Origin of the sequence: Thiobacillus sp. SCUT-2 (assembly GCF_035621355.1) — a bacterium.
Lineage (GTDB): Bacteria > Pseudomonadota > Gammaproteobacteria > Burkholderiales > Thiobacillaceae > Thiobacillus > Thiobacillus sedimenti.
On sequence record NZ_CP141769.1, the window covers coordinates 169,945 to 398,344 of the forward strand.

Sequence of the window (228,400 nt, forward strand, 5' to 3'; positions counted from 1 at the left end):
CGTGCTGGGCGGCAGCATCCAGAAGGAAGTCGACGCGATCCGTGCCGACGAGAGCCTGTCCGACAGCGACAAGGACGCCCGCATCAATGCGCTCAAGGCCGACTGGCAACCGCGCCACGACGCCGTGGTAACGGCCGGCGGCCTGCACATCATCGGCACCGAGCGCCACGAATCGCGCCGCGTCGACAACCAGTTGCGCGGCCGTTCCGGGCGCCAGGGCGACCCCGGCTCCAGCCGCTTCTTCCTGTCGCTGGAAGATCCGCTGCTGCGCATCTTCGCCTCCGACCGCGTCGCCGCGATCATGAACCGGCTGAAGATGCCCGAGGGCGAGGCGATCGAGCACCCGTGGGTGACGCGCGCGATCGAGAACGCCCAGCGCAAGGTCGAACAGCGCAACTTCGACATCCGCAAGCAGCTGCTCGAATACGACGACGTCTCCAACGACCAGCGCAAGGTGATCTACGAGCAGCGCAACGAGCTCCTGGCGAGCGAGGAGATCGGCGACACGATCCGCGCGATGCGCGACGACGTCCTGAACGAAACGTTCAGCCTGCACATCGCGCCCGGCAGCATGGAGGAGCAGTGGGACGTCGCGGGCCTCGAGAAGACGCTCGCCGCGCAGTTCTCGCTCGAGCTGCCGCTGCAGCGCTGGCTCGAGGAAGACAAGGCGCTCAACGAGGAGGGGCTGCGCGGCAAGATCCTCGAGGCGGCCGACGCCGTCTATCGCGAGAAGGAGGCGCTGGTGGGCGGCGACAGCCTGCGCCAGTTCGAGCGCGCGGTGATGCTGCAAAGTCTGGATACCCACTGGCGCGAGCACCTGTCGGCGCTGGACCATCTGCGCCAGGGCATCCACCTGCGCGGCTACGCGCAGAAGCAGCCCAAGCAGGAATACAAGCGCGAGGCCTTCGAGCTGTTCGCAGCCATGCTCGCCGCCATCAAGGCCGAGGTCACGCAGATCACCACGACCGTGCAGGTGCGCTCGCCGGAGGATGTCGAAGCGGTCGAGCTGAGCGAGGGCGTGTCCAACGTCCAGTACCAGCACGAGGCGTACGACGAGGGCAAGGACTTCGGCGAGGGGGCGGGCGAAGCGGCTTTGCCCCAGCCGGAAACGGCCTATCCCAAGGTCGGCCGCAACGATCCCTGCCCGTGCGGCTCCGGGAAGAAGTACAAGCAGTGTCACGGCAAACTGAGCTGAGGAGTTCCGCCATGCCTTACTATGTTTTCCGTATCGGGATGTTCAAGGTGCTGGAGAAGCAGGGCGAGTGGGCGACGTTCAAGGAAGCGCGCGCCCACGTCAACGAGCTGCGCAAGACGCTCGACCCCAAGTCCGGCGACAAGTACAAGATGATCTTCGCCGAAAACGAGATCGTCGCGCAGGAAACGCTCACGGCCGAGCGCGAACTGGACAAGTCGCTCTCCGGCGACGACTGGTAATTCACCCGGGATCTGCTCCGGCGCGGGCTTCCCGAACGCACGTGCCACGGCACGTCGAGTTTCACCAGGTTTCCGAGTTGCGATGGCTGAGTACAACGAAGACGCTTACAAGCTGGCCCGCAAGGCCTACATCGAATACAGCTGCCCGTTCGAGCGCGCGCTCCTGTCGCGCTGCGTCGCCTGCAGCCGCTCGCGCAAGCTCAACCTCGCCGAGCGCGAGGCGATCGCCTGCGGCGACCCCGACGTGCGCACGCATTGCCAGTCGTTCTATCAGGCACTGCACGACAACGCGCAGTTCGCGCTGAAGATCAATTCCGACGCACCCTGGCCCTTCGGCAAGGAGATCCGCGCCCAGTGCGGAGGCGTGCGCGGGCTGGCGGAAGCGCTCGGCAATGCCGGCGACGAGGCGACCGATGTCGCCGCGTCCGTGCTTGCCGGCCGGTCGCGCCATGGCGAGACCGCTGCGTTCCCGTACTCCGAAATCATGCGCGCGGTGGTTCACTACGAGCCGCGCAAGCGGCGCTCGTGACGTGAGCCGAGCCTGCCTGCCGTACGTGCTTTGGCGACCCGTTTTTTTTTGATTACACTTTTCGCGTGCGCGCCCGACTACAACGATTCCTGCTGTCGCTGCTGATGCTGACCCTGCCGATGCAGGCGATGGCCTACGTCGCCATGCAGGCATGCGTCCTCTCCGAGCCGGATGCGTCCATGCAGACCACGCATTCCATGGCGATGGCGGGCGACGCGATGGCAAGCTGCCACGAAATGGCCGATGCGGAATCATTGCCCGCACAGCACCCGTCCACCCAGCACGACTGCAAATTCTGCGCAGCCTGCGGCCTGGCGTCGGCGCTTCCCGCCGACGTCGCGGTACGCATGCCGGTCATCCCCATGCCGCAAGCCTTTTCGCCGCAGCCCGCCGCGGCGTTCAGCGGCTTTTTTCCCGACGGCCCCGAGCGGCCACCCCGAGCCGTCCTCGCCTGAACCGCGCGCTGGCGTCAGCGCGCCGCCCGATTTTGCCTGCGGCGAGAGCGCCGCATGTTTGCGAGGACCATCATGAAGAAGTTTGTACTTTGCCGTGCGGCGCGGCCCGTGCGCCGGCACGCCGACTGAGGGGACGGCCATGCCTGCCTGTCCTGTTTCCCGCCGACTCCTGGCACTCACGCTGGCATCGGCGTCCCTGCTCGGTGGCTGCGCCACGTTTTCCCCCGACGGCGGCTTCGGCGCCATCCAGTCGGAAACGGCGGCGCGCGCCGGGCGGGATGTCGTGTGGTCGCGCGACGATGCCACCCGGGCGCAAACGCGCGCACGCGTCGAAGCCCTGCTGGCGCACCCGCTGTCCGCGGACGACGCGGTCCAGATCGCGCTCCTGAACAACCCCGGCCTGCAGGCCCGCTTCAACGCGCTCGGGCTCGCCGAGGCCGACTGGGTGGCGGCGCGGCGCCTGCCGAATCCGGGCGTGTCGATCGGGCGGCTCACGCGTGGCAGCGAGGTCGAATGGGATCGCAGCCTGCACCTCAATCTTGCGTGGCTGCTGACCATGCCGTTGCGCGCCGGCATCGAGGCGCGCCTGTTCGAGCAGACGCGGCGTGCCCTCGTGCTGGACGTGCTGCGCCTGGCGGCGGACACGCGCAAGGCGTGGATCGCCGCGGTGGCGGCCATCCAGTCCGAGGCCTACCAGCGGCAGGCGATGGACGCTGCCGCGGCCGGCGCCGAGCTGGCCGCGCGCATGGCGCGGGCCGGAAACTGGAGCAAGCTGAAGGAGGCGCGCGAGCAGGCGTTCCATGCCGACGCCGCGCTGGCGGTCGCGCGCGCCGGGCAGAGCAGGCTGCAGGCACGTGAACGCCTGGTGCGCTTGCTCGGGCTCGAGCACCCCGACACGCTGCAACTCCCCGAGCGGCTGCCCGATCTGCCCGCGGCCCTGCCGTCGCTGCCCGACGTCGAGCAGCGGGCGATGGACTCGCGCATCGACCTGCAGATGGTGCGGCTGCAGGCCGATGCGCTGGCGAAGAATCTTGGCCTGGCGCGCCGCACGCGCTTCATCAACGTGCTCGAACTGGGCGCCATCAGCAATGCGTCGAACGAGGTCCCGCTACAGCGCGGCTACGAGATCAGCTTCGAACTGCCGCTGTTCGACTGGGGGCAGTCCCGCGTCGTCGCGGCCGAATCGCGCTACCGCCAGATGCTCGAGCGCGCGCGCCAGACCGCCGTCGACGCACGTTCCGAGGTGCGCGAAGCCTGTGCCATCCGGCAGAGCCAGTACGCCGTCGCGCGCCAGCTGCGCGACGAGCTCGTGCCGCTGCGCCAGCGCATTTCGGAAGAGAACCTGTACCGCTACAACGGCATGCTGATCAGCGTGTTCGAGCTGCTCGCCGACGCGCGCGAGCAGATTGCCGCCGTCAATGCCGCAATCGCGGCGCAGCGCGATTACTGGCTCGCCGACGCCGACCTGCAGATGGCGCTGGCGGGCTCGCCCGGCCCCGCCGTGCTGACTCCCCTCTCGCCCGCATCCGCCGCCTCGGCGGCGGGCGCCCACTGACAAGGAGGCACCATGACCTCGAGACGTGATTTCTTCAAGCTCGGCGCAGCGGTCGCGGCGGCCGGCGTGAGCCCGGCGGCGATGGCGGCGCTGCCGGAGATCGTGAGCATGGACCGGGCCGATACCCGCCCGCCGCTGCTCCCGCCCAATGGACGCCCCTACAACCCGGTGGTGACGCTCAACGGCTGGACGCTGCCCTGGCGCATGAGGAACGGCGTGAAGGAGTTCCACCTCGTCGCCGAGCCGGTGGTGCGCGAGATCGCGCCCGGCATGAAGGCGCACCTGTGGGGCTACAACGGGCAAAGTCCCGGCCCGACCATCGAGGTCGTCGAAGGCGACCGCGTGCGCATCTACGTCACCAACCGCCTGCCCGAGCACACGACGATCCACTGGCACGGCCAGCGCCTGCCGAACGGCATGGACGGCGTCGGCGGCCTGACCCAGCCGCAGATCAGGCCGGGGGAGACCTACGTCTACGAGTTCGTCGCGCGCCGCCCCGGCACCTTCATGTATCACCCGCACGCCGACGAGATGACGCAGATGGCGATGGGCATGATGGGGTTCTGGGTGACGCATCCGAAAGGCCCTCATCCGCTGATCGATCCGGTCGACCGCGATTTCTGCCTTCTCCTCAACGCCTACGACGTCGATCCCGGCAGCGCGACGCCCTCGGTCAACACGATGCTCGACTTCAACCTGTGGACCTTCAACAGCCGCGCCTTCCCCGGCATCGACAGCCTCAACGTGCGGCTGAACGACAGGGTGCGCATCCGCGTCGGCAACCTCACGATGACCAACCATCCGATCCATCTGCATGGCATGGAGTTCGAGGTGACCGGCACCGACGGCGGGGCGGTGCCGAAGAGCGCGCGCTGGCCCGAGGTCACGACCGACATCGCGGTCGGCCAGATGCGCCAGATCGAGTTCGTCGCCGATGCCGAAGGCGACTGGGCCTTTCACTGCCACAAGAGCCACCACACCATGAACGCGATGGGCCACGCGGTGCCGACCATGATCGGCGTCAATCAGGACGGGCTTGCCGAGAAGATCGCCAAGCTGATTCCCGACTACATGGCGATGGGTGAACGCGGCATGGCCGACATGGGTCGCATGGAGATGCCGCTGCCCGACAACACCCTGCCGATGATGACCGGTCGCGGGCCGTTCGGCCCGGTCGAGATGGGCGGCATGTTCACGGTGCTCAAGGTGCGCCGTGACCAGCGGCGCGGCGATTATTCCGACCCCGGCTGGTACGGCCAGCCACCCGGCACCCGCGCCCAGCTTTGGCCCGGTGCGGTGGCGGACCCGGTGCGGGCATCCGGCGACGCCCCGGATACGAACACAGACATCGAAGTGACGGTTCGCAAACCGGCCGGCCATTCCGGCCATTGAATGAAAGGACGAAGAGAATGAAATCCAGACTGCTGTTTCTTGCCTTGCTCGCGGCCCCGCTGGCGCCCGCCTGGGCCGGCGGCAAGGCCATGCATGACGGCATGAGCATGCCGGCGACCGACGTGCACGGCATGGCCGTGGCCACGGCCGAGGGCGTGGTGCGCAAGGTCGACCGCGAAGCCGGCAAGGTCACGCTGCGGCACGGCGCCATCGAGAGCCTGAACATGCCGCCCATGACGATGGTCTACCGCGTCTCCAGACCTGCCCTGATGGACGGCATCAAGGCCGGCGATCGTGTGCGCTTCGAGCTCGAGACGCGCGACGGCATGAGCGTCCTCACCCGCATCGAGCGGCTGCCCTGACGGCGCGAAGCGCGACACCGCGGGAACTCGCGGTGCAGGCCGTGCAGTCAAAGCCTTAGGGGTTTTGTACTAGAGTGAACGTGAGGCCTGCGGCGTGCATTCGCCGGCGTGCGCGGGCGTGTTCGCGATGATAGAGGAGAGCATGATGAAATACCCGTCGATGTTGATTGGATCCCTGGCCCTGGCGCTCGGCGTGTCGGTCCCGGCCTTCGCGCAAGCGCAGGTGCAGACCCGCGACCAGGTCCAGGCGCAGGAGCGCGACCGGATCTACGGCTACGAATTGATGACGCCGCAGGAGCGCACGGATTACCGCAACCGGATGCGCTCGTTGAAGACGGCGCAGGAACGCGAGGCCTTCCGTCTCGAGCATCACAAGCAGATGCAGGAGCGCGCGCGTGCGCAGGGCAAGACGCTGCCCGACATGCCGCCGGCAGGGATGGGACCTGGCTCGCGCATGGGTCCCGGCGGCGGCATGGGCCCGGGCGGCGGCATGGGTCCCGGCGGCGGCATGGGTCCCGGCGGCTATCGCCGCTGATCTGCTGATCCGCTGGTCCGCCGGCCCTGATCCGGCCCGACGCATTCCGGGCCCGCTCAGGCCGGGTGCGCGACGGGCGGGAAGTGAAGCGTGGCGGCAAAGCCATGGCCGCCGTCGGCGCGCGGCAGGCCCTCGCCCAGTTCCAGCCGGGCATGGGAGAGCGCCGCGACGCGGGCGACGATCGACAGCCCCAGTCCGCAGCCTTCGCTATCCGTCTCGCCGCGCACGAAGCGGGCACTCAGCTCCGAATGCAGGCCGGGTGCGACCCCCGGGCCACTGTCGGCGACGCTGATCACGCAGCCATGCGCGGCGCGGGCGAGGCGAACGTCGATCCGTGCGCCCGGGCCGGCGTAGCGCACCGCGTTGTCCACCAGGTTGCGCAATGCGATCTGCAGCCACGCGGGCGTCACCGCAATCCGGCAGCCCTCTGCCGCTTCGACGTTCAGGATCTGCCCCTGGCGCTGCGCCTGCGGTGCCAGTTCCTCGCATACCTTCGCAACGAGGCCTGCCGGGTCGAGTGGCTGCGGCGTGGCTTCCTGGCGCGCCGGTTCGACGCGCGCCAGCGTCAGCAACTGCTCGACCAGGTGGCTCATCCGGTCGACGCCCTCGATGACCTGCGCCAGCGCGTGCCGCTGGCCGTCGGCGGTCTGCGCGCGCAGCGCGACCTGCGCCTGCACCTTCAGGGCGGCCAGCGGCGTGCGCAACTCGTGCGCCGCATCCGCAGTGAAGCGGCGCTCGTTTTCGAAGGCCTCGGTGACGCGCCGGATCAGCGCATTGAGTGCGGTCCGCAGCGGCGCGATCTCGTTCGGCAGCGCCGGTGACTCGTCGAGAACGGTCAGCGCCTGCGGGTCGAGCATGCCCACCTGGCGCGCCACCGCGTCTACCGGGCGCAGGTTGCGGCCGACGCCCCACCAGACGGCCAGGGCCATCAGCGGCAGCGCCAGCGCGGCGGGAAGCAGCAGCGACAGGCCGATCTCGCGTGCCAGCCCCTCGCGGGCGGCGTGCGCCTGGCCGACGACCACCCGGTATTCGTCGTCGGCATCCTGCACGACATAGAAGCGCCAGCGCACGCCCTGATACGGACGCTCGCTGAATCCTCCCGGCAGGTCCGCGTCGAAGCCGCGCCGGCCCCTCGAAGACACCAGGCGCTGCATCCGGCCGTCCTTGTCGTGCCACACCTCGAACGCGATCGGAACGCCATGGTGGCGGCTGTGATCGCGCAGTTCTTCGACGAACTCGTCCACTTCGCCCGCTGCGACGATCGCCAGCAGCGTGTCGGCGACCTGCGTCATCTGGGCGTCGAGCAGAATGTCGGCCTCGTGGTGGGCGCGCTGATAGACGATCAGCGCCGACAACAGCCAGATCGCCGCGACCGAACCGGTCAGCAACCAGACCAGCCGCCGGCGCAGGGAATAGGGTCGGCTCATGGCGCGGGCGCACCCGACGACGCCATGTAGCCGACGCCGCGCACCGTGCGGATCAGGTCGTTGCCGAGCTTGCGCCGCAGGTGATGGATGTGCACCTCGAGCGCGTTGCTGTCCACGGCATCGTTCCAGGTGTAGATCTGCTCCTCCAGCATGCGGCGGCTGAGCACGCGATCGGTGTTCTGCAGCAGCAGATGCAACAGGTCGAATTCGCGCGGCGTGAGCTCGACTGCCTGTCCGGCGCGCGTCACGGTGCGGGCGGCGGGATTGAGCTCGACTTCGCCGACGGCAAGCAGCGGCTCCGGCCGGCCGTGGGCGCGCCTGACGAGCGCGCGCAGGCGCGCCGCGACCTCGTCGAGGTCGAACGGCTTGAGGACGTAATCGTCGGCGCCGAGGTCGAGGCCCCGCACCTTGTCTTCGAGCCGGTCGCGCGCGGTGAGGATCAGGACCGGCGTCGCATCGTGGCGCGCGCGCAGCCATTGCAGCACCGACAAGCCATCGCGCTTGGGCAGGCCGAGGTCGAGCACGACCGCGGCGAAGGCCTCGGTGGACAGCGCGGCCACGGCAGCCTCGCCGTCGCGCAGCCAGTCGACCGCGTACCCCGCCTGCGTCAGTCCCGCCTGCAGGCCGTCGCCGAGCAGGCGGTCGTCTTCCACCAGCAATATGCGCATCGCTCCGGTTTATCCTCCGGCCATCATTTGGGGATCCTGACCGCGTCCTCGTCGAATAGACCCTGTTCCGCCTGCCGGTGGCACGCCGCGCAGTTTGCCGCGGAACCGATCGATTTGCGCGACCACACGGCGTGTGGCACCTCGTCGTGCTTGCGGACGAACCAGCGTGTTTCGGTGATTCGCAGCGGGGCATCGTTCGCGCCCAGGCTCCGCATCACCCGGCTGCCCATGCGGCTGGTCCCGGAATCCGCGGCGTTCGTCTCCAGGAAGCGCAGGATATCAGCCTGGGTGGCCGGATCAAGACTCGCGTTCTCGCCGAAGTGGTGGTCGAGGCCGCCCATCAGGCGGCGCCACGACGCCTTCGGCAGGAAGGCGGGCGCGTAGGCCACGTGGCAGCTTGCGCATTCCTGTTGCCAGGCCTTGCTGACGGTCTGCGGCAGGACACGACCGCCGCCGTCGCCGCGTGCCTCGTTGGACGGCAGCGAAAAGGCGAGCAGGCTCGCAAGGCCGACCGCACCGACGACGCCGATGCCGCGCAGGAAATAATTGTTCATGATGTGCTCCTCAGCGGGCCTGGCTCAGCCAGGCAATGAAATCGCCCTTTTCCTGCGCGCTGCATTCGCGCTGCAGGACATCCTGGCAGTTGCGGCGAAACCACTTCTCGACCTTCGCCGCGTCGGTGAAGCGCTGCGGGTTGGCCGCCGGCGCCAGGGGCTCGATGCGCTTGCCGACGCGAGTGCGCCCCGGCTGCGCGGGATTGCTCGTGTGGCAGCCGGCGCAACTCACCGCCTGGCCGTTGCGGCCGGGGTGCTCGGTGCGGTAGAGCGCCGCGCCGCGCTGCGCCGACAGCGACGTGACCGGCACGCCTGCCTCGTGCGCATAGCCTGCCATCAGGCTGGCGGGACTGTCGGCGGCCGCTGCCGCGCCGGCGGCGAGGGCAAGCCAGGCAAGCCCGATGAAGGCGACGCGCTTAGTCATGATGCACCCCGCTCTCCACCATGTGGTACTGCTTGCCGGTGATCATGCTCTGCGCGACGCGTTCGCCGCGCCACTGATGGAACGCCAGCGCCGCCAGGTGCAGCCCGATGAAGCCGAGCATCAGCACGAAACCGGCTTCGTGCGGTTCGCCGAGCACGTCTTCCAGCCAGTCGGCGTTGCCGAACCAGGCAGCGAGCGGGCCCGCGTTGTATTCGGCGGCGGCGAGCCCGAGGCCGGTCACGACCATGAACGCCATGACGCCGTAGGCGAACAGATAGGCGAGACTGGCGAGGGGATCGTGCCCTGCGCGGTGCTTCGCGGGCAGGCGCAGATGCGTGAGGCTGTCCTTCCAGACGGCGGGATGCCACAGGTCGCGCCAGCGCGCGCTGGCGGGGCCGACCAGGCCCCACAGCAGGCGCGTGACCAGCCCGGCGGTCAGGACATAGCCGGAGAGGATGTGGACGTTCCAAATCGCCTTTTCATAGGGGCCGTGCTCGAAGGCTTCGGCGAGCTGGCTGGTCGCGACGAGAACCACGATCGACAGCGCGAGCGTCCAGTGCAACGTGCGCAAGAGCGGATCGAACACACGATGAGGATGGGTCAGGGAATGTGACATGAGCGTCTCCTTGTGCGGATGTTGGAGCGGACTCTACGTGTGCTAGCTTAGGAATACCTTAAGGCGGCGCGTGCCGCGAAGGCGCCGCCGCGATGGCTATCGCCGTCTGATCCGCCGGACGGATCGGCTCAGGCTTCCCGATCCTTAATCCAGGCTTAAGGATCGGAAGCCAGAATGCGCGCCGACGTAATCGATTCCTTTCATGGAGATCAGGTGTGATCACTCGGATTTTCGCCTTGGCGCTGCTCGGCGCCGCGCCCGCATTCGCGGCTGAGGTGCTGCCGCTGACGGCGGCGCAGAAGCAGAATCTCGGCGTCGTGACCGCCCCGGCCACGACGCAGGCGGCCAGCCCGGCGCTGACCTTTCCGGCCCGGGTGACGCTGCCGCCTGCCAGCGTGCGGGTGATCGCTGCCGCCGGGGCCGGCCTCGTCACCCAGCTCCACGTCCAGGCAGGCGACAGCGTGAAGCGGGGGGCGCCGCTGGTGACCCTGTCGATGCCCGGCCTGGCCGACGCCCAGAACGCCGTGACGCAGGCACGGCTGCGCGCCCAGCTTGCAGCGGGCAATGCAGACCGTGACGAAAAGCTGTTCGGCGAAGGCCTGATCGCCGAGTCGCGCCTGCGCGCCGCGCGGACGGAGTCGCAATCGGCGCGCGCGAGCCTCGTCGCCGCGCGGGCGGCGTTGGCGCTGCTGGGCAGCGGCCGGGTCGCCGGCAGCGCGATCACGCTGACCGCGCCGATCGCCGGCGTGGTGACCGAGAGCGTGGCCGAACCGGGGCAGCGCGTCGATGCGGGGACGGCGCTGGTCAAGGTCGCGGACCTGTCGAAGCTGGCGCTGGAGATTCCGATGTCGACCGCGCAGGCGCGCCAGGTCGCGGTCGGGCAATCCGTGACGGTGGCGGACAGCACGGCGAGCGGGCGCGTCACCGCGGTGCTGCCGCAGCTGGATGCCTCGCAGAGCGTGCTGGTGCGCGCGAGCCTGACTGATCCCCGGAGCCTGCTGCGCCCGGGGCAGTCGGTTCAGGCGGCGCTTGCGGGAGCCGCCGTCGCCCGGACGCAGCGGGTGCCGGCCAGCGCGCTGGTGTGGAAGATCAACGTGCCCTACGTGTTCGTCGAGACGGCGCAGGGCTTCGTGCCCACGCCCGTGCAGCTGGTGCGGCAGAACGCCAGCGAGGCCGAAATCGGCGGCCTCGCCGCGGGCAGCCGCGTCGCGGTCAAGGGTGTGTCGGCCCTCAAGGCGCAGTGGCTGGCGGAGTAAGCCATGCTGAACATCGTCACTGAATTTGCGCTGGCGCGCCGCTGGCTGGTGCTGGTGCTGGCGCTGGTGCTGGCAGGGCTGGGCGTGCGGGCGTTCCAGCTGATCCCGATCGACGCCTTTCCCGACGTGTCGACGACGCAGGTCAAGCTGATCCTGAAGGCGCCGGGCATGACGCCGGAAGAGGTCGAGGCGCGCATCACCCAGCCGGTCGAGGCCGAGCTGCTCGGCATTCCGCACCAGACGATCCTGCGCAGCCAGTCGAAGAACGCGCTGGCCGACATCACCGTGGACTTCGAGGAGGGCACCGACATCTACTGGGCGCGCCAGCAGGTGGCGGAGCGCTTCGCCAACGTCAAGGGCGACTTGCCGGCCAACGTGTCGGGCGGCCTGGCGCCGATCTCGACGCCGCTGTCCGAGCTGTTCATGTTCACCATCGAGGGGCCGCTCTCGCTGGCCGAGAAGCGCACCCTGCTCGACTGGACGGTGCGTCCGCAGCTGCGCGCGCTGCCGGGCGTCGCCGACGTCAACTCGCTCGGCGGCCGCGTCGCCACCTTCGCGGTCAGCCCCGATCCGGCCGCGCTGGCCGCGCGCGGCATCACGTTCGACGAGCTGCGCACCGCACTCGAGAAGAACACGCGCAACGACGGCGCCGGCCGCGTCAACGAAGGCGAGGAGGCCTGGGTCGTGCGCGTCAACGGCGGCGTGGCCTCGCTCGACGAGCTGCGCCGGATCGGGATCAAGAACGTCGGCGGCGTCGTCGTCACCGTCGGCGACGTCGCGCAGGTGACGATGGATGCGCTGACGCGTTACGGTGCCGTGACGCAGAACGGCCAGGGCGAGGCGGTCGAGGGCCTGGTGATCGGCTTGAAGGGCGTGAACGCGGGCGAGCTCATCAAGCACGTCAAGGCGAAGCTTGCGGACATCCAGGCCACGCTGCCCAAGGGGGTGACGATCTCGCCGTTCTACGACCGCTCGCAGCTGGTCAACCGCGCCGTCGGCACGGTCAGCAAGGCCCTGCTGGAAGCGGCCGTGCTGGTGGTGGTGCTGCTGCTGCTGTTCCTCGGCAACCTGCGCGCCGCGATCGTGGTCGCGCTGATCCTGCCGCTGTCGGTGCTGGCGACCTTCGTGCTGATGCGCCAGTTCGGGCTGTCGGCCAACCTGATGAGCCTGGGCGGGCTGGCGATCGCGATCGGCCTGCTGGTCGACGCGGCGGTCGTGGTCGTCGAGAACGTCGTTGCGCATCTGGCGCACGATCCCGACAACACCGAGGTGAAGCCCGTCCAGCGCGTGCTGTGGGCGGTGCAGGAAGTGGCCAAGCCGGTCGCATCCGGCATCGCGATCATCGCCATCGTGTTCCTGCCGCTGCTGACGCTGCAGGGGCTGGAGGGCAAGCTGTTCGCGCCGGTTGCGCTGACCATCGTGTTCGCGCTGGGCGCGTCGCTGCTGCTCGCGATCACCGTGATTCCGGTGCTGGCGTCGCTCCTGCTGAAGCAGGCCGCGCACGAGGATCCGTGGCTGCTGCGCACGATCCAGGGCTGGTACACGCCGCTGCTCGATCGCGCGCTGGCCCGGCCCAAGCTCGTCTACGCGACGGCCGGCGTGCTGATGCTGGCGGCGGCCGGTGTGTACCCGCTGATCGGCAAGACCTTCATGCCGGTGATGGACGAGGGCGACATCCTGCTGCAGCTGGAAAAGCTGCCGTCGATCAACCTCGAGCAGTCGGTCAGGCAGGACACCCGGGTGCAGCAGGCGCTGCTGAAGAACATTCCGGAAATCCGTCGCATCGTCGGCCGCGTCGGCGCCGACGAGCTGGGGCTTGATCCCATGGGCCTCAACGACACCGACACCTTCCTGGTGCTGAAGCCGATGGCCGAGTGGCGCCGTCCGGACAAGGCGTGGCTGACCGGCGAGATCCGCAAGGTCGTCGAGGGCTTCCCGGGCATCGCCTACAACTTCACCCAGCCGATCGACATGCGGGTGTCGGAAATGCTGACCGGCTCGCGCGGCGACGTCGCGATCAAGATCTTCGGCCCCGACCTCGCGACGCTGAACCGGCTGGCAGGCGAGATCTTCAACGTCGTCGAGAAGGTCCCCGGCGCAACCGACGTCTACACGCAGCAGAATGCCGGCGTGCAGTACCTGCAGGCGGAGATCGACCGCAACGCCGCGGCCCGCTTCGGACTCTCGGCCGACGACATCGCGATGCTCCTGCGCACGCAGCTCGAGGGCGAGGTCATCGGCGTGATCCAGCAGCAGGGGCGCCGCGTGCCGCTGCAGCTGCGCGGCCCGGCCAGCCTGCGGGAATCGCCCGACGCGCTGCAGGCGATCCGCCTGACGCTGGCCGACGGCCGCGAGATCAGCCTCGACCAGGTCGCGCATCTGAAGCGCACCAACGGGCCGGTCGCGGTGAAGCGCGAGAACGCCGCACGCTTCACGGTGGTGCAGTCCAACGTGTCGGGGCGCGACCTGGTCAGCTTCGTCGAGGACGCGAAGGCCGCGGTCGCCGCGCAGGTCAAGCTGCCGCCCGGCTACCGGCTCGCCTGGGGCGGCCAGTTCGAGAACCAGCAGCGTGCGGCCGCGCGGCTGATGCTCGTGGTGCCGGTGGCGCTGCTGCTGATCGGCTTTCTGCTCTACGTCACCTTCGGCGACGTGCGGCAGGCGGTGCTCGTGATGATGAACGTTCCGCTGGCGCTGGTCGGCGGCATCTTCGCGCTCGCCATCTCGGGCGAATACCTGTCGGTGCCGGCGTCGGTGGGCTTCATCGCGCTCCTGGGTATCGCCGTGCTGAACGGCGTCGTGCTCGTGAGCTACTTCAACCAGCTGCGCGAGCAGGGCCTGCACGGCGACGCCGTGGTGCGCGACGGCGCCCTGCGTCGCCTGCGGCCGGTCCTGATGACGGCCAGCATCGCCGCCTTCGGCCTGGTGCCGCTGCTGTTCGCGACCGGACCCGGCTCCGAGATCCAGCGCCCGCTCGCCATCGTCGTGATCGGCGGCCTGGTCAGCGCGACGATGCTGACCCTCGTGATGCTGCCGCTGCTGTACCGCCAGTTCATCTTGAAAGGAGAGCGTGCATGAACGCCGTGCACACCCTGAGCCTCGCGCTGGCTCTGGCCATGGCCAGCACCGCCCGAGCCGACTACCTGCCCGACCCGGCGGCGGCCGAGGCGGCCCTGTGGGCTTCGTCTCCGGTCGCACAGGCGCGCGGCGAGTACGACGCGCAGACGCTGAGAAGCGCGAGCCTGAAGCGCGGCCGCGAGGAATGGACCGTCGGCGCCGACGCGCTGCAGCGCCGCATCGATGCGCCGCAGGAGCGCTATCCGGAATGGGGCGTGGCGGTTTCGCGGCCGCTGCGCCTGCCCGCGCGCGCGCAAGCCGACCGTGCGCTCGCGAAGGCGCTCACCGCGCACGCCGAGGCAAGCCTCGGCGAGGCGCTGCACGAAAGCGGGCGGCAACTGCTCGCTGCGTGGTTCGCGTGGCTCGGTGAGGCCAGCCAGGCGCCGTTGTGGCGGGCGCAGGTGCAGCTTGCCGAACAGCAGCTCGATGCCGTCAATGCGCGCATCCGCCTGGGTGAGGCGCCGCGCGCCGATCGCGTGAGTGCCGAGGCGGCGCTGGCGCAGGTGCGCCTGCAGCAACAGCAGGCCGCGATGCGCGAGCAGCAGGCGCGCAGCCGCCTGCTGGCGCAGTTTCCCGGACTGCCGGTGCAGGCCGACCTTGCGCTGCCGGCACCGCAGGCGCCCGGCGGCACTGCCGAGGAATACGTCGGTCGTGTGCTCGAGCACGACCATGAACTGGCGCGGGCGCGGCGTCAGGCGGACATGCTGCAGGCCGAGGCGCGCCAATTCGCCAGCCGCCGCAGCGTCGATCCCAGCATCGGCGTGTTCTACAAGAACGAGATGGGCGGCAACGAGCATCTGGTCGGCGTGAGCGTCGGGCTGACGCTGCCGGGGCCGGCGCGTCGCACCGACCAGGAGGCGGCCGAGCGGCTCAGCACCACCGCCCAGGAGGCGGCGCGGCGGATGGAGCAACGGCTGCGCCAGGAAGCGGGCGCGAACTTCGAGGCCGCGGTCGCCCAGGCGGCGAACTGGCAGCAGGCGGATCGCGCGGCGGGCGCGCTGGCGGAGGCGGCGCGACTGGCGGCGCGCGCCTACGGTCTCGGCGAGGGAAGTTTGGACCAGGTCCTGCTCAACCGGCGGCTGGCGCTGGATGGCCAGTTGCAGGCGCAGCAGGCGCGCCTCGATGCCCTCTCCGCCGAGGCGCGCCTCAGGCTCGATGCGCACCAGCTGTGGCCGCTCGACCTCGGCGCCGAGGACGGCGCCCACGCGCATCCCTAGTCGGCCGTCGAAGCATGCCGCGCGGGCGGCGATGCGGGCTGTCCGGGCGTGCTCGCAGGGCACGACGCCAGGCGACGGATCGTTCCCGTTCCGCGCAATCGCGGCGCGCGGAACGTGTTGCGGGGCCTGTCAGGGCCGGGCCGGGACCGATGCGCCGTGGCTCAGGCGCCGCGCCTCTTCCTGCATCGCTGCGATCTGCTCGGGCTTCAGTTGCCACACCAGGCTGTCGCGCGCCTTGGCTGCAGCGTCCACCCCCTGCGCGGCGGCGAGGTTGAACCAGAGGTAGGCGCGGGCCTTGTCCATCGCGGTTCCGGTGCCGTAGCGGTACATTTCTCCGAGACTGTACTGAGCGCTGGCGTAGCCGGCCTTCGCGGGCTTTTCGATCCAGCTGAAGGCGGCCTGGTAATCCTGCACCACGCCCCGGCCCTGCAGCAGGGCGAGGCCGTAGCGATACTGCGCCTCCGGCAGGCCCTGCTGGGCGGCCAGCGCAAACCACTTGGCGGCTTCCTTGTCGTTCTGGATGACGCCGTCGCCCTCGGCATAGTGCATGCCCAGCTGCAGCTGGGCTTCGGCATCGCCCCGCGCCGCCCGCGCGCTCGGCAGGACCGTCGGCGCGCGCACGTCGGGCTGGGGGTTCGTCGCGAGCGTGAGCCACGCCGTTGCGGCGACGAGGGCGCCGGCGCTGCCGAGCAGCATCAGCGGCTTCAGCACGCTGAGTGTCCAGAAACGATGGCGACAGTCGCGGCAGCGAAGCGGCTTGTGCAGCAGCAGATGGCGGATGCCGTCGTGTGCGTGCAGCGACCCGGTGCGAATCTTGTGGCTTCCGCATTGGGGGCAGACGTGCGGCATTGCGGCCCTCAATGGATCCGTGCGGCGAGATGGTCGACCGCGGCGCGGACGTCGGCGTCCGTCAGCGCGGGGTTGGCGCCCTTGGGCGGCCGGGCATTGCGGCCCTGCAAGGCCGAGGTGTCGAACGGGATCGCACGGGGCGCCGGAGAGGCGACGGGCCCGGGGGGGCCGACGCCGGTCAATGCGTCTTCGCTGTCGCCGCAGGCCGCGAGCGACGGGGACCCCAGCGTGACGAGAAGAAAGGTCTCTTTCACCATCGCGGCGCCCCTGGGCGCGTCCGGGGGAACACCCGGCACGCGCCGCATCGGATTAAAGCTTGCCGCCGCCTTCGGTGACCAGATAGGCCACGGCGTTGGCGACGTCGGCTTCGCTCAGGGAAGCGTTGCCGCCCTTGGCGGGCATGGCGCGGATGCCGTGCAGCGCATGGTCGTACAGCGTCGCGTAGCCCTGGCTGATGCGCGGGCCCCAGGCCGCCTTGTCGCCCAGCTTCGGTGCGCCGGCGACGCCGGTGCCGTGGCAGGCCACGCACGTGCCTTCGAACACGGCCTTGCCCTTGGCCGGGTCGGGCTTGGCCGGCGCGGCCGCGGTCTTGCCGGCGTCGGCAGCCTTGCCGGCAGCAGCCGGGGCAGGCGCTTCGGGCGCCTTGAAGTCGGCGCCTGCGGCATTGGCCATGTAGGCCACGGCGCGCGCGACCTCGGTATCCGACAGGTCGCCGTCGCCGCCGCGCGGCGGCATCTGGCGGATGCCTTCGAGCGCGTGCTTGATCAGCGTGTCGTAGCCCTGCTTGATGCGCGGCCCCCAGTCAGCCTTGTTCTGGAACTTGGGAGCCCCCAGCGCGCCCGGCGTGTGGCAGGTGGTGCACACCGCCTCGAACACTTCCTGGCCCGACTTCTCGACCTTGGGCGCGTTGGCGTCGAGCGCAGCCAGCGTCGCGAACGGCTTGATGCGTTCCAGCGTCGCCTTCTGCGCGGCCTCGCTGCTGGTGTCGGGCTTGTGCTTGGCCTGAATGCTGAGCACCAGCATGACGATCAGGAAAATAGCCAGCAGGGGTGCGAACAATCCGGCAAGAACCGAAATGAGGATTTCCTGCGGCGTGGCTTGAGTCATCTTGGCGTGCGAATCGGCCATGAAAGTTTCCTTGGGGGGTGGCATCGAAAGCCGGGATTATAAGGAAAGCCTCACGGACAGGAAAGGGCGCGGGGCCGCCGGATGGACGCCGCACGGCAAACCGGCTATGCTTCGCCGCTCTTGGCGCCCGTAGCTCAGCTGGATAGAGTACTGCCCTCCGAAGGCAGGGGTCGTGCGTTCGAATCGCGCCGGGCGCGCCAGTTTCCTGATCATGATCGGCTGCATCCCCTTGTCCCGCAAGGGTCTAATCTCCGCGCAGCGGGGGTAAACTCTGCCGCTGGCGTCACTTTCGAGTCTCTAGAATCATGGCCATTCCCACCCCAACCGACATCAAACTGCATCAGGCTTCGCACAAGATGGAGATCGCGTTCAACGACGGCGCGCGCTTCGAACTGCCCTTCGAGTTCCTGAGGGTCTATTCGCCGTCCGCCGAGGTGCGCGGCCACGGCCCGGGCCAGGAAGTGCTGCAGGTCGGCAAGCGCGACGTGCTGATCAACGCGGCCGAGCCCGTGGGCCTCTACGGCATCAACCTGTTCTTCTCCGACGGCCACGACACCGGGATCTATTCCTGGGAATACCTTTACGACCTGGGCGTCAACCAGGCGGCGCTGTGGGACGCGTACCTCAAGCGCATGGACGCGGCCGGCGCCTCTCGCGACCCGGGCATCGCCAAGATGTTCGAGCAGCGCCCGAAGGGCAAGTAAGCCGCTCGATGCCGTCGCTGTCCGAGCCTGTTCGACGCGCCCTGCGGGGCGCGTTGTGTTTGGCGGACCGCACATGACGTTTCCTGCCGCGCTCGCCGAGGCCATCGCCGCCGCCACCGGCGCCCCGTTTGGCGCGGCGCATCTCGCGACCGTCGGCGGAGGGGACATCCATCAGGCCTGCAGCGTGAGCGACGGCGCGCGGCGGTTCTTCGTCAAGCTCAACACCGCCGCCCGGTTGTCGCTGCTCCAGGCCGAGGCGGAGGCGCTCGCCGCGCTGGCGGCGTCGGGCCGCGTGCGGGTGCCGCAAGTCGTGTGCCTCGGCGTGTCCGGCGACAAGGCCTACCTGGTGCTGGAACATCTGGACCTGCGCCAGGCCGGCGACGCCGCGGCGCTGGGCGCACAGCTGGCTGCGCTGCATCGCGTGGCGCAGCCGCGATTCGGGTGGGCGCGGGACAACTGGATCGGCAGTATGCCGCAGCCGAACGGCTGGCACGACGACTGGATCGCGTTCTGGCGCGACCAGCGGCTCGGCTACCAGCTGCGGCTGGCGGCGCGGAATGGCTATGGCGGCACGCTGCAGCGCGACGGCGAATCGCTGCTCGCGGATCTCGACACGTTTTTCGACGGCTACACGCCTGCGCCATCGCTGCTGCACGGCGACCTGTGGGGCGGCAACCACGGCTATCTCGCCGACGGCACGCCGGTGATCTTCGACCCCGCGAGCTACGTCGGCGACCGCGAATGCGACCTCGCGATGAGCGAACTCTTCGGCGGCTTCGCGCCGGCTTTTCACGCCGCCTACCGGGAGGCATGGCCGCTCGACCCGGGCTACGCGGTGCGGCGCACGCTCTACAATCTGTACCACATCCTCAACCACGCCAACATGTTCGGCGGCGGCTACGCGGCGCAGGCGGCGCGGATGGCCGCGCAGCTGGTGGCACAGATTCGTTAGGCCTTTCATGTTGCAGCGCCTGCTGATGCTTGTCCTTGTGCTCGGCCTCGCCGCCTGCTCCGGTCTGCCGCGCAATGCGGTCGCGCCGAAGCTGAGCGTGGCCGACGTGCGCCTCGGGCAATTCGACCTCTTCGAGCAGCGCTTCGACGTGGGCCTGAAGGTCGAGAACCCGAACGACTTCGGATTGACGATCGAGGCGCTGGAATTCGAGCTGGACGTGAATGGGCGTCCGTTCGCCCGCGGCGTGTCCCACGAGGCGACGCGGCTTGCCGCCGCCGCGACGACGGTTGTGCGGGTCGATGCCGTGACGCAGTCGAACGACCTGATCCGGCAGTTCAAGACCCTGCCCGGGATGCTGAAGGACGGCGTGCCTTACCGGATCAGGGGGCGGGTGAAGACCGACCGGTCGCCGCTCTGGCTGCCGTTCGACCATGCGGGCATCTATGGCGGCAAGGAAGGACACCCCGCCGGGCGCGCGATCTGAGGATTCAGGCGGCGAGCGAGCGCAGGGTCGGGACGGCGAGGCCGAAGTGATCGGCGTGGGCGAGTGCACGCGCCAGCCGCGCCGGCGCCGAGCGTCCGGTGCAACCGTGGTTCGGATCGCCGTCGAAGGCCTCGAGCATGCCGGCGATGAGCTTCTTCCGATCATGCGCCACGCCGGTCAGCGCATCCTGGATGTCGATCACCTCGTTCGCCACCTGGCGCGCGAAGGCTTCGTGCTTTTCCCACAGTTCGGATACGGTGCCGCCGGTCTTGAGACCTGCGATGTTGGTGGTGAGGATGTAGACGTTCTTTCTCACGAGCTCGAACAGCATTTCGGCGCCCGGCGCGACTTCACGGCATGGCAAGTCGATCGATGCCAGGGCGCGGCACAGCAGCGCCGCGCCGGGGCCGGCCACCGGCGAGGGAATCAGCGGCTTGGCATCGGTACCCTTCTTCTTCTCGAACCACACCGAGATCACGGTGGGGTCGGCGTAATGGTATTGCGCCCAGTCGCGTGGCAGCAGCTCGTTCTGGATCAGCGCGACGCGCGGCCGCCACGCGCCGGGCATCGCCGCAAGCACCGTATGCAGATCGTTTTCGGCGACCGCGACCAGCACGAGTTCCGGATCGGGGTGGGCGTGCGCGACGGTGAACAGGTCGTCGCCGCGGTTGACCGGGATCACGGTGTGGCCGCTGCGCAAGAGGCCGCCGGCGAACACGCGGCCGAGCTGGCCGAGACCGATGACGACGACTTCGTTAACCGGTTTGGGCGCGCGCAGCGCGTCGTTTCCCCCCTCTCCTGCGCGCGGGAGAGGGTTGGGGAGAGGGTCGCTCGTCACTCCAGTCCCTTCGAATGCAGATACTCGTCGTAGCTGCCCAGGTAGAACTCGACGCCCTCCGGCGTGATTTCGAGAATGCGCGTGGCGAGGCTGGAGACGAACTGGCGGTCGTGCGAGACGAAGATCAGCGTGCCCTTGAACAGGTCGAGCGCGAGGTTGAGCGACTCGATCGACTCCATGTCCATGTGGTTGGTCGGCTCGTCCATCACCAGCACGTTGTGGCGGCCGAGCATCAGCTTGCCGTAGAGCATGCGGCCCTTCTCGCCGCCCGAGAGCACGCGCACCGGCTTCTTCACCTCGTCGCCGGAGAACAGCAGGCGGCCGAGGATGCCGCGGATCACCTGCTCGTCGTCGCCCGGCTGCGCCCACCGGTGCATCCAGTCGGTGAGGTTCATGTCGGAATCGAAGTCGGCCGCATGGTCCTGCGCGAAGTAGCCGATGTTGGCGTTCTCGCTCCAGCGCACTTCGCCGGCCTGCGGCGCAAGTTCGTTCATCAGGAGCTTCATCAGCGTCGACTTGCCGACGCCGTTGCCGCCGATGACGGCCAGCTTCTCGCCGGCCTCGAGCGAGAAGCCGAGGCCGGACAGGAGCGGTGCGTCGTCGTAGCCGAACCGGAGGTTCTCGACCTCGAGCGCGCGGCGGTGCAGCGCCTTCTCCGGCTCGAAGCGGATGTAGGGGTTCTGGCGCGAACTCGGCTTGAAGTCGTCGATCTTGATCTTGTCGATCATCTTCATGCGGCTGGTCGCCTGGCGCGCCTTCGACTTGTTCGCGGAGAAGCGGCGCACGAACTCCTGCAGTTCGGCGACCTTCTCCTTGGCGCGGGCGTTGGCGGCGGCCTGGCGCGCCTTGGCCTCGCTCGAGGCCAGCATGTAGTCGTCGTAGTTGCCCGGCCACACCTTGATGGTGCCGTAGTCGAGGTCGGCCATGTGGGTGCAGACCTGGTTGAGGAAGTGGCGGTCGTGCGAGATGACGATGATGGTCGCGTTGCTCTCGTTCAGCACCGTCTCCAGCCAGCGGATGGTGTTGATGTCGAGGTTGTTGGTCGGTTCGTCGAGCAGCAGGATGTCGGGATTGGAGAACAGCGCCTGCGCCAGCAGCACGCGCAGCTTGAAGCCGGGCGCGATCTCGCCCATGGTGCCCTGGTGCTGCTCGGTCGGGATGCCGACGCCCAGCAGCAGTTCGCCCGCGCGCGCTTCGGCGTCGTAGCCGCCCAGCTCGCCGAACTTGCCTTCGAGCTCGGCGGCGCGCAGGTAGTCCTCCTCGGTCGCCTCCGGGTTCATGTAGATGGCGTCCTTCTCCTGCATCACCTTCCACATCTCGGCGTGGCCCTGCAGCACCACGTCGAGGACGCGCTGCTCCTCGTAGGCGAACTGGTCCTGGCGCAGCCAGGCCATGCGTTCGCCGGGGTCGAGCGAGACGTTGCCGGCGCTCGGCTCGAGCTCGCCGGCGAGAATCTTCATGAAGGTCGACTTGCCGCAGCCGTTGGCGCCGATGAGGCCGTAGCGGTTGCCGTCGCCGAACTTGACGGAGACATTCTCGAACAGCGGCTTGGCGGCGAATTGCAGGGTGATGCTGGAGGCGGTGAGCACGGCGGATTCCCGGAATTGCTTGAAAAACGAGCAATTTTAGCATTCTTTGGGCAGGGCCCCGAGGTCGCCGGACCGTGCGCCGCGAGCGGGCGACGGGGCGGGCAGCGCGGCGGCCGCGCCCCGTCAGCGTGCCAACGCGGGGTGATCGGCGGTCGGCCGGTCGAGGTGGTAGCCCTGCACCAGGTCGACGCCGAACTGGCGCAGCAGCCCGAGCGTCGCGCCGTCCTCGACGTATTCCGCGACGACCGACTTGCCGAGGCCGAGCGCGACGCTGACCATGGCCTGCACGAACACCTGGTTGTCGGGGTCGGCGGGGAGGTCGCGGATGAAGATGCCGTCGATCTTGATCGTGTCGACGTTGAGATGCTTGAGATAGGCGAACGAGGCGAAACCGACGCCGAAATCGTCGAGACAGACCCCGCAGCCGAGCTGGCGCAAGGCCTCGATCATGCGCTGCGCATCGTGCAGGTCGGATACCGCTGCGGTCTCGGTGATCTCGACGAGCAGCCGGCTCGGCTCGACGCCGCTGCGCCGCAGCTCGTCGCCGATGTATTGCGGCAGGCCCGGCTCGGACAGCGAGCGGCCCGACAGATTGAGCGCGATCGCCGGAATCGCCCGGTTGTCGGCCAGACGGCGCACCGTCTCGTGGATCACCCAGCGATCGATGTCGAGAATGCGGCCGCTCTTCTCGGCGAGCTGGATGAAATGCGTGGGCATGATCAGCTGGCCCGGCTTGCGCTCGTCGATCATGCGGATGAGTGCCTCGAGATGCGAGAGCGTGCCGTCTTCCGTCCGGTACACGCCCTGGTAATGCAGCTGGAACAGGCCCTTGTCGAGCGCATTGCTGATGCGCTCGCCCCATGACAGGCGGCTGCGCATCTCGGTGTCGGCGACCGTGTCGGCGCGGAACACGCGCCACGTGTTCTTGCCGGCGTCCTTCGCCTGGTACATCGCGATGTCCGCGCGAGCGACGAGGTCGTCGGCATCCACCGCGTGCTCAGGGTAATAGGCGATGCCGAGGCTGGTGGTCAGCCGCAGGCTCTGGCCTTCGAAGCGGAAGGGGAGCTGGGCGATCGCGCGCACCACGCGATCGGCCAGGATCTCCGCCTCGCTCCCCTGCACCCCCGGCAGCAGGACGGCGAACTCGTCGCCGCCGAGGCGCGCGAATACTTCGTTGCGCCGCACCAGTGCGCCGATTTCGCCAGCCACGCGGATCAGCAGCGCGTCGCCGGCGCGGTGGCCGTAGCTGTCGTTGATGGTCTTGAATTCGTCGAGATCGAAGAACATCACCGCACAGCGGCCCTGGTGGCGGTCGGTCTCCATCATGGTGCGCGCCAGCTCCTGCTGGAAGCGATGGCGGTTGTAAAGGCCGGTGAGGGCGTCGCGTTCGGCGAGATACACGAGCTGCTCGGCCGTCTGCCGTTCCCGGGTGATGTCCTCGTAGATCCAGAGATGGCCGATGAAGCGGCCTTCGCGGTCGCGAACGGGGTAATCCAGTTCGGTGATCACGCGGCCGTCGGCCATCTGGATCTCGTAGCTGTCGGACAATTCGCGCGTCTCCAGCACCGACAGCAGGTGCTTGGAGAAATGGTCCGGTCGCGCCAGCGCCGCGGCGGAGTCCGCCAGCACGTCGTGCGCCGGCTGGCCGATCAGGCTCGTTCCCTCGTCGATCATCCACATGCGCGTGAACGCGGGGTTGTGGTAGATCACGCGGCCATCGGCCGCGACGAAGAGGATGCCGAGGTTCATCGCGGACAGCAGCGAAACCAGGCGGGCACGCTCCTGTTCGGTCTCCTCAAAGTACTTGCGCTGCAGATTCTCGGCCGTGCGCAGTTCGCCGATGGCCTGGCGCAGGCTCGCTTCGGTGGCCTTGAGGTCGTCGACGCTGTGGATGCTGGCGCGGATGCCCTGGTAGACGCCGCCGTAATCGTGGATCGGCTGCCAGTTCACCACCGCCCAGAAATGGCCGCCGTCCTTGCGGCACAGGCGCAGCGTGTAGCCCTGGCCGGAGGTGCCGCGCAGCGCCTGGCGCAGCTGGAATTCCGCCGCGGTACGGTCATCCGGATGGATGACGTCGGCCGGAAAGCGCATTTCGCCCATGCATTCGCCGACGGTGTAGCCGAGCATGCGCTCGACCGACGGGTTGACCCACAGCAGTGCCCCTTCGGGCGACAGCCAGAACTCGAGATCGTGGGTGTAGTCGGCGATGGCGTGGAAGCGCGCCTCGTTCTCGCGCGCGCGATCGATGTTGAAGCGGACCGACTCGGCCATGCGGTTGAAGGTGTCGATCAGCTGGCCGATCTCGTCCCGTCCGCCGTCGGACAGGTTGACGTCCAGATCGCCCTGCGCCATGCGCTTGCTGGCGCGCGTGAGCGCCTCGAAGCGGCGGATCACGCCGCCGACCGACAAGGCGAGGAGAACGCCGGTCAGCAGCAGCGCCAGCAGGGCGATGACGAGGCTCTGCTTGAGGTAGCGGCTGCGGGCCTGCTTGATGAAGTCGCCCGAGAGCACCATGGCAATCTCTCCGTAGCGCTGGCCCGCAAACTCGACGGGCTGGACCAGCCGGAAGTCGTCCTCCGTGCCGTCGCTTCCGGTCCGCTGCACGCTGCGCCCGGCGCTGTCGCGCACCTCGATCAGCTTCAGGCCGCCTTCGCGGTGCATGGTCTCGACGACGTCGCGCACGCTCGCATCGTCCTGCTGCGACAGCGGGGCGAGCAGCGCCGCCACCAGCGCCTTGCCGACGTCGCGTGCGCGGTTCTCCGCCTGCTGCTGCAATTCCGCGCTGGTCAGCTGGACCCCGTTGACGATGAGAAAACCGAGCATCAGCGCCTCGACGCCCAGCGCGGCGAGCGTGAGCTTGTAACGCAGCGACAGCCGGCCCAGCCAATTCCTCATGGCCGGGCCCGCATCATTTGTTCCACCTGCAATGCATAGGGCCGGAAGGCGCGCAGCTCGCTGCCGTCGACGGCGACGAGGCCGCCATAGCCGCCGCGCTGCATGAAGGCCTCGCCGGCGGGCGTGGCGGCGAACTCGAGCAGGGCCTTGCGGATCGCCTGCGCGTCGCGGTCCGTCAGGCGCGGATGGGTGAGATACATCAGGCTGGAGAGGGGCGGTGTTTCGATGAGCACGCGCAACTGCCGGCGCGCGTCTTGCGGCAGCAGGCTGTACGGGTGCAACCCGACCATGGCGGCGGAGGCGCGGCCGTTGACGACCTGCATCACCGCGTTGAGGTGGGTGCCGTAGTCGATCGTCTCGTAATCGAAGTTGCGACGCAGTCCGTGCGCGGCGAGCTCTGCCTGAACCGCCAGCGCCGTCACGGCGAGCGCATCGGGCGTCGCGATCGTGCGGCCGCGCAGCGCCTCCGGCGTATGGTAGGGCGAGTCGGCCCTGACGACGAGAAGGCCCTGTGTCTGCCGGGCGTACTTCAGCAGCGGGCGGTAGCCCGCGTCCTGCCGCGCCAGCCAGGCAAGGTGCGGCGCCGTGAGCACGATGTCGTAGTCACCCTCGCGCGTGCGCGCGGCGAACGTCTTGAAGTCGCGCGCGCTGTATATGACCACGCGCCGCCGCAGGCGCTTCTCGATCGCGTCGGCGAGCGGCTGGTAGGTTTCCAGGATCTGCTTGGCGGTCATGTTGGGGAAGGCGCCGAACACCAGCGGTGCATCGGCTGCGCGGCCTGGCGGCGCCGCAAGCAGCAGCACCGCCAGCAGGGCGGCCAGGCCCCACGGCATCGACGCGCTGCAGCGACGCGCCGCGGAGGCGCGCAGTGCAATCAACACGCGTCGGGCCAGGCCCGACCACACGAGCAATCGATGCAAGGTCGCTTTCCCCTGTCTACAGTGTTTTTTGCAGAACCTTGGATTTCCGCTTGTAGTTGTAGAGCGCCTGCTTGCGCTTGGGCAGATGGTCGGGGCTGCTGTCGACGAAGCCGCGCTCCTCGAACCAGTGCTCGGTGCGGGTGGTGAGGACGAACAGGTGCTTGAAGCCCGCCTTCCTGCCGCGCTTCTCGGCCTCGTCCAGCAGCAGGTCGCCGAAGCCGCGTCCACGGAAATCGCGCGACACCGCGAGGCAGGCGAGTTCGGCAGCCTCCTCCTCGGGAAAAGGGTAGAGCGCCGCGCAGCCGGCAACGACGCCGTCGGACTCGAGCACGAGAAAGCGGTCGATTTCGATTTCCAGCAGCTCGCGCGAGCGCCGCACCAGAATGCCCTCGCGCTCGAGAGGTTCGATCAGGCCGAGGATGCCGCCGACGTCGTCGATCGTCGCAGGCCGCAGGGTCTCGAGCGGTGCCGGCGTGACCAGCGTGCCCACGCCTTCGCGGGTGAACAGCTCGGACAACAGCGCGCCGTCCCGATGGCGGCTGATGAGATGCGCGCGCTTGACGCCCTGGGTGCAGGCCGTGATGGCGCACGGCAGGTAATAGGTCACGTCTTCCGGCAGCTGCGCTTCCCGGTCGAGAATCTGCCGCGCCTCGTTGACGGTGAGCGCGTTGTGGATCGTCTGTCCGTCGTCGGGAACGCCCTCGGTCTCCATCAGGAAGATGAGCTTGTCTGCCGCCAGTTCGACGGCGGCCTGCGTGGCGACGTCCTCCAGGCTGAGGTTGAATATCTCGCCGGTGGGCGAATAGCCGATCGGCGACAGCAGCACGATGTCGTGCTGGTCGAGCCGTCTCCTGATCGCCGCGGCGTCGATCTTGCGGACCTCGCCGGTGTGCAGCAGGTCGACGCCGTCGCGCACGCCCAGCGGCTGCGCGGTCACGAAGTTGCCCGAGGCGACCCGGATGTCGGCGCCGGCCATCGGCGTATTGGCGATACCGAGCGAAAGCAGCGCCTCGATCTCGACCCGCACCGTCCCGGCCGCCTCCTTGACGCAGGCCAGCGCGGCGTCATCGGTGACGCGCAGGCCGTTGACGTAGCGGATCGCGGTGCCGTTCTCGGTCAGCCGGGCCTCGACCTGCGGCCGCACGCCGTGGATCAGCACCAGGCGCACCCCGAGGCTGTTCAGCAGGTTGACATCGTGCGCCAGCTGCACGAAGCCGCCTTCGGCCACCAGTTCCCCGCCGAATGCGATGACGAAGGTCTTGCCGCGAAAGCCGTGGATGTAGGGCGCGGCGGACCGGAACCAATGAACGAAGTGGGTGGTGTCTTTCAACGGAAGGCCTGGTCGGATTGTTCTAGTCGAAGGATACAGAAAAGCCTTGCGAAATGCAGGGCGCGCGCTCACCATTCGAATCATAAACGGAACAAATCGTCGCGGTTTTACGTGATCAACGGTTTTTCGCGCAGAACTTACAGCAATTCTCAGGAGACCCGAAACGATGAAGCGCATGAACAAGATGATCGGTGCCCTGCTTGGCAGCGCCATGATGGTGGGCGCGCTGGTGCTGCCGGCAATTTCTCATGCCGCCGACAAGGCCAGGCTGGTGATCCAGGTCAGCGTGAACGACCCCGCGACCTGGAACCTGGCCCTTAACAACGCGAAAAACGTCCAGAAGGATGTCGGCAAGGAGAACGTGGACCTCGAGATCGTCGCGTACGGACCCGGCATCAACATGCTGAAGGCGGACTCCGAAGTCGCGAACCGGATCGACGAGGCGGTCGACTCGGGCGTTCAGGTCGTGGCATGCCAGAACACGATGCGCGGCATGAAGCTCAACAAGGACGACATGAACGCCAAGGTCGGCTACGTCCCGTCGGGCGTGGTGGAGATCATGCGCCGCGAGCAGCAGGGCTACGCCTATCTGCGCCCGTAAGGCCGGATGCCGAAAAAAAACCGGGCCGAGGCCCGGTTTTTTTTTGCGCCTGCGCGAAGCGCTCAGAAATCGCCCCACAGCGTCTGCAGGGCGGCCAGCGCCGCGACGGCAGCAGTTTCGGTGCGCAGCACGCGGGGGCCGAGCCTGACCGGCGTCGCGCCGGCAGCGTGGAGGGCGGCGATCTCGTCCGCTTCGAAGCCGCCTTCGGGGCCCGCCACCAGGCAATCGGTGCCGGCGGGCGGAGCCAGGTCCGCCAGCCGCGTCTCGGCCAGCGGCGAGAGAAACAGCAGTCGGCCCGTTCGGGGCTGGCCCAGCCACGCGGCGAGGCTGAGCGGGGTCGCGACGTGCGGAACCCGGTTGCGGCCGCATTGCTCGCAGGCGCTTGCGACGACGCCCTGCCAGTGCTGGACGCGGCGGTCGGCGCGTTCCCCGGCGAGCTTGACGACGCTGCGCCTGGCCGCGATGGGCTGGATCGCCGCGACGCCGAGCTCGACCGCCTTCTGCAGCGTGTAGTCCATGCGCTCGCCGCTCGAAATGCCCTGCGCCAGCAGCACCTGCAAACGCGATTCGCGCTCGACGTCGACGAAATCGGTGATGCGGACCGCCACTTCGTCCTTGACGATGCGCTCGATATGCGCGGCGAACTCGCCGCCCCCGCCGTTGAACAGCGTGACAGGGTCGCCCACGCCCAGCCGCAGGGCCCGTGCCGCATGGCGTGCGGGCCCCGCCGGAAGGGCGAGGCGCGCTCCGGGTGCGAGCGGCTGGTCGAGGAAAAAACGCGGGGGGGACATCTTGGTATTATGCCGGGGTTGTCGAGAACTTCTGCGGAGCGCGTCATGGTTTCCCTCACCACCCCGGTATGCGACTTTGGCTGGAAGGCCCCGGATTTCAGCCTGCCCGGCGTCGACGGCAAAAGGTGGACGCTGCAGGACGCGATGGGCCCCAACGGCCTGCTGGTCATGTTCATCTGCAACCATTGTCCCTATGTCAAGGCAATCCGGCCCCGCCTGGTGCGCGATCTTGCCGAACTCAAGCGCGACCACGGCATCCATGCCATCGCGATCATGTCGAACGATCCGACCGACTACGCCGAGGATTCCTTCGACAACATGCAGCGCGTCGCCGCCGAATTCGACTTTCCGTTCCCCTACGTGATCGACGAGACCCAGGCGGTCGCGAAGGCCTACGGGGCGGTGTGCACGCCCGACTTCTTCGGCTTCAATCGCGATCTCGAGCTGCAGTACCGCGGGCGCTTCGACGAGTCGCGCAAGGAAACCGCGCCGGAGGGGGTGCGCCGCGACCTGTTCGAGGCGATGAAGGGCATCGCGGCCACCCAGCGCGGCCCGGCGGAGCAGATCCCCAGCATGGGCTGCTCGATCAAGTGGAAGGAGGCATGACATGGTCGACCGTCGCGAACATTGGGAAACCGTCTACCGAACCAAGGCGACCGACCAGGTCAGCTGGTTCCAGACGCATGCCGGCGCGTCGCTGCGCCTGATCGAGGCCTGCGCGGGCCCCGGGGCGAGCGTGATCGACGTCGGCGGCGGCGCCTCGGTGCTGGTCGACGAACTGCTCGACGCCGGGTATCGCAACCTGGCCGTGCTCGACCTGGCGGAGTCGGCGCTGGCCGCCAGCAGGGCGCGCCTCGGCGCGCGGGCCGGGATGGTGCAGTGGATCGCGGCCGACATCACCCGTGCCGAGTTGCCGGCGGCGCATTACGACGTCTGGCACGACCGCGCCGTGTTCCATTTCCTGACCGATCCGGACGACCGCGCGCGCTACGTCGCGCAGGTCCTGAAAAGCGTGAAGCCCGGCGGCCACGTGATCGTCGCCGCGTTCGGCCCCGGCGGCCCGCTGCAGTGCTCGGGCCTCGACGTGGTGCGCTACGCGCCCGACGCGCTGCACGCCCAGTTCGGCGCGCCATTCCGGTTGCTCGGCCACGAGACCGAAATCCACCACACCCCCGGCGGCACGGAGCAGGAATTCGTCTACTGCTACTGCGTGCGGACCTGAGGAGCCTTTCCATGCTTGAACAGGTCAAGGCGCTGGTGCGCGAGGTCGCGCGGCGCGAAGTGACGCCGCGCTTCCTCAAGGTGACGCACAGCCACAAGCCCGACGGCAGCCTCTTCACCGAGGCCGATGCGGCGACGCAGGCCGCGCTCGAGGCCGGCCTGCCGCGGATCAAGGATGTCCCCGTGCTGGGCGAGGAGATGACCGAGCAGCAGCAGCGCGACGCCTGGGAGGCCGGGCGCGACGGGCTGTGGTGCGTCGACCCGATCGACGGCACCTCCAATTTCGTTGCCGGCGTGCCCTATTTCGCGATATCGGTCGCCTATCTCTACAAGGGCGAGCGCCAGCTCGGCGTCGTCTACGATCCCGTGGCCGATGAGATGTTCACCGCCGAGCGCGGCCGCGGGGCGCATCTGAACGGCACGCCGCTGCCGCTGCGCCAACCCGTGTCCGAGCTGCGGCGCGCGCTCGCCGGCGTCGAGATGAAGCGCATCGACCGCGAACTGGCGGGCCGCCTGGCGTCGTGGCCGCCGTACGCCTCGCAGCGCAATTTCGGCGCCTCCACGCTCGACTGGTGCTACACCGCGGCGGGCCGCTTCGACGTCTACCTGCACGGCGGGCAGAAGCTGTGGGACTATGCCGCCGGCGCGCTGATCCTGGAGGAAGCGGGCGGACGGCTCGCCTGCCTGACCGGCAGCTTCGACATCGCCAGCGTGTGGGAGCGCTCGGTCGTCGCTTCGGTCCGCCCCGACCTGTTCGAGCAGTGGCGCGACTGGCTGAAGGCGGCGGGCGCATAAGCCGTCGCGTTGCCCCAATAAAAAGAATTTAGGGTCCGAATTCTGAGCCGGCGCATGAGCTTGTCGGTTTAAGCCCTTGTCGCAGCGCGCCTTTTCCGGGCCGTGGCTGCGGCTTGCCGAAGCCCGCCCTGCTGACGGATAATCAAGGTTTTTGCATATTCTGCCCAAGCTGCCGCCGCGTGGCTTTTTCGGGCGGCGGTGCACGGTTTTTTACTTAGCAGAAGGGAACGCAATGCCTACCCGTAACGACCTGGCCAATGCCATCCGCGCGCTTGCGATGGATGCCGTCGAAAAAGCCAAATCCGGCCACCCCGGCGCCCCCATGGGCATGGCGGAAATCGCCGAAACGCTGTGGAACCACCATATGCGCCACAACCCCGCGAACCCGAAATGGGCCGACCGCGACCGTTTCGTGCTGTCGAACGGCCACGGCTCGATGCTGATCTATGCGCTGCTGCACCTGACCGGCTACGACCTGTCGATGGAAGACCTGAAGCAGTTCCGCCAGTTGCATTCCAAGACCCCGGGTCACCCCGAGTACGGCTACACCGCCGGCGTCGAGACGACCACCGGCCCGCTCGGCCAGGGCGTCACCAACGCCGTCGGCATGGCGATGGCAGAGAAGATCCTCGCGGCCGAATTCAACAAGCCCGGCCACGCCATCGTCGACCACCACACCTACGTGTTCATGGGCGACGGCTGCATGATGGAAGGCATCTCGCACGAGGCGTGCGCGCTGGCCGGCACCTGGAAGCTCAACAAGCTGATCGCCTTCTGGGACGACAACGGCATCTCGATCGACGGCCACATCGAGCACTGGTACACCGACGACACCGCCAAGCGCTTCGAAGCCTACGGCTGGCACGTCATCCCCAACGTCGACGGCCATGACGTCGCCGCCATCGAGGCCGCGATCCAGAAGGCCAAGGCCAGCACCGACAAGCCGACGCTGATCTGCTGCAAGACCATCATCGGCAAGGGTTCGCCCAACAAGGCCGGCACCCACGACGTGCACGGCGCCGCGCTGGGCCACGACGAAGTCGAAGCCACCCGCAAGAACATGGGCTGGACCTCGCCCGCGTTCGAGATCCCCGCCGACATCTACGCCGGCTGGGACGCCAAGACCAAGGGCCAGGGGCTCGAAACCCTGTGGAACAACAAGTTCGCCGAGTACAAGAAGGCCTTCCCGGCCGAGGCGGCCGAGTTCGAGCGCCGCATGAAGGGCGAGCTGCCGGCCAACTGGAAGGCGCACGTCGCCGAGAAGCTGGCCGCGATCAACGCCAAGGGCGAAACCGTCGCCACCCGCAAGGCGAGCCAGATCGCGATCAACGCGCTGGCCTCGGCGCTGCCCGAGTTCGTCGGCGGCTCCGCCGACCTGACCGGTTCCAACCTGACCAACTGGGAAGGCTGCAAGCCGGTGCGCCACGGCAACCCCGGCAACTACATCAGCTACGGCGTGCGTGAATTCGGCATGGCCGCGATCATGAACGGCATGGCGCTGCATGGCGGCATCCTGCCCTTCGGCGGCACCTTCCTGATGTTCTCCGAATACTCGCGCAACGCGCTGCGCATGGCCGCGCTGATGAAGCAGCGCGTGATCCACGTGTTCACGCACGACTCCATCGGCCTCGGCGAGGACGGCCCGACCCACCAGCCGATCGAGCAGACCGCGACGCTGCGCATGATCCCCAACATGGACGTCTGGCGCCCCTGCGACACCGTCGAAACCCTGGTCGGCTGGACTGCCTCGGTCGAGCGCACCAGCGGTCCGACCAGCCACATCCTCTCGCGCCAGAACCTGCCGTTCATGAAGCGCGACGACGCGACGATCGCCAACATCGCCAAGGGCGGCTACGTGCTGAAGGACGCCGCTGGCGCGAAGGCGGTCATCATCGCCACCGGCTCCGAAGTCGAACTCGCGGTCAAGGCCCAGGAAGCGCTGGCCGCCGAGGGCATCGCGGTGCGGGTGGTGTCGATGCCGTCGACCAACGTGTTCGACCGCCAGGACGCCGCCTACAAGGCAAGCGTGCTGCCCAAGGGCCTGCCCCGTGTTGCCGTCGAAGCCGGCGTGACCGATTTCTGGCGCAAGTACGTGGGCCTCGAGGGCGCGGTGGTCGGCATCGACCGCTTCGGTGAATCCGCTCCGGCGCCGGTCCTGTTCAAGGAATTCGGCTTCACCCCGGAAAACGTCGCCGCCGCGGTCAAGAGCGTTCTGTAATTTTTCATCCACGAAGGGCACGCAGGTCCACGAACAAAGATTTCGCGCCCTTCGTGTTCTTCATGAACAGGCTTTTCTTTCAATCTGGAGACTGAGCAAATGGCAATCAAAGTTGGCATCAACGGTTTTGGCCGCATCGGCCGCATGGTGTTCCGCGCTGTCGCGAAGGACTTTCCCAACATCGAGATCGTCGCCATCAACGACCTGCTCGACGCTGACTACCTCGCGTACATGCTGAAGTACGACTCGGTCCACGGCAACTTCAAGGGCGACATCAAGGTCGAGAACGGCGCCATGGTCGTCAACGGCAAGAAGATCCGCCTGACCGCCGAGCGCGACCCCGCCAACCTGAAGTGGAACGAAGTCGGCGCCGACATCGTCATCGACTGCACCGGCTTCTTCCTGACCACCGAGTCGTGCGAATCCCACCTCAAGGCGGGCGCCAGGAAGGTCGTGCAGTCCGCGCCGTCCAAGGACAGCACCCCGATGTTCGTCTACGGCGTGAACCACGAGACCTACGCCGGCCAGGCCATCGTGTCCGCCGCTTCCTGCACCACCAACTGCCTGGCGCCCATCGCCAAGGTGCTGCACGACAACTGGGGCATCAAGCGCGGCCTGATGTCGACCGTGCACGCCGCCACCGCGACCCAGAAGACCGTTGACGGCCCGTCCGCCAAGGACTGGCGCGGCGGCCGCGGCATCCTCGAGAACATCATCCCGTCCTCGACCGGCGCCGCCAAGGCCGTCGGCGTGGTGCTGCCCGAACTGAAGGGCAAGCTGACGGGCATGGCGTTCCGCGTTCCCACCTCCGACGTCTCGGTCGTCGACCTGACCGTCGAGCTGGAAAAGCCTGCCAAGTACGCCGACATCTGCGCCGCCATGAAGAAGGCCTCGCAGTCCGGCGACATCAGCAAGACCCTGGGCTACACCGACGAGAAGGTCGTGTCGACCGACTTCCGCGGCAACGGTTTCTCGTCGATCTTCGACGCCGAAGCCGGCATCGCGCTGGACGACACCTTCGTCAAGGTCGTGTCCTGGTACGACAACGAGTACGGCTACACCTGCAACATGCTCCGCTTCGTCGAGCACGTTGCGAAGTAAGCGGTAAGCGGTGGGGCAGTGAGCGCGTTCCGCTTGCTCCTCACCGCTCCCCGCTCGCTTACCGGTGAGCCTTAAGGCCTGGCGCGGCCTCCAACGCCGCGTCAACCCTTAAACCTTACTGATCAGGAGAAAGCACCATGGCATTCAAACGCGTCACCGATCTCGATCTGGCTGGCAAGCGCGTCTTCATCCGCGCCGACATGAACGTGCCGGTCAAGGACGGCAAGGTCACGTCCGACGCCCGCATCACCGCCTCCATGCGCACCATCGAGCACTGCCTCAAGGCCGGTGCCAAGGTGATGGTCACGTCCCACCTCGGCCGTCCGACCGAAGGCGAGTTCAAGGAAGAGGATTCGCTGAAGCCCGTGGTCGACGTCATCGCCCAGAAGCTCGGCAAGAACATCCGCCTGATCCGCGAGTGGGTCGACGGCGGCTTCGACGTCGCCGACGGCGAGCTGGTCGTGCTGGAGAACTGCCGCGTCAACAAGGGCGAGAAGAAGAACGTCGACGAGACCGCGAAGAAGTATGCCGCGCTGTGCGACGTGTTCGTGATGGACGCCTTCGGCACCGCGCACCGCGCCGAAGCGTCGACCCACGGCATCGCCAAGTTCGCCCCGGTCGCCGCGGCCGGCATCCTGCTGACCGAGGAACTCGACGCGCTCGCCAAGGCGCTCGCCAACCCGGCGCGCCCGATGGTCGCCATCGTCGGCGGCTCCAAGGTCTCGACCAAGCTGACCGTGCTCGAAGCGCTGTCCGAGAAGGTCGACCAGCTGGTCGTCGGCGGCGGCATCGCCAACACCTTCCTCGCCGCGATGGGCAAGAACGTCGGCAAGTCGCTGTGCGAGCATGACCTGATTCCGACCGCCAAGGCGCTGATCGAGAAGATGGCCGCGCGCGGCGCGTCGATTCCCATTGCCGTCGACGTGGTCGTCGGCAAGAAGTTCGACGCCAACGAGCCCGCCGTGCTGAAGAGCGCCGACGAGGTCGCCGACGACGACATGATCTTCGACATCGGCCCGAAGAGCGCGCAGGAGCTCGCCGACATCATCGCCAAGGCCGGCACCATCGTGTGGAACGGCCCGGTCGGCGTGTTCGAGTTCGACCAGTTCGGCGAAGGCACCAAGACGGTGTCGATGGCGATCGCCAACGCCGACGGCTTCAGCCTGGCCGGCGGCGGCGACACCATCGCCGCGATCCAGAAGTACGACATCTACGACAAGGTGAGCTACATTTCCACCGCCGGCGGTGCCTTCCTCGAATACCTCGAGGGCAAGGTGCTCCCCGCCGTCGCAATCCTGGAGGAACGCGCCCAGGGGTAAGCGGCAAACGGGAAGCGGTGAGCGGTTTTCGCTCGCCGCTTTTGTTTTTTGTGCCGCCCACTGCTCACTGCTCACCACCATGATTCGCAGAACCAAAATCGTTGCCACGCTCGGCCCCGCCTGTTCCGATGCCAAAACCCTGGATCGGATGATGGAGGCGGGGATCGATGTGGTGCGTCTCAACTTTTCCCACGGCTCCGCGCAGGATCACATCGACCGCGCCGAGTTGGTGCGCTCGCTGGCGCGGGCGCGCGGCCGTGCGGTCGGCGTGCTGGTCGACCTGCAGGGCCCGAAGATCCGCATCGGCAAGTTCAAGGACGGCAAGATCACGCTGGCCAAGGGCGACCGCTTCATCCTCGACGCCGCCTGCACGCTGGGCGACCAGACCCGCGTCGGCCTCGACTACAAGGAACTGCCGAACGACGTCAGCCGCGGCGTGACGCTGCTGCTCGACGACGGCCGCATCGAGTTCTGGGTCGAGGAGGTCAAGGGCAGCGAGATCCATTGCACCGTCGTCCAGGGGGGCGTCCTCTCCAACAACAAGGGCATCAACCGCAAGGGCGGCGGCCTGTCGGCGGCCGCGCTGACCGAGAAGGACATCGAGGACATCAAGACCGCCGCGGCGCTGAAGGCCGACTACCTGGCGGTGTCGTTCCCGCGTTCCGGCGCCGACATGCGCCAGGCGCGCGAACTGCTGCGTGCCGCCGGCGGCAAGAGCCAGCTGGTCGCCAAGATCGAGCGCACCGAGGCGATCGCGCACCTGGAAGAGATCCTCGAAGCCTCGGACGCGATCATGGTCGCGCGCGGCGATCTTGGCGTGGAAGTCGGCGACGCCGCCGTCCCGGCCTTGCAGAAGCGCATGATCCGCATGGCGATCGAGCGCAACAAGACCGTGATCACCGCGACCCAGATGATGGAGTCGATGATCTCCAGCCCGATCCCCACCCGCGCCGAAGTCTCCGACGTCGCCAACGCCGTGCTCGACGGCACCGACGCCGTGATGCTGTCGGCCGAAACCGCGGCGGGCCAGTTCCCGGTCGAGGCCGTGCAGGCGATGGACCGCGTCTGTCTCGAGGCGGAGAAGGAGGCCGAGCCGGTGTTCACGCGGGAGCGGCTCGACCACAGCTTCCTGCGTGCCGACGAGGCGATCGCGATGTCGGCGGTGTTCACCTCGGTCCACCTCAACATCAAGGCGATCGCCGCACTGACCGAATCGGGCAACACCTGCCTGTGGATGAGCCGCCTGTCGACGCGGGTGCCGATCTACGCCTTGACACCTCAGGTCGAAACCCGTAGAAAAGTCACTCTTTTCCGCGGCGTCTACCCGATCAATCTCAAGACCGCCAGCAAGGAGCGCGATGCGCTGCTGGCCGAAGCCGAGGAAGAGCTGCGGCGGCGGGGCGCGGTGCGCGAGGGCGACCTGATCCTGCTGACCATCGGCGAGCCCATCGGCCAGTCGGGCGGCACCAACACCATGAAGATCGTCCGCGTGGGCGCTTCGAAGAAATCCTGATACTGCAGCACATTTTTTACCTAGGAGAGTGTAAATGGCCCTGATTTCCCTTCGTCAATTGCTCGACCATGCGGCCGAAAACGGCTATGGTCTGCCCGCCTTCAACGTCAACAACATGGAGCAGGTCAAGGCCATCATGGAAGCGGCCGCTGCCGTCGACAGCCCGGTGATCCTGCAGGGTTCCGCCGGTGCCCGTTCCTACGCCGGCGAGCCCTTCCTGCGCCACCTGATCCTCGCCGCGATCGAGATGTACCCGCAGATCCCCATCTGCATGCACCAGGACCATGGCGCCAGTCCCTCCATTTGTTTCCGCTCGATCCAGTCCGGCTTCTCCTCGGTGATGATGGACGGCTCGCTGAAGGAAGATGGCAAGACGCCCGCCAGCTACGAATACAACGTCGAAACCACCCGCAAGGTCTCGGAACTCGCCCACGCTTGCGGCGTCTCGGTCGAAGGCGAACTGGGCTGCCTGGGCTCGCTGGAAACCGGCAAGGCCGGCGAGGAAGACGGTCACGGCGCCGAAGGCACGCTGGACCACTCCATGCTGCTGACCGACCCCGACGAAGCCGCCGACTTCGTCTCCAAGACCAAGGTCGACGCCCTGGCGATCGCCATCGGCACCTCGCACGGCGCCTACAAGTTCACCCAGAAGCCCACCGGCAAGGTGCTGCGCATCGACCGCGTCAAGGAAATCCACGCTCGCATCCCCAACGTCCACCTGGTCATGCACGGCTCCTCCTCGGTGCCGGAAGACTGGCTCGCCGTCATCAACAGCTACGGCGGCGACATGGGCCAGACCTACGGCGTGCCGGTCGAAGAGATCGTCGAAGGCATCAAGAACGGCGTGCGCAAGGTCAACATCGACACCGACCTGCGCATGGCCTCCACCGGCGCCATCCGCAAGCACCTGGCGGAAAACAAGTCCAACTTCGACCCGCGCAAGTTCCTCAAGGAAGCCACCAAGGGCATGAGCGACATCTGCAAGGCGCGCTACGAAGCCTTCGGCGCCGCCGGCCAGGCCAGCAAGATCAAGAAGGTCTTCAACCTGGAAGAAATGCAGAAGCGCTACGACAAGGGCGAGCTCGATCCCAAGGTCAACTGATCGCCGGCTTGCCGGAATCAGACGCTGGAATCAAAAGGGACGCTGCGGCGTCCCTTTTTTATGTTTACAACCCCAGAATTTTGGAGTGCTTGATGGACAGCTCTCGGCCTTGGATCCCGGCTGTGCATGGAATGCAGAGCGAATGTCGGGATTCTTTACGCTTCCCGCACACAAAAGACAAATTATGAAAACATTCCATGTGCATTCATGGTGTTATGTTTCTAGGCATGATCGTTGCTCCTCCCTCACGGCAAGACTATCCAAATAATAGAAATACAAAATGAAGAAAATGTCGTCAGCAATCAGATTGTTTACAAAATTTAAATCCAGAATAGTTGTTACAGCCATTTCTGTAACTTCACTATTTTCTGGCCATGCATATGGCACGCCAATTTTGGATCAATCTTTTTCGCCTTCAAGAAATTATCAAATTTCATTTGGCGGAATGGGAGCAGTGCTCTGGCAAAGTTTTACTCCAGGGATAACTGGCACATTAGACGGTGCCGATGTACTCCTCCTAAAGAGCGCACCATCTGCACAAAGTCATAATTTGATTGCTTCAATCAGAGATTCTACTTTCAACAATGTATTGGGAATTGCTCAACTGACGCCGCAACAAGTTTATGGCGCAACAGGAGATACAGTTGATTCCGGCTCCCCCCCAGGATGGCTAGGGACATTCATCCATATGGACTTCGCACCTGACCATATTCAGATGGTGGCAGGTCAATCTTATTACTTGACTGTGAATGATGGATTTAACTGGATGGGAAGCTGGTCGGGAGGTTATGCCGGTGGGCGATCGCTTTCAGATGCAAATGCAGACTTTGGTTTCAGAACTTATGTAACTACGGTCCCGGAGCCCGGGACCGAGTCGCTGCTCGGAATTGGCCTGCTGGGCTTGATGGGGCTGGCTCGGCGCCATGCTACTCCCCGAGAGTAGTAGCATTTGAGGATAATCCCCACCCCGTAAATTGGCGGGAAGTCTGGGCTATCCCAGCATCGCCTTCAACGCCGCCAGCCGGTCGCTGCCACTGGCCTTGGCATCCGCGCTCGATGGCTTCTCGGGCAGGCGCACGTCGTCGCCGAGTTCGTCGATGAAGCGCGACGGATCGCAGCCGACCGTTTCGCGCCCGCGCTTGCGGCGGGTGCAGTAGGACAGCGTCAGCGACTTCTTCGCGCGGGTCACGCCGACGTACATCAAACGGCGCTCCTCCTCCAGGCGGCCTTCGTCGACGGCGTCGCGATGCGGCAGGATGTTCTCCTCGACGCCGACCAAAAAGACGTGGCCGAACTCCAGGCCCTTGGCCGCGTGCAGCGTTGATAGCCGCACCGCGTCGGGCTCCTCCTCCTCGCGCCCTTCGAGGAAGGTGATCAGCGCGATCGTCTGCGTCAGCTGCAGCAGGTTCTTCTCGTCCTCCTCGCCCTTCTTCGCGATCCACGCCGCGAACTCGAGCACGTTGTTCCACTTGTTCTGCGCCGCGCGCTGGTCGTCCTGGTCGAACAGGTGGACCTCGTACTCGATGGCCTTCAGCAATTCGTCGAGCAGTTCGCCCGCTGGCTCGCGCGCGGCGCGCTCCTCGAAGCGGTTGATGAAATGGCAGAACTCGACCAGCGGCGCGAGCTGGCGTTCGCCGATCTGGGAAGCCGCGGCCGCCGAGAATACCGCCTCGAACAGGCTGACGTGCAGGGTGGCGGCGACCTGGCCGAGCTTCTCCAGCGTCGCCGCGCCGATGCCGCGCTTGGGCGTGGTGACGGCGCGGATGAAGGCCGGATCGTCGTCGCTGTTGGTGATCAGGCGCAGGTAGGCGATGACATCCTTGATCTCGGCCTTGTCGAAGAAGGACTGGCCGCCCGACAGCTGATAGGGCACCTTCTCGTTGCGCAGCGCCTGCTCGAACACGCGCGCCTGGTAGTTGCCGCGATAGAGGATCGCGTAGTCGCGCCACTCGGTGCGGTGCTGGAACTTGTGCGACAGCAGGCGCATCACGACCGATTCGGCCTCGTGCTCGTCGTCCTTGGTCGGCATGACCTGGATCGGGTCGCCGTGGCCGAGGTCGCTCCACAGGCGCTTGTCGAACAGCTTGGGGTTGTTGGCGATGAGGCTGTTCGCGGCCTTCAGGATGCGTATCGTCGAGCGGTAGTTCTGCTCCAGCTTGACCACGTGCAGGTGCGGGTAATCGTCGCGCAGCTGGCGCAGGTTGTCGGCCGACGCGCCGCGCCAGCCGTAGATCGCCTGGTCGTCGTCGCCGACCGCGGTGAAGGCCGCGCGCACGCCGGTGAGCTTCCTGAGCAGCTGGTATTGCGCGACGTTGGTGTCCTGGTATTCGTCGACCAGGATGTGGCGCAGGCGGTTCTGCCATTTCTCGCGCAGCTCGGCGTGGGTGTCCAGAAGCTCGGCCGGCAGGCGGATCAGGTCGTCGAAGTCGACCGCCTGGTAGGCGCGCAGCGTGGCGTCGTAGCGGTCGTAGATCCTGGCGTAGGCGCGCGCGTTGTCGTCTTCGGCCGTTTGCAGGGCGGCCGCGGGCGACTTCAGCTCGTTCTTCCACAGCGAGATGCGTGACACCGCGCGGCGGATTTCCTGCTTGTCGGTCGTCTTCAGGATTTCCGAGACGATGCCGGCGGCGTCGGCGGAGTCCAGAATGGAAAACGCCGGCTTCAGCTCGGCGAACTTCGCGTCCTCGCGCAGCATCCTGAGGCCCATCGAGTGGAAGGTGGTGACGATCAGGCCCTTGGTGTTGACGCCTTGGGTCAGCTTGGCGGCGCGCTCGGCCATTTCGCGTGCGGCCTTGTTGGTGAAGGTGATCGCGGCGATCGAGCCCGGCTTGTAGCCGCACTCGCCGATCAGATAGGCGATCTTGTGGGTGATCACCCGCGTCTTGCCGGAACCGGCGCCCGCCAGCACGAGCAGCGGGCCGTCGAGGTACTTCGCCGCCTCGCGCTGCGGCGGGTTGAGCGCAGCGAGCAGGCTCATGCCGCGCCGAATTCGCGGTTCAGCCAGGCGTTGATGGCGTCGGATTCGTACATCCAGGTCTGCTTGCCCTGGTCGTCGGTGATCAAGAGGCAGGGCACCTGTGGCTTGCCGCCGCCGGCGATCAGTGCGGCGCGGTGCGCCTCGTCGTGCTGGGCATCGCGCAGCTCGATGTTCAGCGACAGCCGCTGCATCGTGCGCCGCGTTTTCAGGCAGAACGGGCAGGTGGGGTAATGGTAGAGCGCCAGCTTGCGCGTGCGCGCGTCGACCGCGGCCTGGGCCGCGGCCGGACGCACGACGCCCTTCGGCCGCGTCAGCCGGTAGCCCAGCAGCATGAAGGGGGCGAGGACGAGGCGCAGCGTGCGGAAGAACAGGCGGATCAGGGGTTTCATGGTACGGGTGTCACAAGAGGGTGGGGCGGGCGCGCTATGATGCGGGCAACACGGCACGCGAAGAAACCGTATTTTATATGCCCACCTATGCCATTGGCGATCTCCAGGGATGCCACGATTCGCTGCTGCGACTGCTCGACGGGATCGGGTTCGATCCGGCCGCCGACCGGCTGTGGTTCGTCGGTGATCTCGTCAACCGCGGGCCGGATTCGCTGGCCGTGCTGCGGACGATCCGCGAGCTCGGCGACGCCGCGGTCTGCGTGCTCGGCAACCACGACCTGCATCTCTTGGCGCTCGCCGAAGGCTATGGGCGCCCGCACAAGGGCGATACGCTCGATCCCATCCTGGCTGCGCCCGACCGCGACGTGCTGCTGGCGTGGCTCCGGCATCGCAGGCTGGCCTGGCGCGAAGGCGACTTTCTGATGGTTCACGCCGGCGTGCTTCCCGACTGGACGGCGGACGAGACGATGGCCCGTGCGGCGGAAGCCGAAGCGACCTTGCAGGGTCGGGATTACCGCGACTTCTTCGCCCAGATGTACGGCAACGCGCCGGTCGCCTGGGATGCTTCGCTGCAGGGCGTCGAGCGGCTGCGCGTGATCGTGAACGCCTTCACCCGCCTGCGCTACTGCACGGCGGCGGGTGAAATGGAGTTCCACCACAAGGGCGCGCCCGGCACCCAGCCGGCGGGCTGGATGCCCTGGTTCGAGGTGCCGGGGCGCAGGACCGCGGACGTGACGTGCGTGATCGGCCACTGGTCGACGCTGGGCCTGATCAATCGCACGGACCTGATCACGCTCGATACCGGCTGCCTGTGGGGCGGCAAACTGACGGCGGTCAGGCTGGAAGATCGCCGGGTGTTCGCGGTGCAGTGCCCGCAGATGCGCTTGCCGAAGGCATGATCCCCAGCAGGCCTGCTACCGCCTGCTCCGCCTGTGCCGCCAGCTCACGGCGGTGGCCGGCGGGCTGGATCGGTGCGCCGAAGTGCAGCTCGGCGACGAGGCCGGGCGCGCTGACGATCTGCGTGAGGCTCTGCCACAGGCTCATCTCGTCGATGTAGGCCGGCGCCGCGCTGTACGCGCCGCCCGGCGTGCGATAACGCAATGCCGCCGGCACGATGGGGCAGTCGAGCTCGACCGCGGGCTGCAGCAGCGACGGCAGGAAGCGGCGCAGCGCGCGGCCATCGCTGGTCGTTCCCTCCGGGAACACCGCGACCCAGGCTCCGCCTTCCATCAGCGCGCGCATCTCGGCGTTGACCCGCGCGGTGTCGGCGCGGCGCTTGCGCTCCAGGAACAGCGTGCCGGTCTTGTGCGCCAGCCAGCCGGCGACCGGCCAGGCGCGGACCTCGGATTTCGAGACGAAGTGCACGCGTGCCGCGGCATAGATCAGGTAGACGTCCAGCCACGACACGTGGTTGCAGACCAGCAGCGCGCCGCCGGGAAGGCGCGGCGCGGCCGCCACCCGGGCGTCGACGCCGAGGATGCGCAGCAGGCGGCGCGACCAGCGCATGATGAGCGCATCGCGCCGTGCGGCGCCGGCGAGCGGAAACGCCAGTCCGGCGAGCGCCACGCCCCATGCCACGTGCAGCAGCAGCAGGCTGATGCGCAGGGTTCGGCGGAGCGGGACGGGCAGATGGCGGAGGATCACCCCGCTATTGTAGAGGCGCTTGGGACAGGCACCGCTGCGTGGACCATCGCATTCAGCCGAGCAGCCGGCGCGCGTAGCTCCGATTGAGCTGCGCCATCGGCAAGAGCATCAGGAGGTCGGCGGTGTTGAAGTCGGGGTCCCAGGCCGGCTCGCCGCATACCATTGCGCCGAGGCGGGCGTAGCCCTTGACCAGCGGCGGCAGCGTGACGACCTGGCCGTTGTCGAGCGATTCGACCGGCAGGCGTGCGCGCGGGGTCGTGTGCCATTCGATCGGCGCCAGATGGCGCGCGGCAAGCTGGCGATACGCGTTCGCGGCCAGGTGGCCGCCGTCGGCCATGCCGATGCTGGCGCAGCCGATGATGTATTCGTACCCGTAGCGCGTCATGTAGGCGGCGAGCCCCATCCACAGGCGCGCGATGACGGCGCCGCTGCGGTGCGCCGGATCCACGCACGAGCGCCCCAGCTCGGCCATGCGCGGGCGCAGGAAGTGCAGCCGCGTGAGATCGAATTCCTGTTCGGAGTAGTAGCTGCCGACGCGCTTGGCCGCATCCGGCGGCAGGATGCGGTAGGTGCCGACGACTTCGCCGGCGTCGAGATCGCGAACCAGCAGGTGGTCGCAGAACGGATCGTAGAGATCGATGTCGTGTCCCGGCAGGACGGTGCTCAGGCGTGCGCCGAGCTCGCCGGCGAACACCTTGTAGCGCAGGCGCTGCGCCTCGCGGATTTCGTGGTCGTCCACCGCCAGCGCAACGTGGTAGCGGCCGGCGGAGGCGGAAGGCAGGTGACGGCGAACATCGAGCACGGGGCACTCCTTGGATGGAATGCGCCCAGCTTAGAGACGGGGTGTTAAGACCCCGTGACGAGCGGGTTGCGGAAAGATGACCTTGCCGCGCGAGCCGCAAGGGTCGCGCGCGCAGGGCCGCTTCAGTGCGACACGCGGGTGGTGCCGCCGCCGCTCAGCACGCGCACGCGGTCGCCGACCCGGAACGTCTCGTCGGCCGCCTGGGTGACGGCGATCATGCGGCCCGAATCGAGCTTGACGGTGATTTCCACGCCCTTCTGGCGCGTCGTCGCTTCTTCGGCTGCCGCGCCGCCCAGCCCGCCCAGGACTGCGCCGACGGTCGCACCGACCACGCTGCCGCGGCCGCCACCGACCGTGCTGCCGGCGACGCCGCCGACCACCGCGCCGGCACCGGCGCCGATCGGGGTCTTCGTGCCTTCAATGTTGACGTCGCGCACCGACTCGACGACCCCCATCTGGACTTCCTGCACGCCGCGCGTCTGGTCGCGGCTGTAATCCCCGCCGCCCAAGCCGCCGGCACAGCCGACGAGCACGGCAGTCGCCCCGGCCAGCAGGGCAAGTCTGATCACTCCGAACGATTTCTGCATGTTGACTGTCCTCGTGTTGCACTCGATTCAATATAGCTGACGACCCGGGCGGCCGTGCCTCGCGGCGCCGATCAGAGCGTCTTGCCGAAGGCGGTCTTGAGACGGCTCGCGATGTCCTCGCGGCTGGGGCGGTGGTTCTGCCCGCCGCGGTGCTCGATCTTGATCGAGCCCATGACGCTGGCGAGCTGGCCTGCCGTTTCCCAGTCGAGCCCGCGGGCGATGCCGTAGAGGATGCCGCTGCGGTAGGCGTCGCCGCAGCCGGTGGGATCGAGGATGGCGTCCGGACGCACCGCCGGAATGTCGATCTGCCGGCCGCCGGCGTGGATGACCGAGCCTTCGGCGCCGCGCGTGACGATCAGCGCCTCGACGTGGCGTGCCAGCGCGGCGAGGCTTTCGCCGGTGCGGCTCTGCAGCAGCTCGGCCTCGTAGTCGTTGAGGATGACGTAGCGCGACTTGTGCACGCACTCGAGCAGTTCCTCGCCCGAGAACAGCGGCATCCCCTGGCCCGGGTCGAACACGCAGGGCACGCCGGCTTCATGGAAGCCGCGCACGTGGCGCAGCATGCCGTCGCGGCCGTCCGGCGCGACGATGCCCAGGCGGATGTCCTGCACTTCGCGCACGTCGTTCTCGTGCGCATAATTCATCGCGCCGGGATGGAAGGCGGTGATCTGGTTGTCGTCGAGGTCGGTGGTGATGAAGGCCTGCGCGGTGTAGGTGCCGGCGACGTGACGGATGTGCTCGCGCGAGATCGCAAGCTTGTCGAGGCGCTCGGCGTACACGCCGAAGTCGTCGCCGACGGTCGCCATGATCAGCGGCGCGCCACCCAGGAGCTTGAGGTTGTAGGCGATGTTGCCCGCACAGCCGCCGAATTCGCGGCGCATCTCCGGCACCAGGAAGGACACGTTCAGCATGTGGATCTTGTCGGGCAGGATGTGATGCTTGAAGTGGTCCTGGAACACCATGATGGAGTCGAAGGCCAGGGAGCCGCAGATGAGGGTGCGCATGATCGGAACGGGTTGAACGGGACAGCCCGGATTATACGGGCGGGCGGGCGGGTTTCAGGGAAGAACCGTGCGCGGCGGACGGCTTGGGGCGGGCCGCTGCGCATGGCGAACCGGCGGGTGAGGCGGCGGCGCCGGTCAGGCGGCGAGCTTCTGGTTCGCGTTCGCGATGCCGCGCAGCATCAGGATGTCGCGGTAGGCGCCGGGTTCGAAGCCCATGCGGGTGCCGCCGCGGTTGTCGTAGATCAGGTCATGGAAGAAGCCATCGATCTCGGGCGTGTTCCATGCCTTGACCAGCTGCTCCAGCAGATGCGGATAGGCTTCGAGCCCCTTGCCGCCTTCGCTGTCCTGGGAAATCGGGTGGTCGGTCAGGTTGACGTTGAAATAGCGGCGGCATTCGGCACTGGCCGCGGCGTAGCCGGCGGCGTCGCCTTCGCGGTGCAGCAAGTCGAGCAGCAGCAGCCAGGGCACCGGCGATTCGGTCGGCGCCGCGCGCAGATGCTCCTGCAGCAGGTGGATGGCGAGCTCGCCGTGGCCGTGGGCCATGAATACCTCGGCCTGGTCGAGGATGTCTTCCTTGACCTCGGTGCCCTCGTCCGGGGGCGGGGCGGCGATTTCAGGCATGCGCTCCGCGGCGGGCGGCGGCTCCTTCGGCAGGGTGGCACTGAGCTCCGCCAGTGTCTTTTCCGTTGTCGCGGGCTGCGTCCACAGCGTGTCGGGTTCGACGCGGGAACTGCCGGATCGATTGCGGCGCAACAGCCAGGCGCCGATGCCGATCAGGCCGGCCACGCCGCCCGTCCCCAGCAGGTAGAAGGGCCATTGCGCCTCGGGCGCGGGCGCCGGTGCCGTGGCGACGGGCCTGGCGGCGGGCGCCGTGGCACGGCGTGCCGCCTCCAGCTCGCGGTTGCGTCGCCGCAAGTCGGCCAGCTGGGCCTCGAGATCGGCAAGCTTGTGCGCAAGCGCGGTGTTTTCGTCCGACAATTCGGTGGCGCTGAGCTTGTCCGGGTGCGGCCGGTTGAGGTCCGGCAGGGCGGTATCGAGCCGCAGCGCCATCGGGGTGTCGCCGAGCGCCCCGGCGGCCTGCTTGCCGGACAGGATCAGGCGCGGCTGGGCCTTCGCCGCGGCGTGACGGGGGCGGCTTTCCCCGCTCCTCGATGCGGTTGCGCGTGCGACCCGGGGAACATGGCGCTTCGTCGCGTGGTGAACGGCATGACGCCGCGCGGGCACCGCCTGGGGGGGCACGGCGCCCGGAGCCGGGCTCGACGCTGCCGGTGCAGGGGCGCCATCCGCCTCGATGATTGCAGGCGTGACGGCCGGCGGTGGGTCGAGCAGGATGACGTACTCGCGCTGCAGGCGCACCTGGCAATCCGAGACGAGGACGAACTGCAGCACCGGATCGTTGATCGGGAAAGACGTGCGGATATGCAGGCGCGTCTGCCCGCCGATCCGCTCGATGCTCAGCTGGGCACGCAGGCGCGGCGAGAGGCTGTCGGCGCCGGTGGTGAGGCTGAAGCAGTCGGCCGCGGCATCGGCGGGGGCGTCGACCAGGTTCACGGTGGCGCGCAGGGGCTGCCCCAGCTGCGAGCGCACGCTGAGATCGCCCATGCCGAGGGCGGCGGCGCCGCCGGCCTGGCACAACATCAACAGAAGACTAAGGGGTTTGAGATTCACACGGTCTGGATACAAGGGTCGACACCCTTATTCCGGCCAAGAATGCCACAACTTTAGGGTGGGCCCCCATACTGGCATGAATCTTGGTTGTGCCTTAAGCGGTCAGGATGAGCGCCCACACCACCACGACGTTGACAAGCGCGATCATCACCGCCGCGCTGCCCATGTCCTTGGCGCGCTTGATGAGCTCGTGCCGGTCCAGCGAAATGCGGTCAACGGCGGCCTCGAGCGCGGAATTCAGCAGTTCGACGACGAGCACCAGAAGCAGCGAGCCGATCATCAACGCGCGCTCGACGCCCGTGTTGCCTAGATACAACGCGAACGGAGCGAGCAGGATCGCAAGGACGAGCTCCTGGCGGAATGCATCCTCATGCCTGAGCGCGGCCAGCAGGCCCGCCCAGGAATAGCCTGCGGCGTTCAGCACGCGCCGCACGCCGGTCTTGCCCTTGAACGGACTTTCAGTCCGGGTGGGCGCAGCCTCGGGTTCGGTCACGACTTGTACGCGAGGTCGAGCTCGCGCGCGGCCTTGACGTCGTCGAGCCGCCGCACCGGCAGGCTGTAGGGCGCGCCCTTCACCAGCTCGGGGTGGGTCTCGGCCTCGTGCTTGATTTTCGCCATGGCGTCGACGAAGCCGTCGAGCGTCTCGCGGCTTTCGGTCTCGGTCGGCTCGATCAGCAGGCACTCCGGCACCAGGAGCGGGAAGTAGGTGGTCGGCGCGTGGTAGCCGTAGTCGAGCAGGCGCTTGGCGAAATCCATCGCCGACACGCCGGTGGCGTCCTTCAGCTTCTTCAGCGTGACGATGAACTCGTGGCTGGCGCGGCGGGTCGGGTAGGCCAGCTCGAAGCCGGCGTCGCGCAGGCGCGCCATCAGGTAGTTGGCGTTGAGCGTGGCGTATTCGGCGACGCGGTGCATGCCTTCGCGGCCGAGCAGGCGGGCGTAGACGTAGGCGCGCATCAGCACGCCGGCGTTGCCCATGTTGGCACTCATGCGGCCGATCGACTGCGGCAGGTCGGCCTCGGTGGCCAGGCGGTAGAAGCCGTTCTCGTTCAGCACGAGCGGGATCGGCATGAACGGCAACAGGCGCTCCGACACGCCCACCGGACCCGCGCCCGGGCCGCCGCCGCCGTGCGGCGTGGAGAAGGTCTTGTGCAGGTTCATGTGGATGACGTCGAAGCCCATGTCGCCCGGGCGCACCTTGCCGAGGATGGCGTTGAGGTTGGCGCCGTCGTAGTACAGAAGGCCGCCGGCGTCGTGGACGATCTTCTGGATCTCGGCGATGGTCTGCTCGAACACGCCCAGCGTCGACGGGTTGGTCAGCATCAGGCCGGCGGTCTGCGGGCCGACGGCTGACTTCAGCGCGGCGAGGTCGACCGCGCCGGTGGAATCGGTCGGGATTTCCCTGACCGTGTAGCCGCACATCGTCGCGGTCGCCGGGTTGGTGCCATGCGCGGCATCGGGGACGATGATTTCCTTGCGGGCGCTGTCGCCGCGCGCATCGTGGTAGGCGCGGATCATCGCCACGCCGGCGAACTCGCCGTGCGCACCGGCCATCGGCGCCATCGACACGCCGGCCATGCCGGTGACGTCCTTCAGCATCTCCTGCAGTTCATACATGCTGGCGAGGAAGCCCTGGCCGGTCTCGTCCGGAGAAGCCGGGTGCCGCGCCAGGAACTGCGGCAGCATCGCCAGCGAGTTGCACGCGCGCGGGTTGTACTTCATGGTGCACGAGCCGAGCGGGTAGAACTGCGTGTCGATCGAGAAGTTCTTTTGCGAAAGCCGCGTGTAGTGGCGCACGACGTCGAGCTCGGAAACCTCGGGCAATGCGGGCGCGTCCTTGCGGCGCAGCTCGGCCGGCAGGTCGTCGAGGCTGCCGCCGGCGGCGGGCAGCTGGGCGGCGGCGGTGCGGCCGGGACGGGAGTGGTCGAATATCAGCATGGTTAAAACCTTGTTATCCGCGAAGGACGCGAAGGGACGCGAAGTAAAACCCGAGAGGAGTTCTTTGATCTTCTTTGCGTTTCTTCGCGTCCTTCGCGGATGAAAATTTATTTCAAAGCAGCCAGCGCGGCGTCGTAGTTCGGCTCCTGCTTGATCTCGGGCACGAGCTCCGCGTGCAGTACCTTGTTGTTCTCGTCGAGCACGACGACGGCGCGCGCGGTGATGCCGGCGAGCGGGCCGCTGGTGATGGCGACGCCGTAGTTCTTCATGAATTCGGCGCCGCGCATCGTCGACAGCGTCACCACGTTGTTGGTGCTCTCGGCGCCGCAGAAGCGGTTCATCGCGAACGGCAGGTCGGCCGAGATGATCAGCACGGCGGTGTTGCCGACGGCGGCGTCGTTGAATTTCTTGGTGGAAGTCGCGCACACCGGCGTGTCGAGGCTGGGCACGATGTTGAGGATCTTCTTCTTGCCCGCGAAGTCGGCCAGCGACACATCGGCCAGGTCCTTGTTCACCAGCTTGAAATCGGGCGCGGTATCGCCGACCTTGGGGAAGGTGCCGGCGACGTCGATGGGGTTGCCTGCGAGGGTCACTGCCATGTTTGCTCTCCTTGATTCACGTCAATCAAACCTCGGGCGATTGCGCCCGTTCCTGCGCGTCGGTCAGCCGCCTTGCTGGTCGAAGCGCGCGAGATGCTCGTCGATGTTCTCGCGCAGCATCTTTTCGTACTGGTCCAGGAAATAGGCGATCGCGGCTTCCTTCTCCGCGATCATCTGCTCCTTGCTGCCCGCCGCCGCCGCGATCACGAAGGCGTTGAAGCGCGAGGCCGCGAACAGCGCAGCCGCGCTGACGCGGCTCGGCTTCGTCTCGTTCAGCTGGGTGTTGGCCAGCGAGATATAGGCGTCGGCCATGTCGTAGAACTGCCGGTCGCGTTGCACATCGCTCATGCGGGCCTCTCAGTTCTTGTACGCGCACGGCGGCGCTTCGCGGCGCTTGGACAGGATGCGTTCCATCTGCTGCGCATAGTGGTCGAGGTCGGCCGGCGTCTTGGTCTCGGTGACGCAGATGAGGATGGCCTGGCCGAGCTCCGGATACCAGCCGGAGATGTCCAGCCCACCGAGGATGCCCTGCGCGCGCAGCGCGCGCAGCACGTCCTTCGCCTTGTCGTTGAGCTTCAGCACCACTTCGTGGAAGTAGGGGCTGGCAAACGCCTTCGTCACGCCGGGAATCGCGGCGAGCTTGTCGGCCAGCGCGACGGTGCCGGCATGGCTCGCCGAGGCGACCTTCGCCAGGCCCTGCGGGCCGAGCAGCGACAGGTACTGCGTCGCCGCGGTGACGACGAGGCCCTGGTTGGTGCAGATGTTGGACGTCGCCTTGGAGCGGCGGATGTGCTGCTCGCGCGCCTGCAAGGTCAGCGCGAAGCCGGGCTTGCCGTCGAGGTCGACGGTGCGGCCGACGATGCGCCCCGGCATCTGGCGCACGAAGTCCTGGCGGCAGCACATGAAGCCGAAGTAGGGGCCGCCCGAGGCGAGCGGCGCGCCGAGCGGCTGGCCTTCGCCGACCGCGATGTCGGCGCCTTTCGTTCCCCACTTGCCGGGCGCCTCCAGCACCGCGAGCGTGGTCGGGTTGACCAGCGCGATCGCCAGCGCGCCCTTCGCGTGCGCCCAGTCGGTCAGTGCGTGCACGTCTTCCAGCACGCCGAAGAAGTTGGGCTGCGGGATGACCAGGCCGGCGAAGGCGCCCGGGTCCGACGGCAGCACGGTCTTGCCGGTCGCCGGATCGTAGTCGAGCTCGACCAGCTCGATGCCCTGGTTCCGCACGGTCGTGTCGGCCACGCGGCGGTAGATCGGGTGCACGGTCTTCGGTACCAGCACGCGGCGCGAGGTCTTGTGCGAGCGGACCGCCATCAGCACCGCCTCGGCCAGCGCCGAGGCACCGTCGTACAGCGAGGCGTTGGAGACGTCGAGCCCGGTCAGCCGGGTCATCATGGTCTGGTATTCGTAGATCAGCTGCAGCGTGCCCTGGCTGGCCTCGGCCTGATAGGGCGTGTAGGCGGAGTAGAACTCGCCGCGCGTGGTGATCTGCCAGATCGCCGCCGGGATGTGGTGCTCGTAGGCACCGGCACCGATGAAGTTGGACCAGAAGCCGTCGGCCGATGCGCGCTCCTGCATCAGCCGCGCGACCGCCATCTCGGGCAGGCCGTCGGGCACGTCCTTGAGCTTGCCGGTCTTCAGCGCGGTCGGGATTTCGTCGAACAGGTCCTCGATGCTCTGGGCGCCGATGGCGCCGAGCATGGCGGAGACGTCTTCTTCAGTGTGGGGAATGAAGGGCATGGCGTAAGAACCTTTATCCGGGGAAGACACGCTTCGGCGCGTTCTCCCCAGACGAAAAATCAGTGGGCTTCCGACTCGACCAGCTTCTGGTAGGCCGCGGCGTCGAGCAGTTCGCCGACATCGGCAGGGTTGGCCGGCTTCAGCTTGAACATCCACGCGCCATAGGCGTCCTGGTTCACCGACTCGGGGCTGGATTCGACGTCGCCGTTGGCGGCGACGACTTCACCGGCGACCGGGGCGTAGACGTCGGATGCGGCCTTGACCGATTCGACCACGGCGCACTCCTCGCCCTTGGCGAGCGTGCGGCCGACGGCGGGGTTCTCGATGAACACCATGTCGCCGAGCAGGTCCTGGGCGTGATGGGTGATGCCCACGGTCAGCGTGCCGTCGGCTTCGACGCGCACCCATTCGTGGCTGGGGGTGTATTTGAGGTCAGCGGGAATGCTCATTGTTTGCTCCTTGGTTTTTGGATACCCGCGAAGAACGCGAAGGGGCGCAAAGAAAGTCAAGAACGACCGGGATTCTACTTCGCGTTTCTTCGCGTTCTTCGCGGATAAAGAATCAGATCATGATCTTGCCGTTGCGCACGAAAGGGTGCTTCACCACCTTGGCTTTCAGCTTCTTGTCGCGGATCTCGACCTCGACTTCCTCGCCCGGGGCGATGCCGAGCGGGATGCGGGCGAGCGCAATCGATTGCTGCATGGTAGGCGAAAACGTGCCGGAGGTGATTTCGCCCTCGCCGTTCTTGGTGAAGACCTTTTGATGGCTGCGCAGCACGCCCTTGTCGAGCAGCACCAGGCCGGCGAGCTGCCTGGTCACTTCGCTGGCTTCGAGGGCCTGGCGGCCGACGAAATCGCGCTCGGTCTTCAGGTCGACCGTCCAGGCGAGGCCGGATTCTAGGGGAGAGGTGGTCTCGTCCATATCCTGGCCGTAGAGGTTCATCCCGGCTTCGAGCCGCAGCGTGTCGCGCGCACCCAGCCCGATCGGCTTGCCGCCCGCTTCCATCAACGCCTTCCAGAAGAAGGGCGCGGACTTCGCCAGCACCATCACCTCGAAGCCGTCCTCGCCGGTGTAGCCGGTGCGGGCGATGAACATCTCGCCCATGGCGGCGGCGTTGAAGGGCTTCAGGCTGGCCGTGATCTGATCGACGCCGGGTAGCGCTTCGTTGAGTACGCGGGTCGCGTCCGGGCCCTGGATCGCGATCATCGCGAGGTCGCGGCGCGGGGTGAGGGTCAGCCCCATGCCCCAATCGGCGTTGCATTTCTCCATCCACGCGAGGTCTTTCTCCGCGGTGCCGGCGTTGACCACCAGGCGGAACCAGGACTCGTCCATGAAGTAGATGATGAGGTCGTCGATGACGCCGCCGGCCTCGTTCAGCATGCACGAGTACAGCGCCTTGCCGGAGACCTGCAGCTTGTCGACGTTGTTCGCCACCAGCCGGCGCAGGAAGGCGCGCACGTTGGCGCCGCGGATGTCGAGCGGCAGCATGTGCGAGACGTCGAACAGGCCGCAGCTGGAACGTACGACGTGGTGCTCCTCGATCTGCGAGCCGTAGTTGACCGGCATGTCCCAGCCGCCGAAGTCGACCATCTTGGCGCCGAGTTCGCGGTGGGTGGCGTTGAGCGGGGTTTGTTTGAGCATGGAGCCACCAAAATAAAAAAGGGTGAAGCGGGGATTCGCTTCACCCCTCTGTCCTTGGTACCTGAGAGATTACGGCGCCCGGCTGGTCCAGCCACGGCCCGCTGCCCCTTCGGTGGCAGTCTCAAGGATCTGCGCTCTCCAGAGTGTTCCGGCTGTTGCGGTCCTTTTGCCTGAGCGATTCCGGGTGAATTGCGCCTTCGGCGGCATGCGGCGCATGCGCTCTCCCGCAACGGGAACGCGCACTATACCGAAGAAGCGCAGCGCGGGCTAGCCTGGCGCGGACGCTCAATACGTCAGCTGCAGATTGAAGCCCATCGGCGTCAAGTCGCGCACGGTGAGCGGCAGGCTCAGGGGCTGTTCGCTCCGCGGCGGGATCCCGGCCGCAATACGGGCGGGGTCGGCGAGGTACTCGCTGGGGGCGAAGCTGCGGCGCGCGAGCGGCTGGTTGCGCTGATCGGTCAGCGTGAGCACCAGCATCGGCCAGGCCTCGACATGGCTGGCGCGGTTGCCCAGGGTGAGCGTGAGCTTCAGGCGGCCGCTGGCCTCGGTCTGCAGGTCGGAGCCGACGATCCGCAGCTGTGCCAGGTCGCGTGGCAATGAAAGCGTGCAGCCCAGCGCGTCGCAGGCCTGTTCGAACGCGGGGCGGCTGGCGGGCCACAGGCCGGCCAGCGTGTCGCGCAGGAAATAGGCCGATTGCGCGAGCAGCGTCACGAGAAGGAGCGCGCTCGCCGTCGCCCACACCCATGTCGGCGTGCGCCGCCGTGCCGAAGCGGTGCGCGCCGTTCCCGGATGGGGGCTCGCGTACTCGATGCGGGCTTGGGGCGCCGTGGGCTGTTCGGCGGCGACCGGGCGGCGCGGGGCGGGTGCTGCGGCAACGGCCGGCTCCGGTGGGTAGGGCGCCGGCGCCGGATAGATCTGCGGTACGGGGCCGAGGTCTTCCGGTACCGGAATCTCGGGGTCGATCAGGATGATCGACGGCAGGTCCGATGCGACTTCGCGCTGCGCGATGCCGTGCGGACGCTCGGCCGCCAGCGGTGCTTCATCCGGCGGCGCAGCCGCTGGCGGGGGTACTTCCGGGAGGAACGTGTCGGCGACGGCCGGCGCGACCTCGACGGGCTGCACCGCGGGCTCGGGCGGCGGCTCGACCGGGGCGGGCAGGGGCAGCGGGGAGCCGTCTTCCATGAGGAGGCTCGGCCGCGCATCGAAGGCGGCGCCGCATACGCTGCATTGCACCCAGCCTTGTGCGGCGTCGAGCTGGTCCGGTCCGAGCCGGAAGATGCTCGCGCAGTGCGGGCAGGTGGTGCGGTACTTCACTTCTTGATGCCAGCCAGACGCACCCAGCCCTCGTCGCCGGCGGGGGGGTCGAAGACGAACCAGTCGCGATAGACCGCCATCACGTCCTCGGCCTGTTCGGCAAGGATGCCTGACAGCACCAGCCGGCCACCCGGGCGGACCCGGCCCGCCAGCAGCGGGGCCATGCCCTTGAGGGGATTGGTCAGGATGTTGGCGACGACGACGTCGTATTGGCCCGCCGCGAGTTCGTCCGGCAGGTGGAAGCGGGCGGTCACGCCATTGAGCGCGGCATTGTCGCGCGAGGCCGCCACGGCCTGCGGGTCGATGTCGACGCCGTCGACGCGGGCCGCACCCAGCTTGGCTGCAGCGATCGCCAGGACGCCTGAGCCGCAGCCATAGTCGAGCAGGGTTTCGCCGCCTTTCAGGTTGTCGTCGAGCCAGCGCAGGCACAGCCGCGTGGTCGGGTGGCTGCCGGTACCGAAGGCGAGGCCCGGGTCGAGCTTGAGATTGATCGCGCGGGCGTCGGGCGCGTCGTGCCAGGTCGGCACGATCCACAGGCGCGGTGAGATCGGGATCGGATCGAACTGGGATTGCGTGAGGCGGACCCAGTCCTGCTCAGCCACCATCTCGACCGTGTATTCGGCGGGAACGGGGATGCCCGCCTGCCGCGCGGCGGCTGCCAGGGTCGCGGCGACGTCGGCCCCTTCATCCAGCAGCACGAGGGCGATACTGCGGGGCCACAGTTCGGCAGTCGGGTGGTCGGGCTCGCCGAACAGCGGCGTTTCGTCGATCGTGCCGGCGTCGGCATCCTCCAGCGAAACCGACAGCGCGCCGATTTCCATCAGCGCATCGGACAGCGGCTCGGCCTGCTTGGAATCGACGAGGATGCGAACGGATTGCCAGGGCATCGTAGGTGAGCGGTGAGCGGTGAGCGGTGAGCGGAGGGGGCGCGTGCCGCTCACGGTTCGCGGCCTACCCTTTTTCTCCGGCCAGCTTGTGCTCGAGGTAATGAATGCTGGTGCCGCCGGCCATGAAGGCGGCATCGTTCATCAGTTCCTGGTGCAGCGGGATGTTGCTCTGGATGCCCTCGACCACCATTTCCACCAGCGCGCCGCGCATGCGGGCGATGGCCTGGTCGCGCGTGTCGCCGTAGGCGATCACCTTGCCGATCATCGAGTCGTAGTGCGGCGGCACGTAATAGCCGTGGTAGACGTGCGAATCGACGCGGATGCCCGGGCCGCCGGGCGCGTGGTAATTCGTCAGCCTGCCGGGGCTGGGCACGAAGGTGGTCGGATGCTCGGCGTTGATGCGGCATTCGATCGCGTGCCCGCGGAACTGGATGTCCTTCTGCTTCCACGGCAGCGTCTCGCCGGCGGCGACGCGGATCTGCGTCTGCACGATGTCGATGCCGGTGATGAGCTCGGTGACCGGGTGCTCGACCTGCACGCGGGTGTTCATCTCGATGAAGTAGAACTCGCCGTTCTCGTACAGGAACTCGAATGTGCCGGCACCGCGGTAGCCGATCTTGCGGCAGGCCTCGGCGCAGCGCTCGCCGATCTTGTCGCGGAGCTTGGGATCGAGGCCGGGGGCGGGGGCCTCCTCCAGCACCTTCTGGTGGCGGCGCTGCATCGAGCAGTCGCGCTCGCCGAGGTGCACCGCATTGCCGTGCTCGTCGGCCAGCACCTGGATCTCGATGTGGCGCGGGGTCTGGAGGAATTTCTCCATGTAGACCATGGGGTTGCCGAAGGCGGAGCCGGCCTCCGTTCGCGTCATGGTGACGGCGTTCAACAGCGCGGCCTCGGTGTGCACGACGCGCATGCCGCGGCCGCCGCCGCCGCCGGCCGCCTTGATGATGACCGGGTAGCCGATGGCGCGTCCGATTTTCAGGATCTCGTCGGGATCGTCCGGCAGCGCGCCGTCGGAGCCGGGCACGCACGGCACCTTGGCTTCGATCATCGCCTGCTTGGCGGCGACCTTGTCGCCCATCAGGCGGATGTTGTCCGGGCGCGGACCGATGAAGGTGAAGCCGGACGATTCCACGCGCTCGGCGAAATCGGCGTTTTCCGAGAGGAAGCCGTAGCCGGGGTGGATCGCGCCGGCGTCGGTGACTTCGGCGGCGGCGATGATCGACGGCACGTGCAGGTAGCTCTGGGTCGACGGCGCCGGTCCGATGCAGACCGACTCGTCGGCCAGCTTGACGTACTTGGCCTCGCGGTCGGCTTCGGAATATACGGCGACCGTCTTGATGCCCATCTCGCGGCAGGCGCGCTGGATTCTCAAGGCGATTTCGCCGCGGTTGGCGATCAGGATCTTTTCAAACATGGGCATGCTCAGATGAGATGAGAGGCGGTGAGCAGGGCAATGGACGAAAACGCCTCACGCCCTCGCGTCCATGGCTCACCCGATGACAAACAGCGGCTCGCCGTATTCGACCGGCTGGCCGTTCTCGACCAGGATCGCCTTGACGACGCCGGACTGGTCGGCCTCGATCTCGTTGAGGAGCTTCATCGCCTCGATGATGCACAGCGTGTCGCCGGCGGAGACGGTCTGGCCCACCTCGCAGAACACCTTGGCGCCGGGAGCCGGGGCGCGATAGAAGGTGCCGACCATGGGCGAGCGGACCACGTGCCCCTCGGGCACGGCTTCCTCGGCGGCGGCCGCCGCCGGCGCGGCGGCAGGCACGGCCGCCTGGATGATCTGCGGCGGCGGCGCCATCATCATCGGCGCACCGGCGATGCTCTTGGCGATGCGGACTTTTTCCTCGCCCTCGGTGATTTCCAGTTCGGCGATGCCGGAGGCTTCGACCAGATCAATGAGCTTTTTGAGTTTTCTGAGATCCATGGGGCGTCCTGTTTTGGAGATGGCGCAGCGCATATTCCAGCGCCAGTTCGTAGCCGTGTGCCCCCAGACCGGAGACCACGCCGACGGCCAGGTCGGAGAAATACGAATGATGGCGGAAGGCTTCGCGCGCGTAGATGTTGGAAAGGTGAACCTCGACGAACGGGATGGCAACCGCCGCCAGCGCGTCGCGCAGCGCGACGCTGGTGTGCGTGTACGCTGCCGGATTGATGATGATGAAGTCGACCGCGTCGAGGGCCGCCTGATGGATGCGATCGATCAGGGCCCCTTCATGATTGTGCTGATAGGTTTCGACCTGGGCGCCGGCCGTTTCCCCACGCGCGACCAGCGCGCGATTGATGTCGTCGAGCGTGGCGAGGCCGTAGTGCTTGGGCTCGCGGCTTCCCAGCAGGTTGAGGTTGGGGCCGTGCAGAACCAGCACGTGCGGGCGCAGACTCGGGACCGGTTTGGCCGCGGTGCGGCCGGTTCGCTTGGTGGTCATGGCGGCGAAGTTTGCCGTAAATGGAGGTAAATTGTCCAGATATTGACGCTAACTGGCAATTATGCGCCGTACTGGCGCAAGCTTGCCTCGAGCGTGGCGCGCGGCAGCCGGCCCAGATGGCTCAGCACCACCTTGCCATCCCGATCGAGCACGATCGTGTAGGGAAGCGCCCCCTGGGTGTCGCCGAGCTGTCGCGCCAGTTCCTGGGCCGCGCCTTCGCCGATCAGGATCGGGTAGGAGACGGATACCTGCTGCAGGAATTGCCTGACGTTGGCCGCCGTGTCGACCGCGATGCCGACGAATTCGACGCCATGCGGCTCGAATTGCGCCCGCAGCGCGACAAAATCCGGAATTTCATCACGGCAGGGGGCGCACCAGCTGGCCCAGAAGTTCAGCACGACGACCCGTCCGCGCCACTGCGACAGGGGCTGCGCGCGGCCCTGGAGATCCGGGAAGGCGAGCTGCCACATTGCCATGGCCGCGGTCGCGGGCGGGGAGGGGGCGTAGTGCCCGCGCGCCAGCCATACGCCCGCGGCGAGCGCGGCTGCCGCCAGCGGAAGCGCCAGCCAGTTTCTTCTTCTCATGCGATGGCGCCGTCGCCGCCTCACCCCGCGAGCGGGGCGAGGCTCGGCTCAGACGGTGCGGAACGCCCGGCGGGGCAGAAGCACGGGGCCATGGGGCGGTGGCTCAAAGCGTGCCGTAGGAGTGCAGGCCCGACAGGAACATGTTGACGCCGAGGAAGGCGAAGGTGGTGACGATCAGGCCCGTCAGCGCCCACCAGGCGAGCATCGGCCCGCGCAGGCCCTTGACCAGGCGGATGTGCAGCCAGGCGGCATAGTTCAGCCACACGATCAGCGCCCAGGTTTCCTTCGGATCCCACGACCAGTAGCCGCCCCAGGCCTCGGCGGCCCACATGGCGCCGAGAATCGTCGCGATGGTGAAGAAGGCGAAGCCGATCGCGATCGCCTTGTACATGACGTCGTCGAGCACCTCGAGGCGCGGCAGCCGGCTCGCCAGAATGCCACGGCTTGCCAGCAGGTAGGCGGCGCCGAGCATCGCGGCGATCGAGAACGAACCGTAGCCGATGAAGTTGGCGGGGACGTGCAGCTTCATCCACCAGGACTTGAGCGCCGGCACCAGCGGCTGGATCGTCGAGGCGCCGCGGTCGAAGGTGTACCAGAGGATGAAGCCGACCGCGGCGGAGATCACCAGCAGCACGAAGGCACCCATCTGGCGGGTCTGGTAGCGCGCCTCGTAATAGAGGTAGAGCATCGCGGTGATCAGGCAGAACAGCACGAAGACTTCGTACAGGTTGGACACCGGGATGTGGCCGACGTCGGTGCCGATCAGGTAGGACTCGTACCAGCGCACCATCAGGCCGATGAAACCCATCGCCACGGCCGACCAGGTCATCGCGCTGGCCGTCCTCATCGTGAACTCGGACCGGCCCAGCAGGCCGCCCCAGTAGGTCAGGGTGGCGAGGCCGAACAGGGCGCACATCCACATGATGGCCGCCTGGCTCGAAATCAGGTACTTGAGGAAGAAGGCCTGCTCCATCCGCGTCAGGTCGTCGTGGTACTGGCTGATGGCGAACAGGCTGACGGCGCCGACCACGATGAACAGGACGCGGAACGGCTTCCAGAACCAGCCGAACACGGCGAGGGCGGGGATCGCGGCCAGCAGGATGCCCTTTTCGTACAGGTCCATGTACTCGCCGAAGCGCGACAGGGCGAACAGCCCGCCGGCGGCGACGATGACCGCGAACAGCCAGTCGAACCAGGACAGGCGCTTGAACAGCGGGGCGGGTTGATTGAGGGCAAGTTCCATGGTGAGTCCTCCGGGTTACTTCGCGAGCGTGTCGAGCGCCTGCGCGTGTCGGGTGAATTCCTTCTCGAAGTCGATCGTATGCTTCGCCGACGACATCGCGAGCAGGGCGTTGCCGGGCTTGATGCGGAGCCAGACCCGGCGCTCGCGCACGTAAAGCATGAAGAATACGCCGAGTGTCAGCAAAAGCGAACCGAAGTAGACGACGTTCTTGCCTGGCGAACGGGTCAACTGCAGGCCGCTTGCCTTGACCTCGTCGTAGCTCATGAGTTGCAGATAAAGCGGCGCGCCGTAGACGAACATGTCACTGATGCTGTTGAGGGTATCGCGCACCAGCCAGCCGGTCGCGTCGTCAGTCTTCGGCGGCGGCAGGTTGGCCTGGCGGTCGGCGATTTTCAGCGCCTCGAAGCCCGCGAGCTCGAGGATGCGCAGATAAGTGCCTGCCGCCTTCTCGCGTTCGGCCGCCGGTACCTTCTCCTCGATGAACTTGCCCAGGGGCTGGAATCCGCCCTGCGCGAACAGGCCCAGCACCTGCTCGGCGCTGCGGGTGAGCTTGCTCTCGATCTCGGTACCCCACGCGTTCGCCGGCAGCGCCTGGTGCGCGAAGGCCGCCGCGATTTCGGGGCGCAGGTCCGGATTCAGCAGGGCGCCGCGCAGGCGCATGAAGGTCTCGAGATTGCCGTCGGCGTCGAGCGGCATGCGCAGATAGCGGAACGGCTCGTTGGGGGCGTCGCGCACGCCGGACATCATGTACCAGCGCCCGTCGAGCTCCATCGGCAGCATGTAGTTGCTGAATTCGCGTGCCTGGCCGCGCGCATCGCGCAGCTTGTACTGGAAGCTGGGGCCGACGTTGCGCAGCTCGCGCTTGTCGCTGGCCGGGTTGCCGCCGAGCACGCTCATCGCGTCGCGCACCGCGGGGGTGTCGCCCATGTTCTCGACGTTGAAGGGGCGGAAATCCACGAACTCGAGTGTCGAATCGCCGGCCGTGCTGGTCAGCGTGGCCGTCTGGTGGATCGTGCCCTTGATCGGGAAGGACGAATCCGTCGGCGCGAACAGGTTCCACGCGCGCAGGTTCAGGTGCGTGCCGCCGTCGGCGAAGCTGGCCTGGTAGATCGCGATGCCGTCCTGGATCAGCGGATGGTTGACCGCGATGGTCGCCTCGCGGATCTTCTTGCCGGAACGGTCGAAGATCTCGATGTCGCTTTCGAAGTTCTTCGGCTGTCCGGTCGTGTAATGCTCGATGCGGAACTGCTTGAGCCCGATCGTGAAGGGCAGGTCCTGTACCAGATAGCCGTCGGCCACGTTCAGGAAGACGACGTCGGCGCTGGAGCCCTCGGGAATCTGCACGCTGCCGCGGAACGAGGGGTTGGACGGCGACAGCCGGGAAATCGGCGGCACCTGGCTCTGCGGGATGTCGCGCGTTTCGATCTTCTTGTAGCCGAGCAGCTGCTGTACCTTGAACACCAGATTGCCGTCCATCAGTCCGCCGATGCAGATCAGGACGATTGCCGAGTGCGCGAGGAAATAGCCGAGGCGGTTCCAGCTGCCGGCCTTGGCCGCGAGCAGCACGCCGTCTTCGCGCGGCAGGTTCTTCACCTTGTAGCCCTGGCCCTCCAGGTAGCGCTGTGCATTGGCGGCGAGCGTCGCCGGAGGCAGGGTCGTGTCGACTTCGTGCTTGTGCTTGAACGCGTTCAGCGACTGCTCGCTGACATGCTCGCGGAAGCTCTTCATTTCACGCGCGAAATTGGGCGCGTTGCGGTAGATGCAGACGCTCGTCGACACCACCAGGAAGGTCAGGATCACCAGGAACCAGGCGGCGTGGTAGACGTCGTAGAGCCCCAGTTTCTCGAACGCCTCGAACCAGAATGGACCGAACTGGATCAGGTAATTGCTGTACGGCTCGGCCTGCTTCAATACCGTCCCGATGATGGAGGCGATCGCAAGAATGGAGAGCAGGCTGATGGCAAACCGCATCGAGCTCAGCAGCTCGAACACGGCTTTTCCGAAGGATGGGGGGGAGGAATTCATGAGGGGGCGCAATACCCTGAAGGCACAATTGAAAAAGGGTGACTTGCGTCACCCTTTCATCGACCCGGAGGCGGTCAATAAGTTTAACGCAGGCCCTGAATATAAGCGGCCACGGCTTTCATGTCAGCATCCGTCAGCTTCGCGGCGATGGTGCGCATCATCTTGGCGCCGTCGTTTGCGCGGGTGCCGAGGCGGAAGTTGTTCAGCTGGGCGTACACGTAATCGGCGTGCTGGCCCGCGAGGCGCGGGAACTGCACCGGGATGCCCTTGCCCTGGGGGCCGTGGCACGAGGCACAGGCCGGCACGCCGGCACCCTGGACGCCGCCGCGGAAGATCTTCTCGCCGACGAGCGCCAGGTCCTTGTCCTTGGAAGTGCCCGGCTTGGGCTGCTGCGCGCTGAAGTAGGCAGCCAGGTTCAGCATGTCCTGCGGGGAAAGGCTGGCAACCATGCCGCTCATGACCGCGTTCTTGCGGTTTCCGGATTTGAAGTCATTCAGCTGCTTGTTGATGTACTCGGCGTTCAGCCCGGCCAGCTTGGGGTTGGTCGCGACGGTGCTGTTTCCGTCCGCCGCGTGGCAGCCTGCACAAACCTGATTGACGATGCTTTCCGCCGCCTTCGGGTCGCCTTTGCTGGCCGGGGCCGCGGCGGGTTCGTTGGCAAAAGCGGAGGTGGCGGCCAGGGCGGCGACCAGTGAGACGACGAGTTTCATCAAAAGCTCCTGAAGCTTGCAAAACTTGGGAAAAAAGGTAGTTTAGCGGCAACTAATATGACTGCCAAGCCCGTGCTCAACCGCGCTCAATTCCACACTTCGGTCGCCCAGCTGCGCGATTTGCCCTACAGCCGCGCCGAGGTTGCGTTCGCCGGACGCTCGAACGCCGGAAAGTCAAGCGCAATCAATCTCTTAACTCGAAAGAACCGGCTTGCTTTCACGTCCAAGACCCCTGGGCGGACGCAGCTTATCAATTTCTTCGTGCTCGAGCCGGACACCTACCTGGTCGACCTGCCCGGCTATGGCTATGCGAAAGTGCCGCCGGAGGTGAAGGCCAAGTGGGAAGGCCTCCTCTCGCGCTACCTGCAGGGGCGCGAAGCCTTGGTGGGCATGGTATTGATCATGGACGCGCGCCATCCGCTGACGCCGCTGGACCGCCAGATGCTCGAGTGGTTTGCGCCAACCGGCAAGCCCGTGCATATTCTGTTGTCAAAAGCCGACAAATTGTCCAACAACGAGAAGGCGCTGACGCTGCGTCGCGTGAAGGCCGAACTCGCGGAGCAGACGAACGTTTCCGTTCAGCTGTTTTCGAGCCTCTCCCGGCTGGGCGCGGACGAGGCAGCGGCCCTGATCGAGCACTGGCTTTCCGCCGCGGTGACGACGCATCCTGTCGTGGCGGGCTAGCGGACGCCCATAAAAAAGCCCCGATCAAGGGAGGGATCGGGGCCAAAAAATGCCTTAAGGGGATTAAGGCATCCCGCTCAGGGAGGAGAAGCGGGAGACGATGCAAGATCGTCTGCTCGATTGAGCGGATCGGCCTGGAAATAGTTCCACCGCCAGCGAATTTTTTTGGAGAACGTTGTGAACCTGCCGTTTGGTCAATTCCCCGCACGCCGCATGCGCCGCATGCGCCGCGACGATTTCTCGCGTCGGCTGATGCGTGAGCACACGCTTACTGCAAATGATCTGATCTATCCGGTATTCGTGCTCGATGGCCGGAACCGGCGCGAGGCCGTGGCGTCGATGCCGGGCGTCGAGCGGCTGTCGATCGATTTGCTGTTACCCGTCGCGGAGGACTGCGTGCGACTCGGCATTCCGGCGCTGGCGCTGTTCCCCGTGATCGACGGCAGCCTCAAGTCGCTCGGGGCGGAAGAGGCCTACAACCCGGACGGGCTGGTGCCGCGCACGCTGGCCGCACTCAAGAGCCGCTTCCCCGAACTGGGCCTCATCACGGATGTCGCGCTGGACCCCTATACGATCCATGGCCAGGACGGCCTGGTCGACGAAACCGGCTATGTGATGAACGACGAGACCGTCGCCGTTCTTGCCCGGCAGGCGGTGGCCCACGCGCGGGCGGGCGCCGACGTGGTCGCGCCCTCGGACATGATGGACGGCCGCGTCGCGGCGCTGCGGACGGCACTCGAGGATGCCGGCCACATCCATACGCGGATTCTGGCCTATGCTGCGAAATATGCATCCAGCTTTTACGGTCCGTTCCGGGATGCGGTGGGCTCGGCCGCCAACCTGGGCAAGGGCAACAAGTACACGTATCAGATGGACCCGGCGAACGGCGACGAGGCGCTGTGGGAAGTGGGAATGGATCTCGAGGAAGGCGCCGACATGGTGATGGTCAAGCCGGGGATGCCGTATCTCGACGTCATCCGGCGCGTCAAGGACGCGTACGGCGCGCCGACCTATGCCTATCAGGTGAGCGGCGAATACGCGATGCTGAAGGCGGCGGCCCAGAATGGCTGGCTGGACGAGCGCGCCTGCGTGCTGGAGGCCTTGCTGGCCTTCAAGCGAGCGGGGGCGGATGGCGTGCTCACCTATTTCGCGCGCGACGCCGCGCGTTATCTCGACGACCGTGCCTAGGGTGCATTGGCATGCGTAAAGTCATCCCGCACTTTTGCCGAAATGCTGCTTATCAGCATTGCCTGGATGACGAACATGCTCGGACCGCGCACCCCCAGCCCCCCTGCGCCCAAGATGTCGGAAACGCATAAATTCCCCTTCGGTTTCAGGGGGCGACGCAAGCCCGACGAGTGGGACAAGACGATCATCGCGTTCGAGTCCCCGTACCGGTTGAAGGACTTGTGCATTCCGCAGGTCGACGCCCCGAACCCGGCCTCGGATACGGTCCAGCAGCAGAAATTCAAGATCCGTCTGGCCAGTTCGGACACCCGGCGCCAGTCGGCGAGCATGCTGATCGAGAAGCGCTATGCCAGCCGGGGGTACCAGGCCCGCGCGCTGGAAGAGGATCCCCAGCGCATCACCGTGCTGGTCTTCATGGAGGAGAAGATCGTCGGCACCACCACCCTCGGGCTCGACGGGCCGGCCGGTCTGATGGCGGACAGCGTGTACAAACAGGAAATCGACAGCCTGCGGGCGCAGGGGCGAGCGGTGTGCGAATTGACCAAGCTCGCGATCGACGACGAGCATGTCGACTCCAAGCACATCGTTGCGGTGCTGTTTCATCTCTGCAAGATCTACGGCCAGAACATCCACCATGCGACCGATTTTGTCATCGAGATCAACCCGCGCCATGCCTCGTTTTACAAGAAGCTGCTGGGATTCGAGGATTTCGGGCCGGAACGGGTGTGCCCGCGCGTCAACGCGCCCGCCGTCCTGCTGAGGCTTCCGCTGCAGTACGCCGACGAACAGATCGCGCGTTACGGCGGCATGATGAAGGCGGCTGCGGGCGTTCGCTCGCTTTATCCGTATTGCTTCTCCAAAGACGACGAACTCGGCATTGCCGGGCGGCTGATCCGGGGAGAATGATTTGCCGATCGCCTGTCATTGCGATGCCGGATTCACCGGATGAGCCTGTTCGATTATCACGAGGCCTTCTCGCGCACGCTCGGATGGGTGACCGAAGCGGAACTCGAGCGCCTGCGTGGAAGCCGGATCGCGATTGCCGGCATGGGCGGCGTCGGCGGCTTTCATCTGCTGACGCTCGCGCGCCTGGGGATAGGTTCGTTCAACCTGGCGGACTTCGACAGCTTCGCCCTGGTCAATTTCAACCGGCAGGCCGGCGCGGCCATGAGCACGCTGGGGCGGCGCAAGCTCGACGTGATGTCGGAGATGGCGCGCGACATCAACCCGGAGCTCGACCTGCGCCTTTTTCCCGATGGGGTGACCGAGGGCGTGCTGGATGAATTCCTGGCCGGGGCCGACCTCTTTGTCGACGGCCTCGATTTCTTTGCGCTCGACATCCGCCAGGCCGTCTTTGCCGCATGTGCCCGCAAGGGAATCCCGGCAATCACCGTCGCGCCGCTGGGCATGGGGGCGGCATTGCTCAACTTCATGCCGGGGCGGATGACGTTCGACGAGTACTTCGGCTTTGGGCGGAATGCGCACCTGGAAAAGGCCCTCCGCTTCTTCGTCGGCCTGGCGCCCGCGCGGCTGCAGATGGGCTATCTCGTCGACCCGGCACGCATCGACCTCGGCAGGCAGCAGGGGCCTTCCACGCCGATGGGATGCATGTTGTGCGCGGGGGTGGCCGGGACGGAGGCCTTGAAGATCCTGCTTGGCCGGGGCCGCGTATACGCCGCCCCGTGGGGCGTGCATTACGACGCGTTCAAGAACCGGCTGGCCCGCACCTGGCGGCCCGGCGGCAACGACCGCAATCCGCTGCTGCGTTCGGCATTGTCCCTGGCGCGTCGGCGCCTGCTCGGAAAATGAGCATACCGAGCCCGGTCCGGGAGGTGATCGAACTCGCGCGCTGGGCGCCCAGCGGCGACAACACGCAGCCGTGGCGCTTCGAAATCGTTGACGCGCACCATTTCATCGTCCATGCCTTCGATACGCGCGAGCACTGCGTCTACGATCTGGATGGCCATCCCAGCCAGATTGCGGTGGGCGCGATGCTCGAGACGCTTGCCATCGCCGCCAGCGCGCACGGGCTGCGCGCCGTGGTCGGCCGCCGTCCCGGGTCGCCCGACACGCATCCTGACTATTCGGTCGAGCTGGTGCCGGACGCCGCCATCGCGCCTGATCGCCTGCTGGACGCCGTCAAGCGGCGCACGGTCCAGCGTCGCCCCCTGCGCACGGATCGACTTTCGGCAGCCGACAAGCTGGCACTCGAGGAAGCCGTCGGCGACGGCTTTTCCGTGTGCTGGTTCGAAGGCGCTGGCCTTCGCTGGCGCCTGGCCCGCCTGATGTTCGCGAATGCCCGGCTGCGCCTGACCATGCCGGAAGCCTATCTCGTCCATCGCGACATCATCGAGTGGCAGGCGCAGTACAGCGAGGACAAGGTGCCCGACCGGGCGCTCGGCCTGGACGCCGGAACGCTCAGGCTGATGCGCTGGGTGATGGGCAGCTGGCAGCGGGTCCGCTTCTTCAATACCTGGCTGGCGGGGCACCTCACGCCGCGCATCGAAATGGATCTGCTTCCGGGATTCCTGTGCGCGGCGCACTTCGCCATCCGTGCCCGCACGGCGCCGAAGACCGTGGACGACTATGTCGCGGCTGGACGGGCCGTGCAGCGCTTCTGGCTGACGGCGACGAACCTCGGGCTGCAATTGCAGCCGGAGTTGACGCCGCTGATATTCAGCCGCTACGTCCGCGAGGGCGTGGCGTTCAGCGGGATGCCGGGCGCGCGCGAAACGGCCGAGCGGCTGAACCGCCGTCTTGGCGGGATTCTGCAGGGCGTTCCGCTCGATCAGGTGGCCTTCCTCGGGCGCATCGGACGCGGCAGGCCGGCCACCAGCCGCTCGCTGCGCCTGCCGGTCGAGCGGCTGATGCGCGGCGACTGATTCAGAAGCTGTAGCGCACCTCGGTGTAGACGCGATCCCTGCTGTCGTAGATGCCGAACAGGCCGGTGGGCGGGCCTTCGAAGACGTCGACGCCGGTGGCGAGGCGCCAGTGGTCGTCCATTTTCCAGGTGAGCTTGAACTGCGCCAGCCAGTCCGCGCGGTTCAGGCTGCGGATCAGCAGCAACTCGGGTTCGAGGCGGGGATGCAGCGCCTGGGTCGAAAGCAGGAGCGACACGCCGCTTTCGGTCGCGTCGGGCACGATGCCGGGGTCGTGGTTCGCGAACAGGCGCTGGTAGAACTGCACGTTGACGCGGGTCTCCTGCGGGAAGCTCCACTCCAGCCCGACGATGTAGTCGAGAAAATTCTGCTTCACGAGGCCATCGGCGTCGGCCGGGTCGAGCGTGCTGAAGAGCTTGTCCCGCGTGTAGACCGCCTCTGCCTTGAGGACCATCGGGCCGAGATCCTTGGCCAGCGTGGCGCCCAGTTGATGGATGCGCTTGTGGACCGGGAGGTAGGTGATCGTCGTCAGCGAGGTCTCGCGCGAGAACGCGGCCGAGGGGTCGTTGGCGGTGTAATAGAAGCCGGATACGTCCCAGCCGTCCTCGAGCCACGACAGTCGGGCGCCGTAGCCTGCATCGTCGAGGCCGGTCGGCTTCCGTTCCTTGGCGATGACGGTCTGGTAGCCGGGCGTGGCGGGGGGGACGAAGGGGTAGAACTCCGCGCCCGGCTTGCCGATGTCGTCATAGGTCATGTAGGGGATCCAGATGCCCTCGGCATGGAAGGCGCCGGAGAAATATTCCGCGCGTGCTGCCCATTGCGGGATGCGGATCATGTCGAAATCGGGCAGGACAAACTGCCGCATGTCCTTGGCGGACACGACGTCGGCAAAGAACAGCCCGACCATCTCGCCCCAGACGATCTGCTGGCGGCCGACCCTGAAGTCCAGTCCGGCCGCGGAGAAATCCAGGTAGGCGTCGCGAATCATCGCCTCGAAGCGCTGGTCGCGCCGCACTGCGCTCGGGTAGTAGTCGGTGAGGTCGTAGATCGGATCGTAGTTGACCCGGCCGCCGAGCTTCCATGCGCCGACCCCCGCAAGGCGGCCGCTGGTCGCGACGTCGAGCGTGTTGTTGAAGCGTGACCAGTGGCGGTCGCCCGCATAGGTGTAGGCCAGGTCGTTCTGGAAGAAGCCGGTCACCCGCGAGGCCGGCGACGCGGGTTGCGTGGCTTCCGCGACGGGCGCCGCAACCTCCGGCACGGGCTTGTCGGCGGTACCGGCGGCCGGCGGCACCGCGCCGGCCGGCTCGGTGCGGGGCGCGGGCTGGGGCGCAGCCGGCGGCGCGTCGCCGAACAGATCGTCGAGCGACTGCGCGTCCGCCTTGTCCGCCGCAAGCGCCGGCGCCGCCATCATGAGTCCGAGCACCAGCCCGCCGACCAAGGTTGAAGCGCGGCCTCGCCGCGGACGATTGCTACCGGATCGCAAACCCACACCTGTCTCCCTATTCCGTTATTTTGCCGTCTGCCAGTTCGATCACCCGGTCCGCCATCTCCATGACCCGCCTGTCGTGGGTCGAGAAGATGAACGTCGTGCCTTCCTCGCGATTCAGGTCCTTCATGAGCTGAAGGATGCTTTCCCCGGTCCTGTGATCGAGGTTGGCGGTCGGCTCGTCTGCCAGCACGATTCCCGGATGGGTCGCGAGCGCGCGTGCGATGGCGACGCGCTGGCGCTGGCCGCCGCTCAGCTCGTTGGGGCGGTGGTGCGCGAAGCGCTCCAGGCCCACGACCTTGAGGTAATGCGCGACCCGCTCCTGCCGCGTGTTCTTGTCGACGCCGCGCTGTTGCTGCAGCGGGAACTCGACGTTCTCCCAGGCCGACAGAACCGGCAACAGATTGAAGGTCTGGAAGACGAATCCGAGCGTGTTCAGTCTGAGATCCGCCAGTTCGTCCGCGGTCCTGCCGCTGACGTCCTGTCCCTTGATGCGGATCGTTCCGGTGCTGGGGGTGTCGATGCAGCCGATCAGGTTGAGAAGCGTGGACTTGCCGCTGCCGGACGGCCCGGCGAGGGCCATGAACTCGCCGCGTGACACCGTCAGGGACACGTCCTGCAAGGCCACGACCGTCTGCTTGCCCAGCACGTATTCCTTGCCGGCCCGGCAAACTTCCACGACCGCCTCGCCGGGTTCGCGGGCAGGTCCTTCTTCGGCCAGGAACTCCAGCTGGAACGGGGGGATGAGAATCCTGTCGCGGTGCTGCAATGGCTCGCGCTGGACCTTGACGGCGTTCAGCTGCACACCGCTCTTGCCCCCGGCGTCCTCCACGTAATAGACGCCGTCGACGCGGACGATCCTCGCGTGCCGCCGGCTGACCCCCTTGTCGACCAGCTGGATCTCGCACTCCGACGAGCGGCCGATCTCCAGGCTGGCCTTGTAGAGCGGGATCTCGCGCAGAATCTGCTGTCCCTGGCGTATCAGGATGCTGGCCATCGCCCTGCCCTTTTGTCATCGCGGCAGAGAGCAAGCGCGCATCCGACGTACGCCTTGCCCTGCCAGCTGGCACCAACACGAACCCGTTTTAATCGTCGCAATATAATAGCCGATAATGTTTTTTCCCCGCTCGGAGCCGACCGCCGCCATGAAGACGCTGCTTGCCGACAGGCTACGTTTCTCCGTATCTCGCTTGTTTCGAAGCAGGGGGCGCGCGCTGTGGGCATCGGCGCTGGTGTCCGTGCTGCTTGTCGTCCTCGCTGTTCCGGCTCGTGCAGAGGAGACGGGCGGGGGGAACGCGCTCGCGCGCGAGATGCTGTTGCGCGCCGACCGCATCCGCTTTCCGGATCAGGGATTCCGTGTCGACGTCACGATCACGACGACCCAGCCCGGCAGCGAGCCCGAGGTGCGCGCCTACCGGATCCTTTCGAAGGGCAACACGCGGACCCTGGTGCAGACGACCGCGCCTGCGATCGACCGCGACCAGATCCTGCTGATGCGCGACCGTGATCTCTGGGCCTTCCTCCCGAACCTGTCCCAGCCCATCAGGCTTCCGCTCGCGCAGCGGCTGACCGGGCAGGTGGCGAACGGCGATCTCGCGCGCGCCAATTTTTCCGGCGACTACGAGCCGACGTTGCTGCGCAGGGAAACGATCGACGGCGAGACGTACCAGGTGCTGCAGCTTGACGCCGTGGACAAGTGGGTGACCTACCGGCGCGTGATCTACTGGGTCAACGCAAGCAGCTTCAGGCCGTTCAGGGCCGAGTACTACGCCCTTTCCGGGCGCTTGCTCAAGACCGCGCGCTACCAAGATTTCAAAAGTCTGGGTGGAGCGATTCGCCCGACGCGCCTGGTGATCGACGATGCGCTGCGGCAGGGCAACCGTTCCATCCTCGAATACAGCAACATGGTCGAGCGCGACCTGCCCGACAAGGTGTTCACCAAGGACTACCTGAAGAAGCTGGTTCCTTGAGCGCCGCCCGGCACCGCGCCGCCGCCGGCACTTACACGTTGTGGCGCAGCGCGTCCACGACGCCAAGCCGTGAGGCGCGGCGCCCGGGCAGGACGGCGGCGAACACGGCGGCAAGCATGCCGATCGCTGCCGCCGTGAGCAGCACGGCCGGCACCACCCGGATGCTTGCGATGTAGCCGATGTTCGAGCCGGGCGGCGGCGGCATGGGAAGGCCGATGGCCGAAATGATGCCGGCGAGCGCGACCCCGATGCCGACGCCGAGCGCGCCGCCCCCGCACCCGAGCAGGACGTTTTCCAGCATGATCAGCTTGAAAAGCTGAACGCGCCGCAGGCCGACCGCGAGGAGCGTCCCGAACTCGCCGGTGCGCTCGAAGAGCGTCATGTTGATGGTGCTGGCGACGCTCAGCACGAGCATCAGCAGGATGATGAACTGCAGGGCCCCGAACTGCCGCTTGTAGAGCGCGACGGTCTTGCCGTAAAAATCGGCGAGCTGGTACCAGGTCTTGACCTCGTAGCCCTGCCGCTCGAGCTGGTGGCGGAGGGCGCCGGCCACCTCGTCGGTGGCGGCGGTGTCGTCGAGCTGCACGACCAGGCTGTGGACGGCTGGCGTCGCCAGCAACTCCTGCGCCGCCGCCAGGGGAATCCGCACGGCCCGGTCGTCGTAATCCCTGGAAAAGGTGCGGAACACGCCGACAACCTGGACTTCGACCGTGTTGAGCGCGCCGTCGGGCGTCGTGACCATCAGGGTCAGGTAACTGCCCGGCTTCAGTTGCAGCGCCGCTGCGACGCCTTCGCCGATCGCCGCGCCATAGGCGTCGCCGTCCTGCAGCATGCGCCCGGCGACCAGCGTCGTGGCAGTGCCGAGGCGCGCCTCCTTGCCCGGCTCGATCCCCTCGCCAAGAATCGGCAGGTCGGCCTGGCCGTTGTTGGCGAGGCCGGAGAAATTGAGCCGCGCCATGACCTCGCGGACATGGCCGGCCTGTCGCAGCGTCGCGATCACGTTGCGTGGCTCGCCGATGAAATAACGGGACGGATCCCGCTGACCGTGTTCGAGGTAGCCGCGGCGAACGATCTGCAGATGGCCGAGGCGCGAGTGAATCGTCGACTCGCGCAACTGGACGAAGGTGTCCTCGATGAATCCGCCGCTGATGATGATGGCGGTGACGCCAGTGACGATCGCCGCCAGCGTCAGGGCGGTCCGTCCGCGGTTGCGGAAGATGTTGCGGAAGGCGAGCTTGAACATGGTGGACGGGGGGTCAGATGTTGTGTCGCAGCGCGTTGACGATCTCCTGGCGCGACGCCTTCCAGGCCGGGTAGAGCCCCGCGAGCAGCGTGGTCAGGAACGCGATCGAGAAGGCGCTCGCCAGGAGGCCGGCCGTGACCCGGATGGCCCCGGTATAGCCCTCCTCCATGCCGGGAGGCGGCGGCATCGGAATGCCGACCGCCGAGATCAGGCTGGCCAGCGCATAGCCGATCGCGATACCGACGAGCCCGCCGGCGACGCCGAGCAGGAAGCCCTCCGCGGCGAACATCTGCAGGACCTTCCGGCGTTTGAGTCCGATCGCCAGCAAGGTGCCTACCTCGCCGGTCCGTTCCATCACGCTCATGATGAGCATGTTGGAGATGCTGAGCACGATGATCAACCCGATGATGAGGCGCAGGACGTTGATCTGCTGGGTGAAGAGCGCGACCGTCTTGTTGTAGAAATCGGCGTGCGCATACCACGGGACGAATTCAAGGCGGCTCCGGCTCTCCGGGAAGCGCGCCCGGAATTGCGCGAGAAAGTGATCGGTCTGCCCGGTTTCGCGGAGCAGGACCAGCCACGCATGCGCGCCGCGCACGCGCAGCAGGGACTGCGCTTGCTCGAGCGGCAGGCGCAGGGCCGCGTTGTCATAGGCTTGATTGGTGCTCGTGAAGATGCCGGCGACCCGGGCCTCGATCGCATTCATCCCGCCGCCCTTGGCCGAGGTGAGCAAGGCCACCTTGTCGCCGGGCCGGACGCCGAGATTGCGCGCGAGGCCGTGGCCGAGTATCACCTCGGCGGCATTCGGGCCGGAGAGATCATGTCCCTGCATGATTCGCAGCCCCTTGCTGAGTTCGGCTTCCCTGGCGGGGATGACGCCCTCCGCGAGAAAGCCGACGGTGGTCTCGCCGTGGCTGATGAGTCCGCTCACCTTGAGGCGCGGCGCGACCAGCTTCACCCCGGGCGTGGATTCCAGTTCCTTCAAGACCGGCGAATTTTCCGGCAGCAGGTAGGCAAGCGGATCAGCCACGCCTCTGCTGAAGTAGCCGGGGCGCACGACCTGGATGTGCCCCGACTGGAACTGGATGGTACCTTCCCGCATTGCCCAGAATATCCACTGGATGAATCCTTCGGCGAGTACCATGGCGATGACGCCGACCGCGATGATGACCAGCGCAGTGAGCGCGCGTCGCCGGTTCCGCAGCAGGTTGCGCTGGGCGACTCGGAAATTGGCAGCCAGGTCGGATAGGTGTTCCACGAGGGATTCTTGCATGTCGGTATGCCCGTGCGGTCAACCAATTTAGTATATTTCGCGGACATGGGGAAACGGTGCCCGGGCGCTCCGGGGGGACGGCTATCGCGTCCGGGGCGACGGGCCAAGGGGCGAGCAGCCATGAAGGGGAGCAAATCCGCAATGGTGAAGGCGTGACCGGGATGACTCCCGCGAGGCGTCGCATTCTGTTCATCGCCGAGGCGGTCACCTTGGCGCATGTCGCACGCCCTCTTTCCCTGGCGCGGACGCTCGATCTTTCGCGCTATGAGGTGGTCTTCGCGTGCGACGGGCGTTTCGACAGGCTGCTCGATATGCCGGGCTTCACCCGCCTTCCGCTCGAGTCCATATCAAGCAGCCAGTTTCTCGAGGCCTTGGCACGCGGAAGCCGGCTTTACAGCAGGGCGACCCTCGATGCCTATGTCCAGTCCGACCTCGAACTGATCCGGACCTGCCGTCCGGACGTCATCGTCGGCGACTTCCGCTTGTCGCTCTCCGTGAGCGCGCGGCTCGCCGGCACGCCCTATGTCACCGTCAGCAATGCCTATTGGAGCCCCTACGCGTGGCCGCGCTTTACCGTCCCCGAACTGCCGATGCTCAGGGTCACCGGCGAGCGGCTCGGACAGCGTCTCTTCGACGTGGTGCGCCCCTGGGCCTTTCGCTACCACGCGCTCCCGCTGAACCAGCTGCGCAGGCAATACGGGCTGCCGGCCCTTGGGCTCGATTTGCGGCGGGTGTATACGGATGCGGACTACACGCTGTACGCGGATATTCCGCAACTGGTTCCGACTTTTGGCCTGCCCGAGACGCATGCCTATGTGGGCCCCACCCTGTGGTCGCCGGCCGGCGCCTTGCCCGCGTGGTGGGATACGTTGCCCGACGACAAACCGGTCGTCTACGTCACCCTCGGCAGTTCCGGCCACGCCGGCATGTTGCGGACAGTGCTCAAGGAACTGGCCGGCCTGCCTGTGACCGTCGTCGCGGCGAGTGCCGGCAAGGAGGTGCCGGTGGGCATCCCGGCAAATGCCCACGTCGCGGATTTCCTGCCGGGGGAGGAAGCTGCCCGGCGGGCTGCGATGGTGATTTCGAACGGGGGAAGCCAAACCAGCTATCAGGCGCTTGCGCAGGGCAAGCCGGTGATCGGCATCCCGTCGAACCTGGATCAATACCTGAACATGCACTACGTCGAGGCGACAGGTGCCGGACGCATGATTCGCACGGGATCCGTCGCCGGCTCGATTGCCGATGCGGTTCGAGACATGCTGGGGAATGCGCGCTATGCGGCAGAGGCGGACCGGCTGCGGCAGGCCATCGCGGATTATCCTTCCCGCCCCGCCTTCGAGGCCGTGCTTGCACGAGCCGCCGGCGCAGCGGAAGGATCAGGTGGAGCGTGAGGCACGCGGCGCAGCGCGGGATGCAGAATGACCGTACGGAGCCGTCCACGCCCCACGCCAGGGCGCGGCGGCGAGCCATGCGGGTGTTGTCGTCAATCGGGGTAAGCGATGCGTAAGATCGGTATCGGAGAAATCGTGCTTTTCCTCGTGCTGCTCGGCGGCGTGCTCGGCGTGACATTTTTCACGACACGATTCCTGCTCGGCACCCTTCCGCTTGGCGACTTCCGCGGTGTCATCCTTGTCGTTGCAGGCGTGCTCATCTTCTATGTCTTCGCGTTCGTCGTCTATCGGCTGTTCATGTTCGTCATGCCGCTTCGCGAGGGAGAAATTGCCGAAAAATCGCGCGAGGAGTTCGGTTACCACGTCTATGTGCTGTTCTACCTGCTCCTGTTCTATCCGTTGATGCGCAGCGGCGTTGTTCCGATTCCCGTGATGCGCCTCGTCTACTTGGCGCTGGGCGCACGCCTGGGGGCGAACACCTTCAGCGCCGGAATCATCCTCGACCCCCCGTTCATCGAAATCGGGGCCAATTCGGCGGTGGGGCAATATGCCTTGCTGGTGCCGCACGTGATCGAGGGCCGGCGCTTGGCCCACTACAGGATCGTCATCGGCAATAACGTTACGGTGGGCGCCCATGCGGTGGTACTTTCCGGCGTGACCATCGGGGACGATGCCATCGTCGCCACGGGTGCGGTGGTTCCGAAGGGAACCCGGATTGGAGCCGGCGAGGTTTGGGGGGGGGTTCCGGCCCGCCTGATTCGTGGCGGACAGGAAGTCGAATGAACGCGCAACGACGCGGCGGGCGGGATGCGGCCGCCGGAAACGTGAGTTGGGAGAGGCCTGATGGCAAGCTGCGATGTGTGTAACGTGTGCGATTCGCCCGGAACGTTTGCCGGCGCAAGTGACGTGGCGCCGGTGGCATGCAACGTCCGGGCCTTCGCGAACGACACGTTCACGTTCTGGCGCTGCCCGAACTGCCGGTCATTGCACTGTCGCGAAGATGCGGACCTCGAACGTTACTATCGGGCATATCCCGTCAAGAGCCACGTTCTCGATTTCTGGGCGCGGGCGGCCTACCGCAACCTGCTGCGGCGTCTCGCCCGTGCGGGGCTTGCCGGCGGCATGTCGATTCTCGATTATGGCTGCGGCCCCGGCTTGCTGGTTCGTTTTCTCGGGGAGCAGGGGTTCTCGTCCGTCACCGGCTACGATGCCCATGTCGCCGAGTTTGCCGATCGGGCCGCGCTCGACGGGACGTACGATTGCGTAATTGCCCAGGACGTCATCGAACATGCGGACGATACCAGGGGATTCCTGCTCGATCTGCTCAAGGTGTTGAAGCCGGGCGGGATGCTCGCGATCGGAACGCCGAACGCGGCGGGAATCGATCTCGCCCGCCCGGAAACGTTCTCGCTTTCGCTCCACCCTCCGTATCACCGGCATCTGCTGTCCGAACAGGCCTTGCTCGACCTGGCGAGCAGCGTGGGACTCGAGCCGCTGGCGCGCTATCGCCGGTTCTATTACGACACGCTGTGGCCCACCGTGAACTATCGGTTCCTGCGGGCTTACGTCCGGCGCGCCGGCAACGTTCTCGATGCCGCATTCGAGCCGCCTCGGGTCGGCTTGGTGCTCACTTCGCCCCTTCTCTGGGCCCACGCGCTGCTCGGGTATTTCTATCCGCCGCGCTCCGAGATGATGGTGGTCTTTCGTCGTCGGCCCCCGGAATCCGCTTGAATGGAATCGGCGGCCCCGTGACCCAGGCGAGTCCGTTCGTGCTTTGTGCTTGACCTTGCCGAGGACTCGATTGCGTGTGACACACCGACTGGCGCATGAGGCCGGAAAAAGGAAAAAGCCGCGGATGAACCGCGGCTTTTTCTTTGGTCAGCCACCCTGCGATGGCTGGTGGGGCCAGGCTCAGGCGGAGCGGCGACGCGAGGCGCTGACGCCCAGAGCGGCCAGGCCCAGGCCGAGCAGCGCAAGGGAGCCCGGCTCGGGAACCGTAAACGACTGGTTCGCGTCGGCCTGGAAGATGAAGCTTGCACCATCGAAGGGAGCGCCGTTCACCGTGCCCAGCGTGCCCACGGTCGTGATGCCGCCGGCCGTGCAGGTGCTGGTGTCGGTGTTCATGCACTGCGACGGGTCGACCTGATTGAACGGGGCGACCTGCGAGGTGTTGAACAGAGAGAGGATCAGCATCTGCGCCACGTTGAGGTCGGGGAAGTAGTTGCCGTTCACCGAATCGACAACGAAGGTCAGGTCGCTCGCACCCGAGCCGGTGACGGATTGCTGACCGCTCCAGTTGTCGGCCTTGCCTGCGCCACCTTGGTCCAGCAGGACCGGCGTCGAGTTCGACACGCTGAAGTTGCTGCTGTCCGTGTGTGCCAGATGGCCGCTCAGGATCGGCGCGCCATTGACAAAGCCGGCGCCGGTGAGGTTGTTGCCGATCGCGCTGGTTGCGTAGATGTTGAAGTAGTTGACCGGGTTGGTGGGGTCAAAGGTGAACGTCGCGGTCGTGCCGGCGACGGAGTTAACGCGCTCGCCGAAGCCCATGATGGCCGTGAAATAGTTGCCGCCCAGGCCGTTCATGAACAGCGGGGTGGTGTCGGCCGCCTGCATGGTCCCCAGATTCGCCTGGTAGTACAGGGTGAAGGCGGTGGAACCGCTTCCCAGAACGTAGTTGTTGACAGCCTGAGAGCCGTTCTGTGCGTATGCGGTGCCGGGCGCCCAGTCGATGATGCTGACACCGGCAATATCGCCAGAAGAACCAGCCGTGCCGGTCGGGTCGAACGTGAAGTCCAGCGCGTGGGCGCTGGCCGATGCGCCGAGGGCGGCCACAACAGCGAGTGAAATCAGATTGAGCTTCATTTTTGCCTCCATGCCTGACATATGTGTTTAGTGCGAAGAAGGAATTTCACCCTCTACCGATTTTGTGTCGCCTCTGCGTCGGCGTCCTGCGCACAAAACAAAGCATGGGGCGTGCCAGTGAAAAAAAATTACGTCAAATCATATGGTTGTGTTTTTCATCCGGCGCCCGCAGTGTGTCGACTGTAAAAAAAATCGACAGTGTGGCCGCGGGGGCGGGGTGATGGAAACGCGACGGCAGATCGGGACACGACTTGGACACCATGCGGCGGGAGGCCGGTCCGGCACGCGGGTCTCGCACATGGCGCTTGCCGACACGGCGGGGCCCATACGACGTCGGGTAGAACGATGACGGCCCCGGGCGGCCGCGCTTGGGGCCGGGCTGCATGCCGGCGTGCCCGGGCGGGCACGGACGAGGGCGGCTACCGCAGCGTGGCGAGGAGCGCGCGCGCGTCCTTCTCGAGCGAGAAGGGGCGGCCTGATTTGAGGATCTGCTCCAGTTCCTTGCGGGCGCCGGCCGAATCGCCCGTCTTCACGAGGGCGGCGGCGAGATGGTAGCGGACTTCCGGCAGCCGGGTTCTTGCCGCGGCCTGTCGCAGCAGCTGCAGCGCGCGTGTCGGGTTGCCCTGCTCCAGCAGCAGCCAGCCGTAGGTGTCGAGCACGATCGGGTTGTCGGGTGCAAGCTGGTAGGCCTTTTCGGCGATGCCCACGGCGCGCGGGTCCTTCTGCTTCGCGTAGGCCAGCGCAAGGTTGTTCAGCACCGGGACGTTGGCGGGACTCTTGCCGATCACGTATTGATACTGCTCGATCGCCTGGGGGTAGCGTCCGGATTTGGCGTAGGTTTCCGCGATATAGGCGCGGATCTGGAGATCGCCCGGGTGCTTTGCGAGCCAGGCGAGCAGCGCGTTCTCGGCCTGGGCGCCTTGCCCGGCGAGACTCAGCGCCTGGTGCAGCTTCATTGCAAAAAGACCGCTGTTGCCGATTTCAAGCGCCTTCGCGTAGGCCTTCGCCGCCGCAGGGTACTGTTTCTGCGCCATCAGGATGTCGCCTTCGAGGCCGGCGCCCAGGGGAATGCCCGGATTGGCCTGTTGGACCTGCCGGGCCAGCGCCAGCGCCTCGTCATACTGGCCCGTCTGCGTGTCCAGCAGGATCAGGGCCGTCTGGGCGTCCCGGAACCCGGGCTTGAGATCCAGCGCGCGCTTGAGCGAGGCACGCGCACCGATCTTGTCCTGGTTCAGGCTCTGGACGCTCGCGAGCCGCGCATAGGCGAGGGCGGAGCGCGGTGCCAGATTGACCAGGCTGTTGTAGGTGGCGAGGGCGTCGGTTTTCCGGCCGATCGCCAGCTGCGTCGCACCGAGCAGGTCGAGAACATCGGGATTGCCCGGGTTGTTGGCCTGCGCCTTCTGGGCGACGGCCAGCGCCTTGGCGGGATCCTTCGACTTCAAATGGTACGCCGTGAGCAGGCGGTACGGCTCCAGCAGCAGGGGCTTCGCCTGGATGGCCTTTTCCATCCACTTGACGTAATCCTTGGGCTTCCCGGCAAACATCGACAAGTCGGCAAGATTCATCATGGCGCCGGCGTTGTTCTTGTCGGCGGCCAGTATCTTCTCGAAGCGCGCGGCCGCCGCCGCAGGATTCTTGTCGGCGAGATCGAGGTTGGCGAGGTTTTCGGCCGCGGGCAGGTAGGTCGGTAGCACCGCCAGGGCTGCCTCGAAGCTCTTGCGTGCGTTGGCGACGTCCTTTTTGCCGAGATAGGCGCCGCCCTTCAGGTTGTACAGAAGCGGGTTGTTGGGCTGGGCCTTTTCCCAGGACGCGGCGGCAGCCAGCGCCTTGTCATATTCCTTGCGCTGCAGGTAGGTCACGACCAGCATCGCGTCGGCCTTGACCTGTCGGGGATCCAGCGCAACGGCCGACTCCAGCGCCGTAATTGCGCTGTCGACATCGCCGGCGCCCAGATGGGCGTAGGCCAGTCCCGTCCGCACCGTGGCATTCCTGGGTTCGGTGGCCGCGGCGCGGTCGAGGAATTCGGTGGCTTTGCCGAAGTCCTTGGTCTGGCTGTAGGCGGTTCCGGCGAGTGCCAGCAGCAGCGGGTCATCGGGACGCTTGGCGAGCTGCGTGTTGAGGATGCGCAGGGCGTCCTGCGGCTGATTCAGCTTGAGCTTGGTCGCCGCGAGCACCGTGCTTGCATAGCCGTGGTCCGGGAATCGGGCAAGAAAGCGGGACAGGTCCTGGTTGGCCTGCTCGTAGGCGCCGAGCGAGAACGAGACGGCGCCGGAGAGCAGGACACTTGGCATGTGGTCCGGCATGTTGCGCAGGATCTCCTGCAGTTCGCTGTCGGCCTGCCGGAACTTCTGCATGCGGAAATTCACCATGGCCTCGTTGTAGCGGACCCGGACATTGCCGGGATTGGCCTTGCGCGCCTCGTGCGCTTCGGCGGCCGCCTTTGCGAGATCGCCGTCCCGCAGGTACAGCCAGATGAGCCCGGAGGAGGCCTGGACATGGCCGCGATCGATGGATTCCGCCTTCAGGAAGGCGTCCTTCGCTGCCTGGGCATCGTTGCGGGCAAGCTCCAGATTTCCCAGCTGTGCCCATGTGTTCGCGTCGTTCGCGTCGATCTTCAAACCGGCGTCGAGTTGCGCCTTGGCCTCGTCCAGCTTGTTGTGCGCCATCGAACAGACCGCGAGATCGCGGTAGGCGGGCGCATACGCCGCGTATGCCTGCCTGGCATCCTGGAACAGGCTGCACCCCTCATCCCAATGGCCCAGCCCGAGCTGCGCCTCGCCGCGCTGGCGCAGGATCTTGGCGCGGTTGATCGGCGACGTGTTCGGTCCGGCCTGGATCTGTGCCAGCGTTTCCTTGTAGTGCCCCTGGAGCAGCAGCGCTTCGCCGAGCAGGACCTTGATCGACTCATCGCCGACGCCGAGCGCGCGCGCGCGCTCCAGCTCCTTTTCGGCCTCGGCCCCCATCTTGCTTCTGACGTAGGTCTCCCCGAGCATCCATCTCGCCTGCGCGTTGTTCGGATCTTTCTGGATGGCGCTCTTGAGATCGATGATGCTCGCCTTGGTGTCGCCCTTCGCCTGCGCGGCCTTGGCGCGCTCGATGAGGTCCTCCGCCGTGGTATGCATCAGCTTGTCGCAGCCCGGGAGGGCGACGGTGCCGAGCGTGGCGATGAGCAGCGCGGATGCGATGGGTCGGAGTTGCATGGCTTCCCCTATCTCGAATTCAAGGTTTGCATGAGCGACAGGGCGGCCGGCTTCTGGCTGAAGTCGAGGCCGCTCTTGATGAGCTGATCCAGTTCCAGCCGAGCGCGCGCCGTATCGCCGCTCTTCGCGAGCGCGGCCGCGTAATGGTACTGGATGTCTCCGGCATCCGGCGCTTTGGTCAGCGCTTGCCGGAGGAGCTTGATGCCGCGCTCGGTCTGCCCGCGCTGGACCAGGATCCAGCCCAGCGTGTCCATGACGGTGGGGTTGTCGGGCTTGAGCTTGAGGGCCTGCTCGGCATACCCGAGCGCGCGGCCGTCATTCATTTCGGAAAGCGACCAGGCAAGATTGTTGAGCACGACCAGGTTGTCCGGCGCGCTCTTGTTCAAGACAAGATACTGTTCGGAGGCTGCCCTGTACTGGCTACGCTTGAGCAGGCTCTCCGCCAGGGCGGCGCGAACGCGGACATCCTGCGGATGGGTGGCGAGCCAGTCGGCGAGGTGCTTCTCGCCGGCTTCGGGACGGCCGGCGGCGGTGAAGACCTCGAGCTCGCGAATCAGCAACGGCCCCGATGGAGCAAGGCGCTGGGCGCGGTCGTAGGCGCTCAGGGCGCCGGCATAGTCCTTGCGCGCATAGGCGGCATCCCCCTCAAGCGTGAAGCCGGCCGGCGAATCGGGCTTTTGCTTCTGGATCTGGCGGGCGATGGCGAGCGTGCTGTCGAAGTGCGTGCGCTGGATTTCGATTCCGCCCAGCATCAGTTGCGCCTCGAGGAAATCGGGCTGGATGCGCAGCGCGTCCTGCAGGTTCCGCGCCGCCCCATCGAGATCCTTCGCGGCGATTTGCGCGGCGGCGAGCTTGGCGAGCGGGGCCGGCTGGCGCGGCTGCAGTTCGACGAGCTTCTTGTAGCTTCCTTGCGCGTTGGGCATGTCGCCGAGCGCGAGTTGCGTGGCGCCGAGTAGATCCAGTGCGGCCGGGTCGTCTGGATGCGCGTCGACGGCCTCGCGCGCCATCGCGAGCGCCTTGTTCCGGTTTCCTTTCGCGAGGAGGTAGCGCGACAGGGCAAGGCGTGGCGCCAAAGCCTGTGGATGGACCGCGGCTGCCTTTTCCAGCCAGCTTACGTATGTCTTCTCGTCACGTCGGCGCAAGCCGAGATCGGCCAGCGCCAGCATCGCATTGAGGTTCTTCGGATCGGCCTTGAGGACGCTCTCGAAGCGTCCTGCCGCATTTGCCGGCTGGCTGTCCGCGAGATCGAGCTGCGCGAGATTGGCTGCGGCCGGGAAGAATGCCGGTTCGAGCTTGACGGCCTGATCGAAGCTGTCGCGTGCGCGCGCCGTGTCGCGCTTGCCAAGATAGGCGGCGCCCCGGTAGTTCCACGTCGCCGCACCGGGGCCCTGCTTCTTTTCAAGCGCCGCGATGCTCGCCAGTGCGGCGTCGAACTGCTTGTCTTCGAGTTGACTGAGAATGATGACCGTACCCGCGCGGCTGCCACCCTCCATGCCGGCTGCGGCATGCAGGTCGGTCATCGCGCGGCTGTCGCCCTGGGCGAGGCGGGAAATGCCGAGTTCGGTGCGAATGGCGGCGCTTGCGGGGTCGCGCTTCGCGGCTTCTTCGAAGTATGCCGAGGCCTTGGCGAAGTCCTTGCGCGCCAAGGCGATTTCCCCCGCCACGATCAGCACGCCGGGGTCCTGGGCGGCCGTCCGCAGCGCCGGTGCGAGGGTGCTCGCCGCGTCGTCCATGCGGCCCTGGCGCAATTGGGAGGCAGCCAGCATGCGCACGGCATACAGGTTGTTCGGGGTTGCCGCGACCACCTTGTTGAGATACGTCTCGGCCATTTGCGGATTGCCGAGGGCATATTCGATCGAGCCACCCAGCAGCAGCGCGGGCAGATAGTCCGGCGCAGCCTTCAGTACCGACGCAATCTCGTCGTGCGCGCGATCGGTGTGCTTCTCGCGGAAATCGATCAATGCCCGCGTGTAGCGTGCCTGTACGCTGCGGGGGCTGATCTTCAACGCAGAGTCGACCTCCTGTCGTGCGTCGTCCAGCTTGTTCTCCGTGATCGCGATCCCAGCCAGCGCCAGATGCGCGCCGCTGTGCATCGGATCGAGCCTGAGCACTTCGCGATAGACGGCCGCCGCCTCGGCGGGCTTGCCGGTGGTGCGCAGCACATCGCCCTTCAGCAAGAGGCTGTCGCGATGCCGGGGGTCGATGCGCAGCGTCTCGTCGAGTTCCTGCATGGCCTGGCCGGGGTCCTTGTCGGCCAGCGCGAGCTGCGCGAGTGCGAGATGAACGTCGGCATTGTCGGGCGCTGCCTGCAGTGCATGCTGCAGCGACTTGCGGGCATCATCCTTGCGCCCGACGCCCAGTTCGGCCGTGGCGCGCAGCGCCTGCAGCGTGATGCTGTCGGGGTCATTACCGGCTGCCGCGGGCAATTCGTCCAGCACGCGCTGGAAGGCACGCTGCCCCAGCAGCGCCCGCGCGATCATCGGATTGACGACGTTGGCGGCCATGCCGGCTTCGCGGGCGCGGCGGAATTCCTTCTCCGCACTGGCGAGGTCGAGCTGGGCGAGATAGAGCTTGCCCAGCTCGAAGCGGGCCTCGGCATTCCGCTCGTCCTTCGCGACCGCATTCTTCAGCTCGATCGTCGCCGTCTTGTAGTCGCCTGCCGCCAGCTTGGCACGGGCGTCCTTGAGCAGCTCCGCGCTGTCCTCGCCGCCGCACGCGACGAGCAATCCTGCGGCGAGGATGAGGGCGGGCAGGGAACGCGCTGCAGGCACGGACGTCATGGTAAGGCTCTCCTCGTATCGTTGCGGGGCGGCCGACAAGGCCTTACTTCATGCCGATCTTGGCCATCAGGTCGTAAAGGGTGGGGCGGGTGATCCCGAGAAGCTCCGCCGCTTGCGCGATGCTGCCGTCACTGTGTGCCAGGGCGCGGCTGACAGCCTGCCGCTCGGCATGCTCACGTGCCTGGCGCAGATTGAACGGCTGCGGCTCGGCCTCTCCCAGCTCGAGTCCGAGATCGGCCGCCGTGATCTGGGTGCCGTCGGCCATGATCGCGGCGCGCTTGATCAGGTTTTCCATTTCGCGCACATTGCCCGGCCAGGCGTGGGCCTCCAGGACGCTCAGCGCATCGGCGGTGAATCCGCGGAGGGTGCGCCCCAGCTCGCGGGCATAGCGATCCAGGAAGGCCTGGGCCAGCAGGACGGCATCACCCGGGCGCTCGCGCAGCGGGGGGATCTTCACCGATATCTCGGAGAGCCGGTAATACAGGTCCTCGCGGAAATTGCCCTCCTGGATCATCGCGGCGAGATCGCGGTGCGTCGCGCAGACGACCCGGACGTCGACCGGGATTTCGCCGCGGCCTCCCAGCCGTTCGATCACGCGCTCCTGCAGAAAGCGCAGCAGCTTGGCCTGCAGGGGCATCGGCAGGTCGCCGATCTCATCGAGGAAGAGCGTGCCTTCGTTGGCATATTCGATGCGGCCGATCGTCTGCTTGGCTGCGCCCGTGAACGCACCCTTCTCGTAGCCGAACAACTCGGACTCCAGCAGCGTGTCGGGGATCGCGGCGCAGTTGATGGCGACGAAGCGCTTGCCCGCCCGCGGCGACAACTCGTGCACGCCGCGCGCGAGCACCTCCTTGCCGGTGCCGGATTCACCGAGCAGGAGCACGGTGGCGTTGGCCGGGGCGACCTTTTCGATGGTGCGGCAGATCTTCAGCATCGGCTCGCTGCTGGTGATGAGGCCCTGCAGCGAGGAGCGGGACTGCTGCGCGAGCAGCTGGCGGTTTTCGCGCTCCAGCGCGTGGAGATGCAGGGCACGCGCGATCATCAGGGCGAGGACGTCGGGGTCGAACGGCTTCTGGAAGAAATCGTAGGCGCCGAGATGGATCGCCTTCACCGCATTGCTGCGGTCGAGGTTGCCGGTGACGACGATGACCTTGGTGGCGGGCGCGAGCGACAGGATCTGCTGCAGGGCGGCGAGGCCCTCGGTGGCGCCGTCGACGTCCGGCGGCAGGCCGAGGTCGAGCAGCACCACCGGCGGTTCGTGGCGGCGCAATTGCGCGATGGCGCTGTCCCGATCGGCAGCGACCACCAGCTCATAGTCGCCCAGGCTCCATTTCAGCTGCTTCTGCAGTCCGGGGTCGTCTTCTACCAGCAGTATTTTTTCTTTGGCGTCGCTCATGCGGCGTCTCCTCCTCCAGCAGGTGCATTATGGTCCAGCGGCAGGCTGAGGCGGAAGTGGGTGCCGCGCCCCGGCACGCTGTCGACTTCGACGCTGCCCCCCAGGGCACGCAGCGTCTCGCGGCATTCGTACGCGCCGATGCCCATGCCCGCGCCCTTGGTCGAATCGAACGGCTGGAACAAGCGGGTGCGAATGAAGTCGTCGTCCATGCCGCTGCCGCTGTCGATGACCTCGATCAGCGCACGGCCGCCCTGCTCGCTGCCGCGCAGCGTCACCTGTCCGCTCGCCGGTGTGGCCTCCAGCGCGTTCTGCAGCAAATGGCCGATCGCACGTGCGAGCTGGTCGCGGTCGGCGCGTACGCGCAGCGATGACGACGGCAGTTCCACCGTCGGGCGCAGCTTGAAAGCCTGCTTGCTGGCTGCGGCCTCCTTCAGGACGTCGGCCAGCGGAACGGATTGTGCGACCGCCGTTTCGCTGCCGCGACGCAGCTGCGCGAGCACCTTGTTCATCCGGGTGACGGCGTTCTCCACCGTGTCGAGCATGTCCGCCTGGAACTCGGGCTTGTGCTTGTGCTTCTCGGCGTTCGCGAGCAGCAGGGACAGCTGCGCGACGAGGTTTTTCAGGTCGTGGATGACGAAGGTCGTGGTGCGGTTGAAGGACTCGAACTGGCGCGCCACGATCAGCTGGTTGGATGCGCGCATTTGCGCCAGGTGCGCCGCGGCCTGGCGGGCCGCCACCTTGAGCAGGTCGCTGACTTCCCAGTTGAAGCTGACGTTTCCCAGCGAATGCTTGAGGACGACGAAGCCGAGCAATTCGTCGTGCAGCATCAGCGGCACCACCAGCCAGGCATTTGCCGCGCTGCGCAACCACGCCGGCGGCTCGAGGTCGCCATAGAGGTCCGGGCGCACCTTCATTTCGTCGAGATCCACGACCCATTGCTTGTCTGCAAGCCAATGGATGAACGGGGAGGCGTCCGGCTCGATTCCCTGGATGTCGGCCCAGTTCCAGTGGCTGGCGCGCTGATAGCCGGCATGGCCCTCGCGCATCCAGAGTGCGCCGCCCGGGCTTTCGAGCAATCGGGCAAGCGCCTCGACGGCCCGTTCGCACAACTGTTCGCCGGGCTTTCCTTCGGTGAGGGTGCGGGTGAACTTGAGCCACTCCTCGCGATAGTCGTAGCGGTAGCTGAAGAAGTGCTTCGACAGGAACACGCGCAGGCGCGCACGCAGCGTGCCGGAAAACATCAGCAGGATCAGCAGCATCGCGGCGGCGAAGACGAACACCGTCTGCATCACGTCGCCCCATGCGCCACCGAACAGGCGCAGGTAATAGCCGGCGCCGGCCATCAGCAGCAGATAGATCCCGGCTCCGAACAGGCTTGCGGTATGGAAGGCCATCCTGCGCGAAAGGCCGACCGGTGCGGCCCATTCGGGATTGCGGGCGGCGGAGACCGCGACCAGCGGCGTAACGAGCGCGGCCACGTAGCCGCGCGCGGCCCAGGCCTGTGCGTCCATTGCGTAGAACAGCGCCGCGTGGACGTAGAGATAGAAGTCGTAGACGAACAGCCCGCCCAGCCCGAGGCAGAGAAACTTGATTGCCCAGCGGTCTTCCGGCCGGGTGCTGCGATAGACCTGTTCGGTGAGCACCAGTCCCATGACGGTGAGCAGAACCAGCCCCATGTTGCCGGCCCAGACCGCCACCAGCGGGCGGCTCGGCGCGAGGCCGGGATACAGGCTTGCGACGAGCAGGTAGCCGACGAGGACGGTACTGGCGGCGCGGATGACGCGCAGGGGCGTGGGCAGGCGGGCGCCGGGCGGCAGGCGCAGGTGCAGGATGTAGAACATCAGGGCGAGCCAGGCACCGTCGCGGGCGACCTCGAAGGCGAGGCCGAGCCAGGGCTGGACCCCTCCCAGCGCGGTGAGCGCAAGCAACGCCCCCCATGCGGCGCTGATGCCGGTGGCGAGGACAAGCAGGCGTCCCTGGGGGCGTCGCCGCCAGCTGGCGACGATCAGGCCGGATAACGCGAAGTAGGCGAGGGCCGCCAGCCCATAGCCGACGGCGGCCAGGAGAAGCAGGGTGTCGGGCATGGTCGGGTCGCGGCGCGTGCGTCCTCAGCGCACGCCTTTCCCCCAAAGCACGACCTGGGCGGTCTGGAACAGGATCATGAGGTCCAGAAACAGGCTGTGATTCTTGACGTAGTAGAGGTCGTATTGCAGCTTGTGCATGGCGTCCTCGTCGGAGGCGCCGTAAGGGTAGCGCACCTGCGCCCAGCCGGTGATGCCCGGCTTCACGGTGTGGCGGACGCCGTAATAGGGAATCTTCTGCGTGAGATCCTGCACGAAATAGGGGCGCTCCGGGCGCGGTCCGACGAAGCTCATGTCGCCCAGGAAGACATTGAAGATCTGCGGCAGCTCGTCGATGCGGGTACGGCGGATGAAGCGCCCGGTCAGGGTCACGCGGCTGTCGTTCTGGCCTGCCCAGCGCGGCTTGCCGTCCTTCTCGGCGTCGACGCACATGCTGCGGAACTTGAGGATGGTGAAGTTGCGGCAGCCCTGGCCGACCCGTTCCTGGCGATACAGGACGGGGCCCGGGCTTTCCAGCTTGATGAGGAGCGCCGCGATCGCCATGATCGGCAGGCATACGACGAGCATCGCGGCGCTCACCAGCAGGTCGAAGAGGCGCTTGGCGGTGTCCCGCAGCATGCCCTGGTGGAAGCCCTCGGACAGGATCATCCAGCTGGCGTTCATCGAATCGAGCTGGAGATGACCATTCTCGCGCTCGAAGAAACTCGACAGTTCAAGCACGCGGATCCCGTTCAGCTTGCAGCGAAGCAGGTCCTGAACCGGCATGCCGCCCCCGCGCCGGTCGCGCACGGCGAGAATGATTTCGCTGATCTGCAGCCGCTGGACCAGTTCGGGGAGCGGCTCGTCGGTGTCGAGAATACGGGCATGGTCGACGAAATGATGACTCCCGCCCATGGGCAGGTAGCCGACGACCTGGACGTTGCTGGTGCGCGAGCGCTTGGCCAGCATGGCCTCGATGTGGGCCGCCCGGCTGCCGGTGCCGATCACCAGGGTGCGCGTCTTGAGGGCGCCGACGCCGGCCCAGCGGATGAACAGCGCCCGGCTCAGCAAAATGCCCAGCAGGGCCAGGCCGAACGACAGCAGGAATGCCCCACGCCCGACCAGCAGGTCGGGAAAGAAATAGAACAGCAGGCTCATGGTGATGAGCCCGAGTCCGAAGCTCAGACCGAGGCGCTGGAGAAGGGCACGAATCCCCCCCTGCCATTCGAGGTCGTACAGGCCGCTGGCGGTCATCAGGCCGAGCATGACGATGGCGAAGGTCAGGGCCTTGGGCAAAAGCGGCGCGAGTTCCTTCGGGACCGTGTTTACGTCGAGAAAGCGCGCGCTCACCCCGGCATAGATCGAACCGCCGAGGATCAGCGCCTCGATCAGGACCAGCAGCAACAGGTTGAGCGGCACGTAGTGCCGGAAGAATCGAATCACGGCCCTTCACTCAAGCGGGAAGTTGGCACTTGTTCGAGCATCTTCCATGCCAGACATTGCCGCAATGCGAAGTGTCAAACGAGCGCCCGCACCTGGGGCAGGCGCAGCCGCCGGGGGCTTCCATCGGCCTGCAGCCGCTTCAGGTTGCGCAGCTCGGCGGCGGGGTAGACGAGCAGATCGACCCGCGCGCGGGGGTCGTCGATCGCGAAGCGGGGGTAGAGCCGCCCCCCGGCGTCGGCGGGACGGTATTCCCCCGCCTGGTAGGGGACGGGCATTCGCATCAGCAGGAATTCGAGGTCCTTCTGGTGGTCGGTGAAGAGTTGTAGGTTGATGTCGGCATGGGGTCCGGCCGTGCCGTTGAGCACGGGGCCGGTAAGGTGGGGGTCGAACGCGGCCAGTTGCTCCATGTACTCGATCGCAGTCTGCCGCAGCAGCATCAGCTGGGCCCGCGTTTCGTCGGTCTGGTAGATCGCCTGATAGCTGCGCAGCGCTTCTTCGATCTGCAGGTTGTCCGGCAGATTGCCGCTGTCGGATACACCCAGCTGGCGAGCCGCCTTGCGCTTGGCACTGCCGTAGTCGAGGCTGCCATCCTCGGCGAGCATGCGTGCGGCCGCGTGGGCGATGCGCCGCCGCAGGTCCTGATGCTTCATAACGGAGATCCCGGGAAGGCCGGTTCTGCGGGCGCCGTCGGCGCTTCGGGAGAGCTGCCGCCGGTGGCCGCCGGCGTGTCCGGCGGCGGGAATTCCTGGTAGAAATATTCGGTCATGCCGCCCGTATCGGCGCCCAGGATATTGCCAAGGAATTCGCCGATCGGATTGTCCGCGACGCGGGTGCCGGTGGCCGGGTCGATTTTCACGCTGATGATGCCGCTGGGCATGGTCCAGGTTTTTTGCGGCACGCCCTTGAGCGCCGTTCCCATGAAGTTGATCCAGATGGGGAGCGCGGATTGGGCGCCGGTTTCGCGCGCGCCGAGCGAGCGCGGCTGGTCGTAGCCCATCCAGGTGATCGTCACGAGGTCCGGTGTGTAGCCGGCAAACCAGGTGTCGCGCGCGTCGTTGGTGGTGCCGGTCTTGCCGGCGATGTCGCTGCGCCCGAGTCGCGCCGCGCTGGCGCCGGTGCCGTAGCGCACGACGTCCTGCATCATGCTCGTCATCAGCCAGGCGTTGCGCGGATCGATCACGCGCGGCGCGCCGCCGCCCGCCTTCTGCGGGCGCGCCTGCATCAGGAGGCGGCCGTCCTTGTCGTAGACCTTGTCGATCAGGTAGGGCTTGACGGCGAAGCCGCCATTCGCGAATACGCCGTACGCCGCCGCGAGCTGCAGCGGGGTGACGCTGCCGGCGCCCAGGGCCATGGTGAGGTAGGGCGGGTGGCGCGCGGGGTCGAAGCCGAACCGGCGGATGTAGTCGCGCGCGTATGCAGGGCCGATCCCCTGAAGAATCCGGATCGACACCAGGTTGAGCGATTTGGTGAGTGCGGTGCGCATGCGCACCGGCCCGCTGGTGTCGCCATCGTAATTCTGCGGCTCCCAAGCGGTGCCGCCGGCCTCGTCGGCGCTCAGCGTGAGCGGCATGTTGTCGATCATGGTGGCCGGCGTGTAGCCCTTCTCGAGCGCCGCCGAGTAGATGAAGGGCTTGAAGCTCGATCCCGGCTGCCGCCAGGCCTGCGTCACGCGGTTGAACTTGTTGCGGTGGAAATCGAAGCCGCCGACCAGCGCGGTAATCGCCCCGTCTTCGGGATTGATCGCGACCAGGGCGGCCTCGACCTCCGGAAGCTGGGCGAGGCGCCAGTCAGGCTTGGCGCCCGTCGCCTGCACCCGAACCACCGCCCCGGGGGCGAGCTGCCGGCCCTTCTTTGCGGCAACCCAGTTGGCCACCCACTTCAGCGAGGCGCCCGAGATGTCGACGATCCTGCCGTCGTCGAGTTCGGCACGGATCAGCTTGGGGCTCGCACTGAGCACGACGGCCGGCAGCATGTCGCTGACCGGCGCGAGGTCGGACAGGGCGTCGGCGATCGCTGCCTCCCGTTCCGTCTTGCCGGCCGGCAGCGAGATCGTCTTTTCCGGCCCGCGGTAGCCGTGCCGCTGATCGTAGTCCGCGATGCCGCGCCAGACCGCGAGGTCGGCGGCGGCCTGTTGGGCACGGCGCAGCGTGGTGACGGCCTTGTAGCCGGAGCTGTAGATGGATTCGCCGTACTGCTCGAACAGGGCCTGGCGCACCATTTCCGCGGCGTAGTCGGCGGAGACGTCGGTCTGCTGGCGCGCCTGGTGGACCACCAGCCGCTGCTTCACCGCTGCCTCCCAGGTCGGCCTATCGATGAATTTTAGTGCGAGCATGCGTCCCAGCACGTATTCCTGGCGTGCCTTGGCGCGCGGGAAATTGACGACCGGGTTGTAGCGCGACGGTGCCTTCGGCAGCCCCGCGAGCATGGCAAATTCGGCGAGCGAGAGTTCGCGCATGGGCTTGCCGAAATACGTGCGCGCCGCGGCCTCGAACCCGTAGGCGCGCTGGCCGAGGTAGATCTGGTTCAGGTAGAGCTCGAGGATCTTGTCCTTCGAGAGGCTGTGCTCGATCTTGATCGCCAGCATCGCTTCGGACAGCTTGCGGGTCAGCGTCTTCTCGTTCGACAGGAAGAAATTGCGCGCCACCTGCATGGTGATCGTCGAGGCGCCTTCCTTGGCGCCGCCCGAGACGAGGTTGGCAATCGCTGCGCGCATCACGCCGAGGGTGTCGACGCCGCCGTGCTCGTAGAAGCGCTCGTCTTCCGCGGCGATGATGGCCTGCTTCATGTACGTCGGGACTTTTTCGATCGGGATGAAGGCGCGGCGCTCCTCGCCGAACTCGCCGATCAGCGCCCCGTCAGCCGTATAGACGCGCAGCGGGAGCTTGGGCTTGTAGTTCGTCAGCGCCTCGATCGGCGGCAGATTCGGGTAGATCAGGGCTGCCGCCAATCCCGCCAGCGCCGTGCCGACGACGCCCAGGCTGATGATCAGGGCGAGTGCGTAATGCCACCATTTCGAAAACATCCGGTTCCTTCAATACAGACGGCGTGGGGCCGACACTATCACATCAAGGGCGTGCACCGCCCGGGCGGGCAGTCAGCGGCGATGGCTCGGCAGCCTGCCGATTCATGCGCCTGGCCTGTCGCGGCCGTGCGCTGCCGGCCGGGTCGCCGGCCTGCCGGCGGGTCGGGTGGAGCCCTTCAAGATGATGCCTAAAGTTTCCGCCGATTATAGGCGTTAGTGGTGTTGGAAATTGGACACAGTTGTTCAACTCTAGGGTTGTCGCAAGAAAAAGACTGTTAAAAACCGTGTGTTGTTGCTAGCATCTAAAAACCATAATAAGAACAAGCGCCAACCCACCGAAGTGTAAAGGAAAACTCTTGCACCTGAATATCAATCTGGACTGGCTGTCCACCAAGGGCTTGCCCATACTCGGGCTCGATATCAGCACGACTGCGGTCAAGCTGGTGGAACTGTCCGACGCCGGGAAGGGCATGCTCCGGGTGGAACGCTATGTCATCGAACCCTTGCCCAAGGACGCCGTGACCGACGGCAACATCGCCAACCTCGACCAGGTGGCCGATGCCCTGCGCACCGCCTGGAAGAATCTGGGGACCCGGATCAAGAACGTGGCGCTGGCATTGCCGTCTTCCGCGGTCATCACCAAGAAGATTCTGGCGCCCGCGAGCCTGAAAGGGATCGACCTGGAGAATCAGGTGGAGGCCGAGGCCAACCAGGTCATCCCCTTCTCGCTCGACGAGGTGAACCTCGACTTCCAGGTGCTCGGCCCCTCGCCTGCCAGCCCGGACGATGTCCAGGTGCTGCTCGCCGCCGCCCGCAAGGAGAAGGTCGAAGACCGCGTCGCGGCGGTTGAAGCGGCCGGCCTCAAGGCGCTGATCATGGATGTCGAATCCTTTGCGACGCAGACGGCCTACGAGCAGATCGCGCATCTGCTGCCCAATGGGGGCGCCGGGCAGACCGTGGCGATCATCGACGTCGGCGCCCAGAACATGCACATCAATATCCTGAACGACAACGAGTCGGTCTACTTGCGCGAGCATGGCTTTGGCGGCAACCAGCTCAACAACGAGATTTCGCGCCGCTACGGCATGACCAGCGACGAGGCGGAGAACGCCAAGCGCAAGGGTACGCTGCCCGAGAGCTACGACATGGAGGTGCTGCAGCCTTACAGCGAGACCCTTGCAATGGAGATCGGCCGGGCGCTGCAGCTGTTCACCACGTCGACGCAGTATCGCAAGGTCGACCAGATCCTGCTCGCCGGCGGCGGCGCCATGATCCCGGGCATCGACGAGGTCGTCGCCCAGCGTACCGGCACGCCGACGATGGTCGTCAACCCGTTTGCCAACATGGCAGTCGGCTCCAAAATCCGGCCCCAGGCATTGACCGCCGATGCGCCTTCCCTGTTCGTCGCTTGCGGCCTTGCCATGCGGAGGTTCGATCCCCAATGATCCGCATTAACCTGCTCCCCCACCGTGAACTTGCGCGTGCCGCCCGGCGCCGCCAGTTCAATATCCTGCTCGGCATCGCCGTCGCTGCCGGCGTGCTCGCGGTCGTGCTCGGCCACAGCGTGATTGCGGCCCGCCAGTCGACGCAGGATGCCCGCAACGCCTACCTCGAACAGGAGATCGCCAAGCTCGACAGCCAGATCGGCGAAATCAAGAAGATCCGCGAGCAGACCCAGGCACTGCTTGAACGCAAGCGGGTCGTCGAGACGCTGCAGTCCAACCGCACCGAGGTCGTTCATCTGTTCGACCAGATGATTCGCCTGCTGCCTGACGGCCTTTATCTGAAGTCCTTCAAGCAGACCGGCGATACCGTCACCCTCAGCGGATATACGCAGTCGAGCGCGCGCGTGTCGACACTGATGCGCAACCTCGACGCCTCGCCGTGGTTCGAGGCCCCCAATCTGGTCGAGATCAAGGCCGCGACCGTGAACAACCTGCGTGCCAACGAGTTTGTGCTGACCGTCAAGCAGACGCATCAGCAGCCGGACAGCGCGAATGAGAAGGGGGGCAAGGCATGACGCTGGACGAACTCAACAAACTCGACCTGAAGACCCTCGCGGACTGGCCACTGCCGACCAAGCTCGTTGCCCTCGGCCTGCTGGCCCTGGCGATCATTCTCGCCGGCTGGTGGTTCGACTGGCGCAGCGGCATGGCGACGCTCGACGCAGCCAAGCAGAAGGAAACCGAACTGCGCGGCGTGTTCACGACCAAGAAGAATCAGGCCATCAACCTGGACGCCTACAAGAAGCAGCTGGCCGACATCGGCCAGGCGTTCGGGGCCCTGCTCAAGCAACTGCCGAACAAGCAGGAAATGGATGCACTCATCACCGACGTCAACCAGGCCGGCCTGGGGCGTGGCCTGCAGTTCGACCTGTTCAAGCCGCAAGCCGAGACGGTGTCCGAGTTCTACGCGGAGACGCCGATCCAGGTCAAGGTCACCGGTGGCTACCACGACATCGCGGCTTTCGTCAGCGATGTCGCCAAGCTGCCGCGCATCGTCACCCTGCAGGACATCTCGATGGAGCCGAACAAGGATGGCGTGCTGAACATGGACGCCGTCATCAAGACCTATCGCTACCTGGACGATGACGAAGTCAACGCCCAGAAGCACGCCAAGGAGCACAAGAAATGAAGCGCCTGGCCATCGTTCTGACCGTACTGGGCTTGAGCGGCTGCGGCGGCGGCGACATGGACGACCTCCATCGTTTCGTCGCCGAGACCGGCAAGGACATGCAGGGCAAGATCGAGCCCCTGCCCGACGTCAAGCCCTACGAACCGTTCACCTACAGTGCCTTCGACCTGCCGGACCCGTTCAAGCCGCGCAAGCTTTCGACCGGCGGGGGCGGCGGCGTGCAGCCGGATTTCAGCCGCCCGAAGGAGCCGCTCGAAGCGTTCTCGCTGGAAACGCTGAAGATGGTGGGGGTGCTGTCCCAGAAAGGCGTGATCCAGGCCGTGATCAAGACGCCGGACAATGCGATCTACCACGTCAAGAAGGGCAACTACATGGGCCAGAATTTCGGCCTGGTCACCCAGATAACCGACAGCGAGGTGACCTTGCGTGAGATCGTGCAGGACAGCGCCGGGGACTGGTCCGAGCGCACCAGCACCCTCAACCTGCAAGAATGATTCGTAGCACTGAATTCCAAAGAGGCTGACATGAATGCATTGCCGAAAATCGTCCAGAAAATGACCCGCCATCTGCTCGGCGTCATCCTATTCACTGGCCTGATGCTGCCGTTCGCAGCGCGTGCCACCGATGCGCCGCCTACCGGCAATGCAGTGCAGAGCGTCGACACGACAACGCTGCCCGGGGGCAAGGTCGTCGTGCGCGTGACGCTCAAGAAGCCGCTCCCCGCCACGCCGGCCGGCTTCACCGTCGGTAATCCGCCACGTATCGCCCTCGACCTGCCCGACACCGGCAACGCGCTCGGGCGCAACACGGTCGAGGCCAACCTCGGCCCCCTGTCGAGCGTGAACGTGGTCCAGGCCGGGACGCGCACCCGCATCGTGCTCAACCTGAACAAGTCGGTCGAATACGACGCGTCGATCGACGGCAAGACCCTGCTCGTCGCGCTGGGTGACGTCGGCGCGGGCAGCGCGCCGGTTAATGCCAGCCCGCGCTTCGCCGAGGCGGCGCCCGGCGGCGCCCGCCACAGCATTCGCGACGTCGATTTCCGCCGCGGCGCCGGCGGCGAGGCGCGCATCGTGACGACCCTGTCCGATGCGCAGGCCGGCATCAACATCCGCCAGCAGTCGAACGGCGTGGTCGTCGACTTTGTCGGCACCGAACTGCCGAAGGCCCTGCAGCGCCGCCTGGACGTGGCTGATTTCGGCACCCCGGTGCAGACCGTCGAGACCTATACCCTGGGCGACAATACCCGCATGGTGATCCAGCCTAAGGGTGGCTGGGAATACTCCGCCTATCAAACCGACAACAGCTTCATCGTCGAGGTCAAGCCCAGCGACGACGCCCAGAAGAAGACCGCCGACGGCAAGGTGAAGTACACCGGCGAGAAGCTCTCGCTCAACTTCCAGAACGTCGAGGTGCGTTCGGTGCTGCAGGTCATCGCCGACTTCACCGGCCTCAACATCGTCGCCAGCGACACGGTCACCGGCAACCTCACCCTGCGTCTGAAGGATGTACCGTGGGACCAGGCGCTCGATCTCATCCTGCAGACCAAGGGACTCGACAAGCGTCAGAACGGCAACGTGATCTGGATCGCGCCCAAGGACGAACTGATGACGAAGGAAAAGCTCGAGTTCGAGGCGAAGAATCAGGTCGAGGACCTCGAGCCGCTGACGACCGAGTACATCCAGCTCAACTACATGCGGGCCGACGAGGCACGGTCGATGTTGTACGGGCTGACGAACACGATCACCGGCCAGTCGAGCGGTAATTCAGTTAACTGTTCGGCACAGGCGCAGGGCATTACCAGTGTCGCCGCGCAGGCCGCCCAGCAAACCCAGACTGGTGCGCAAGGCAATGACAAGATTCTCACCAAGCGGGGCCGTGCGACCTACGAATTGAAGACCAATACGCTGATCATCACGGACACGCCCCGCAAGATCCAGGAAATTCGTGAACTTCTGAAGCGTCTCGATGTGCCTGCACGCCAGGTCATGATCGAGGCGAGGGTCGTAGTCGCCACCGATGGCTGGAGCCGTGACCTTGGTGCCCGTCTGGGGCTTGCCGCAATCAACCGCACCGGACGGTACCAGAGTGGATTGACCGGAAACCAGGACCAGGCGGCTGCAATCACGCAAGGATACTTCCCGATGCAGGCGGTTAAGGGCACTCGCTACGACCCGGTGACCGACACATACAAGAGCGATGTACCGCTTGCTGGTACGGGTACGAATATCGTGAATTTCCCCGCCGGTAATGGTGCAGCGCAGCTTGCCATGTCCCTGCTGGACCGCGCAACCGGCAATCTCTTGAGTCTGGAATTGTCTGCGCTGGAAGCCGACAGCCGCGGTAAGGTGATTTCCAACCCGCGGGTGGTGACGTCGAACCAGAAGCCTGCAGTGATTCTCAACGGCACGCAGATCCCGTATATCACCCCGGGTACTCCCAACTCGCCGGCTACCGTAACGTTCAAGGATGCGTTCCTCTGCCTGCTGGTGGATCCGCAGATCCTCAATAACGACTCGGTTATCCTGAACGTCGAGGTACAGAAGGATGCGGTGAATGATTTGGTTGCAGTGCAAGGCAATCCCGCGATCAATACGAAGCGGATCAAGACGCAGGTGCGTGTGAACAATGGTGACACACTGGTTCTTGGCGGCATCTTCGACGGCGACGAAAGCACTACTGTCAACAAGGTTCCGCTGCTGGGGGACGTTCCTGTCTTTGGGAATCTGTTCAAGTCGACGAGCAAGGCGAACAGCAAGACTGAACTGATCATCTTCCTGACACCGCGTATCCTCGACGACAGATTGTCCTTGCAGTGATCGGTTCACATCCTGAAAGCGCGGGCGGGTCCCGCGCTTTTTTTCGCCCGTTTTCCCGCGAGGGCTCGTCCTTGTCGCGAGCGTCGTCCATTAGAATGGCGCCATGAGCAAGCAAGACAATCTTTACCTCGTCGGCTTGATGGGAGCCGGCAAGACGACCGTGGGCCGCCTCCTGGCTCGCCATTACGGTCGTACTTTCTATGATTCGGATCACGAAATCGAGGCGCGTACAGGCGTCAAGATTCCGGTCATATTCGAGATCGAAGGGGAAGCGGGCTTCCGCAAGCGTGAGGAAGCCATGATTGCCGAGCTCACGCACTTGTCCGGCGTCGTGCTCGCTACCGGCGGCGGGGCCGTCCTGTCGCAGACCAACCGCGAAAATCTCAAGAACAACGGTGTGGTGATCTACCTGCGCGGCATGCCCGAACAGCTCTACGAGCGGACCCGGCACGACCGCAACCGCCCCTTGCTGCAAACGGAGAATCCGCTGGCCAGGCTGCAGGAACTGTTCAGGCAGCGGGATCCGCTGTATCGCGAGGTCGCGGACGTCGTCGTCGACACGGGGCGGCAAAGTGTGTCCGGCATGACCCGTGCCTTGTACGGCAAGCTCGATTCGTTGACGCGCGGGCTCGCGCAGCCCGACACGGCGGACTGACGAGCATGGCCGTCGGCGTGGGCTTCCCGGGCTTGCTGGCGCAGACGGAACCGACATCGCTGCTACGCTGCGGCACAGGCGAAGCGCGCCCGCCCGAGGCCAACCGGCGATGACCCGCAATCCGGGGCTGAACGTCAATGCGCGTGCGCTGATGCGCCTGGGTGCACTCCTTTACACGCTGTTCGTCGTCTATGGCAGCCTGGTGCCGCTGAAATACCATGCGCTGCCGTGGGGCGAGGCCGTGGCGCGGTTCGCGGCGATCCCCTTTCTGAAGCTCGGCATCGGCTCGCTGGCGGACTGGGTCGCCAATCTGCTGTTGTTCATCCCGCTCTCTTTCTTATGGATGGGTGCATCCTGCGGCGGCGGTGCGCGCAGGTGCCGCGTGCTGGCGACGCTGGCGCTGATTCCGCTTGCCATCGCGCTGAGCGTCGGGATCGAATTCACGCAGTTGTTCTTCCCGCAGCGCACCGTTTCGCAAAACGACATATTGGCCGAAACGGTGGGGGGGATCGTCGGCGTCGTCGCGTGGTGGCTGGCCGGACGGCGCTTTGCCGAGTGGCTGCAGGGCTGGTGGCAGGTGCATAGCCGCGCCAGCCTGGGCGAACGTCTGGCGTCGACCTACCTGGCCGGCGTGCTGTTCTACAACGTGCTGCCGCTCGACCTGACGCTGAGCGCGGTCGAGATTTTTCACAAATGGCATCAGGGCAAGATCAATCTGGTGCCGTTTGCCGCGCTTCCCGCAGACCCGGCCGATGCCTTGTACGAAGTCGTCACCGACGCGCTGATCTGGACGCCGCTGGCACTCTTGTGGCGGCTCGACGGTTCCCGCAGCGCCCGGCGCGCATGGGGCATGACCGTGGCGACGGCCGCGATCCTGGAAATTCTGCAGCTGTTCGTCTATTCCCGCGTGAGCGATGTCAACGACGTGCTTGCGGCTGCCGTCGGGGCGGCGCTTGGCTGTTGGCTGGGCGGCGGGTGGGGCAGGCGCGCGATCCAGGCCGATCCGCAAGCCGACGCCGCACGGGCGAGGCTCAGCCCGTTTGCGGCGTGGTTGCCTTTTGCCCTGGCGCTCGGTTGGGCGGGCTGTCTGCTGTTCGTGTTCTGGTTCCCGTTCGACTTCAAGACCGACGGCGCGTTCATCAGGGGGCGCCTCGATTTCATCCACCGGGTTCCGTTCGAGGTGTATTACTTCGGCACCGAATTCCGTGCCGTCACCGAGGTGCTGCGGAAGATGCTGTTCTTCGCGCCGTTGGGGGGGCTCCTGGCGTGGGGCGTGGCACGCCGGCCGTGGCGTTGGCGCGGCCCGCTGTTTGCCGTGTCGATGCTGGGGCTGGCCCTGCTGCCCGCCGCGGTCGAACTCGGCCAGGTGATGCTGCCGGAGAAAATTGCCGACACGACCGACTGGCTGCTCGAATGGTTGGGCGGGCTGGCGGGCTATGGCATCGTTCGCCATCTGTTGCGCGCGCCGCGCCGTGTTGCGCCGATGCCGGAAACCGCGCACCCGGAGGTCGTGCCGGTGCTTCGGCCCGGGCGGTCGCCGCGTTGGCACATGCCGCTGATGCTGGCCGGAATGGGTGTGCTGTTCTGGGGCGCGACGCATGCGTCTTTCATGCCCTACAACGTGCGTGAACTGCTGCGCGACGATATTCCGTTGCTGTCGGTGCTGTTGCTGGCGATCGTGTGCTACTGGATGGCGGCATGGCCGATCTGGCTGGCCCGGCGGCGGGTCTCGGGCGTGGGGCGCTGGCTGCAACTGCCTTTCGGTCTGCTGGTTTACGGCAGTGTCGGCTTTTTGCTGCTGGACGCGGCCGTTCCCGACGAGAGCCTGTACGACCTCGCCGGCAGCCCCGTTCTTCACTGGCCCGGGCAGTGGGAACTCGGCTTGCGCTGGGTGGCGCTTTTTTCGGCGCCGGGGGTGCTGCTGTATCTGGCGGCGCAGACCGTGCGCCGATGGCGAGGGCGGCACCTGGGCGCGGCGCATTTCCTGGCGGCCCTGCCGGTTCTGTTGATCGCATACTGGGGCGTGGTCGTTCGCGCCGACACCGACAACCTCACCGAACTGATGGCGGCGCCGTATCCGCTGGCTTTCGCGGCACTCTGCGCCTGGGGCTACACGCTGTTCCTCGCCGCCGCGCTGCTCGCCTCGCCGTGGCCGGCGCGGCAACGCGTTCGGCGATTGTTCGGCGTGCTCGTGTCGCTGCCGCTGGCAATCTTGTGGCTACATCTCGGGCTGGCCGGCCACATTGCCAAGTACGGCCAGGAATTCTCGGCGCTGCAGTTCCTCCTCAGCAGAGATCGCCAGCACTACGCATCGACGGCGGTCATCTGGCTACGCTACGGCGTGCTGCACATGCTTGTCATCGCGGCGCTGGCGTCCCTACAATGGCCCCACTTCCGCGCCACACAACGACTACAAGGCCAGACAGCCCATGCACCTCATTGACGTCTTCAACGGCGATGCAGACGGACTCTGCGCGCTGCATCAGCTACGGCTGGAAGAGCCGGCTGATTCCGTTCTGATCACCGGACCGAAGCGCGACATCAGCCTGCTGAAGCGGGTCCAGGCGCAGGCTGGCGACCGGGTCACGGTGCTGGACATCGCGCTTTCCAAGAACCGGGACGCGCTCGATCGCCTCCTCGATGCCGGGGCCGAGGTGCGCTACTTCGATCACCACCAGCCCGGCGAGATCCCGGCCCATCCGCGCTTCGAGGCGCACATCGATACCGACGCCAACGTCTGCACCAGCCTGCTGGTCAATCGCCATCTGGTCGGTCGTCGCCTCGCGTGGGCCGTCGCCGCCGCGTTCGGCGACAACCTGGCCGACGCGGCGCGCCAGGCTGCCTTGCCGCTCGGATTGTCCGCCGAGCGCCTGACGCAGTTGCAGTCGCTCGGCGAATGCCTCAACTACAACGGCTACGGCGAGACGCTCGACGATCTCTTCTACGATCCCGCCGACTTGTACCGGCAGTTGCGTCCCTATGCCGACCCCTTCGCCTTCGTCGCTGAATCGCCGGCCTACCGCACGCTGCAGGCTGGCTATCGCGACGACATGGACCGCGCCGTTGCGCTGACGGCGGCCGAGTCACGCGAGGCGGGGCGTGTCTTCATGCTCCCGGCGGAGAAGTGGGCTCGACGGATTTCCGGCGTCTTCGGCAATCAGCTGGCGGTCGAGGCGCCCGCGCAGGCGCATGCCGTGCTCACGGCCAAGCCCGGTGGCGGCTATGTGGTCAGCGTGCGTGCGCCACTGCAGACCAAGTCCGGCGCGGACGAGCTGTGCAGCCAGTTCGAATCCGGTGGGGGGCGGAAGGGTGCGGCGGGAATCAACCACCTTCCGGAATCCGAGCTCGGCCGGTTTATCGCTCTCTTCTTCGAGATCTACAAATAGTCACGCGGACTTTGCCCGGAGCTGAATGGTGGACAAACTCATCGCGCCCTACGGCGGCACCCTCGTCAATCTGATCGATCCGGCGAAAGCGGCGGCGCTCAGGCAGGAAGCATTGAGCCTGCCTTCGCTCGACCTCGACTGGCGGCAGCAATGCGAACTCGAAATGCTGATGACCGGCGCGTACTCGCCGCTCGCCGGCTTCATGACGCGTGCGCAGTGCGAGCGCGTCGAGACGGCACGGCAGCTCGACGACGGCACCTTCTGGCCGGTGCCGATCACGCTCGGCAGCCGGCAGCAGGCGGCGGCAGGCCTCAAGCCGGGCGACCGGGTCGCCCTGCGCGATGGCGAAGGCTTCATGTTGGCGGTCCTGACGGTGAGCGATGCCTGGGAGGCGCACGACGAATGGCATCTGGGCGGGGCGATCGACGGCGTCGCGCTGCCGCCGCATCCGGATTTCGTGAGCCTGCGCGCCACGCCGGCCGAACTGCGTACGCTCTTTGCGCGCCGCGGCTGGCGCCGCGTCGTGGCTTGGCAGGCGCGCCAGCCGATGCATCGAGCCCAGTTCGAGTTCTGCCTGAAGTGCGGCATCGAGAACGAGGCCAATCTCCTCCTGCATCCGCAAGTGGGGGGCGACATCACGGAAGCGCCGGCCTATTTCGGCCTGGTGCGAAGCTTTCTCGCCATCCGCGAGCGCTTCCCCGCTGCCACCACCCAACTGTCGCTGCTGCCGGCCGCGCCGCGCGAAGGCAGCGCCCGCGCGCTGCTGCTGCGTGCGATCGTCGCACGCAATTACGGCTGCAGCCTGCTCATCGCGGGCGGCGAGCACCAGATCGACGGCGACTGCCGGCGCGGCGAGGACCTCACGCGGACGCATTCCGACCTGCCCGTGGCCGAACTGGCCGAGCGGGTGGGCGTGCGGCTCATCGCCTATCCGCGCATGGTGTACGTGGAGGACCGCGCGGAGTATCTGCCGGAATCCGAGGTGCCGTGCGGAGCGCGGCTGCTGACCCTGTCCGGCGACGAGTTCAGGCGCCGCATGCGGGCCGGCCTGAAAATTCCCGACTGGTATAGCTTCCCGGAGGTGATCGCGGAACTGCATCGGCAGAGCCCGCCGCGGGAGCGCCAGGGCTTCACCGTATTTTTCACCGGGCTGTCAGGCGCGGGAAAATCGACGCTCGCACGCGCGCTTGCCGCGCGCCTGATGGAAATGGGCGGCCGCTGCGTCACCCTGCTCGATGGCGACATCGTGCGCCGCCACCTGTCCTCCGAGCTCGGCTTCTCGCGCGCCCACCGCGACATCAACGTCCGCCGGATCGGCTTCGTGGCGAGCGAGATCACCAAGAACCGTGGCATCGCCATCTGTGCGCCGATCGCGCCGTATCGCCAGACGCGCCGTGACGTGCGCCACATGATCGAGGCGGTGGGCGGCTTCGTCGAGATCCATGTCTCCACTCCGATCGAGACCTGCGAAACGCGCGATCGCAAGGGCCTCTACGCCAAGGCACGCGCAGGCCTGATTCCGGAATTCACCGGCGTGTCCGATCCCTACGAAGTGCCCGAGCAGCCGGAGCTGGCGATCGACACCACCGGGCTGGGTATCGACGAGGCCGTGCAGCAGATCCTGCTGAAGCTCGAGCACGAGGGGTATCTGCGTTGAGACAGAGACACGCCGTGTGCCTCGCGACGTGCACGATCTCCCGGCTCTGCGGAGGCCCGGGTGCGAGGCCGCAGAGGAGCGGGAGTCGATGAACCCCGCCTTGCAGCGCGGCCATGCCGCCCTCCAGGCGCGCAACGTGATGGAGGCCATCCAGTGGTTCGAGCGGGCGCTCGAGGAGCACCCGGACGATGCGCAGGCAATGTCCTGGCTGGGACAGACCTTGTGCAGCGTCGGGCGACGGGCGCAGGGGGTTGAGTACTTGCGTGGCTCAGGGCGGCGTCTGCTGGAGAAGGCGCGCCAGAGCGGCGACATCGGCCCGGTACTGGAAATTGCCCAGCAAATGCAGCAGTGGGGCGACTTCCCCGGCGCGCACGACCTGCTCGGCCCGGCGGCTGCGCTCAAGGGCACCGAGTTCCGGGTGTTTCAGATGCTCGCGGTGGCGCTGTCACAGCTGAACCGGACCGCCGAGGCGCTGGAGGCGGGCCGTCGGGCCCATGCGATTGCGCCTGCCAACGTCATGATGCAGGTGCTGCTTGCGAGCCTGGAGGCCGATGCGGGGCTGGACGAAGATGCCCGCGGCCGCCTCGAAAGGATACTTGCCGTACCGCCGCCGGCGCGCGAGGCATTCCGCGCACACAAGGAACTGGCGCGCGTGCTCGACAGACTGAAGGCCTACGATGGCGTCTTCGCCCATCTTCATGCGGCGGGCCGCCTGTCCGGCGCGTTGCCCGAGTACGCGCAGCAAAACCGTGCACTCCTGCCGGACATGATTCGGGCGAATACCGCGGGTTTCGATCGCGACCTGATGGGGCGCTGGTCCGACACCGCTTTTCCGCAGGATCTGCCGCCCCCTGTTTTTCTCGTCGGCTTTTTCCGCTCGGGGACGACGCTGGCCCAGGAAGTGCTGGGCGCGCATCCGCAGGTCCGCGTTGCCGACGAGGCCGATTTCGTATGGGCGATGCAGCGCGAACTCCACCGCATGGTCGGTGGGGGCGGGAGCACGGCGGACAAGCTCCGCACGCTGGACCATATGGGTATCCTTCATCTGCGCACGTTCTACTGGAACCGGGTTCGCGATCGCTTGGGCGATGCGGTGGGGGCGCGCACGCTGGTCGACAAGTTCACCCTCAATACCCTCGACGTCGGCCTGATCAACACCGTCTTCCCCGATGCGAAGCTGGTATTCGTGCTGCGCGACCCGCGCGATGTCTGCCTGAGCTGCTTCATGCAGCTCATGGTGGCGTCGCCCGCCACGGCCCATCTTCTGAGCTGGCAAGGGACGACGTCCTTCTACGCGACGGTGATGGCGTGGTGGCAACATATCAAGCCGCAGCTGACGATGGACGTCATCGAGTTTCGCTACGAGGACGCCGTGGGGCAGTTCGAGGCGACCTTCCAGCGTGTGTTCGAAGGGCTCGGCCTTGGCTGGGATGCTTCCGTGAAAGATTTTCACGAGCATGCCGCGAAGAAATACATCGCCACGCCGAGCCGCACCCAGGTCGCGAAGCCGCTGTACGCGTCGTCGGTCGCACGCTGGCGGCACTACGAAGCGGAATTTGCTGCTGTAGCCGGCACGCTCGAGCCCTTCATCGAGGCCTTCGGTTATGAAGCCTTCTGATTCAGTCCTCGGGTGCCAATCGCGTTATTCCTGGTAGCCGAAGCGGTCGATGAATGGCTGCAGCATTGGAAGGATAATAGGCCGGAAGGCGTCTTCATAGCGCTTCCAGCGGAAGCTGGCGTGCTGGTAGATGGGTTGCGTGACCTGATGGTAGCTGGGCGTGCGAATGGCGACGCGTTGCCGCGCGTGGTGCGTGTATTGCAGAACCGCGTCGTCCCAGGGTACGCCTAGAAACTCAAGCAATCGCCTGGTCTCCCCTTCGACATCGGCGATGAGATCCTCGTAGCGAATGGCCTGCCACTGCAGCGGCAGGCGATCGGCGAAGCCCTCCCACACCCTCATCACGCGTGCATAGATCTCCGCGATGTTTTCCAGGCTGGTGAAGCCAGCCATGGCGTCGTTTGGCCCGAAACTCTGCATCAGGCAACTCAGTGCGACATCGCAGGGATGGCGTATCGCCAGGATGAATTTGGCATCCGGGAAAACGCGCCAGAGCAGCGGAACGCGCACCGTGTTGAGCGGCAGCTTGTCGACGATGCGTCCACCCTTGCACGGGCTCACGTGACGCGCGGCCTCGTCCCGGTAGATGCGGCGCAGGGCCGCGAGTCGCTCCTCGTCGAGCGTGCGGGGCATCTGCGGCAGGCCGCCCGTAAGCTCGAGGAAGGCCTGCTCCAGGCGTGCGGATGCGGGCCTTTCTTCCATCGCGCAGAGCGCTGGATGGCTGTCGAGAATCTGCTCGAGCAGCGTCGTTCCGGAACGCGGAAAACCGATCAGGAATATCGGGGACGCGCCGTTCCCGGCTGCGGGATCGGGCGCTGCGTCGAGGATGGGGTGCCGCGCCAGCGTCTCGTAGAAGTCGATTGTCTCGAGAAAGCGGCGCCGGCCGGCGCCATGCGGATCGGCCGCCGCGGCCGTGCGACGTTTGCCCTCGCTCAGGTGGTGCAGCACCGCTTCCGTTCGTCCGAGGCGGTCCCGGATCTGTCCCAGCAGCAGATGGACTTCACCCCGCGTGGTTTCGGGCAAGGGACGCGCGAGCAGGGCTTCGAGTCGGGCTTCCGCCTCGGCATGGCGCGCCTCGCGCCGCTCGAGCCGGGCTGCAACAAGATTCAGCATGGGGTGGGCCGGATCACGTGCGAATCCGAAATCCAGTTCGTGCCGGGCCTCGCCCAAGCGGCCGGTCGGTTCGAGCAACTCCGCCTGCTTGCCGAGTACATCGGGCGAGCCGGGGCGTGGCGACAGTGCCCGCTGGTAGAGCGCCAGCGCATCATCGACCCGGCCATCCGCTTCGAACAGGGTGGCGAGGTTGGCCAGCACCTCGGGCGAATCGGGGTGCAGGGCGAGCGCGCGCTGCAGCGCGGCTTGGGCCGCCGTGGGCTGCCCCATCATCAGCAGCACGGCACCGAGATCGCTCAGTGCTTCGAAGAGTTCGGGGCGCAGGTCGAGGGCGCGCTGCAGGCTCGCCTGCGCTTTGGCCAACCGCCCGGCTTCCAGAAGCGCATTGCCGAGGAGATAGTGGGCGTCGGCATGATCGGGCTTGAGGGCGATCGCCCGGTTGTAGGCCTGCATCGCCTCGTCACGCCTGCCCTGACAGTGGAGCGCCGCGCCGAGCGCATGATGGGCAAATGCCAGAGCGGGGCTCAGCAACGCCGCGCGGCGCGCGTGGCGCTCGGCTTCCTCATGGCGGCCGAGGCGGCGTGACGTGACGCTCGACTTGACCCAGGCCTCGACGTCGAGCGGGTCGGTCTTGCACACGCTGGCGTACAGGGCGAGCGCATCTTCCAGCGGTTGGCCAGCGTGAGCTGGTCAGCCTTTCTCTTCTTGCCCTGGGTCAGGACGTTGGTCTTGGCCATGCCGCTGAGGGAAAACGAATGGTGAGATTGTATGCCCGCAAACAAAACGGCGGCCATTCGGCCGCCGTTTTGTTTGCGCGAGGATCGCTCAGGCGCGCCGCTTGCGGCGCATTGCGCCGAGGCCGGCCAGACCGATTCCCAGCAGGGCCAGCGAGGCCGGCTCGGGCAGCGGGCCGGGAGGCGGCGGCGCCGAGCCGAAGCCGTCCAGGTAGACGTAGCCGGCATGGCCGCCATAGGGGCAGTCGGATGCCAGCAGCGTCAGCGTGAAGTCGTGACCCACGGCACCCAGCGCGACGAGGTCGATCTGCTCGACCACCCAGCCGCTGGAGTACCAGGAACCGAATGGCTTCCAGGTCACGCCCGTGGTGCCGCCACCGATTGAACCCGCGGAGCTGTAGCCGCGGTCGACGATGTTGGTGCCGGTCGTGTCGTCATGCAGCGTCAGCGAGAAGTAATCCGAGTCGGTCAGGCCGTGGGAAGCCTCCAGCACCGCATTCCAGGCGAAGTAGATGTTGTTGTCGGTGTAGTTGATGACGCTCTGGCGGAGCGTGGAAACCGAGTTGTCGTTGATGCTGTCGTTCACCCGCACCGAGTAGCTGCCGTTGTAGACGGTGTTGGCACCGGTGATTGCGTCGGTGCCGCCGCTCATGATGGTGTTGTTGGGCGTGCCGCCGTTGTAGGTCGTCGGATCGACCGGTGCGGGCGGGCTGCCGGACCAGTAGCCGCCGCCGCCGGTCCATCCGGTCAGGTCGCCGGATTCGAAACCGCCGTTCACGAACGACGCGGAATATGCAGAGCCAGAAGCCATCAGCGAGATGGCGAGGGCTATTGCGGTCTTTTTCATGATGTCCCTCCCATAAAAGAAAGCAGTTGGAAAATTGGGGATGGAAGCATTGGGATGTCGTGCCTCCAGACAATTTTCGAGCGGCGCGCACCAAAATGCGGGGGCGTGTCGCGTCTGCAAGACATCAAGCATCAGCCGTGCCAGAACCGAGGTGCATGGGTGTAAATTCAATATTTTCATAAGCTTATGTTGAACGCACGGCGGTTGGGTGCGCCCAATGGGCTTGTCGCCCGTGCGGATGTGTAAAAAAGCCCGACGCTGATCGGGTGCGGCGGCGAGCGCCGAAGGGCGACGCTGCGCATCGGAGGCTCAGGTCCCGGTGCGGGCTGCAGTAGCGCTCAGGAATGATGCGGCGGATGCGGCGCGGGAACGTGCTGGGTGTGCGCGGCGGCGTGGTGGTGCAGCGCGTGGTGCGGGCCGACTTCGGGCAGCGGGTGGCGCACCCACTGCGGCAGCAAGGAGCCGGCGATCATGCCCAGCAGCGACATCAGCAGGCCGGCGAACTGGGCCGGGATGAAGGGATCGTCCGGGCCGGCGATCAGGATCGCGAGCCAGGTCGAGAGTCCCAGGAAGATGGCGAGCAGCGCGCCCTGGTTGGTCGCGCGCTTCCAGTAGACGCCGAAGGCCAGCGGCACGAAGGCCATGACCAGGGTGATCTGGTAGGCGTTCTCGACCATCGTGAAGATGCTGGCCTTGGAGTTGATCGCATACAGGGTGACGAGCACGGTAAAGCTCAGCGTCACGATGCGCATCGCCTTCAGCAGCGCGCGGTCGGACATTTCGCCCAGCATGGGCTTCAGCAGGTTCTCGGTGAAGGTGACCGACGGGGCGAGCAGGGTGGCCGAGGCGCAGCTCTTGATCGCGGAGAGCAGCGCGCCGAAGAACATGACCTGCGCGAAGAGCGGCGCGTGGTCGATGACCAGGCGCGGCAGGATCATCTGCGGGTCTTCGCCGATCAGCCGCTTCACCATGGCGGGGTCGATCAGGGTCGCGGAATAGGCGAGGAACATCGGCACGAAGGCAAACGCGAAATACAGGCTGCCGCCGAACACCGAGCCCCACACCGCGATCTTTTCGGTCTTCGCCGACTGGACGCGCTGGAACACGTCCTGCTGGGGGATCGAGCCGAGCATCATGGTGACCCAGGCGGCGACGAAGCCGATGACCTCCTTGAGATCGAGCGCCGGCCAGAAGTTGAATTTCCCGGTCTGGGCGGCGTGATTGACCACGACGCCGACGCCGCCCACCATGCCGCTCACTTCGTTGCCGATCCAGAGCATGCCGATCATGATCACGATCATCTGCAGGAAGTCGGTGATGGCGACCGCCCACATGCCGCCGAACAGGGTGTAGATCAGGATGGTCGAGGAGCCGATCAGCATGCCGTTCAGCTTGCTGATTTCCCCGCCGGACACCACGTTGAACACCAGGCCCAGCGCGGTGATCTGGGCGCCGACCCAGCCGAGGTAGGAGATGACGATGGCGACGGTCGTGAGGGCCTCCACGCTGCGGCCGAAGCGCTTCTTGTAGTAGTCGCCGATGGTCAGCAGGTTGAGCCGGTAGAGCGGCGCGGCGAAGAAGAGGCCGACGAGGATCAGGCACAGGGCCGCGCCGAAGGGATCCGCCACCACGCCATGCAGCCCTTCCTGCAGGAAGGTCGCCGGGATGCCCAGCACCGTTTCGGAGCCGAACCAGGTCGCGAACACCGTCGCGGTGACCATGTAGAACGGCAGGTGCCGGCCGGCGATCGCGAAGTCCTTGGTGTTGTGCACGCGGGTGGCCGCCCACAGGCCGATGCCGACCGAAACCACCCAGTACAGGATGACGAACCAGAAGAGCATGGACGCGTCCTTCTCAATGCGCCGTCCGGCCGAGCCAGACGAGTACGACGGCCAGTGCGGCGAGCACGCCGGTCAGTGCCGCGAGCCAGCGGTTGCGCGCCTGCTGCTGCCGCAGCATCAGGGCGAGGCCGGCCTCGAGCTGGGCGAGGCGGTTCTCGTTCAGCGCGTGGTGCGCCAGCCGCGGCAGCTGCGGCAGCAGCGCGGCCCACTTCGGCGCCTCGGCCTGCAGGTTCTTCACCAGCGCGCGCCAGCCGACCTGCTCGTTCATCCAGCGCTCGAGGAAGGGCTTGGCCGTCTTCCACAGGTCGAGATCGGGATCCAGTTGCCGGCCGAGGCCTTCGATGTTGAGCAGGGTCTTCTGCAACAAGACCAGCTGCGGCTGGATCTCGACATTGAAGCGGCGCGAGGCCTGGAACAGCTGCAGCAGCACGCGGCCGAACGAGATTTCCTTCAGCGGGCGGTCGAACACCGGCTCGCACACCGCGCGCACCGCCGCCTCGAGCTCGTCGACGCGGGTGTCCGCCGGCACCCAGCCGGACTCCAGGTGCGCCAGCGCCACGCCCTTGTAGTCGCGTCGGAAGAAGGCGAGGAAGTTGCGCGCGAGGTATTGCTTGTCGACCTCGGTCAGCGTCCCCATGATGCCGAAGTCGAGCGCGATGTACTGCTCGGATCCGGGGCGCACCAGGATGTTGCCGGGGTGCATGTCGGCGTGGAAGAAGCCGTCGCGGAACACCTGGGTGAAGAAGATCTCGACGCCGGTGGCGGCGAGCTTCGGGATGTCGGTGCCGGATTCCCTGAGCCTGTCGGTCTGGCTGACCGGGATGCCGTCCATGCGGTCCATGACCATGACGTTCTTGCCGCAGTAGTCCCAGTACACCTCGGGGACCTGCAGCAGCGGCGAATCCTTGAAGTTGCGCCGGAGCTGCGAGCAGTTGGCTGCCTCGCGCATGAGGTCGAGCTCGTCTTCCAGGTGCTTCTCGAACTCGGCGACGACCTCGCGCGGCCGCAGGCGCTTGCCGTCGGCAAACAGTTTCTCCAGCAGGCCGGCCGCCGCGTACAGCAGAGAGACGTCGTGCGCGATCACCGGCGCGATGCCGGGGCGCAGCACCTTGACCGCGACGGCGGTGCCGTCGTGCAGGCGGGCGAAATGGACCTGCGCCACCGAGGCCGACGCCACCGGCGCGCGGTCGAATGCCGCGAAGACCTCGGCGAGGGGCTTCCTGTAGGCGGCCTCCAGCGTGGCGATGGCTTCGGCGGACGGGAACGGCGGCACGCGGTCCTGCAGCAGCGCGAGTTCGTCGGCAATGTCGAGCGGCACCAGGTCGCGGCGGGTCGAAAGCATCTGACCGAACTTGACGAAAATCGGCCCGAGGGCTTCCAGCGCGCGGCGCAGGCGCACGCCTCGCGGCTCGGACAGCGGGCGCCAGAACAGGGTGATGCGGACCAGCCAGCGCAGCGGCTTCACCCGCTCGTGGCCGAGGAAGAACTCCTCCAGCCCGAAGCGCAGGCCGATCGCGAGGATGCGGACGAGACGCAGGAGCCTCATGCGGCGCCGGCTTCCAGCCGCTGCAGACGGGCTTCCAGCCGTGCAAGGTCGTCGGCGAGCGTGTCGACGGCGTGGCCGAAGCGTGCGACGTCGACCGGCCGCGCCATCAGTTCGGCTTCCTCGACGACGTATTCGCTCGCATTGCGGCCGACCGCCGAGATCGCCCGGGCCACGCCGGCGAGCACGTCCTGTCCGAGCCGGTGCAGGCGATGGGCGGCAACGTCGCCGACGAGCGGCGCAAGGTCGGCCTCGGCGTCCCACTCGAGCTGCCTGAAGACCCGGTCGAGCGTCGCGAGCAGCGCCGGGTCGCCGCTGTAGTCGGCCAGGCGCAGCGTCTCGCGGCCGAAGAACGGCAGCCGGGCGACGAGCGCAGGCGTGGGCCGGATGAGCGCGTCGGGCGCGTCGATCACGGCTTCCGACAGGCAGCCGTCGGTGGCGATGCGGAAGTCGAGTTGTTTCAGCGCGAGATCGAAACGCACGCTCATGCCGGCATGGCGGACCAGCGCCTCGGCCGCGCCGGGTGTCTGCCGCAGCAGGTGATTGAGGCTGCGTTCGAGGAGGCCTTCAGCGATCAAACCTTGAAGCCCTTGTGCAGCGCGACGACGCCCGCAGTGAGGTTGTGGTAGCTGACCTTGGCGAAGCCGGCCGCCTCCATCATCGCCTTCAGCTCTTCCTGGCCCGGGTGCATGCGGATCGACTCGGCCAGGTACTGGTAGCTGCCGGCGTCATTGGCGACCAGCCTGCCCATGAGCGGAAGCAGTCTGAACGAATAGAGGTCGTAGGCCGGTTCCAGCGGCTTCCAGACCTTGGAGAATTCGAGCACCAGCAGCCGTCCGCCGGGTTTCAGGACGCGGTTCATCTCGGCCAGCGCCTGGTCCTTGTGCGTCATGTTGCGCAGCCCGAACGCGACCGACACGCAATCGAAATGATCGTCGGGGAAGGGTAGGCGCTCGCCGTCGCATTGTACGGCGGGCGGCGTCCTGCCTTCGTTGAGCATGCGGTCGCGGCCTTCGCGCAGCATCGAGAAGTTGATGTCGGTCAGCAGCACGGTGCCGGTTTCGCCGACCTCCTTCAGGAACAGCCGCGTCAGGTCGGCTGTGCCGCCGGCGACGTCGAGCACCTTCATGCCGGGCCGCAGGCCCGCCTGCGCCACCGCGAAGCGCTTCCACAGCCGGTGCAGGCCCGCCGACATCAGGTCGTTCATGATGTCGTACTTGGCGGCGACGGAATGGAAGACCTCGGCGACCTTGGCGGCCTTCTCGGATTCGGCGACCTGCTGGTAGCCGAAATGGGTGGTTTTATCCATGGCAGACGGGGGATTGGACTCAACCCGGAATTCTACCAGCGCGCGGCCTGCCAAGGACCCGGCGCCGCGCCGGCGCTGTCATAAATCAGTCATACTGTCGTCATAGCATGGCCACCGTTGCAATTAAGTGGAGTCATCAATGGCTGCCAACATTCTGCTGGTCGAGGACGAGCCCGGTATCCAGGAGCTGCTGAAGTTCAACCTGACCCAGGCCGGGCACCAGGTCACCGCCGCCGGCGATGCCGAGCACGCGCTGAAATTCCTGAAAAGCACGCTGCCCGACGTCATCCTGCTCGACTGGATGCTGCCCGGCATGTCGGGCATCGACCTTTGCCGCCGGCTGCGCCAGGACGAGCGCTACCAGCCGATCCCGATCATCATGCTGACGGCGCGCGGCGAAGAGCGCGACAAGGTGGCCGGGCTCGACACCGGCGCCGACGACTACATCACCAAGCCGTTCTCGCCGCGCGAACTCGTGTCGCGCATCAAGGCGGTGCTGCGCCGTCGCGCGCCGCAGATGACCGACGAGCCGGTCGAGGTCGGCGGCCTGCGGCTGGATCCGGCGAGCCACCGGGTGCAGGGCCGCGGCCAGGCGCTGGAGCTGGGGCCGACCGAATTCCGCCTGCTGCACTTCTTCATGACCCATCCCGAGCGGGTCTATTCGCGCACCCAGCTGCTCGACCAGGTGTGGGGCGACGATGTCTTCGTCGAGGAGCGCACGGTCGACGTGCACATCCGCCGCCTGCGGCTTGCGCTGGAGCCGTCCGGCCACTCCGACCTGATCCAGACCGTGCGCGGGGCGGGCTACCGCTTTTCGGCCGAAATGGGATAATCCGCCCACCTCGGGTTCTTGGGTGGCGGGCATGGGCTTCTGGTGGCGACCGTTCAGCGTATTGGCCAGCGTGCTGCTGGTGGCGCTGATCCTGTGGGCGGCGTCGGGCTGGATCGCCGCGCTGGGGTTTCTTGCCGGCATCCAGGCCTTCGTCATGCTGCGCCGCCTGTGGCAGGAATTCCGCCTCGCCCGCTGGCTGGAAAATCCCGACGAAGTCGACCCGCCCGACGCCACCGGCACCTGGGGCGACATCTTCTACCGGCTGCAGAAGCTGCAGCGCCGGCAGCGCGCCAGCCGCAGCGAACTCAGCACCGCGCTGGAACAGTTCGAGCACGCCGCGCAGGCGGTGCCCGACGGCATGGTCATCCTGAACGGCAACGAGCAGATCGAGTGGTGCAACCCGGCCTCGCGAAAATACATGGGGCTCGACTGCGAGCGCGACCGCGGCCAGTTCATCCGCTACCTGATGCGCCAGGCGCATTTCCTCGAGTTTCTCGACGCGGCGGACTTTTCGCGGCGGCTGGTCTGCAAGTCGCCGGTCAACCGCGAGGTCGTGCTGTCGGTCCAGCTGGTGCCGTTCGGCGTCGGCAAGAAGCTGCTGATCGCGCGCGACATCACCGATCTCGAGCGCGTCGATGCGATGCGGCGCGACTTCATCGCCAACGTTTCGCATGAGCTGCGCACGCCGCTGACGGTCGTCGGCGGCTTCGTCGAGACGCTGGCGGACGCGCCCGACCTGCCCGCGGCCGAGAGCCGCCGCTACTTCGACCTGATGCTCGACCATACCCGGCGCATGCAGCGCCTGCTCGACGACCTGCTCACGCTGTCGCGGCTGGAGAGCGCCGATCACGGGCTGCAGGACGAGTCGGTGAACGTTCCCGAGCTGGCGCAGGCGCTGAAGGCCGAGGGCGAGTCGCTCAGCCGCGGGCGCCATCGCGTCCACCTGCAGCTTGCAAGTTCCGCGTGGCTGAAAGGCAGCCTGCAGGAGATCCGCAGCGCGCTCGGCAACCTCGTCTCGAATGCGGTCCGTTATACGCCGGACGGCGGGGAGATCACGCTCGCCTGGAACGAACGCGACGGCGAGGGCGTGTTTTCCGTGACCGACACCGGCGAGGGCATCGCCGCCGAGCACATCCCCCGCCTGACCGAGCGTTTCTACCGGGTGGACCGCAGCCGTTCCCGCGAAACCGGCGGGACGGGGCTCGGCCTGGCCATCGTCAAGCACGTGCTGACCCGGCATGGGGGCCGTCTCGACATCCAGTCGACACCCGGCAGGGGCAGCACCTTTTCCGCCATCTTCCCGACGCAGCGCGTCCAGCGCGCACCGGACGAGGGAACCGTCATTCCGTTTCCGGAACGGGGCCAAGCCGCCGGCTGAGTACGGCGGCCAGTCGCGCGTCGACATCGGCCGGCGCCGCATGCGGCGTGTCGCGCCTGCGCGTCCCCCACACCGGGTTGGGAAAATGCGGGTCGTCGGCATAGCGCGGGATCACGTGCCAGTGAAGATGCGGCACCACGTTGCCGAGCGAGGCCAGGTTGATCTTGTCCGGCGCCAGCACGTCCCGCAGCGCGGATTCCGCCGCGAGCACCACGCCCATCAGCCGCTGCCGGTCGGCGGGCGCCAGGTCGGTCATCTCCTTCACGTGCCGGTTCAGGATGACGCGCAGGAAACCCGGGTAATCCGGCTCGTCGGCATGGACCACGCGGCACAGGTCGTCGCGCCACAGCAGGATGCCGCCTTCGCTTGCACAGAATACGCAGTTCGCTGGAGTCATGGCTTCTCTCCCGGAGGGGACGGAGGGGTGCGCCAGCGGAACGGTGCAACCAGGATCGCGGCGAGTCCGCGCAGCAGCAGGTGGCCGGAATCGCGCCGCGAGGTTCGGGTGGCGCGCAGTGCGAGGTAGAAGGCGAGCGAGAAGCTCACCGTGAGGTTGACGAGGCCGATCAGCACGACGCCCGCGACGGCGAGCGCCGCGGCCGCGGGGGCGAGCTGCCCGTCGAGCGCCTGCCAGGCGTAGCCGAGGTTGGCGGCGGAAAACGCGATGTGGCGGATGTCGAGCGGCAACCCCGCCAGCTGGCCGAATGCGCTGGTGAGACCGAGATAAAAGCCGAAGAAGAGGTTGCCGGCGATGCCGCCCCAGCGCGGACGCAGGAATTCGACGATCGCGTTCCAGCGAGCCGTGCCGACGAGGCGCTGCGGCCAGACCAGGCGCTGCAGGCGCTCGGGGATGGTGCGGTAGACGCACTGGTTGTCGTAATAGCCGCTGACGATCCCGGCGAGGAAGAGGCCGACGCCAGCCACGGCCGCATAGAACAGCGCGCCGCTTCCGAGCGGATCGAGCTCGGCGAGCAGGTGCAGCGCCTTGTCGGTGCCGACTGCCGCCCGTCCGGTCGCGGCGAACGTCAGCGCGAGCAGCACGGCGGTGGCGAAGGCCAGCAGCATGTTGCCGAGGATCGCCGCGGCCTGCGAACGCCAGACCTTGGCGGCGAATTCGTCGAGCAGCCGCTGCTGCGCGGTCTGGCTGCGCACCTCGGCCAGCGTGCGCGCGAACAGGCTTGCGGTCATCGCCGGCTGCTTGGTGGCGATGGTCAGATGCAGCAGGTAGATCAGCACGAAGCCGAAGGCGTAGTTCAGGCTGACCAGCAGCGCTTCCTGCAGCGGGGCGAGATGGAGCGCGGTGATGCGGGTCTTCAGCAGCGCCATGCCGGCGACGAGGCCCCCGCCGCCGGCCGCTGCCCAGAACATCTTCTTCAGCGCGGCCCAGCCGTCGGCGACGTAGTGCTCGCCGGTCTGGCTGGCGAACTGGGTGATCTGCCGGGCCAGCCGGCCGCCGGCATCGCGCAGCAGGGCGGCGACGCCGTGGCGCTCGCCGCTCGCCTCGACCAGCTCGACGAAGAGGTGTGCCAGCACTGCATCGGGGGAGTCGGTCGCGGGGTCGGCGAGCGCAAGCAGGGTCCGCAGGCGGGCCATCTGCTGGGTGAGGCGCGTCGACTGCAGGGTCAGTTCGATGCTGGTTCCGAGCTCGGCGCTGCGACGACGCACGCGGTCGAGCGCCCCGGCACACTGGTCGAGCAGCACGTCGATCTGGCGCGTGTCCGCGGTCTTGCTGCGCAGCCAGGCGTCGACCTCGTGATGCAGGGCGAGGAAGGGCGAGTCGTATTCCTCCAGTGCCGGGTCGATGCGCAGCAGTTCGGCATCGAGTCCGCCGGCGGCAATGCGGTGCGCCAGCGAGTTGATGGCATTCGCGAGGACGCCGGGCTCGCCGTGCCGGAACAGCTGCCGCAGCTGCAGCAGGTCGCACAGGCGGATCCAGACGTCCGGCTCGACACGGACGACCCAGGCCCGATCGCGCGGGGTGATCAGGGCATCGAGCCAGTCGTGCAGCCGGCTGGGGTCGAGTTCGGGGGGCAGCAGCTTGAATGCGAGGCGGCGCCGAAGCTCGGCGCCGAAGGCGCGGTGGGGCAACAGGCCCGTTTCGGTGAGCAGGCGGGTGGCCTGCTTGTCGGCAAACAGCGCGACCAGATGGTCGCGCAGGGCGGCGATGCAGAGCGGCTTCTGCTGCAGCACGGCGATCAGGGTGTCGAGGTTGGCGCCCGCCGCGGCAAGCGGCTGGTTGGCGTGCGGGCGCAGGTGGAACCACAGGCGCGCGAGCAGCGCGACATCCGCCGGCTGCGCTTCCGCCATGCGGTCCAGTGTCTGCCCGATGAAGCTGGCGCTGTGGTCCTCCAGCGCGGGGGCGCTCATCGCGGGCCTACAGCAGCACCCGCTCGATGCCGCCGTTGCCGACCTGCGCGAGGTAGCTCGTCATCCAGTTCTCGCCCAGCAACTTTTTCGCGAGCTCGATCACGACGTAGTCGGGCTCGGTGCCGGTATCGTCGCGGTAGCGCGCCAGGCCCTGCAGGCACGAGGGGCAGCTGGTCAGGAGTTTGACCGGCTGCTTGCCATCGCTGCCGAGCGCGGCGACGCCGGCTCGGATTTCCTCTTCCTTGCGGAAGCGGATCTGGGTCGAGATGTCGGGTCGGCTGACCGCGAGGGTGCCGGATTCGCCGCAGCAGCGGTCGGAGAGCTTCACCGCGTCGCTGTCGGGCGAGCCGCCGAGCAGCGCATTGGCGACCTTGAGCGGCGCGTATGTCTTCATCGGCGTGTGGCAGGGGTCGTGAAAGAGGTATTTCTCGCCGCTGACGCCGTCCAGCTGCACGCCCTTCTCCATCAGGTATTCGTGGATGTCGAGCAGGCGGCAGCCGGGGAAGATCTTCTCGAATTCGTATTTCAGCAGCTGGTCCATGCAGGTGCCGCACGACACGATCACCGTCTTGATGTCGAGGTAGTTGAGCGTGTTGGCGACGCGGTGGAACAGCACGCGATTGGCCGCGGTGATGGCTTCGCCCTTGTCGGCCTGGCCGCCCGCGGTCTGCGGGTAGCCGCAGCAGATGTAGCCGGGCGGCAGCACGGTCTGCGCGCCGAGCTCGAACAGCATGGCCTGGGTGGCAAGGCCGATCTGCGAGAACAGCCGCTCCGAACCGCAGCCCGGGAAGTAGAACACCGCGTCGCTGTCTTCCGAAAGCTTGGCCGGGTTGCGCAGGATCGGCACGATGGCCGGGTCTTCCAGTCCCAGCAGCGCGCGCGAGGTCTTCTTCGGCAGCCCGCCCGGCATCGGCTTGTTCACCATGTGGATGACCTGCGCCACCGGTTTGGGCCGGCCGAGCGTGGCGGGCGGGTTCTTCGTCTGCGACTGGATCAGGCCCATGCGCTTGAAGAGCGTGTGCCCCAGCCGTTGCCCGGCGTAGCCCCACTGGATCAGCAGCATCCGCAGCGCCTTGATGGTGGCGGGATCGGTTGCGTTGAGGAAGGCCATCGACGCCCAGGTGCCGGGATTGAATTTCTTCTTGCCCTGCTTGCGCAGCATGTTGCGCATGGCGATCGAGACGTCGCCGAAGTCGATGTCGACCGGGCACGGATTCTTGCACTTGTGGCAAATGGTGCAGTGGTCGGCGACGTCGCCGAACTCGTCGAAGTGCTTGAGCGACACGCCGCGCCGGGTCTGTTCCTCGTACAGGAAGGCTTCGATCAGCAGCGAGGTCGCGAGGATCTTGTTGCGCGGCGAATACAGCAGGTTGGCGCGCGGGATGTGGGTGTTGCACACCGGCTTGCACTTGCCGCAGCGCAGGCAATCCTTGATCGAGTCGGCGATCGCGCCCGTATCGGACGCCTCGAGGATGATCGACTCGGCTTCCAGCAGGCTGAACGAGGGCGTGTAGGCGTTGCGCAGGTCGGCGCCGGCCTGCAGCTTGCCCTTGTTGAAGCGGCCGGCCGGGTCGACCTTCTGCTTGTACTCGGCGAAGGTCGCGATGGTTGCGTCGTCGAGGAATTCCAGCTTGGTCAGCCCGATGCCGTGCTCGCCCGAGATCACGCCGCCGAGGTCCGTGGCGAGCTTCATGATGCGCGCCACCGCGGCGTTGGCGGACTGCAGCATGGCGTAGTCGTCGGAGTTGACGGGGATGTTGGTGTGGACGTTGCCGTCGCCGGCGTGCATGTGCAGGGCGACGAAGACGCGGCTCTTCAGGACGTCCTTGTGGATGCGGTCGCAGGCTTCGAGGATGCGCGTGTATTCGCGGCCGACGAAGAGCTGGTGCAGTTCGCGCCGCAGCTCGCGCTTCCACGAGACGCGCGCCTGCTTGTCGCGCAGGGCGGTGAAAACGGTGAGCGGTGAGCCGTCGACGGTGAGCGGCGCGTCGAGGTCGGCCAGATAGTCCGCCCAGCGCTGGCGCACCGTCGCGACCAGGGCCTGAGCCTGCGCCTGCTTTTCGGCCACCTGCGCCGGGTCGGCGACGGTGTCGTCGTCCTCCAGCAGCGGCAGCGGGGCGGCGAAGAATTCGGCCAGCGCGTCGCACAATTTCAGCTTGTTCGCGATCGACAGCTCGATGTTGATGCGCTCGACGCCGTCGGTATAGTCGCCCAGGCGCGGCAGCGGGATGACCACGTCCTCGTTGATCTTGAACGCATTGGTGTGCGCGGCGATGGCGGCGGTGCGGGCGCGGTCGAGCCAGAATTTCTTGCGCGTCTCGGCCGACACTGCGACGAAGCCTTCGCCACCGCGCGCGTTGGCGAGCCGGACGATCTTCGACGCGGCCTCGCCGACCGCCGTTTCGTCGTCCGACACCACGTCGATCAGCAGCACCATGTTCGGCCGCGCGGCACGCGGCGACTTGGTGGCGTAGCCGACCGCCTTCACGTAGCGCGCGTCGAGGTGTTCGAGGCCGGCCAGCAGCACGTCGGGGTGGGCGTCGCAGTAGTCCTTGATCTCGACGATGGCCGGCGTGGCGTCGCGCGCGGTGCCGAAGAACTCCAGACACACGGTGCGGGTGTGGGCCGGCAGGCGGTGCAGGATGAAGCGCGCCGAGGTGATGAGGCCGTCGCAGCCTTCCTTCTGGATGCCGGGCAGGCCGGCGAGGAACTTGTCGGTGACGTCCTTCCCAAGCCCGATCTTGCGGAAGCGGCTGCCGGGGATGGTGAGGATCTCCGGCGAGCCCTTCGGCGTCTTGCCGTCCGCCGCAAAGCGGCGGATCTCGAACGTGGCCGAGGGGGCATCGTGGATCTTGCCGCGGTTGTGGTTCAGTCGCGTGACCTCGAGCCAGTCGGCGTCCGGCGTGACCATCTTCCACGACACCAGGTTGTCGAGCGCGGTGCCCCACAGCACGGCCTTCTTGCCGCCGGCGTTCATCGACACGTTGCCGCCGATGGTCGAGGCATCGGCCGAGGTCGGGTCGACGGCGAACACCAGGCCGGCGGCGTCGGCGGCTTCCATGACCCGCTTGGTGACGACGCCGGCGCCGCAATGGATGGTCGGCACCTCGAACTCGCAGCCGGGCAGGTGCAGCATTTCGACTGCGCTCATCGCCTCGAGCTTCTCGGTGTTGATGACGGCGGCATGGTCGGTGAGCGGGACCGCGCCACCGGTGTAGCCGGTGCCGCCGCCGCGCGGGATGATGGTGAGGCCGAGGTCGACCAGGCCGGCGACCAGCGCGGCCATCTCGGCCTCGGTGTCCGGCGTCAGCACGACGAAGGGGTATTCGACGCGCCAGTCGGTCGCGTCCGTCACATGAGACACGCGCGCCAGGCCGTCGAAGGCGATGTTGTCGCGCCGCGTCAGGCCCGCCAGGCGGCGCAGGATGCGGGCGCGCAGGTTCTCGGTATCGGCGAACCAGGCCTCGAATTCGCGGACCGCGCGGCCGGCTGCCTGAAGCAGCTGGCCGACCAGCTCGTTGCCCTGGCGCCGCACCTCGATCTCGTGCAGGCGGTGCTGCAGGGCGTCCACCAGCAGCTTGCGGCGCTTCGGGTTGGCGAGCAGGTCGTCTTCGAGATAGGGATTGCGCCGCACCACCCAGATGTCGCCCAGCACCTCGAACAGCATGCGTGCCGAGCGTCCGGTCCGGCGTTCGGCGCGCAGCGTGTTGAGCACGTCCCAGGCGTCGGTGCCCAGCAGGCGGATGACGATCTCGCGGTCGGAAAACGAGGTGTAGTTGTAGGGGATTTCCCGGAGACGGGCGGTCATGGCGGATGGCGCTGCAAAAAGTGCATTTTAAGGGATGATGGGCGCGAGGGCGAGTCAGGCGGCAGGCGCGACGTCGCCCGCCGATAGGCATGCGCGCGGCGTGGTCTTCAGTTTTGGGCGCATGCGGCCGATAGACGATCGAGAGCGGATTGCATGCCGCGAAGGGGGCTTTGGGGGTGACGTGCGGGCGGGGTTGAGCACCAAGCTCATGGGCTATGTCATGGCAGGGGTGCTGGTCACCTCGGCCGGGATCGGCTTGGTGCGCGTCCGGAACGAGCGCGCGCTCCTTGGCGCACTCACCGACGCCGCAGGACAGAGCGTGGCGAATGCCACCGCCTCCGGCGCCGCCGCCCTGATCGCCGGCTATGACTACGGCAACCTCGAACTGCTGGCGCAGAATGTCACGCGGGAGCCCACCGTCGTCAGCGTGACCATCCACAAGCAGAGCGGCACCGTGATGACGCGTGCCGCGAGCGGGCGCACGGGGCCGGCCCGGCGCTTCGAGTCGCCGGTGGTGTTCGAGGGCAGGACGATCGGGGCGGTGACGGTCGATGTCTCCACCGGCCCCCTCGAACGCGCCCTGACCGACTTGTATTGGCGCGTCCTGGGCGAACAGGCCGTCTTCGGGAGCATTCTGGGGCTCATCGTCTATTTCTTCACCGTCGGCGGCATCGTTGCGCCGATCCGCAAGCTGACGAGGGTCATGGAGGAAACGGTGGAGAAGGGCGACTCCTTCGTCGCGCGCGATCTCGAGGTGAAGAGCGGCGACGAGATCGGCCGCCTCGTATCGGTATTCAACACGCTGAACCGCTCGCTTGCGAGCCATCATCGGCAGCTGCAAAGCAGGATCGACTTTGCCAGCCAGGAACTGCAGGAAAAGAATATCCAGTTGAGCGGGCGTACGCGGGAGCTCGAGCATGCGCTCGACCTGCTCGGTACCATGGCGATGACCGACTGGCTGACCGAGCTTCCCAATCGACGCAAGTTCGACGAGGCGCTGACCCGGATGTTCCACCAATCCGAACGCTTCGGGGAGGATCTCACGCTGGTGCTGTTCGACGTCGACCACTTCAAGCTGATCAACGACAGCCACGGCCATGGCGCCGGCGACGGTGTATTGCGCGAGATCGGCACCCTGCTGCGGCTGCATGTCCGCAAGTCCGACGTGCCTGCGCGTCTCGGCGGAGACGAGTTCGGCATTCTTCTCTATCACACGAACGCCGGACAGGCCGAACTGTTCGTCGACATCCTCCTCAATGGCGTGCGCGCGCATGGCTTCGTCCACAATGGCGTCCGCCTGAACGTCGGCCTCAGCATCGGCATCGCCCAGTACAATGCGACCATGAAGACGCCGGAGGCCCTCTACTACGCTGCCGACAAGGCGCTCTACCAGGCCAAGCAGGGCGGGCGCGACCGTTACAGCGTCTATGCCGACGCGGTCCGCTTCCTGGACGGCAAGAAGCCATGATCGCCGTGCGGCACTTTCTGCTTGCCGCGGCCACGCTTTGGGCGTGCGTGCTGCCTGCCTCGAAGGCGGTGGCCGCGGGGCACGGTACGACTCCCGTGGCCGTGACGATGGGATCCGTCGCGATGGACATCCCCGTCGAGATGATCAGGCGCATGAGCGCGCTGACGAATTACCTGGCACTGAGCACCAATCTCGGCGTCCGCTTCCGGCCGTCGCCCAATCTCGGGTCGGCGGTCGACGACCTGGGCCGGGGACAGACGCAGATCGCCTATCTGACGCCGGTGGCGTACATCGAGGCGCACCGGAAATACGGGGTGGTGCCGCTGGTGGCGCCGACCATGCACGGCCACCCCTCGTTTTCGCTGGTCGTCGGCGTGAAGGCAGGCTCCGGGATCGCCACGCCGGCCGGCCTGAAGGGGAAACGCTTCGCGTTCGGCGACGAAAAGGCACTCCTGCAGAAGGCGGCCGTCGAGTCGATGGGGCTGAAGGTCGCGGAGTTTTCCGAAATCGCCTACCTCAAGCACTACGACAACATTGCCAAGGCCGTGCTGGCCGGGGACTTCGACGGCGGCATCCTCAAGGATTCCGTCGCCGACGAGTTCCGGGCCAAGGGGCTGCGCGTGATCGGCAGCACGCCGCCCCTGCCGTCGTACGTCTTCGCCGTGCGTGCCGACATGCCGGTCGCCGTGCGCAACAAGCTGCGCGACGCATTGCTGGCGCTGAAGAAATCCTCGCCCGACGGCGTCGCCACCCTGGAGGCGTTCGACGCCGCCTACGACGGCTTCGCGGCGGTCGACGACAAGTCCTACGATCCCGTGCGCGCGCTGATCCAGCCGTACCAGAAATAGCCCGGGTTCAGCGGAACAGGCGGCGGAGCAGCGTCACGCCGGCCAGCACCAGCGCCCCCGCGACCATGCCCGCCACGCCGTCGACGAGCAGCGGCACGATCGCGCCGAGCAGGCCGCCGACGCCCGGCAGCGCGCCCGCCGCGTGGGCGGCGGCTTCGGTGATGGCATGCGCGCCGGGCAGGCCGTGCATCAGGATGCCGCCACCGACGAGGAACATGGCGGCCGTGCCGATCACCGACAGGCTTCTCATCAGGAGCGGCGCGGCGGCGAGGATGCCGCGTCCCGCAGCACGCAGGAAGGCCGCCCGCCGGCGGCTGAGATGGAGGCCGGCGTCGTCGAGCTTGATGATGCCGGCGACCAGGCCGTATACCCCGGCCGTCATCACGATGGCGATGCCGGCGAGCACCGCGACCCGCATGCCGAGCGGTGCGGCGGCGACGGTTCCGAGCGTGATGACGATGATCTCGGCCGACAGGATGAAGTCGGTCCGCACCGCCCCCCGGATCTTGTCCCGCTCGAGCGCGACCAGGTCGACGGCGGGGTCGGCCAGCGCCTGCGCGAGCTCGGCCTCGTGCGCACCGGCATCTTCCGCATGCAGGAGTGCGTGCGCCAGCTTTTCGATCCCCTCGTAGCAGAGGAAGGCGCCGCCCAGCATCAGGAGCGGGGCGATCGCCCATGGCGCGAGTGCGCTGATCGCGAGTGCGGCGGGTACGAGGATGAGCTTGTTGCGGAACGATCCCTTGGCGACCGCCCACACCACCGGCAGTTCGCGCTCGGCCTTGACCCCGGCGACCTGCTGGGCGTTGAGCGCAAGGTCGTCGCCGAGCACGCCGGTCGTCTTCTTGGCGGCGACCTTGGTCATCACCGAGACGTCGTCGAGGATCGTCGCGATGTCGTCGATCAGCGCGAGCAGGCTGGAGCCGGCCATGGGTTAGGGCGTGATGACACTCATTTCGCGTCCGCGACGAGGCCGATTCGGGATGCAGACCGCGAAGCGGGCCGCGCCGCAGTGTCGTTCACTGCAGGCGGCTTGCGACAAGGGGATGCGCCCGGCTGGATTAAACCTCGGCCGGCCCGTCCCTTCGGGTTGCTGCGAGAAAGCGCGTCTGCGGCGTTGCGCTGCTTGGCAAGGGATGGCCCTTGCCTGCGCAGCGCGCCTTGCATCCATCGCTTTCTCGCAGCAACGCGAACGTGAAATGAGTGTTATCACGCCCTAGTCGCCGAGCTGGATGCGGCCGGCCTTCTCGGCGACGGCGAAGTCCAGCATGCGCTGGATCGACACCGCCGCGCGGGCGCGGATGGATTCCTCGATCAGGATCTCGTTGCCGCCATGCTCGAGCACCGCGGCGAGTTTCCTCAGGCCGTTCATGGCCATCCACGGGCAGTGCGCGCACGACTGGCAGGTCGCACCGACGCCGGCGGTCGGCGCCTCCAGCAGGATCTTGCCGGGCGCGACCTCGTGCATCTTGTGGAAGATGCCGTTGTCGGTGGCGACGATGAATTCGCGGTTCGGCAGGGTGCGCACGGCCTCGATCAGCTGGGTGGTCGAGCCGACCACGTCGGCCAGCGCGATCACCGATTCGGGCGATTCGGGGTGCACCAGCACCGCTGCGTCCGGGTGCTCGGCGTGCAGCTTCTTCAGTGCCTCGGCCTTGAACGCCTCGTGCACGACGCACGAGCCCTGCCACAGGATCATGTCCGCGCCGGAGACGCGCCGCACGTACTCGCCGAGGTGGCGGTCGGGCGCCCACAGGAGCTTGTGGCCCTGCCGGTGCAGATGCTTGACGATCTTGGCGGCGATGCCGGAGGTGACGACCCAGTCGGCGCGCGCCTTCACCGCGGCGCTGGTGTTGGCGTAGACGACCGAGACACGATCCGGATAGGCGTCGCAGAACGCGGCGAACTCGTCGGCCGGGCAGGCGAGGTCGAGCGAACAGTCGGCGGCGAGGTCGGGCATGAGGACCCGCTTTTCCGGATTGAGGATCTTCGAGGTCTCACCCATGAACTTCACGCCGGCGACGATCAGCGTCTTCGCCGGGTGGGCGTGGCCGAAGCGCGCCATTTCCAGGCTGTCGGAGACGCAGCCGCCGGTCTCCTCGGCCAGGTCCTGCAGGTCGCCCGAGGTGTAGTAGTGCGCCACCAGCACCGCGTCCTGTTCCTTCATGAGGCGCTTGATGCGCGCCTTCAGCTCGACGCGTTCGTCGTCGCCGAGCGCCTCTTCCACCAGGGGCGGTGCTTGGATCACGGGTTTCACCGGAACGGAAAAGGCGGGTTTCATCGGAACGCTCGGGATTCGACAACACTGGGGCCTGCAAGTATAGCGCCGCGCGGGAGGCGATTTCACGCGCGGAGCCCGGAGCAGGCGGATCTCGGGCAAACCCGCCCCCGGCTACCCCCGTGCGGGCAAGTACCGTATCCTTGCGCCCCTATGCAACAGCTGCTTCTCGACATCCGCCCGCCGTCGCGTCCCGAGCTCGCCCGCTTCGTGGTCGGGCGCAATGTCGAGCTGATGGCGCAATTGCAGGCCATGCTCGACGGCAGGGCGGCCGAGCGCATGGTCTACGTCTGGGGCGCGCCGGGCAGCGGCAAGAGCTACCTGCTCGCCGCCTGGGCGCATGCCTGCGAGGCGCGCGGCCTGTCGGTCGACACGACCGGGCAATGCGCTGCGCAGGCGGTCGTCGCCGACGGGGTCGACTCCTGGAGTCTGGCGCAGCAGCAGGCCGGGTTCGCCGCGTTCAATCGCGTGCGCGAAGCGGGAGGGGTGTGGCTGGCGGCCGGCAACGTGTCGCCGGCCGAGCTGCCGCTGATGCCGGAGCTGAAGACGCGGCTGGGATGGGGCCTGGTCTTCCAGCTGCACGGTCTCGACGATGCCGAGAAGCGCGCCGCGCTCGCCCAGCATGCGGAAACCCTGGGGTTCCGGCTGGACCCCCAGGTGGCTGACTATCTGCTGAATCACACCGCGCGCGAAATGCAGAGCCTGCTGCGCGTGCTGGAGGCGCTCGACCGCTTCAGCCTGGAAACGCGGCGCCCGATCACGCTGCCGCTGTTGCGGCAACTGCTGGCGGAAAGGCCCTGATCAGGCCTGGCCCTGCTGCGCCTGCTGCTCGGCGATGTCCTTGTGGACCTGCGCCATGTCGAGACCCATCACCTGCTCGATCAGCGAATCCAGCGCATTGGCGGGCAGCGAACCGGCCTCGGAATAGAGGATGACCTGCTCGCGGAACACCATCAGCGTGGGAATGGAGCGAATCTGGAAATAGCCGGCCAGATCCTGCTCGACCTCGGTGTTGACCTTGGCGAACACGATGTTGGCGTGTTTCTCGGACGCCGCCTCGAAGATCGGCGCAAAGCCGCGGCAGGGACCGCACCACGGCGCCCAGAAATCGACGATGACGACGTCGTTGCCGTTGATGGTGGATTCGAAGTTGTCCTTGGTGAGTTCGATGACGGCCATGCTGGTTCCCGCAAAGTAATAATAAAAAGGCGCGAGGACGGATCCGTCGCGCCTGAATGCCACCCTATCACGGATGGCGGGCCTCCGACAATGCGGGGCGGGTTATCGGGCAGTGCGGGTTCGGTTGCCCGTTGCCCTGGTCCAGCCGAAGCCGGCTGGCCTGAATCTATTTGGCGAAGGCCTGGCTGAAGAGCCCGCGTTTTTGCGGGGAAGGCTGCGTCCCGCGCGCGACGTTCTGGCCATGCTTCAGATTCCCGCGTACCTCGGCGCGGTTGACCGCCATGATGAGTTCGGTCGCCAGCACGCGGGCTTGGTGCGGGGTGAGGACGAGCTCACAGTCGTGGGCCTGAAGCGTCACGACGACCCGGTCGCGGCCCTGGGTGTCTTCCTGCAGCGTGATGTCCAGCGCGTTGCCGGGCTCGAGTTCGATCATCGTGTCTCTCCTTGTCGTGTTTTTGCAGGAATCGCAGCAGGGTTCATGCCAGTCCCGATGCGCCGGCAGGCGCAAACGAAAGCCTTATTGGAGCGTGGAGACGGTGACGGCTTGATGACTTTCCGCGGGTGCGCCGTGACGAAGCTTCGTCATTGCGAGCGGGTAATTCGTCAACGCCGGGGGAAACAAAAGGCGGCAGCAAGGGGTCAACGCGAAACAGGCACGGTAAGCTTGGCCGACCGGCCGCAGGCGATCGGTGGCCAATCGAGCGAAAGGGGTCCCCATGCTGCTGCGTCAATCCACCGATATTCTCCCTTCCGAAATCACGCCGCCCGCGATCTACCGCGAGCGGCGCCGCTTCATGCAGGGGCTCGGGGCCCTTGCGGCGGGAGCGGCGCTGGGTCTCGCGCCGGATGCGAGGGCGGGAGCCCGGCTGCCCGGCGTGCGTAGCGGCGCCTACGTCCTGAACGAGGCCCAAACGCCCTACCAAGCGGTCACGACATACAACAACTTCTACGAGTTCGGCACCGGCAAGAGCGATCCGGCCGAGAATGCCGGCAGCCTCCGGACCCGGCCATGGACGGTCGTCGTCGATGGCGAGGTCGCACATCCCGGAACCTATGACATCGACACGCTGCTGAAGCTGGCGCCGCTCGAGGAGCGGGTCTACCGGCTGCGCTGCGTCGAGGGGTGGTCGATGGTGATCCCGTGGGTCGGCTATCCGCTGCGTGAACTGGTGCGGCGTGTGGAGCCGACCGGCAAGGCGAGATACGTCGAGTTCGTGACGCTGTACGACCCCGCCGAGATGCCCGGCCAGCGTTCGGGGGTGCTCGACTGGCCCTACGTCGAAGGGCTCAGGCTCGACGAGGCGATGCATCCGCTGACGATCCTGGCGGTCGGCCTCTACGGCGAGGTGCTGCCGAACCAGAACGGTGCGCCGATCCGCGTGGTCGTGCCCTGGAAATACGGCTTCAAGAGTGCGAAGTCGATCGTCCGGATCCGCTTCGTCGAAATGCAGCCGCTGACGACATGGATGCGCGCCGCGCCGCGGGAGTACGGCTTCTATTCCAACGTCAACCCGCACGTCGACCACCCGCGCTGGAGCCAGGCGAAGGAACGGCGCATCGGCGAGTTCTTCAAGCGCGACACGCTGATGTTCAACGGCTACGGGGATCAGGTCGCGCAGCTCTACCGCGGGATGGATCTGCAGCGCTTCTTCTGATGGGGGCTTGGCTGCGCAACCCGAAAGTCTGGCTGTTAACCGCCTGCCTGCTGCCGCTGCTGCGACTGGTCGTGCTCGGTAGCCGCGGAGGGCTGGGTGCGAATCCGATCGAGTTCATCACGCATTCGACCGGAACGTGGACGCTGGTCGGCCTGATGGCGACGCTCGCGATCACCCCCCTGCGGCGCCTGACGGGGTGGTCCCGACTGCTTCGCTACCGGCGCATGCTCGGCTTGTTCAGCTTCTTCTACGCGAGCCTGCATTTCCTGACCTATCTGTGGCTGGACCAGTTCTTCGACCTCGCCGCGATCGCCAGGGACATCGTCAAGCGCCCGTTCATCACGGTCGGCTTTGCCGCCTGGGTCCTGCTCCTCCCGCTCGCGGCCACCTCGACCCGGGCGATGATGCGCAGGCTTGGCCGGCACTGGCAGCAACTGCATCGACTGGTCTATGTGGTCGCCTTGCTGGGCGTGGTGCACTATCTATGGCTGGCCAAGAAGGACCTGACGCAGCCGCTGATCTACGGTGCCGTGCTGGCCACCCTGCTGGTGCTGCGGCTGCCGTGGGCGGCGAGCGCACTGCGGGCCTTGCGGGCGCACATCGCGCCGGCTCGCCCGTAAGGCGCGGGCCGGCACACGCCGTGCCGGCCGTGCAATAAAAAACGGGGGCTATGCCCCCGTTTCAGATTGGGCAGTGCCCGACCTGTTAGAGCCCGAAAGGCTTGATGACCGGTACCGCCGGTGCGGGCGCGGGCGCGGGGGCCGGCGCAGGCTTGACGGCGGGCGCCGCCTTTTTTGCTGCAGGCTTCTTCGCCGGTGCGGCCTTTTTCGCCGGTGCCGCCTTCTTGGCTACAGCCTTCTTGGCGGCGGGCTTTTTCGCCGGTGCAGCCTTCTTGGCGGCGGGCTTCTTGGCGGCGGGCTTTTTCGCCGGTGCGGCCTTCTTGGCTACGGGCTTCTTGGCGGCGGGCTTTTTCGCCGGTGCGGCCTTCTTGGCTACGGGCTTCTTGGCGGCGACCTTTTTCGCCGGTGCGGCCTTCTTGGCTACGGGCTTCTTGGCGGCGACCTTTTTCGCCGGTGCGGCCTTCTTGGCTACGGGCTTCTTGGCGGCGACCTTCTTCGCCGGTGCGGCCTTCTTGGCTACGGGCTTCTTGGCGGCGACCTTCTTCGCCGGTGCGGCCTTCTTGGCTACGGGCTTCTTGGCGGCGACCTTTTTCGCCGGTGCGGCCTTCTTGGCTACGGGCTTCTTGGCGGCGGTTGCCTTTTTCGCCGGTGCGGCCTTCTTAACTGCGGGCTTCTTGGCCGGTGCGGCTTTCTTGGCTGCGGGCTTGGCTGCGGCCTTCTTGGCTGCCGGCTTGGCAGCGGGTTTCTTTGCTGTTGCCATTTAACACTCCTTAGAAGTTGGACACATTCACTTATCACTACAGCTTGATGCCACGTGCAGTCAGAATTTGCACTTCCAAAGCGTGGTACCCACAGGCGACGAACTTGCCCGAAACCCGCTTGAGACGGGCGATACCGAGGCTCCGCTTGGTGAGCCTCATTCTAGTTACTTTTGCCGGGGGTTCAATGAATAGTCAAGTTCCCGCGCAGATAATCCGCGCGGAAATGTAGCGGTCAAGCAAAATGTATCGCCGCGACACTAAAAATCCGGACTGGAACGGTTCGGCGCGAATCGCTGAAAGTCAGTATACAAGCCGCTCTCCAGCGAGGAGCTGGTCCAGCGTTTCGCGCTCGCGAACGAGATGAATTTCATTCTTGTCGATCAGGATTTCGGCCGCGCGCGGACGCGAATTGTAGTTCGACGCCATGCTCATGCCATAGGCGCCGGCCGAAAGCAGTGCCAGAAGGTCGCCCTCCTCGATCGCCAGATCCCGCGCAAACCCAAGGAAATCGCCGGTTTCGCAGATCGGGCCGACGATGTCGTAGCGACGCGCTGGCACGGTTCTTTCGCCGACCGCGACGATCTCGTGGTAGGCCTCGTACAGCGCCGGGCGCATCAGATCGTTCATCGCGGCGTCGACGATGGCGAAGTTCTTGTCCTCGCCGGGCTTCAGGTATTCGACGCGAGTCAGCAGCAGGCCTGCGTTGCCGACCAGCGAACGGCCAGGTTCCAACAGCAGTTTCTCGCGGCGGCCGGCGAACTTCTGCGCCAGCACCCGGCCGTAGGCGGCGAGGTCGGGGGGCGTCTCGTCGCGATAGCGGATGCCGACGCCGCCGCCGAGGTCGATGTGGCGCAGCGCGATGCCGTCTGCTGCGAGGGTGTCGACGAGGTCCAGCACGCGGTCGGCGGCGTCTGCCAGCGGCGAGAGATCGGTCAGCTGCGAGCCGATGTGGCAGTCGACGCCGGTGACCTTGAGGTTCGGCAGGCTGGCGGCCAGGCGGTAGAGTGCGGGCGCCTCGGCGATCGGCACGCCGAACTTGTTCTCCTTGAGGCCGGTGGAGATATAGGGATGGGTCTTGGGGTCGACGTCGGGGTTGACGCGGAACGACACCGGCGCGACCTTGCCCATGTCGCCGGCGACGCGGTCGAGTCGATGCAACTCGCTTTCCGACTCGAGGTTGAAGCACAGGATGCCGGCGTCGAGGGCGGCACGCATTTCGTTCGCGGTCTTGCCGACGCCGGAGAACACGACCTTGCCGGCATCGCCGCCGGCCGCCAGCACGCGGGCGAGCTCGCCGCCCGACACGATGTCGAAGCCGGCGCCGAGCCTGGCGAAGAGGTTGAGGATGGCGAGGCTGGAATTGGCCTTCACCGCGTAGCAGATGAGGTGCGGCGTGGCGGCGAAGGCCTCGGCGTAGGCGCGGTAGGCGGATTCGAGCGCTGCCCGCGAGTACACGTAGAGCGGGGTGCCGAAACGCTCGGCGAGCGTATCCAGTGCCACGTCCTCGAGATGGAGGCGGCCGTCGATGCGATGCAGGGTATTCAATTGGAAGTCCGTTGCGGGGCGGGAGGATTTTCGGGAAGATACAGGTCACCCTTGGAGCCGCAGGCGGAGAGGCCGAGGCCGCACAGCAGCAGGGACACTATATATAGCGTGCGCAGGTTCATGCGCCAAATGTTAGCACGGGACATCATGACGGGAATTGACTCTGGCGAGGCCGAATTCAACCAGGCGGCGAACGCGGCGCTGGCCCACATCGAACAGGCGCTGGAAGACGCCGACCTCGATTTCGAGACGCCGGCGGACGGCATCATCGAGGTCGAACTCGACGACGGCAGCAAGATCATCATCAACCGCCACGGCGTGGCGCGGGAAATCTGGGTGGCCGCGCGTTCGGGCGGTTTCCATTTCAGGCCGCAGGCGGGCGGCTGGGTCGACACCAAGGGGGGCGAGCCGCTGTACGACAAGCTGGCCGCGCTGATCGCCGCGCAGGGCGGCGTCATGGTCCGCTTCTGAATCCGGCTTGAAGAGCCAGGCGCTCACCCTGTTCGACCTGGTCGAGCGGCTGTCGCTGCTGACCCGCGCCGACCTCAGGCAGGCGGGTGCCGCGCAGGGTCTGCAGCCGGTGCACCTGCAGGTGCTGTTCTATCTCAACCAGGCCAACCGCTTCAGCAACACCCCGCAGGCCCTGACCGAATATCTCGGCCTCACCAAGGGAACCGTGTCGCAGACCGTCATGGTGCTGGCGCGGCGGCGCCTCCTGTCGCGTTACGCCGACCCGCGCGACGGGCGGGTGGTGCGCCTCATCCTGACCGAGGGCGGCGCGACGCTGCTGAAGACGCTCAGCGCCGGCGCAGCGTGGCGCGACATCGTGCAGACCGCCAGCCAGGCGCGGGTGACCTCGGCGATCGTGGTGCTGCGGCAGGTGCTGGCGCAGGTGCAGGCGCAGAGCGGCAAGCGGAGCTTCGGCGTCTGCGCGAGCTGCCGCCATAACCAGCGGCTGGGGCCGCGCAGCTACTTCTGCGGGCTGATGCAGGAAAAACTCAGCAGCCCCGAGACACGGCGCATCTGCCGCGAGCACGCGCCGCCGCTGGCGGCCGAGCCGGCCCTCGGGGCCTAGAGACGCTTGCGGGCGCGCGCGATCGCGGCACGCACCTGGTTCGGGGCCGTGCCGCCGAGATGGTCGCGCGCGGCGAGCGAGCCCTCGAGCGTGAGCACGGCGTAGACGTCGTCGGCGATGACCGGGCTGAAGGCCTGCAATTCGGCGAGCGGCAGCTCGGCGAGATCCCGCCGGGAGGCTTCCGCCGCCCGCACGGCGCGCGCCACCACCTCATGGGCGTCGCGGAAGGGCACCCCTTTCTTGACCAGGTAATCGGCCAGATCGGTGGCGGTGGCGAAGCCCTGCATGACGGCGGCGCGCATCGCCTCGGGCTTCACCGTCACCCCGCGCAGCATGTCCGCGTAGATCGCCAGGGTGTCGGCCAGCGTGTCGACGGTGTCGAACAGCGGTTCCTTGTCTTCCTGGTTGTCCTTGTTGTAGGCCAGCGGTTGCCCCTTCATCAGCGTCAGCAGGGCGACGAGGTGGCCGTTGACGCGGCCGGTCTTGCCGCGCACCAGTTCGGGTACGTCCGGGTTCTTCTTCTGCGGCATGATCGAGGAGCCGGTGCAGAAGCGGTCGGCGAGGTCGATGAAGCCGAAGCTCGGGCTCATCCACAGGATCAGTTCCTCGGACAGGCGCGACAGGTGGGTCATCACCAAGGCGGCAGCGGCGGTGAATTCGATGGCGAAGTCGCGATCCGACACGGCGTCGAGCGAGTTTTCGCACACGGCCTCGAAGCCGAGCGCGCGGGCGACGAATTCCCGGTCGATCGGGTAGCTGGTGCCGGCGAGCGCCGCGGCGCCCAAAGGCAGGCGATTGACGCGGCGGCGGCAGTCGGCCATTCGCTCGGCGTCGCGCGCCAGCATTTCGAAGTAGGCCAGCAGGTGATGCCCGAAGGTGACCGGCTGCGCAACCTGCAGGTGGGTGAAGCCCGGCATCACCGTGTCGGCGTGTGCCTCGGCGAGGTCGACGAGCGAGGTCTGGCAGGCCTTGATGCCTGCGATGATGCGGTCGATCGCGTCGCGCAGGTAGAGGCGGATGTCGGTCGCGACCTGGTCGTTGCGGCTGCGGCCGGTGTGCAGGCGCTTGCCGGCATCGCCGATCTTCGCGGTCAGCGCGGCCTCGATGTTGAGGTGGACGTCCTCCCTGTCGAGCGACCAGGCGAAACGGCCGGCGCGGATCTCGTCCAGCAGCTCGGCCATGCCGCGCCGGATCGCGTCCAGGTCGTCCTTGGTCAGCACGCCGACGTGGTGCAACATGGCGGCGTGCGCCAGCGAACCCTGAATGTCGAACGCGGCCAGCCGATAATCGAAGGGAATCGACGCGGTGTAGCGCTTGACGATTTCGGAGACCGGCTCGGAAAAGCGGCCGGACCAGGCGCCTTCCGGCGGCGTCGAGGACGTGCTCATGGGGCAGGAACGGGGGAATGAAAAGGAAGAATCATAACAACCGGCAGGTCGAATTGCCGAACTTCTGCCACATGGGGGTCAGCCTGCGCATCGTGTTGACCGTCGAGGCTGCGCTGATGGCGGGCGTGGTTGCGCGCGTGGCGGATGCACAGGCGTTCTGGCGGGCGTTCATCGCACTGTCGGCGCTGGCGCAGCCGGCGCTGCTGTTGACGCTGCTCGCGCTCTGCGCGGGCGGGCGCTGGCTGCGCAGCCAGCCCTACCGGCGTGGCGTGGCGCTGACGCTGGCACTGGGCGTGGCAGTGCCGACGCTGTTCCGGCTCTGGATGGGGCCGCAGCTGGCGGGGCCGGATGACGATCCGGTCGTCGCGGTGGCCCTGTTCGCGCTGGCGGTCGGCGCGGGACTCCTGGGCTATTTCAACCTGCGCGCCCGCGCGCTGTCTCCCGCCATCACCGAGGCGCGGCTGCAGGCCCTGCAGGCGCGCATCCGCCCGCATTTCCTGTTCAACAGCCTCAATGCCGTGCTGTCGCTCGTGCGCAGCGATCCGCGCCGCGCCGAGCACGCGCTCGAGAATATGGCCGACCTGTTCCGCGCGCTGATGAGCCAGGCCAACCAGCTGGTTCCGCTGGAGGACGAGGTTGCGCTGACCCGCGCCTATCTGGAGCTCGAGCAATTGCGCCTGGGCGAGCGTCTGCAGGTCGCCTGGCACGTCCGGAAGATGCCGGGCGACGCGCTGGTTCCGCCGCTGGTGATCCAGCCGCTGGTGGAGAACGCCGTATACCATGGCATCGAGCCGCAGCCCGCAGGCGGCGAGATCAGCCTGAATCTCTATCGCAGCGGCGACAAGGTGCACATCGTCGTGCGCAACCCGATCGCCGCCGCCACCGGCCACCACAAGGGCAACCGGATCGCGTTGGCCAACATCCGCGAGCGCCTGCTGCTGCACTTCGACCTCGATGCCCAGCTCAAGTTGGAACCGCTGGGGGCCGTTTATCAGGTGCACATCGTCCTGCCCTATACCCGTGAACGCACCCAGCCCGCCCCTGCGCGTCCTCATCGTCGATGACGAGGCGCCCGCGCGCCACCGCCTGCGCGACGTGCTGGCGGACTGCGCCGGCGCGCTGCCGGTCGACGTGGTCGGCGAAGCGGACAACGGGATCGACGCCTTGACCCAGGTGCAGCGGCAGCCGGTCGACGCCGTCCTGCTCGATATCAGGATGCCCGGCATGGACGGCCTCGAGTGCGCGGCCCATCTCAACCGCCTGGCAACGCCGCCCGCGATCATATTCAGCACGGCCTACGACGCCTACGCCTGTCAGGCCTTCGACCTCAACGCCGTCGATTACCTGCTGAAGCCGGTCCGCGCCGAGCGCCTGATGCAGGCCCTGTCGCGTGCGCACCGGCTTAACGCGACGACGCTGGAGCATTTGCGCGAGGCCCACCCGAAGGCGCGCACCCACCTCTCGGTCAACGAGAAAGGCCGCATCGTGCTGATTCCGATCGGGGACATCCTGTACCTGAAGGCGGAACTGAAATATGTCACCGTGCGGACGGCTGCGCGCGAGTTCCTCATCGAGGAGTCGCTTACCCGGCTGGAAGACGAGTTCGGGGGCACTTTCCTGCGCATCCACCGCAATTGCCTGGTTGCCCGGGCGCGGATCCGCGAGGTCGGCAAGCAGCCCGGCGACGACGAGGGGCATTTCCTGCGGCTGGACGGCCTCGACGAGCGGCTGATGGTGAGCCGGCGCCAGTATTCGGCGCTGCGCGAGGCGCTCAAGGCGTTCTGATGGCCCGCATCGGGCGTGCCAATAAAAATAAACTCCAGCAATATCAGCGTCTTATCATGTTCCTACAACTAAAGTTGTATAGCCGGATCGCGCGCCGCTTCGTAGGATGAAGCCGCTTGCTGTTCCGCGGCAAGCAGAAGTTCTCCGCAATGAGGAACGTGTCTCCTCATCTCCGCCGGGTTCGTCCGAACCCGGCTTTTTTTTGCCTGCCCCGGCTATCATGGCGGCATGGAACCCGACAACCCGAACCGCCACCCGCAGGGGGCAGGCCGTGATCGTCAAGCCGCTGCCCCGAGGGATCCCCTTTCGGATATGGCGCCAACAAGCACGCTCACCGAAACCCCGCTCGCATCCGAAACCGTCTTCAAGGGCCGGCTCATGCACGTCAAGCGCGATCGCGTGCGGCTGCCCGACGGCCGCGAGTCGACGCGCGAATACATCGTTCATCCCGGCGCCGTTGTCGTCATTCCGGTGTTCGACAACGGCGACCTGCTGCTGGAGCGGCAGCACCGCTACCCGCTGCACCGTGACTTCATCGAGCTGCCCGCCGGCAAGATCGACCCGGGCGAGGACGACCTCACCTGCGCCAGGCGCGAGCTCGAGGAGGAAACGGGCTACACCGCGACCGAGTGGCGCGCGGTCACGACGATCTATCCCTGCATTGGCTATTCGGACGAACGCCTGGCGTTCTACCTGGCGCGCGGCCTGGCGGACGGCACGCACGCGCGCGACCACGACGAATTCCTGGAAATCTTCCGCCTGCCGTTCGCCGAGGCGATGCAGTGGGTGCGGGACGGCCGCATCTGCGAGACCAAGACCGTGATCGGCCTGTTCTGGCTTGAGAAGATGCTCGAACAAGGCTGGTAAGCCTTCGCGATTCGAGCAGGCGGGCGGGTAGGCCCGTCCGCGCCGCACGCGGACGGCGTGCGGCGCGGAGGGTCAGCCGGGCTGGTAGGCCAGGTTCGGCGCCAGCCAGCGCTCCGCTTCAGCCATCGACCAGCCCTTGCGGCGGGCATAGTCCTCGACCTGGTCGCGCTCGATCTTGGCGACGGCGAAGTACTGGCTGTCGCGGTGCGACAGGTAGAAGCCCGACACCGCGGCGCCCGGCCACATCGCAAAGTTCTCGGTGAGCTGGACGCCGATTGCGTTCGTCGCGTCGAGGAGGCCGAACAGGGCCGCCTTTTCGCTGTGCTCCGGGCAGGCCGGATAGCCCGGCGCCGGGCGGATGCCTTGATACTGTTCTGCGATCAGCTCGTCATTTGTGAGCGCTTCCTCGCTTGCGTAGCCCCAGAATTCCTTGCGCACGCGCAAATGGAGGTGCTCCGCGAAGGCTTCCGCCAGGCGGTCGCACAGCGCCTTGAACAGGATCGCCGAGTAGTCGTCGTGGGCCGCCTCGAACGCCTTTGCGCGCTCGTCCTCGCCGATGCCGGCGGTGACGACGAAAGCGCCGACATAATCCTTCTGCCCGCTCGACCGGGGGGCGACGAAATCGGCGAGGCACAGGTTCGCGCGTCCCTCGGGCTTCTTCATCTGCTGGCGCAGGTTGTGCCAGGTCTCGCGCACCGCTGCGCGCGACTCGTCCGCATAGATCTCGATGTCGTCGTCGCCCACGCAATTGGCGGGGAAAAGCCCGAATACGGCGCGCGCCTCGACCCAGTTCTCCGCGATCATCTGCTTCAGCATCGCCTGGGCGTCGGCATAGAGCTTCTTCGCCTCGGTGCCGACCACCTCGTCGTCGAGGATCTTCGGAAACTTGCCGTGCAGTTCCCATGACGCGAAGAAGGGCGTCCAGTCGATCGTCGCCGCGATGCGGGAGAGATCGTAGGCGCGCAGCACGTGGACGCCGGGCTGCTTCGGCACGGGCGGCGCGTAGGCTGTCCAGTCGATCGGGAATTTGTTGGCGCGCGCCTCCGCCAGCGATACGCGCGCGGTATCGGACTTGTGCTTCAGATGCCGCTCGCGCGTCTTGGCGTATTCAGCCTTGATGTCGGCGGCGTAGGCGTCGCGCAGGTCCTTCGACAGCAAGTGGGTACAGACGCCGACCGCGCGCGAGGCGTCCTTCACGTAGACGACCGGCGACTCGTAATTCGGCGCGATCTTGACCGCGGTGTGCGCCAGCGAGGTCGTCGCGCCGCCGATCAGCAGTGGAATCGTGTAGCCCTGGCGCTGCATCTCGCGCGCCACGTGTGCCATTTCCTCCAGCGAGGGCGTGATCAGGCCAGACAGGCCGATGATGTCGGCTTGGTGCTCCTTCGCGGCGTCGAGGATCTTCTGCGCCGGCACCATCACGCCAAGATCCACGATGTCGTAGCCGTTGCAGCCGAGCACGACGCCGACGATGTTCTTGCCGATGTCGTGGACGTCGCCCTTGACCGTTGCCATCACGATCTTGCCGGCGCTCTGGGCGTCTCCCGCACGCTTGTCGGCCTCGATGAAGGGAATGAGGTGGGCCACCGCCTGCTTCATCACGCGGGCGGACTTCACCACCTGCGGCAGGAACATCTTGCCGGCACCGAAGAGGTCGCCCACGACGTTCATGCCGGCCATCAGCGGGCCTTCGATCACGTGCAGCGGGCGCTCGGCCGCGAGGCGGGCCTCCTCGGTGTCCTCGACGATGTACTGCGTGATGCCCTGCACCAGCGCATGCGACAGCCGCTCGTTCACCGGCAGGCTGCGCCAGGCGAGGTCCTCGACCTTCTCCTTGGCGCCGCCCTTCACGCCCTCGGCGAAGCTCACCAGCCGCTCGGTCGCGTCGGCGCGCCGGTTCAGCAGCACGTCCTCGACGCGCGCCTTGAGTTCGGGATCGAGCGCCTCGTAGACGCCGAGCTGGCCGGCATTGACGATGCCCATGTCCATGCCGGCCTGGATCGCGTGGTAGAGGAAGGCCGTGTGGATCGCCTCGCGCACCGCGTCGTTGCCGCGGAACGAGAAGCTCACGTTCGACACGCCGCCGGAGACATGGGCGTGCGGCAGGTTCTGGCGGATCCAGCGCGTGGCCTCGATGAAATCGACCGCGTAGTTGGCATGCTCCTCGATGCCGGTGGCGACCGCGAAGATGTTGGGGTCGAAGATGATGTCCTCGGGCGGGAAGCCGACGGTTTCCGTCAGCAGCTTGTAGGCGCGCGCGCAGATTTCGGTCTTGCGCGCATAGGTGTCGGCCTGGCCGGTTTCGTCGAAGGCCATCACGATGACCGCCGCGCCATAGCGCAGGCACAGCTTCGCCCGCTCGATGAACTCGGCCTCGCCTTCCTTCATCGAGATCGAGTTGACGATACCCTTGCCCTGGATGCACTTGAGTCCGGCCTCGATCACGTTCCACTTCGACGAGTCGAGCATGATCGGCACCCGCGCGATGTCGGGCTCCGAGGCGATCAGGTGGAGGAAGCGCACCATCGCCGCCTCGGCGTCGAGCATGCCCTCGTCCATGTTGATGTCGATGACCTGGGCGCCGTTCTCCACCTGCTGCCGGGCCACCGACAGCGCGTCGTCGTAGCGGCCCTCGAGGATCATGCGGGCGAAGGCTTTCGACCCGGTGACGTTGGTCCGCTCGCCGACGTTGACGAAGAGGCTGTCCTTGCCGACGTTGAAGGGTTCCAGCCCCGACAGGCGCATCGCCGGCTCCAGCACCTGCGGCGTGCGCGGCGCGACACCCTCGACCGCCTGGGCGATGGCGGCGATGTGCGCGGGCGTGGTGCCGCAGCAGCCGCCGACGATGTTGAGCAGGCCCGAGCGCGCCCATTCGCCGATGTGCGTCGCCATCTCGGCGCCGTCCATGTCGTACTCGCCGAAGGCGTTGGGCAGGCCGGCGTTGGGGTGGGCCGAGACGAAGGCGTCGGCCTTGGTGGCGAGCTCCTCGACGTACTGGCGCAGCAGATCCGGCCCGAGCGCGCAGTTGAGACCGATGGATAAGGGCCGGGCGTGGCGCACCGAGTTCCAGAACGCCTCGGTGGTCTGCCCGGAAAGCGTGCGGCCCGAGGCATCGGTGATCGTGCCGGAGATCATCACCGGCAGGCGCAGCTTGTTGGCTTCGAAGTATTCCTCGATCGCGAACAGCGCGGCCTTGGCGTTGAGCGTGTCGAAGATCGTCTCGACCATCAGGATGTCGGCGCCGCCCTTGACCAGCCCGTCGATCGCTTCCAGGTAGGCCTCGCGCAACTGATCGAAGGTGACGTTGCGGTAGCCGGGGTCGTTGACGTCGGGGGAAATGGTGGCGGTGCGTGAGGTGGGGCCAAGCACGCCGGCGACGAAGCGGGGCTTCGCCGGGTTGGCCGCGGTCGCTTCGTCGGCCGCCTCGCGCGCGAGCCTGGCGGCGGCGAAGTTCAGCTCCGGCACCAGATGCTCCATGCGGTAGTCCGCCATCGAGATCGAGGTCGCGTTGAAGCTGTTGGTCTCGAGGATGTCGGCGCCGGCGGCGAGGTACTTGGCGTGGATCTCCTTGATGACCTGCGGCTGCGTCAGGCACAGCAGGTCGTTGTTGCCCTTGAGGTCGTGCGGGAAGTCGGCGAAGCGGTCGCCGCGGTAATCGGCCTCGGTCAGCTTGTAGGACTGGATCATCGTGCCCATCGCGCCGTCGAGGACGAGGATGCGCTGGGCGAGCAGGGAGCGGAGCGGGTCGGTGCGGTTGGCCATGATGCAGGGCGATTCCGGGGCAAACTTGAATGGTAACACCCGTCTCCGCGGGGTTCCGCTGCCGACTTGTCGACGCTCCTATCGGCTTCGCCACACGGCGGGCGTGGGGAAAGGGGCCGAAACCCCGCAAGAAAAAGGTGGACGGGCATGGCCTGATAATTGCAGACGCCCCTTGCCAGGGGAGCGTCTGGCCCAGGCGACGACAAGATACGGCGAGCGAACGAATGGCGATACGACACTATTTTCTCAAGCGCATGCTGATGGTGCTCTGCATCGGCGCGCTGGCGCCCGTGCCTGCTCTGGCCGCCGACCGGGTCGAGAAGGCCTCCGGCTATTACGAGGACGCGCTCGTGCGCATGGACCGCAAGGATGTCCAGGGCGCCATCGTCCAGCTGAAAAATGCGCTGCAGCAGGACGGCAAGATGCTGCCAGCGCTGGTGCTGCTCGGCGAAGCCTACTTGGCGAGCGGCGCGCCGCTGGGCGCCGAGCGGGTGCTGGCCGATGCCGAGCGGCTGGGCGCGGACCGGTCGCAGATCATCGCCATGCAGGTGGAGGCTTACGGGTTGCTCGGACGCAACCAGGCCTTGCTGGAGCGGTTCTCCCCGGACGGACTTCCCGCGCGCGTCAAGTACAAGGTTCTGGTTGGGCGTGGCTACGCGCAGATCGGTCTCGGACAGACGCGTGCGGCACTTCAGTCCTTCGAGCAGGCACGGCAGCTCTTCCCCGACGACCCCATTGCGCTGGTCGGGCAGGCGATGGCCTATCTGCGGGGCGGCGACCATGCCAATGCCGCCGACATGGCACAACGTGCGATCGCGAAGGCGCCGACCGATCCGTCCGGCTGGAACATGAAAGGCTCGGTCGCCCATGCCCAGGGGAACGTCAGGGAAGCGCTGGCAGCCTACGACAAGGCCTTGAGCCTGAAGCCCGATTATCTGGATACGCTGATTGCGCGGGCTTCGCTGCTGTTCGACCTCAACCGCGACCGCGAGGCGGCCCGGGATGTCGCCGTCCTCAAGCAGAGGTTCCCCGGGGACCCGCGGAGCGCCTATCTGCAGGCGCTTCTCGCGGGCCGCCAGGGAAAGGGCAAGGAAGCGCGCGATGCGCTCGTCGCCGCCGCGGCCGCGCTCGATGCCCTTCCCTTCGAGGCGGTGCAGACGCGTCCCCAGCTGGTGTTGCTCGGCGGGATCGCGCATTTCAGCCTTGGCGAGGATGAAAAGGCCAAGACGTATCTTGGCGCGTATCTGCGGAAATATCCCCAGCATCTCGGGGCGCGCAAGCTCATGGCCGCCATCCTGCTGCGGGAACGGGACTACAGCAAGGCGATCACGGTCCTGGAAGGGGAGGTCCGGGCACGGCCGAGCGATCCCCAGGCGTTGTCGATGCTGGCGACGGCCTACATGGCCCTGGGGCGGCACGCCGAGGCGGTGTCCCTGCTGGCGGACGCGGCCAGTCTGGGGGGAAGCCGCGCGCCGGACGTTACCGCGAATTTCGGCCTGAGCCTCATCGGGAGCGGCCAGGAAGCGCAGGGGATGGCGCAACTTCAAAAAGCCTACTCGGAGAATCCCGGCCGGGCCCACGCCGGCGTTCCATTGGCCATCCTGTACCTCAGGCTGGATCAGCCCCAGCCGGCGATCCAGATCCTGCAGGCCGTGACGCGGAATGAACCGCAGAATCTGACCGCGATGAACGTCCTGGCAGTTGCGCGCGGGATGGCGAACGACCGGCTGGGGGCGCGCAAGACGTATGAACGCATCCTCGCGCTCAACCCGAACTTCACGCCTGCCCGGCTCAATCTGGCGCGCCTGGATCGCTACGAGGGCAAGCCGGACGACGCACGCCGGCGCCTGCTTGCAATCCTCAAGACGCAACCCAGGAACGGTGACGCCATGTACGAACTCGCGCAGCTCGAGTCGGCTGCCGGGCGTACGTCCGAGGCTGTCCGCTGGCTGGAAAAGGCGCGCGCGTTCGATCGGCAGGCGCTTCGCGCCAGCCTTGCGCTGATCGAGGTTTACCTCGGAGCCGGCGACGTCCAGAAAGCGCTGGATATCGCCAAGTCAGCCCAGGCGGGGAATCCGGACGACCTGCAGGCCCTGGAAGCGCTCGGCCGCTGCTATCTGGCCATCGGGAATGTCGGCCTGGCACGCGAGAATTTCAAGCACCTGAGCCAGGCGGCGGGCTTCGACGCCGACTGGCAATTGCGTGCAGCGGATTGGCAGATGGGTGCCGGCGATCTCGACGGCGCACGCTACGCGGCGGACAAGGCATTGCTGAGCAAGCCCGGGTTGCTTCCTGCGCTGCTGGCCAAGGCGCGCCTGGAGAGCCGTGCCGGCAACCTGGACGCGGCTGAAAAACAGGCGCGTACGCTGGCGGCCCAGTACCCGCGATCGGCCGCGACCCAGCAACTGCTTGGCGATGTCGCCATGCAGCGCGAGCGCTATCGCGACGCCGTGTCCGCGTACGAAGCGGCCTACCGGCTCGAGAAGACGCCCGCGCGCGCGATCGGTCTGTTCGACGCTTATGGCCGTTCAGGGGAAACGGCCAGGGCGTTGTCGTTCATCCAGTCGTGGGTCGCGGCCAGCCCCGGTGACATCGCCGGCCGTCGCGCCCTGGCAGGCGCCTATATCGGGTCGGGACAACTCGATCTCGCGCAGCGGCATTATGAAACGCTGGTCCGGCTGTCGCCCAACGACGGCAGCCTCTACAACGACCTGGCCTACGTCATGCTCAAGCGCGGCCAGCCCGGTGCGCTGGCGGTCGCGCAAAAGGCGTATCAGCTGGCGCCGCGCGACGCCAACGTGGCCGATACGCTCGGCTGGGTGCTGGTCGAGGCGGGGCAGGTCGACAAGGGGCTGCGTTATTTGCGCGAAGCCCAGGTGCGGGCTCCCGATCATCCCGAGATCCGCGCGCATCTCGCAGAAGCCCTCAGGCGCCGGGGCGCGCCAGGCCGCTGACCGCGCGGGCTGTGGGCGGACGATGCGTCGGGTTTCTTTACAGTTATCGCGAGCCGCTCATGCTGTTGCCCCGAAGATGTGATGCAACGCCTTGATAAACAATAAATAAAAATTCTTGGTACACCGATTGCTTCGCTTCACTCGAGCGATCACTGCAGCAAACATAAGGACAAGCAAAATGACACGGACACTCCGGCAGATTACAAGGGGAATGGGCGCACTGCTCGTGGGGCTCGGGCTGGCGGGCGCCGCGCATGCGACCTACTCATCGGGGCAGGGCACATCGTGCGGCGGCGGGACGACCAACCCGAACTGCGACACGTGGACCTTCAACAACACGAAAACCAACACCCAGAACGGCATCACGGCCACCGCGTCGGGCTGGTCGAACACCGTCGGTTCCGCGAACGTGCTTCTCGACAGCGCCTATATCACGCTGAACGGCAGCAGCGGTCTCGGCGTGCGCAACAACGACTGCTCCGGCTTTTCCAACTGCACCGGCGGCACGTCGGGGCGCGATGCCAATGAGGGAAACAGCCCCGAGCATGCCATCGACAACAACGAGCGGGTCGATTCGATCCTCTTTTCCTTTACCGACAAGATCAACCTCACGTCCTTCGCGGCGGGGTGGGTGCAGACCGACTCGGATTTCACGATCATGGCATATACGGGCTCCGGGAATCCGGCGAGCCTCGCGGGCCAGTCGTATGCGGGACTCCTGTCGAACGGCTGGTCCCTGATCGGCAACTTCCTCGCAGGTTCGAGCACCGGCGCTCACGATTTTGCCAACAGCGTCTATTCCAGCTACTGGCTGATCGGCGCGCTCAACACCTTTGTGGGCGGCGATCCGACCAAGGCGGGGAACGACTACTTCAAGCTGATTTCGCTCGCCGGCTGCACCTGCGACAATGCGCCGCCTGGAACCCCGGGATGCGGGGGCAACGGCAATGGCGGCGGCGTGCCGGAGCCGGGAACCCTGTTCCTGATGGGAGCGGGGCTGTTCGGTCTCACGCGTTTCAACGCACGGCGCCGGGTGCGCGGCGTTTCGCTGGCCGCCTGAACGCCCCGGCGACAGATCGAGAGGCCCTTCGGGGCCTCTTGCCGTTTGGGAATGCGCGCGGCTCTGCTAGGGTGACGAACGGATAGGCCGCGGAGCATGAGATGAAGCAGATCACCCCGAAGGAAACCCACACCTATTTGCAGTCGCATCCGGAGGCCGTCTTCATCGACTGCCGCTCGGAAATCGAATACCTGTTCGTCGGCCATCCGGTCGGGGCGATTCACATCGCCTGGCAGGACGGGCCGGACTGGGACGTCAACCCGGACTTCCTCGGCCACGCCCGCAAGGCGGCCTCGGTCAACCGACCGGTGGTGCTGATCTGCCGCTCGGGCCGGCGCTCGGCCGATGCCGGCCGCTACCTCGAGAAGCACGGCTTTCCCGAGGTTTACAACGTTGCCCACGGCTTCGAGGGCGACATGGACGAGCAGCGCCATCGCAGCACCCGGAACGGCTGGCGTTTCGACGGCCTGCCTTGGGAGCAGACCTAGCCCAGGGTGACGCCGAGCCAGGCGCCGATGAAGTAGGTCGCGAGTCCGGCCGCGCCGCCGATGCCGAGCATGCGCAGCCCGGAGAGGAGCGCGTGGCGCCCGGTGAACAGGCTCATGCTCGCGCCGACGATGAAGAGCCCGAGCGCGGTCAGCACGATCGATGCGGCGAGCGCGTGGGCGGACTCGACCAGGAAAGGCAGCAGCGGCAGGGCGGCGCCGGCGGTGAAGGCCGAGAAGGACGAGATCGCCGCCACCCAGGGCGAGCCGAGTTCGTCGGGGTTGAGGCCGAGCTCCTCGCGTGCCAGCGTGTCGAGCGCGCGCTCCGGGTCCTGCATCAGGGTATCGGCGAGGCGCCGCGCCTCCGCCGGGTCCATGCCCTTGGCAGCGTAGATCAGCGCCAGTTCGGCCGCCTCTTCCTGCGGGTACTCGGCGAGCTCGTCGCGCTCGAGGCCGATCTGGTATTCGAACATCTCGCGCTGCGAGCGCACCGACACGTATTCGCCCGAGGCCATCGAGAAGGCGCCCGCCAGCAGGCCGGCGACGCCGGTCAGGAGGATGACCGAGGGCTCGGGCGCCGCGCCGGCGACGCCGTAGATCAGCGCGGCGTTCGAGACCAGGCCGTCGTTGATGCCGAACACGCCGGCGCGCAGCGCGTTGCCCGCGGTGCCGCTCTGATGGCGCTTGCCGATCTGGTCGACGCGGGTCGGCATCGGATGCGGCGGATTCTGCGTGTAGAGCACCATGCCGCGTACCTTCATGGCCGCCAAGACACCGCGCATCGCGCGCGGCTTGAACAGCCGGGTCAGCCTGCCGACGATGCGCGTCCGCAGGTCGGGGCGGTAGGTCCCAGGCAGCGGTCCGCCGCCCTGGCGGATCGTGCCGAGCCAGATTTCCGCCTGCGCGTCGGCCGCCTGCGCGAGCTCGGTGAACAGCGCTTCGCGCGCGGTGCCGCGCTCGCAGTCCGCCACCACGCGGTAGAGCCAGGCCGAACGCTTTTCTTCCTGCCAGGATGCGTAAGCCGAACTCATGCCTGCCTCCGGTACTGGATGGCCTCGGCAAGATGGACCGGCGCGATGGCATCGCTGGCCGCGAGGTCGGCGACCGTGCGCGCGAGCCGGAGCACGCGGTGATAGGCGCGAGCCGACAGGTTCAGCCGCGCGATCGCCTGCTTGAGCAGCGCTTCGCCGGCGGCATCGAGGCCGCAGAAGCGTTCGATGTCACGGGTGCCGAGCGCGGCATTCGGCTTGCCCTGCCGCTGGATCTGCCGGTCGCGCGCCGCCTGCACGCGGGCACGGATGGCGGCGCTGGGCTCGCCCGGCGCCGCCTGCAGCAGTTCGTCCTCGGTCAGCGCCGGCACGCCGACCTGGATGTCGATGCGGTCGAGCAGCGGTCCCGAAATGCGCGCGCGGTAGCGCGCGATCTGGTCCGGCGTGTCGCGGCAGGCCTGGGTGGGGTGGCCGAGATAGCCGCAGGGGCAGGGGTTCATCGCTGCGACGAGCTGGAAGCGCGCCGGGAAGTCGGCCTGCCGGGCCGCGCGCGAGATCGTGATGTGGCCCGTCTCGAGCGGCTCGCGCAGCACCTCCAGTACCTGCCGCGGGAATTCGGGCAGCTCGTCGAGGAACAGCACGCCATGGTGCGCGAGCGAGATCTCGCCGGGGCGCGGCGTGTTGCCGCCGCCGACCAGCGCCACGGCCGAGGCGGTGTGATGCGGGGCGCGAAACGGACGGCGGCGCCAGTGCTCCTGGCGGAAGCCGCCGTTGAGCGAGGCGACCGCCGCCGCCTCCAGCGCTTCGGCCTCATCCATCTCCGGGAGGATGCCGGGGAAGCGCGCGGCGAGCATCGACTTGCCGGTGCCGGGCGGGCCCGCCAGCAGCACCGAATGACCACCCGCCGCGGCGACCTCGAGCGCGCGCTTGGTGGCGCTCTGGCCCTTGACGTCGGCGAAGTCCGGGTAGTCGGGCACGGGATCCGCTGCGCGCGCCGTGGGTGCGGCAAGCGGCGCCTGGCCCGCGAGCCAGCCGCACACCTCGAGCAGGCTGGTCGCGCCGAACACGTCGACGCCGCTCGCCAGGACGGCTTCGCCGGCCGATTCGACCGGCAGCACCAGCTGGCGGCCCGCGGCGCGGGTGGCCAGGGCCATCGCCAGCGCGCCGCGCACCGGGCGCAGTCCGCCGGTCAGCGCGAGTTCGCCCGCGAATTCCGCCTGCTTGAAACGATCGGCCGGGATCTGGCCCGACGCGGCCAGGATCGCCAGGGCGATGGGAAGATCGAAGCGGCCGGATTCCTTCGGCAGATCGGCCGGTGCCAGGTTGACCGTGATGCGGCGCGCCGGGAACTCGAAGCGGGCGTTCTGGATCGCTGCGCGGACGCGGTCGCGCGCCTCCTTCACTTCGGTTTCCGGCAGGCCGACCAAGGTGAAGGCAGGCAGGCCGTTGGCGAGGTGCGCCTCGACGACGACCTCGGGCGCATGCATGCCGTTCAGGGCCCGGCTGGTGACGACGGCGACGGCCACGGACCTATTCGGCGTCGCGCTGCTGCTTTTCCAGTTCGGCGACGCGCGCTTCCAGCTGCGCGAGCTTCTCGCGCGTGCGCGCAAGGACCTCGGTCTGTACGTCGAATTCCTCGCGGTTCACCAGGTCGAGCTTGCCGAGCATCGAGGTGAGGCCGGCCTTGAGGTTCTGTTCGATGTCGCGGGCGGGCGACTGCTTCAGCACCTCGCCCAGCTTGCCGACGAGTTCATTGACGAATGCGGGCGTGGGAAATTTCGTGTTCGGGTTCATGACGGCCTCCATTGAGAGCGGAGTGTAGCAAGCCACGGCGCGATGGAGGGGCCCGCGACGGACGCGCCGGGCACAAAGACCGTGCATGCGGATTCCGCAACGCACCAGCAGGGTGCGAACGCCGGCCGATCGCTGCGCATGAGATTTGTAACCCCATGTTTTATAGTGACAAAGTGAGCTGGCATGCCACGTGCTGAACGACGGGTGCGATTTTGCGCACCCTCATTCGCTCAGGAGAAATTCATGAAAAAAACTGCACACGCTTGGGTTCTGGCCGGTCTGGTGGGCATGCCCACCTTCGCGATCGCGGACGAGCCGGCTTCGCCGCACACCCTGACCGCCAACGTCGGCCTCACCAGCAACTACGTGTTCCGCGGTATCTCGCAGACCCAGGGCGAACCGGCCATTCAGGGCGGGCTCGACTATTCCCACGCGAGCGGCTTCTACCTCGGTACCTGGGGCTCCAATGTCGGCTGGCTGACCGACTTCCAGGGCTACAAGAGCGGCAGCATGGAGCTCGACATCTACGGCGGCTACCGCAACGCCATCGGCCCCGTCAGCTATGACGTTGGCGCGATCCGCTACATGTACCCGGGCAGCAAGAACAATACCGATCCGGCAAACACCACGCTCCCCGGTGCCTGGACTTCGGAAGCTTATGCTTCCGTGGGCTGGAAGTGGTTCACCGCCAAGTATTCCTACTACCTGAGCGATTCGGTGTTCGGCGTCGGGCCGAATGCCAATGGCTCCGGCTACCTCGATCTTTCCGCCAGCCTGCCCGTCGCCGACACCGGCCTGACCCTGGGCGCGCATTGGGGTTCTTTCAACTTCAAGAACGACACGACGTATTCGCCTGCCGTTACACCGGACTACAAGGACTGGAAGGTCAGCGCGACCTATGACCTGGGCAAGCTGGCGAAGCAGACGTCCGGCATGAACCTGGGCGTCGCGTACAGCGACACCGACGCCGAGAAGGCATTCTGGCACGACGCGAGTGGCCGTTATCTGGGCAAGGCCACCACCACCGTCTGGATTTCCAAGACGTTTTGATCAACTGACCGATCGGAGCGGTGCAAACGCCCGCTCCTTTTTCCCTTGTCCAAGTTCTGGGAGCTGACATGAAATTCGTAACGGCAATCATCAAGCCGTTCAAGCTGGACGAAGTGCGCGAGGCCTTGTCGGCCATCGGCGTCACCGGCCTGACGGTCACGGAAGTGAAGGGATTCGGGCGGCAGAAGGGCCACACCGAGCTGTATCGCGGCGCGGAATACGTGGTCGACTTCCTGCCCAAAGTGAAGATCGAAGTGGCCATCAAGGCCGAGTTGCTGGAGCGCGTGATCGAGGCGATCGAGAAGGCGGCCAACACCGGCAAGATCGGCGACGGCAAGATTTTTGTCAGCAGCCTGGAACAGGTCGTGCGCATCCGCACGGGCGAATCCGGCCCCGACGCCCTCTGAGGAGCCTGAACATGAAAAAGCTATTTGCTTCGCTGGGCTTGATGTTGGCCCTGCTGTCACCCCAGTTCGCGCTGGCGGACGACGCTGCGGCGCCGGCGCCCGCCGCATCCGTTTCGGCGCCGGCCGAGCAGGCTGCGCCTGCAGCGGCCGTCTCACCCGCTGCGGCTGCAGCCCCCGCTGCTGCGGTCGTCGCCGCGCCGGCCCCCACCCCCAACAAGGGCGACACGGCCTGGATGCTGCTGGCGACGATCCTCGTCATCATGATGTCGATTCCCGGGCTCGCGCTGTTCTACGGCGGCCTGGTGCGCAGCAAGAACATGCTGTCGGTGCTGATGCAGGTGTTCTCGATCTTCGCGCTGATCACGGTGCTGTGGGCGGTCTACGGCTACTCGCTGGCCTTCACCCAGGGCAACGCGTTCTTCGGCGGCTTCGACCGGCTGTTCCTGAAGGGAATCTTCAACCCGGTGGACGGCAGCGTCGCGAACGCCGCGACCTTCAGCAAGGGCGTGGTGATCCCGGAATTCGCCTTCGTCGCGTTCCAGGCGACCTTCGCGGCCATCACCGTCGCGCTGATCGTCGGTTCGTTCGCCGAGCGGATGAAGTTCTCCGCGGTGATGCTGTTCTCCGTCCTGTGGTTCACCTTCGCCTACATTCCGATGGCGCACATGGTCTGGTTCTGGCCGGGTCCGGACGCCTACACCGACGCCAAGGCGGCCGAGGCGGCCACCGCGACGGCCGGCTGGCTGTTCCAGAAAGGTGCGCTCGACTTCGCCGGCGGCACGGTCGTGCACATCAACGCCGCGATCGCCGGCCTGGTCGGCGCCCTCGTGATCGGCAAGCGCGTCGGCTACGGCAAGGAAGCGATGACGCCGCACAGCCTGACCATGACCATGATCGGCGCCTCGCTGCTGTGGGTGGGCTGGTTCGGCTTCAACGCCGGCTCCGCGCTGGAAGCGGGCGGCACCGCGGCGCTGGCCTTCATCAACACCCTCAACGCGACGGCGGCCGCGGCGCTGACGTGGACCTTTGCCGAGTGGCTGCTGAAGGGCAAGCCCTCGATGCTGGGTGCGGCTTCCGGTGCGGTGGCGGGCCTCGTCGCCATCACCCCGGCCTGCGGCTGGGTCGGCGTGGGCGGTGCGCTGGCCATCGGTGCGCTGGCGGGCGTGGTCTGCCTGTGGGGCGTGACCGGCCTGAAGAAGCTGCTGGGCGCGGACGACGCGCTGGACGTCTTCGGCGTGCACGGCATCGGCGGCATCCTCGGCGCGCTGCTGACCGGCGTGTTCAACACCTGGAAGCTGGGCGGCACCGGCATCGTCGACTACGTCAACAACACGATCGTCGACACGCAGATCGCGTCGCAGGTGTGGATCCAGGCGCAGGCGGTGTTGACCGCGCTGGTCTGGTCGGGCGTCGTGGCCTTCGTCTGCTACAAGGTGGTCGACCTCACGATCGGCCTGCGCGTCAGCGAAGAGCAGGAACGCGAAGGGCTGGACACCAACCAGCACGGCGAGCGCGCCTACTCGATGTAAGTCTTCCGTTCTCCTTGGAAGCCGGGGCGCCCTGCAGGGCGCCTTTTTTTTCCATGCCGGAACCGGGCGCGATCCCGGCTAGCGTTGCTTCCTGTAATAGCCGACGAGTTCCGCGTGGCCGAGGACGTGGCCGTGCATCGCCCGTTCCAGCGCGGCCTTGGTCGGCGGCTGCAGCGCCGGCAGCACCGTGTCGAGTGCGTAGAGCTTGTGCACGTAACGGTGCCGGCCGATCGGCGGGCAGGGGCCGCCGTAGCCGGTGCGCTTCCAGTCGTTGAGGCCTTCGCGCGTTCCGGGCGGCAATTCGGAGACGCCCGCCGGGAGCCCCATGGCGTCAGGCGGGAGGTTGTAGAGCACCCAGTGCACCCAGGTGATTTTCGGCGCGGCCGGGTCGGGCGCATCGGGATCGTCGACGATCAGCGCCAGGCTCTTCGTGCCTGCAGGCAGGCCCGACCACGCCAGCGGCGGCGACTGGTCGCGCCCGTCGCAGGTGTTCAGGGCGGGGATGTCGGCATGATGGCCGAAGGCGCTCGAGCTGAGTTCCATCGCGGGGCTCCTGTCCGTGGCGCACGCGAGGCCGGCTGCCAGGGCGAGGCTCAGCGCAGCCCGTGCGCGTGTCGCTTTCTGCATCGTGAATGGCTCCATTCGCCCTTCACTATAGGGTTTGATCGGGCAAAAAAGAGGCATACCCCCAACATACATTTTCTACCGTCATACGCTGTCAGATTTGCCTCTTCCGCACCCCCATCTACGGAATATTTCGTTCGACAAGTTCTGATCGTATTTACGTTCGAAGCACAAAAAAAAGCCACCTGGTGGGTGGCTCGGCATCAAGCTTTATATCTCAGTTCACATTTTGACGAATAAAGATCGCCTGCTGAACCTTGCTAAAAACGTCTTGATACACTTGTGGGTCTTCAATCGGTTGATCATGCGCGCCGCGCATGCCATAACCACTAGATGTCTGGGTAGAGTTCACGAAATTTAGGCGAACCTTTGTGCGCCCCGGGACGATTTCTTCTACAAAGGCCGTTGCCTGTACGTCCTTCATTACTTGGCCGACAAATGGAACGAAGCTTTGTTGAGTCGGGCTTTTGGCACTAATGAGGCCGGTTTCGAGATTGGCATTTCCCACCACGTAGCCCAAGTCTTGGAACACGGATAGCGTTGATGCGAAAGCCACTTTCTTCGTCGTTTCGAATTCTTTCGCTTGGATGGCCTGTAGCTCAAGCGGAGATTTCGTTGTTTGCGGCGCCATTGCGCAGCCGCCCGTAAACAGAAGCGACGCGATCAACGGAAATGCTAGATATTTTCTCATGGCTTAGAAGGAGGTCGCGTTATACGTAAAGTCAGTGACAGCGGAGTCTTTAAATTTAATAATTATGGTGAGCGTTCGTTGCGTTCGAGACGTTGCTCCACTTGCCCGGGTTGTCGAGCCTATTCCAGCCGCGCCGACATTGCCTGTCCCCCCCAAAATCAACCCGGCAATGCCGTTTTGACTTGTTGAGTATGCCGTATCCGTGCTCACCTTGTCGTAAATCCACGTCTCAATTCCATCTCGATCTTTGGTAACCATGTTTGGGGCGCCCAAAACTTTAGCCACATCTGCTTGAGACATGCCGGTTTTGATTTCCCGCTGAGCTACGCCCAGAGTGATTTTTGCCTCACTCGAATCGCCAAGTTCCCGGCGGTGATCCGCAACAGTCATGCAGCCCGCTAAGGATAAGATCCCTAGCATGGTCAAGGCTAGTTTGGTTGTTTTCATGATTTCGCACCTTATTGATTATTTTAATTGCGAGTCTACTCGTCTTGGTGCGTAAAAAAAAGCCGAGTCCGCTTCTGAACGACGCGATGTTTCTGCGCCACGTCGCGGGGATTCCCCAGGGATTTTTTTCAATACTTGCGTTTGACAGAGTAAGGGACGCGGCTGCAGCGGCGGTCAATATGCTGTTTTCTTGCCAAGCGTAGGTACTGAAAGAATCATGACGCCCGTCTTTGGGCCGTCGGCCAAACGCCATCTGTCGGCCGTTTTGGCTCGATGGCCTTGCGTACCGTCACTGCGACATCCTTGGCTGCGGCGTGTGGCCGAGTGCAATCTGTTCGGACGTTAGCGCGCAGCCTGACAGGCTGGCCAGCACCAGACGGCATGTGACGGGCAGTACGTGGTTTCTCATCGTTCTCCTTCGGAATTGAATGTGTTCCTGCCGAGCGGGCAGCGCGGCCAATTTGGAGTGCCCCCAAGCGCTCGCAAGGCTGCTCCGGCCGTGTGTTCCTCCGGCGCGGCTGCCTTCGCATGTTGCAGGATGGGTGCCGCGCAGGCGCTGCCAGGCGGGAGCGGGCGTGACGGAACGCGGCTTGACGAACGCGTGCGCCGGGCCAAAAAGAGGCTATACAAAAGTGTCGTATTCGGGCGGTCAGACCAAAAACGTGTGCGAGGAGGCGATCTTGGGCAACTTCAAGAAAGGCATGCAGGGCGTTCACATGGGTCGCTTCCCCACGCGGCTCGGCGTTTCTCTTGCGCAAGCGGGGCTGATCACGGCGCTGGCGTGCGCCGCGCCGGTTGCGCGGGCGGACGAGCCGCCGTCGCCCGCGCCGGGCGATCTGGCCGCGATCAAGCAGGAGCTTGCGAAGCAGGCCAGGGCCCTGGCGGAGCAGCAGCGCGAGTTGGCGATCGAGCAGAAGAAGCTGGACGCGCACCGGCAGGCGCTGGACGACAGCCGGCGCCGGCTGGCCGCGCTGCAGAAACAGCTCGGGATGGCGCCGGACGAGCCGAGGGCGGGCGACGATGACCTGCTCGTCTCGGGCGGACAGGGCGGCGGCAGCGTACCCGAGAATCCGCCCGTCGACGTCGGCACGCTCTTCGCCCAGCCGACCATCCTGACGCCGAAGGGCGCGGTCGTCTTCGAGCCGTCGCTGCAGTACTCGTTCAGCAATTCCGATCGCGTCTCGATCGTCGGCTACAGCATCCTGCCCGCGCTGGTGATCGGCCTGATCGACGTGCGCACGGTCAGCCGCAGCACCTGGATCGCGGCAGCGGACGTGCGCTACGGGCTGACAAACCGCCTCGAACTCGAGGCCAAGGTGCCGTACGTCTATCGCTATGACGATACCTTCAGCCGGCCGCTCGACCTGAGCGGAGGGGCGACTGAGCAAATGTTCAACGCCAGCGGAAACGGCATCGGCGATATCGAACTGGCCGCGCGCTACCAGCTGAATCTGCCGAAGGGAAACGATCCCTTCTATATCGCAGGGCTGCGGTTGAAGACGCGAACCGGCAAGGACCCGTTCGAAGTCAGCTATGCCCCCGGCAGTACGCTCATTACCGCCGGCTCACTGCAGACCGAACTGCCGACCGGCTCGGGTTTCTATACCTTGCAGCCCAGCCTGAGCATGGTCATGCCGGCCGATCCGGCCGTGTTCTACGGCGGCATCAGTTACCTCTGGAACATCAAGCGTGACATCAACAAGAACGTCGGTGGCGTCCAGATCGGGCAGGTAGACCCGGGGGACGGCGTCGATTTCAACGTGGGCATGGGGCTCGCGCTGAACGAAAGAAGTTCGTTCAGCGTCGGCTACGAGCATACCTGGATCGGCAAGAGCACGCTGAACGGCGTCACGCCGCCGACCGAGCTGACGACGCAGCTGGCCAGCCTGCTGGTCGGCTATTCCTACCGGCTCAACCAGACCACCAGCCTCAACCTGTCGATCGGCGCCGGGCTGACCAACGACACGCCGGACACGCAGATCACGCTGCGCGTCCCGATGCGCTTCTAGCCGGCGGGCAAGGCGACGCCTGGCCTGCTTCGTTCAGCGCAGGCCGGCCGCGCTCAGCTGGTTGAGCGCGGCGCCCAGCCGCATCGCGGCGGCGGCCTGCTGCATCGAGAGCGTGGCGTTCAGCACCGTGAGGTTGCGGATGACCTGGTTGTCCACCGTGTTCTGGATCACCGTGTTCAGGGCCGACAGCGACTCCGGCAGCGTGAAGTTGTTGCCCGTGCCGTTCTGGACCAGCGTCAGCACACCCTGGTTGTTGAGAATCTGGGTGGTGACGGTCGTCGGGGGCGATCCGCCTGACGCAAGCTGCGGCGGCGGGCTGCCACCGGACGGAGGCGAGGGCGCGTTGGTCACGGGGCTTGCGGGTGCAGGCGGGGGCACGCTGGCGACCCCTCCGGCCACCGGCGATGCGACAGGGCCGAACTGCAGCGGTGTGAGCTTCATCGACGAGACGAGCTGGCCATTGACGTAGGTCAGTTGCTCCAGCGAAAAGGCCAGCGTCACCTGCATGCCGTTGAGGTTGAATTCGAAGCCGCCGCGCATGGCGTCGAGCTCGGCGTCGGTCGCCGCCGCATAGCCGTCGAAGCCCGACAGGCCGGCGTGCGCCGTTCCGCAGGCGAGCAGCGCCGCCACCGCCAGGCCGTGGGGTGTGAAATTTGTGTTCATGATGGTCACTCAGTAATCGCCGGGCTGCCTGCGCAGCAGGGTCGCGTTGGCGAGGCCGTCGGGCCCGCTCGCGAGGCTCAGCGGCGCCTTCTCCTTCACCCGCCAGTCCCGTGCGGCGTTGAACACCGCCTTCCGGTCGAGGCCGTTGATGACGAAGAGAATCCTGCTCGCCATCATCTTCTCGAACTCGGGCAACGGATAGATGTGCCCGCCGAGCGAAGGGTCGCCGACGGCGACCAGGCCGTCGCGGATGCCCTTGACCACGACGAAGTGGTTGTAGCCGTTTTCGCGGATCAGCACGATGGCCGGGATGCCCACGCTGGCCAGGCGGCTGAGCGGGGCGACGTAGCCGTCGGCCGAGTAGCCGCGGCTTTGCAGGAAGTGCTTGAGGTCGAGCAGCGAGAAGCCTTCGCGGCGAATCTTCTGGTGGTCGCCGTCCTCCCACATCGCCTTGAAGATCGTGGGCTCGTCGACCGGGTCGCCATAGTGGTAGGTGAGCAGGGTGGACAGCGCCGCGGAACCGCAGCTGAAATCCAGCTCCTGCCGCACCGTCTGCCGGAACTGGCGTTCCTTGAGGCTCTGGACCCTGACGTTGAAGCTGCCGCCGTCCACGCCGGGCACCAGCGCCGAGCCGGCCCATGCCGGAGGTGCCAGCAGCAGGACGAGCGCAAGCAGAAACCGGGCAGGCATCTCACTGCACCTGCAGGTTGAGAATCGTTGCATTCTGGATCAGCACGTTGTTGCCGGAATTCTGGATCACGGTGGAGAAGCCGGAATTGCCGGTCAGGGCGCCGTCGGTGACGTAATTGCTCCCGGTCACGCTGTCGAGCGCGGTGTTGTTGTAGACCGAGGCGTTCAGGTCGTTGAGGTTGGAAATCGTCGTCGTCCCGCCGCGGTTGCCCGCCAGTTCGGAATCGGGCACGGCCGCGGAGAACGCCGCGGGGGGCGACGCGCCCGGCGCAGGGAGCGGGTCGGAGCGCGCCGCCGTCGCAGCGAGCAGGGCCGCTGCAGCCAGCAGGAGCAGGGTGACATGGCTCATCGTGACGTCCCTCCAGGAAACCCCCGGGACCGCCGCGCGATCCCGGGGCACACGGGGTCAATGCACCGACAGGTTGGCTTGTACGGTCACGCCAATCTGGGTCAGCGCATTGGCGCCGGTGTTTTGCGACACGGAGATGATGCCGGCACCGTTGGTCAGGCTGCTGCCGATGGTGTTGGAGGCATCGTAGGAGCCGGCGTTGCCGCCGGTCGAATTGCCGCCGTTGCCGCCGACGCCGCCGTTGCCCGTGGTGGCCGAGGCCATCGCGCTGCTGCTGGCGCTGCCGCCCATGCCGCCGCTGCCGCCGGAGCCGTTGGCCGTGGCGGTGCCGCCGGTACCACCGGTACCACCGGTGCCGCCTGCGCCGCCGGCCGCGCCTGCGCCGGCGACGCCGCCCTCACCGGTACCGCCGGTGCCCGTCGCGCCTGCCGCACCTGCGCCGCCCATGCTCGTCCCGGCTGCGCCGACTGCGCCGGCACCGCCCGCGCCGCCGGTGCCGGTCGCGCCGACCGCGCCCGCACCGCCGGTGCTGGTGCCGGCCGCGCCGGTTCCCGCCGCGCCGGTGCCGGTCGCGCCGGTTGCGCCGTTGCCGGCGGTGCTGGTTCCGGTCGCGCCGGTCCCCGCCGCGCCGGTGCCGGCCGCACCGGTGCCGGTGGCGCCTGCGGCACCCGAGCCGCCCGCGCCGCCCATGCCGGCCGCCGCGGTGCTGGTGCCGGTCGCGGTGCCCGCACCGCCGGAGCCGGCGCCCGCCGTATCGGTGCTGGTGGTGCTGCCGCCGGTGGAGGTGCCGCCGCTGCCGGCGGTCGACGTGTTGTTGGTGGGCCCGTTGGCGCCGTTGCTGGACGTGCCCGCCCCGCCGCCGGTTCCGCCGCCGCCGCCGCCACCCGCGCCGCCGGTGTTGTCATTCGCCGTGGAGACCGGCACGCCGGCACTGACGCCCAGCGCGCCACCGCCATTGGCGCTGGAAGAGCCGCCGGAACTGCTGCTGCCGCTGTCGCCGCCGATGCCCTTGCCGCCCATGCTGCCGGTCATGGCCGCGCTGTCGCCGCCGATGCCCTTGCCGCCGCTCGCGCCGCTGCCGCCGTCGCCGCCGATGCCCTTGCCGCCGACGCCGAAGCCGCCTAAGCCGCTGCCGCCCGACGCGTTGCCGGAGCTGCCGCCCGAACCGCCGTCACCGCCGTAGCCCTTGCCGCCGATGCCCAGGCCACCGAGGGCGTCGCCGGAGCTGCCGCCCGAGCCGCCGGCACCGCCGACACCTTTGCCGCCGTTGCCGCCCGAGCCGCCGGCGCCACCCATGGCGTTGCCGGGGCTGCCGCCCGAACCGCCGTCGCCACCGTAGCCCTTGCCGCCGATGCCGCCGATGGCGCCGCCGCCGTTGCCGCCGTTGCCGCCGTTGCCGGCGCTGCCGGCCATGGTGTCGCCGCCGATCGCCTTGGCATAGCCGCTGGCACCGTCACCGCCGTTGGCGCCGTAGGACTTGCTGTGCGCGTCCTGGTTGGCGTCGCCGGAATTGCCGCCCATGCCGCCATCGCCGGCGCGGCCGCCGCCGTAGGCGGTGTTGCCGCTGGGGAAGACGACGTTGTCATGTACCTCGCCATTCAGGGTCGTCGTCGCGGTGGCGTTCACCGTCGAGTTGAACGAATCCCGATTCTGCGACTGGGTGTTGAAGGAGTCGCTGTAGTGGGTGTCGGTGTGGGTGTTGTACGAATCCTCGACCTTGCTGATGGTCTTGTTGTGCGTACTGCTGTCCGAGTTGTTCGAATCCTTGGTGACGTTGACGGTCTTGGTGTTGGTGCTGCTATCCGAGTTGTGCGAGTCCTGCGTGGCCGTCGAATTCTCGTTGGCCGCCGCGCCGGAAAGCTTCTCCTGGGTGGAGGACGCGGTTGCGGACTGGCTGACCGTGCCGTCTTGCGACGTCGGTGAACTGTTCGTGTTGGTGGGGTTGGCCCAGGCCTGGCTTCCCATCCCCAGGGCCATGGCGATCGCACTCGCCAAGAGGGTTTTGTTCATGTTCTTGCTCCTTAAGCTGGTGTTGAAACTGGCTTCGTCCTGAGCCGTTGCAGCCGGGCTCGATGTGCCTGACTGCACCTTCCGTGCCAGCTACGCAACGCATTGATCGACAAGGAGATTGGTGCGGCCGCCTGCGGGCGACGCAGGAATCGCCCGCAGGCGGGTGACTCATCTGCGAGACAGCCGCGGGCGGCAGGCGCGCTTGGGCGCGGTTTTTTTCTCGCGGGATCAGGTGCTTGGACGCATCCGGCAGGCGCGGCGTCGAAGTGTTCAATTCCTGCGACACCCGGTCGTCCCGCGGGATCGCGGTCGGCCGCAAAAAAGCAAGAGACGTGCACGCTCGCAAAACTTTCCTATAGTGACGCATTGCTTCGCAGCAGTTGATCCAGCGGGTGCCACGCCAAGGCGCTGCAGTACGGGATGGCGACGTCCCGGCGGCGACGGTCATGCCTTCGTGTCGAGGCCGCGTGACGAGCAGGAGGAGTGATGTCGAGACGGGATGTAATCGTGCACGCCGCCGCGCCCTGGCGGACGCAACTCATGGGCGTGCTGGCGGAAGCGGGATGGCGGCCGCTGGCGCTGGGCGAGTTCACCGACCTGCCGGGCGAGCGACGGCAGGACGTGCATGTCGGGGTGGTGAGGCTGGGCCGCGCCGACGATGCCGAGATCGACGCCCTGGACGAACTGATGGCGAGCCGGCCGGAAATCGAGTGGGTCGCGCTGGTGCCGACGGCCGCGCTGCCGAATCCCCGCGTCGGCCGCTTCCTGCGCCACCGCTGCTTCGACTTCCACACCCTGCCGATCGACACCCCCCACTTTCTCGCCACGCTCGGCCATGCCGAGGGCAAGGCCCGGCTGCCGAGCGGCGGCGCGGCGGGTTGCGAGGCCGAGGGTTGCTGCGGGATGATCGGGCACAGCCCGGCGATGCGAGACCTGTATGCGGCGATCCGGAAGGCGAGCGCCGTCGAGGCGCCGGTGATGATCAGCGGCGAAAGCGGTACCGGGAAGGAACTGGTCGCGCGCGCGATCCACCAGCTTTCGCCGCGGCGGGACGGCCCGTTCATCGCCGTGAACTGCGCGGCGCTGCCGGCGAACCTGATCCAGGCCGAACTGTTCGGCCACGAAAAGGGCGCGTTCACCGGCGCCTACCAGCGCAAGATCGGCCGCCTCGAGGCGGCGGCAGGCGGCACGATCTTTCTCGACGAGATCGGCGACCTGCCGCTGGAGATGCAGGTCACGCTGCTGCACGTGCTGCAGGACAAGGTGATCGAACGACTCGGCTCCAACCGCGAGATCCGCCTCGACGTGCGGGTGATCGCCGCGAGCCATGTGGAACTCGAGCAGGCCGTCGCCGACGCCCACTTCCGGGCCGACCTCTACTACCGCATCAACGTCATCCGGCTCCGCACCCCGGCGCTGCGCGATCGCGAGGAGGACGTGGAACGGCTCGCCCGCGCCTATCTCGAGCGCTTCCTGCCGGAGTCGCGCGGGGGGGTGCGCGGCTTCAGCCGCCAGGCGCTGACGGTGATGGCCAATTACGAGTGGCCGGGCAACGTTCGCGAACTCATCAATCGCGTGCGGCAGGCCGTCGTGCTGAGCGAGAACCGGCTGCTCACGCCACGCGACCTCGGGCTGGAAAAGCGCGTCTCGAGCGAGGGGTTCATGACCCTCGAGGAGGCGCGCTCGCGCGCGGAGCACGACACGATCCGCCGCGCGCTGCGGCGCAACCAGAACAACGTCGCGGCGGCCGCACGCCAGCTGGGCATCTCGCGGGCGACGCTGTACCGGCTGCTGGTGCGCGTGTCGCATGCCGGCGCGGCGGTCCATCCGGAGTTCCCGCACGCGGTGTCGATGGCCGGTCGCGCGGACTGACCGGCGCGGACGCCGGTCCGCAGGCGCTTTTGTATTGGCCGGGATTTCGGTAGGCTTCGGGCTGGTCATCCGGAACCCGACTTCATGCATTTCACGCCCGCAACCTTCCGCGCCTGGCCCAACAAGCGCGTCACCCTGCTCGGCATGTCCGGCGTCGGCAAGACGCACATCTCGTCGATGCTGCGCGGCCACGACTGGTTCCATTTTTCCGGCGACTACCGCATCGGCACCCGCTACCTCGACGAGCCGATCCTGGATCTCATCAAGCAGCAGGCGATGCAGGTGCCGTTCCTGCGCGACCTCTTGCGGCGCGACTGGATCGACATCAAGAACAACATCAAGATCCACGACCTGGGCCCGGTGCTGACCTTCGTCGGCAAGCTCGGCGGACCGGAGTGGGGCGGCCTCTCCCTCGACGAGTTCTCGCGCCGCCAGGCGGCCTACCGCGAGGCCGAGATCGCCGCCATGCGCGACGTCCCGGGCTTCATCCGCAAGGGACAGGAGATCTACGGCTACCCGCATTTCGTCAACGACGTTGGCGGCAGCCTGTGCGAACTCGACGAACCCGGGGTGATCGAGCTGCTCGCCGAGCACACGCTGATCCTCTACATCCAGACGACCACGCGCGAGGAGGAGGAGACGCTGATCCGCCGCGCGCAGTCCGACCCCAAGCCGCTCTACTTCCGGCCGGCTTTCCTCGCCGAGCACCTGCCGCGCTACCTGCAGGAGAAGGGCCTCGAATTCATCGCGCAGATCGAGCCGGACGACTTCGCGCGCTGGGTGTTCCCGCACCTGTTCCACTCCCGCATCCCGCGCTACGAGGCGATCGCCGGGCCGCACGGCTACACGGTGACCTCGCACGAAGTGGCGCAGGTGCGCGACGAGCACGATTTCCTCGCGCTGCTGGAAACGGCGATCGCGCGCAAGGGAAGCTGACATGCCGCTGGTCGCGCACAATGCCCTGCCCACCTTCGAGCGCCTGCGCCGGGACGGCATCACGGTGCTGTCGACCGAGCGCGCGGCCAGGCAGGAGATCCGCGAACTGCACGTCGGCCTCCTGAACATGATGCCGGACGCGGCGCTGGAGGCGACCGAGCGGCAGTTCTACCGGCTGGTCGGCGAATCCAACCCGATCGCGCAGTTCTACATGCACCCCTTCACGCTGCCGACGCTGCCGCGCGGCGACAAGGCGCAGGCGCACATCGCGCAGTACTACGAAAGCTTCGAGGCGATCCGCGAGAAGGGGCTCGACGCGCTCATCATCACCGGCGCCAACGTCAGCCACCCCAACCTCGCCGACGAGCCCTTCTGGCAGCCGCTGATCGAGGTCATCGACTGGGCCTGGGACAACGTCACCTCGACGCTGTGCTCGTGCCTCGCCACCCACGCGGTGATGCAGTTCCGCCATGGCCAGACGCGGGTGAAGCAGCCCGCCAAGATCTGGGGCGTGTTCGAGCACCGCGTCACCGACGGCCGCCATCCGCTGGTGGCCGACGTCAACACCCGCTTCGACGTGCCGCATTCGCGCTGGAACGACGTTTCGCGCGCGCAGTTCGAGACGGCCGGCGTCAAGGTGCTGGTCGAGAGCGCCGAGGCCGGCGTGCACCTCGCGGTCTCGCGCGACGGCCTGCGCACGGTGTTCTTCCAGGGGCATCCCGAATACGACACGGTGTCGCTGCTGAAGGAGTACAAGCGCGACCTGCTGCTCGCCGCCGAGGGCAAGCTGCCTGCGTTTCCGCCGTTCCCGGTGCGCTACTTCGACTGCCAGGCGCAGGCGCTGCTGGCGGAATTCGGCCGGCGCCTGCAGGCGGGCGAGGCGCTGGCGTTCCCCGAGGCGCAGGTGCTGCCGCGGCTCGACAACACCTGGCACGACACCGCCGAGGCCGTCGTCGGCAACTGGATCGGCTGCGTCTACCAGGTCACCCATCGCGAGCGCGGCCTGCCCTTCATGCCCGGCATCGATCCCGACAACCCGCTGGGCCTCGCGTGACGCAGGCGCGCGCACACTTCGACGACACCCGGGGCGCGCTGGTCGCCAGCGGCGCCTGGCAGGCGGATGCCGCCGCGGCCCTGCCCGATCTCGGCGGCAAGGAGGTGCGCATCCTCGACGGCAGCGGCGTCACCCGGCTCGACACCAACGGCGCGTGGCTGCTGCTGGCCGCGGCGCGCCCGCAGCCCGGCGCGGCCCTGCCGGAATTGCGCGGCTTCCAGGCGCAGCACCAGGCCATCCTGGAGCTGGTCGCGCAGCATCGCGGGGATACGGGCGCACGGAGCGGGCCGCGCCAGGAAGGCGTGCTCGAGACGATGGGGCGCAGCGCCGTGTCGATGTGGGCGCACGTCCTCGGCCTGCTCGACTTCGTCGGCCGGCTCGTCATCGAGCTGATCGGGCTGGCGGGCCAGCCCGGGCAGTGGCGCTGGCGCGAGTTCGGCGCGCAGATGAGCGCGGTGTTCGCCGGCGCGATCCCCATCGTCGCCGGCATGCTGTTCCTGCTCGGCGTCGTGTTCGCCTATCTGCTCGGCGACCAGGCGCAGCAGTACGGTGCCAACATCTTCGTCGTCGACGGCATGCTGCTTGCGATTCTGCGCGAAATCTCGCCCGTCATCGTCGCGGTCCTGCTGGCCGGGCGCACGGGCGCCGCGATCACCGCGCAGCTCGGCACCATGAAGGTCACCGAAGAGATCGACGCCATCGCCACGCTCGGCCTGTCGCCACTGGCGGTGCTGGTGATCCCGCGCATGATGGCGCTGCTGCTCGCGATGCCGATGCTGGTCTTTATCGGCGACATCGCCGGCATTGCGGGCGGCATGCTGGTGGCGCAGCAGCAGCTCGACATCTCGGCCCACATGTTCATCGACCGGATGGTCGACGTGATCCAGCTGAAGACGCTGATGGTCGGGCTCGGCAAGGCGCCCGTGTTCGCCATCTTCATCGCCATGATCGCCTGCCGCATGGGCTTGTCGGTGACGCGCGACGCGCGCAGCGTCGGCGCCAACACCACGTCGACCGTGGTGCAGAGCCTGGTCGCGATCATTCTCCTCAATGCGATCTTCGCCGTCACCTTCGTCAGGCTGGGCATCTGATGGAAACGGTGATCGAGGTCCGCGACGTCGTCACCACGCTCGGCGGGCACGGCATTCACCGCGGGCTCAGCCTTTCGGTCGGGCGCGGCGAAGTCATCGCGCTGATCGGCGGCAGCGGCACCGGAAAATCAGTGCTGCTGCGCGAGATCATCGGCCTGCTCAAGCCGCAGGCGGGCCGCGTCGAGCTGTTCGGCCAGTCGGTGTGGGACGCGACGGCGGACCAGATGAACGTGCTGCGCCGCCGCTTCGGCGTGCTGTTCCAGGATGGCGCGCTGTTCTCCTCGCTGTCGGTGGAGGACAACGTCGCCACCCCGCTGTTCGAGCATACCGCGCTGCCGCGCGCCACCTGCCGCCGGCTGGCCCGCCTCAAGCTCGCCCTGGCCGGGTTGCCGCCCGACGCCGCCACGAAGCGCCCGAGCGAGCTCTCCGGCGGCATGCGCAAGCGCGTGGCGCTGGCGCGCGCGCTCGCGCTGGATCCGGAACTGCTGTTTCTCGACGAGCCGACGTCCGGCCTCGATCCGATCTCGGCGCGCGCCTTCGACGCGCTGATCCGGCTGCTGGCCGACAGCCTGGGGCTCACCGTATTCCTCGTCACCCACGACTTGGATACACTCTTCTCCATCATCGACCGCGTGATCGTGCTGTCGGACGGCCGCGTGCTCGGCAGCGGCACGGTGGCCGAACTCAAACACATCGACGACCCGTGGCTCCAGGCGTATTTCGCCGCGCGGGCGCACGAGGGAGAACCCAGCCATGGAAACTGAAGGCCGCTACACCCTGGTCGGCGCGCTGGTGCTGCTGGTGGTGGCGCTGATGACGCTCGCGATCGCCTGGCTGACCGGGGCGGCCGACACCATCGCCTACCAGACGTACACGATCTATTTCCGGCAGCAGTCGCTCGACGGGCTCGCGGTCGGCAGCCCGGTGAAGATGCGCGGAATCAAGATCGGCGTCGTCGACGGCTACCGCTTTTCCAGCAAGGAGGACGAGGCGGTCGCGGTGAGCGCCCGGGTCGACGAGGGCGTGCCGGTGCATGCCGGCGCCGTCGCCTTCATCAAGCGCAACCTCGTCACCGGCATCGCCGCCGTCGAGATCGCCAACGGCCCGAGCGAAGCGCCGCTGCTGAGCCGCCCGCCCGAGGGCGAACGTTATCCCGTCATCGCCGAAGGCAGTTCCGACATCGACAAGGTTGCCACCGCCGTGTCGCGGCTCGCGGTGAGCGGCGCGCAGGTGCTCGAGAAGATGAACACGCTGCTGTCCGACGACAACCAGCGTGCGTTCAGCGAGACGCTCGCCAATCTCAACGCACTGTCCGGACATTTGGCCGCCAACCGGCAGACGCTCACCGAGGCGGTGCAGAGCATCCGCGCGGCGTCGGACGAATTCCGCCGCGCCGGCGCCAGCATCGACCAGGCCGCCACGCGCGCCGACGGCACCCTCGCCAGCGTGGGGCAGAACGCCGATGCCGCGTTGAAGCAGGCCGCCGTCGCCATGGAACAGCTGCAGCGCGACGCCGGCCTGATCTCCCGCCAGGTGCAGCAGCTCAGCGAATCGGGGACCCTGCAACTGAACAACGTCGGCCGCGACGTGCGCGCCGGCGCCGACGTGCTCACCACCGCGGGCCAGCGCCTGTCCAATCCGCGCAGCATCCTGTTCGGCCCCGCCAAGGGCCAGCTCGGTCCCGGAGAAACCCTGCCATGACCATCCGTCTCGCCCTGATCGCCCTTGCATTCGCGCTGGGAGGCTGCGTCAATCTCGGCCAGGAATCGGGACCGGGCGTGGTGTACTACGTGCTGGAAGACGGCGTCCGGGCGGCCGCTTCGGCGCAGCCGGGCGACGCCGTGCCGCCGCCGGACGCGCCGCCGCAGGCCGGAGTGCCGACGCTCGCGGTGCTCGACACGCGGACGAGCGGGTTCTACGACGGCGACGCAATCGTCTTCGCCCGCAGCGCCGACACGCGCGGCCAGTACCAGTTCGCGCGCTGGACCGAGCGTCCCGGCCGCCGCCTCTCCGAACTGCTGCGCGCCCGCCTCGAACGCACCGGTCGCTATCGGGTCGTGCCGGGCGGCGGCTACGTGCGCGCCAGGTTCGCGCTCGATACGCGCCTGCTCGAGTTCTATCACGATGCCGCCAGCCAGCCGGGCAAGGTCCGCCTGGCGCTTCGCGCCGAGCTGATCGACCTCGACACGCGCACCCTGCTTGGCCGCCGCACGTTCGAGGAGCAGGTTCCCGTCCAGACCTACGATGCCGCCGGCGCGGCCGCGGCGTCCAGCGTCGCGGCCGGCCGTCTCCTCGACGACCTCGACGCCTGGCTCGCGCGCCTCCGATAAGCACCTACAATTCGGTTAGCGCCCACAACAAAAGGAGAGAGACCATGAAGCGCCTGCTTGCCGTACTGTGCCTGTGCTCCGTCGCCGCCGTCGCCCATGCCGAGATCTCGCAGAAGTTCGGCACCCTCGAAGTCCACTACAACGCCATGACGACCGACGAACTGCTGCCCGAGGTCGCGCGCACGTACAAGATCGAGCGCAGCAAGACGCGCGGCCTCCTGACGATGTCGGTCCTGCGGCAGAACAAGGTCGGCGTGGGCGTGCCGATCCCGGCGAAGCTCACGGTCTACGTCACGAACCTCAGCGAGCAGCTCGCGAGCGTGCCGATGCGGGAGGTGAAGGAGGGGGCCGCGATCTACTATCTCGGCGAATTCCGCGTCGCCCCGCCGGACACCCTCAAGTTCAAGGCGACCGTCGAAGTGCCCGGCGAACCGGCGCACGTCATGAACTTCGACCAGAAGTTCTACAAGTAAGGCATCCGCGCCCTCCGCCGCACAGGGCGATCAGGCGCCGGACCAGGCGGAATAGGCCAGCCGCAGCAGCCCCCACACGCCGAAGCCGGCGACCGCCAGCCCGGCGGCGCGGCGCACCCACAGCCGCTGCATGAAGGGCTGGATCTGGCGCGCGAACAGCCCCATGCCCAGCAGGTTGGGCAGGGTGCCGAGGCCGAACGCCAGCATCAGCGCGGCGCCCGACGTCGCGCTGCCGGCCGCCAGCGCCGACACCAGCACCGAGTACACCAGCCCGCACGGCAGCCAGCCCCACGCCATGCCCGCCAGCAGCGCCTGCGGCAGCGACCTCACCGGCAGCAGCTTCTGGAACAGCGGCTTCACCCGCTCCCACAGCGCGCCGCCGGCACGCTCGAACACCAGCACCCAGCGATTGAAGCCGGCCAGATACAGTCCCAGGAGGATCATCACCGCCTGCGCCAGCAGGTATAGCAGCGTCTGCACCGGCAGGAAGCCGGCCAGCTTGAGCGAGCCGCCGAGCGCGCCCGCCAGCGCGCCGAAGAGCGTGTACGACGATACCCGCCCGAGGTTGTAGGCGAGATGCAGGCGGAACGGCGGCGTGCTGCCGTCGGCGCGGAACGAGAACGCCGCCACGATGCCGCCGCACATGCCGACGCAGTGCACGCCGCCGAGCAGGCCGGCGAGCAGGGCGGTCAGCAGCGAGAATTCGATCATGGCTTCTTCGCCTGTCGCGCAACCAGCCACACCAGCAACAGCACCGGCACCCCGATCAGCGCCGTGCCGGTGAAGAAATTCGCCCAGCCGTAGGCATCGACGAATTCTCCGGAGAAGCCGGCTATGAACTTGGGCAGCAGCAGCATCACCGAGGTGAACAGCGCATACTGCGTGGCCGAATACGCCTGGTTCACCAGGCTGGACAGGTAGGCGACGAAGGCCGACGAGGCGATGCCGGCGGAAAGGTTGTCGGCCGACACCGTGAACACCAGCGCCCCCATGTCGTGCCCGCGCCCCGCCAGCCACACGAAAAGAAGATTGGTCGCCGCCGACAGCAGCGCGCCGAGGAACAGCGTGCGCATCACGCCGAGCCGCATCGTCAGCACGCCGCCGAGCCCGGCGCCGGCGATGGTCATGATCACGCCGAACACCTTGGACACGGTGGCGACCTCGTCCTTGGTGAAGCCCATCTCCTGGTAGAAGGGATTGCTCATCACCCCCATCACCACGTCGGAAATCCGGTACAGCGCGATCAGTGCCAGCATCAGCACGGCCTGCCACTTGTAGCGCTGGACGAAGTCGATGAACGGCGACAGCACCGCATCGTAGAACCACGCGATCGCGTTCAGCGGTCCGTCCGACAATCCCAAATGCGCGAACTTCTCGCGCGCATGCGCCTCGCGCTCGTTCGTCGCGGCGGGAATCCTCCTCTCGGGCTCGCGGATCGTCAGCGTGGTGAAGATGCCCACGACCATCAGCGCCGCCATCGCCGTGTACGCCACCTGCCACGGGGGGAAATCATAGGCCGCCGGGCTGCTGTCGGCGCTCGCCGCGATCCACAGCGCACCCGCGCCCGCGGTGATCATCGCGATGCGGTAGCCCGCCTGGTAGGTCGCCGCCATCGCGCCCTGTTTTTCGACCTCGACCGCCTCGATGCGGTAGGCGTCGAGCGCGATGTCCTGCGTCGCCGAGGCGAAGGCCACCGCCAGCGCGAAATAGACCGTGTGCGCCAGGTTCACCACCGGGTCGGTGTTCGCCATGCCGAAGAGCGCCAGCGCGATGCACACCTGCGAGAGCAGCAGCCAGGCCCGCCGCCGCCCCAGCAGGCGCGTCAGCAGCGGCAGGGGCAGCCGGTCGACCAGCGGCGACCACAGGAACTTGAAGCCGTACGCCAGCCCCACCCACGAGAGATGCCCGATCGTCGCCCGCGCGATGCCCGCCTCCGACAGCCAGAACGACAGCGTGCCGAGCACCAGCAGCAAGGGCAGCCCGGCGGAGAAGCCGAGGAACAGCATGCCGACGACGCGCGGGTGGGCGTAGACCTTGAGGGCGTTGAGCCAGGGATGGCTCAAGGCAGGGGTGGGCATATTCTCGATTGGCTTTCGGTGAACAGGTTGTTTATATTAAAAAAAAGTGGATTGGGGCTATGCGGTCGGCGTTGGGCTTCTGGGACTACCCGGGAGTCCTTCGACTTTCTGGGTGGCTTGCTCCATGGCCTTTTCTGCTGGTTTCCCTCAAGGTGAAAGCTTTCGTCTGTACACGGCTGCAAGCCGCTACTTTATCCGATCGGCATTCACCCAAGCCGAGTAATTTCTGACATTCGAAGGGCTTCTGTGGCCATGGTCGATTCAAATGAGTCGTTAGGATAAGATGGCGCCATGACTCAGCGCATAGAAAAGGCCGCCATTTTCGATCAGCCAGCCTATCCGGCAAGCGAAGCCGCGTACATCCTCAATCTCCCCCCTGCAACAGTGAAAGCCTGGAGTTTTGGGCAGACACGTCGGGACGATGGCAGCGTGCGTTTCAAAGCAGTTATTCGCGCGGCCGATCCGCGTAATAGATTGCTGTCATTTGCCAATCTTTGCGAATTGCATGTTCTGGCTGCGATCCGGCGTGTGCATCGGGTTAGCCTGCCCAAAGTACGTGATAGCGTCGAATTCCTGCGTAGCCAGTTGGGTGCTGACAGGCCGCTGATCGATCGACAGTTCAAAACCAACGGTATCGATCTTTTCGTCGAGCACGCCAGCAAGTTGCTTAACGTGTCGCGTCAGGGACAAGAGGCGCTGCGCGGCGAATTCGAACTCGCACTCGCGCGCATTGAGCGTGACAACCAGGGCAATCCGATCAAACTGTTCCCGTTCAGTCGAACCTCCGAACATACGGCGCAGCAGCCGAAATCCGTGGTCATCGATCCGCGTCTGTCTTTTGGACGTCCTGTTTTGACTCGATCCGCTGTACCCACCGAAGTGATTTTCGACCGCTTCCAGGCCGGCGATTCGCTGGAAGACATGTCGCTCGATTACAACGTTGACGAAAAAGAAATCGAAGAAGCGCTCCGCTTCGAACAGCGCCGCGCCGCCTGAACCGATCACCCTGTTTGTCGATCGTTGCGCCTGGAGCCGTTTATTGGGCGAGGCGCTGGATGCGCTTGACGCAACCTATATTGCCCACCATCAGTATTTTTCACCCGATGCACCGGACGAAGAATGGCTGGCCGTTGCGGGCCGGGAAGGCTGGGTGGTGCTCACTCGTGACAAGCACATCCGCAGACGCCCAGCCGAACTCGAAGCGTTTCGCGAGCACAAGGTCATCGTGTTTGTGTTGGCCGCCGGCAATGCTTCGGCCGCTGAAACGGCCGATCTCATCACACGCCTGTATGGAAAAATCCAGAAACTCGCTACTCAAACCGAGCCGCCCGTCATGTACAGCGTAACCCGCTCTGGGATGGGCAAGCCGATGAAGTTCAAGTAACGGTAGTCTTCTTCCCGCGCTTAACGGGGACAGCAGGCAGCAGCGAAGTCAGCACCTGGTAGCGCTGAAACAGGAACGCCACCCGCTCGGCGTCGGACTTGAAGCCAGATTTGCCGTAGGCCTTGTCCACCGCCGCGTCGAGCTTCTGGTGCGCGCGCAAAAGCGCGGGCGGCATGGTCAGCGGGTCGTAGAGGTCGGCGAGCGAGGCGCCGGGAAAAGCGGCACGTGCGTCGAGCACGGCCTGGGCGGCGGTCTCGATGGCCAGCTTCGTCTTGTCGTCGGGGGCGTCGGGCCAGGGGAAGTTGTTGTAGACGATCTGACCGGTATAGCGATAGCGGCTTTCCAAGCGACCACAAACATATTTCACCCAGGCCATATGCATGCGGGAAGTCATGACGCCAAAGTGAAACAGCGTGGCATCAGGAATGCATAGATTGGCATTTCCAACAATTACTTGGGGCGACAGAAAGCCAATCGGAATAAACTCGCGCCGTTCGGACGAATGGCATGGCACCAGCAAATAGCGGGTCGTGGGTTGACGGATTTCGCCGAACAGCGCGGGTGTCGCGGCGAGTGCCCGCGTAGCCTCTCGACTACTCGCTTCCCGATGGGCTTTGACCTTCTGAACGCGCTCCATGACAGCTGGCATGGCACGCAGTTCTGCAGGTGGACAGTCCTCCAGCCATAAGCACCAACGCGGGATGTTGTTTATGAATTCGTCTGCACCGAGAAAAGGTCTGATCCACTGGGTGGCGGCGGGGCATACGCTCAGCAGTGCCTCTTTCTCTGCATCATTTAGAAATAGATGGCCGCCGTCGTTGGCCATGGAGCCAAAGACGATGGGTGGTACGTCACAAATAACTGTGCGCCGTGATGGCAACGCTACATCCGGGGCATCGACCAGATAGGGGTTGATGTTGGTGGCAATCGTGGCATGTGGCTCGCCATCCAAGTCGTCGTATTCGTAAATCACACGGCGCGTAGGCAGAGACCGAGCAAAGCCAATAATGACGCAATGCACGGCAGCCTTGCCGCGTGCCTCGTTACTCCAGCGGAAGGTTCGATGGGCGAAATGGATGTGCATTCCCTGTGCCAGCATCCATCCCCACAAACTGCCAACTTGCTCGCCCTGGACAATGCTGTTGGTGGAGACAAAGCCTGCGACCACGCCCGGATTCGACTTGGAGTAAGCCGCGGCCTTGATGTACCACGCCGCGACGAAATCCAGCACACCACCGCCTTCAAGCCGTGCAAACAACGGTGCAGCATCAGACTTTTGCTGTGCAGATTGATGCTGCTTGCCAATAAACGGCGGGTTACTCATGACGTAGCTCGCGCGCTCGGCCGGCAGCACGTTGTTCCAGTCTAGCGTGAGCGCGTTGCCGTGGACGATGTGCGGGCTGGTCTTGAGTGGAATGCGGGCGAAGTACATGCCGAATTCCTCGCCGACCCGGAGGTTCATCTGGTGATCGACGAGCCACAGCGCGACCTGGGCGATCTGCGCGGGGAATTCCTCGATCTCGATGCCGTGGAACTGGTCGACGTCGAGCTGGATGGCCTGGTGGATGTCGAGGAAGCGCGAGCCGGGGCCTTCGTTGGACGCGCGCAGGATTTCGAGTTCCAGCAGGCGCAGCTCGCGGTAGGCGATGACGAGGAAGTTACCGCAGCCGCAAGCGGGGTCGAAGAAGGTGAGCGAACGCAGTTTCTTATGGAACTCGAACAGCCGGTTGCGGTTCTTCTTCACCTTGTGGAACTCGTCCCACAGGACGTCGAGGAACAGCGGCTTGATGAGCTTGAGGATGTTTTCCTCGCTGGTGTAGTGCGCGCCAAGATTGCGCCGCGCGGTCTTGTCCATGATGGACTGAAACAGCGCGCCGAAGATGGCCGGAGAAATCGCGCTCCAGTCGAGCGCGCAGGCGTCGAGCAGGGCCTCGCGCATGGCCGAGTCGAAATCGGCGATGGGAATGGCTTCCTCGAACAGGCGGCCGTTGACGTAGGGGAAGGCGGCGAGCTGTTCGTCGAGCGCGGGGCTACGCTTCGGCTCCGGCGTGTTCAGAACCTGGAACAGCTGGGCGAGCAGCGGGCCGAGGTCGGAACCGTCCTCGCGGGTGCGCTCCTCGATGTAGGTGTGTAAGGCTTGCGCCGGCTGGAAGATGCCGGTGTCGTCGGCGAACAGACAGAACAGCAGGCGCACCAGCAGCACTTCAAGCGCGTGGCCGTCATAGCCGGACGCCTTGAGCGCGTCGTGCAGCCGCCCCATATGTTCGGCGGCCCGGATGTTGACCGGGTTCTGCGGCTTGATGTCCTGCGTTTCGTAGCCGGCGACGAAGCCGAAGTGGCGGATGTACTTGTGCAGATCTTTCAGCGCGAATTCACGGGTATCGCCGCTTTCCAGATCGTAGAGGCGGAAGCGGGCGAAGTCGCACACGACGATGTGGCGCGGCAGGTCGCGTTCCTTGATGCCGGGGAAATAATCGAGCGCCTGATTAAAGGCACGGTCGAGGTTCTTGCCGCGCGACTTCTGCTCCACCAGCAGCATGCCGGGCCAGAACAGATCGACGTAGCCCTGGTCGCCGCCGAATTTCTTGACGGCGTGTTCGAAGGTGGCGACGCGCTTGTTGGTGATGCCGAAGATTTCGAAGAAGGCGATCCAGAACGGCTTGGCCTCGCTGTCCTCGCTGGAGGCGTCTGCCCACTCGCGGGAGAAGGCGAGGGCGCGGGACTTGATCTCGTTCCAGGAAAGCGGCATGGCTACGGAGTGTAGTCGTAGTCGACGATCAGCGGCGCGTGGTCGGAAAAGCGCTGGTCCTTGTAGACGCTGGCGGACTTCGCCCTGGCCGCGATGCCGGGGGTGGCGATCTGATAGTCGATGCGCCAGCCGACGTTCTTGGCCCAGGCCTGGCCGCGGTTGCTCCACCAGGTGTAGGCCTCGCCGGTGTGTTCGGGATAAAGGCTGCGGTAGACGTCGACCCAGCCGAGTTCGTCGAACAGGCGCGTCATCCAGGCGCGTTCCTCGGGCAGGAAGCCGGAGTTCTTCTGGTTGGATTTCCAGTTCCTGAGGTCGATCTCGCGGTGGGCGATGTTCCAGTCGCCGCAGATGACGATCTCGCGGCCAGACTTGATCAGCGCCTCGAGGTGGGGGAAAAACTGTTCCATGAAGCGGAACTTGGCCTGCTGGCGCTCCTCGCTGCTGGAGCCGGAAGGCTGGTAGAGCGAGATCACGGCGAGATGGCCGTAGTCGGCTTCGATGTAGCGGCCCTCGGCGTCGAATTCGGGAATGCCGAAGCCTTCGACTATCTGCTGGGGTTGTTGGCGTGTGTAGATGCCGACGCCGCTGTAGCCCTTCTTCTCGGCGTGGTGGAAGGCGCCGGCAAGGCCGTCGCAGGCGACGAGTTCGGGCTTCAGGTCGGCGGCCTGCGCCTTCAGTTCCTGCACGCAGACGACGTCGGCATGCTGTGCGGGCAGCCAGTCGAAGAAACCCTTGGTGGCGGCGGACCGGATGCCGTTGAGGTTGGCCGATATAATTCGCATCAGTTTCGCATTCAAGAAAAGTCAGGAAATGTCCGATTACAGAGCCGAGTTTGTGAAGTTCGCCATTGATTCGAACGTGTTGTGTTTTGGCGAGTTCAAGACCAAGGCGGGGCGCATGAGCCCCTATTTTTTCAACGCGGGGCTGTTCAACGACGGCGACAAGCTGAAGCGGCTGGGCGAATTTTACGCGAAAGCCATCGTCGGCTCGGGGATCGCGTTCGACGTGCTGTTCGGACCAGCCTACAAGGGCATCCCGCTGGCGGCGAGCATCGCGATCGCGCTGTCCGCGATGGGCCGCAACGTGCCGTTCGCCTTCAACCGCAAGGAGGCGAAGGACCACGGCGAGGGCGGCACGGTGGTCGGCGCCGCGCTCAAAGGCAAGGTGCTGATCGTCGACGATGTGATCTCGGCGGGTACCTCGGTGCGCGAGTCGGTCGACCTGATCCGCGCGGCGGGCGCCGAGCCGGCGGGCGTGGTGATCGCGCTGGACCGCATGGAGCGCGGCACCGGAGCGAAATCCGCGGTGCAGGAAGTGCGCGAGCAGTATGGCATTCCGGTGGCGGCGGTGGTCACCCTGGACAACCTGGTGGAGTTTCTGGAACGTGATGCAAAGCGACAAACCGAACTGCAAGCCGTGGCGGCCTACCGGGCGCAATACGGCGTCTAGTCTACTGGCCCTGGGCTTGCTGCTGACAGCGAGCGCGGCGCAGGCCGGGATGTACCGCTGGGTCGACGGCAACGGCCGCGTGCACTACAGCGACACGCCGCCGGCCACCTACAACCAGAGCGGCGGCGTCGAGATGAACAAGCAGGGCGGCGTCGTCAAGCGCACGCAGTCCGAGGCCGAACGCCGCGCCGAGGCCGCGCGCCAGGCGGAGGAGAAGCGCATCCAGGACGAGCAGCAGAAGCAGGCACAACTCGATCGCGCGCTGACCCAGACCTATACCACCGAAGCGGAAATCGACCTCGCACGCGACCGGGCGCTGGAGAACTACAAGCTGATGAACCGGGGGGCCGAAATACGCGCCCGCGCGGTCGATGCCAACCTGGCCGAACTGCGCGGGCGGATTGCGGCGATCGAGAAGGCCGGGCGCCCGGTCAGCCCCAACCTGCGGGCGCAGCTCGATCAGGCGGTCCGCGAGCGCGAGGACCTCACGCGCACCATCCAGGGCAACCAGGAGGCGATGGAGCAGGTGCGCCAGAAGTACGCCGCCGACAAGGCGCGCTTCCGCGAACTGACGGGCAGCAGCAAGTAGCGGTCACCGCGGCGAGGACGCAGACGACAAGGGGCGCAATCGGCGCCCCTTTTTCTTCACTGCAGCCTGGCCTTCAGCAGTTCGTTGACCTGCGCCGGATTGGCCTTGCCGCGGCTGGCCTTCATCACCTGGCCGACCAGGGCGTTGAAGGCCTTTTCCTTGCCGGCGCGGAATTCGTCGACCGACTTCTGGTTGGCGGCGAGCACCTCGTCGACGATCTTTTCCAGTTCGCCGCTGTCCGACATCTGCTTGAGTCCGCGCGCCTCGATGATCGCGTCGACCTCGCCGGCGCCTTCCCACAGGCCTTCGAACACCTGCTTGGCGAGCTTGCCGGAAAGGGTGCCATCCTGGATGCGCGCGATCAGCGCACCGAGCTGGGCGGCGGACACCGGGCTCTGCGCGATGTCGAGTTCGGCCTTGTTGAGTGCGGCGGCGAGTTCGCCCATCACCCAGTTGGCGGCGAGCTTCGCATGCTCCCCTCTCCCTCCGGGAGAGGGACTGGGGGAGAGGGAAGCCAGCACCGCCTCGAAATATTCCGCCGTGGCGCGCGATGAGGTCAGCGCCGTCGCGTCATAAGCCGATAGGCCATCCATGCGGTATTTCGCGAGTTTGACCTGCGGCAGCTCCGGCATTTCGGCACGCACCCGCTCGATCCATTCTTCGGTCAGCCTGACCGGCAGCAGGTCGGGGTCGGGGAAGTAGCGATAGTCGTGCGCCTCTTCCTTGCTGCGCATCATGCGCGTCTCGCCGGTGTCGGGGTCGAACAGCACGGTGGCCTGCTCGATGCGGCCGCCGTCCTCGAGCGTCTCGATCTGCCAGCGCACTTCGTAGTCGATCGCCTGCTGCAGGAAGCGAAAGGAGTTGAGGTTCTTGATCTCGCGGCGGGTGCCGAATTCCTTCTGCCCGACCGGGCGCACGGAGACGTTGGCGTCGACGCGGAAGCTGCCTTCCTGCATGTTGCCGTCGCAGATGCCGATCCAGGTCACCAGCGTGTGCAGCGCTTTCGCATAGGCGACCGCCTCGGCGCTGGAGCGCATCTCCGGCTCGGAGACAATCTCCAGCAGTGGCGTGCCGGCGCGGTTCAAATCGATGCCGGTCATGCCGTGGAAGTCTTCGTGCAGCGACTTGCCGGCATCCTCTTCCAGGTGGGCGCGGGTCAGGTGGATGACGCGCTCTTCCGACTGCCCTGAGCTTGTCGAAGGGACCACGATCGTCAGCGCGCCGCCCTCGACGATGGGCTTGGCGAGCTGGCTGATCTGGTAGCCCTTGGGGAGATCAGGATAGAAGTAGTTCTTGCGGTCGAACACGTTGACGCGGTTGAGCGTGGCGCCGATGGCGAGGCCGAACTTGATCGCGCACTCGACCGCAGCCTTGTTCAGCACGGGCAGCACGCCGGGCAGCGCGATGTCGACCGCGCTCGCCTGGGTGTTGGGCGCGGCGCCGAAGGCGGTGCTGCTGCCGGAGAAGATCTTGGACTGGGTGGCGAGCTGGGTGTGGACTTCCAGCCCGATGACGGTCTCCCACTTCATTGCAGGCCCTCCGGACGACGGGCGTGCCAGTCGGTGACGCGCTGGTACTGATGGGCGACGTTGAGCATCTTCGCCTCGCTGAAATAGTCGCCGACGAGCTGCAGGCCGATCGGCAGGCCCTTCGAGTCGAAGCCGCACGGCAGCGACATGCCCGGCAGGCCGGCGAGGTTGGCGGGGATCGTGTAGAGGTCGTTGAGGTACATCTCGACCGGGTCGTCCGACTTTTCGCCCAGTTTGAACGCGGTGCCGGGCGCAGTGGGACCGAGGATGACGTCGCAGGCCTTGAACGCCTCGGCGAAGTCGTGCGCGATCAGGCGGCGGATCTTCTGGGCCTGGAGATAGTAGGCGTCGTAGTAGCCGTGGCTGAGGACGTAGGTGCCGATCAGGATGCGCCGCTTCACTTCGGCGCCGAAACCCTGCGCGCGGGTCTTGGCGTACATGTCGTTGAGATCGGCGTACTCGGGGGCGCGGTGGCCGTAGCGCACGCCGTCGAAGCGCGACAGGTTGGACGAGGCTTCGGCCGGGGCCAGCACGTAATAGACGGGGATGGCCAATTTGGAATTGGCGAGCGAGATCTCGACCGTCGTCGCACCGAGCTCCTTCAATTCATTGACGGCCGCCTCCACTGCCGCGGCGACCTCGCTGTTGAGGCCCTCGGCGAAGAACTCCTTCGGCAGGCCGACGCGCAGGCCGGCGAGCGGCTGGTCGAGGTCGCGCGCGTAGTCTTCCTTGTCGCGCTCCAGGCTGGTCGAGTCCTTCGAGTCGAAGCCGGTCATCACGTTCAGAAGCAGTGCGCAGTCCTCGGCCGACGGCGCCATCGGCCCGGCCTGGTCGAGACTGGAGGCGAAGGCGATCATGCCGTAGCGCGACACCAGGCCGTAGGTCGGCTTGAGGCCGGTGATGCCGGCGAACGCGGCGGGCTGGCGGATCGAGCCGCCGGTGTCGGTGCCGGTGGCGGCCGGCGCCATGCGCGCGGCGACGCAGGCGGCGGCGCCGCCCGACGAGCCGCCCGGCACGCGGGCGGTATCCCAGGGGTTCTTCACCGCGCCGAAATGGCTGGTCTCGTTCGACGAGCCCATGGCGAACTCGTCCATGTTGGTCTTGCCGAGGCTCGGCATGCCGGCCGCCTTGAAGCGCGCGACCACGGTCGCGTCGTAGGGGGCGACGAAGTTGTGCAGCATCTTCGAGCCGCAGGTCGTGAGCCAGCCGTCGGTGCAGAAGATGTCCTTGTGCGCGATCGGCACGCCGGTGAGCGGGCCGTTCTTCCGGGCGGCGATCAGCGCATCGGCGGCGGCGGCCTCCGCCAGCGTTTTCGCGGGGTCGACCGTGATGAAGGCATTGATCGCCGGATTCAGCGCGGCGATGCGGTCGAGGTAGGCCTGCGCGAGCTCGCGGCTGGACACCTGCTTCGTCGCCAGCTGCGCGGCGAGCGCGGAAACGGAGGCGTCGAACGGGTTCATTCGATCACCCTGGGGACGAGGTAGAGGCCGTTCTCCACCGCCGGGGCGATGGCCTGGAACGCGGCATGGCGGTCGGTTTCGGTGACGCGGTCCTCGCGCAGGCGCTGGGAGACTTCCTGCGCGTGCGCCATCGGCTCGATGCCGGACGTGTCCACCGCCTGCATGGCGGCGATGAGGTCGAAAATCGTGTTGAGCTGGGTCTGCGTCGCCTGCGCCTGGGCATCGTCGATTTCGATGCGCGCAAGGCGGGCGATGCGCTTGACGTCGTCCTGGCTGAGGGACATGGTGGAACCACCTGGTGACTTACGGGAACGAAGCCCGTTAGGGTATCATAGGCCCCTTGTTTTTTCTGCCCTTTCGCCCGCCCGGCGCGGGTGTCGATGCCGCCATGTTCAAGTTTCTGACCAGCTATTTCTCGACCGATCTCGCGATCGACCTCGGTACCGCCAACACGCTGATTTACGTGCGCGACCGCGGCATCGTTCTCGACGAGCCTTCGGTCGTGTCGATCCGCACCGACTCGGCGGCAGGCGGCAAGCGCACGGTGCAGGCCGTGGGCGCGGAAGCCAAGCTGATGCTGGGGCGCACGCCGGGCAACCTGCAGGCGATCCGGCCGATGAAGGACGGCGTGATCGCCGACTTCACCGTCACCGAGCAGATGCTCAAGTATTTCATCAAGAAGGTGCACGACACACGCATGCTGCGGCCCAGCCCGCGCATCATCATCTGTGTGCCGTGCGGCTCGACCCAGGTGGAGCGGCGCGCGATCCGCGAATCGGCGATCGGCGCCGGCGCGCGCCAGGTCTACCTGATCGAGGAGCCGATGGCGGCGGCGATCGGCGCCGGCCTGCCGGTGGCCGAGGCGACCGGCTCGATGGTCGTCGACATCGGCGGCGGCACCACCGAGGTCGGCGTGATCTCGCTTGGCGGCGTGGTGTACGCGAACTCGGTGCGTGTCGGCGGCGACCGCATGGACGAGGCCATCATCAACTACATCCGCCGCAACTACGGCATGCTGATCGGCGAGGCCACCGCCGAGGAGATCAAGAAGCGGATGGGGTCGGCCTTCCCGGGTGCCGAGGTCATGGAGATGGAAGTCAAGGGCCGCAGCCTCGCCGAGGGCGTGCCGCGCAGCTTCAACGTGTCGTCCAACGAAATCCTCGAGGCGCTGACCGAGCCGCTGAATGCCATCGTGAGCGCGGTGAAGCAGGCGCTGGAGCAGACGCCCCCCGAGCTGGGCGCCGACATCGCCGAGAAGGGCATGGTCCTGACCGGCGGCGGCGCGCTGCTGCGCGATCTCGACCGGCTGCTGATGGAAGAGACCGGCCTGCCGGTGATCGTCGCCGACGATCCGCTGACCTGCGTGGTGCGCGGCTCGGGCCGCGCGCTTGAGGAGATGGACAAGCTGGCGTCGGTGTTCACCAACGAGTGAACGCGCGCGCGGTTGACCGGGGCTGCTGACGGCGATGCCAGGCCAGCTCATGTTCGCCCGCCGGCTGGGGCCGACGGCACGCCTGGCCATCTGGCTCCTGATCGGCTTGTCCTGCGTCGTGATCGATGCCCGCTACCACGCGCTCGACACCCTGCGCAGCGGGCTGTCCCTCTTCCTGCAGCCGGTGCGCGAGGTGCTGCGCGTTCCCGGCGACCTCGCCGGCGAAATCGGCGGCTTCTTCGTTCGCCACCGCACCCTGCAGCGCGAGCGCGATGCCCTGCTGGCCGAGCGGGCCCGCCTGCTCGTCGGCGTGAACGAGGGGCGGGAACTCGCGCGGGAAAATGCCGAACTGCGGGCGCTGCTGCAGCTGCAGCAGCGCCCGGGCCAGAAGGTGGTGCACGCCGCCTTCCTGTTCCAGGGCCATGACTGGTTCGCCCAGCGCGTCACGCTCGACGAGGGCGGCAGCGCGGGGGTACGCAGCGGCCTGCCCGTGGTCGATGCCTATGGCCTCGTCGGGCAGGTGACCCGGGTCTATCCGGGGTCGAGCGAGGCGACGCTGGTGAGCAGCCCGGAGCAATTGACCCCGGTGTTCGTCGAACGCACCGGCCAGCGCGGCCTGGCCGCCGGGACCGGGCACGGCCAGATGGAGTTGCGCTACATGCCGGCGCAGACGGATATCCGTGCGGGGGATCGCCTGCTCACCTCGGGCATCGACCGCGTCTACCCGGCGGGGATCCCGGTCGCCGCCGTGCGGCGGGTGTCGCGCTCGCAGTCCAGCCCCTACCTGCGCGTGGAGTGCCAGCCGCTCGCCGGCCTCGATCGTGCACGCGGCGTGCTGGTGCTGATGGCGGAACCGCAGGAGCGTCCGCGATGAACGATTCCCTGCAGCACGCCGGCGGCTGGCGCCGCATCCTCGGCACCCTGGCGCTGGCCGTCTTGATCGAACAGATGCCGTGGTCGGGCTGGGGGCTCGTCGCGCGGCCCGATTTCCTGCTGGTCGCGGTGCTGTTCTGGGCGCTGCACCAGCCTGCGCGCGTCGGTTTCGCCACCGCCTTCCTGCTCGGCTTGCTGACCGACTTCCAGGACGGCCCCGTGTTCGGCCAGCACGCGATCGCCTATGTGATGGCCGCGTACCTGGTGCAGTTCCTGCGCCTGCGGCTGCTGCAGTTCGAGCCGCTGCGCCAGGCCGCGCAGATGTTCCCGATCCTGCTCGGCGCGCAGCTGGTGGTGCTGCTGGTCGGCTGGCTGGCGGTCAATCCGCCGGCGGGGCTGGACATCCTGATTCCGGTGCCGGCGAGCACCCTGCTGTGGTACCTGGTGGCCCTGTTCGGGCGCATCTGGCATGGCAAGGGCGCGCCCCACCGCGCATGAGCTGAGATGCCGCTCGCGACGCCGCTGAAGAATCTCGATCGCGAACTGGCCCGCTTTCACGGCCGACTGAAAGCAGGGGCGGTCTTCGTGGTGCTGCTGGCGGCTGCGCTGCTGGGGCGCGGCTATTACCTGCAGGTCACGCAGCACGATTACTACATTCAGCGCGCGGAATCGAACCGCATTTCGCTGGTGCCCACGGCGCCCAACCGCGGCCTCATCCTGGACCGCAAGGGGCGCATCCTGGCGGAGAACTATTCCGCCTACACGCTGGAACTGACGCGCACGCGCGCGAGCGACCTCGAGGCGACGCTGGCCGAGGTCGGCAAGCTGATCGAGATCACGCCCGGCGAGCTGCGGCGTTTCCGGCGGCTGCTCGCCGAATCCCACGAGTTCGAGACCGTTCCGCTGAAGAGCAAGCTGACCGACGAGGAGGTCGCGATTCTGGCGGCCAATCACTACCGCCTGCCGGGCGCGCAGGTGAAGGCGCGGCTGTTCCGCAACTACCGGGCCGGCCCCGGCATGGCGCACGTGGTCGGCTTCATCGGGCGGATCAACGACCGCGACCTCAAGGCGCTGCGCGCGTCCGGTCGCGAGGAGAACTACCGCGGCACGGTTCACATCGGCAAGACCGGGCTCGAGCAGAGCTACGAGGCGGTGCTGCACGGGCGCACCGGCTTCGACCAGATGGAGACCGACGCGAGCGGCCGCGCGGTGCGCATGCTGTCGCGGATTCCGCCGGTGCCGGGCAAGGACCTGCGGCTGTATCTCGACGCCGGGTTGCAGGCCGTCGCCGAACACGCCTTTGGCGACTACACGGGCGGCCTGGTCGCGCTCGACCCCAACACCGGCGGCGTGCTGGCGATGGTGAGCAAGCCGGGCTTCGACCCCAATCTGTTCGTCGACGGCATCGATCCGGAGACCTGGAAGACGCTCAACGAGTCGCCCGAGCGCCCCATGGTCAATCGCGTCCTGCGCGGCATCTATCCGCCGGGCTCGACGATCAAGCCGTTCATGGGCCTGGCCGGGCTCGAGACGGGCGTGCGCACGCCGAGCGACAGCATCGTCGACCCCGGCTATTTCATGCTGCCGAACAGCAGCCACCAGTACCGCGACTGGAAGCGCGGCGGCCACGGCATCGTCGACCTGCGGCGGGCGATCGCGCAGTCCTGCGACACCTATTTCTACAAGCTGGCGGTCGACCTCGGGATCGACCGCATGCACGACTTCCTGGAGAAATTCAGCTTTGGCGAGAAGACCGGCATCGACCTCGACGGCGAATCGCCCGGCCTGCTGCCGTCGCGCGAATGGAAGGAACGCCGCTGGAAGAAGATCTGGTACCCGGGGGAGACCGTGATCGCCGGCATCGGCCAGGGCTATCACCTGACCACGCCGCTGCAGCTGGCGACCGCGACGGCGATGATCGCCAACGGCGGCAAGCGGATCGAGCCGCGCCTGGTGGAGGCGATGCGCGACCCGCTCACCCACGTCTGGCAGCCGCTGGCGCCGGTGGTGCGCGACCAGGTGCCGATCAAGCCGGAGGACCTGGCCGTCGTGCGGCAGGGGATGGTGGACGTGGTCCACCCCGGCGGGACGGCGTCGGTCGCCGGCGCCGGGGCGCCCTACACGATGGCCGGCAAGACCGGCACGGCACAGGTGGTCGGCATCAAGCAGGGGGCGCGCTACGACGCCAGCCGCCTCGCCCGGCAATACCGCGACCATGCGCTGTTCATCGCCTACGCGCCGGCCGAGAATCCCAGGATCGCGATCGCGGTGCTGGTCGAGAACGGCGGGCATGGCGGCTCGACCGCGGCGCCGATCGCGCGCGCGGTGTTCGACTACTACCTGACCGGGAAGCTTCCCGGCAGCATGAAGGCGGAGGGGAACGATGCCTCGGACTAGCCACTGGATCATCCGCAGCCTGAGTCATGTCGACGTCATCCTGCTGGTGCTGGTGCTGCTGCTGCTCGGCATCAGCCTGGCCGTCGTGACGAGCGCCTCCGGCGAAAGCCCGGCCCGCATCACCGGGCATCTGGTCAATATCGCGCTCGCGCTCGGCGTGATGGTGGTGATGGCCAACGTGCCGCCGCACCTGCTGTCCAAGGTCGGGCCGCCCCTGTATGCGGTGGGGATCGTGCTGCTGGTCGGCGTCGCGCTGTTCGGCGAAATCCGCAATGGCGCGCGGCGCTGGCTGGACCTGGGATTCATGGCGTTCCAGCCGTCTGAACTGCTGAAGCTCGCGCTGCCGCTGATGCTGGCCTGGTATTTCCAGCGCAACGAGGGCGGGCTGCGCACGAAGCACTTCTTCGTCGCCGGCGCCCTGCTGGCGATGCCCTTCCTGCTGATCCTGCGCCAGCCCGACCTCGGCACGGCGCTGCTGATCGGCGCCTCCGGCTTCTACCTGCTGTTCTTCGCCGGCCTGCCGTGGAAGGTCATCGTCGGCGGCGGCGCGCTGGGGGCGGCGAGCCTGCCGGTGGTGTGGGGGTTGATGCACGACTATCAGCGGCAGCGCATCCTGACCCTGCTCGATCCCTCGTCCGATCCGCTCGGTGCCGGCTACCACATCATCCAGTCGACCATCGCCATCGGCTCGGGCGGCCTGTTCGGCAAGGGCTGGATGCAGGGAACGCAGAACCAGCTCGATTTCATTCCCGAGCGCACCACCGACTTCATCTATGCGGTGTTCGGCGAGGAATTCGGCTACGTCGGCGCCGTCCTGCTGGTGGCGCTCTACCTGGCCGTCGTCGCGCGCGGGCTGCTGATCGCGGCGCGGGCACCGACCCTGTTCGGGCGCCTGATGGCGGCGACCGTGAGCCTCAATCTCTTCACCTACGTGTTCGTCAACATGGGCATGGTGTCCGGCATCCTCCCCGTGGTCGGCGTGCCCCTGCCGCTGATGAGCTACGGCGGCACCGCCCTGCTCACGCTGCTGCTCGGCATCGGCATTCTGATGAGCGTGGCGACGCACCGGCAGCTCAACAAGTCGTGAGCGGCTAAAATACGCCCCATGAACACGAAATCCTTCCTGGGCGTCGCCGTTCTCGCATTGGTGCTTGCCGGCTGTGCCACCGCGCCGCCGGCCAAGCAGGCGGCGCGCACGCCCCCTCCCGCGAAGGGCGGCTACTACCTCGACGACGGCCCCGAGGCCAATCCGCCGGCGAACCTCGATGCGGTTCCCGACGCCGTGCCGCGCAAGGAGCCGCTGAACCGCTTTGCGAACCGCGCCTACGTCGCGCTCGGCACGACCTATACGCCGCAGACCACGTACCAGCCTTACGTCGAGGAGGGCGTGGCCTCGTGGTACGGCCGCCGCTTCAACGGCAAGAAGACCGCGTCCGGCGAACGCTACGACATGTACGCGATGACGGCGGCGCATCCGACGCTGCCGATCCCGAGCTATGCGCGCGTCACCTCGCTCGATACCGGAAAATCGGTCGTGGTGCGCGTCAACGACCGCGGTCCGTTCCACAGCAGGCGCATCATCGACCTGTCCTACACGGCCGCCCACAAGCTGGGCTTTCTGGCACGCGGCAGCGGCCGGGTGCGGGTCGAGAGCATCGATCCCGATGGCGGTGACGCCGGAGGCAAGGACTCCGAGGACGGCATCTATCTCCAGGTCGGCGCTTTTTCCCGCGCCGACAATGCGCGCGCGCTGCGCGACCGCCTCGAGCGCCTGCTCGACATCGACGCCAGCCAGACCCGCGTCGTGCTCGACGGCAGGCTGCACCGCGTGCAGCTCGGGCCCTACGCCAGCGACGATGCGGCCCAGACCGATCGTGCGCGGGTACGGGAACGCCTCGACCTGAATGCGGTCCTGGTCAAACGCGACTGACTGAAAGGCCGAGCATGAAGCATTTCTGGCTGGGGCTGGCGCTCCTTTTTTCCTTTTCCGTATCGGCCTGGGCGGGGCCTGCCGGCATCGCGGCGCGCGCGTGGATCGTGATCGACCAGGCGAGCGGGCGCGAGCTGGCTTCCCAGCAGGCCGACCTGCCGCTGGCGCCGGCGTCGCTGACGCAGATGATGACCGCCTACGTCCTGCTCGACGACATCCGCCGGAACAAGCTGAACCTGGGCCAGATGGTGACGGTACCCGCGGCGGCCGTGCAGATGGACGGCTCGCGCGTCTTCCTGCAGGCGGGCGAGAAGCTCAGCGTCGAGACCCTGCTGCAGGCGATGCTGCTGGAATCGGCGAGCGACGCGACGGTGGCGCTGGTGACGGCGGCGTCCGGCAGCGAGGCCGCGTTCGTCGCGCGGATGAATCAGGAAGCGCGGCGCCTCGGCATGACCCGCACCCGCTTCGTGAACGCCACCGGCCTCGATGCGCCGGGACAGGAAGCGAGCGCGCGCGACCTGGCGCTGCTGGGCCGGGTACTGGCGCGCGATTTCCCCGACCGGCTGGCGCTGTTCGGGCAGCGCGAACTGCCGTTCAAGGGCGTCACCTATTTCAACGGCAACCGCCTGCTGTGGCGCGACAGCACGGTGACCGGCCTGAAGGCCGGGCGCACGCCCCAGGCAGGCTATTGCCTGGCGGCGTCGGCCCAGCGCGGCGACCAGGGGCGCATCGCCGTGGTGCTCAATGCGCGCTCGGACGGCCAGCGGACGCAGGATGCGCTGCGCCTGCTCAACTACGGCTTCGAAAATTTCGATAGCGTGCTGCTGTATCGTGCCGGGCAGACGGTCAAGGAAATGAAGGTCTACCGCGGCGAGCAGCCCACGGTCAGCATGGGCTTCGCGCAGGACTTCCATATGCTGGTGCCGCACGGCGGCGCGGCGCGGGTCAAGGCCGAGGTCATCACGCGGCAGCCGATGCTGGCTCCGCTGAACCGTGGCCAGCGCATCGGGACCTTGCGGCTCACGCTCGACGGCCACCTGCTTGGCGACTATCCGCTGGTCGCGCTGCAGGATGTCGGCGTCGCCGGCCTGCTGGGGCGCGGCTGGGACTCGATCCGGCTGCTCTTCGCGAAATGAACGTCTACCTCAACGGGCGGTTCCTGCCGCTCGCCGAGGCGAAGATCTCGGTGCTCGATCGCGGCTTCCTGTTCGGCGACGGCGTGTACGAGGTCGTGCCGGTCTACTCGGGCAAACCGTTCCGGCTCGAATCGCACCTGCGCCGCCTGCAGGCCAGCCTCGACGGCATCCGCCTGGCCAATCCGCACGACGAGGCGGCGTGGCGTGCGCTCATTGGCCAGTTGATCGCGCAGCAGGGAAGCGAAGACCAGTCGGTCTACGTCCAGGTGACGCGCGGCCTGCCAGGCGAAGGCGAGCCGCTGCGCGACCACCCGTTTCCGCAGGCCGCGGTGCCGACCGTCTTCATGCTCGCGCAGCCGCTGGTGACGGCATCGCCCGCGCAGAAGGCCGCCGGCGTCTGCGCCGTCACCGCCGCCGACGACCGCTGGCTGCGCTGCAACATCAAGGCGAGCGCGCTGCTGGCGAACATCCTGCTGCGCCAGCAGTCGGTCGACGCCGGTTGCGCCGAGACGGTCATGCTGCGCGACGGCTACCTGACCGAGGGCGCGGCGAGCAACATCTTCGTGGTGAAGGACGGCGTGCTGCTCGCGCCGCCGCCGTCGAACCTGATGCTCACCGGCATCACCTACGACGTGGTGCTGGAACTCGCCGCCGCGCACGGCATTCCCCACGTCGTCCGCCCGGTCGGCGAGGCCGAGCTGCGCGGTGCCGACGAGCTGTGGATGACCTCGTCGACCAAGGAGATCATGGCCATCGTCCGGCTCGACGGCGCGCCCGTCGGCGCCGGCGTGCCGGGACCGCTGGCACAACGGATGGATGCCCTGTACCAGACTTTCAAGCGCGAGGTGATGCGGGCGTGAGCGACGAAACCCTGCTGACATTCCCGACCGATTTTCCCATCAAGATCATGGGCGAGCGGCGCGACGACTTCGCGCAGACCATGGTCGAGCTGGTGCTGCGGCACGCGCCGGACTTCCGGCCGGAAACGGTCGAGATGCGGGCCTCGCGCAGCGGCAACTATCTTTCACTGACGGTCGTCGTGCGTGCGACCTCGAAGGCGCAGCTCGACGCGCTGTACCGCGAGATCACCGCCCATCCCTGGGTGAAGATGGCGCTCTGATGGCAGGCGGTGAGCGGCAAGCGGCGGGCGGCGAGGCGATCGTCCGGCAACTGGGGCGGGTGGAGTACGTGCCGACCTGGCGGGCGATGCAGGACTTCACCGCACGCCGCACGCCGGACACCCCCGACGAACTCTGGGTACTCGAGCACCCGCCCGTCTACACGCTGGGCCAGGCCGGCAAGGCCGAGCACCTGATCGCCGCGACCGACATCCCGCTGGTGCCGATCGACCGCGGCGGGCAGATCACCTACCACGGACCCGGGCAGGCCGTCGTCTACGTGCTGGTCGACCTGCGCCGCCGCGGCTACGGCATCCGCGAACTCGTGGTGCGCATGGAGCAGGCGGTGATCGACTTCCTCGCGGCCCGCGGTGCCAGCGCGGCGCGGCGAGCCGGCGCCCCCGGCGTTTACGTCGATGGCGCGAAGATTGCCGCGCTCGGCCTGCGCGTGAGGCACGGCTGCACGTATCATGGCCTGGCGCTCAACGTCGACATGGACCTCGGTCCGTTCGCGGCCATCAATCCCTGCGGCTACGCCGGGATGCCGGTGACGCAATGCCGCGACCTCGGCATCGACGAACCGGTGGCCGCGGCGGGGCGCGCCCTCGCCGCCAGCCTGGCGAAGACGATCTATTCTTGACCGCTTCGCCGGGACATAAGTATTCTTGCAACTTCTAATGGAGCTGCTTATGCCCGCCGATTCCCTGCCGTCCGACCCCAGGCTCCTGATGCGCTCGATCATCCAGCGCATCGCCACCGGACCGGACCTGTCCAAGAACATCAGCCGTACCGAGGCGCATCTCGGCACCAAGGCCATCATCGACAACGTGATCGATCCGGTGCAGGTCGGCATCTATTTCATCGCGCTGCGCATGAAGCGCGAGACGATGGACGAAAACCGCGGCGTGCTCGACGCGGTGCTCGAGACCACCCGCCGCGTGACGGCCGAGGTCGACGAGGTGGTCGATATCGGCGATCCCTACGACGGCTACAACCGTTGCCTGCCGGCGGCCCCCTTCCTCGGCCCGCTGCTGGCCGAATGCGGCCTGCACGTCGTCAGCCACGGCCTCGACAAGGTCGGCCCCAAGTACGGCGTGACCGCACGTCACGTGCTCGAGGCCGCCGGCGTCCCGGTCGACCTGACGCCCGAGGCGGCGGCCGCCCGGCTGGCCGATCCGGCGATCGGCTGGACCTACGTCGACCAAGCGCAATCCAACCCCGGCCTGCACCACCTCGTCACGCTGCGCGCGCAGATGATCAAGCGCCAGGTGCTGACGACGGTCGAGGTCCTCTCCAAGCCCATCCAGGGCCGCAAGAAGACGCATTTCGTCACCGGCTACGTGCACAAGCCGTATCCGCCCGTGTATGCCGACCTCGCGCGCGAGGCCGGCTTCGACACGGCCTGCATCGTGCGCGGCGTCGAGGGTGGCGTGATCCCCTCGCTGCGCCAGACCGGCAAGTATTTCCACTACCACGACCGCGGCGCCGAAGTCGAAGCCAACATCGACCCGGTGGCGCTCGGCATCGATCAGCCGGTGCGCGCGGTGCCGCTGCCCGGCTCGGTGGCCGGCGAGGCGGGCGAGGACGAGATCGTCGCGGCCATCGACATCCCGGCGACGGCGCGCGCGGCGGCGGAAGCCGGCATTCTGGCGCTGAAGGGCGACAAGGGGCCGACCTACGATTCGCTCGTGCTCGCCGGCTCGATCATCCTGCATCACGTCGGCAAGGCTGCCAGCGTGGCGGATGCGGCGGCGCAGGTCCGCACCGTGCTGGATTCCGGCAAGGCGGTCGCAAGGATCAAGTGATGAGCGGATACGTTGCGATCGCCGCAGCCGACGAACTCAAGCCGGCCGAAATGAAGCGCGTCGTCGTCGACGGCAGGCGCCTCCTGCTGTGCAATGCCAACGGCACGCACTACGTCGTCGACGAGATGTGCAGCCACGAGGATTATTCGCTCTACCTGGGCTGCATCAAGGACGGCAAGATCAAGTGCTCGCTGCACGGCAGCTACTTCGATCTCGCGACCGGCCGGCCCACCTGCGAACCGGCCGACACGCCGATCCGGACCTATCCGGTCAAGGTCGAAGCCGGCCAGGTGTGGGTCGAGGTCTGACTACTTTTCCAGCAGGCGGCGGATCGTCTCGACCATCGCGGGATGGTCGAAATCGCGCCCGCCCATGCCGCGGTACACGATGCGCCCGCGCGGGTCGACGAGGAAGCTGGTCGGCAGGCCCAGCACGCCCCAGGCCGGCGCCACTTCGCTCGTGCGGTCGATCAGGATGGGAAAGCCCGGCGCGGGATCGAGCTGCCCGGTGAACACGAACACGTTGTCGGGCGTCTCTTCCTGGTCGATGGCCAGGATGGCGAAGGGCTCGCCGTCCAGCTGCTGCCGCAGCCGCTCCATCGAGGGCATCTCGCGGCGGCAGGGCGGACACCAGGTCGCCCAGAAGTTCACCAGCACGACCTTGCCGCGATAGTCGGACAGCCGATGCAGCTTGCCGTCGAGGTCGGGCAGGGCGAAATCCGGCGCGGGCCGGGCGGGCTTGAGCGCCGTCAGGCTGTGGCTCAGCTCCGGCAGCGGCAGCGCGGCACGGGCGGGCAGCGCCAGGCACAGCGCCGCGCAGAGGCCGAGCGCCTTAGTGCGCAGCCGGCGGCTGCGCGGGCGCGCAGGCGAGGTTCTCGAGCTTGCCGGTGTAGTGCTTGCCATGATGACTCCAGGAATAGACGAGGTCGAAGCGGGCGCCGGGCGGCAGGCGAACGGTCGTGAAGCCCTGGGCCCAGTCGCCGGCGTCGAAGCTGACGTCGGCGGGCAGGATCGACCAGCCGAAATCCGCGCCCAGCTTCTTCCATTCGGCGACCCATTCGGGTTTGGTCTTGAGGCGGTGCGCCTGGCCGTCGGGCGTGACGTAGCGCCAGTCCGCGACCCGGTAGGAGAGGAGGCCGCCCGACTGGTTCTGCGCGACGGTGCCGAATACGCAGTAGTCCTTCATGCTGTCGACCACCGCCGGCGGCAGGCCGCGTGACGAATACAGCGCGGCGACGAAATCCGGATAGAGCTGGATGAGTTCGAGGCTGAAGCCGCGGTCTTCCTTCTTCCAGGAAAACAGCCCGCTGTCGGGGTCGCGGGTTGCCGTCTGGCCGGCGGCCGGGCTTGCTGCCGCGGCCGGCAGTGCGAGCAGCAAGGCGAGGGGGGCGAGGATGCGTGCGCGTGCCATGTCCGAATATTAGCGCTGAGCGCGCCGCCGTCCATCCCCCCTGCCGCCGGGAGGGCGGGCCGCCCCGTCATCTCGGGTAAAATTGCGTCTTTAGCGAGGCACTCCATGGCTGATCCCATCCAACACAAGGGCGCGTCGAAGACCTCCCGCATTCCGATCAAGATCGTGCCGCAGCCGCGCATGCGCCTGCCGTCGTGGATCCGCGCCAAGTCGCCCAACGTGCCGAACGTCGCGCGGCTCAAGGGCATCCTGCGCGAGGCGAAGCTGCACACCGTGTGCGAGGAGGCCTCGTGCCCCAACCTCGGCGAATGCTTCGGCCACGGCACCGCGACCTTCATGATCCTGGGCGACCTCTGCACGCGGCGCTGCCCGTTCTGCGACGTCGGCCACGGCACGCCGCTGCCGCCGGACGCCGACGAGCCGCGCCATCTGGCCGAGACCATCGCGCTGATGGCGCTGAAATACGTGGTGATCACCAGCGTCGACCGCGACGATCTGCGCGACGGCGGCGCCGGGCATTTCGCGCAGTGCATCGCCGCGGTGCGCGAGCAGTCGCCGGCCACCCGCATCGAGATCCTGACGCCGGACTTCCGCGGTCGGCTCGAGAAAGCGCTCGACATGCTCGGTACGGCGCCGCCGGACGTGATGAACCACAACCTCGAGACCGTGCCGCGCCTCTACAAGGCGGCGCGCCCGGGTGCCGACTACGCCCATTCGCTGAAGCTGCTGAAGGACTTCAAGGCGCGCCACCCCGATATCCCGACCAAGTCCGGCCTGATGCTGGGCCTGGGCGAGGAGGACGATGAGATCCTCGAGGTGATGCGCGACCTGCGCGCGCACGACGTCGACATGCTGACGCTCGGACAGTACCTGCAGCCGTCGCAGCATCACCTGCCGGTACTGCGCTTCGTGACGCCCGAGCGCTTCGCGCAGTTCGAGCAGGAAGCGCTGGCGATGGGCTTCCGGCATGCCGCCTGCGGGCCGATGGTGCGCTCGAGCTATCACGCCGACCAGCAGGCCGCGGGCGTCTAAAATTCGGCCGGGTTTTATCGGCCGGTTTATATTGTTGTTATCATGGTTTATTGTTTTTACATAAACCTTGATAAGGTCTTTATATATGGATCCGCGCATCAATCCTTACGCTCCCGGTGCGGGTACGCAGCCTCCCGAACTGGCTGGCCGCGACGAACTCATCGAAAAAGCGGCCATTGCCCTGGACCGGCTGCGGAATGGCCTTTCGGCTAGAAGCCTGCTGCTTGTTGGACTACGGGGCGTTGGGAAGACTGTTCTGCTCACGCGGATCGCTCAGGAGACGGAAGCGAGAGGTTTTGTCGTGGTGACGATCGAATCGCCGGAGAAGCGATCATTACCCGCGTTGCTGATACCTTCGATAAGGATGGCCATTCTCAAGCTCGACCGCATTGCCGCGGCAGGTGATCTGGCTAAAAAAGCACTTAAGGCGTTAGGCGGCTTCGTCGGTGCAATGAAGGTAAAGTATCAGGACATCGAATTTGGGGTGGATCTGGGCAATGAGCCGGGTATTGCGGACTCGGGTGATCTTGAGCACGACCTGATCGATCTTTTTGTTGAGCTTGGTCATGCCGCGAGGGAAAAGAAAACAGCCGTCGTCTTCTTTATCGATGAGTTGCAGTATGTCGAGGAGGACCAGTTTGCCTCGCTTATTACTGCGCTCCATAAATGTGCTCAGTTGCAACTTCCGGTTGCGTTGATTGGGGCGGGGCTTCCCCAGCTGGTAGGGCGGGCGGGACGCGCTAAATCCTACGCGGAACGGCTGTTCGAATACCCCGAAATCGGGCCTCTCAAGGAAGATGAGGCACGGCGAGCATTGGTGATTCCTGCGCGGGAACGGGGCGTTGAGTATGAGGAGGGGGCGTTGGAAGAGATCCTCGCTCAGACCAAAGCCTATCCTTACTTTCTCCAGGAATGGGGCAAGCACAGCTGGCACTGTGCCGCTTCTTCGCCCATCACGAGGGCAGATGCTGCCGCGGCCACCGAGCTCGCGATTCAGGAACTGGACGCGAGTTTCTTCCGTGTACGCTTCGACCGGCTTACGCCCGCCGAAAAAAAATATCTGCGTGCCATGGCCGAATTGGGTGAGGGACCTCACCGCTCAGGTGACATTGCCCATTTGTTGGGACGAGATGTCCAGACTGTTGCGCCGATTAGGGCCAGCCTAATTGGTAAAGGCATGGTGTATAGCCCTTCGCATGGCGACAACAGTTTCACCGTTCCCTTGTTTGACGGCTATATGAAGCGCGTAATGCCCCAATTGCAGTAATTTGCAGCGCCTACCTGAGCAGTCGCCGGCGCGTCAGCGCCAGCGCGATGACGTAGCCGACGCTGCCATAGGCGGCCAGCCCGAAGACGTGTAGCGCGATGTCGTCGGGGACCCTGCCGACGACCAGCGGCCGCGCCAGGTCGATCGCGTGCGTGAGCGGCAGCCAGGCCGATATCGCCTGCATGGGGCCGGGCAGCTGCGCCACCGGGAAGAACACGCCGCACAGCAGCACCATCGGCGTGATCACCAGCGTGAAGTAGTAGAGGAAGAAGTCGTAGCTCGGCGACACGGCATTCATCACCAGGCCCATGCCGCCGAAGCAGAACCCGACCAGCGCCACCACCGGGATGATCCACAGCGTCATCCAGAAATTGCCGTACAGGCCCAGCCCCCAGATCACCGCGAGGATCGCGAGCCCCGACAGCAGGCTCTTCGACGCGGCCCAGGTCAGTTCCCCCAGCATCACGTCGTCGAGCGTGAGCGGCGCGTTCAGGATCGCGTCCCAGGTGCGCTGCACGTGCATGCGCGAGAAGCTGGAATACAGCACCTCGAAGGTCGCGGCGTTCATGGTGCTGTAGGCGACGGTGCCGGCGGCGAGGAAGGTGAGGTAGGGCATGCCCGCGACGTCGGGCAGCAGGCTGCCGAGGCCGAAGCCGAGGCCGAGCATGTAGAGCATCGGGTCCGCGAGGTTGCCGAGGATCGACGGAATGGCGAGCTTCCTCCACACCAGGTAGTTGCGCTGCCAGACCGGAATGAAGCGCCACGACAGGCGCGGCATGCGCAGGGGGCTAGTCACGCAGGTCCCTCCCGGTCAGCTTGAGAAACACGTCCTCGAGGTTCGACGGCCGGTGCACGTAGCGCAGGCCGCTCGCGTGCCTGAGCGCGCCGATCACGTGATCGGCATTGTCCGTGTAGCAGAACAGCGTCTCGCCGACGGTCTCGAAGCGCTGGCAGGCCGTCGATGCATGGGCGCGCGCCCAGTCCCCGAGTCCTTCGCCGAAGACCTCGACCACCGCGGGCTCGATGTGGGACTCGATCAGTGCGCGCGGCGCGCCCTCGGCGACGATGGCGCCGTGATCGAGGATGGCGAGGCGGTCGGCGAGCCGCTCGGCCTCGTCCATGAAGTGGGTGGTGAGCACGATCGTCTTGCCGGCGGCGATCAGCCGGCGCAGGCCCTGCCAGATCAGGTGGCGCGCCTGCGGATCGAGGCCGGTGGTCGGCTCGTCGAGGAACAGGATGTCGGGATCGTGCACCAGCGCGCGCGCCAGCGTCAGGCGCCGCTTCATCCCGCCCGACAATTGCGCGATCTGCGCGTCGGCCTTGGTCGCGAGGCCGGCGAAGTCGAGCAGTTCGGGCACCCGGGCGGCGATCGCCGCGCGCTCCATGCCGAAGTAGCGACCGTAGGCGAGCAGGTTCTCGCGCACCGAGAAGTCGGGATCGAGGTTGTCCATCTGCGGCACCACGCCGACCTTCATGCGCGCCTCGCGGGCGCGCTGCGGCACCGGCAGGCCGGCGAGCTCGATGCTGCCGGCGTCGGGATCGGTGAGGCCCAGCAGCAGGCGCAGCGTGGTGGTCTTGCCGGCGCCGTTGGGACCGAGAAGGCCGAAGCATTCGCCGCGCCGGACGTCGAGGTCGAGCCCGCGCACGACCTCGGTCGTGCCGTAGCGCTTGGTGAGGCCGCGCGCCTTCAGCACGGGCACGCCTCCAGGAAGGCCTGCTTCAGTTCCTTCAGCTTGCCGTGGAAGAAGTGGCCCGCCGCGGGAATGATCCTGGTGGCGAGCCCCTGCTGCTCGGCCCACAGGCGGATCGCGGCGGGCGGAATCAGTTCGTCGGCATCGCCGAAGATCACCACCGTGTCGGGCGGCACCGGGTCGAATTCGTACATCGTGACGGCCGGGGCGACCAGGATCAGGCGCCTGGCGTGCAGTTCCTGGCGCAGGCGGTGCTGCACGAAGGCGCCGAACGAGAAACCGGCCAGCGCCCACGGCAGGCCGGGATAGCTCGCCTCGACGAAGCGGGCGACGGCGAGCAGGTCGTCGGTCTCGCCGACGCCGGCGTCGAATTCGCCGTCGCTCATGCCGACGCCGCGGAAATTCGGCCGCACGCTGACCCAGCCGAGTTCGGTCGCCGCCTTGGCGAGCGTCGTCACCACCTTGTTGTCGAGGCTGCCGCCATGCAGCGGATGGGGATGGGCGACCAGCAGCAGGCCGCGGCGGTCGGTCTCGGGGTCGTCGATCACGGTTTCCAGCTTGCCGACGGAAACCGGGATGCGCAGCTTGTAGCGTTTCACTTCAACCGCAAGCGCTCGACGATACGCCCCTGCTTCAGATGCTGCTCGAAGATCTCGTCGATGTCGGCCTCGTCGACGTAGGTGTACCAGACGCCTTCCGGGTAGACCACGACGACCGGACCCTCGTCGCAGCGGTCGAGGCAGCCGGCGCTGTTGATCCGGCACTTGCCTTCGCCGTTGAGGTTGGCGTGCTTGACCTTCTTCTTGAGGTAATCGCGCATGCGCTGGCCGCCGGCGTCGCCGCAGCACCTGGCGCCGTCGTCGCGCCGGTTGGTGCAGAAGAAGACGTGGTGCTTGTAATAGGGATCAGTCATTCTGGAATTCCGAATATTTGCGCGCGTTGCCGTGCGCCTGGTCGACCGGATACTTGCGCGCGTTGATCGCGAGCTTGTCGCCGGCCGCCTGCAGCAGGTCGATGCCGAGCAGGTCGGCCAGCCGCGTCAGGTAGATCAGCACGTCGGCGATCTCCTGGCGCACCGCCTCGTGCTGGGCAGGGCTCAGCCCACTGCTTTCCTCCGGCGTCAGCCACTGGAAGGGCTCCACCAGCTCGGCGGCTTCGACAACGAGGGCCATCACCAGGTTCTTAGGAGTATGGTAGCGTTGCCATGCACGCGCCTCGGCGAATTCGCGGACGCGCCGGCGCAGCGTGTCGAGGCTGTCGATGTCGTGTGCGGTCATGGCCCGCATGATACCGCGGCGCGCGGCAGGCTTACGACATCGCTGTCGGATTGCCGACGGGCCGCCCGTCGGGCGTGCGGAAAGTGGGGCCGAATGGCGGCTTCCGGCGCGGCTCGGTGCCTGGCCTGGGGCTTGCTTGTGCCCTTGGCCAGTGAAACGGGTTTTTGAATCCGCTCTGGCATAATGCCGGCGAATCAATGCATATAAGGAGGAGGGTGGACATGTTCACGATCAAGAAGCATCTTGCACGCGCTGCCGTCGTGCTGGCGGTCGCCGCCATGGCGGGCTGTTCCAGTACGCCGACCTACCCGCCCGCGCCTGCCTCGACGGGCAAGTACAGCTGGAACTACCTGATCGGCCCGGGGGACTCGGTTCAGGTGTTCGTGTGGCGCAACCCCGACGTGTCCGGCACCTTCCCGGTGCGTCCGGACGGCAAGATGACCATGAATCTGGTCGAGGACATCCAGGCGTCCGGCAAGACCCCGACCCAGCTGGCGCGTGACATCGAGAAGGCGCTCGGCAAGTACATCCAGGAACCCATCGTCACCGTGATCGTCGCCGGCGGCATCGGGCCGTTCGACCAGCAGATCCGCGTGATCGGCGAGGCGGCCAAGCCCCAGGCGCTCAACTATCGCGAGCACATGAGCCTGATCGACCTGATGATCGCGGTCGGCGGGCTGACCGATTTCGCGGCAGGCAACAAGGCCTACATCCTGCGCACGGTGGACGGCAAGCAGGCGCGGCTTGGGGTGCGTCTCGAGGACCTGCTGCGCGGCGGCGACACCTCGGCCAACGTCGAGATGCGGCCGGGCGACGTGCTGGTGGTGCCTGAAAGCCTGTTCTAACCGGTCTGCGCCGCCTCAGCGGCGCTTCTTGATGGCGGAACGTCCTCATGGAACAACTGTTGCAGCAAATTCTTGCCTATGCGAAGGCTGCCTGGCAGCGCCGCTGGTGGGGCGTGGCGGTGGCGTGGCTGGTATGCCTCGTCGGCTGGACCTGGGTGATGATGATGCCCGACCGGTATCAGGCGTCGGCACGCGTGTATGTCGACACGCAGACCCTGCTCAAGCCCTTGCTGGCCGGGCTCGCCGTCGAGCCCAACGTCGAGCAGCAGATCAAGCTGATGACGCGCCAGCTGGTGAGCCGGCCGACGCTGGAAAAGGTGGCGCGGATGACGGATCTCGACGTGAAGGCGAAGACGCCCGAGCAGACCGAGGCGATGCTGAACGAGCTGGCGAGCAAGATCTCCATCGCGGACGCCGGCCGCGAGAATCTCTATACGATCAGTTATCAGGACGCCAGCGGTGACCTGGCGAAGAAGGTCGTGCAGTCGCTGTTGACCATCTTCGTCGAAAGCAGCCTGGGCAAGACGCGCCTGGACATCTCGAGTTCGCAGCGCTTCATCGAGGAGCAGCTGCAGCAATACGCGCAGAAGCTGAACGAGGCGGAGAACGCGCTCAAGGATTTCAAGCAGAAGCATATCGGCATGATGCCGGGGCAGGGGGGCGACTACTACGCGAAGCTCGCCGACGTCAGCGGCCAGGTGCGGCAGGCCCAACTGGATCTGCAGGAGGCCGTGAACCGTCGCAACCAGCTCAAGCGCCAGCTGGCGGACGAGGAACCTGAGCTGAGCGCCGCCGCAGCAGCCAGCGCGGATACCAGCGAAATCGACGGCCGCATCCAGGCGCTGCAGAAGCAGATGGACCAGCTGCGCCTTCAATATACCGACCTGCATCCCGACGTGCAGGCGACCAAGCGCCTGATCGAGAAGCTGCAGGCCGACAAGAAGGCCGAGCAGGCGAAGCGCAAGGCCGATCCGACGGGCGCGAAGATACAGAATCCGGTCTACCAGCAGCTCACGCTGTCGATTGCCGAGGCGGATGCCACCGTGGCTTCGCTGCAGGCGCGCGTCTCGGAATACCAGCGTCGCTACGGTGAGCTGCGCAGCGCCTCCAACATGATTCCGCAGGTCGAGCAGGAATACACGCAGCTGACGCGGAACTACGACGTCTACAAGCAGAACTACGACGACCTCCTGAAGCGCCGCGAATCCGTCACCATGTCGGGCGAGGTCGAGAGCAAGACCGACACTGTCGATTTCCGGGTGATCGATCCCCCCTTCGTGCCGAGCAAGCCGGCCTGGCCGAACCGGCCCCTGCTGCTGTCGCTGGTCGGGCTGGGCGGCCTCGCAGCCGGGACGGCGTTTGCCTTCCTGCTGAGCCAGCTTCGCCGTACCGTGACCGACCGCCGCGTGCTGCGCGAACTCACCGGGCTGCCGCTGCTGGGCGCCGTATCGCGGGTGGAGACCGATGAGACCCGCCGCCGCAAGCGCAAGGGCCTGCTGACGTACCTGGCGGCGCTGGGCAGCCTGATCGCCGCCTACGGGGCCGTGATGATCCTGCAGCTGGTCGTCTCGCGCGCGGGCTAGGAGGGAACATGAGCATCATTGAAAAAGCGGCGGGCAAGCTTGGCATGGGCGGCGCCCACGCCGCGCCCCGCGAGGGCGAAGGCCATAATGGCGCGCACGATGCCAGCCTGATCGAGAGCGCGCTCAACAAGCAGCGCGTCGGCCAGGCGGCGCCGGCGGAGCCGGTGGGGCCGGTGGGGCCGGTGGACAAGGTGCCCGACACCCGGGCGATGGAAGGCGAAAGCCAGATGCAGTCGATCAACCTGGCGCGCCTGCACCGCATGGGGGTCGTCGCGCCGGATGCGGAAAAGAGCCAGATCGCCGAGGAGTTCCGCATCATCAAGCGCCCCCTCATCGCCAACGCCTTCGGCCAGGGCGCGGCGCGCGTCAAGAACGGCAACCTCATCATGGTCACCAGTTCGCTGCCGGGCGAGGGCAAGAGCTTCTGCGCCATCAACCTGGCGATCTCGATGGCGATGGAAATGGACCGCACCGTGCTGCTGGTCGATGCCGACGTCGCCAAGCCGCGCGTACCCGAATACCTCGGCATCCACGCCGACAAGGGACTGCTCGACGTGCTGCAGGACAAGGACCTGAAGCTGTCCGACGTGCTGATCCGGACCGACATCGCCAAGCTTACCGTGCTGCCGGCCGGCCGCACCTACAAGCGCGCGACCGAACTCCTCGCGAGCGCCGCGATGACCCGCCTGGTCGAGGACATCGGCAACCGCTACCCGGACCGGATCATCCTGTTCGACTCGCCGCCGCTGCTGGCGACGAGCGAATCCAGCGTACTGGCGACGCACATGGGGCAGATCGTGATGGTGGTCGAGGCCGAAAAGACGTCGCAGGAAGCGGTGCGCGAGGCGCTGGGCCACATCCAGTCGTGCGAGGTGGTGGGGATGCTGCTGAACAAGACGACGCCCACCCCCGGCGCGGACTACTACTACGGCTACTATGGCAGCTATGGCAAATAAGCCCGATGGCGCCAGCGCGCGGGGTGCCTGGCGGGCAGCGCGGCTCGCCCTGGTACTGGGCCTTGCGGGCGCGCCTGCCGCGCATGCCATCGAGTGGCGCGTCGAGCCGTCCGTGCGCGCAACGGCGACCTATACGGACAACGTCAGGCAAAGCGCCAGCAACACCCAGGATGCGCTGATCCTCAGCGCGACGCCGAGCGTCATGCTGCGCTCCGAGGGATCGCGCCGGCTGCAGGCCAGCCTGCAGTATGGCTTTACCGGCGTGTCGCGCTTCGGCGGCGACAGCAGCGACAATCTCTATCACATGCTGAACGCGCTCGGCAAAGCCGAGCTGGTCAAGGATTTCCTGTACGTCGACGGGGCCGCGCACATTTCGCAGGAACTCATTTCCATCCTCGGTTCTCCTGCCGATGCCACGACCAACAACAGCAACCGTACGACCGTCGGAACCTACTCGATCAGCCCCTATGTCCAGCACCGCCTCGGCACCTTCGCCATCGCGCAGGCGCGCTACACGGCGAGCGGGGCGATGTTCCAGAACAATGTGGCGGCCAATTCCAGCATCAATGCCTTTACGGCGAGCCTGCTCAGCGGAACCCGCTTCAACGACCTGAGCTGGGGCCTCAACTATTCCCTGCGCAAGGCGCAGAACCGCAACGCCGCCGACACCACGCTGGAGAGTGCGAACGTGACGGCGGGCTACGCCCTGAGCTCCCATTTCCGCGTGTTCGGCATGGTGGGGCAGGACTGGAACGACTATCTCAGCACGACGGGCACGAGTGGCTCGTTCTACAGCGCGGGGGTCGGCTGGTCGCCGACGCGGCGGACCAGCATCGAGGCATCGGCCGGCGAGCGCTACTTCGGCCGCACCTTCAGCCTGGCGGCCACGCACCGAACCCGGATGTCGCGCTGGAATGCGAGCTATTCCGAGAACGTCAGCGACATCACCCAGCAATTCCTGGCGCAGAGCAGCCGCATCTTCTGGCTGTGCGGCGCCAATCTGAATCTGGTGGAAACCGCTGACCTCACGAATCCGGCCCCGGGGAGTTGCATCGGCCCCATCTCCGCGGGCCAACTGGCTACGGCATACAGCAGCCTCGGGGTGAGCACCTCCGACTTGATCGCTGCGGGCCTGCTGAACATCGCGACCACGAGCGGCATCTACGTGATCAAGAACGCCCGCGCGGGGGTGTCATGGGACGTCGGCCGCCTGAGCTACGGGCTCGTGCTGACGGACACCAGGCGTCTCTACCAGGCGCTGGCTGGCGCGGAGGATCGCGTGCAGGCGGTGATCGGTTCCGTGTCCTATCGCCTGTCGGCCCAGACCACGGCCACCGGCGGGCTTTCGCTGACGCGCAACACCGCGGATGCGCTGGTGACGGGCGGGGCGCCGCGCCAGGACGACATCCTCAGTGTCAGTCTCGGCCTCAACCGTCGCTTCGACGACAAGCTCGACGGCGCGTTGATATTCCGCCACACCCATCGCGATTCGAACCTTGCCAGTGCAACCTACGACGAAAACGCGCTCACGGCCCTGGTCAACATGCGCTTCTGAGCGGCCCGGCGGAATGGCACGGGCGTTGCTGTACGGGTAGCGGGGATGCGCGTGTTCAGATAACGGATTGTCCATGTACGAAGACTATTACCGCTTTAGCGCCAAGCCGTTCCAGCTCAATCCCGACCCGCGCTTCTTCTTCGGGTCGAAGGGCCACAAGCGGGCGATGGCCTACCTGGATTACGGCCTCTCGCTCGGCGAGGGGTTCATCGTCATCACCGGCGAAGTGGGGGCCGGCAAGACGACGCTGGTGCGCAACCTGTTCCGGCAGCTGGAGGCGCACAACCTCGTTGCGGCGCAACTGGTGTCGACCCAGCTCGATGCCGAGGACACCTTGCGCAGCGTGGCGGCGAGCTTCGGCCTCGAGCACGAGGGGCTGACCAAGTCGGCGCTGCTGAAGAATCTCGAGACCTTCCTGGGAACGGCGGCACGGCAGGGCAAACGCGCGCTGCTGGTCGTCGACGAGGCGCAGAACCTGACGCCGCGCGCGGTCGAAGAGCTGCGCATGCTGTCCAATTTCCAGAACGACGACCGCTCGCTGATCCAGACCTTCCTGCTGGGGCAGCCGGAGTTCCGCGGCATCCTGCAGAGCCCGGACATGCAGCAGCTGCGCCAGCGCGTCGTGGCTTCCTACCACCTGGGGCCGCTCGATGCGGACGAGACGCGCGGCTATATCGAGCACCGCCTGCGCACGGTGGGCTGGCAGGGCACGCCGGGCTTCGACAGCGAGGCGTTCGCTGCGTTGCATCGCTTCACCGGCGGAATCCCGCGCCGCATCAACACGACGTGCGACCGTCTGCTCCTGTTCGGATTTCTCGAGGAAAAGAGCCATTTCGGCGAGGCGGAAGTGGGCGAGGTGATCTCGGACCTGCGAAGCGAGGTTGCGCATCAGGAATTCCAGGGGGCCACCGGTGTCGGCGCTTCCCAGCCCGCCCAGCCTGCGGGCCTGCTGCACCAGGAAGACACGGCGCGGCTTGCGCAGCGCATCGACCAGGTCGAGCGCTCGGTGAATCGCATCCTGCCGATCGTGCGCAAGATCCTCTACACGGTCAGCGAACGCCACCCGACGACGGACGACGACGGCACGCAGCCGGAAAATTTCGACGCCACCCATTGACGATCCGGCCATGACCCAGGTTCTGTGCATCGCGGGTGCGCGCCCCAATTTCATGAAGATCGCGCCGGTCATGGCAGCGCTCGCCGAGACCGGCATCAGCGCGCAGCTGTTGCATACCGGGCAGCATTACGACGCGGCGATGAGCGACAGCTTCTTCTCCGACCTGGGCATCCCGCCGCCGGACCACCACCTCGAGGTCGGCTCGGGCACGCATGCGGTGCAGACGGCCGAGGTGATGAAGCGCTTCGAGCCGGTGCTGGAAAGCGTGCAGCCGCAGGCGGTCCTTGTGGTGGGCGATGTCAATTCGACGCTCGCGTGCGCGCTGGTCGCGGCCAAGCGCGGCGTCCGCGTGATTCATGTGGAGGCCGGCCTCAGGAGCTATGACCGCAGCATGCCGGAGGAGATCAACCGGGTGCTGACCGACCAGATCTCCGACCTGCTGTTCACGACCGAGCGCACGGCCCTCGCCAACCTGCAGGCCGAAGGCATCGACGCGTCGCGCGTCGAGTTCGTCGGCAATGTCATGATCGACACCCTCTATCGCAATCTGGAGCGCGCGGTGCCGGCGGCCCGAACCCTGGGCGCCGCATTGCCGCAGTATGCGGTGCTGACGCTCCATCGGCCTTCCAACGTGGACGATCCGGCGACGCTCGCCGCGCTGCTCGACGTCGTCGGCGAGATCAACCGACGCCTGCCGGTGGTGATGCCGCTGCATCCGCGCACGCGCGGCAACGTCGAGAAATTCGGGTTGACCGCAAAGCTCGACGGCCTGCATATCCTGCCGCCGGTCGGCTACCTCGAGATGCTCGGCCTGATGCGCGACGCCCGGCTGGTGCTGACCGATTCCGGCGGCATCCAGGAAGAAACCACCGCCCTCGGCGTGCCCTGCCTCACGCTGCGCGATAACACCGAGCGCCCGATCACGATCGACGAAGGCACCAACACCCTCGTCGGGCCGAACCCGGAGGCGATCCGGGCCGCGTTCGCCGACGTGATGGCAGGCGGCGGCAAGGCCGGCCGCATTCCGGAATACTGGGACGGACGGGCGGCGATGCGCATCGCGCACGCGCTGCAGGGCTGGCTGCCGCAGAAGAAGGGTACGCACGCCCTGACGGGGATCCGGGTGGGCTGATGAAGAACGCCATGTCGATTGACGTCGAGGACTATTTCCAGGTGTCGGCCTTCGCGCCGCACATTCGACGCGAGGACTGGGACGCGCTGCCGTGCCGCGTCGAGCGCAACGTCGACACGATCCTCGCGCTGCTCGACGAGGCCGGTGCCAGGGCGACCTTCTTCACCCTCGGCTGGATCGCCGAGCGCCATCCGCAGGTCGTGCGCCGCATCGTCGACAACGGCCACGAGCTTGCGAGCCATGGCTACGGCCACCAGCGGGCGAGCGACCTCACGCCCGCGCAGTTCCGCGACGACGTCAGCCGCGCCAAGGCCATCCTCGAGGACCTCGGCGGGGTCGCCGTCCGCGGCTATCGCGCGCCCAGCTTCTCCATCAACCGCGGGAACTGGTGGGCGGTCGAGGCGCTGCAAAGCGCCGGCTATGTCTACAGCTCGAGCATCTACCCCGTGCGCCACGACCACTACGGCATGCCCGACGCACCGCGTTTCCCGCACCGTCCGAACGGCGCGGAGGGGATTCTCGAAGTGCCGCCGACCACGCTGCCGCTGCTGGGCCGCAACCTGCCGGCCGCGGGCGGCGGGTGGTTCCGCCTGCTGCCCTACGCGGCTTCGCGCTGGATGCTCAGGCGCGTCAATGCGTGCGACGGGGCGCCGTGCATGTTCTATTTCCATCCGTGGGAGCTCGATGCCGAGCAGCCGCGCCAGTCCGGACTGCCGGCGAAGACGCGCTTCCGTCATTACGTGAACCTGAGGCGGATGCCGGGCCGGCTGCGCCGGCTGCTGCGCGATTTCGAATGGGATCGCGTCGACCGGGTGTTTCTCGAGGGCGGCTGCCAATGAACCGGCTGGCCGATCCCCTTCCGGCGGCCGACGTGGGCGCGGGCGTCAGCGTCCGCATGCTGGGCGCGCAGGAAGGCGCGCGCTGGGATGCCTACGTGAATGCGCATCCGGACGCGACGTTCTTCCATCGCGCGGGCTGGCGGCGCGTGATCGAGGCGGCGTTCGGCCACCGCACCCATTTCCTGCTGGCGGAGCGCGGCGGCGAGATCGTCGGCGTGCTGCCGCTGGCGGAAATCAGGAGCCGCCTGTTCGGCCATGGCCTGGGGTCCCTGCCGTTCTGCGCCTACGGCGGCATCGTGGCCGACCACGACGCCGCCTTCCGCGCCCTCGACGCCGCGGCACAGTCACTGGCGCAGCGGCTCGGCGTCGGCGCGCTGGAATATCGCAACCAGGCGCCGCAGCATGCGCATTGGCCGACCAAGGACCTGTACGTCACCTTCAGGAAGGTGATCGCGCCCGAGGTCGATGCGAACCTGAACGCGATTCCGCGCAAGCAGCGCGCCATGGTCAGAAAGGGCATCAAGGCGGGCCTCGTCGGTGAAATCGACGGCGACACGTCCCGCTTTTTCCGGGCGTATTCGGCGAGCGTTCATCGCCTCGGCACGCCGGTGTTCTCCCGCAAGTATTTCCGGCTGCTCAAGGAAGAATTCGGCAGCGACTGCGAAGTGCTTACCATCACGCAGGACGGCAAGTTGATCGCCAGCGTGCTGTCGTTCTACTTCCGCGACGAGGTGTTGCCGTATTACGGCGGCGGCGTCGACGCGGCCCGTGCCGTCGCCGGCAATGACTTCATGTACTGGGACCTGATGCGGCGTGCCTGCGAGCGTGGCCTCAAGGTGTTCGACTTCGGGCGCAGCAAGCGCGGCACCGGCTCGTTCGACTTCAAGAAGAACTGGGGCTTCGAGCCGACGCCGCTGTACTACGAATATTTCCTGGTGAAGGACACCGAGGTTCCGGAGGTCAACCCGCTCAACCCGAAATACCGGCTTTTCATCCAGGCCTGGAAGAAGATGCCGCTGGCGCTGGCCAACGTGATCGGGCCGCACATCGTCAAGAACCTGGGGTAGTGTGCAGCGTGAATATTCTGCTTGCCCGCGCATTGGCCACCGCCGTGCCGCCCTCTGATGGAACCTCTGACCAATCGACTAAGCCCGCAAGCGGGCAAGTCGCTGGTTATCCCCAACCCTCTCCCGCTTGCGGGAGAGGGGGCAGAGGCTTCGCTTCGCGAGCCCGAAGCGCATGAGCGAAGGCCTGCTGTTTCTCGCGCACCGCATCCCGTATCCGCCCAACAAGGGCGACAAGATCCGTTCGTTCCACCTCCTGCGCCATCTGAGCACGCGCTACCGCGTTCATCTCGGCGCCTTCGTCGACGATCCCGCCGACTGGCAGTATCGCGAGGCGCTGCGGCCCTACTGTGCGTCGGTCAGGCTGGTGCCGCTGCACCCGCGCCGGGCGCGGCTGGCGAGCCTGGCGGGCCTGCTGACCGGCGAGGCGCTGACCTTGCCTTATTACCGGAGCGGCGCGCTCAGGCGCTGGGCCGCCGCCCTGGCGGCCGACGGTACCGTGACGCGCGGGCTGGCCTTCTCCTCGGCGATGGCGCAGTTCATGCCGCCCGGGCTTGCGCGCCGGGTGCTCGACATGGTCGATGTCGATTCCGACAAGTGGACGCAATACGCGCCGACCCAGCGCTGGCCGTTGTCGTGGCTGTATGCGCGCGAAGGCCGCAAGCTGGCGGCGTGGGAGGCGCGGGTGGCCGGGTGTTTCGACGCGACCTTGCTGGTATCGCCCGCCGAGGCGGCCTTGCTGCGGCAGCGCGTGCCGGCGGCATGCGACCGCATCGGCGTGTTCGAGAATGGCGTCGACGCCGAGTATTTTTCGCCGGTCCGGGACTATCCGGATCCCTATGCGGCCGGGCAGATCAGCGTGGTGTTCACCGGCGCGATGGACTACTGGCCGAACGTGGATGCCGTCAGCTGGTTTGCCGAGCGGGTCTTTCCTGCGGTCCGGGAGGCGGTCCCATCGGCCCAGTTCACGATCGTCGGCAGCCGGCCTGCCGAAGACGTGCTTGCGCTGGCGCGCCAGCCCGGCGTCGTGGTGACCGGCAGCGTACCCGACGTCCGCCCCTGGCTTGCCCATGCGGCCTGCGCCGTGGCGCCGCTGCGCATCGCGCGCGGCGTGCAGAACAAGGTGCTGGAGGCGATGGCGATGGCCCGTCCCGTAGTCGTCACGCCGCAGGCGGCCGAAGGGATCCATGGTGCGCCGGGGCGCGATTTCGTGGTTGCGGCCGACGCAGCCGGGTTCGCCGCGGAAGTCGTCGCGGCGCTGCGTCTCCGGGCTTCCGTGCCGCAGGCGCGCGCGCGCGTGCTGGCGCAGTATGACTGGACCCGCAACGTGTCCGCCGTCGATCCGCTGCTCGAGGCGGCTTCACCGGCCGCCCCCCTTCTGGAGACCTGCCCCGCATGAGTGCCTTGCCCGATACCCTGCCTGCAGCCGCGCCGCGCGGCACCTGGCCCCTGTACGGAGGGGTGACGGCCCTCGTCCTGCTGGCGCTGGCCGCGATCTTCTGGCCGACCTTTCACGCGATGGCGGCCATCTGGGAGCGTTCGGAGACCTTCGCCCACGGCTACCTGATCTTCCCGATCAGTCTCTGGCTGATCTGGCGCAAGCGCGAGGCGCTTGCCCGCGTTCGCCCGCGCCCCGACCTGCGCGGGCTCGTCCTGCTGGCCGGTGCCGGGGCGGCCTGGCTGCTGGCCGACGCTGGCAGCGTCGCCGTCGTCGCGCAATATGCCTTCGTCGCGATGCTGGTCGCCGCGGTCTGGATCCTGCTCGGGGAAGCGTTTCTGCGGGCAGCCTTCTTTCCGCTGATGTTCCTGTTCTTCGCGGTGCCGATGGGAGAGTTCCTGATCCACCCCCTGATGAACGTGACCGCCGATTTCACGGTGTCGATGCTGCGGGCGACCGGCATTCCGGTCTACCGCGAAGGCACGTTCTTCAGCATTCCCAGCGGCAACTGGTCGGTCGTCGAAGGGTGCTCCGGCCTGCGCTACCTGATCGCCTCGGTGACGCTCGGCGTGCTGTACGCCTATCTGTCCTACCGTTCGTTCAAGCGCCGCCTGCTGTTCTCGCTCGCCGCGATGGTGGTGCCGGTGTTCGCCAACAGCGGGCGCGCCTACCTGATCGTGATGATCGCCCACCTTTCCGACATGAAGCTCGCACTCGGTGTCGATCACTACATCTACGGCTGGGTCTTCTTCGGCATTGTCATGCTGCTGTTGTTCTGGGTCGGCAGCTTCTGGCGCGAGGACGACCTTCCCATGCCGGCGCAGCCGTCTCCGCAGCGGAATGCCGCTCCCGAGCGTGGCACCGGCCGGCCGCTGCTGCCGGTCGCGCTGGCGGCGCTCGTGCTCGCGGGGCTGTGGCCGGTCTACGCGCACTGGCTGGAGACGCGCCCGCTGCCGAACCTGCCCGCACTCGCGGTCCAGCCCGCGGGCGGCTGGCGCCCTGCGCCGCCGTTCACGACCTGGGTGCCCCACTGGATCGGCGCCGACCGTCAGCTGCGGCAAACCTTCGCCGAGGGGCGGCAGGCGGTCATGCTCGAGCTCGATTACTACGTGACGCAGCGGCAGGACGCCGAGCTCATCAACTCGCAGAATTTCATGATCAGGCAGAAGGACCCTGCGTGGGCGAACGTCGGCGAGGGCCTCGTCACGGTGCGGATCGGCGGCAGGACGCGACAGGTCCGGCAGGCGAAGATGCTCGGCAGCGATGGTCAGCGGATACTCGTGTGGCAGTGGAACCTGATCGACCGGAACACGGTCGTCAACGACTATTACGCCAAGCTGGTGCTGGCGCTCGACCGCGTGCGGCTGGCCCGCGACGATGGTCTGTCGGTGCTGATCGCCACGCCGTATCCGGAAACGGGCATCCAGGGCGCGGCGGCGACGCTGGCCCGGTTTGCGGCGGACATGGAACCGGAGATCGCGCGTGCGCTCGATCGGGTCGACGGGCCGTGACCGCGCATATCGTGCACATCGTCCACCGCTTCGATACCGGCGGCATGGAAAACGGGATGGTGAACCTGTTCAACACGCTGCCGCCCGAGCGCTATCGGCACAGCGTCGTCGCACTGACCGACTTCAGCGATTTCCGCCGCCGCATCACGGCGCAGGAGGTCGGGTTCCACGCCCTGCGGCGGCCCCCGGGCCGCGGCCTCGGCTGGATGGGGCGGCTCCGCACCCTGCTGCGCGAACTGCGTCCCGACCTCGTCCACACCCGCAACCTCGCTGCGCTGGAGGCGCAGTTCGTCGCGGCGGCGGCCGGCATCCGCGCCACCGTGCACGGAGAGCACGGACGCGACATGTTCGACCTGCACGGACGGAGCCGGAAGTACAACCTGCTGCGACGCGCGGCGCGCCCCTTCGTGTCGAATTACGTTGCGGTGAGCCGCGACCTGGAGAACTGGTTGCGCGAGGTCGTCCGCGTGCCGCCGCGCAAGCTCCACCAGATCTACAACGGCGTCGACAGCGCGCGATTCCGTCCGCGCGCCGGCGCGCGCCCCGCCATCCTGCCGCCGGCGTTTGCCGACGCCTCCAGCACGGTCCTCGGCTCGGTCGGCCGCATGGTCGAGGTGAAGGACTACCCCATGCTCGCGCGCGCCTTCATCCGTCTTCATCGCGAGCGTCCGGCGCAGGCGGAACGGGCACGCCTGGTCATCGTCGGCGAAGGTCCTGCGCGCGCAGCCTGCCTCGAACTGCTCCGGGGGGCCGGCCTGGCGCATCGGGCCTGGCTGCCGGGCGAGCGCCACGACATCCCCGCACTGATGCAGGCGTTCGACGTCTTCGTCCTGCCGTCGAAAAACGAGGGCATCTCCAATACCATACTCGAAGCGCTGGCGAGCGGCCTGCCGGTGGTCGCCACCGCGGTGGGCGGCAGCGTCGAACTGGTGGAGAGCGGGATCAACGGCCGGCTGGTCGAGGCGGGCGGCGAGGAGCGCATGGCACAGGCCTTGCTGGATTATCTGGGGGACGACGGCGCGGCGGCGCGCATCGCCGAACAGGGCCGAAATGCACGGCGCGCGGCCGAGCAGCGCTTCAGCATCCCGGCGATGGCGGCGGCCTACGCTGCGGTGTACGAGCAGACACTGGGGCGTCGGCGCTGAAGGGCCGTCGGCGCGCCCGATAAATCGACAGGACACGGACAGCAACCCACATGTGCGGCATTACAGGCATATTCGACATCGGCGGCTCGAACGCGATTTCGCGCGAGCTGCTGCATCGGATGAACGAAGCGCAGTTCCATCGCGGCCCCGACGAGGGCGGGCTGCATCTCGAGCCGGGGCTCGGACTGGGGCACCGGCGACTGTCGATCATCGATCTGGCCAGCGGCCAGCAGCCGCTCTTCAACGAGGACGGCTCGGTCGTCGTCGTGTTCAACGGCGAGATCTACAATTTCCAGCAGCTGGTTCCCGAGCTCGAGGCGCTGGGCCACGTCTTCCGCACCCATTCCGACACCGAAGTCATCGTCCATGCCTGGGAGGCCTGGGGCGAGACCTGCGTCCGGCGCTTCCGCGGCATGTTCGCCTTCGCGCTGTGGGACCGGAATCGCGAGACGCTGTTCGTCGTGCGCGACCGCTTCGGCGTCAAGCCCCTCTACTATGCCTTCCTGGACACCGGCGAATTCATCTTCGGTTCCGAGCTGAAGGCCCTGCTCGTGCATCCGAGCCTCGCACGCGACATCGACCCGCTGGCGGTCGAGGAATATTTCGCGTACGGCTATGTCCCCGAGCCGCGCACCATCTTCAAGCGCGTGCAGAAGCTGCCGCCGGGCTTCACCCTCACCCTCAGGCGCGGAGCGGCGCGCGCCTTGCCGAAGCAATACTGGGACGTGCCGTTCGAGCCGGTCCCCGTGAAGGACGAGGCGGCGGCGATGGACGAGCTGGTCGAGCGCCTGAAGGAGTCGATCCGCCTGCGCATGATCGCCGACGTGCCGCTCGGCGCCTTTCTTTCCGGCGGCGTCGATTCGAGCGCGGTGGTCGCGATGATGGCGACGCAGTCGCCCACGCCGGTGAACACCTGCTCGATCGGCTTCGACGATCCCGCCTTCGACGAGGTGGCGTTCGCGCAGCAGGTCGCCGACCGCTACCGCACGCGGCACCATGTGGAGACCGTCGCCGCCGACGACTTCAGCCTGGTCGGCAAGCTCGCGCAGGTCTACGACGAGCCCTACGCCGATTCGTCGGCGCTGCCGACCTACCGGGTCTGCGAGCTGGCGCGCAAGCACGTGAAGGTGGCGCTGTCGGGCGACGGCGGCGACGAACATTTCGCCGGCTACCGGCGCTATCGCTGGTTCCGCTACGAGGAGCGGATGCGCTCGGTAATGCCGCTGATGCTGCGCCGCCCGCTGTTCGGCGCGCTCGGCCGGCTGTACCCGAAGGCCGACTGGGCGCCGCGGGTATTCCGCGCCAAGACGACCTTCGAGGCGCTCGCGCGCGACACCGTCGAAGGCTATTTCCACGGCGTCTCGCTGCTGTCCGACGCGCAGCGCAGGCAGCTGTTCTCGCCCGCGTTCAAGCGCGAGCTGCAAGGCTACGAAGCAGTCGAGGTCCTGCGTCGCCACGCGGCCGTGGCGCCGACCGACGATCCGCTGTCGCTGGTGCAGTATCTCGACATGAAGACCTATCTGGTCGGCGACATCCTCACCAAGGTCGACCGCGCCAGCATGGCGCATGCGCTCGAGGTGCGCGAGCCCCTGCTCGACCACGAGCTGATGGGCTGGGTGTCGGGCCTGCCGACCGATCTCAAGTTGCGCGGGACCGAGGGCAAGTATCTGCTGAAGAAGGCGATGGAGCCCTATCTGCCGCACGACGTGCTGTACCGCCGGAAGATGGGCTTTTCGGTGCCGCTGGCGGCCTGGTTCCGCGGGCCGCTCGCGGCGACCATCCGCAGTGTCGTGCTCGGGGAGCGGCTGGCGTCGACCGGCCTCTTCAACCGGGACTACCTGCGCGAGGTGGTCGACGCCCACCAGTCCGGTCGCCGCGACTGTTCGGTGATCCTGTGGACGGTCCTGATGTTCGATGCCTTCCTCGGCCAGGTGCTGGGGATGGACGAGGCACAACGCGAGGCGGCATGAAGATCCTGCACGTATTCGACCATACCCTGCCGCTGCATTCCGGCTACACCTTCCGCAGCGCGGCGATTCTGCGCAACCAGCGCAAGCTGGGCTGGCAGACCTGGCATCTTTCCGGCCCCCGCCAGATCGACTGCACCGTGCCCGAGGAGGACGCCGACGGCCTGCATTTCTATCGCACGCCGAAGCCGGCGGGATTGCTCACCAGGCTGCCCGGAGGCGAGCCGTTCGCGGCGATGGCGGCGATCGAGAAGCGCCTGCTCGGGCTGGCACGTGAACTGCAGCCCGACGTCATCCACGCCCACTCGCCGGTGCTCGACGCCGTTCCGGCGATCCGCGTCGGCCGCAGGCTGGGGATTCCCGTCGTCTACGAAATCCGCGCCTTCTGGGAGGACGCCGCGGTCGACCACGGCAGCACGCGCGAGGGCAGCCTTCGCTACCGGCTGACGCGCGCGCTGGAAACGTGGGCCGTCAAGCGGGCCGACGCGGTGACCGTCATCTGCGAGGGCCTGCGCGGCGATCTCGTCGGGCGCGGCATCCCGCCCGGCAAGATCACCGTCATCCCCAACGCGGTCGATATCGAGAAATTCGCGCTGGGCGGCAAGGCGGATCCCGAACTGAAGATGAAGCTCGGGCTCGGGAACAGCCGCGTGCTCGGCTTCATCGGCTCGTTCTACGCCTACGAGGGGCTCGACCTGCTGATCGCCGCCCTGCCTGCGATTCTCAGGCAGGTGCCGGACGTCAAGGTGCTCCTGGTCGGCGGGGGGCCGCAGGACACGGCGTTGAAGCGGCAGGTCATGGCGCTCGACCTCAAGGATCGCGTCGTCTTCACCGGGCGCGTGCCGCATGCCGACGTGAACCGCTACTACGATCTGATCGACGTGCTCGTGTATCCGCGCCATCCGATGCGCCTGACCGAGCTCGTCACGCCGCTGAAGCCGCTCGAGGCGATGGCACAGGGCCGGCTGATGGTGGCCTCCGACGTCGGCGGGCACCGCGAACTGATCCAGGACGGCAAGACCGGCGTGCTGTTTCGCGCGGGCCAGGCGGGCGAACTGGCGAGCAAGGTCGTGGCGCTGCTCAAATACGAGCAGGGCTGGGATGGCATGAAGAAGAACGGCCGCCATTTCGTGGAGACCGAACGCAACTGGGCCGCCAGCGTGGCGCGCTATCGGGGCGTGTACGGCAGCCTCGCCGGGCCGGGATGGGAGGCGGCGCTTGGCTGAGGCACGTGCCGGTGCGGCGGGGGCGATCGATCTCGTCGTGTTCAGTACGCTGTTTCCCAGCGTCGCGCGCCCTGGCGCCGGCCTGTTCATCCGGGAACGCATGTTCCGCGTGGCGCAGCACCGCCCGCTTGCCGTCGTGTCGCCGCAGCCCTGGTTCCCCGGGCTGGCCCTGATCCGTCGGGTGCGCCCAGGCTACCGTCCTCAGGCGCCGGCACTGGAAATCCAGCAGGGCATCCGCGTGTATCACCCGCGCTTTCTCGCCGCCCCGGGGATCCTCCGCCGGTTCGACGGACTGTCGATGGCGCTGGCCAGTTTCTTCCTGCTGCGACGCCTGAAGCGCGAAGGGGCACGGCTCATCGACGCGCACTTCGCCTACCCGGACGGTGCGGCCGCCGTCACGCTGGGGCGTTGGCTTGGCCTGTCGGTGACGATCACCCTTCGCGGCACCGAGGTGCCGCACAGCCGCGACACACGACTGCGCCGTCGGCTGGCGCGCGCGCTCGGCGCGGCGACGCGGGTCTTTGCGGTGTCCGACTCGCTCCGGCGCCTCGCCCTCGATCTCGGCGCTGCCCCCGAGAAGACCGAGGTGATCGGGAACGGCGTCGACCTCGGCATGTTTCACCCGGTTGATCGTCATGCGGCGCGCGCCCGCTACGACCTGCCCGATCGGGCGCAGGTGCTCGTTTCGGTGGGCGGGCTGGTCGAGCGCAAGGGCATGCACCGCGTCATCGACTGCCTGCCGATGCTCATCGAGCGCCATCCGGACCTGCACTATGTCGTCGTCGGCGGCGGCGGCCCCGAAGGCGACATGCGCGCCGAACTCGAGGCGCAGGCAGCGCGCCTCGGCCTGAGCGACCGCGTGCATTTTCTGGGTGCCTTGCCGCCGGAAGCCCTCAAATGGCCGCTGTCGGCCGCCGACGTCTTCGTGCTCGCGACGCGCAATGAAGGCTGGGCCAACGTATTCTTGGAAGCCATGGCATGCGGCCTGCCCGTCGTCACCACGGACGTCGGCGGCAATGCGGAAGTCGTCTGCCATCCCGGCCTCGGGCGCATCGTGCCGTTTGGCGATGCGGCCGCCTTGCAGGCGGCGCTGGACGAGGCGCTCGACGCGCACTGGGACCGGGATGCGATCCTTGCATACGCGCGCGCCAACCAGTGGGATGCGCGCGTCGCCCAGCTGCTGCGCGCATTCGCGCCCCTGCTTTCCTCCCCGTCGCCTGCCGATCGGCACATGCCGACGGCCGCACGCCGATGAGCGCACCTCGGCCTGCGACCGGACACGACGCGCGCAGCGTGCCTGCACGGCTTCGCCATGCCATCTGGCGGCACGCCAAGGCGGTGCGGCAGCGTCTGCTTCCCCGCCGGGTGGCGCAGCACGTCTTCGTCGCGGGGATGCAGCGTTCGGGCACCAACCTCCTGATGGACGTGCTCGATGCGAGTGCCGCCACCCAGGTGTTCCACGAAACCGACCCGCGTGCCTTCGAGCGCTACGAAATGCGGGATTGCGAGGTGATCGGCCAGCTGGTGCGGCAGAGCGTGGCGCCGGTATTCGTCATCAAGGCCCTGTGCGAGCTCGATCGGCTCCCGTTCCTGATGGAGCGCTTCAACCCGGCGAAAACGCTCTGGATGGTGAGGGACTGGCGCGACAGCGTCGATTCGGCGATCAAGTCGTTCGGCAATTTCGTGCCGCAATGGCAGCGGCTGGCGCACGGCGACGCGAGCGACTGGCGCGGGCGCGGCATGTCGGCCACTACCCGCGAGCGGCTGCGCGCACTGTATCGGCCCGACGCCAGCGAGGCGGAAGGTGCGGCGATCATGTGGTTCTACCGCAATGCGATCTTCTTCGAGCAGCAGCTCGCCGCGGATCCCCGCGTCCGGGTGGTGTTCTACGAGTCGCTGGTTCAGCAGCCGATGCGCGAAGTGGCCGCGGTGTACGATTTTCTCGGCCTGTCCGGCTTCAATGCCGCGATCGCGGCGCGCATCCATGCGCGCTCCGTCAGGCACCGCAGCCCGCCCGACATCTCGCCGGCGGTGGCCGGCTTGTGCGACGAGCTGCTGATGCGCTTCAAGGCGCTGCCCCGGGAGGGATCGGCATGAGCGTACCGGCCTGGCTGGCGCGAAGCGTGTTCCGCGTGCAGGAGGCGGTGATGCGCCGGCCGACGTTCGCGCTGCTCGAGGTGCTGCAGCGTACGCAGTGGCTCTCGCCGGACGACATGCGCGAATACCAGCGCGCGCGGCTCAACGGGCTGCTGCAGTCGGCGCTGGCGCACAGCCCCTGGCACGCGCAGCGGCTGCAGGCAGCCGGCCTCGCCGAGGCCGTCCGCGCCGGTGCGGTCGGGCCGGGCGACCTGGCGCGGCTGCCGACGATGGACAAGCGCGATGCGCGCAGTCACATCGATGCGCTCGTGTGGCGGGGGGTGCCCGGCGGGGTGTTCCCGTACACGACAGGCGGCTCCAGCGGCGAACCGCTGATGTTCTATTTCGGCCGCGCCCGCCAGGCGGCGGATGCGGCGGGGCGCCTGCGGGCGCGGCGCTGGTGGGGCGTGCAGCCGGGCGAGCGCGAGGTCTACCTGTGGGGCGCACCGGTCGAGCTCAACGCGACCGACCGTGTCAAGACGCTGCGCGACCGCCTCGTGAACCAGCTGTTGCTGAACGCGTTCGAGATGTCGCCGGCGCGCATGGATGTGTATCTCGAAGCCATCGAGGCCTGGAATCCCAAGGCGATCTACGGCTACGCCAGCAGCCTGGCCCTGCTCGCCGCGCATGCCGAGGCGCGGTCGGTCAAGCCGCGCCTGCCGGCGCTGCGCGTGGTGAGCAGCACCGGCGAGCCGCTGTTCCTGCATCAGCGCGAGCTGATCGAGCGCGTATTCGGCGTGCCGGTGTCGGTCGAATACGGCGCGCGCGATGCCGGCCTGATGGCGCTCGAGTCGCCGGACGGCGTCCTGCTGCAGATGAGCGAGACGCACCTCATCGAGGTCCTCGACGCGGCAGGCAATCCGGCCGAGGAGGGCGAGGCCGTGATTACTTCCCTGGTGTCGGCGGCGCAGCCCTTCATCCGCTATCGCACGGGCGACGTGGTGCGGCGGAGCGGGCGCAGGGATCCCGGTGGCCGTGGGCTTGCCGTGCTGGATGCCGTCGTGGGGCGCCAGACGGATTTCCTCGTCGCGGCCGACGGCCGCATCATGCACGCACTGGCGGCGATCTATGTGCTGCGGGCGGTTCCGGGCGTGGCCCAGTTCAAGCTGGTGCAGCATGCGGTCGACCGGGTCGAGGTCCAGCTGGTGCCGGACGCGCACTGGAACGACGCGGCGCGCGAGACGGTGGTCCGGGGCTTGCGGGCGCGCCTGGGCGATGCGCTGGCGGTCGAGCTGAACCTGCGCGAGTCGATCGCGCCGGAAGCGTCCGGCAAGCATCGCTACGTGGTCAGCCACGTGCGCCTGGACGAGGCGCTGGCGCAGGCGGGGGGCACCGCATCATGACGCGGCGCCCGGCCGGGTTCGGCCTGTCGCTGCGGCGGGCGAGGCCGGGTGTCGCCGCGCCCGGTTTCGAGGGCATGGGCGCAAGCTGCTTTGCAGATGCGCCGATGATGGATATCGTGGGCAGACGCAGTCCGCCCGAAATGCAGAGAGCCGAATCCGCATGAGAGACCTGTTCATCACCGGCCTGATCTTCAGCCTGCTGCCGTTCGTCTTCAGGAGGCCGTGGCTGGGCATCCTGCTGTGGTCGTGGCTGGGGTACATGAACCCCCACCGGCTGGCCTGGGGATTCGCCTACAACATGCCCTTCTCGATGATCGTCGGGGCGGTGACCATCCTCGCGTTCATGGCGTCCAGGGAGAAGAAGGACATGCCGTGGACGCGCGAGATCTTTGTCCTGCTGTTGCTGACGGGGTGGATGCTGTTCACCACCTTCTTCGCGTTTTATCCCGCGCTCGCCTGGCTGGAGTGGAACAAGGTCTGGAAGATCATGCTCATGGTCCTTCTGACGACGCTGATCATCAACGAACGCTACAAGCTGCACTGGCTGATGTGGGTGATCGTCCTCTCGTTCGGCTTCTACGGCGTCAAGGGCGGCATCTTCACCATCATCAACGGCGGCGTCTACCGCGTTCAGGGGCCGACGGGAACCTTCATCGCCGGCAACAACGAAATGGCACTGGCGCTGGTGATGACCGTCCCCCTCATCCGTTATCTTCACCTGCAGGAGCCCCGCAAGTGGGTCAAGATCGGCCTCGCCACGGCCATGGTGCTGACCGGCGTGGCGGCCATCGGCAGCCAGTCGCGTGGCGGCATGCTGGCGATGGCCGCCATGGGCCTGTTCCTGTGGGTGAAGAGCCGCAACAAGATCGTGACCGGCTTTTACATGGCGATCGCGGTGGCCGTCATGGCGTCGGTGATGCCGCAGGCCTGGTACGACCGCATGAACACGATCAAGACGTATCAGGAAGACCAGTCCGCGCAGGGACGGATCAACGCCTGGCATACCGCGTTCAACGTGGCGAAGGATCGCATCACCGGCGGCGGATTCGACATGTTCCGCCCCCCGACGTTCCGCCAGTACGCACCGGATCCCTGGAACGTCCACGACGTCCACAGCATCTACTTCGAGATGATGGGCGAGCAGGGCTTCATCGGGTTTGCGCTCTTCATGCTGCTGGGCGTGCTGGCGTGGATGCGCGCCCGGCAGATCATCAAGCGATGCAAGCGTGACCCCGAGCAGAAATGGGCGGCCGACCTGGCGGCCATGATCCAGGTCAGCCTGGTCGGCTACGCGACCGCCGGGGCGTTCCTGGGCATGAGTCATTTCGACCTGCCTTACCATCTGATGATCATTCTGGTGCTCGCGGCCAAGTTCTCAGGCGCCCTCGGCAAGGTCGCGCCGGCCCCGGCCGGCGTCCACGGCAGGGGGCTGCCCCATCCGGCAAGCCGGTTCGGTACGGAGAACGCCGGGCCGAGGGCATGATGTGAACTGGCCAAGGGTCCGCCTGCCGCCGGGCCTGGGCGCCGCATTCTGGCTGGCGGCGGCGCTGCTCGGGCTGGCCGAAGCGGCGCTGCACAGCGAGGCCGTGCTGCTCCGGTACCGGTCGGTGTTCGCGGTGGGGCGCGCCTACGACAAGCTGCATGCGCTCGAGCAGCGCCCGCCTGCCCTTCTTTTCATCGGCAACAGCCGCGTCGACAACGGCATCGATCCGCTCGCCGTGGCGCGCGCATGGCCCGGCGCGCCGCTCCACGGTTTCAACCTCGGGCTGCCCGGCGCGAACGCCGTCGTCTACCACGGTGCGCTGCGCCGCCTCGACGCACGCGGACTTCTGGGCGGCGGGGCGATCCGGGCGGTGGTGCTGGGGCTGGACGAAAGCGCGCTGCAGGACGGCGATTCGCTCGGCTATGCAAGCTTCCTCGCCGACCGTCGTGCGCTGTGGGACGCCGCGCGCTACCGCGAGTGGCTGGGCAGCCTGGTGCGACTGTGGTCCTACTCCGGAAACCTGCGCCAGCTGCGCGAGCCCGAGAAGGCGCTGCGCTTCGTCGAGGCGAGCGTGCGCGAGGTCGATCCGGTCGGCGGCGCCGCCGCAGGCCGCCTGGGCTACCGGCCGGGCTTTGGCGCGGCCCAGAACGCCAACCAGGTCGCGAGCCAGGAGCAGGCTGCCTGGTCTCCGCCGAGCCCGGCCGTCGAGGCCTTCCTCTGGCATGCGATTGGACTGCTGCAGATGCGCGGCGTGCAGGTGTTCGTCACGCTGCCGCCTCTCCGCGATCGCCGCCCGGCCTTCGTCGACGCGCGCCCCGATGCCGCGCCCTACCGCGATTTGCTGGCGCGGCTGCGGCAGCGCGGTGTCGTCGTGCTGCCGCAGCCAGTCGGCTACCGGGCCGCCGATTTCATCAACGCCGGCCACCTGAACGATCACGGCGCGCAGCGATACAGCGCGGAGCTGGCCCGCCAGCTTGCCATGGCGGGGTTTCGCTAGGCCGTGCTGTTCAGCTCCCCGACCTTCCTGCTCTTTTTTGCCGTCCTGCTGCTTTTCTACGCAGGTGCGCGCAGCTATCGTGAACGTGCGGCCATCGTGCTCGCCGGCAGCCTCCTGTTCTACGCGTCCTGGAAGCCGGCCTACCTGCTGCTGCTCACGGCATCGGTCAGCCTCAACTATTGGCTCTATTCGGCCCTGTCGGCGACCCGCAGCAAGCGCCTGCTGGTGGCCGGGCTGGCGCTGAATCTCGGCTTCCTCGGCATCATCAAGTATCTGGGCATGGCGCTCGACACGCTGTCAGGCCTCGCCGGCTGGCTCGAGCTGCCTGTCCCCGCCGCGCCGCCTGCGTGGGTGCACTGGGCCTTGCCGCTGGGGATCAGCTTCTACACCTTCCACATGCTGTCGGTCATGATCGACGTCTATCGGGGCGAGTGGACCCACCGCATATCGTTTCGCGCCTGGTGGATGTACGTGACCTTCTTCCCGCACATGATCGCCGGGCCCATCCTGCGGGCGTCCGAACTGGTCGAACAGCTGGAAGATCTGCAGCCGCTGAGGGCGCGCGAAGTGAAGCTCGGGGCCCTGATCTTCCTGGCCGGACTCGTCAAGAAGGTGCTGTTCGCCGACAACCTGGCGCCGCTGGCGGACGCGTTGTTCGGGCAGCCGCAGGCGCTCGGCCTCTACGCCGCCTGGCTCGCGGCCACCGCCTTTGCACTGCAGATCTATTTCGACTTTTCCGGCTACAGCGAGATGGCGGTCGGCCTGGCACGCATGTTCGGCGTGGTGCTGCCACGCAACTTCCTGCATCCGTACACCAGCCGCAGCGTGCGCGAGTTCTGGCAGCGCTGGCACATCACGCTGTCGCGCTGGCTGCGCGACTACCTCTACATCTCGCTGGGCGGGAACCGCCGCGGCAAGGCGCGCAACCTGGCCAACCTGATGATCACGATGCTGCTCGGCGGGCTCTGGCACGGCGCCGCCTGGACGTTCGTGTTCTGGGGGCTCCTGCACGGGAGCTATCTCGTTCTGCACCGCGTGCTGCTGGATGCCTGCACGCGGGTCGGCGTGCTCGAAGGCTCCGCCGCCGCGCGCGCCCTGTCCTGGCTGGGCTGGCCGGTGACGCTTGCACTGGTATGGCTGACCTGGGTGTTCTTTCGTGCGCCGACCTTCCACGATGCGTGGACCATCACGGCCGCGATGCTGGGAATGGCGGATGCCGCCGGCGCGCCGGCGGTGCGCACCTATGTGCAGGCGCTCGTCTGGGCGAGCCTGCTGCTGGTCCTGGTCGAGCCCGCCATCGAGCGGGCGCTTAAGCGCGGATTGCGGCGCTGGGGGGAACTGCATTTCACGCTGCGCGGCACCGCATATGCGGGCATTGCACTGATGGTGATCCTCTTCGGCGGCAGCAGCCAGAAATTCATCTATTTCGATTTCTGAGGCGTGATGCGCGCATCAATGTCCGTTCGCCTGCAGCCATCGTTCCAGCATCATGGTGACCCAGACCATCACGCCGTAATAGCTTGCATGGGGGCCGCGCAGCATGCCGGACATGTGATCCAGGTACGCCGGGCGCATCCATCCCCGTGCCTTGAAGTCCGACAGGCTGTCTCCGACGAGTTCGCCGAGCGGCGCGTGCTGCGTGCACCACACGCCGAACGGCAAGCCGAAGCCGTGCTTGGCCTTGCTGATGATCTTTTCCGGCAAAACGTCGCGCAGCGCTTCCTTGAAGAACCAGCGCAGGGTCTGGCCGCGCACCTTGTAGTCCACCGGCAGATGGTTCGCGAAAGCGACGAGCCGGTCGTCGAGGAGGGGATAGCGCACCTCGATTCCTGCCGCTTCGGTCATCGTGCCAACCTTGCGGAGATCGTTGTCCGCAAGCGTGAACTTCAGGTCGACGTGCATCATGCGGTTGATGTAGTGGTCCGACGCAGTGCGCGCATACACGTCGACGAGCGCCGCATCGGCTGCAGAGGGATCGACGGCATGGATGAAATCCTGCGCAAGGATTTCGTCGAGCGGCGTGCGGTGGAGAAAGTTGTAGCTTTCGAGGCGCAGCGGCAGCCCCATGTTGGCTTGACGGACGTAGCTCTTCAGCTTGGCAAGCGGGAAGCGGCCGGACAGCAGGGGGACGTGGGCGATCGGCTCGATCACGCCGCGCCGGAAGGCGGCGGGCAGGCGGAAGTAGTTCTCGAACAGCCGCTGCTTCGCATAGCGGGCGTTGCCGCCGAATATCTCGTCGCCGCCGTCGCCCGCGAGCATGCGCTCGAACCCCGCGTCGCGCGCGGTACGGGCGCAGAAATAGGTCGGCACCGCAGAGTCGTTGCCGAACGGCTCGTCGTACTCGCGCGCGATGACGGGAATTGCCGTGACGATGTCGGCGGGCTTCAGATAGTACTCATGGCGCCGGCTGCCGTAGCGCTCGGCGGCGCAGCGCGCGTATTCCATTTCGTCGAAGCCGTCGGCGTCGAAGCCGATGGAGAAGGTGTCGATCGGGGCGCCGCGCGCAGCGGTAAGCGTGCCGACCACGGTGGAACTGTCGGTGCCGCCGGACAGGAACGCCGCGGTCGCCGGGGCATCGGTGTCGCGCACGGCCTGGTCGAGCAGGTCACGGAAATGGGTACGATGCGCGGCAAAGTCGGCGTCGACCGGCGTGTAGTCGGCATGCCAGTAGAAGCGGGCATCCAGGTGGCCGTTCTTCAGGGTCACGATCTGCCCCGGCAGCAGCTTGTGCACGCCCTGATAGAGACTGCGCGGCGCCGGGATGGTGTGAAAGTAGAGGTAGTCGTAGATCGCCTGGGGGTCGATCGTGCGCCCGATGCCGGGATGGGCCGCCACGTTCTGCACGCTGCTGCCGAAGACGAGATGGCCGCCGCGATGCGCGTAGCAGAGGCGTTCGGCACCGACGCGATCGAGCGCGAGGCAGGCCCGCTTCTTGAGCGGCTCGAGCACGGCGAAGGCGAAGTTGCCCTGCATCAGCAGCGGCAGCTGTTCGCCATGGCGCACCCAGCCGTGCGCGACGGCGTTGGCCGGGCCCTGCTCGCGGGCGATGAATGCGAGTTCGTCGTCGAGGAAGCGCGGCCGGCCGGCCAGCGCCGCGGCGAGGCCATTCTCGACGTGGATGTCCGCCTTGCCGAAGCGCGAGCATGCCGCAACACCCAGCAGCTGGCTGCTGTGTTCGTGCAGCAGCCCCTCCGGCGACAGGCAGGCCGCGCGCCCCATGTGCCGAATCAGGTCGTGATGTGCGCCGTGGTCGCCCAACCAGCCGAAAATGCCATCCATGGTGTGTCGTGTCCGCGTGATACGGGATAATGTCCGCCAAATATAAACGAGCCGGTGGATTGGCACGAATTCCGTCGCCCGGCGGCGGGCGCCCGGAGCTCCGTCCGATAACGACATAAAGCGCATGAGTTTGAGCGAATTCTCTGACAAGGTGGCGAAAACGCTGGCGTTCCATGCGCGCCGCGTGCAGCGTGCCGCGCGCGGCCTGCGGTGGGACCTGCAGCGGATTCCGGCAAGGCGGCCGGTCATCGTCGTCGGCTGCTCGCGCGCCGGCACCACCCTGGTCTACAAGACGCTCTCGGAGTCGCGCGAGATCGGCAGCTTGCAGCGCGAAACCCACGACTACTGGACCGGCCTGCACCCGCTGTCCGCCAAGGGCTGGGACACCCACGCGCTCGAAGCGGCGGATGCCAGCCCTGCGGACCGCGACACCGTCAGCCGCTATTTCTACAGCTGGACCGGGTGCCAGCGCTGGGTCGACAAGAACAATCAGAACGGCCTGTGCGTGCCCTATCTGCGCGCGCTCTTCCCCGACGCCCTCTTCGTCTACGTCAAGCGCAGCCCGGGGGACAACCTCAACTCGCTGATCGAGGGCTGGCGCAAGCCCGACGAGTTCGCGACCTGGTCCGCCGCGTTGCCCGAGACGGTGGCGGTCGAGAACGGGCAACTGACGCAGTGGTGTTTCTTTCTCGCCGAAGGCTGGCGCAAGTACACAACCGCGCCGGTCGAGGCGGTGGCCGCGTTCCAGTACGAAGCCATCAACCGTGCGATCCTCGACGCGCGGGCCGGCGTGCCGTCCGGGCAGTGGATCGAGGTGTTCTACGAGGATTTCCTGCGCGACCCGGTCACGACCTTCCGACGGGTGTTCGAGGGATGCGGCCTGGCCTTCGATGCGCGCCTGGAGGCCCATTGTGCCCAGGTCCTCGGCATGCCCTACAACGCCTTTTCCGAGATCCGGCTCGACAAGTGGAAGGATGGCCGCAACCGCGAAAAGATCGAGCGCGTGCTGCCGCAGGTGGCCGATGTCGCTGCGCGGATGGGCTATCGATGAGTTTCGTGGCCGCGGGACTCGCGATGCTGCTGCTGTTGTGGCTCGCCACGCTGCTCGCGTTCGCCGTACCGCTGGTCGCGCGCTGGCGCGAGCCCGTGCTGAAATGCCCGGTGCTGATCATCGAGAGCGATGACTGGGGCGCCGGGCCGCTGCGGCAGGCCGATCTGCTCGGGCGGCTGGCGGCCCTCCTGCAGCGCATCCGCGACCGGACGGGCCGACCGGCGGCGATGACCCTCGGCGTCGTGCTGGCGGTGCCGGACGGGGCGCGCATCGCCGCCAGCGGCTGCAGCGCCTATCACGAGCTGTCGCTTGCCGACGGCCGCTTCGAGGGGGTGCGTGCAGCGATGCAGGCGGGAATGCAGGCGGGCGTGTTCGCGCCGCAGCTGCACGGCCAGTGCCACTACTGGCCGCCGGCGCTGATGGCCGCGGCACGGGGCGACGCCGGGGTGCGTGCGTGGCTCGGTGCCGCCGAGCCCGCCATGACCGAGGAGCTTCCGTCGCCGCTGCAAAGCCGCTGGATCGACGCATCGCGCCTGCCGTCGCGGGCGTTGGACGCCGCGACCATCGGGCAGGCGGTGGCGGCCGAGGCGGCCGCCTACGGGTCCCTCTTCGGCGCCCCGCCCCGGGTGGCGGTTGCCACCACCTTCGTCTGGAACGAGGTGGTCGAGCGGGCGTGGGCGGAGGCCGGCGTCGAGGTCGTCGTCACGCCGGGCCGCCGTGCCACGTGCCGCAACGCCGCGGGCCAGCCAGACGGCATCGACGCGACCATGCTGAGCGGAAGCCGTTCGGGTGCGGGGCAGACCTACCTGGTGCGCGACGCGTATTTCGAACCGTCGCTGGGACATGGGGCGCAGAGACTGGCGGACAGCCTGACGGCGCGGACCCGCCAAGGGCGTGCCTGCCTCGCCGAAACGCATCGCTTCAATTTTCTGCGGGCCGAGGCGGCCAGCCTGGCCGCGCTGGAGGCGGCGCTGCAAGGCGCGCTGACGGCGTGCCCCGGGCTGCGCTTCCTGTTCCCGCTGGAGCTTGCGCACGCACTGCGGACGCGCGACCCGGCCTGGGTCGAGACCCGCTTGCGCCCGCGCCTCGCGGCCTGGTGCGCGCGCCTCGACGAGATTCCCCGCTTCGCCCGCGCGGCGCGGCTGACCGGCCTGGCGCTGCCGCTCGGCTGGCTGGGGCGCGCGGCATGAGCCCGCGCTTCTCCGTGATCATCCCGGCGTTCAACGCCGCCGCAACGCTGGCGCGCGCGATCGAATCGGTGCGCGCACAGACGTGGCCCGTGCATGAAATCATCGTGGTCGACGACGGCTCGACCGATGCCACGCCGGAGGTCGCGCGCCGGTTCGGCGACGCGGTGCGGTTGATCGCGCAGCGCAACAGCGGCGTGTCGGCCGCGCGCAACGCGGGCGCCGCGGCCGCCACGGGCGACTGGCTGGCATTTCTCGACGCCGACGACTGGTATGCGCCCGATCGCATCGCGCTGCACGCCGCGTGGATCGAGGAAGATCCCGCGCTCGATTGCCTGACCGGAGACTACGAGTATCGCGATGCCGAGGGCAGGCTGCTCGCCACCTCGATGGCGCAGCACGAATCGGGGCGGAGCATGCAGGCGAAGGCCGCGGGGGCGGCGCGCGCGGTGATGGAGGCGCCGGCCGAGATGGCGGCTTTCGTCGCCGACCATTTCGGCGACACGCATACGCTGTCCGTGCCGCGGGCGCGGTTCATCGAACTGGGCGGCTATCCGGCCGGATTCAAGGTGTGCGAGGATGTGCATTTCCTGACCCGCCTGGTTGCGGGAAGCCGCCGCATCGGGGTGGTCTGCCGCAGTCTGGGGGTGTACGTGATTCATGGCGGCAGCGCCACGCGCCGCGACCCGGTGGCCGCGCAGCGTGAGAACGTGCGCACGCTGTCCGACCTGGTGCGGCTGGCCGCTGCGTTTCCTGAACCGCTGCGGCAGGCCGTCGCAAGCCGCATGCGGAGTGCGCGCTACAACCTTGGCTGCGCGCTGGCCAGGGATGGCCGGCGCATCGCGGCCATCCGCGCGGTGCTGCCGACGCTGGCCGAGCAACCCGGCTGGCAGAGCCTGCGCGCGGTGTTGTCGATGCTGAAGGGGTGAAGAGGTGAGCCGGCTGCTGGTGCTGACCGAATTGTTCCTGCCGACGAAGGGCGGCACTGCGGTGTGGGCCGCCGAGGTGTACAAGCGTCTGGGCGGCAGGGAAATCCATATCGTGACCGCCGACGTCGCGGGCGCGCCGGCCGTGGATGCGGTGCATCCCAACACGATTCACCGCCTGGGCCTCAGGCGCGTGGCCTGGCTTCGTCCCGAGTCGCTCGCGATGTACGTCCGTTTCTTCGTCAAGTCGATGGGGCTGGCGCTCACGCGCCGGTTTGATGCGGTGCACGCGTTTCGCGCGCTGCCCGAGGGGCTGGTGGCCTGGGCGGTCGCGCGGCTGACGTTCAGGCCCGTGGTCGTTTATGCGCACGGCGAAGAGCTCACCAGCTGGGGGCACGGGGCCAAGTTCCGGGCCATGCGGTTCGCCCTGCGGCACGCCGACCGGGTCGTCGCAAACAGCGAGCACACGCGTGACACGCTGGTCGGCATGGGCATCGCGCCCGGCCGCATCGCGCTCATCTATCCGGGCGTCGACGTCTCGGTGTTCCGGCCCGGCCTGGATACCGCGGGGTTGCGTGAAGGATTGGGGATCGGCACAGACGACAGGCTGGTGTTTTCCGTCGGCCGGCTGTCGCGCCGCAAGGGCTTCGACCAGACCATCCGGGCCGTCGGCACGCTGCACGGCGAAGGCGTGCCGGTGCGCTACGTCATCGCGGGCATCGGCGAAGACGCCGCCTATCTCGACGCCCTGGTCGAAGAACTCGGCCTGCAGGGCGTCGTCCATCGCATCGGCGCGGTCAGCGAGGCGGATCTGCCACGCTGGCTGAACGCCTGCGATGCATTCGCCATGCCCAACCGCGCGATCAATGGCGATAATGAAGGCTTCGGCATGGTATTCATCGAAGCGGCGGCGTGCGGCAAGCCGAGCCTGGCCGGAACCGCCGGCGGCACGGGATCGGCCGTGCTGCACGCCGAGACGGGTTTGCGGGTGGATGGCCTGTCGGTCGATGCGGTCGCCGCGGGCTTGCGGACCCTGTTGACGCAGCCGGCGTTGGCGCGGGAATGGGGAGCACGCGCATTGCAGCGAGTGGAACGTGAATTCTCCTGGGAGCGGGTGGCTGAAAAGACCCGGCAATTGACATGATGGCGTCCGGCCCCGAAGCGCGTCCATGAGCGAAACCCTGCACCCCTGGCCCGTTGCGGTGTTTGCCCACAACGAGGCGCGCAACATCATTGCCTGCCTCGACAGCCTCCAGGCGGCTGCCTCGCGGCCGCTTGCCTGCCATGTCCTGGCCAACGCCTGCACGGACCGCACCGAAGCGCTCGTGCGCGAATACGCTGCCGATCACCCCGATGTCCGCCTCGTCTCGATCGCCCTGGGCGACAAGGCCAACGCGTGGAACGTATTCGTCCACGAGGTCGTCGCGCATGCCGACACACCGTGCTTCTTCATCGACGGCGATGTCCGCGCGACCCCCGGCGCGCTCGATGCCATGGCGCGGGCGCTGGCGCAGCATCCGCAGGCCAACGGCGTGTCGGCATTGCCGCGAAGCGGGCGCGGCGTCAAGGCATTCCAGCGCGACATGCTCAGGGACAGCGGCGTGGCGGGCAATCTATATGGCTTGCGAGCCGGCTTCGTGGAACGCATCCGCGCGCAGGCCATCAAAATGCCCATCGGCACCATCGGCGAGGACGCGCTGATGGGGGCGATGCTGAAATGGGACTTGCGGGGCGACAGCCGCTGGGACAACGCACGGGTGGTCGTCGCCCGCGAGGCCGGGTTCGAGTTCGATTCGGTATCGCCCTGGCTGCCGCGGGAGTGGAAGAAATATTTCAGGCGGCGCGTGCGCTACAGCGTGCGGGGATACCAGAACAAGATGCTGGGACGGGCGATCCAGCCCGCCGGGTTCGCGGCGCTGCCGCATCATGTGCGTGAACTGTATCCGCGTTACCCTGAGGTGCTCCGGCTGGAGTGGCGGGGGCTGAATACGCTGTTCGACTGGCTGGCCCTCCACGAAATCAGGACGGCCCGCTGATCGAAGGCATGGCCGAATCACAGAGGAACCGATGTCATGAACCGTTTCAAGAAATGTCTGCTCGCGCTGTCCGCCATGCTGCTCGCGATTCCGCCGGCGTCGGCCGACTGGGCCCCCAGCCAGGCCGAAATGGCCGTCTTGCCGGCATACTGCGCCGCCAAGTTCGGCGAGTCCCAGCATCCCGAGGCGGCGAAGGTGTGGCGTGCCTCGATGGGGAGCGATTTCGTGCATGTCCATCACTACTGCGCCGGGCTCAATTTCGTGAACCGCGCATCCGCCATGACCTCCCAGAACAAGGATCGGCGCGGCACGCTGGAGGCGGCCGTCCGCAATTTCGACTACATGCTTGTGCATACCCACCCGGATTTCTATCTCCGCCCCGAAATCCTGATGAACCGCGGCATTGCCCTGTCGATGATGAACAGGACGGGCGAGGCGGTCGGGGATCTGCTGAAATCGATCGAGGCGGACCCCGGGCAGCCGCGCGCCTACCTGGCGCTCGCCGATCTCTACGAGAAGCAGAAGAACCGGGCCAAGGCATTGGAAACCGTGACGGAGGGCCTGCGTCACAACCCCGACACGAAGAGCCTGCAGCGGCGCTATGCCGAACTGGGCGGCAAATTGCCGTATCCGGAGCCGGTGGCGGCCGAGCCGGCCGGTTCCTCCGTGGCAAAGCCCGACGATCCGGCAGCCGGCCAGGGTGCGCCGGCGCCCGGCGTCACGCCGCCCGAAAGCGGCCCGTCAGCCGAGCCCAAGATCGGCTCGCCCGACAATCCTTATTGCCGCTTCTGCCCCGACTGATCCTGCGTCCGCCCGCCCGGCTGCCCGATGGGCGAGCGCCAGGGCGGCTTGCAAATCGTGGGGATCGACGTAGAAATCGGCATCGCCGTAGCCGCGCCGCTGGCTGACCGTCCTGCAGAATAGCGCGTAATACCCCTGGTGCTTCAGGCTCGCGAGGTCCCAGAAGAAATGCCCCGTTATGCTGTCCGGAATCAGCACGATCACCTGGGCATGACGGGGGGAGAACACCATGTTCGTCATCGCGGCCCCGAGTATTCCGACGACGATCCGGGCTTGCGAGAACGCGCTTATCTGCTCGCGGACGCTCATTGTCTCCGGATAGACGACATCGAATCCGTTCGCGACCAGCATCTCGATGATTTCGCCCTCGTTGGTCGGGCGGCGCTTGAAGGCGGCGCCCCGGGACACGTACAGAAGGCCGGCGCCGGGGCTTCGGGCGCCCGGCGTCGCCGCCCTTTCGGCCAGGCGCTCGCAGAACCGGATTGCCGTCTCCGACTTCCAGGTGGGGTGGCCGGTGATGGGCGACGCGTAGAACAAGCGTTCGAAGACCCCGATTTCGCCGTTCCCGCCGAACTCGACGACCTGCTGCTTCGCGATGCCGGCCAGCGCCAGCAATTCGTGGAACGCCGCCCGCAGCGCCGGATTCGAGGTCTCCGGAATCGCGAGACGCGCGTCGGCGAGATCCGGAATCTCGTTCAGCAGGCGAGCGTTCGGAAGGCACTCGAGCAGGAAGTGCCCGTAATTGTCCGTGTGCCGGTTTGCCAGAAGAACCGAGTCGCCCGGGAACATCCGGGCGGCCCTGACTTTCCGCAAGACGAAGCGGTCTGCGTGGACTCGTATGAATCCGTCGGGCTCATGCCGGTTGACGGTGAACTGCTCGGCCGATTCGGCGATGATGCTTCCGTCAAGCGTGCCGACGACGCCCGACCGGGTCGCGATCGCTGCCGGGATCGAATAGAGCTCGAGCGGCGGGACATCCTGCGGACGCTCGCTCCATTGCAGTTCCCGGTTCGAATAAAGTGGCCGGGGGCGAACATATCGTGTCGCGGGGTGCAGCAGCCGGGACGTGATCGATGCATCGCCGGCTGCCGTGGAAGCGGCGTTGCCGCCCCGAGGGATCAACGATCGGGCCGGCTGGATCGTATAGAGCTGGGCCTGCTTGCGTTCGAGGAACAGGAGCGCGATGCGGCCGGTCGCCGCAACGAGGCAGGAACGCATCCAGCCAGAAAATCTGGAAATCTTCCATTTTGCGACGCCCACGTGTCTTCCTTCCGTTTCGGTGAAACAGTCGGTCTGGCCGGACGCTCGCTGCGCCGCCTCCTCGGAAACACTATAGACGCTGTCCGAGCGGATGCTCGGCACGCGGGGAGGCGGCAGCTCGCGGGGGGGCCGGTGGATCGCGGGCATTCCGCGGCGACCCGGAGGAGGGCATGCCGGCGCCGCCGGCGCGCGTGACGAAATCAGTGCCGGCGTCGTCGCTGCTGCGGCGCCGGCGTCGGCGAAGGCATGGAGGTACGGCGGGCCGTCAGGGCGATCGTGCGGGGGGCTGCCCGGGTGCGTCCGCGGCGGTTTCCCCGCCGCGCGTCTCCGGCCGGCCGGAGACGGCTCCGATCAAGCCGTCGAGCGTCGACTGCAGGGCAGCGGCAAGCTCGGCGCGCTCGGCGGCGAGGTCGCGTCGACACTCGGGGTCGGTTTCGAGGTCGAACAGCCGGTAGGACGGCCCCTCTTCCAGCGGCTGGTAGACCAGCTTCCAACGCCCGCGCCGGATCATGCGATCCTTGGCCGCAAGAATGGTATCGCAGTACTGGGCCTTGATTGCCAGCGTGCCGCTTTCCCGGTCGGGGATCTCCATCAGTTCGAGCAGGTCCGGGTAACGCAGGTGCGTATCGGGCAGCCCGGGGATGTTCGCGATCCAGATGCCAGTTTCGTTGAAGGCATGGAGATCCGGGCAGGCGCCCCCTTCGCTGAGGCAGCCGGCGAGCGAAACGCCCTCGATGCCGGGAGGGACAGCCTGTCCGGCCAGTTCCAGCAGCGTCGGCGCGAGGTCGATCGAGCGGACCACGTTGTCGATCCTGCCGCGCGGCGCCCGGCGCGGATCGCGGACGATCAGCGGAATCCGCGGGCTGGCCTCGCCCACGGCCGAGTTGCCCTGGCCCCAGGTGTCGTGCTCGAAGAATTCCATTCCATGGTCCGAGTAGACGACCACGAGGGTGTCGCCTGCGAGTCCGCACGCGTCGAGATGCGCGAGCATTCTTCCGACCTCGTCGTCGAATTCGGCCACGCAGCCGTCGTAGAGATCGACGATCTGGCCGAGGTCGAATTCCTCCTGCGGCGCGCCCTGGCGGCGGATGATCTCGAACGGGTCGGTGAGCCGGGCCATCCCGAACTTCGATTCGCCTGCGTAGGCCGGGTCGGCGAAACGCGTGTACCACGGCCATTCCGATGCGAACGGTGGATGGGTGGTCGAGTAGAACACGTTGAGGAGGAACGGCCCGGTGCCGGATGCGAGGCGCGACACCAGGCGGCGCGCGCGGCGTCCCAGCGGCTGCGTCAGCGGCACGCCGCCCAGGTAATACAGTTCGGGAAGCAGCAGGCGTCCCAGCCTGTTATGCGTGAACAGCGAGACGAAGAGCCGTAGATCCTTGGGGCCCTGGCGGATGAGATATTTCAGGTTCCACTGGTCTTCAGGCAGGTCGGAATAATCGAAGCCGAACGAGTACTTGCCCATGTCGGCGCCGCACCAGTCCGAAATCACGGCAGTGCGGTACCCGGCTTTCCCGAGCAGTCCCGGGAGCGTCTCGACCTTGAGGCGGGTGTCGTCGTCGCTCGCGAAGTTGTCGCGGATGCCATGGGTATGCGGCCAGGTCCCCGTCAGGAGGGAAATCAGGCTCGGCGCGGTGCGCGCACACGGGACGTAGCAGTTGGCGAAGAGTGCGCCGCTTGCGGCCAGCCGGTCGATGTTCGGCGTCAGGGCGCGGCGATATCCCAAGGCGCCGAGCCGGTCGGCACGCAGCGTATCGGAGCCGATCATCAGGATATTCGGCGGGGCGCCGGCGGCGCGCACGGCGCGTTTGCGCGGCGGCCGCGCTTCGGGCTGCCAGGCGGCCCAGAGGATGGCGCCGGCAAAGAACAGCGTGGCGGCCCACAAGGCGACGAGGGCGTCCAGGCGGTTTTCCTTCGCCAGTTGCCAGGATGCGCCCACGAAGAGCAATCCGATCATCGCTGTCGCAGCCGCCTGAACACGCGCGAGGCGTGCCGGCGTCAGCGTGTGCCAGAGGCCGTACAGGCGGCTCATGCGGTAGTGCATCGATGCCGCCAGCAGGCCGGGATTGAAGCGCAGCTTGCGAACGAATTGAAGCGCGAAGCCGCCGGCGATGCCGAACAGCGATGCGACGACGGCCAGCCAGGGTGACCACTCGGCCCGCACCGCGGTGGCGAGCATGAAATAGACCAGCACGCCGGCGCCCGCGCTGAAGAGCATCAGCGCGAACGCCCAGGCGGTCAGTCGCGCCAGCGCGAGCAGCGTGTAGCGCCGGTAATGCCGGAGTATTTCCTCGCGGATGCGGGGGCCGGTATGCGAAAAGTCCAGCAGCGATTTGACGAGCAGCGCGCCGGTGCCGACCCCGGCGACGCCCAGCGCGGGGAACAGGCCGGCCCAGCGGGCCCCGCCGCTGGCGAACCACGCGATCAGGCCGCACACGGCCGTGAACAGCGCCAGCGACTCGGTGAGCACGAGGCCGCGGTCGGGCGGCAGATCCAGACCCTTGCCGCGATGGCCCGATTCCCGGCGGCCCCGGATCTCGCCGAGCGCCGCCGCCGTGCGCACCCAGTAGAAGCGCCGCTTCGCCCACGACAGGCTGAACACGCCATGCGCGCCGTACTCGGCGAGCTTGCGCCACATGTAAAGCGGAACCGTCCCGCGGCCGCGCAGCCGCGCCGCGGAGCGGCTGCGCTGGAAGCTCTT

At 67.0% G+C, this 228,400-nt stretch carries 208 protein-coding genes, 1 tRNA gene, 1 pseudogene and 2 riboswitches (2 of these 212 running past the window's edge); of the genes and pseudogenes, 115 read left to right on the top strand and 95 right to left on the bottom strand.

Annotated elements, in window-relative coordinates; all coding sequences use genetic code 11:
- The 8 genes from secA to VA613_RS00840 all read left to right on the top strand — a co-directional run.
- Positions 1-1,195, top strand: partial view of a preprotein translocase subunit SecA gene (gene secA / locus VA613_RS00805; protein WP_324779969.1) — the final stretch only. 1,523 nt of this gene lie to the left of the window's left edge; 1,195 of the gene's 2,718 nt are visible here — the last part of the coding sequence; its start codon lies off the left edge, out of view; the stop codon is at positions 1,193-1,195.
- Between the two features lie 11 nt (positions 1,196-1,206).
- Positions 1,207-1,434, top strand: a complete 228-nt coding sequence (locus tag VA613_RS00810) for a hypothetical protein (protein WP_324779970.1) — start codon at positions 1,207-1,209, stop codon at positions 1,432-1,434.
- Positions 1,435-1,516: 82 nt separating this feature from the next.
- Complete coding sequence (locus VA613_RS00815; RefSeq protein WP_324779971.1) at positions 1,517-1,963, top strand: hypothetical protein; 447 nt, start codon at positions 1,517-1,519, stop codon at positions 1,961-1,963.
- Positions 1,964-2,028: 65 nt separating this feature from the next.
- Entirely contained in the window at positions 2,029-2,418 is a 390-nt protein-coding gene (locus VA613_RS00820; RefSeq protein ID WP_324779972.1) for a hypothetical protein, read from the top strand.
- Positions 2,419-2,557: 139 nt separating this feature from the next.
- Entirely contained in the window at positions 2,558-3,973 is a 1,416-nt protein-coding gene (locus VA613_RS00825) for a TolC family protein (RefSeq protein ID WP_324779973.1), read from the top strand.
- A gap of 12 nt (positions 3,974-3,985) precedes the next feature.
- On the top strand, positions 3,986-5,365 hold the full coding sequence (locus VA613_RS00830) for a multicopper oxidase family protein (RefSeq protein ID WP_324779974.1): 1,380 nt from the start codon (positions 3,986-3,988) through the stop codon (positions 5,363-5,365).
- A gap of 17 nt (positions 5,366-5,382) precedes the next feature.
- Positions 5,383-5,727, top strand: coding sequence for a copper-binding protein (locus VA613_RS00835; protein WP_324779975.1), 345 nt, complete (start codon positions 5,383-5,385; stop codon positions 5,725-5,727).
- Between the two features lie 160 nt (positions 5,728-5,887).
- On the top strand, positions 5,888-6,262 hold the full coding sequence (locus tag VA613_RS00840; protein ID WP_324779976.1) for a hypothetical protein: 375 nt from the start codon (positions 5,888-5,890) through the stop codon (positions 6,260-6,262).
- 56 nt (positions 6,263-6,318) lie between these two features.
- Here the strand turns inward: VA613_RS00840 and VA613_RS00845 are convergent, their stop codons facing one another.
- From VA613_RS00845 to VA613_RS00865, 5 genes are read right to left on the bottom strand one after another with little or no spacing between them, the layout of a single operon-like run.
- Complete coding sequence (locus tag VA613_RS00845; RefSeq protein WP_324779977.1) at positions 6,319-7,689, bottom strand: ATP-binding protein; 1,371 nt, start codon at positions 7,687-7,689, stop codon at positions 6,319-6,321.
- Positions 7,686-8,357 (bottom strand): response regulator, encoded by a 672-nt coding sequence (locus tag VA613_RS00850; RefSeq protein WP_324779978.1) that lies wholly within the window; start codon positions 8,355-8,357, stop codon positions 7,686-7,688. The genes VA613_RS00845 and VA613_RS00850 overlap by 4 nt, the downstream gene beginning before the upstream one ends.
- A gap of 23 nt (positions 8,358-8,380) precedes the next feature.
- Positions 8,381-8,911, bottom strand: a complete 531-nt coding sequence (locus VA613_RS00855) for a diheme cytochrome c (protein WP_324779979.1) — start codon at positions 8,909-8,911, stop codon at positions 8,381-8,383.
- 10 nt (positions 8,912-8,921) lie between these two features.
- Positions 8,922-9,335: a DUF1924 domain-containing protein gene (locus VA613_RS00860; RefSeq protein ID WP_324779980.1), complete on the bottom strand. Its 414-nt coding sequence runs from the start codon at positions 9,333-9,335 to the stop codon at positions 8,922-8,924.
- On the bottom strand, positions 9,328-9,951 hold the full coding sequence (locus VA613_RS00865) for a cytochrome b/b6 domain-containing protein (RefSeq protein WP_324779981.1): 624 nt from the start codon (positions 9,949-9,951) through the stop codon (positions 9,328-9,330). The genes VA613_RS00860 and VA613_RS00865 overlap by 8 nt, the downstream gene beginning before the upstream one ends.
- Positions 9,952-10,166: 215 nt before the next feature.
- Between VA613_RS00865 and VA613_RS00870 the strand changes: the two genes are divergently transcribed.
- From VA613_RS00870 to VA613_RS00880, 3 genes are read left to right on the top strand one after another with little or no spacing between them, the layout of a single operon-like run.
- On the top strand, positions 10,167-11,207 hold the full coding sequence (locus tag VA613_RS00870) for an efflux RND transporter periplasmic adaptor subunit (protein ID WP_324779982.1): 1,041 nt from the start codon (positions 10,167-10,169) through the stop codon (positions 11,205-11,207).
- 3 nt (positions 11,208-11,210) lie between these two features.
- Complete coding sequence (locus tag VA613_RS00875; protein WP_324779983.1) at positions 11,211-14,282, top strand: efflux RND transporter permease subunit; 3,072 nt, start codon at positions 11,211-11,213, stop codon at positions 14,280-14,282.
- Positions 14,279-15,538 carry a TolC family protein gene (locus VA613_RS00880; RefSeq protein WP_324779984.1) on the top strand — a complete coding sequence of 420 codons (1,260 nt, stop codon included), beginning with the start codon at positions 14,279-14,281 and terminating at the stop codon, positions 15,536-15,538. The genes VA613_RS00875 and VA613_RS00880 overlap by 4 nt, the downstream gene beginning before the upstream one ends.
- 129 nt (positions 15,539-15,667) lie before the next feature.
- Here VA613_RS00880 and VA613_RS00885 read toward each other — a convergent pair whose 3' ends face one another.
- The 3 genes from VA613_RS00885 to VA613_RS00895 are packed head-to-tail and all read right to left on the bottom strand — an operon-like array spanning position 15,668 to position 17,515.
- Positions 15,668-16,387 carry a tetratricopeptide repeat protein gene (locus tag VA613_RS00885; RefSeq protein ID WP_324779985.1) on the bottom strand — a complete coding sequence of 240 codons (720 nt, stop codon included), beginning with the start codon at positions 16,385-16,387 and terminating at the stop codon, positions 15,668-15,670.
- Positions 16,388-16,395: 8 nt separating this feature from the next.
- Positions 16,396-16,644: a hypothetical protein gene (locus tag VA613_RS00890; RefSeq protein WP_324779986.1), complete on the bottom strand. Its 249-nt coding sequence runs from the start codon at positions 16,642-16,644 to the stop codon at positions 16,396-16,398.
- A gap of 52 nt (positions 16,645-16,696) precedes the next feature.
- Positions 16,697-17,515, bottom strand: a complete 819-nt coding sequence (locus tag VA613_RS00895; protein ID WP_324779987.1) for a c-type cytochrome — start codon at positions 17,513-17,515, stop codon at positions 16,697-16,699.
- A gap of 123 nt (positions 17,516-17,638) precedes the next feature.
- Between VA613_RS00895 and VA613_RS00900 the strand changes: the two genes are divergently transcribed.
- From VA613_RS00900 to VA613_RS00915, 4 genes are all read left to right on the top strand, one after another.
- A tRNA-Arg gene (locus VA613_RS00900) sits at positions 17,639-17,715 on the top strand.
- 105 nt (positions 17,716-17,820) lie between these two features.
- Positions 17,821-18,219: a DUF971 domain-containing protein gene (locus VA613_RS00905; protein ID WP_324779988.1), complete on the top strand. Its 399-nt coding sequence runs from the start codon at positions 17,821-17,823 to the stop codon at positions 18,217-18,219.
- A gap of 73 nt (positions 18,220-18,292) precedes the next feature.
- Entirely contained in the window at positions 18,293-19,171 is an 879-nt protein-coding gene (locus VA613_RS00910) for a fructosamine kinase family protein (RefSeq protein WP_324779989.1), read from the top strand.
- A 7-nt stretch (positions 19,172-19,178) separates the two neighbouring features.
- Positions 19,179-19,655 carry an LEA type 2 family protein gene (locus VA613_RS00915; RefSeq protein WP_324779990.1) on the top strand — a complete coding sequence of 159 codons (477 nt, stop codon included), beginning with the start codon at positions 19,179-19,181 and terminating at the stop codon, positions 19,653-19,655.
- A 4-nt stretch (positions 19,656-19,659) separates the two neighbouring features.
- Here the strand turns inward: VA613_RS00915 and VA613_RS00920 are convergent, their stop codons facing one another.
- From VA613_RS00920 to argA, 5 genes are all read right to left on the bottom strand, one after another.
- Complete coding sequence (locus VA613_RS00920; protein WP_324779991.1) at positions 19,660-20,493, bottom strand: Rossmann-fold NAD(P)-binding domain-containing protein; 834 nt, start codon at positions 20,491-20,493, stop codon at positions 19,660-19,662.
- Entirely contained in the window at positions 20,490-22,082 is a 1,593-nt protein-coding gene (locus VA613_RS00925) for an ABC-F family ATPase (protein ID WP_324779992.1), read from the bottom strand. The genes VA613_RS00920 and VA613_RS00925 overlap by 4 nt, the downstream gene beginning before the upstream one ends.
- A gap of 123 nt (positions 22,083-22,205) precedes the next feature.
- Complete coding sequence (locus VA613_RS00930; RefSeq protein WP_324779993.1) at positions 22,206-24,977, bottom strand: EAL domain-containing protein; 2,772 nt, start codon at positions 24,975-24,977, stop codon at positions 22,206-22,208.
- A complete protein-coding gene (locus tag VA613_RS00935) occupies positions 24,974-25,858 on the bottom strand; it encodes a phosphate/phosphite/phosphonate ABC transporter substrate-binding protein (RefSeq protein ID WP_324779994.1) in 885 nt (294 codons plus the stop codon). Before VA613_RS00935 ends, VA613_RS00930 begins: the two co-directional genes overlap by 4 nt.
- A 55-nt stretch (positions 25,859-25,913) precedes the next feature.
- Positions 25,914-27,227, bottom strand: coding sequence for an amino-acid N-acetyltransferase (argA, locus tag VA613_RS00940; RefSeq protein WP_324779995.1), 1,314 nt, complete (start codon positions 27,225-27,227; stop codon positions 25,914-25,916).
- 166 nt (positions 27,228-27,393) lie between these two features.
- Here argA and VA613_RS00945 point away from each other — a divergent pair, with 166 nt between their 5' ends.
- Positions 27,394-27,828 (top strand): DsrE family protein, encoded by a 435-nt coding sequence (locus VA613_RS00945; RefSeq protein WP_324779996.1) that lies wholly within the window; start codon positions 27,394-27,396, stop codon positions 27,826-27,828.
- 62 nt (positions 27,829-27,890) lie between these two features.
- Here the strand turns inward: VA613_RS00945 and VA613_RS00950 are convergent, their stop codons facing one another.
- The gene (locus VA613_RS00950; protein ID WP_324779997.1) at positions 27,891-28,619 is read right to left on the bottom strand and encodes a 16S rRNA (uracil(1498)-N(3))-methyltransferase; all 729 of its coding nucleotides are present in this window, start codon (positions 28,617-28,619) and stop codon (positions 27,891-27,893) included.
- Between the two features lie 45 nt (positions 28,620-28,664).
- Here VA613_RS00950 and VA613_RS00955 point away from each other — a divergent pair, with 45 nt between their 5' ends.
- From VA613_RS00955 to VA613_RS00995, 9 genes are all read left to right on the top strand, one after another.
- Complete coding sequence (locus VA613_RS00955; RefSeq protein WP_324779998.1) at positions 28,665-29,225, top strand: thioredoxin family protein; 561 nt, start codon at positions 28,665-28,667, stop codon at positions 29,223-29,225.
- 1 nt (position 29,226) lies between these two features.
- Positions 29,227-29,841: a class I SAM-dependent methyltransferase gene (locus tag VA613_RS00960; protein WP_324779999.1), complete on the top strand. Its 615-nt coding sequence runs from the start codon at positions 29,227-29,229 to the stop codon at positions 29,839-29,841.
- Positions 29,842-29,852: 11 nt separating this feature from the next.
- Complete coding sequence (locus VA613_RS00965; RefSeq protein ID WP_324780000.1) at positions 29,853-30,635, top strand: inositol monophosphatase family protein; 783 nt, start codon at positions 29,853-29,855, stop codon at positions 30,633-30,635.
- A gap of 232 nt (positions 30,636-30,867) precedes the next feature.
- On the top strand, positions 30,868-32,853 hold the full coding sequence (tkt, locus tag VA613_RS00970; protein ID WP_324780001.1) for a transketolase: 1,986 nt from the start codon (positions 30,868-30,870) through the stop codon (positions 32,851-32,853).
- A gap of 99 nt (positions 32,854-32,952) precedes the next feature.
- Entirely contained in the window at positions 32,953-33,954 is a 1,002-nt protein-coding gene (gene gap, locus VA613_RS00975) for a type I glyceraldehyde-3-phosphate dehydrogenase (protein ID WP_324780002.1), read from the top strand.
- 137 nt (positions 33,955-34,091) lie between these two features.
- Complete coding sequence (locus VA613_RS00980; RefSeq protein WP_324780003.1) at positions 34,092-35,273, top strand: phosphoglycerate kinase; 1,182 nt, start codon at positions 34,092-34,094, stop codon at positions 35,271-35,273.
- A gap of 79 nt (positions 35,274-35,352) precedes the next feature.
- Positions 35,353-36,786: a pyruvate kinase gene (pyk, locus tag VA613_RS00985; protein WP_324780004.1), complete on the top strand. Its 1,434-nt coding sequence runs from the start codon at positions 35,353-35,355 to the stop codon at positions 36,784-36,786.
- Positions 36,787-36,820: 34 nt separating this feature from the next.
- On the top strand, positions 36,821-37,888 hold the full coding sequence (fba, locus tag VA613_RS00990) for a class II fructose-bisphosphate aldolase (protein ID WP_324780005.1): 1,068 nt from the start codon (positions 36,821-36,823) through the stop codon (positions 37,886-37,888).
- A gap of 280 nt (positions 37,889-38,168) precedes the next feature.
- Positions 38,169-38,831, top strand: coding sequence for a PEP-CTERM sorting domain-containing protein (locus VA613_RS00995; RefSeq protein WP_324780006.1), 663 nt, complete (start codon positions 38,169-38,171; stop codon positions 38,829-38,831).
- Positions 38,832-38,879: 48 nt separating this feature from the next.
- Here the strand turns inward: VA613_RS00995 and VA613_RS01000 are convergent, their stop codons facing one another.
- Together VA613_RS01000 and VA613_RS01005 are read right to left on the bottom strand one after the other, a co-directional pair.
- Entirely contained in the window at positions 38,880-40,862 is a 1,983-nt protein-coding gene (locus VA613_RS01000) for a UvrD-helicase domain-containing protein (RefSeq protein ID WP_324780007.1), read from the bottom strand.
- Positions 40,859-41,251: a glutaredoxin family protein gene (locus VA613_RS01005; RefSeq protein ID WP_324780008.1), complete on the bottom strand. Its 393-nt coding sequence runs from the start codon at positions 41,249-41,251 to the stop codon at positions 40,859-40,861. Before VA613_RS01005 ends, VA613_RS01000 begins: the two co-directional genes overlap by 4 nt.
- A gap of 77 nt (positions 41,252-41,328) precedes the next feature.
- Here VA613_RS01005 and VA613_RS01010 point away from each other — a divergent pair, with 77 nt between their 5' ends.
- Positions 41,329-42,150, top strand: coding sequence for a symmetrical bis(5'-nucleosyl)-tetraphosphatase (locus tag VA613_RS01010; protein WP_324780009.1), 822 nt, complete (start codon positions 41,329-41,331; stop codon positions 42,148-42,150).
- Here the strand turns inward: VA613_RS01010 and VA613_RS01015 are convergent.
- The 21 genes from VA613_RS01015 to VA613_RS01115 form a co-directional block, all read right to left on the bottom strand.
- The gene (locus VA613_RS01015; RefSeq protein ID WP_324780010.1) at positions 42,086-42,895 is read right to left on the bottom strand and encodes a lysophospholipid acyltransferase family protein; all 810 of its coding nucleotides are present in this window, start codon (positions 42,893-42,895) and stop codon (positions 42,086-42,088) included. The two genes, VA613_RS01010 and VA613_RS01015, sit on opposite strands and share 65 nt — an antisense overlap.
- A 52-nt stretch (positions 42,896-42,947) precedes the next feature.
- Entirely contained in the window at positions 42,948-43,697 is a 750-nt protein-coding gene (locus tag VA613_RS01020) for a GNAT family N-acetyltransferase (protein ID WP_324780011.1), read from the bottom strand.
- Between the two features lie 122 nt (positions 43,698-43,819).
- Positions 43,820-44,284, bottom strand: a complete 465-nt coding sequence (locus VA613_RS01025) for an outer membrane lipoprotein (protein ID WP_324780012.1) — start codon at positions 44,282-44,284, stop codon at positions 43,820-43,822.
- Between the two features lie 71 nt (positions 44,285-44,355).
- The gene (locus tag VA613_RS01030) at positions 44,356-45,288 is read right to left on the bottom strand and encodes a carbohydrate kinase family protein (RefSeq protein ID WP_324780013.1); all 933 of its coding nucleotides are present in this window, start codon (positions 45,286-45,288) and stop codon (positions 44,356-44,358) included.
- Positions 45,289-45,423: 135 nt separating this feature from the next.
- Complete coding sequence (locus VA613_RS01035; protein WP_324780014.1) at positions 45,424-46,926, bottom strand: type IV pilus assembly protein FimV; 1,503 nt, start codon at positions 46,924-46,926, stop codon at positions 45,424-45,426.
- 124 nt (positions 46,927-47,050) lie between these two features.
- A complete protein-coding gene (locus VA613_RS01040; protein WP_324780015.1) occupies positions 47,051-47,449 on the bottom strand; it encodes a diacylglycerol kinase in 399 nt (132 codons plus the stop codon).
- A complete protein-coding gene (gene gcvPB / locus VA613_RS01045) occupies positions 47,446-48,891 on the bottom strand; it encodes an aminomethyl-transferring glycine dehydrogenase subunit GcvPB (protein WP_324780016.1) in 1,446 nt (481 codons plus the stop codon). Before gcvPB ends, VA613_RS01040 begins: the two co-directional genes overlap by 4 nt.
- A 107-nt stretch (positions 48,892-48,998) precedes the next feature.
- Positions 48,999-49,490, bottom strand: a complete 492-nt coding sequence (gene tpx / locus VA613_RS01050; RefSeq protein ID WP_324780017.1) for a thiol peroxidase — start codon at positions 49,488-49,490, stop codon at positions 48,999-49,001.
- Between the two features lie 63 nt (positions 49,491-49,553).
- Positions 49,554-49,838 (bottom strand): DUF3144 domain-containing protein, encoded by a 285-nt coding sequence (locus VA613_RS01055; protein ID WP_324780018.1) that lies wholly within the window; start codon positions 49,836-49,838, stop codon positions 49,554-49,556.
- A gap of 9 nt (positions 49,839-49,847) precedes the next feature.
- Positions 49,848-51,224 (bottom strand): aminomethyl-transferring glycine dehydrogenase subunit GcvPA, encoded by a 1,377-nt coding sequence (gcvPA, locus tag VA613_RS01060; protein WP_324780019.1) that lies wholly within the window; start codon positions 51,222-51,224, stop codon positions 49,848-49,850.
- 59 nt (positions 51,225-51,283) lie between these two features.
- Positions 51,284-51,673: a glycine cleavage system protein GcvH gene (gene gcvH, locus VA613_RS01065; protein ID WP_324780020.1), complete on the bottom strand. Its 390-nt coding sequence runs from the start codon at positions 51,671-51,673 to the stop codon at positions 51,284-51,286.
- Positions 51,674-51,785: 112 nt separating this feature from the next.
- Positions 51,786-52,865 carry a glycine cleavage system aminomethyltransferase GcvT gene (gene gcvT / locus VA613_RS01070; protein WP_324780021.1) on the bottom strand — a complete coding sequence of 360 codons (1,080 nt, stop codon included), beginning with the start codon at positions 52,863-52,865 and terminating at the stop codon, positions 51,786-51,788.
- Between the two features lie 38 nt (positions 52,866-52,903).
- Positions 52,904-53,013: riboswitch (glycine riboswitch) on the bottom strand.
- Positions 53,014-53,102, bottom strand: a riboswitch (glycine riboswitch).
- Between the two features lie 48 nt (positions 53,103-53,150).
- On the bottom strand, positions 53,151-54,179 hold the full coding sequence (locus VA613_RS01075) for a zinc-ribbon and DUF3426 domain-containing protein (RefSeq protein ID WP_324780022.1): 1,029 nt from the start codon (positions 54,177-54,179) through the stop codon (positions 53,151-53,153).
- The gene (prmA, locus tag VA613_RS01080; protein WP_324780023.1) at positions 54,176-55,066 is read right to left on the bottom strand and encodes a 50S ribosomal protein L11 methyltransferase; all 891 of its coding nucleotides are present in this window, start codon (positions 55,064-55,066) and stop codon (positions 54,176-54,178) included. Before prmA ends, VA613_RS01075 begins: the two co-directional genes overlap by 4 nt.
- Before the next feature lie 64 nt (positions 55,067-55,130).
- Positions 55,131-56,480 carry an acetyl-CoA carboxylase biotin carboxylase subunit gene (accC, locus tag VA613_RS01085; RefSeq protein ID WP_324781197.1) on the bottom strand — a complete coding sequence of 450 codons (1,350 nt, stop codon included), beginning with the start codon at positions 56,478-56,480 and terminating at the stop codon, positions 55,131-55,133.
- A 75-nt stretch (positions 56,481-56,555) separates the two neighbouring features.
- Positions 56,556-56,999 (bottom strand): acetyl-CoA carboxylase biotin carboxyl carrier protein, encoded by a 444-nt coding sequence (gene accB, locus VA613_RS01090; protein ID WP_324780024.1) that lies wholly within the window; start codon positions 56,997-56,999, stop codon positions 56,556-56,558.
- The gene (gene aroQ / locus VA613_RS01095; RefSeq protein ID WP_324780025.1) at positions 56,968-57,498 is read right to left on the bottom strand and encodes a type II 3-dehydroquinate dehydratase; all 531 of its coding nucleotides are present in this window, start codon (positions 57,496-57,498) and stop codon (positions 56,968-56,970) included. Before aroQ ends, accB begins: the two co-directional genes overlap by 32 nt.
- A 59-nt stretch (positions 57,499-57,557) precedes the next feature.
- A complete protein-coding gene (locus tag VA613_RS01100; protein ID WP_324780026.1) occupies positions 57,558-58,082 on the bottom strand; it encodes a TlpA family protein disulfide reductase in 525 nt (174 codons plus the stop codon).
- A 103-nt stretch (positions 58,083-58,185) separates the two neighbouring features.
- Positions 58,186-59,325, bottom strand: a complete 1,140-nt coding sequence (gene ccsB, locus VA613_RS01105) for a c-type cytochrome biogenesis protein CcsB (protein WP_324780027.1) — start codon at positions 59,323-59,325, stop codon at positions 58,186-58,188.
- Positions 59,326-59,340: 15 nt separating this feature from the next.
- A complete protein-coding gene (locus tag VA613_RS01110; RefSeq protein WP_324780028.1) occupies positions 59,341-61,350 on the bottom strand; it encodes a cytochrome c biogenesis protein ResB in 2,010 nt (669 codons plus the stop codon).
- Positions 61,351-61,433: 83 nt separating this feature from the next.
- On the bottom strand, positions 61,434-62,060 hold the full coding sequence (locus tag VA613_RS01115; RefSeq protein ID WP_324781198.1) for a c-type cytochrome: 627 nt from the start codon (positions 62,058-62,060) through the stop codon (positions 61,434-61,436).
- Between the two features lie 57 nt (positions 62,061-62,117).
- Between VA613_RS01115 and yihA the strand changes: the two genes are divergently transcribed.
- From yihA to VA613_RS01140, 5 genes are all read left to right on the top strand, one after another.
- Positions 62,118-62,744, top strand: coding sequence for a ribosome biogenesis GTP-binding protein YihA/YsxC (gene yihA / locus VA613_RS01120; RefSeq protein WP_324780029.1), 627 nt, complete (start codon positions 62,118-62,120; stop codon positions 62,742-62,744).
- Positions 62,745-62,927: 183 nt separating this feature from the next.
- Positions 62,928-63,932 carry a porphobilinogen synthase gene (hemB, locus tag VA613_RS01125; RefSeq protein ID WP_324781199.1) on the top strand — a complete coding sequence of 335 codons (1,005 nt, stop codon included), beginning with the start codon at positions 62,928-62,930 and terminating at the stop codon, positions 63,930-63,932.
- A 75-nt stretch (positions 63,933-64,007) separates the two neighbouring features.
- The gene (locus tag VA613_RS01130; protein WP_324780030.1) at positions 64,008-64,838 is read left to right on the top strand and encodes an N-acyl amino acid synthase FeeM domain-containing protein; all 831 of its coding nucleotides are present in this window, start codon (positions 64,008-64,010) and stop codon (positions 64,836-64,838) included.
- Positions 64,839-64,877: 39 nt separating this feature from the next.
- Entirely contained in the window at positions 64,878-65,741 is an 864-nt protein-coding gene (locus VA613_RS01135; RefSeq protein WP_324780031.1) for a ThiF family adenylyltransferase, read from the top strand.
- The gene (locus VA613_RS01140; protein ID WP_324780032.1) at positions 65,738-66,814 is read left to right on the top strand and encodes a nitroreductase family protein; all 1,077 of its coding nucleotides are present in this window, start codon (positions 65,738-65,740) and stop codon (positions 66,812-66,814) included. Before VA613_RS01135 ends, VA613_RS01140 begins: the two co-directional genes overlap by 4 nt.
- Before the next feature lies 1 nt (position 66,815).
- Here VA613_RS01140 and VA613_RS01145 read toward each other — a convergent pair whose 3' ends face one another.
- From VA613_RS01145 to VA613_RS01155, 3 genes and pseudogenes are all read right to left on the bottom strand, one after another.
- Positions 66,816-68,234 (bottom strand): DUF1302 family protein, encoded by a 1,419-nt coding sequence (locus tag VA613_RS01145; RefSeq protein WP_324780033.1) that lies wholly within the window; start codon positions 68,232-68,234, stop codon positions 66,816-66,818.
- Positions 68,235-68,310: 76 nt separating this feature from the next.
- Positions 68,311-68,976 (bottom strand): ABC transporter ATP-binding protein, encoded by a 666-nt coding sequence (locus VA613_RS01150; protein WP_324781200.1) that lies wholly within the window; start codon positions 68,974-68,976, stop codon positions 68,311-68,313.
- Between the two features lie 51 nt (positions 68,977-69,027).
- Positions 69,028-69,294 (bottom strand): annotated as a pseudogene (locus VA613_RS01155) (FHA domain-containing protein); the annotation flags it as partial.
- A gap of 115 nt (positions 69,295-69,409) precedes the next feature.
- Between VA613_RS01155 and VA613_RS01160 the strand changes: the two are divergent.
- A complete protein-coding gene (locus VA613_RS01160) occupies positions 69,410-70,267 on the top strand; it encodes an outer membrane lipoprotein-sorting protein (protein WP_324780034.1) in 858 nt (285 codons plus the stop codon).
- Between the two features lie 31 nt (positions 70,268-70,298).
- On the opposite strand, the gene VA613_RS01165 is transcribed toward VA613_RS01160, so the two are convergent.
- Positions 70,299-71,510 carry an ABC transporter permease gene (locus VA613_RS01165; RefSeq protein WP_324780035.1) on the bottom strand — a complete coding sequence of 404 codons (1,212 nt, stop codon included), beginning with the start codon at positions 71,508-71,510 and terminating at the stop codon, positions 70,299-70,301.
- A gap of 13 nt (positions 71,511-71,523) precedes the next feature.
- Positions 71,524-72,783 carry an ABC transporter permease gene (locus VA613_RS01170; RefSeq protein ID WP_324780036.1) on the bottom strand — a complete coding sequence of 420 codons (1,260 nt, stop codon included), beginning with the start codon at positions 72,781-72,783 and terminating at the stop codon, positions 71,524-71,526.
- A 161-nt stretch (positions 72,784-72,944) separates the two neighbouring features.
- Between VA613_RS01170 and VA613_RS01175 the strand changes: the two genes are divergently transcribed.
- The 3 genes from VA613_RS01175 to VA613_RS01185 all read left to right on the top strand — a co-directional run bounded on the left by VA613_RS01175 (position 72,945) and on the right by VA613_RS01185 (position 75,905).
- Complete coding sequence (locus VA613_RS01175) at positions 72,945-74,174, top strand: glycosyltransferase (protein ID WP_324780037.1); 1,230 nt, start codon at positions 72,945-72,947, stop codon at positions 74,172-74,174.
- A 108-nt stretch (positions 74,175-74,282) separates the two neighbouring features.
- The gene (locus VA613_RS01180) at positions 74,283-74,957 is read left to right on the top strand and encodes an acyltransferase (RefSeq protein WP_324780038.1); all 675 of its coding nucleotides are present in this window, start codon (positions 74,283-74,285) and stop codon (positions 74,955-74,957) included.
- Between the two features lie 60 nt (positions 74,958-75,017).
- Entirely contained in the window at positions 75,018-75,905 is an 888-nt protein-coding gene (locus VA613_RS01185) for a class I SAM-dependent methyltransferase (protein WP_324780039.1), read from the top strand.
- A 180-nt stretch (positions 75,906-76,085) separates the two neighbouring features.
- Here VA613_RS01185 and VA613_RS01190 read toward each other — a convergent pair whose 3' ends face one another.
- The 8 genes from VA613_RS01190 to VA613_RS01225 all read right to left on the bottom strand — a co-directional run bounded on the left by VA613_RS01190 (position 76,086) and on the right by VA613_RS01225 (position 90,937).
- A complete protein-coding gene (locus tag VA613_RS01190; RefSeq protein ID WP_324780040.1) occupies positions 76,086-77,036 on the bottom strand; it encodes a PEP-CTERM sorting domain-containing protein in 951 nt (316 codons plus the stop codon).
- A gap of 419 nt (positions 77,037-77,455) precedes the next feature.
- The gene (gene prsT, locus VA613_RS01195) at positions 77,456-80,236 is read right to left on the bottom strand and encodes an XrtA/PEP-CTERM system TPR-repeat protein PrsT (RefSeq protein ID WP_324780041.1); all 2,781 of its coding nucleotides are present in this window, start codon (positions 80,234-80,236) and stop codon (positions 77,456-77,458) included.
- A gap of 8 nt (positions 80,237-80,244) precedes the next feature.
- On the bottom strand, positions 80,245-83,016 hold the full coding sequence (gene prsT / locus VA613_RS01200; protein ID WP_324780042.1) for an XrtA/PEP-CTERM system TPR-repeat protein PrsT: 2,772 nt from the start codon (positions 83,014-83,016) through the stop codon (positions 80,245-80,247).
- Between the two features lie 43 nt (positions 83,017-83,059).
- Complete coding sequence (prsR, locus tag VA613_RS01205) at positions 83,060-84,412, bottom strand: PEP-CTERM-box response regulator transcription factor (protein WP_324780043.1); 1,353 nt, start codon at positions 84,410-84,412, stop codon at positions 83,060-83,062.
- Entirely contained in the window at positions 84,409-86,496 is a 2,088-nt protein-coding gene (gene prsK / locus VA613_RS01210) for an XrtA/PEP-CTERM system histidine kinase PrsK (protein ID WP_324780044.1), read from the bottom strand. Before prsK ends, prsR begins: the two co-directional genes overlap by 4 nt.
- Positions 86,497-86,520: 24 nt before the next feature.
- Complete coding sequence (locus VA613_RS01215) at positions 86,521-87,915, bottom strand: TIGR03013 family XrtA/PEP-CTERM system glycosyltransferase (protein WP_324780045.1); 1,395 nt, start codon at positions 87,913-87,915, stop codon at positions 86,521-86,523.
- A 74-nt stretch (positions 87,916-87,989) separates the two neighbouring features.
- Positions 87,990-88,565: a hypothetical protein gene (locus tag VA613_RS01220; RefSeq protein WP_324780046.1), complete on the bottom strand. Its 576-nt coding sequence runs from the start codon at positions 88,563-88,565 to the stop codon at positions 87,990-87,992.
- Positions 88,562-90,937, bottom strand: coding sequence for a penicillin-binding protein 1A (locus VA613_RS01225; protein ID WP_324780047.1), 2,376 nt, complete (start codon positions 90,935-90,937; stop codon positions 88,562-88,564). Before VA613_RS01225 ends, VA613_RS01220 begins: the two co-directional genes overlap by 4 nt.
- A gap of 356 nt (positions 90,938-91,293) precedes the next feature.
- On the opposite strand from VA613_RS01225, the gene VA613_RS01230 reads away from it, so the two are divergent.
- The 10 genes from VA613_RS01230 (at position 91,294) to VA613_RS01275 (ending at position 103,706) form a co-directional block, all read left to right on the top strand.
- Complete coding sequence (locus tag VA613_RS01230) at positions 91,294-92,382, top strand: pilus assembly protein PilM (protein ID WP_324780048.1); 1,089 nt, start codon at positions 91,294-91,296, stop codon at positions 92,380-92,382.
- On the top strand, positions 92,379-92,957 hold the full coding sequence (locus VA613_RS01235) for a PilN domain-containing protein (RefSeq protein WP_324780049.1): 579 nt from the start codon (positions 92,379-92,381) through the stop codon (positions 92,955-92,957). The genes VA613_RS01230 and VA613_RS01235 overlap by 4 nt, the downstream gene beginning before the upstream one ends.
- On the top strand, positions 92,954-93,571 hold the full coding sequence (locus VA613_RS01240) for a type IV pilus inner membrane component PilO (RefSeq protein WP_324780050.1): 618 nt from the start codon (positions 92,954-92,956) through the stop codon (positions 93,569-93,571). The genes VA613_RS01235 and VA613_RS01240 overlap by 4 nt, the downstream gene beginning before the upstream one ends.
- Positions 93,568-94,065 carry a pilus assembly protein PilP gene (locus VA613_RS01245; protein WP_324780051.1) on the top strand — a complete coding sequence of 166 codons (498 nt, stop codon included), beginning with the start codon at positions 93,568-93,570 and terminating at the stop codon, positions 94,063-94,065. The genes VA613_RS01240 and VA613_RS01245 overlap by 4 nt, the downstream gene beginning before the upstream one ends.
- A gap of 30 nt (positions 94,066-94,095) precedes the next feature.
- A complete protein-coding gene (pilQ, locus tag VA613_RS01250; protein ID WP_324780052.1) occupies positions 94,096-96,390 on the top strand; it encodes a type IV pilus secretin PilQ in 2,295 nt (764 codons plus the stop codon).
- Positions 96,391-96,493: 103 nt separating this feature from the next.
- The gene (locus VA613_RS01255) at positions 96,494-97,045 is read left to right on the top strand and encodes a shikimate kinase (RefSeq protein WP_324780053.1); all 552 of its coding nucleotides are present in this window, start codon (positions 96,494-96,496) and stop codon (positions 97,043-97,045) included.
- A gap of 109 nt (positions 97,046-97,154) precedes the next feature.
- Positions 97,155-99,488, top strand: coding sequence for a VanZ family protein (locus VA613_RS01260; RefSeq protein WP_324780054.1), 2,334 nt, complete (start codon positions 97,155-97,157; stop codon positions 99,486-99,488).
- A complete protein-coding gene (locus tag VA613_RS01265) occupies positions 99,475-100,431 on the top strand; it encodes an acetyltransferase (RefSeq protein ID WP_324780055.1) in 957 nt (318 codons plus the stop codon). The genes VA613_RS01260 and VA613_RS01265 overlap by 14 nt, the downstream gene beginning before the upstream one ends.
- Positions 100,432-100,456: 25 nt before the next feature.
- On the top strand, positions 100,457-102,088 hold the full coding sequence (gene cysC, locus VA613_RS01270; RefSeq protein WP_324780056.1) for an adenylyl-sulfate kinase: 1,632 nt from the start codon (positions 100,457-100,459) through the stop codon (positions 102,086-102,088).
- 88 nt (positions 102,089-102,176) lie between these two features.
- Complete coding sequence (locus VA613_RS01275; RefSeq protein ID WP_324780057.1) at positions 102,177-103,706, top strand: tetratricopeptide repeat-containing sulfotransferase family protein; 1,530 nt, start codon at positions 102,177-102,179, stop codon at positions 103,704-103,706.
- Positions 103,707-103,730: 24 nt separating this feature from the next.
- On the opposite strand, the gene VA613_RS01280 is transcribed toward VA613_RS01275, so the two are convergent.
- The 6 genes from VA613_RS01280 to ubiE all read right to left on the bottom strand — a co-directional run bounded on the left by VA613_RS01280 (position 103,731) and on the right by ubiE (position 111,093).
- A complete protein-coding gene (locus tag VA613_RS01280; protein WP_324780058.1) occupies positions 103,731-105,458 on the bottom strand; it encodes a tetratricopeptide repeat-containing sulfotransferase family protein in 1,728 nt (575 codons plus the stop codon).
- A gap of 186 nt (positions 105,459-105,644) precedes the next feature.
- Complete coding sequence (locus tag VA613_RS01285) at positions 105,645-106,400, bottom strand: PEP-CTERM sorting domain-containing protein (protein ID WP_324780059.1); 756 nt, start codon at positions 106,398-106,400, stop codon at positions 105,645-105,647.
- Between the two features lie 338 nt (positions 106,401-106,738).
- Positions 106,739-108,241: a sodium:solute symporter family protein gene (locus VA613_RS01290; RefSeq protein ID WP_324780060.1), complete on the bottom strand. Its 1,503-nt coding sequence runs from the start codon at positions 108,239-108,241 to the stop codon at positions 106,739-106,741.
- 13 nt (positions 108,242-108,254) lie between these two features.
- Complete coding sequence (gene ubiB, locus VA613_RS01295) at positions 108,255-109,787, bottom strand: ubiquinone biosynthesis regulatory protein kinase UbiB (RefSeq protein WP_324780061.1); 1,533 nt, start codon at positions 109,785-109,787, stop codon at positions 108,255-108,257.
- A complete protein-coding gene (locus VA613_RS01300) occupies positions 109,784-110,362 on the bottom strand; it encodes a ubiquinone biosynthesis accessory factor UbiJ (RefSeq protein ID WP_324780062.1) in 579 nt (192 codons plus the stop codon). The genes ubiB and VA613_RS01300 overlap by 4 nt, the downstream gene beginning before the upstream one ends.
- Positions 110,359-111,093: a bifunctional demethylmenaquinone methyltransferase/2-methoxy-6-polyprenyl-1,4-benzoquinol methylase UbiE gene (gene ubiE / locus VA613_RS01305; protein WP_324780063.1), complete on the bottom strand. Its 735-nt coding sequence runs from the start codon at positions 111,091-111,093 to the stop codon at positions 110,359-110,361. Before ubiE ends, VA613_RS01300 begins: the two co-directional genes overlap by 4 nt.
- A gap of 139 nt (positions 111,094-111,232) precedes the next feature.
- Here ubiE and phoB point away from each other — a divergent pair, with 139 nt between their 5' ends.
- Together phoB and phoR are read left to right on the top strand one after the other, a co-directional pair.
- The gene (gene phoB, locus VA613_RS01310; protein WP_324780064.1) at positions 111,233-111,925 is read left to right on the top strand and encodes a phosphate regulon transcriptional regulator PhoB; all 693 of its coding nucleotides are present in this window, start codon (positions 111,233-111,235) and stop codon (positions 111,923-111,925) included.
- 31 nt (positions 111,926-111,956) lie between these two features.
- Positions 111,957-113,303 (top strand): phosphate regulon sensor histidine kinase PhoR, encoded by a 1,347-nt coding sequence (phoR, locus tag VA613_RS01315; protein ID WP_324780065.1) that lies wholly within the window; start codon positions 111,957-111,959, stop codon positions 113,301-113,303.
- On the opposite strand, the gene VA613_RS01320 is transcribed toward phoR, so the two are convergent.
- The 3 genes from VA613_RS01320 to VA613_RS01330 are packed head-to-tail and all read right to left on the bottom strand — an operon-like array spanning position 113,266 to position 119,478.
- Positions 113,266-113,700, bottom strand: a complete 435-nt coding sequence (locus VA613_RS01320; RefSeq protein WP_324780066.1) for an HIT family protein — start codon at positions 113,698-113,700, stop codon at positions 113,266-113,268. The genes phoR and VA613_RS01320 overlap by 38 nt on opposite strands.
- Complete coding sequence (locus VA613_RS01325; protein ID WP_324780067.1) at positions 113,697-115,670, bottom strand: preprotein translocase subunit TatB; 1,974 nt, start codon at positions 115,668-115,670, stop codon at positions 113,697-113,699. Before VA613_RS01325 ends, VA613_RS01320 begins: the two co-directional genes overlap by 4 nt.
- Positions 115,671-115,677: 7 nt before the next feature.
- Complete coding sequence (locus VA613_RS01330; protein ID WP_324780068.1) at positions 115,678-119,478, bottom strand: DUF3683 domain-containing protein; 3,801 nt, start codon at positions 119,476-119,478, stop codon at positions 115,678-115,680.
- A 193-nt stretch (positions 119,479-119,671) separates the two neighbouring features.
- Here VA613_RS01330 and VA613_RS01335 point away from each other — a divergent pair, with 193 nt between their 5' ends.
- Together VA613_RS01335 and VA613_RS01340 are read left to right on the top strand one after the other, a co-directional pair.
- The gene (locus tag VA613_RS01335; protein ID WP_324780069.1) at positions 119,672-120,946 is read left to right on the top strand and encodes a diguanylate cyclase; all 1,275 of its coding nucleotides are present in this window, start codon (positions 119,672-119,674) and stop codon (positions 120,944-120,946) included.
- Complete coding sequence (locus tag VA613_RS01340) at positions 120,943-121,794, top strand: PhnD/SsuA/transferrin family substrate-binding protein (RefSeq protein WP_324780070.1); 852 nt, start codon at positions 120,943-120,945, stop codon at positions 121,792-121,794. The genes VA613_RS01335 and VA613_RS01340 overlap by 4 nt, the downstream gene beginning before the upstream one ends.
- A gap of 7 nt (positions 121,795-121,801) precedes the next feature.
- On the opposite strand, the gene VA613_RS01345 is transcribed toward VA613_RS01340, so the two are convergent.
- Together VA613_RS01345 and nadA are read right to left on the bottom strand one after the other, a co-directional pair.
- Positions 121,802-122,722, bottom strand: coding sequence for a DUF808 domain-containing protein (locus tag VA613_RS01345; protein WP_324780071.1), 921 nt, complete (start codon positions 122,720-122,722; stop codon positions 121,802-121,804).
- A 285-nt stretch (positions 122,723-123,007) separates the two neighbouring features.
- On the bottom strand, positions 123,008-124,072 hold the full coding sequence (nadA, locus tag VA613_RS01350; protein ID WP_324780072.1) for a quinolinate synthase NadA: 1,065 nt from the start codon (positions 124,070-124,072) through the stop codon (positions 123,008-123,010).
- Positions 124,073-124,222: 150 nt separating this feature from the next.
- On the opposite strand from nadA, the gene hda reads away from it, so the two are divergent.
- Complete coding sequence (gene hda, locus VA613_RS01355) at positions 124,223-124,870, top strand: DnaA regulatory inactivator Hda (protein WP_324780073.1); 648 nt, start codon at positions 124,223-124,225, stop codon at positions 124,868-124,870.
- On the opposite strand, the gene trxA is transcribed toward hda, so the two are convergent.
- Both trxA and VA613_RS01365 read right to left on the bottom strand, forming a co-directional pair.
- A complete protein-coding gene (trxA, locus tag VA613_RS01360; protein ID WP_324780074.1) occupies positions 124,871-125,248 on the bottom strand; it encodes a thioredoxin in 378 nt (125 codons plus the stop codon). It abuts the gene before it with no gap.
- 166 nt (positions 125,249-125,414) lie between these two features.
- Positions 125,415-125,681 carry a hypothetical protein gene (locus tag VA613_RS01365; RefSeq protein WP_324780075.1) on the bottom strand — a complete coding sequence of 89 codons (267 nt, stop codon included), beginning with the start codon at positions 125,679-125,681 and terminating at the stop codon, positions 125,415-125,417.
- Between the two features lie 283 nt (positions 125,682-125,964).
- Here VA613_RS01365 and msrP point away from each other — a divergent pair, with 283 nt between their 5' ends.
- Together msrP and VA613_RS01375 are read left to right on the top strand one after the other, a co-directional pair.
- Complete coding sequence (gene msrP / locus VA613_RS01370) at positions 125,965-126,903, top strand: protein-methionine-sulfoxide reductase catalytic subunit MsrP (protein WP_324780076.1); 939 nt, start codon at positions 125,965-125,967, stop codon at positions 126,901-126,903.
- On the top strand, positions 126,903-127,523 hold the full coding sequence (locus tag VA613_RS01375) for a protein-methionine-sulfoxide reductase heme-binding subunit MsrQ (RefSeq protein ID WP_324780077.1): 621 nt from the start codon (positions 126,903-126,905) through the stop codon (positions 127,521-127,523). The genes msrP and VA613_RS01375 overlap by 1 nt, the downstream gene beginning before the upstream one ends.
- Positions 127,524-127,608: 85 nt before the next feature.
- Here VA613_RS01375 and VA613_RS01380 read toward each other — a convergent pair whose 3' ends face one another.
- From VA613_RS01380 to lptM, 3 genes are all read right to left on the bottom strand, one after another.
- Positions 127,609-128,283, bottom strand: coding sequence for a histone H1-like repetitive region-containing protein (locus VA613_RS01380; RefSeq protein WP_324780078.1), 675 nt, complete (start codon positions 128,281-128,283; stop codon positions 127,609-127,611).
- Positions 128,284-128,584: 301 nt separating this feature from the next.
- The gene (lysA, locus tag VA613_RS01385) at positions 128,585-129,829 is read right to left on the bottom strand and encodes a diaminopimelate decarboxylase (RefSeq protein ID WP_324780079.1); all 1,245 of its coding nucleotides are present in this window, start codon (positions 129,827-129,829) and stop codon (positions 128,585-128,587) included.
- A complete protein-coding gene (lptM, locus tag VA613_RS14940; protein WP_407702874.1) occupies positions 129,826-130,095 on the bottom strand; it encodes an LPS translocon maturation chaperone LptM in 270 nt (89 codons plus the stop codon). Before lptM ends, lysA begins: the two co-directional genes overlap by 4 nt.
- Between lptM and cyaY the strand changes: the two genes are divergently transcribed.
- Entirely contained in the window at positions 129,977-130,300 is a 324-nt protein-coding gene (gene cyaY / locus VA613_RS01390) for an iron donor protein CyaY (protein WP_324780080.1), read from the top strand. The genes lptM and cyaY overlap by 119 nt on opposite strands.
- 7 nt (positions 130,301-130,307) lie before the next feature.
- Positions 130,308-130,904, top strand: coding sequence for a MarR family winged helix-turn-helix transcriptional regulator (locus VA613_RS01395; RefSeq protein WP_324780081.1), 597 nt, complete (start codon positions 130,308-130,310; stop codon positions 130,902-130,904).
- Here VA613_RS01395 and argH read toward each other — a convergent pair.
- Complete coding sequence (gene argH, locus VA613_RS01400; protein WP_324780082.1) at positions 130,901-132,292, bottom strand: argininosuccinate lyase; 1,392 nt, start codon at positions 132,290-132,292, stop codon at positions 130,901-130,903. The two genes, VA613_RS01395 and argH, sit on opposite strands and share 4 nt — an antisense overlap.
- Before the next feature lie 17 nt (positions 132,293-132,309).
- Between argH and VA613_RS01405 the strand changes: the two genes are divergently transcribed.
- The 3 genes from VA613_RS01405 to VA613_RS01415 all read left to right on the top strand — a co-directional run bounded on the left by VA613_RS01405 (position 132,310) and on the right by VA613_RS01415 (position 134,944).
- Complete coding sequence (locus tag VA613_RS01405; protein WP_324780083.1) at positions 132,310-133,356, top strand: sensor histidine kinase; 1,047 nt, start codon at positions 132,310-132,312, stop codon at positions 133,354-133,356.
- Positions 133,313-134,077: a LytR/AlgR family response regulator transcription factor gene (locus VA613_RS01410; RefSeq protein WP_324780084.1), complete on the top strand. Its 765-nt coding sequence runs from the start codon at positions 133,313-133,315 to the stop codon at positions 134,075-134,077. Before VA613_RS01405 ends, VA613_RS01410 begins: the two co-directional genes overlap by 44 nt.
- A 312-nt stretch (positions 134,078-134,389) precedes the next feature.
- The gene (locus VA613_RS01415; RefSeq protein ID WP_324780085.1) at positions 134,390-134,944 is read left to right on the top strand and encodes an NUDIX hydrolase; all 555 of its coding nucleotides are present in this window, start codon (positions 134,390-134,392) and stop codon (positions 134,942-134,944) included.
- Positions 134,945-135,016: 72 nt separating this feature from the next.
- Here VA613_RS01415 and metH read toward each other — a convergent pair whose 3' ends face one another.
- Positions 135,017-138,706 (bottom strand): methionine synthase, encoded by a 3,690-nt coding sequence (gene metH, locus VA613_RS01420; RefSeq protein ID WP_324780086.1) that lies wholly within the window; start codon positions 138,704-138,706, stop codon positions 135,017-135,019.
- Positions 138,707-138,960: 254 nt separating this feature from the next.
- On the opposite strand from metH, the gene prsT (VA613_RS01425) reads away from it, so the two are divergent.
- The 3 genes from prsT (VA613_RS01425) (at position 138,961) to VA613_RS01435 (ending at position 143,208) form a co-directional block, all read left to right on the top strand.
- Positions 138,961-141,660, top strand: coding sequence for an XrtA/PEP-CTERM system TPR-repeat protein PrsT (gene prsT, locus VA613_RS01425; protein ID WP_324780087.1), 2,700 nt, complete (start codon positions 138,961-138,963; stop codon positions 141,658-141,660).
- A 226-nt stretch (positions 141,661-141,886) separates the two neighbouring features.
- Positions 141,887-142,720 carry an exosortase-dependent surface protein XDP1 gene (gene xdp1 / locus VA613_RS01430; protein ID WP_324780088.1) on the top strand — a complete coding sequence of 278 codons (834 nt, stop codon included), beginning with the start codon at positions 141,887-141,889 and terminating at the stop codon, positions 142,718-142,720.
- Between the two features lie 101 nt (positions 142,721-142,821).
- Positions 142,822-143,208 carry a rhodanese-like domain-containing protein gene (locus VA613_RS01435; protein ID WP_324780089.1) on the top strand — a complete coding sequence of 129 codons (387 nt, stop codon included), beginning with the start codon at positions 142,822-142,824 and terminating at the stop codon, positions 143,206-143,208.
- On the opposite strand, the gene VA613_RS01440 is transcribed toward VA613_RS01435, so the two are convergent.
- The 3 genes from VA613_RS01440 to VA613_RS01450 are packed head-to-tail and all read right to left on the bottom strand — an operon-like array spanning position 143,205 to position 145,988.
- A complete protein-coding gene (locus VA613_RS01440; RefSeq protein ID WP_324780090.1) occupies positions 143,205-144,236 on the bottom strand; it encodes a VIT1/CCC1 transporter family protein in 1,032 nt (343 codons plus the stop codon). The genes VA613_RS01435 and VA613_RS01440 overlap by 4 nt on opposite strands.
- A complete protein-coding gene (locus VA613_RS01445) occupies positions 144,233-145,720 on the bottom strand; it encodes a YifB family Mg chelatase-like AAA ATPase (RefSeq protein WP_324780091.1) in 1,488 nt (495 codons plus the stop codon). The genes VA613_RS01440 and VA613_RS01445 overlap by 4 nt, the downstream gene beginning before the upstream one ends.
- A 4-nt stretch (positions 145,721-145,724) precedes the next feature.
- The gene (locus tag VA613_RS01450; protein ID WP_324780092.1) at positions 145,725-145,988 is read right to left on the bottom strand and encodes an accessory factor UbiK family protein; all 264 of its coding nucleotides are present in this window, start codon (positions 145,986-145,988) and stop codon (positions 145,725-145,727) included.
- Between the two features lie 243 nt (positions 145,989-146,231).
- Here VA613_RS01450 and VA613_RS01455 point away from each other — a divergent pair, with 243 nt between their 5' ends.
- From VA613_RS01455 to VA613_RS01465, 3 genes are all read left to right on the top strand, one after another.
- Positions 146,232-147,038 carry a TorF family putative porin gene (locus tag VA613_RS01455; protein WP_324780093.1) on the top strand — a complete coding sequence of 269 codons (807 nt, stop codon included), beginning with the start codon at positions 146,232-146,234 and terminating at the stop codon, positions 147,036-147,038.
- 68 nt (positions 147,039-147,106) lie between these two features.
- Complete coding sequence (gene glnK, locus VA613_RS01460; RefSeq protein WP_324780094.1) at positions 147,107-147,445, top strand: P-II family nitrogen regulator; 339 nt, start codon at positions 147,107-147,109, stop codon at positions 147,443-147,445.
- A gap of 11 nt (positions 147,446-147,456) precedes the next feature.
- Positions 147,457-148,974 (top strand): ammonium transporter, encoded by a 1,518-nt coding sequence (locus VA613_RS01465; RefSeq protein ID WP_324780095.1) that lies wholly within the window; start codon positions 147,457-147,459, stop codon positions 148,972-148,974.
- Positions 148,975-149,052: 78 nt separating this feature from the next.
- On the opposite strand, the gene VA613_RS01470 is transcribed toward VA613_RS01465, so the two are convergent.
- From VA613_RS01470 to VA613_RS01480, 3 genes are all read right to left on the bottom strand, one after another.
- Positions 149,053-149,601, bottom strand: coding sequence for a YbhB/YbcL family Raf kinase inhibitor-like protein (locus VA613_RS01470; RefSeq protein ID WP_407702856.1), 549 nt, complete (start codon positions 149,599-149,601; stop codon positions 149,053-149,055).
- A 214-nt stretch (positions 149,602-149,815) separates the two neighbouring features.
- Positions 149,816-150,289, bottom strand: a complete 474-nt coding sequence (locus tag VA613_RS01475) for a hypothetical protein (protein ID WP_324780096.1) — start codon at positions 150,287-150,289, stop codon at positions 149,816-149,818.
- 3 nt (positions 150,290-150,292) lie between these two features.
- Positions 150,293-150,736 carry a hypothetical protein gene (locus VA613_RS01480; protein ID WP_324780097.1) on the bottom strand — a complete coding sequence of 148 codons (444 nt, stop codon included), beginning with the start codon at positions 150,734-150,736 and terminating at the stop codon, positions 150,293-150,295.
- Between the two features lie 680 nt (positions 150,737-151,416).
- Here VA613_RS01480 and VA613_RS01485 point away from each other — a divergent pair.
- A complete protein-coding gene (locus VA613_RS01485) occupies positions 151,417-152,745 on the top strand; it encodes a transporter (protein ID WP_324780098.1) in 1,329 nt (442 codons plus the stop codon).
- Positions 152,746-152,778: 33 nt separating this feature from the next.
- Here VA613_RS01485 and VA613_RS01490 read toward each other — a convergent pair whose 3' ends face one another.
- Genes VA613_RS01490 through VA613_RS01505 form a run of 4 tightly spaced genes read right to left on the bottom strand, consistent with a single transcriptional unit; the run spans position 152,779 to position 156,457 of the window.
- A complete protein-coding gene (locus tag VA613_RS01490) occupies positions 152,779-153,408 on the bottom strand; it encodes a hypothetical protein (RefSeq protein ID WP_324780099.1) in 630 nt (209 codons plus the stop codon).
- Between the two features lie 9 nt (positions 153,409-153,417).
- Positions 153,418-154,098, bottom strand: a complete 681-nt coding sequence (locus tag VA613_RS01495; protein ID WP_324780100.1) for a C39 family peptidase — start codon at positions 154,096-154,098, stop codon at positions 153,418-153,420.
- Between the two features lies 1 nt (position 154,099).
- A complete protein-coding gene (locus tag VA613_RS01500) occupies positions 154,100-154,447 on the bottom strand; it encodes a hypothetical protein (protein WP_324780101.1) in 348 nt (115 codons plus the stop codon).
- A 57-nt stretch (positions 154,448-154,504) separates the two neighbouring features.
- The gene (locus tag VA613_RS01505; RefSeq protein ID WP_324780102.1) at positions 154,505-156,457 is read right to left on the bottom strand and encodes a hypothetical protein; all 1,953 of its coding nucleotides are present in this window, start codon (positions 156,455-156,457) and stop codon (positions 154,505-154,507) included.
- 486 nt (positions 156,458-156,943) lie between these two features.
- Here VA613_RS01505 and VA613_RS01510 point away from each other — a divergent pair, with 486 nt between their 5' ends.
- The 8 genes from VA613_RS01510 (at position 156,944) to VA613_RS01545 (ending at position 164,213) form a co-directional block, all read left to right on the top strand.
- Positions 156,944-158,329, top strand: a complete 1,386-nt coding sequence (locus VA613_RS01510; RefSeq protein ID WP_324780103.1) for a sigma-54 dependent transcriptional regulator — start codon at positions 156,944-156,946, stop codon at positions 158,327-158,329.
- An 84-nt stretch (positions 158,330-158,413) separates the two neighbouring features.
- Positions 158,414-159,265 carry an ATPase gene (locus tag VA613_RS01515; RefSeq protein ID WP_324780104.1) on the top strand — a complete coding sequence of 284 codons (852 nt, stop codon included), beginning with the start codon at positions 158,414-158,416 and terminating at the stop codon, positions 159,263-159,265.
- Position 159,266: 1 nt separating this feature from the next.
- Positions 159,267-160,319: a homoserine O-succinyltransferase MetA gene (gene metA, locus VA613_RS01520; protein WP_324780105.1), complete on the top strand. Its 1,053-nt coding sequence runs from the start codon at positions 159,267-159,269 to the stop codon at positions 160,317-160,319.
- Positions 160,316-161,410, top strand: coding sequence for an MlaE family ABC transporter permease (locus tag VA613_RS01525; protein ID WP_324780106.1), 1,095 nt, complete (start codon positions 160,316-160,318; stop codon positions 161,408-161,410). The genes metA and VA613_RS01525 overlap by 4 nt, the downstream gene beginning before the upstream one ends.
- Positions 161,407-162,174 (top strand): ABC transporter ATP-binding protein, encoded by a 768-nt coding sequence (locus VA613_RS01530; RefSeq protein WP_407702875.1) that lies wholly within the window; start codon positions 161,407-161,409, stop codon positions 162,172-162,174. The genes VA613_RS01525 and VA613_RS01530 overlap by 4 nt, the downstream gene beginning before the upstream one ends.
- The gene (locus VA613_RS01535; protein ID WP_324780108.1) at positions 162,164-163,111 is read left to right on the top strand and encodes an MlaD family protein; all 948 of its coding nucleotides are present in this window, start codon (positions 162,164-162,166) and stop codon (positions 163,109-163,111) included. The genes VA613_RS01530 and VA613_RS01535 overlap by 11 nt, the downstream gene beginning before the upstream one ends.
- Positions 163,108-163,740 carry an ABC-type transport auxiliary lipoprotein family protein gene (locus tag VA613_RS01540; protein ID WP_324780109.1) on the top strand — a complete coding sequence of 211 codons (633 nt, stop codon included), beginning with the start codon at positions 163,108-163,110 and terminating at the stop codon, positions 163,738-163,740. Before VA613_RS01535 ends, VA613_RS01540 begins: the two co-directional genes overlap by 4 nt.
- Positions 163,741-163,784: 44 nt before the next feature.
- A complete protein-coding gene (locus tag VA613_RS01545) occupies positions 163,785-164,213 on the top strand; it encodes a DUF4426 domain-containing protein (RefSeq protein ID WP_324780110.1) in 429 nt (142 codons plus the stop codon).
- Between the two features lie 30 nt (positions 164,214-164,243).
- Here VA613_RS01545 and VA613_RS01550 read toward each other — a convergent pair whose 3' ends face one another.
- Together VA613_RS01550 and VA613_RS01555 are read right to left on the bottom strand one after the other, a co-directional pair.
- The gene (locus tag VA613_RS01550; RefSeq protein WP_324780111.1) at positions 164,244-164,924 is read right to left on the bottom strand and encodes a sulfite exporter TauE/SafE family protein; all 681 of its coding nucleotides are present in this window, start codon (positions 164,922-164,924) and stop codon (positions 164,244-164,246) included.
- Positions 164,921-166,291 carry an AmpG family muropeptide MFS transporter gene (locus VA613_RS01555; RefSeq protein ID WP_324780112.1) on the bottom strand — a complete coding sequence of 457 codons (1,371 nt, stop codon included), beginning with the start codon at positions 166,289-166,291 and terminating at the stop codon, positions 164,921-164,923. Before VA613_RS01555 ends, VA613_RS01550 begins: the two co-directional genes overlap by 4 nt.
- A 291-nt stretch (positions 166,292-166,582) precedes the next feature.
- Here VA613_RS01555 and VA613_RS01560 point away from each other — a divergent pair, with 291 nt between their 5' ends.
- Both VA613_RS01560 and VA613_RS01565 read left to right on the top strand, forming a co-directional pair.
- Entirely contained in the window at positions 166,583-167,287 is a 705-nt protein-coding gene (locus tag VA613_RS01560; RefSeq protein ID WP_324780113.1) for a DUF433 domain-containing protein, read from the top strand.
- Entirely contained in the window at positions 167,232-167,675 is a 444-nt protein-coding gene (locus VA613_RS01565; RefSeq protein WP_324780114.1) for a DUF5615 family PIN-like protein, read from the top strand. The genes VA613_RS01560 and VA613_RS01565 overlap by 56 nt, the downstream gene beginning before the upstream one ends.
- Here VA613_RS01565 and VA613_RS01570 read toward each other — a convergent pair.
- Both VA613_RS01570 and VA613_RS01575 read right to left on the bottom strand, forming a co-directional pair.
- The gene (locus tag VA613_RS01570) at positions 167,668-170,424 is read right to left on the bottom strand and encodes a DNA methyltransferase (protein WP_324780115.1); all 2,757 of its coding nucleotides are present in this window, start codon (positions 170,422-170,424) and stop codon (positions 167,668-167,670) included. The two genes, VA613_RS01565 and VA613_RS01570, sit on opposite strands and share 8 nt — an antisense overlap.
- A 2-nt stretch (positions 170,425-170,426) precedes the next feature.
- A complete protein-coding gene (locus VA613_RS01575; RefSeq protein WP_324780116.1) occupies positions 170,427-171,206 on the bottom strand; it encodes an exodeoxyribonuclease III in 780 nt (259 codons plus the stop codon).
- Positions 171,207-171,234: 28 nt separating this feature from the next.
- Between VA613_RS01575 and pyrE the strand changes: the two genes are divergently transcribed.
- Together pyrE and VA613_RS01585 are read left to right on the top strand one after the other, a co-directional pair.
- The gene (gene pyrE / locus VA613_RS01580) at positions 171,235-171,873 is read left to right on the top strand and encodes an orotate phosphoribosyltransferase (RefSeq protein WP_324781203.1); all 639 of its coding nucleotides are present in this window, start codon (positions 171,235-171,237) and stop codon (positions 171,871-171,873) included.
- Positions 171,874-171,889: 16 nt separating this feature from the next.
- Entirely contained in the window at positions 171,890-172,462 is a 573-nt protein-coding gene (locus VA613_RS01585; protein WP_324780117.1) for a DUF4124 domain-containing protein, read from the top strand.
- A 56-nt stretch (positions 172,463-172,518) separates the two neighbouring features.
- On the opposite strand, the gene gatB is transcribed toward VA613_RS01585, so the two are convergent.
- From gatB to gatC, 3 genes are read right to left on the bottom strand one after another with little or no spacing between them, the layout of a single operon-like run.
- The gene (gatB, locus tag VA613_RS01590; RefSeq protein ID WP_324780118.1) at positions 172,519-173,991 is read right to left on the bottom strand and encodes an Asp-tRNA(Asn)/Glu-tRNA(Gln) amidotransferase subunit GatB; all 1,473 of its coding nucleotides are present in this window, start codon (positions 173,989-173,991) and stop codon (positions 172,519-172,521) included.
- A complete protein-coding gene (gene gatA / locus VA613_RS01595; protein WP_324780119.1) occupies positions 173,988-175,451 on the bottom strand; it encodes an Asp-tRNA(Asn)/Glu-tRNA(Gln) amidotransferase subunit GatA in 1,464 nt (487 codons plus the stop codon). The genes gatB and gatA overlap by 4 nt, the downstream gene beginning before the upstream one ends.
- Complete coding sequence (gene gatC, locus VA613_RS01600) at positions 175,448-175,735, bottom strand: Asp-tRNA(Asn)/Glu-tRNA(Gln) amidotransferase subunit GatC (RefSeq protein WP_324780120.1); 288 nt, start codon at positions 175,733-175,735, stop codon at positions 175,448-175,450. Before gatC ends, gatA begins: the two co-directional genes overlap by 4 nt.
- A gap of 104 nt (positions 175,736-175,839) precedes the next feature.
- On the opposite strand from gatC, the gene VA613_RS01605 reads away from it, so the two are divergent.
- The 12 genes from VA613_RS01605 to VA613_RS01660 are packed head-to-tail and all read left to right on the top strand — an operon-like array spanning position 175,840 to position 186,450.
- On the top strand, positions 175,840-176,883 hold the full coding sequence (locus tag VA613_RS01605; RefSeq protein WP_324780121.1) for a rod shape-determining protein: 1,044 nt from the start codon (positions 175,840-175,842) through the stop codon (positions 176,881-176,883).
- A 34-nt stretch (positions 176,884-176,917) separates the two neighbouring features.
- Complete coding sequence (gene mreC, locus VA613_RS01610; RefSeq protein WP_324780122.1) at positions 176,918-177,757, top strand: rod shape-determining protein MreC; 840 nt, start codon at positions 176,918-176,920, stop codon at positions 177,755-177,757.
- Complete coding sequence (gene mreD / locus VA613_RS01615) at positions 177,754-178,254, top strand: rod shape-determining protein MreD (RefSeq protein WP_324780123.1); 501 nt, start codon at positions 177,754-177,756, stop codon at positions 178,252-178,254. Before mreC ends, mreD begins: the two co-directional genes overlap by 4 nt.
- Positions 178,255-178,260: 6 nt before the next feature.
- Positions 178,261-180,153: a penicillin-binding protein 2 gene (mrdA, locus tag VA613_RS01620; protein ID WP_324780124.1), complete on the top strand. Its 1,893-nt coding sequence runs from the start codon at positions 178,261-178,263 to the stop codon at positions 180,151-180,153.
- Positions 180,140-181,240 (top strand): rod shape-determining protein RodA, encoded by a 1,101-nt coding sequence (rodA, locus tag VA613_RS01625; RefSeq protein ID WP_324780125.1) that lies wholly within the window; start codon positions 180,140-180,142, stop codon positions 181,238-181,240. Before mrdA ends, rodA begins: the two co-directional genes overlap by 14 nt.
- Before the next feature lie 18 nt (positions 181,241-181,258).
- Complete coding sequence (locus VA613_RS01630) at positions 181,259-182,083, top strand: septal ring lytic transglycosylase RlpA family protein (protein ID WP_324780126.1); 825 nt, start codon at positions 181,259-181,261, stop codon at positions 182,081-182,083.
- Between the two features lie 14 nt (positions 182,084-182,097).
- Positions 182,098-183,219 (top strand): D-alanyl-D-alanine carboxypeptidase family protein, encoded by a 1,122-nt coding sequence (locus tag VA613_RS01635; protein WP_324780127.1) that lies wholly within the window; start codon positions 182,098-182,100, stop codon positions 183,217-183,219.
- Positions 183,216-184,079: a D-amino acid aminotransferase gene (locus tag VA613_RS01640; RefSeq protein ID WP_324780128.1), complete on the top strand. Its 864-nt coding sequence runs from the start codon at positions 183,216-183,218 to the stop codon at positions 184,077-184,079. Before VA613_RS01635 ends, VA613_RS01640 begins: the two co-directional genes overlap by 4 nt.
- Positions 184,076-184,339 carry a YbeD family protein gene (locus VA613_RS01645; RefSeq protein ID WP_324780129.1) on the top strand — a complete coding sequence of 88 codons (264 nt, stop codon included), beginning with the start codon at positions 184,076-184,078 and terminating at the stop codon, positions 184,337-184,339. The genes VA613_RS01640 and VA613_RS01645 overlap by 4 nt, the downstream gene beginning before the upstream one ends.
- The gene (gene lipB / locus VA613_RS01650; RefSeq protein ID WP_324780130.1) at positions 184,339-184,977 is read left to right on the top strand and encodes a lipoyl(octanoyl) transferase LipB; all 639 of its coding nucleotides are present in this window, start codon (positions 184,339-184,341) and stop codon (positions 184,975-184,977) included. Before VA613_RS01645 ends, lipB begins: the two co-directional genes overlap by 1 nt.
- A gap of 49 nt (positions 184,978-185,026) precedes the next feature.
- Entirely contained in the window at positions 185,027-186,142 is a 1,116-nt protein-coding gene (locus VA613_RS01655; protein WP_324780131.1) for an anthranilate phosphoribosyltransferase, read from the top strand.
- Complete coding sequence (locus VA613_RS01660; protein WP_324780132.1) at positions 186,142-186,450, top strand: non-heme iron oxygenase ferredoxin subunit; 309 nt, start codon at positions 186,142-186,144, stop codon at positions 186,448-186,450. The genes VA613_RS01655 and VA613_RS01660 overlap by 1 nt, the downstream gene beginning before the upstream one ends.
- Here VA613_RS01660 and VA613_RS01665 read toward each other — a convergent pair whose 3' ends face one another.
- Complete coding sequence (locus VA613_RS01665) at positions 186,451-187,044, bottom strand: TlpA family protein disulfide reductase (RefSeq protein ID WP_324780133.1); 594 nt, start codon at positions 187,042-187,044, stop codon at positions 186,451-186,453.
- Complete coding sequence (locus VA613_RS01670) at positions 186,974-187,552, bottom strand: hypothetical protein (RefSeq protein ID WP_324780134.1); 579 nt, start codon at positions 187,550-187,552, stop codon at positions 186,974-186,976. The genes VA613_RS01665 and VA613_RS01670 overlap by 71 nt, the downstream gene beginning before the upstream one ends.
- Positions 187,553-187,657: 105 nt before the next feature.
- Here VA613_RS01670 and lipA point away from each other — a divergent pair, with 105 nt between their 5' ends.
- Together lipA and VA613_RS01680 are read left to right on the top strand one after the other, a co-directional pair.
- Positions 187,658-188,584 (top strand): lipoyl synthase, encoded by a 927-nt coding sequence (gene lipA, locus VA613_RS01675; RefSeq protein ID WP_324780135.1) that lies wholly within the window; start codon positions 187,658-187,660, stop codon positions 188,582-188,584.
- Positions 188,585-188,669: 85 nt separating this feature from the next.
- Complete coding sequence (locus VA613_RS01680) at positions 188,670-189,851, top strand: ATP-binding protein (protein ID WP_324780136.1); 1,182 nt, start codon at positions 188,670-188,672, stop codon at positions 189,849-189,851.
- Positions 189,852-189,861: 10 nt separating this feature from the next.
- Here VA613_RS01680 and VA613_RS01685 read toward each other — a convergent pair whose 3' ends face one another.
- The 5 genes from VA613_RS01685 to VA613_RS01705 are packed head-to-tail and all read right to left on the bottom strand — an operon-like array spanning position 189,862 to position 192,819.
- Positions 189,862-190,647 (bottom strand): ABC transporter permease, encoded by a 786-nt coding sequence (locus VA613_RS01685; RefSeq protein WP_324780137.1) that lies wholly within the window; start codon positions 190,645-190,647, stop codon positions 189,862-189,864.
- Positions 190,640-191,545, bottom strand: a complete 906-nt coding sequence (locus tag VA613_RS01690) for an ATP-binding cassette domain-containing protein (protein ID WP_324780138.1) — start codon at positions 191,543-191,545, stop codon at positions 190,640-190,642. The genes VA613_RS01685 and VA613_RS01690 overlap by 8 nt, the downstream gene beginning before the upstream one ends.
- The gene (locus tag VA613_RS01695) at positions 191,539-192,141 is read right to left on the bottom strand and encodes an alpha/beta hydrolase (RefSeq protein ID WP_324780139.1); all 603 of its coding nucleotides are present in this window, start codon (positions 192,139-192,141) and stop codon (positions 191,539-191,541) included. The genes VA613_RS01690 and VA613_RS01695 overlap by 7 nt, the downstream gene beginning before the upstream one ends.
- A complete protein-coding gene (locus VA613_RS01700) occupies positions 192,138-192,455 on the bottom strand; it encodes a (2Fe-2S) ferredoxin domain-containing protein (protein ID WP_324780140.1) in 318 nt (105 codons plus the stop codon). The genes VA613_RS01695 and VA613_RS01700 overlap by 4 nt, the downstream gene beginning before the upstream one ends.
- Entirely contained in the window at positions 192,448-192,819 is a 372-nt protein-coding gene (locus tag VA613_RS01705) for a nucleotide pyrophosphohydrolase (RefSeq protein WP_324780141.1), read from the bottom strand. The genes VA613_RS01700 and VA613_RS01705 overlap by 8 nt, the downstream gene beginning before the upstream one ends.
- A gap of 221 nt (positions 192,820-193,040) precedes the next feature.
- On the opposite strand from VA613_RS01705, the gene VA613_RS01710 reads away from it, so the two are divergent.
- The 19 genes from VA613_RS01710 to VA613_RS01800 all read left to right on the top strand — a co-directional run bounded on the left by VA613_RS01710 (position 193,041) and on the right by VA613_RS01800 (position 216,593).
- On the top strand, positions 193,041-193,664 hold the full coding sequence (locus tag VA613_RS01710; protein ID WP_324780142.1) for an XrtA/PEP-CTERM system exopolysaccharide export protein: 624 nt from the start codon (positions 193,041-193,043) through the stop codon (positions 193,662-193,664).
- Positions 193,665-193,711: 47 nt separating this feature from the next.
- On the top strand, positions 193,712-195,247 hold the full coding sequence (locus VA613_RS01715) for an XrtA system polysaccharide chain length determinant (protein WP_324780143.1): 1,536 nt from the start codon (positions 193,712-193,714) through the stop codon (positions 195,245-195,247).
- Between the two features lie 8 nt (positions 195,248-195,255).
- On the top strand, positions 195,256-196,203 hold the full coding sequence (locus VA613_RS01720; protein WP_324780144.1) for an XrtA-associated tyrosine autokinase: 948 nt from the start codon (positions 195,256-195,258) through the stop codon (positions 196,201-196,203).
- Positions 196,193-197,758, top strand: coding sequence for a TIGR03016 family PEP-CTERM system-associated outer membrane protein (locus tag VA613_RS01725; protein ID WP_324780145.1), 1,566 nt, complete (start codon positions 196,193-196,195; stop codon positions 197,756-197,758). Before VA613_RS01720 ends, VA613_RS01725 begins: the two co-directional genes overlap by 11 nt.
- A gap of 73 nt (positions 197,759-197,831) precedes the next feature.
- Positions 197,832-198,875 carry an XrtA/PEP-CTERM system-associated ATPase gene (locus VA613_RS01730; protein ID WP_324780146.1) on the top strand — a complete coding sequence of 348 codons (1,044 nt, stop codon included), beginning with the start codon at positions 197,832-197,834 and terminating at the stop codon, positions 198,873-198,875.
- 10 nt (positions 198,876-198,885) lie between these two features.
- On the top strand, positions 198,886-200,007 hold the full coding sequence (gene wecB / locus VA613_RS01735; protein ID WP_324780147.1) for a non-hydrolyzing UDP-N-acetylglucosamine 2-epimerase: 1,122 nt from the start codon (positions 198,886-198,888) through the stop codon (positions 200,005-200,007).
- Positions 200,007-200,846: an XrtA system polysaccharide deacetylase gene (locus VA613_RS01740; RefSeq protein WP_324780148.1), complete on the top strand. Its 840-nt coding sequence runs from the start codon at positions 200,007-200,009 to the stop codon at positions 200,844-200,846. The genes wecB and VA613_RS01740 overlap by 1 nt, the downstream gene beginning before the upstream one ends.
- A complete protein-coding gene (locus VA613_RS01745) occupies positions 200,843-201,913 on the top strand; it encodes a FemAB family XrtA/PEP-CTERM system-associated protein (protein WP_407702857.1) in 1,071 nt (356 codons plus the stop codon). The genes VA613_RS01740 and VA613_RS01745 overlap by 4 nt, the downstream gene beginning before the upstream one ends.
- A gap of 172 nt (positions 201,914-202,085) precedes the next feature.
- Positions 202,086-203,309 (top strand): TIGR03087 family PEP-CTERM/XrtA system glycosyltransferase, encoded by a 1,224-nt coding sequence (locus tag VA613_RS01750; protein WP_324780149.1) that lies wholly within the window; start codon positions 202,086-202,088, stop codon positions 203,307-203,309.
- Positions 203,306-204,859 carry an exosortase A gene (gene xrtA, locus VA613_RS01755; protein WP_324780150.1) on the top strand — a complete coding sequence of 518 codons (1,554 nt, stop codon included), beginning with the start codon at positions 203,306-203,308 and terminating at the stop codon, positions 204,857-204,859. Before VA613_RS01750 ends, xrtA begins: the two co-directional genes overlap by 4 nt.
- Positions 204,856-206,004, top strand: coding sequence for a TIGR03088 family PEP-CTERM/XrtA system glycosyltransferase (locus tag VA613_RS01760; RefSeq protein WP_324780151.1), 1,149 nt, complete (start codon positions 204,856-204,858; stop codon positions 206,002-206,004). The genes xrtA and VA613_RS01760 overlap by 4 nt, the downstream gene beginning before the upstream one ends.
- Positions 206,005-206,054: 50 nt before the next feature.
- On the top strand, positions 206,055-207,974 hold the full coding sequence (locus VA613_RS01765) for an XrtA/PEP-CTERM system amidotransferase (RefSeq protein ID WP_324780152.1): 1,920 nt from the start codon (positions 206,055-206,057) through the stop codon (positions 207,972-207,974).
- A complete protein-coding gene (locus VA613_RS01770; protein WP_324780153.1) occupies positions 207,971-209,197 on the top strand; it encodes a TIGR04063 family PEP-CTERM/XrtA system glycosyltransferase in 1,227 nt (408 codons plus the stop codon). Before VA613_RS01765 ends, VA613_RS01770 begins: the two co-directional genes overlap by 4 nt.
- Positions 209,190-210,452 (top strand): glycosyltransferase, encoded by a 1,263-nt coding sequence (locus VA613_RS01775; protein WP_324780154.1) that lies wholly within the window; start codon positions 209,190-209,192, stop codon positions 210,450-210,452. The genes VA613_RS01770 and VA613_RS01775 overlap by 8 nt, the downstream gene beginning before the upstream one ends.
- Positions 210,449-211,294, top strand: coding sequence for a sulfotransferase family protein (locus tag VA613_RS01780; RefSeq protein ID WP_324780155.1), 846 nt, complete (start codon positions 210,449-210,451; stop codon positions 211,292-211,294). Before VA613_RS01775 ends, VA613_RS01780 begins: the two co-directional genes overlap by 4 nt.
- Complete coding sequence (locus tag VA613_RS01785; RefSeq protein ID WP_324780156.1) at positions 211,291-212,676, top strand: phenylacetate--CoA ligase family protein; 1,386 nt, start codon at positions 211,291-211,293, stop codon at positions 212,674-212,676. The genes VA613_RS01780 and VA613_RS01785 overlap by 4 nt, the downstream gene beginning before the upstream one ends.
- Positions 212,677-212,836: 160 nt before the next feature.
- On the top strand, positions 212,837-214,159 hold the full coding sequence (locus tag VA613_RS01790) for a putative O-glycosylation ligase, exosortase A system-associated (RefSeq protein WP_324780157.1): 1,323 nt from the start codon (positions 212,837-212,839) through the stop codon (positions 214,157-214,159).
- A gap of 1 nt (position 214,160) precedes the next feature.
- Positions 214,161-215,156, top strand: a complete 996-nt coding sequence (locus VA613_RS01795) for a hypothetical protein (protein WP_324780158.1) — start codon at positions 214,161-214,163, stop codon at positions 215,154-215,156.
- Between the two features lie 3 nt (positions 215,157-215,159).
- Complete coding sequence (locus VA613_RS01800) at positions 215,160-216,593, top strand: MBOAT family O-acyltransferase (protein ID WP_324780159.1); 1,434 nt, start codon at positions 215,160-215,162, stop codon at positions 216,591-216,593.
- 15 nt (positions 216,594-216,608) lie between these two features.
- Here VA613_RS01800 and VA613_RS01805 read toward each other — a convergent pair whose 3' ends face one another.
- On the bottom strand, positions 216,609-218,435 hold the full coding sequence (locus VA613_RS01805; protein WP_324780160.1) for an asparagine synthetase B family protein: 1,827 nt from the start codon (positions 218,433-218,435) through the stop codon (positions 216,609-216,611).
- A 124-nt stretch (positions 218,436-218,559) separates the two neighbouring features.
- On the opposite strand from VA613_RS01805, the gene VA613_RS01810 reads away from it, so the two are divergent.
- From VA613_RS01810 to VA613_RS01835, 6 genes are read left to right on the top strand one after another with little or no spacing between them, the layout of a single operon-like run.
- Positions 218,560-219,486, top strand: a complete 927-nt coding sequence (locus VA613_RS01810) for a sulfotransferase family protein (RefSeq protein ID WP_324780161.1) — start codon at positions 218,560-218,562, stop codon at positions 219,484-219,486.
- Positions 219,483-220,676: a hypothetical protein gene (locus tag VA613_RS01815; protein WP_324780162.1), complete on the top strand. Its 1,194-nt coding sequence runs from the start codon at positions 219,483-219,485 to the stop codon at positions 220,674-220,676. Before VA613_RS01810 ends, VA613_RS01815 begins: the two co-directional genes overlap by 4 nt.
- Positions 220,673-221,602 carry a glycosyltransferase family 2 protein gene (locus tag VA613_RS01820; RefSeq protein ID WP_324780163.1) on the top strand — a complete coding sequence of 310 codons (930 nt, stop codon included), beginning with the start codon at positions 220,673-220,675 and terminating at the stop codon, positions 221,600-221,602. The genes VA613_RS01815 and VA613_RS01820 overlap by 4 nt, the downstream gene beginning before the upstream one ends.
- A gap of 4 nt (positions 221,603-221,606) precedes the next feature.
- Positions 221,607-222,743 carry a glycosyltransferase family 4 protein gene (locus VA613_RS01825; protein ID WP_324780164.1) on the top strand — a complete coding sequence of 379 codons (1,137 nt, stop codon included), beginning with the start codon at positions 221,607-221,609 and terminating at the stop codon, positions 222,741-222,743.
- Positions 222,744-222,768: 25 nt separating this feature from the next.
- Entirely contained in the window at positions 222,769-223,635 is an 867-nt protein-coding gene (locus tag VA613_RS01830) for a glycosyltransferase (protein ID WP_324780165.1), read from the top strand.
- Between the two features lie 36 nt (positions 223,636-223,671).
- Positions 223,672-224,436, top strand: coding sequence for a tetratricopeptide repeat protein (locus VA613_RS01835; protein WP_324780166.1), 765 nt, complete (start codon positions 223,672-223,674; stop codon positions 224,434-224,436).
- Here the strand turns inward: VA613_RS01835 and VA613_RS01840 are convergent.
- Positions 224,377-225,798, bottom strand: coding sequence for a glycosyltransferase family 61 protein (locus VA613_RS01840; RefSeq protein ID WP_324780167.1), 1,422 nt, complete (start codon positions 225,796-225,798; stop codon positions 224,377-224,379). The genes VA613_RS01835 and VA613_RS01840 overlap by 60 nt on opposite strands.
- Positions 225,799-225,961: 163 nt before the next feature.
- On the bottom strand, positions 225,962-228,400 hold the 3' portion of the coding sequence (locus tag VA613_RS01845; RefSeq protein WP_324780168.1) for a sulfatase-like hydrolase/transferase. It continues 729 nt past the right edge of the window; the window shows 2,439 of its 3,168 coding nt (coding positions 730-3,168); its start codon lies off the right edge, out of view; its stop codon occupies positions 225,962-225,964.

Coding starts and splice junctions, on each gene's coding strand:
- argH (WP_324780082.1), bottom strand. CDS start 132,292: ATGAGCACGTCCTCGACGCCGCCGGAAGGCGCCTGGTCCGGCCGCTTT.
- pyk (WP_324780004.1), top strand. CDS start 35,353: ATGATTCGCAGAACCAAAATCGTTGCCACGCTCGGCCCCGCCTGTTCC.
- VA613_RS01115 (WP_324781198.1), bottom strand. CDS start 62,060: ATGAAACTCGTCGTCTCACTGGTCGCCGCCCTGGCCGCCACCTCCGCT.
- pilQ (WP_324780052.1), top strand. CDS start 94,096: ATGAATGCATTGCCGAAAATCGTCCAGAAAATGACCCGCCATCTGCTC.
- VA613_RS01465 (WP_324780095.1), top strand. CDS start 147,457: ATGAAAAAGCTATTTGCTTCGCTGGGCTTGATGTTGGCCCTGCTGTCA.
- gcvPB (WP_324780016.1), bottom strand. CDS start 48,891: ATGCTGATATTCGACCACTCCCGTCCCGGCCGCACCGCCGCCGCCCAG.
- VA613_RS00965 (WP_324780000.1), top strand. CDS start 29,853: ATGCTTGAACAGGTCAAGGCGCTGGTGCGCGAGGTCGCGCGGCGCGAA.
- VA613_RS01505 (WP_324780102.1), bottom strand. CDS start 156,457: ATGAACAAAACCCTCTTGGCGAGTGCGATCGCCATGGCCCTGGGGATG.
- VA613_RS00835 (WP_324779975.1), top strand. CDS start 5,383: ATGAAATCCAGACTGCTGTTTCTTGCCTTGCTCGCGGCCCCGCTGGCG.
- VA613_RS01470 (WP_407702856.1), bottom strand. CDS start 149,601: ATGCAGAAAGCGACACGCGCACGGGCTGCGCTGAGCCTCGCCCTGGCA.
- VA613_RS01705 (WP_324780141.1), bottom strand. CDS start 192,819: ATGACCGCACACGACATCGACAGCCTCGACACGCTGCGCCGGCGCGTC.
- VA613_RS01570 (WP_324780115.1), bottom strand. CDS start 170,424: ATGCCGCTTTCCTGGAACGAGATCAAGTCCCGCGCCCTCGCCTTCTCC.
- VA613_RS00890 (WP_324779986.1), bottom strand. CDS start 16,644: ATGGTGAAAGAGACCTTTCTTCTCGTCACGCTGGGGTCCCCGTCGCTC.
- VA613_RS01225 (WP_324780047.1), bottom strand. CDS start 90,937: ATGTTTTCGAAATGGTGGCATTACGCACTCGCCCTGATCATCAGCCTG.
- VA613_RS01655 (WP_324780131.1), top strand. CDS start 185,027: ATGCCCGCCGATTCCCTGCCGTCCGACCCCAGGCTCCTGATGCGCTCG.
- metH (WP_324780086.1), bottom strand. CDS start 138,706: ATGGCCAACCGCACCGACCCGCTCCGCTCCCTGCTCGCCCAGCGCATC.
- ubiB (WP_324780061.1), bottom strand. CDS start 109,787: ATGAGGCTCCTGCGTCTCGTCCGCATCCTCGCGATCGGCCTGCGCTTC.
- VA613_RS01730 (WP_324780146.1), top strand. CDS start 197,832: ATGTACGAAGACTATTACCGCTTTAGCGCCAAGCCGTTCCAGCTCAAT.
- VA613_RS01440 (WP_324780090.1), bottom strand. CDS start 144,236: ATGAGTTCGGCTTACGCATCCTGGCAGGAAGAAAAGCGTTCGGCCTGG.
- prsT (WP_324780087.1), top strand. CDS start 138,961: ATGCTGATGGTGCTCTGCATCGGCGCGCTGGCGCCCGTGCCTGCTCTG.
- ccsB (WP_324780027.1), bottom strand. CDS start 59,325: ATGGAACTTGCCCTCAATCAACCCGCCCCGCTGTTCAAGCGCCTGTCC.
- VA613_RS01140 (WP_324780032.1), top strand. CDS start 65,738: ATGAGCATACCGAGCCCGGTCCGGGAGGTGATCGAACTCGCGCGCTGG.
- ubiE (WP_324780063.1), bottom strand. CDS start 111,093: ATGGATAAAACCACCCATTTCGGCTACCAGCAGGTCGCCGAATCCGAG.
- VA613_RS01010 (WP_324780009.1), top strand. CDS start 41,329: ATGCCCACCTATGCCATTGGCGATCTCCAGGGATGCCACGATTCGCTG.
- VA613_RS01340 (WP_324780070.1), top strand. CDS start 120,943: ATGATCGCCGTGCGGCACTTTCTGCTTGCCGCGGCCACGCTTTGGGCG.
- VA613_RS01815 (WP_324780162.1), top strand. CDS start 219,483: ATGAGTTTCGTGGCCGCGGGACTCGCGATGCTGCTGCTGTTGTGGCTC.
- VA613_RS01180 (WP_324780038.1), top strand. CDS start 74,283: ATGCGTAAGATCGGTATCGGAGAAATCGTGCTTTTCCTCGTGCTGCTC.
- gcvT (WP_324780021.1), bottom strand. CDS start 52,865: ATGCTCAAACAAACCCCGCTCAACGCCACCCACCGCGAACTCGGCGCC.
- VA613_RS01475 (WP_324780096.1), bottom strand. CDS start 150,289: ATGAGAAAATATCTAGCATTTCCGTTGATCGCGTCGCTTCTGTTTACG.
- VA613_RS01235 (WP_324780049.1), top strand. CDS start 92,379: ATGATCCGCATTAACCTGCTCCCCCACCGTGAACTTGCGCGTGCCGCC.
- VA613_RS01030 (WP_324780013.1), bottom strand. CDS start 45,288: ATGCGCACCCTCATCTGCGGCTCCCTGGCCTTCGACTCCATCATGGTG.
- VA613_RS01245 (WP_324780051.1), top strand. CDS start 93,568: ATGAAGCGCCTGGCCATCGTTCTGACCGTACTGGGCTTGAGCGGCTGC.
- VA613_RS01260 (WP_324780054.1), top strand. CDS start 97,155: ATGACCCGCAATCCGGGGCTGAACGTCAATGCGCGTGCGCTGATGCGC.
- gatC (WP_324780120.1), bottom strand. CDS start 175,735: ATGTCCCTCAGCCAGGACGACGTCAAGCGCATCGCCCGCCTTGCGCGC.
- VA613_RS01455 (WP_324780093.1), top strand. CDS start 146,232: ATGAAAAAAACTGCACACGCTTGGGTTCTGGCCGGTCTGGTGGGCATG.
- VA613_RS00850 (WP_324779978.1), bottom strand. CDS start 8,357: ATGCGCATATTGCTGGTGGAAGACGACCGCCTGCTCGGCGACGGCCTG.
- VA613_RS01820 (WP_324780163.1), top strand. CDS start 220,673: ATGAGCCCGCGCTTCTCCGTGATCATCCCGGCGTTCAACGCCGCCGCA.
- VA613_RS01320 (WP_324780066.1), bottom strand. CDS start 113,700: ATGACTCCAGCGAACTGCGTATTCTGTGCAAGCGAAGGCGGCATCCTG.
- gcvPA (WP_324780019.1), bottom strand. CDS start 51,224: ATGCCCTTCATTCCCCACACTGAAGAAGACGTCTCCGCCATGCTCGGC.
- VA613_RS00930 (WP_324779993.1), bottom strand. CDS start 24,977: ATGAGGAATTGGCTGGGCCGGCTGTCGCTGCGTTACAAGCTCACGCTC.
- VA613_RS01345 (WP_324780071.1), bottom strand. CDS start 122,722: ATGGCCGGCTCCAGCCTGCTCGCGCTGATCGACGACATCGCGACGATC.
- VA613_RS01765 (WP_324780152.1), top strand. CDS start 206,055: ATGTGCGGCATTACAGGCATATTCGACATCGGCGGCTCGAACGCGATT.
- VA613_RS00860 (WP_324779980.1), bottom strand. CDS start 9,335: ATGACTAAGCGCGTCGCCTTCATCGGGCTTGCCTGGCTTGCCCTCGCC.
- VA613_RS01660 (WP_324780132.1), top strand. CDS start 186,142: ATGAGCGGATACGTTGCGATCGCCGCAGCCGACGAACTCAAGCCGGCC.
- VA613_RS00995 (WP_324780006.1), top strand. CDS start 38,169: ATGAAGAAAATGTCGTCAGCAATCAGATTGTTTACAAAATTTAAATCC.
- VA613_RS01415 (WP_324780085.1), top strand. CDS start 134,390: ATGGCGCCAACAAGCACGCTCACCGAAACCCCGCTCGCATCCGAAACC.
- glnK (WP_324780094.1), top strand. CDS start 147,107: ATGAAATTCGTAACGGCAATCATCAAGCCGTTCAAGCTGGACGAAGTG.
- accB (WP_324780024.1), bottom strand. CDS start 56,999: ATGGATCTCAGAAAACTCAAAAAGCTCATTGATCTGGTCGAAGCCTCC.
- VA613_RS01550 (WP_324780111.1), bottom strand. CDS start 164,924: ATGATCGAATTCTCGCTGCTGACCGCCCTGCTCGCCGGCCTGCTCGGC.
- VA613_RS01035 (WP_324780014.1), bottom strand. CDS start 46,926: ATGTTGTGCCAGGCCGGCGGCGCCGCCGCCCTCGGCATGGGCGATCTC.
- VA613_RS01380 (WP_324780078.1), bottom strand. CDS start 128,283: ATGGCAACAGCAAAGAAACCCGCTGCCAAGCCGGCAGCCAAGAAGGCC.
- VA613_RS01790 (WP_324780157.1), top strand. CDS start 212,837: ATGAGAGACCTGTTCATCACCGGCCTGATCTTCAGCCTGCTGCCGTTC.
- VA613_RS01635 (WP_324780127.1), top strand. CDS start 182,098: ATGAAGCATTTCTGGCTGGGGCTGGCGCTCCTTTTTTCCTTTTCCGTA.
- VA613_RS01640 (WP_324780128.1), top strand. CDS start 183,216: ATGAACGTCTACCTCAACGGGCGGTTCCTGCCGCTCGCCGAGGCGAAG.
- phoR (WP_324780065.1), top strand. CDS start 111,957: ATGGGCTTCTGGTGGCGACCGTTCAGCGTATTGGCCAGCGTGCTGCTG.
- VA613_RS01750 (WP_324780149.1), top strand. CDS start 202,086: ATGAGCGAAGGCCTGCTGTTTCTCGCGCACCGCATCCCGTATCCGCCC.
- VA613_RS01435 (WP_324780089.1), top strand. CDS start 142,822: ATGAAGCAGATCACCCCGAAGGAAACCCACACCTATTTGCAGTCGCAT.
- VA613_RS01700 (WP_324780140.1), bottom strand. CDS start 192,455: ATGACTGATCCCTATTACAAGCACCACGTCTTCTTCTGCACCAACCGG.
- cysC (WP_324780056.1), top strand. CDS start 100,457: ATGGTGGACAAACTCATCGCGCCCTACGGCGGCACCCTCGTCAATCTG.
- VA613_RS00840 (WP_324779976.1), top strand. CDS start 5,888: ATGTTGATTGGATCCCTGGCCCTGGCGCTCGGCGTGTCGGTCCCGGCC.
- VA613_RS01165 (WP_324780035.1), bottom strand. CDS start 71,510: ATGTTCAAGCTCGCCTTCCGCAACATCTTCCGCAACCGCGGACGGACC.
- VA613_RS01375 (WP_324780077.1), top strand. CDS start 126,903: ATGGGGGCTTGGCTGCGCAACCCGAAAGTCTGGCTGTTAACCGCCTGC.
- VA613_RS00865 (WP_324779981.1), bottom strand. CDS start 9,951: ATGTCACATTCCCTGACCCATCCTCATCGTGTGTTCGATCCGCTCTTG.
- VA613_RS01330 (WP_324780068.1), bottom strand. CDS start 119,478: ATGACCGCCCGTCTCCGGGAAATCCCCTACAACTACACCTCGTTTTCC.
- VA613_RS00830 (WP_324779974.1), top strand. CDS start 3,986: ATGACCTCGAGACGTGATTTCTTCAAGCTCGGCGCAGCGGTCGCGGCG.
- accC (WP_324781197.1), bottom strand. CDS start 56,480: ATGTTTGAAAAGATCCTGATCGCCAACCGCGGCGAAATCGCCTTGAGA.
- VA613_RS01000 (WP_324780007.1), bottom strand. CDS start 40,862: ATGAGCCTGCTCGCTGCGCTCAACCCGCCGCAGCGCGAGGCGGCGAAG.
- VA613_RS01555 (WP_324780112.1), bottom strand. CDS start 166,291: ATGCCCACCCCTGCCTTGAGCCATCCCTGGCTCAACGCCCTCAAGGTC.
- VA613_RS00915 (WP_324779990.1), top strand. CDS start 19,179: ATGTTGCAGCGCCTGCTGATGCTTGTCCTTGTGCTCGGCCTCGCCGCC.
- VA613_RS01190 (WP_324780040.1), bottom strand. CDS start 77,036: ATGAAGCTCAATCTGATTTCACTCGCTGTTGTGGCCGCCCTCGGCGCA.
- lipB (WP_324780130.1), top strand. CDS start 184,339: ATGGCAGGCGGTGAGCGGCAAGCGGCGGGCGGCGAGGCGATCGTCCGG.
- VA613_RS01275 (WP_324780057.1), top strand. CDS start 102,177: ATGAACCCCGCCTTGCAGCGCGGCCATGCCGCCCTCCAGGCGCGCAAC.
- tpx (WP_324780017.1), bottom strand. CDS start 49,490: ATGGCAGTGACCCTCGCAGGCAACCCCATCGACGTCGCCGGCACCTTC.
- gcvH (WP_324780020.1), bottom strand. CDS start 51,673: ATGAGCATTCCCGCTGACCTCAAATACACCCCCAGCCACGAATGGGTG.
- VA613_RS01135 (WP_324780031.1), top strand. CDS start 64,878: ATGAGCCTGTTCGATTATCACGAGGCCTTCTCGCGCACGCTCGGATGG.
- VA613_RS01605 (WP_324780121.1), top strand. CDS start 175,840: ATGTTCAAGTTTCTGACCAGCTATTTCTCGACCGATCTCGCGATCGAC.
- VA613_RS00960 (WP_324779999.1), top strand. CDS start 29,227: ATGGTCGACCGTCGCGAACATTGGGAAACCGTCTACCGAACCAAGGCG.
- mrdA (WP_324780124.1), top strand. CDS start 178,261: ATGCCGCTCGCGACGCCGCTGAAGAATCTCGATCGCGAACTGGCCCGC.
- VA613_RS01720 (WP_324780144.1), top strand. CDS start 195,256: ATGAGCATCATTGAAAAAGCGGCGGGCAAGCTTGGCATGGGCGGCGCC.
- VA613_RS01240 (WP_324780050.1), top strand. CDS start 92,954: ATGACGCTGGACGAACTCAACAAACTCGACCTGAAGACCCTCGCGGAC.
- VA613_RS01710 (WP_324780142.1), top strand. CDS start 193,041: ATGTTCACGATCAAGAAGCATCTTGCACGCGCTGCCGTCGTGCTGGCG.
- trxA (WP_324780074.1), bottom strand. CDS start 125,248: ATGGCCGTCATCGAACTCACCAAGGACAACTTCGAATCCACCATCAAC.
- VA613_RS01785 (WP_324780156.1), top strand. CDS start 211,291: ATGAGCGTACCGGCCTGGCTGGCGCGAAGCGTGTTCCGCGTGCAGGAG.
- VA613_RS01545 (WP_324780110.1), top strand. CDS start 163,785: ATGAAGCGCCTGCTTGCCGTACTGTGCCTGTGCTCCGTCGCCGCCGTC.
- VA613_RS01540 (WP_324780109.1), top strand. CDS start 163,108: ATGACCATCCGTCTCGCCCTGATCGCCCTTGCATTCGCGCTGGGAGGC.
- wecB (WP_324780147.1), top strand. CDS start 198,886: ATGACCCAGGTTCTGTGCATCGCGGGTGCGCGCCCCAATTTCATGAAG.
- lipA (WP_324780135.1), top strand. CDS start 187,658: ATGGCTGATCCCATCCAACACAAGGGCGCGTCGAAGACCTCCCGCATT.
- VA613_RS00825 (WP_324779973.1), top strand. CDS start 2,558: ATGCCTGCCTGTCCTGTTTCCCGCCGACTCCTGGCACTCACGCTGGCA.
- VA613_RS01780 (WP_324780155.1), top strand. CDS start 210,449: ATGAGCGCACCTCGGCCTGCGACCGGACACGACGCGCGCAGCGTGCCT.
- VA613_RS01285 (WP_324780059.1), bottom strand. CDS start 106,400: ATGAAAAAGACCGCAATAGCCCTCGCCATCTCGCTGATGGCTTCTGGC.
- VA613_RS01740 (WP_324780148.1), top strand. CDS start 200,007: ATGAAGAACGCCATGTCGATTGACGTCGAGGACTATTTCCAGGTGTCG.
- phoB (WP_324780064.1), top strand. CDS start 111,233: ATGGCTGCCAACATTCTGCTGGTCGAGGACGAGCCCGGTATCCAGGAG.
- tkt (WP_324780001.1), top strand. CDS start 30,868: ATGCCTACCCGTAACGACCTGGCCAATGCCATCCGCGCGCTTGCGATG.
- VA613_RS01255 (WP_324780053.1), top strand. CDS start 96,494: ATGAGCAAGCAAGACAATCTTTACCTCGTCGGCTTGATGGGAGCCGGC.
- yihA (WP_324780029.1), top strand. CDS start 62,118: ATGACTGCCAAGCCCGTGCTCAACCGCGCTCAATTCCACACTTCGGTC.
- VA613_RS00945 (WP_324779996.1), top strand. CDS start 27,394: ATGAAGCGCATGAACAAGATGATCGGTGCCCTGCTTGGCAGCGCCATG.
- VA613_RS00955 (WP_324779998.1), top strand. CDS start 28,665: ATGGTTTCCCTCACCACCCCGGTATGCGACTTTGGCTGGAAGGCCCCG.
- VA613_RS01805 (WP_324780160.1), bottom strand. CDS start 218,435: ATGGATGGCATTTTCGGCTGGTTGGGCGACCACGGCGCACATCACGAC.
- VA613_RS01480 (WP_324780097.1), bottom strand. CDS start 150,736: ATGAAAACAACCAAACTAGCCTTGACCATGCTAGGGATCTTATCCTTA.
- pyrE (WP_324781203.1), top strand. CDS start 171,235: ATGTCCGATTACAGAGCCGAGTTTGTGAAGTTCGCCATTGATTCGAAC.
- gatB (WP_324780118.1), bottom strand. CDS start 173,991: ATGAAGTGGGAGACCGTCATCGGGCTGGAAGTCCACACCCAGCTCGCC.
- VA613_RS00950 (WP_324779997.1), bottom strand. CDS start 28,619: ATGTCCCCCCCGCGTTTTTTCCTCGACCAGCCGCTCGCACCCGGAGCG.
- VA613_RS01510 (WP_324780103.1), top strand. CDS start 156,944: ATGTCGAGACGGGATGTAATCGTGCACGCCGCCGCGCCCTGGCGGACG.
- VA613_RS01680 (WP_324780136.1), top strand. CDS start 188,670: ATGGATCCGCGCATCAATCCTTACGCTCCCGGTGCGGGTACGCAGCCT.
- xrtA (WP_324780150.1), top strand. CDS start 203,306: ATGAGTGCCTTGCCCGATACCCTGCCTGCAGCCGCGCCGCGCGGCACC.
- VA613_RS00895 (WP_324779987.1), bottom strand. CDS start 17,515: ATGGCCGATTCGCACGCCAAGATGACTCAAGCCACGCCGCAGGAAATC.
- aroQ (WP_324780025.1), bottom strand. CDS start 57,498: ATGACCACCAAGCGAACCGGCCGCACCGCGGCCAAACCGGTCCCGAGT.
- VA613_RS01100 (WP_324780026.1), bottom strand. CDS start 58,082: ATGAGAAGAAGAAACTGGCTGGCGCTTCCGCTGGCGGCAGCCGCGCTC.
- VA613_RS01110 (WP_324780028.1), bottom strand. CDS start 61,350: ATGAATTCCTCCCCCCCATCCTTCGGAAAAGCCGTGTTCGAGCTGCTG.
- prsT (WP_324780042.1), bottom strand. CDS start 83,016: ATGACGTCCGTGCCTGCAGCGCGTTCCCTGCCCGCCCTCATCCTCGCC.
- VA613_RS01515 (WP_324780104.1), top strand. CDS start 158,414: ATGCATTTCACGCCCGCAACCTTCCGCGCCTGGCCCAACAAGCGCGTC.
- gatA (WP_324780119.1), bottom strand. CDS start 175,451: ATGAACCCGTTCGACGCCTCCGTTTCCGCGCTCGCCGCGCAGCTGGCG.
- gap (WP_324780002.1), top strand. CDS start 32,953: ATGGCAATCAAAGTTGGCATCAACGGTTTTGGCCGCATCGGCCGCATG.
- VA613_RS00815 (WP_324779971.1), top strand. CDS start 1,517: ATGGCTGAGTACAACGAAGACGCTTACAAGCTGGCCCGCAAGGCCTAC.
- VA613_RS01770 (WP_324780153.1), top strand. CDS start 207,971: ATGAAGATCCTGCACGTATTCGACCATACCCTGCCGCTGCATTCCGGC.
- VA613_RS01130 (WP_324780030.1), top strand. CDS start 64,008: ATGCTCGGACCGCGCACCCCCAGCCCCCCTGCGCCCAAGATGTCGGAA.
- VA613_RS01745 (WP_407702857.1), top strand. CDS start 200,843: ATGAACCGGCTGGCCGATCCCCTTCCGGCGGCCGACGTGGGCGCGGGC.
- VA613_RS01725 (WP_324780145.1), top strand. CDS start 196,193: ATGGCAAATAAGCCCGATGGCGCCAGCGCGCGGGGTGCCTGGCGGGCA.
- VA613_RS01220 (WP_324780046.1), bottom strand. CDS start 88,565: ATGAAGCATCAGGACCTGCGGCGGCGCATCGCCCACGCGGCCGCACGC.
- VA613_RS01495 (WP_324780100.1), bottom strand. CDS start 154,098: ATGCCTGCCCGGTTTCTGCTTGCGCTCGTCCTGCTGCTGGCACCTCCG.
- VA613_RS01535 (WP_324780108.1), top strand. CDS start 162,164: ATGGAAACTGAAGGCCGCTACACCCTGGTCGGCGCGCTGGTGCTGCTG.
- VA613_RS01835 (WP_324780166.1), top strand. CDS start 223,672: ATGAACCGTTTCAAGAAATGTCTGCTCGCGCTGTCCGCCATGCTGCTC.
- VA613_RS00875 (WP_324779983.1), top strand. CDS start 11,211: ATGCTGAACATCGTCACTGAATTTGCGCTGGCGCGCCGCTGGCTGGTG.
- VA613_RS01175 (WP_324780037.1), top strand. CDS start 72,945: ATGACTCCCGCGAGGCGTCGCATTCTGTTCATCGCCGAGGCGGTCACC.
- fba (WP_324780005.1), top strand. CDS start 36,821: ATGGCCCTGATTTCCCTTCGTCAATTGCTCGACCATGCGGCCGAAAAC.
- VA613_RS00880 (WP_324779984.1), top strand. CDS start 14,279: ATGAACGCCGTGCACACCCTGAGCCTCGCGCTGGCTCTGGCCATGGCC.
- VA613_RS01575 (WP_324780116.1), bottom strand. CDS start 171,206: ATGCGAATTATATCGGCCAACCTCAACGGCATCCGGTCCGCCGCCACC.
- VA613_RS01630 (WP_324780126.1), top strand. CDS start 181,259: ATGAACACGAAATCCTTCCTGGGCGTCGCCGTTCTCGCATTGGTGCTT.
- VA613_RS00905 (WP_324779988.1), top strand. CDS start 17,821: ATGGCCATTCCCACCCCAACCGACATCAAACTGCATCAGGCTTCGCAC.
- rodA (WP_324780125.1), top strand. CDS start 180,140: ATGCCTCGGACTAGCCACTGGATCATCCGCAGCCTGAGTCATGTCGAC.
- VA613_RS01325 (WP_324780067.1), bottom strand. CDS start 115,670: ATGAGCGCCCCCGCGCTGGAGGACCACAGCGCCAGCTTCATCGGGCAG.
- VA613_RS01365 (WP_324780075.1), bottom strand. CDS start 125,681: ATGATCGAACTCGAGCCCGGCAACGCGCTGGACATCACGCTGCAGGAA.
- VA613_RS00885 (WP_324779985.1), bottom strand. CDS start 16,387: ATGCCGCACGTCTGCCCCCAATGCGGAAGCCACAAGATTCGCACCGGG.
- prmA (WP_324780023.1), bottom strand. CDS start 55,066: ATGCCCTGGCAATCCGTTCGCATCCTCGTCGATTCCAAGCAGGCCGAG.
- VA613_RS01055 (WP_324780018.1), bottom strand. CDS start 49,838: ATGAGCGATGTGCAACGCGACCGGCAGTTCTACGACATGGCCGACGCC.
- VA613_RS01005 (WP_324780008.1), bottom strand. CDS start 41,251: ATGAAACCCCTGATCCGCCTGTTCTTCCGCACGCTGCGCCTCGTCCTC.
- VA613_RS01405 (WP_324780083.1), top strand. CDS start 132,310: ATGAAAAGGAAGAATCATAACAACCGGCAGGTCGAATTGCCGAACTTC.
- VA613_RS01810 (WP_324780161.1), top strand. CDS start 218,560: ATGAGTTTGAGCGAATTCTCTGACAAGGTGGCGAAAACGCTGGCGTTC.
- metA (WP_324780105.1), top strand. CDS start 159,267: ATGCCGCTGGTCGCGCACAATGCCCTGCCCACCTTCGAGCGCCTGCGC.
- VA613_RS01185 (WP_324780039.1), top strand. CDS start 75,018: ATGGCAAGCTGCGATGTGTGTAACGTGTGCGATTCGCCCGGAACGTTT.
- VA613_RS01670 (WP_324780134.1), bottom strand. CDS start 187,552: ATGGCACGCGCACGCATCCTCGCCCCCCTCGCCTTGCTGCTCGCACTG.
- cyaY (WP_324780080.1), top strand. CDS start 129,977: ATGACGGGAATTGACTCTGGCGAGGCCGAATTCAACCAGGCGGCGAAC.
- nadA (WP_324780072.1), bottom strand. CDS start 124,072: ATGAAACCCGCCTTTTCCGTTCCGGTGAAACCCGTGATCCAAGCACCG.
- mreD (WP_324780123.1), top strand. CDS start 177,754: ATGAACGATTCCCTGCAGCACGCCGGCGGCTGGCGCCGCATCCTCGGC.
- VA613_RS01665 (WP_324780133.1), bottom strand. CDS start 187,044: ATGGCAAGCACTACACCGGCAAGCTCGAGAACCTCGCCTGCGCGCCCG.
- VA613_RS01265 (WP_324780055.1), top strand. CDS start 99,475: ATGCACCTCATTGACGTCTTCAACGGCGATGCAGACGGACTCTGCGCG.
- prsK (WP_324780044.1), bottom strand. CDS start 86,496: ATGCCCGACACCCTGCTTCTCCTGGCCGCCGTCGGCTATGGGCTGGCG.
- VA613_RS01500 (WP_324780101.1), bottom strand. CDS start 154,447: ATGAGCCATGTCACCCTGCTCCTGCTGGCTGCAGCGGCCCTGCTCGCT.
- VA613_RS00980 (WP_324780003.1), top strand. CDS start 34,092: ATGGCATTCAAACGCGTCACCGATCTCGATCTGGCTGGCAAGCGCGTC.
- lptM (WP_407702874.1), bottom strand. CDS start 130,095: ATGCCGTCCGCCGGCGTCTCGAAATCGAGGTCGGCGTCTTCCAGCGCC.
- VA613_RS01490 (WP_324780099.1), bottom strand. CDS start 153,408: ATGAACACAAATTTCACACCCCACGGCCTGGCGGTGGCGGCGCTGCTC.
- VA613_RS00910 (WP_324779989.1), top strand. CDS start 18,293: ATGACGTTTCCTGCCGCGCTCGCCGAGGCCATCGCCGCCGCCACCGGC.
- VA613_RS01170 (WP_324780036.1), bottom strand. CDS start 72,783: ATGCAAGAATCCCTCGTGGAACACCTATCCGACCTGGCTGCCAATTTC.
- VA613_RS01560 (WP_324780113.1), top strand. CDS start 166,583: ATGACTCAGCGCATAGAAAAGGCCGCCATTTTCGATCAGCCAGCCTAT.
- hda (WP_324780073.1), top strand. CDS start 124,223: ATGCAACAGCTGCTTCTCGACATCCGCCCGCCGTCGCGTCCCGAGCTC.
- prsT (WP_324780041.1), bottom strand. CDS start 80,236: ATGCAACTCCGACCCATCGCATCCGCGCTGCTCATCGCCACGCTCGGC.
- VA613_RS00855 (WP_324779979.1), bottom strand. CDS start 8,911: ATGAACAATTATTTCCTGCGCGGCATCGGCGTCGTCGGTGCGGTCGGC.
- VA613_RS01715 (WP_324780143.1), top strand. CDS start 193,712: ATGGAACAACTGTTGCAGCAAATTCTTGCCTATGCGAAGGCTGCCTGG.
- VA613_RS01160 (WP_324780034.1), top strand. CDS start 69,410: ATGTTTTTTCCCCGCTCGGAGCCGACCGCCGCCATGAAGACGCTGCTT.
- mreC (WP_324780122.1), top strand. CDS start 176,918: ATGCCAGGCCAGCTCATGTTCGCCCGCCGGCTGGGGCCGACGGCACGC.
- msrP (WP_324780076.1), top strand. CDS start 125,965: ATGCTGCTGCGTCAATCCACCGATATTCTCCCTTCCGAAATCACGCCG.
- prsR (WP_324780043.1), bottom strand. CDS start 84,412: ATGAGCGACGCCAAAGAAAAAATACTGCTGGTAGAAGACGACCCCGGA.
- VA613_RS01830 (WP_324780165.1), top strand. CDS start 222,769: ATGAGCGAAACCCTGCACCCCTGGCCCGTTGCGGTGTTTGCCCACAAC.
- VA613_RS01025 (WP_324780012.1), bottom strand. CDS start 44,284: ATGCAGAAATCGTTCGGAGTGATCAGACTTGCCCTGCTGGCCGGGGCG.
- VA613_RS00810 (WP_324779970.1), top strand. CDS start 1,207: ATGCCTTACTATGTTTTCCGTATCGGGATGTTCAAGGTGCTGGAGAAG.
- VA613_RS00845 (WP_324779977.1), bottom strand. CDS start 7,689: ATGAGCCGACCCTATTCCCTGCGCCGGCGGCTGGTCTGGTTGCTGACC.
- VA613_RS01450 (WP_324780092.1), bottom strand. CDS start 145,988: ATGAACCCGAACACGAAATTTCCCACGCCCGCATTCGTCAATGAACTC.
- VA613_RS01290 (WP_324780060.1), bottom strand. CDS start 108,241: ATGCTCTTCTGGTTCGTCATCCTGTACTGGGTGGTTTCGGTCGGCATC.